Origin of the sequence: Halopseudomonas formosensis, from assembly GCF_900115905.1 — a bacterium.
GTDB lineage: Bacteria > Pseudomonadota > Gammaproteobacteria > Pseudomonadales > Pseudomonadaceae > Halopseudomonas > Halopseudomonas formosensis.
This window is the reverse complement of the sequence record NZ_FOYD01000001.1, coordinates 112,413-340,951: the sequence shown is the minus strand read 5'-3', so window position 1 is coordinate 340,951 and position 228,539 is coordinate 112,413. Positions and strand designations below refer to the sequence as shown.

Sequence of the window (228,539 nt, the reverse complement as noted above, 5' to 3'; positions counted from 1 at the left end):
ATCATGCTGTAGGTCGGCTCATCCCCGGCGGGGATGGTGGCCAGGGTCAGTTCCCGGCCGCGGTAATGGCGGACCAGATCGAAGCAGCGGCGCAGCGCGGTGAGCATGCCCAGCGCCAGCACATCCACCTTGAGCAGGCCGACCGCATCCAGATCGTCCTTGTCCCACTGGATGACGGTGCGGTCTTCCATGGCGGCGTTTTCCACCGGCACCAGGGTATCCAGCGGCTGCTCGGAGATGACGAAGCCGCCGGGGTGCTGGGACAGGTGCCGGGGGAAGCCGATCAGCTGCCCGCACAGAGTCAGCACCCGGTGCAGCACGGGGCTGTCCGGATCGAACCCGGCTTCGCGCAGGCGCTGGGCATCGGGGATGCGGTCGCTCCAGCGGTTGCAGCAGCGGGCCAGGGCATCCACCTGATCCGGCGGCAGACCGAGGGCCTTGCCGACATCGCGGATGGCGCCGGCGGCGTGGTAGCTGCTGACCACGGCGGCCAGTGCCGCGCGGCGGCGGCCATAACGGTTGAAGATGTACTGGATGACCTCTTCCCGACGCTCATGCTCGAAGTCCACGTCGATGTCCGGCGGTTCGTTGCGCTCGCGGGACAGGAAGCGTTCGAACAGCAGGTTGGATCGGGCCGGGTCGATTTCGGTGATGCCCAGGGCAAAGCACACCGCCGAGTTGGCGGCCGAGCCACGGCCCTGGCAGAGGATGCCCTGCCCCCGAGCGAAGCGGACGATGTCGTGCACGGTGAGGAAGTAGCTTTCGTATTCCAGCTCGCTGATCAGGGTCAGCTCCTTGTCGAGCTGGGCGCGCAGTTCGCTGGAGATACCCTGGGGCCAGCGCCAGGCGATGCCTTCCTCGGTGAGGTGGCGCAACCAGCTGGATGGGGTGTGGTCGGCGGGTACCAGCTCCCTGGGATACTGGTATTTCAGATCGCCCAGATCGAAGCGACAGCGCCGGGCAATCTCCACTGTGGCCTGAAGCAGTGCCGGGGGATAGAGCCGGGCCAGCTGCTGCAACGGACGCAGGTGTCGTTCGCCATTGGGGAACAGCCGGTGGCCGGCCTCTTCCAGCGTGCAGTGATGGCGGATGGCGGTCAGGGTGTCCTGCAGGGCCCGCCGGCCCCGGGCGTGCATGTGCACATCGCCGCTGGCCACGGCGGGTATCTCCAGCTGGCGGACCAGCCCGAGCAGTTGCTCCAGTCTTTGGGCGTCATCCGGGCCGTGGTGCAGCTCGACCGCCAGCCACAGCCGCTGGTCAAAGCGGGTTCTGAGCCATTCGCCGTGCTGCGGGTCCGGCTCCGGCTCGGGCAGCCAGAGCGCCAGCAGGCCGCTGGTGTCGGTTTCCAGATCGTCCCTGAGCAGTTGATAGCTGCCCTTCTCGGTGCGGCGGCGGGCATTGGTGATCAGTTGGCACAGGCGCTGGTAGCCGGTCTTGTCCTCGGCCAGCAGGACCAGCCTGGGGCCGGACTCCACCTGCATTTCGCTGCCGACAATCAGGGGAATGCCATGCGCCTTGGATGCCTCCCAGGCGCGAACTATGCCCGCCAGGGTGCACTCGTCGGTAATGGCCAGGGCCTGATAGCCGTGCTGTCTGGCACGGGCAAAGAGCTCGTCGGCGCTGGAGGCGCCCCGCTGGAAGCTGAAGTTGCTCAGGCAATGCAGTTCGGCGTAGTCGGCTGTCATGCGAACCACCCGTGCAGCATCCAGGGGCCCTGCCCGTCCACCGCCTGCCAGACCCAGGCCAGCCGCCCATCCCGGGTGCGCACCACGTAGTAGTCGCGACGGCGGTCTGCCCCGTCCCACCAGCCGGATTCGATGCGCTCTGGCCCGGCGAGGATCTCCGGCACCAGCTCGTTCAGGGGCTCGGGTTCTGCCAGCAGCCAGCCGGGGCGCTTGCCGAGCTGTGCGGGCGGCATGCCGGCGCCCTCGGTGTCCCGCCGCCAGGCGCATTCGGGCCTGTGATCGGCCACTGCGACCAGACCGTGGATGGCCTCGTCGCCCAGACGTGCCCGGAGTCGTTCGCGCAGCTGATCCCAGGGCTGAACCGGTGGTGGCCGTTCCTCCAGCAGCGAGACCGGCTTGGGGGTGAAGGCCGGCAGATCACTGGCGCGCAGTCTTACCGCCAGCACGGGTTCGGGGAGCTGCAGTTGCTCCAGCCGGCTGCGGGTGACCTCGAACAGCTGCTGGGCATCGCGCTCGGCACTGAGCAGGCCGATGGGCAGACAGGTCGGCTCGTGATCCCGGTGTTCAAGGGTCAGCTCGAAGCGCTGCACGCTGCAGTCCCGCCCGGCCAGAAAGGCCTGCAGGTCCAGCAGCAGGCGGCGGATGGGAAACAGCAGAGCCTGGTGGGAGTCGACCTCGAAGTTGAATTCGATGCGGGCAACAAACTCGTCCGCCGGCTGGTAACTGCCCAGCGCCACCGGCAGCACGCCGAGCAGCCGGTCGAGATGGGCCAGCACCTCGGCGGGGAAGCGTCGGGCCAGGGTATCCCGTGGCAGGCGGAGTATCTGCCCCAGCTGTTTGAGCCCCATGCGCGACAGTGTGGCCACGCTCTGGGCATCCAGGCCGCTGCGCTGGATCGGCAGGCGCTGGATATGCTCGCGCAGGGCCAGGCTGTCCATGACCGCCAGCCCATCGTGCACATTGGTCAGCGCCCGGGCAGCGGCGGGGTTGGGGGCCAGCACTATGCGGTGCTGAAAGCCCAGCCCGGTCAGATCCTCCCGCAGGCGCTGCTCGAAGCGCGGCCAGGGGCCGAACAGTCCCAGGCTGGATTCGACCTCCAGCAGCAACGCATGGGGATAATCCAGACTGACATGGGAGCTGTAGCGGTAGGCCCAGGCGGCGAGAAAGTGCTGCCAGTGGCTGATCTGCTGTTCATCGTATTCGGCCACGGCAAAGTCGGTGACCAGAGTCTGGGCGGCGGTCAGGCTCATGCCCGGCCGCAGGCCCAGGGCCCTGGCCTGGGCATTGACTGCCCGGATCAGGCGGCGCGGCACATGCCCGGATACCAGCACCAGGGGCGCATCGGCGTCATCGCGCCCGCGCTGCACCCCATCCAGGGCCAGCCGGGTCAGCAGTATGCAGGCCCAGCGCATGGCGGCTAACCCAGCGCCAGGGGGCGGGCTGCCGGCATGGCACCTCGACTCTTGAGCACCCGGACCTGCCGCGGCCAGGCATCCAGCGCCAGGCGCAGGGCGGCGGGGGACGGGTTGTCCGCCTCGCGCAAGGAGCGGCAGGCAAACCCCAGGGACTCGCCGGTGGCAGCGGCCAGCTGCAGGCGGCGCAGGCCGCGGTCATTGATCCGCTGGGGCCAGCACAGTACGGCGGCGCAACTGCCGGAACGCAGGCACTGCTCGGCCGCCCACAGGGCTTCCTTCTCGCTGGCCTGCACCAGTACCAGCCAGCGCAGATCGACCCCGGCCTGCAGCCAGGCCGGCGCAAAGGGAATGAAGGGCGGCGCCACCAGCACTACCCGTTCCCGTGCCCGGGTCAGGCGGGCCAGGGTCGGCCACAGCAGCTGCAGTTCGCCACTGCCGGGGTGGGCCAGCAGCAGTTCGCTCAGGGCCGCCTCGGGCCAGCCGCCGCCGGGCAGCACGGCATCCAGTTGCGCATGCCCGGTGGGCTGGGCCGGCGCCGCGGCAATATCCGCACCGCCCTTCCACACCCGCCGCTGCTGCAGCAGGGCGTCCAGGGACACCACGGCGCTCATGGCTGCCGCTCCGGTTCGGAGCCGGTTGGAATGGAGGATGGGAAAGCTGGGCCGCGCATGACAGACACCGAATTACTGTATAGGCATACAGCTTATTCACTGGATAATGTCTGGTCAATCCCGGAGCGGAGGTGCCGGATGGATGGCTGTGACAGACAGGACGAGCTGGTGCCCGTCCTTCCCATAGCGGGCTCAGTCCGCCAGTTCGATATGATCCGGGTGGATGCGGATCAGACCCTGCTTGTACAGGCCGCCGATGGCCTTCTTGAAGTTGGCCTTGCTGACGCCGAACTCGGCGGTGATGAGTTGCGGCGGGCTCTTGTCGCTCAGCGCCAGCTTGCCGCCCTGTTCGCGCAGGCGATCGATAATCTGCTGCTCCAGGGCGCTGGCGGCATGGCGACCGACCGGCTGCAGGCTGAGGTTGATCTTGCCGTCGGGGCGGATCTCGCGTATGTAGCCCTTCTCGCGCATGCCCCGGCGCAGGAACTTGAAGGCTTCGTTCTTGTGAATCAGTCCCCAGTGGGCGTTGTTGATGATGGCCTTGAAGCCCAGATCGGTGACCTCGGCAATCAGCAGATCCACCTCTTCCCCGACCTTGTAGCGGGCCGGCTTCTGGTCCAGGTAGCGGTCCAGCCGGGCGGTGGCCACCAGCCGCTTGCTGTGCTTGTCCAGATAGACGTGAACCACGCAGTAGTCGCCTACCTGCAGCGGGCGTTTCTCTTCGGAGTGCGGCAGCAGCAGGTCCTTGGGCAGGCCCCAGTCGAGGAACAGGCCGGTGCGGTTGATATCCACCACCTTGAGGCTGGCGAAGCCGCCGACCATGACCTTGGGTTTGAGGGTGGTGGCGATCAGCCGGTCGTCGCTGTCGAAGTAGACGAACACATTGAGCCAGTCGCCCACCTCGCTCGGCGTGTCCCTCGGGATGTAGCGCCGGGGCAGGAGGATCTCCCCTTCCATGCCGCCATCCAGATAGAGGCCGAAGTCCGTGTGCTTGAGCACCTCGAGTGTGTTCATTCGTCCAATCAGTGCCATGCCCTTGCCCGCCTTGCTGACCCGGTCGTGCCGGAGAGGCCGCCAGTATATAGAGTGGCCCTGACCAGACCAATCACTGCGGGGGGGTGACGGACTCCCGGCTGCGCCGGAGCAGTGCACTCAGGGACTCATCATCCACCGCCGCACTGAACAGAAAACCCTGATAGGCGTGGCAGCCCTGCTGCCGCAGGAAGTCGAGCTGATCCGCCGTTTCCACGCCCTCGGCCACCAGTTTCAGGTTCAGACTGCGGCCCATGGCGATGATGGCGCGGATGATCTCGGCATCATGACTGTCCACCGTGCAGTCACGCACAAAGGACTGGTCGATCTTCAGCTGATCCACCGGCAGGCGCTTCAGATAGCTGAGTGAGGAATAGCCGGTACCGAAGTCGTCAATCGCGAAGCTCAGGCCCATGCTGCGCAGCTCGTGCATCTTGGCCACGGTGTCGTTGATGTCGTGGATGACCATGCCTTCGGTGATTTCCAGTTGCAGGCAGCGGGCAGGAATCTGATGGGCGGCCATGGCTGCGCCTACGCGGGCAACAAAGTCGGCCTGGCGGAACTGCCGGGGGCTGATATTGATGCTGAGGCTGAATTCGCCCACATCGATCAGCTGCTCCTTGATCAGCCTGGCCATGAAGCGGCAGGCCTCCTCCAGCACCCAGGAGCCCACCTCCAGAATCATGCCGCTTTCTTCCAGCACGGACATGAAGCACCCCGGGCTGACCAGACCTTTCTCGGGATGCTCCCAGCGCAGCAGGGCTTCGGCGCCGAGAATACGCTGCTGGTGAGCGTCGATCTGCGGCTGATAGTGCAGGCGGAAGGCGCTCTGCTGCAGCGCGCTACGCAGGTCGTTCTCCACTCGCAGGCGGCGGCTGACGTCCAGCTGCATCTGCGGCTCGAAGAAGGCGATGCCGTTGCGCCCGCTGGCCTTGACCCCATACAGCGCGGTGTCGGCGTGCTTGAGCAGATCCTCCGGGGTGCTGCCGTGCTCACCGGACAGGGCAATACCGATGCTGCAACCAAGCTGCAGGGCGTGGCCTTCCACCCGCATGGGGGCGGAGAGTGTTTCCAGCAGGGCCAGGGCATGGTTCCTGACCTGCTCGGTGATCTGCTCCCGGTTGCCGCTCAGACCGGCGAGCACCACCACGAATTCATCGCCGCCCAGCCGGGCCACGGTATCGGTCTTGCGCACGCCCTGACACAGGCGCCGACTGGCCTCGCGCAGCACCGCATCCCCCAGGCCGTGGCCGAGGGAGTCGTTGATGCGCTTGAAGTGATCCAGATCGAAGAACAGCACTGCAAAGCGCAGGCCATGCCGCTCGTCCAGCGCCAGATGCTGCTGCAGGCGGTCCTGCAGCAAGAGGCGGTTGGGCAGGTCGGTCAGGGGATCATGGTAGGCCTGGTGCTTGATGCGCCCTTCGATGGTGACCTGCTCGGTCACGTCCTTGAAGCAGGACAGGGTGCAGCGGTCCTCGCCCACCCGGACGAAGTTGCTGGAAACTTCGCAGTTGAGGATGCGCCCATCCCGAGTCACGAAGTCCACCGGCTCGGCGCGCAGGCAGCGGTTGCGCACGAGTTTCTCGATAATCGCCGGCCGCCGCTCGGGATAGCGCCACAAGCCCAGCTCGAGGGCGGTCTTGCCGATGGCATCCTCGACGGTATAGCCGAACACCTCGGTAAAGCGCCGGTTGATCTCGGTGATTCTGGCGTTGTCCTTGTCGAACAGCAGGTAGGGTTCGGGGGAGTCCATGAACAGCGCAGTGAACTTGGCTTCGCTGCGCCTGAGTGCTTCCTCGGCCTTTATCCGATCGGAAATGTCATGGATCATCGACAGACGGCAGAGCTCGCCCGCCACAGTCAGCTGTTCGACGTACACCAGACAGGGCAGGACGCCGCCATCGCTGCAGCGGAAGCTGGCCTGGGACTGGCGCAGGCTGCCCATCAGGTTGAGATCATGAAAGAACGCCGAACGCTGCTCTTCGGACAACCACAGCGGCAGCGCTGCCGTTCTGCTCTCCAGGATCATCTCTTTCGGCCAGCCGAACAGCTTGTCGAACGAGGGGTTGGTCGCCACCACAGCACTGTCACTGAGGCGGGTCAGGATGCAGGCAATGGGCAACTGCTGGATGAAAGCGATGAAAGCCTGGTCACCGCCCGCCTGACCGGCACTCATGCCGACAACTCGGCGTGCAGAGGGAGTCGGAGATAAAAACGGGCAGATTCCATGGCCTTTTCTCGTTATTTTTCCTAAAAGTAGCGCTTCGCTACTATTGATTCAAGCCTGCATGGCCGCTCTGGCGCGCGTTCTGTGCAACTTCTTCAGGCTGTCGATCATGCGCTGGTGCCGCTCCAGACCCTCCAGGTTCATGCTGGTGGGGGTCAGGCCGTGGAAGCGGACACTGCCCTGCACCGAGCCGATCACGGCATCCATGCGCTCGTCGCCGAACATGCGGCGGAAGTTGGGTTCGAAGTCCTCCAGCTCCAGCTCGTCATCCAGCACCACCTCCAGGACGGCCTGCATGGCCTGATAGAACAGGCCGCGTTCGACGGTATTGTCGTTGTACTGCAGGAATTCCTCGACCAGCTCCAGGGCGGGTTCCAGGTTGCCCAGCGCCAGATGGATCAGCAGCTTCAGCTCGAGGATGGTCAGCTGACCCCAGACGGTGTTCTCGTCGAACTCGACGCCGATCAGGGTGATGATGTCGCCGTAGTGGTCCAGCTCACTCTCTTCCAGACGGTCCACCAGACTCTGCAGCTGCTCGTCATCGAGCCGGTGCAGATTGAGGATGTCCTCACGGAAGTACAGCGCCTTGTTGGTGTTGTCCCAGATCAGGTCGTCCACCGGGTAGACCTCGGAATAGCCTGGCACCAGGATGCGGCAGGCCGTGCCACCGAGATGCCGGTACACCGCCATGTACACCTCGTGGCCCATTTCCGCGAGGATGCCCAGCAACTCATCGGCCATTTCCGCATTGCTGAGGCAGCCGCCGTCGGTGAAGTCCCAGTCGACGAATTCGTAGTCGGCGCGGCTGCTGAAGAAGCGCCAGGAGATCACCCCGCTTGAGTCGATGAAATGCTCGACATAGTTGTTGGGCTCGGTGACTGCCTGGCTCTCGAAGGTAGGTCTGGCCAGGTCGTTCAGGCCTTCGAAGCTGCGCCCCTGCAGCAGCTCGGTCAGGCTGCGCTCCAGCGCCACCTCGAAGTTGGGGTGTGCACCGAAGGAGGCGAACACGCCACCGGTGCGCGGGTTCATCAGGGTTACACACATGACCGGGAACTGGCCACCGAGGGAAGCATCCTTGACCAGCACCGGGAAGCCCTGCTCCTCCAGTGCGCGGATGCCGGCCAGAATGCCCGGATACCGTTCCAGCACCGCCTGGGGCACATCCGGCAGCGCCAGCTCGCCCTCGATGATCTCCCGCTTCACCGCCCGCTCGAAGATCTCCGACAGGCACTGCACCTGCGCCTCGGCCAGGGTGTTGCCGGCGGCCATGCCGTTGCTCAGATACAGGTTCTCGATCAGGTTGGAGGGGAAGTACACCACCTCGCCGTCGGACTGGCGGACGTAGGGCAGCGAGCAGATGCCGCGCTCGACATTGCCCGAATTGGTGTCATACAGATGGGTGCCGAGCAGCTCGCCCTCGGGGTTGTAGATGGCCAGGCAGTGCTCGTCGAGGATCTCCTCCGGCAGCTCGCCGTCGGGGCCCGGCTGGAACCAGCGCTCCTCGGGGTAATGCACGAAGTCGGCATTGGCCAGTTCCGGACCCCAGTACTGGTCGTTGTAGAAGAAGTTGCAGTTCAGCCGCTCGATGAACTCGCCCAGCGCCGAGGCCAGGGCGCTTTCCTTGGTCGCGCCCTTGCCGTTGGTGAAGCACATCTGGGAGTGGGCGTCGCGCAGGTGCAGGGACCAGACGTTGGGCACTATGTTGCGCCAGGAAGCGATCTCGATCTTCATGCCCATGTCGGCGATCAGCCCGGACAGGGTGGCGATGGTCTGCTCCAGCGGCACGTCCTTGCCGGGAATGCAGGTGCGCGCGTCCGTCGAGGGCGCCAGCAGCAGGCCCTGGGCGTCGGCATCCAGATTCTCCACCACCTCGATGATGAATTCCGGCCCTGTCTGTACCACCTTCTTCACCGTGCAGCGGTCGATGGAGCGCAGTATGCCCAGGCGGTCCTTCTCGGAGATGTCCTCGGGCAGCTCGACCTGGATCTTGAAGGTCTGCTGGTAGCGGTTCTCCGGATCGACGATGTTGTTCTGCGCCAGGCGGATGTTTTCCGTGGGAATGCCACGGGTCTGGCAGTAAAGCTTGACGAAATAGGCCGCACAGAGCGCCGAGGAGGCCAGGAAGTAATCGAAGGGACCGGGCGCCGAACCATCGCCCTTGTAGCGGATCGGCTGGTCGGCGATTACCGTGAAGTCGTCGAATTTGGCCTCGAGACGAAGGTTGTCGAGGAAGTTGACCTTGATTTCCATGCGGGTACCAGAGCGGGCGAACAGAATGACCGGCCATTATCCGGATTTTCGCCGCCCGGGTCGCGGCTAAATGACTGGTGGCAGGCCGCGATTCAGTTTCTGGCGACGTCCACCAGCAGATCTTCCGGACCGGTTACGTCCTGACGGGTACTGCCGATCACCCGGATCGCCTGCTCCGCGCGTTCCGGCTGGAACACGAAACAGGCGCCGGCGCGAGCCGCCATGGCCTGCCCGGCATTCTTGATCAGGTCCAGATTGAAGCCCTTGCTGGCGGCGACCATGACCGAGCGACGCTGCACATAGAGCGCTTCGAGCAGCCTGTCGTCCAGGGTCTGCTCGGCCCAGGGCATGATGCTGCGCAGGTCCTGCTGGTCGAACTGGTCGTTGCTGTGAATGGCGGTGCCGCGCAGCCGCCAGTCGAGCAGCTTCTCGTCATTCAGCCAGAGTTCGGCGTGGCGGTACTCATGCATGGCGCCCACCACCCGCGAGACATATTCGCGGTAGCCGGGCCTGGCCGCCTGGACCAGAGCGACCATGAGCAGGTCGTACTGGTGGGTGCACTGCTGCTTGGCATCGATCTCCGGCAGGTTGACCGCAATGCGCTGGCGCAGCGGCTGACCGACGAATTCCTGCAATCTGGCTGCGGCCTGGGGGCATAGGGTCCAGGGGGTGCGGCGGGCGGTGCTGTCGACCGAGGTAATACGCTGCCCATCATGCCCCAGGGTCAGGACAAAATAGTGATGCTCATCTTCCATGGCCACCTGGCACTGGGTATCGGTGACATCGAAGATAACGCGGCGGAAGAAGACGTGCGGTGAATCCAATGCTGGCATGCTGAGCCCCGACTGCTGTTCTTGTATTTGGCTTTGACCTGGGCAGATCTGTCTCGACAGTGGACAGGTTACCCACATTCGGGTGTGGCAACAAAGATCATTTAGCCCGAAAATACCCGATCACAGCGTGGGTCCGCGCTCATTACAATCAGAACACAGGATGATCCATGTATCAGTTGATCGGCGCGCCGGTTTCCCTCTATACCGGCAAGGTACGCAGCTATCTGCAGTTCAAGGGCATCCCCTTCACCGAGCAGTTGGCCACGCCCCAGGTCTATCGCGACCTGATCATTCCGCGTACCGGGGTGCGCTACATCCCGGTGCTGGTCACCCCCCAGGACCAGGTACTGCAGGACTCCACCGAGATCATCGACCATCTGGAGCAGCAGTTTCCCGAGCCCGCCATCTACCCCACCAGCCCCTGCCAGAAGCTGATCGCTCTGCTGCTGGAGATCTACGGTGACGAATGGCTGGTGATTCCGGCGATGCTCTACCGCTGGATGATCGATGAGAACCGGGAGTTCGCCATTGCCGAATTCGGTCGCGTGCGTCTGCCCGAGGCCAGCGCCGAGGAGCAGTGTCAGGCCGGTCTGGAAGCCTCCGGCCCCTTCGCCGGTGCCCTGCCCCGGCTCGGCGTTACCCCGCACTCCCGGGCGGCGCTGGAGCAGAGCTATCTGGCGCTGCTCGCGGAACTGGACCGGCACTTTGCCGAGCACGACTTCCTGCTGGGTGGTCGCCCCAGCATCGGCGATTACGGTCTGATCGGCCCCCTGTATGCCCACCTCTATCGGGACCCGGCCTCGGGCCGGCTGATGCGCGAGAAGGCGCCCCAGGTCGCAGCCTGGGTGGAACGGATGATAGATCCGCCCGCCGCCGGGGATTTCCTGCCTGACGATGAGCTGCCCCTCACCCTGCTGCCGGTACTGCAGCGCATGTTCACCGAGCAGGTTCCGGTGCTGCAGGAGACGGCGCGCCAGCTGCAGCAGTGGGCCGACGCCAATCCGGATACCCCGGAAATCCCCCGCGCCATCGGCAGCCTGCGCTACCGCGTGGGGGATACCGAGGAGGAGCGGCTGGTGTTTCCCTACAACCTGTGGATGTGGCAGCGGGCGCTGGACCACTACGCCGAGATGGATGATCAGGCAAGGCAGACGGTGACCGCGCTGCTCGGCGAGCAGGCGGCAGCGGCTCTGGCGACACCCCTGCCGGTGCGCGTGCGCCGCGAGAACAACCGACTGGTGCGGGGCTGAACCCGAGAAGGTACGGCTTCAGCCAGCTGGATAGAAAAAGCCAGCTCAACGCCGGCGCAGAAATTCCAGGTCTTCCGGGCGGGTGACCTTGATATTGTCCGCCCGGCCTTCGATCAGCCGTGGCGCCTGCCCTGCCCATTCGATGGCCGAGGCTTCATCGGTGATATTGGCGCCGGCGGCCAGTGCCTCGCCCAGCGCACGGCGCAAGGCACCGAGGCGGAACATCTGCGGCGTATAGGCCTGCCAGAACTGGGAGCGGTCCGGCGTGGCGGTCACCCGGCCATCGGCGCCGACCATTTTCAGGGTATCGCGTACCGGAACGGCCAGCAGGCCGCCAACCGGGTCGTCACGCAATTCTGCCAGCAGACGGTGCAGATCGGACTCGGCCAGATTGGGCCGGGCGGCATCATGCACCAGCACCCAGTCAGCGTCATCGGCACCCAGCTCGACCAGCCGGTCCAACCCGCTGAGCACCGAGTCCGCCCGCTCCCTTCCGCCATCGGCGCGCTGGATGCGCTCATCGCTGGCACAGGGCAGATCCGGCCACCAGCCATCATCCACGGACAGGCACACCACCAGACCCCGCAGGCCGGGCTGGCCGAGGAAGCAATCCAGGGTATGTTCGATCAGGGCGCGCCCGGCAAGGGGCAGGTACTGCTTGGGGCGGTCGGCCTGCATCCGCGAGCCGACGCCCGCTGCAGGAATCACCACCCAGAAGGGAATGAGGGGGTCAGTCATCGCCACTCAACTGGAACAGGGTTTCGCCTTCCTTGACCATGCCGAGTTCGTGACGGGCACGTTCCTCGATGGTCTCCAGCCCCTGCTTCAGCTCGATGACTTCGGCGGTCAGGACGCGATTACGTTCCAGCAGCTTCTCGTTCTCGCGCTGCTGTTCGGCAATCTCCTGCTTGAGCTGGGCAACATGCGCCAGACTGCCTTCACCGACCCACAGGCGATACTGCAGGGCGGCGAGCAGGGCCAGCGATATTACCCAGAGCCATTTCAAGCGCAGATTCTCCCTGGGGGCGGACCGGAGCCCGCCCTCTGCCGGCTATCAGCCGCGGAACTCGGCACGGCCCTTGTAGGGAGCCTTGTCACCCAGTTGCTCTTCGATGCGCAGCAGCTGGTTGTACTTGGACACCCGGTCGGAGCGGCACAGCGAACCGGTCTTGATCTGGCCGGCGGCGGTACCCACGGCCAGATCGGCAATGGTGTGGTCCTCGGTCTCGCCACTGCGGTGGGAGATGACGGCGGTGAAGCCGGCGGCCTTGGCCATGCGGATCGCTTCCAGGGTCTCGGTCAGCGAACCGATCTGGTTGAACTTGATCAGGATGGAGTTGCCGATCTTCTCGTCGATACCGCGCTTGAGGATCCTGGTGTTGGTCACGAACAGGTCGTCACCGACCAGCTGGACCTTCTCGCCGATCTTGTCGGTCAGCACCTTCCAGCCGGCCCAGTCGGACTCGTCCATGCCGTCTTCGATGGAGATGATCGGGTAGCGCTGGGTCAGACCGGCCAGGTAGTCGGCAAAACCTTCGGCGTTGAATACCTTGCCTTCACCGGACAGGTTGTAGTTGCCGTCCTTGTAGAACTCGCTGGAGGCGCAGTCCAGGGCCAGGGTCACGTCCTCGCCCAGCTTGTAGCCGGCGTTGGCAACGGCTTCGGCGATGGCGGCCAGGGCGTCTTCGTTGGACGCCAGGTTCGGCGCGAAGCCACCTTCGTCACCCACGGCGGTGCTCAGACCACGGCCCTGGAGTACGGCCTTGAGGTGATGGAAGATTTCGGCACCCATGCGCAGGGCATCGGCGAAGGTCTTGGCGCCCACCGGCTGGACCATGAACTCCTGGATGTCGACGTTGTTGTCGGCGTGCTCGCCACCGTTGATGATGTTCATCATCGGCACCGGCATGCTGTACTGGCCGGAGGTGCCGTTCAGGTCGGCAATGTGCGCGTACAGCGGCACGCCCTTGGCCTGGGCAGCGGCCTTGGCGGCAGCCAGGGACACGGCGAGGATGGCATTGGCGCCCAGCTTGGCCTTGTTCTCGGTACCGTCCAGTTCGATCATGGCGCGGTCCAGACCTTCCTGATCCAGAGCATCACGGCCGACCAGCAGCTCGCGGATGGGACCATTGACGTTGGCAACCGCCTTGAGTACGCCCTTGCCCAGGTAACGGCTCTTGTCGCCGTCACGCAGTTCCAGTGCTTCGCGGGAGCCGGTGGAGGCGCCGGAGGGGGCACAGGCGCTGCCGACGATGCCGCCTTCCAGAATCACGTCTGCTTCAACGGTCGGGTTACCGCGCGAGTCCAGTACTTCACGACCCTTGATTTCAATGATCTTCGCCATGACTGCTGCTTTCTCCATCTGAAACATTGTATGTAAGTGAAGGGATAGGGATGCCTGGCAATCAGGCAGTATCGAGTTGCGGGAAGCTTTTCACCAGATCGTCCAGCGCCTTGAGCTGGCCGAGGAAGGGCTCCAGCTTGTCCAGGCGCAGGGCGCAGGGACCGTCGCACTTGGCGTTGTCCGGGTCCGGGTGCGCCTCGAGGAACAGACCGGCCAGGCCCTGGCTCATGCCGGCCTTGGCCAGATCGGTCACCTGGGCACGGCGTCCGCCGGCGGAGTCACTGCGGCCGCCGGGCATCTGCAGGGAGTGGGTGACGTCGAAGAACACCGGGTACTCGAACTGCTTCATGATGCCGAAGCCGAGCATGTCCACCACCAGGTTGTTGTAGCCGAAGCTGGAACCGCGCTCGCAGAGGATCAGCCGATCATTGCCGGCTTCCTCGCACTTGGTGAGGATGTGGCGCATTTCCTGGGGAGCCAGGAACTGCGCCTTCTTGATATTGATGACGGCATCGGTTTTCGCCATGGCCACCACCAGATCCGTCTGCCGGGACAGGAAGGCCGGCAGCTGGATGATGTCGCAGACCTCGGCCACCGGGGCGGCCTGATAGGGTTCGTGCACGTCGGTGATGACCGGCACCTTGAAGGTGGACTTGATCTCTTCGAAGATCTTCAGCCCCTCTTCCATGCCCGGGCCACGGAACGAGTTGATCGACGAGCGGTTGGCCTTGTCGAAGCTGGCCTTGAACACGTAGGGGATGCCGAGCTTCTCGGTCACCTTGACGTATTCCTCGCAGATGCGCAGGGCCAGGTCACGGGACTCCAGCACGTTCATGCCCCCGAACAGGACAAAGGGCTTGTCGTTGGCGATCTCGATATCCGCCACCCGAACGATCTTCTGTGCCATGAACTACTCCTCAGGCTTTGCTGGCGCGCTGCTTCAGTGCCGCATCGACAAAGCCGCTGAACAGCGGATGGCCGTCACGCGGGGTGGAGGTGAATTCCGGGTGGAACTGGCAGGCAACGAACCACGGATGATCCGGTACCTCGACCATTTCCACCAGGGCACCATCCACGGAGCGGCCGGAAACGCGCAGACCGGCCTTCTCCAGCTCCGGCAGCAGGTTGTTGTTGACTTCATAACGGTGGCGGTGACGCTCGACGATCACATCCTGACCGTAGCATTCGCGGGCCTTGCTGCCCTCGACCAGCGCGCACTCCTGACCACCCAGGCGCATGGTGCCGCCCAGATCGGAGCTTTCGTCGCGGGTTTCCTTCTCGCCGCTGGCGGTCTGCCATTCGGTGATCAGGCCGACCACCGGATGCTCGGTGGTCTTGTCGAATTCGGTGGAATTGGCGTCCTGCCAGCCCAGCACGTTGCGGGCAAACTCGATGACCGCCACCTGCATGCCCAGGCAGATGCCCAGGTAGGGAATGTTGTGTTCACGGGCGTAGCGGGCGGCGGCAATCTTGCCTTCCACACCACGCAGGCCGAAGCCGCCGGGCACCAGGATGGCATCGACGTCTTCCAGCTGGCCGGTGCCGTTCTCCTCGATGGTTTCGGAGTCGATATAGCGCAGGTTGACCTTGGTACGGCTCTGGATGCCGGCGTGGCTCATGGCCTCGATCAGCGACTTGTAGGCGTCCAGCAGCTCCATGTACTTGCCGACCATGGCGATGGTGACTTCCTTCTCGGGATTGAGCTTGGCGTCTACCACACGGTCCCACTCGGACAGATCGGCGCCGCCGCATTCCAGACCGAAGCGCTCGACCACATAGTCGTCCAGGCCCTGGGCGTGGAGGATGCTGGGAATGCGGTAGATGGTGTCGGCATCCGGCAGGCTGATCACCGCACGCTCTTCGACGTTGGTGAACAGGGCGATCTTGCGGCGGGAAGCCAGGTCGATCGGATGATCGGAGCGGCACACCAGCACATCAGGCTGCAGACCGATGGAGCGCAGTTCCTTGACCGAGTGCTGGGTCGGCTTGGTCTTGGTTTCGCCGGCGGTGGCGATGAAGGGCACCAGGGTCAGGTGCATGAGCATGGCGCGGCGGGCGCCCACTTCCAGGCGCAGCTGACGGATGGCCTCGAGGAAGGGTTGGGACTCGATGTCGCCCACGGTACCGCCGATCTCGACCATGGCCACGTCGGCATCGCCGGCGCCACGGATGATACGGGTCTTGATCTCGTCGGTGATGTGCGGAATCACCTGGATGGTAGCGCCCAGATAGTCACCACGGCGCTCCTTGCGCAGCACGTCCTCATAGACGCGACCTGTGGTGAAGTTGTTGTTCTGGGTCATGCGGGTGCGGATGAAGCGCTCGTAGTGGCCCAGGTCCAGGTCGGTCTCGGCGCCGTCGTGGGTGACGAAGACCTCACCGTGCTGGAACGGGCTCATGGTGCCTGGATCCACGTTGATATAGGGGTCCAGCTTGAGCATGGTGACCTTGATGCCACGTGCTTCGAGAATCGCCGCGAGGGATGCCGAGGCGATGCCCTTGCCCAATGAAGATACAACACCACCCGTGACGAAGATGTAGCGCGTCATGAAAAACCCGTAGATTTGAAGTTAAGCGGTCGCAGCCGCAGGAGTTCGAAGGGAGACGAAAGTCTCGTCAAGATGGGAAGTCAGGATACCAGACAGCCCGATCTTGCTCAATCCGGAATCGGCTCCCAGATCACACCAAAGCCGGCCTCACCGGCATCGGCCAGCGCGGATTCCGCATGCCACCGGCCTGCCACCGAAACGAGCCGCTCGTCGCAGTATAGCAAGGGCACCGCGGGGCGCAGCCAGGCCGGAATACCGGCGCTCTGGAACAGATTCTTCAGGCTCTGGGTCGGACGCCCGGGCAACCGGATCTCCTCCCCGCCCTGCCGATAGCCGATACGCCACTGCCCGACGCGCAGAGCCAGTGGGCCACCTGCGCTGCAGCGCAGCCAACCATTGCCGGCAGCCAGCTTCACGCTGCTGCCCGCCTCCCAGCTCTGGTCCTGGCCCGCGGGTACACCCTGCTCCGGCAGCAGCCAGAGACGTCCCGACGAGCGGTGCACCAGCCCCTGATGAATGCGCACCCGGGGTTGGCTGTCATCGGCGGCGGCCAGCTGCTCGAGCAGGGTGTGCAGATGGCGCTGATCGGGCAGACGCAGACCCTGCTGGTGCAGCCAGTAGCGCAACAGATTCTTTTGTCTGGCCGGGCTGAGCCCGCCCAGAGCTTGCATGTCCAGGCTCGGCCAGCAGGCCAGCCAGGGATCAGCCGGTGGCTCGCTCAGCGCCTGCAGATCCTCGGCGGCGCGCTCGTCGAGCAGCTGGTTGGCTTCGCCCGCATGCCCGGCCAGGCGCAGCAGATTGTCCGGCAGCGCCGGCCAGTGCTGGCGCAGATAAGGCAGCAGCTGGTGGCGCAGCGCGGTGCGGGCATAACGGGGATCGGCGTTGGCCGGATCCTCGATCCAGGCCAGTTCCTGCGCCCTCGCCCAGTCGGCCAGCTGCGCCCGGGTCCAGTCCAGCAGCGGGCGCAGGAGCCGGCCCTGCCCCAGCGCGCGGCTGCGCGGCATTCCGGCCAGACCGCGCACGCCGGTACCGCGCATCAGACGGAACAGCAGGGTTTCCAGCTGATCATCGGCGTGGTGGGCCAGCAGCAGCCAGTCGCCGGCGCCCAGTTGCTGCTCGAACACGGCATAGCGGGCATCCCGGGCCAGTTCCTCGACATTGCCGCCGGAAGGCAGGGTCACGCGGTGGACAACAAGATCGACCTGGCGCGCAGCGCACTCGCGCTGGCAATGCTCGACCCAGCGATCGGCGTCCGGATGGATGCCGTGGTGAACATGGATGGCCTTGAGGGGGGGAAGCGGAGAGTGGCGGCGCAACTCGGTGACGGCATGCAGCAGCACCATGGAGTCGAGCCCGCCGGATAGCCCCAGCCAGAGTGCCGGGGCATCCATGCAGGGTGCCAGTTGCTCCAGCACACCCTGCAGATCAGACATTTACTGCAGACCGAAGGCCATCAGCCGCTCGAAGCGACTGTCCAGCAGCTCGTCGACCGACTGCTGGTCGAGCTTCTCCAGCTCGAGCAGCAGCTGCGCCTTGATGCGCGCGGCGACTTCGGCGGGATCCCGGTGGGCACCGCCCAGGGGCTCCTCGATGAGGTTGTCGACCAGACCCAGCTCCTTCAGGCGGCCGGCGGTCACACCCATGGCCTCGGCGGCATCGGTAGCCTTCTCGGCGCTCTTCCACAGGATGGAGGCGCAGCCTTCGGGGGAGATGACCGAGTAGATGGAGTACTGCAGCATCATCAGGCGGTCGCAGACACCGATGGCCAGGGCACCACCGGAACCACCCTCACCGATGACGGTGGAGATGATCGGCGTCTTCAGGCGCGACATGACCTGCAGGTTCCAGGCGATGGCCTCGCTCTGGCCACGCTCCTCGGCGTCGATGCCCGGGTAGGCACCGGGGGTGTCGATGAAGGTGATGATCGGCATCTTGAAGCGCTCGGCCATCTGCATCAGACGGCAGGCCTTGCGGTAGCCTTCGGGCTTGGGCATGCCGAAGTTGCGGCGCACCTTCTCCTTCACGTCGCGGCCCTTCTGGTGGCCGATGACCATGACCGGACGGCCGTCGAGGCGGGCGATACCGCCGACGATGGCGGCGTCATCGGCAAAGTGCCGGTCGCCATGCAGCTCTTCGAAATCGGTGAAGATGTGCTCGATGTAATCCAGGGTGTAGGGACGTTGCGGATGGCGGGACATCTGCGTCACCTGCCAGCTCGACAGATTGGCAAAAATGCTCTCGGTCAGTGTCCGGCTCTTCTCCTGCAGACGGGAGATCTCTTCGGTGATGTTCAGCGCGTTGTCACTGCCCACCAGCCGCAGCTCTTCGATCTTGGCCTGCAAGTCGGCAATCGGCTGTTCAAATTCGAGGTATTTCTGGCTTCTGATCATAAGCGTCGATTATCCGCGGCCCCCAGCGGGGCGTCCTGTTTTGTGCGTTACCTTACGGGATTGCCTTTACGGCGTCGACCCGTACCTTGGGAATCCGGTTTATCTATAGTGCAGAGAGACGCTGCCTTTGCCCAGCTGGTCACGTAAAGTCTGAACCAGATCATCGGCCGGCTCCACCCGCCACTCATCGCCCAGCCGCAGCAGGGCCTGGGCATCGGGCCGCTGCACTTCTATGGTCACCGGGCATTCTCCGCGGTAGCGCTGCAGCACACCGGCGAGCATCTGCAGACAGCCCGGATCGTGGCGCTGACTGTCGAGGCTGATGCGCACGCTCTCCAGCAGGGAGGTCCGCGCTTCCTCCAGGCTCATCACCCGTTTGGCGCGCACCCGCATGCCGCCGGAGAAGTCATCCACCGCGACCTCCCCTTCGACCACCAGCAGGGCATCCTTCTGCAGCAGGTTCTGCGCCGCCTGGAAGGCCTCGGAGAACAGCGATACCTCGATGCGCGCCGAGCGGTCATCGAGGGTCACGAAGCCGACCTTGTCGCCGCGCTTGTTCTTCATCACCCGCATGTCGAAGACCAGACCGGCGATGGTCTGGGCGTCGCGGGAGGGCTTCAGGTCGATGATGCGCTGGCGGGCAAAGCGGCGCACTTCCTGCTCGTACTCGTCGATCGGGTGGCCGGTGAGATACAGCCCCAGGGTTTCCTTCTCGCCGCGCAGACGCTCCTTGAAGCTCCACTCGCGCACCTTGCGGTAGGCCTCGAACACATCCCGGTCCGCCGCCGGCCCGAGCAGGTCGCCGAACAGGTCATCGTGGCCACTGTCGGCGCTGCGATGGGTCTGCTCGGCAGCGGCGATGGCTTCCTCCATGGCTGCGGCCAGGGCCGCGCGGTTGCGGTCCACCTGCTGCAGGTAGGCCTGCTGCTCGGTACTGAAGAAGGGCCCCATGGAATCCAGCGCGCCGGAGCGGATCAGCGCCTCCATGACCCGCTTGTTGATGCGCTTGAGGTCGACCCGGGCGCAGAAGTCGAACAGGTCGGTAAAGGGACCGCCCTGCTGCCGGGTGTTGACTATGGTCTCCACCGGGCCTTCGCCCACCCCCTTGATGGCACCCAGACCGTAGACCACGCTGCCGCTGTCATCCACAGTGAACTTGTACTCCGACAGGTTCACGTCCGGCGCCTTGATGCGCAGCTTCATGCTGCGGCATTCCTCGATCAGCGTGACCACCTTGTCGGTGTTGTGCATATCCGCCGAGAGTACCGCGGCCATGAAGGGCGCGGGATAGTGCGCCTTGAGCCAGGCGGTCTGGTAGGACACCAGACCGTAGGCGGCGGAGTGCGACTTGTTGAAGCCGTAGCCGGCGAACTTTTCCACCAGGTCGAAGATGTTGCCCGCCAGCTCGGCGGAAATGCCGTTCCCGGCGCAGCCTTCGAGGAAGATGGCGCGCTGCTTGGCCATTTCCTCGGGCTTCTTCTTGCCCATGGCCCGGCGCAGCATGTCCGCGCCGCCCAGGGTGTACCCGGCCATGACCTGGGCAATCTGCATCACCTGTTCCTGATACAGGATGATGCCGTAGGTCGGCTTGAGTACCGGCTCAAGACCGGCGTACTGGTAATCCGGGTGCGGGTAGGAAATGGGCTCGCGCCCGTGCTTGCGGTTGATGAAGTCGTCCACCATGCCCGATTGCAGCGGCCCCGGACGGAACAGGGCCACCAGTGCGATCATGTCTTCCAGGCAGTCAGGCTTGAGCTTCTTGATCAGCTCCTTCATGCCGCGGGATTCGAGCTGGAATACCGCCGTGGTCTCCGCCTTCTGCAGCATGGCGTAGGTCTTGGGGTCGTCCAGCGGGATGCGGTCGATATCCACCGGCGGCAGGCCCTGGCGCGCCTGCTCGCGGTTGATGGTTTCCATGGCCCAGTTGATGATGGTCAGCGTCCGCAGACCAAGGAAGTCGAACTTCACCAGACCGGCGGCCTCCACGTCGTCCTTGTCGAACTGGGTCACCAGGCCCTCGCCGGCCTCGTCGCAGTACAGGGGCGCGAAGTCGGTGAGCTTGGTCGGGGCGATGACCACACCGCCGGCGTGCTTGCCGACGTTACGGGTGATGCCTTCGAGCTTGACCGCCATGTCCCAGATTTCCTGGGCCTCCTCGTCGGCGGCAAGGAAGTCGCGCAGCATCTCCTCCTGCTCGTAGGCCTTGGCCAGGGTCATGCCGACCTCGAAGGGGATCATCTTCGACAGCTTGTCGGCCAGGCCGTAGGACTTGCCCTGCACCCGGGCCACGTCACGCACCACCGCCTTGGCCGCCATGGTACCGAAGGTGATGATCTGGGATACCGCGTTGCGCCCGTAGGCCTCGGCCACGTATTCGATGACCCGATCGCGGCCTTCCATGCAGAAGTCGATATCGAAGTCGGGCATGGATACCCGTTCCGGGTTGAGGAAGCGTTCGAACAGCAGGTCGTACTGCAGCGGGTCCAGGTCGGTGATCAAAAGCGCGTAGGCGACCAGCGATCCCGCCCCGGAACCCCGGCCGGGGCCGACCGGCACGCCGTTGTTCTTGGCCCACTTGATGAAGTCCATCACGATCAGGAAGTAACCGGGAAAGCCCATCTGGATGATGATATCCAGCTCGAACTTGAGCCGGTCCAGATAGACCTGGCGGCGCTCCTCGTAATTCTCCGAACCGGGTGGCAGGATCACCTTGAGCCGCTCTTCCAGACCTTCCAGCGAGACCTTGCGGAAGTACTCGTCCATGGTCAGGCCATCGGGGATGGGGAATTCCGGCAGGTAGTAGGTGCCCAGCTGCACGTCGATGTTGCAGCGCCGGGCGATCTCCACCGAGTTTTCCAGCGCCTCGGGGATGTCGGAGAACAGCTCGGCCATTTCCTCGGGGGACTTGAGGTACTGCTCCTCGCTGTACAGGCGCACCCGCCGCGGGTCGCCCAGCGCCCTGCCCTCACCGATGCAGACGCGGGTTTCATGGGCCTCGTAGTCCTCGCGCTTGAGAAAGCGCACATCGTTGGTCGCCACCACCGGGCAGCCCAGACGTCCGGCCAGTGCCACGGCGGCATGCAGGTACTGCTCGTCATTGACCCGACTGGTGCGCTGCAACTCCAGATAGAAGCGCCCCGGAAACACCTGCATCCAGTAATTTGCCAGACGGTCGGCCTGGGCCGGATCGCTGGACAGCAGGGCCTGGCCGATCTCCCCTTCCTTGGCGCCTGACAGCGCGATCACCCCGGCGCTGGCCTCGGCCACCCAGTCGCGGTGGACGGTAACCAGACCATTGCGCTGGCCCTCGGTATAGCCGCGGGACACCAGCTCGGTGATGTTGCGATAACCCACATTGTCCATGGCCAGCATGGTCAGCCGGCTGACCGGGCTGTCCTCGTCCTCACCCTGGACCCAGAGGTCCACCCCGGAGATCGGCTTGATCCCCGCGCCCATGGCCGCCCGGTAGAACTTGACCAGACTGCACATGTTGCTCTGGTCGGTCACCGCCACGGCCGGCATGCCCTTCTCGGCGACCGCCTTGACGAACGGCTTGATTCTGACCAGGCCGTCTACCAGGGAGTATTCGGTATGGACGCGCAGGTGGACGAAGGGAACGCTCATATTCTTCCTGATCGGGGGGATGGGTAGGTAACCGGAGAATTGTAGCGAGGGGGGGCGGTGGGGGCCAGTGATGCGTGCTGCTCCGCGGGCGCATGTTGGGCTGGCCGCTGTGCTGGACTTGTGTGATGGAGTCGGAGGAAGTCTGCTGGTTACGCTGTCTCGGGACGACGTGCTGGCCGCTACGCCGTCCTTTGAGCTGCGATTCGTCAAGTTACGATCAGCTGCTAATCAGCGTTTTCGCTTCCAGATTGTGTCAGTAGATTGGGGCTCTGGAGGGCGCAGCGGAAAGTACATTGCGCCACGTTAAAACGATCTTCAGCATACATGGATGGGACCTGTAGTGGTCAACTGATTCCGCTGCACAAGGACAATTACCTGCAACAGCGAGCCCAACTGCAGCCGACCTGCACCTGCTGGATGACCGCCTGCGCGCCTTCGTAAAACTGGAAAACACCCGCAGTTAGGGCAAGGAACTGCAAAACCCGCGCGATGAAAGTCGTAACGACATTCATCAGGCCTTCGTTGAAAGCAACCTCGATCTGGGCCGGCAGCGCCTGCCGATTCGCGCCGGCCGCCAGGAAATGGCCTATGGCGTGCACGCGCTGGTGACTTACGCCGACACCGCGAATATCCGTCAAACCTTCGACGGCCTGCGCCTGACCCTGAACGGTCAGAGTGGTCGCACGCTGGGCGCCTTTACCATGCGCACCGAGCGCCACGAAGATGGCAACTTCGATCACAAGTCCGACAACAACACCCGTTTCTACGTATGCGCTCCGTAAACCCCACCTTCCAGCAGGGCTGCTGATCAGTAACTATTGACCTGTCCGCAGTTCCACGGCAGCAGTGCTTCGTAGTCAGCGGTGGTCGTGGCCAGCGGCAGGCGCACCAGCACGTGGCGCAACCAGGCATAGAGTGGCCTTGGCCGTTTCGATCAGGCTGTAGAGCAGCGCGCTGGCATGGGCGCCCTTGGATGTGTCACTGAACAGCCAGTTTTTGCGACATCATCCGTCACCAGGTAGCCCCGATAGCCTGTGAGCAGGCGCAAATGCCGTGCCAACAGGCCAATGGGGAGGAGCGCACAGTCACGGCATCGCCCCAATGGGCACCGAACAGCTTGATTTCAGACAGGGCTTGCAGGGTGATCTGAATGTCGGCCTGGGCCCGCGCCCGGCTGGGCCGCACGCTGCGCTGCTCATTGAGATTGCTGTTGATCAGCGCTTCGGCCTCGGCATAATCGGTCGAAGCCAGAATGCTGCGGCTGGCGAAAGGCAATTGGGGTAGCGGATGTGTAGCCATGCTCCCTCCCTTGTCATTGTTATGGGGCTGGGCTATCCAGCCAGAACGACAATAGGCCCATGGTACGCCCATGGACCTGAGTTGATGTACTGCGCTCACCGACGGTCAGTCGCTCTCCAGACCAATGGCCCGCAGCCCGGCCCGGGCGCAGGCCTCGTCCTCGGCTTCCGAGCCACCGGAGACACCGATACCGCCAACGCACTGCCCATGGACCAGAACCGGCAGCCCTCCGCCAAACACCACCAGCCGGGGACGCTGGGGAAAACCCAGACGCATGGCCGGGTTGGCCTCGAGGATGCCGAGCCAGGCACTGGTCGGGAAACCGAAACCGGCGGCGGTATAGGCCTTGTCACGGGCGATATCGGCCGAATGCAGGAATGCGTCGTTGTGGCGCAGATAGGCCAGTTCCAACCCGGCCCGGTCCACCACGGCAACATGCACCTTGATGTCCAGTTGTCGGGCATGCGCCATTGCCGCCTGGGCTGCTGCCAACGCTGCCTCCCAGTGCAAGCTGGACTGCTGACTCAGTTCAGCCATACAGATCTCCTCAGTTCATCCAGCCGTAACCGGCCAGAGCGCGTTGATGATCATCCAGGTCGAAGCCAAACAAGCGCTCGGGCATATGCTGACCACCCAGACCAAATGCCGCCTGCAACAGGCACAAGGTATCGGTACCGTCATCGTCGAACCCCGACTCATAGGCCAGCTCGACATTGCCGCTCATAGCCTGCTGCCATTGCTGCTGCTCGACCCAGTGACTCATCAAGCCACGCCAGTACGAATCATGTAGCGGCCGCTGGGCTTCGGCCCGGGCGTCTTCGCGCACCCGGTCCAGACACACCAGCAGAACACAGTCATCACGCCAGGTACTCAGGGCCTGACCGATCTGGCGACACCGCCATGCGCCCAAGTCCCGACTCAAACACAGCTCGATGCATTCACCCGGGGCCGGTTCACACAACTCCGCCGCGACATCCGCCAGTGCCGGATGCGGCAAGCATTCGACCTGAACCGCAAGCCCCTGCCCAGCCAGCAGACTGGCCAGGCTCTGTAGCCGCTCACTGCAGGCAGGGCCGGCCGACAGCCGCGCACCACTCCCGGTGTGCTCGATAGTGATGAACACCACAGCCTCGACCGCCGTGCCCGGCTCGACCAGCCGACTGATCAGCGGTGCCGGACGAGATACCGCCGGCCGGCCATCGCGGCAGGACAGAAACAGCGTCGGTAACGTGCGCGCGGATGCCATAGCTGCCTCCTGGAGCTGTCTTAGCGCCTGACCTTGCTCGCCGGCTCGCCACCAATCCCGAAATGCGCTTTTGGCATCTCACTGATGATTACCCGGACACTCGGCAGCGGCGCATCCAGCGCCCGGGCGATAGCTTCGCTGACTTCGCGGATCAGCGTTTCCTTCTGCTCGTCGCTGCGACCTTCAAGAATGTGCAATTGTGCAATCGGCATAGTTCTCTCCTCAGACAAACCGGCAGGTCACACTGCCCAGCCCCTGGTAACGCACACTGATATTGTCCCCGGCTTCGACCGTGATCGCCGCAGTGATGCCGCCGGTCATGATGAAGCTGCCCGCCGGAATGTGCTCGCCGCGCTCAGCCAGCAGGTTGGCCAACATAGCGACGCTGGAGGCCGGATGCCCGAGTACTGCGGCACCGGCACCGACATCGACTACCTCACCGTTCTTTTCCACCACCACACCGAAGTTCTTCAGGTCGACGTCTTCGACATTGGCCATCTGCCCACCGGTAATGAAACGGGTCGAAGAAGCGTTATCGGCCACCACGCTGATCAAATCGAACTTGAAGTTCTCGTAGCGTGAATCGATCACCTCGACAGTCGGCACCACATAATCAGTGGCTGCCAACACATCACCGATGTGACAGCCCGGGCCCTTGAGCGGGGCCTTGGTAACGAAGGAAATTTCTGCCTCGATCTTCGGGTGAATCAGTTCTTTGGTATCCACCACGCCGCCATCCGGTACGCTGAAGTAGTCGGCAAGGAAGCCGTAGATCGGGGTTTCCACACCCATCTGCGCCATCTTGGCCCAGGAGGTCAAGCCCATCTTCAGACCGACGATCTTGTTGCCCCGGGCTTCCTTGCGCCGACGGATTTCCCACTGGATATCGTAGGCATCGGCAAAGGTCATGTCCGGGTAGTCATTGGTGATCTTGTGAATGTCGTGGGCCTGCAGTTCGGCATTCTCGATATGCTCAGCCAGCGCCAGCACCTGCTCACGGGTCAGGGTTTTTTTTTGCTCTTTCATGCCGATTGCTCCTGTTTTTTCAGCAGATCCAGTGCCACATCCACGATCATGTCTTCCTGACCGCCGACCATACGGCGCTTGCCCAGCTCGACCAGAATGTCGACGGTCTTCAGCCCATACTTCTGGGCCGCCACTTCCGAGTGACGCAGGAAGCTGGAGTAGACCCCGGCATAACCCAGGGCCAGGGTTTCACGGTCAACCCGCACCGGGCGGTCCTGCAGCGGCCGGACGATGTCATCGGCGGCGTCCATCAGGGTGTACAGATCGGTGCCGTGCTCCCAGCCGAGGCGTTCGGCGGCGGCAATAAAGACTTCCAGCGGTGCGTTGCCGGCCCCGGCACCCATGCCGGCCAGGCTGGCGTCGATGCGGTCACAGCCTTCTTCCACGGCGGCGATGGAGTTGGCCACCCCGAGACTGAGGTTGTGGTGGGCGTGAATGCCGGTCTGGGTTTCGGGTTTGAGTACATCTTTCAGTGCGCGGAAGCGGTCACGGATATCCTGCATGCCCATGGCGCCGCCAGAGTCGACGACATACAGGCAGGTGGCGCCGTAGTCTTCCATCATCTTCGCCTGCTGGGCCAGACCCTGCGGGGTCTGCATGTGGCTCATCATCAGAAAGCCAACGGTGTCCATGCCCAGCTTGCGCGCGTGTTCGATGTGCTGCTTGGATATATCGGCCTCGGTGCAGTGGGTGGCGACGCGGACGATGCGCGCACCGGCGTTGTAGGCATTGTCCAGGTCATGGATGGTGCCGATGCCGGGCAGCAGCAGTGTGGCGATCTGTGAATGGGTGACCACTTCGGCCACTGCTTCGATCCATTCCAGGTCGGTGTGTGCGCCGAAGCCGTAGTTGAAACTGGAGCCTTGCAGGCCGTCACCGTGGGCGACTTCGATCGAGTCGACCTTGGCCTTGTCCAGGGCTCGGGCGATGTCCTGCACGTTCTTGATCGAGTACTGGTGGCGGATGGCATGGCTGCCGTCACGCAGGGTGACGTCAGAGATATAGAGTTTTTTGCCGGGATTGAAGGTCATGATGGTCTCCTCAGGCCTGGGTCATCGACTGCGCCATACGCTCGGCGGTAGCCAGCGCAGCGGAGGTCATGATGTCGAGGTTGCCAGCGTAGGCCGGCAGGTAATGGGCGGCGCCTTCGACTTCGAGGAAGATCGAGGTTTTCAGCCCGCTCAGGTGGCCGAGGCCAGGGACGTTCAGCGGCTGGTCTTGCGGGATCACGTCAAACTGGACCTTCTGCTTCAGGCGGTAGCCGGGTACGTAGCTGTTGACGGCCTGGACCATCTCTTCCACCGAGGCTTCCACCGCGGCCTGGTCAGCCAGTTCGCTCAGTACATACACGGTATCGCGCATGATCAGAGGCGGCTCGGCCGGGTTCATGATGATGATTGCCTTGCCACGTTTGGCGCCACCGATCACTTCAATCGCCTTGGAGGTGGTTTCGGTGAACTCGTCAATATTGGCGCGGGTACCCGGGCCGGCTGACTTGGAGGAAATCGAGGCGACGATTTCGCCGTAGTGCACCTTGGCCACGCGGGAGACGGCGGCGACCATGGGGATGGTGGCCTGGCCACCGCAGGTGACCATGTTGACGTTGGCTTCGTTGATATGTTGCTCAAGGTTCACCACCGGCACGCAGTAGGGCCCGATGGCCGCTGGGGTCAGGTCGATGATCCGCAGGTCCGGCTTGTGGTCGCGCAGAAACACCTCGTTGTGCCGGTGGGCACCGGCCGAGGTGGCATCGAAGATAAAGTCGATGTCGGCAAATTCCGTCATCTTGACCAGGCCATCCACCCCTTCATGGGTGGTGGCCACGCCCATGCGCGCAGCGCGCGCCAGGCCATCGGATTCGGGGTCGATGCCAACCATCGCTCCCATGGCGATATGCTCGCTGTTGCGCAGGATCTTGATCATCAGGTCGGTGCCGATGTTGCCCGAGCCGATGATCGCGGCTTTCAGTTTCTTGCTCATGTTTATGCCCTCGTTGGGGTAACACTTGTTCTGTTCTGGTGGCTGGCATTGCCTGCGTCATGGAATGCTTCGCTACGCTCGCAATAACGCTGGAGGGCTCCATAACTCTTCACCATCATTGCGAGGGCCATAGGCCCGCGACAAATCCAGTCAGGTAAAGCGCACGCTGGCTGTACCGATGCCACCAATGCTGACTTGCATAAAGTCACCCGCCTTGACCGGCTCCAGCGGCACCAGCGAACCGGACAGGATGACTTCACCGGCCTTCAGCGAAATGCCGAACTGACCCAGAGTATTGGCCAGCCAGGCGACGCAGTTGACCGGTGAACCCAGCGCCGCAGCGCCGGCACCAGTGCTGATGATCTGGCCGTTCTTTTCCACCACCATGCCGCAGGTGACCAGATCGACCTGGCGCGGAGAGACCGCGTGGTCACCGAGCACGAACAGGCCGCAGGAGGCGTTATCAGCAACTGTGTCCTGAATAGCGATCTTCCAGTCCTGGATGCGCGAATCGATGATCTCGAAGCACGGCATCACACATTCTGTGGCGGCCAGCACATCGGCGTTGGTCACGCCCGGGCCGGTCAGATCCTTTTTCAGGATGAAGGCGATTTCGCCTTCGGCGCGGGGCTGCATCAGCTTTTCACTGATCGGCATGGCTTCGCCGCTGTTGTAAACCATGGCGTCGGTCAGGTAGCCGAAGTCCGGCTGGTGCACATTGAGCATGTTCTGCACTGCCTTGCTGGTGACACCGATCTTCTTGCCAATCACCCGCTCACCAGCATCCAGCCGGTTTTGCAGCATGCGCAGGGAAATGTCGTAGGCGTCTTCGATGCTGATATCGAAGCCACGGCTGGTAAGTGGGCTGACTGCTTCACGCTTGAGCATGGCCTGGTAAAGCTCGTCGCCGAGTTGGTTGATCTGGGTCTGATCCATGGTCAGTGTGCTCCTGAAGCGCTGTCGGCTTCGCTGAGAAAATCTTCCACCAGCCGCGCGAAGCGACCGGCATGTTCGATCTGGGTCCAGTGGCCGCAATGGCCGAATACATGCAACTGTGCGTTGGGAATCAGCTCGGCCAGTTGCAGTGACGCCTGTAGCGGGATCACCTGATCCTCGCGACCATGAATCACCAGGGTTTCGTGTGGCAGGTTGCGGATATCAGCCTCGGCACTGGCCAGACCATCGACCCAGCGCTGGCGCGGGGGCGGAAACATCTGCGCGAAGGACTCCTGGAAGCCCGGGCGAATGCTGGCCTGGTAGCGCAACTCGGCCAGTTCGTCGGTGACCAGACTGCGGTCGTAGGCGAAGGTATCCATCAGCCGGCGCATGGTCTCGAACGACGGCTCATAGCCCCAGACCTCATCCAGGCCGGGAGTAATCGGGAAGCTGACCCCAACGCTGCCCATCAGTACCAGCCGACGCACACGCTCGGGGTACTTGATCGCCAACGCCAGGGCGATGCCGCCGCCGAAGGAGTTGCCGACCAGATCGGCCTGTTCGATGCCCAGGGTATCGAGTACACCGATGGCGTGCTCGACCCAGACATCGCGACGGTAGTCAGGCTGCTCCGGGCGTTCGCTGTAGCCGAAGCCGAGCATGTCGGGGGCAATGACACGGCGCGACTCTGCCAGGGTCGGCATGATCAGACGCCAGTTGGCCCAGGCAGTGACGCCGGGGCCAGAGCCGTGAATCAGCATCAGCGGAAAACCTGTGCCGCTGTCGTGCAGGTTGGTCTGGAAGCCGGCAGCAGTGATGCTGCGACCGACTTCCGGGCTGTTGACAGGTACGGTCATGGGCGCCTCACAGCTTCACGCAGATGTTTTTCAGTTCGGTGTAGAACTCCAGCGAGTGCACACCGCCTTCACGACCGATACCTGACTGCTTGCTGCCACCGAAGGCGGTACGCAGGTCACGCAGGAACCAGCTGTTGACCCAAACGATGCCGGCTTCAAGTTGCCCTGCAACGCGATGGGCGCGGGTCACGTTCTCGGTCCAGAGCGCCGAAGCCAGGCCGTAGGGCAGACTGTTGGCCAGCTCGATGGCCTCTTCCTCGGTATCGAACGGGCGGATATGGCAGCAGGGGCCGAAGATCTCTTCGGTCACCACCGCCGAGTCGTCCTGCAGACCGGTCCAGATAGTCGGCTGTACCCAGGCGCCATGCGCCAGTTCGGCTGGCATGTCCGGCACGCCACCACCAGTGATCACGTTAGCGCCGTCGTCGACCGCCTTCTGGTAGTAGGACAACACTTTCTCGCGGTGCTTGAGACTGATCAGCGGGCCGAAGTTGCTGCGCTCATCGTCCGGCGGGCCGATCACCAACTCTTCAGCGCCGGCCTTGAGGCGGGCGACGAACTCGTCAAAGATCGGCCGCTGCACGTACACCCGCTCGGTGCCCAGGCACACCTGACCGCAGTTGGCGAACGCCGAACGCAGGGTGCCCTCGATGGCCTTGTCCATATCGCAGTCGGCGAACACGATGCCAGCGTTCTTGCCACCCAACTCCAGCGATACCTGACGCACGCCGTTGGCGGCGGCCTTCATAATGGTTTCGCCAGTGCCGGTCTCGCCGGTAAAGGTATAGGCATCAACATCCGGGTGTTCAGTCAGGAAAGCGCCGGCCGAGTTGCCGCCGAAGCCATGCACCACGTTATAGACCCCATCAGGCACGCCGGCCTGCTTCATCACCTCGCCCAGCAGCGCAGTGGTGGTCGGGGTTTCCTCCGACGGCTTGACCACCACAGTGTTGCCGCAGGCCAGCGCCGGGCCGACCTTCCAGGTCATCAGCAGCAACGGCAGGTTCCACGGGCAGATCACCCCGATCACGCCCTTGGGCCGGCGTACCGCATAGTTGAGGGCCCCGGTGCCATCGGGAGTGGCCATTTCGAAGGCCTCAGCGGCGATATTCTTGACCAGGTCGGCAAACACCTTGAAGTTGGCCGCACCACGCGGAATGTCGATGTGGCTGGCCAGCGATTTGGGCTTGCCAGTGTCCTGACATTCGGCCTCGAGGAACTCGTCAAAACGGGCGTTGATGCCGTCAGCCACCTTGTGCAGGATTGCCGTGCGTTGCTCCACCGTCATCCGCCCCCACGGGCCCTTGAGCGCGTCACGCGCAGCCTTGACGGCAGCGTCGACCTCTTCACGGCCAGCTTCGTGCACCCGGCTGATGACCTTGCCGTTGGCCGGGTTGACGTTGTCGAACAGCCGGCCATTGGCCGAACCGACGTATTCACCGTTGATGTAATGCTTGATCTCTTTCATGGCTACGCAAGTCTCGTCGAACAGGGGTGTATCAGGTCAGCACGCTGAGGAAACGCTCGTTGAGCTGACGGTCGTGGTAGAAAATCGCCTTGCCGAGATCTTTGGCCATCCAGGTCACCGGCTTATGGTCGGGGTAGTAGTAGTCACCACCGCAGAAGACCTCATTACGGTTGCCGGAGGGATCAAAGAAATAGATGGTCTGCCCGTGGGTCAGGCCATGGCGGGTCGGGCCGATATCAATCGAAGTATCGGTCATCGAGATCAGGTCAGCGGCACGCAGGACCTGCTCCCAGCTATCCAGATAAAAGGAGGCATGGTGGAACTTGCCCTTCTCCGGATGCTTGATGAAAGCGATGTCGTGCGCTTTCATCGACACGGTAAGGAACTGGGCAATGCGGTCACCGTTGTCGTCCAGAACCTGCTCGGCCAAATGAAAGCCCAGTACATTGACGAACAGGTCATAGGTGGCCGCCAGTTCATCGCCGTACAGCAGACAATGGTCGAAACGTACCGCCCGCATGCCACCCAGATCGCGCGGCCAGGCTTCCGGATTGACGTTGGAGACGCCCCACTTTCCGGTGTATTCCTTGTCTGCATACAACTCGAAGAAGTGCCCGCTCGGGGCCTGGAAGCGCAGGCGGCGGCCGCAGCCCTTGAGCTCTTCAGCCGGAATGTCTTCCACCGCACAACCCCAGGCCTGCAAGTCTTTGCCCAATTGGGTGAGGGTGGCATCGTCGACGACCTTGAAGCCCATGAAATCCATGCCCGGCTCATCATCGGGACTGAGTACCACGGAGAACTTGTCGACTTCGGTCCAGGCCTTGAGGTAGACCCGGCCCCGGTCGTCGCGGTCCATCTCGATCAGCCCCATCAGATCCGCGTAATGGCGGACCGCTGCATCGATATCCAACACCCGGAGCTGTACGTGGCCGGGACGCATAACGCCTTTTTTCATGACATCACCTCATTAGACTTGTTGTTGGGTGCTGGCCAGCTCGGCGGCCGGCCGATATTCAAAGGTCAAATCGGTCAACGGGTAGACCCGGCAGGCCAGCACCTGACCACGGCGGCGGGACTGCTCATCAACATGTTTTTTGCTCATCGGGCCGCAACTGAACTCACCGCTGACCACCTGCACCTTGCACAGGCCGCAACCACCGCCGCGACAGCCGACCGGGATGCAGCGCTTGCCGGCCAGTTCCATGGCCTTGAGCAGGGACTGCTCACGTGAGCAACTGAAGTGCAGACCCTTGACCAGCTCGATCATTTCGAATGTGTCAGTCATGGTTGTTGTTCTCGACTGCCGTTCGTATGGTTGGCACGCCAGTCTGCGAAAGCTGGCGTGCCGGCGGTTATCGCGGCTGCGCAAGCGCTTGCGCTCCCGCGCAGCTTTGTTTTCAGATGCGTTTGAACAGAGCCGAGCGCTGGATCTCTCCGGTGCCATCGGCGGCGGTGTAGAAGCGCTCCATGAAAATGTCGCGCTCAAACAGCCGGCCCTGCATCAGGACGGTGATGGCGGCATCGATCATCGGCGGCGGCCCGCACAGATACGCCTTGTGGCCGGCAAAACGGCCATCGAAATGAGCCTTGGCAGCGTCATGTACATAGCCGCGGAAACCGTGCCAGTCGCTGTCTTCGGCGGCCTGGCTGAGTGCTGGGACATAGGTGAAGTTGGCATGCTCAGCAGCCAGGCGCTCAAACAGCTCGCGGTTGTACAGCTCAGCCCGATTGCGCGCGCCCTGAAACAGGGTAATCTGACGCGTATCGCCCTGCGCCAGCAGATCGAGGATCATCGATTGCGGACTGGACAACCCGGAACCGCCAGCGATAAAAATCAGATCGCCGGGCTGCGAGCCACGCACGAAGAACATGCCATAGGGGCCGGACAGCTTGAGGCTGTCACCAACCTTGAGCTGCTGATGGATATACGTGGTAGCGGCACCGCCTTCGACCAGGCGCACATGCAGCTCGACCTCGTCGGGCCGGCTCGGCGGGTTGGCCAGCGAGAACGCCCGGCTACCCTCGATGCCCGGCAGCTCCAGGTTGATGTACTGCCCGGCCTGGAAGGTCATGGGCCGGTCCAGCGTCAGGCGGACACCGAGAATGGTCGGCGACAGCTCGACCAGTTCGCTGACCGTGGCCTGGTAGTCCTCGACTGGATAGCCCTCGAAATCCTCATCAACGTCGATGTCGGCCTCGATGGTCACATCGCTCTGCACCGTGGCGCAGCAGGCCAGCACCTTGCCTTCGTCACGCTCAACATCCATCAGCGCGAACGGAGAGGCTTCGCCGATATCCACATCGCCGTCCAGCACCTGGACCTTGCAGGTGGCGCAGGTACCGTGGCCACAGGCAAACGGTAGCCAGACCCCCTGACGCAGGGCAGCCTGAAGAATAGTCTGGCCGTCATCGACTTCAATCTGCTCGCCGGTGGGCTCGATGGTGACTGTGTAGCTCATGACAATACCCTCAGGTTGCGCTGCCGCCGATGCCATCCAAGCCCGGGGTAGTCAAAGTCAGCATGCTCTTGTGGCCAATGCCGCTGTCCTTGAGGCTGGCCGCCAGATCCGGGGTAAACGGCTGGTCATCCAGTTGCCACTCGACGCGGCTGAAATCCAGACCGGCGCTGTCCGGGTGCGCGGCAATGGCCGGACGCAGGACCTGCTCAAAGAAGTCACCCAGAGGCATGTCCGGCGCCGCCAGAAAGGCGAACGGCGAGCAAAACATCAGGTGTTTGCGCCAGTAGACATAGACCAGTTGCATGCCGTTGAAGTTGGCCTGCAGGTCCTTGGGTTCGGCACTGTAGGGATAAAGGGCTTTTACACTCATGGGGTGTCACCTTGTTCTTGTAGTGGCCCCGGCCGGTGACCGGGGCGGCAGTTCAGGTTGTGGCTTCAGGCGGCATCCTTGGAGTCATCGGCACCCAGCGGCTTATTACCCTTGATCGCCTGCCAGCGCCGGTGATCGGGCGAGCCGAGGTACTCGAGATTGTCCTGGCCGATATTGATGTGGTAGTACTTGGCGACCACGGTCTCGAGATCCGCACCTTCGCAGTTGCCCTGGTAGATCTGGTGCACCGGCAGCCAGGCCTGGATGTACTTCTCGGGCTCGTGCTTGAAGATGTCGCAGCAACCATCTGAGCAGAAGTGATAGCGCTCACCGTCGTGCACCAGGCTGCGATGGCTCAGCTGAGTCGGGTCATCCGGCTCGGTAAACAGAGTCGGTACCTGGCAGACCTGGCACAGTTGCGGCAAGGTGTTGTTGTAGAACCGCTCGCCCTTTTCCTGCTGTTTCTGCCAGTGCTCGAAACGCGGCCGGTAGTACTTGTCGAAAGTGTCCGGATACTGCTCGGACAACCAGTTCATTTCCGCCTCGCTGGGAATCCAGGTGTGGAAGTTGGTGGCCTGGCTGTACTGGTAGAAGGTCGACCACAGCTGGTGGCTGATATGGTGCTTACCCTTATTGGCGTCGTCCTGGTACTTGGGCGGACGGATGCCATAGCGCTCCAGATCCCTGAACAGCGCACCACCGTTCTGCTCGTAATAGACTTCCCAGGCGTCCTTCCAGGACATCACCTTGTTCGGCAGCATGTAGTCCATCATCATGCTGACCAGGCTCAGCAGCCGGTAACCCCGCCAGAACCACTTGTCGATCCAGCGCTGGACGATCGGCACGTTGTCTTCATGTTGTTCCAGCATGAACTTGATCACTTCCAGACCCAGGGTCATGTGCCGGGCCTCGTCGGACTGGGCTGAGAAACCGAAGGTCACGGTGGCCATGTCGCCGTTGTAGGCGGCACCAGACATGAACGGCACAAACAGCAGGTTGGTCAGTACGTACTCGAAGGAGAACGAGATCGCGGTAAGGAACTCGAACGGACCGGCCGAGCGGGCATCGTCGAAGAACGACTTGGGCACCGACAGGAACCACACCCGGTCATGCATGTGGGCAAAGTCATGCAGGCCGTTGAAGTGCTTGTTGTAGTGGCTCATGGCGTGGATCTGTGTCTGCACGTGACGCAGTTCGTCGATCGACTGCATCTGGCACGCCACTCGCGCGCCGGCGCCACTGAAGTGCCGGCCAACCTTAGCGTAGCCCTGGAAGGCACCATACTCCAACGGTGATACCCCGGTCAGGAACAGCTTCAGCGCGTTGACGTAACGGGCATCGGAAATGTTTTGGTGGCCGTTGTTCTGAGCAAAGGCGTCGAAGATCGCATACAGCTTCTTCTCCTTCTCGGCCTGATACTTCCAGTAGGCGTCCATGGTCAGGCGGAACGGGTCTTCCCATTTGTCCCAGTCTGTGATCTTGATGCCCTCGAAGCGCTCATAGGGGAAAATATCTTCCTTCTTCTGATAGCTTGGCTCCCAGGCCATGTCGCGGGTCAGGTACTGGTACTTGTCTTTGAGACTGAGTTTCTTGTTCTTGGTCGCCATGACGAATCTCCTAGTTTTTCCACTCGAGGATGAAGTGATCGTCATCCTCATCCACGTTGCCGCCGATACTGATCACATCCAGGAGCATTTCCTGCACGTCCCACTCGCGGCCGATCTTTTCTTCAACCGTGTGACGGTTTATCACCAAGCGCTGCTCGGCCTGAATGCGAATCATGGCCGGGTGGTGTTGTACTTCGGCGTGGGGGTTGTCCTCGGCAATCGCCTCGACCAGATAGCGGGCGTTGTCGTTGTCCTGAAACACTATGAAAGCGAGCTGGCTCATGCGGCGATCTCCTGTGCAGCGAAACCCAGTTTCTTCAGGCGCGCCGCAAACTGGGCGGCTACCTCGCTCAGCGCCGGGGCACCAACACTGGCCTCGGCCAGCGGTGCCAACGCGGTGACCACCCGCGGCTGCCAGACCTCGATCCAGGACTGCAACTGCTCGACATTGGCCTCGCTCTCGGCGCGCACGGTCTTGACCATGGCATCGACCCAGCGACTGGACTCGCTGAACCAGTCGCGCATGAATTCGGTGAGCATCGACACATCCTCGGCACCCTGTTCAGCCAGCCACTGATCGAAGTGCTGATACATCAGCGGATACAGATGACCATCGATGATCAGGTTCTGCACCAGGGTCAGTTCGAACCAGTCCTTGATCACCAGACTGTCCTCGACCAGCCGGCGCAACGGCTGCCACAAGGCGTCTTCCAGCCAGTAGGTTTTGGATCGATCCAGCGCCTCACCGGTACCCCCATCGATCAGCAGGGCAATACGCGACAGGTACTGGCCCATGCCCAGGCGATCCATGGCCTGATAGATATGCAGCTGGGTCATGGTCCCGGCCACGCAGTCACCGGCCACGCTGCTGTTGTTCATGTTGGCGCCCAACTCGACATGACGCAGCGGCACCAGCAGACGCAGCAGGTTTTCCTGCACAGCATCAGGCAGGCGGGTCAGCAGTCCGCGCTTGTCGCAGAAGCTGAAGTTGTACTCGGTGGCTTCCTGCATCTTGGCCCGGCTCTGCACGTAGACGCCGTAGTAGAACTGACGCGGATCGGTCACCGCGTGCCAGTCGGCCATACGTACGGCGCTGCGGCCGGGGTCATTCAGACCATGCTGGGGGTCCCACAACGGCCGGTAATGAAAATTGGTGGTCGCTTCGATGTCGTAGCTGGCCTCCTGATAACGTGAAGCTGGCTTGTCGCCGAAGCGGCGTTGAATATTGCTGTAGGTGTGGCGGATCGGCTCCACCGCATGGGTTTTGATTTCAATGCTCATAGCAACCGTACCATCTTGTTTTTGTAGAGGGGTGTGCAGTACCGGGGTCAAAGATGGCCCTTCTCGCCGAAGCGCCACTTGACCATCTCTTCATCGACCTGACGGGCCATTTCCTCGTCCATGTGCACCACATGGTTGTGCTTGCAGAACTGCTCGAAAGCCGCCTGTGGCAGTACCAGCTCGACAAACAGATCGGGATGACCGATGGCAAAGTCGAATTCGACAAAGCGGGCACCCGGTTCACTACGAACCCGGATGTAGCGGGTCATCTCGTCAAAGCTCTGCTGGGGTTGGCTCATGGTCGTTAACCTGCGGTCGTTGTTGTCTACGAGTGATAAAGCAACGGCTGTGCCAGAGTTGCCATCACACGCCCAGACCAAAGACCAACACACTGATATAAAAGGGGAAAATTATTTTCTGCCATGCTACTGGCGACGTTCTTCCAGTCATTGCGGATGATTGCCGACAGCCGAACTTTGATGATTTGATCAAATCCACCAAAGCATCTGAGCAAATGCTCAGGCGCGACCTAACATGGTTAATGAGCCTCTGCGCGATTGATCGTTTGATTGATTTTTGAGCACGATCAAGGCGATGATGGAAAACGCACCCTTGTGATCACTGTCTCAAGCCAAGACAGGCTGATCACCACCCCACACAACAACAATAGGGGCCCGACGCCATGACGATCAGCTATAAGTCACAGCTGCAGTATTCGGATTTCCAGGATCTGAGCGAACAGATCCGTTTCCAGAGCGCAGATGGCAAGATCTGGTTCGGAGAACAGCGCATGCTGCTGATGCAGGTCTCGGCCCTGGCCAACTTCCGCCGTGAGCTGGTCAACAGCCTGGGCATCGAACGGGCCAAGGGTTTCTTTCTGCGCCTGGGCTACCAGTCTGGGCTCAAGGACGCCGAGCTGACGCGCAAGTTGCGCCCGGACTGCAGCGAGCTCGACATATTCCTCGCTGGCCCGCAACTGCATTCGCTCAAGGGCATGGTCAAGGTCCGGCCGATCCAGATCGACATCGATCAGCAGTCCGGCCACTTCTATGGCGAGCTGGAGTGGATCGATTCGTTCGAGGTGGAAATCTGTCAGACCGAGCTGGGCATGATGGACGAACCGGTGTGCTGGTCACTGCTTGGCTATGCCTGCGCCTATACCTCCTCATTCATGGGCCGGGAAATCATCTTTCGCGAAGTGAGCTGCAAAGGCTGCGGCGATGAAAAATGTCTGATCGTCGGCAAGCCGGCCGAAGAGTGGGAGGATGCTGCCGAATTCAAGCAGTATTTTCGTGCCGACCCGATCATCGAAGAGCTCTACGATCTGCAATCACAACTCAGCTCGTTGCGTACCAGTCTGGAGCAGCAGCAAGGTCAGTACTACGGTATCGGCCAGTCGCTGGCCTACAAAAAGGTCTGCAAGATGATCGACAAGGCCGCTGACAGCAAGGTCTCGGTACTGCTACTGGGCGAAACCGGGGTCGGCAAGGAAGTAATCGCGCGCAGCGTACACCTGCGCAGTGAGCGCGCCGAGAAGCCATTCATCGCAATCAATTGCGCAGCGATTCCCCCGGACCTGATCGAGGCCGAGCTGTTCGGGGTCGAGAAAGGCGCTTACACCGGCGCCAGCCAGACTCGCGCCGGACGCTTCGAGCGCGCCCATGGCGGCACTATTTTTCTGGATGAAGTAGCTGAATTGACGCCCCGGGCCCAGGCCACCCTGCTACGCGTGTTGCAGGAAGGCGAACTGGAGCGCGTTGGTGATTCGCGCACCCGCAAGATCGATGTGCGGGTGATTGCCGCCACCAACGAAAGCCTGGCTGACGCAGTGGAAGCGGGAAAATTCCGCGCCGACCTGTTCTATCGGCTCAACGTATTCCCGGTGAAGATTCCGCCGCTGCGCGAACGTATCGAAGATCTGCCGCTGCTGGTCGAGCACTTTCTGCGCAAGTTCCACCGCGAATACAACAAACGCACCCTGGGCCTGTCCGACAAGGCGCTGGAGCTGTGCCTGCGTTATCGCTGGCCCGGCAATATCCGCGAACTGGAAAACGTCATTGAGCGCGGGGTGATTCTGACCGATAGCAACGAAACCATCAGCCTGGATGCACTGTTTGCCGTGTTTCCCGAACACTCGGGTGACTGCCCGGAGGAGCGCCTGAATGCCAGCGGCCAGTTGGTTCATGCCCATAGCCAGGTCAGCGGGGACTGGGTCAGCCATATCCTCGAACAGCAGATCAGCCTGGATCAGGTCGAGGAGCAACTGATGCGTGGGGCCATGGAGCTGGCCAACCAGAACGTTTCACAGGCCGCCCGCCTGCTGGGCCTGACCCGTCCGGCCCTGGCCTACCGACTGAAGAAAACCGGCATCCTTCTTGAAGACAGCGAAGCCTGATACCCATAACTGCCCGCCGGAGCCCTTCCTGGCGGGCACACCCTTTTAATGAAATCAGCAAGCACCCCGAGCCGCTTGATCATTTGATCAATATCAAATCCACGCAATCGGCCAAAACCTTTTCAATCGCCACCCTGGCACAGTAAAAAATCTTTACCAATCAATCACCTGAAAACACTTAACGGTCTCTGGCACAGGCGTTGCTTTATGTCTCTCCAGCCGCATTGCACACAACAACAAGACCATGACGGTGACTCACCATGTTCGATCTACCTCTGCGCCTTGTGCGCCCTGTTCGTCAGCCCCTGCGGTTGGCACCTCTGGGACTCATGCTGCTCTGGTTGGGTGGCTGCGAAGCTCCACTCGATCTTGAGGCAGTCCAGCAACAGAGGCTGCAACCCATCCAGCGCACCGACTTCTACCAGTCCATGGCCAGCAACGACCAGCTCACTCTGCTGGCCGGCAACCACGGGGTGGTGCTGATCAGCTCCGACCTCGGCCAGCATTGGCAGCGTCAGCAACTACCCACCGACATGGGCCTGATTGATCTGGATGTCTGCCCTGACCAGAGCTTCATCGCTCTGGCCTTCGACAACCAGCTCTGGCACATCAGCCCCGATGCCAGTGACTGGAGCGCCCACCCATTGCCCAGCAGCGAGCAGATGATGACCGCTACCTGCGCCCCGGACGGCAGTTGGTGGGCCGCCGGCAGCTACAGCACCCTGCAAAGCAGCCATGATCAGGGCCAGAGCTGGGACGAGACCAGCCTGGATGAAGACGCCATTCTCACCACCCTGCAGTTTATCGACGCCGACCAGGCAGTAGTCACCGGGGAGTACGGGCTGGTGTTCACCAGCCGCGACGGCGGCCAGAGCTGGGACCCGGCCGGTAGCCTGCCCGATGAGTTCTACCCGCACACCAGCCACTTCCGCAGTCTTGATGAGGGCTGGGTCGGTGGCCTCAACGGTTTCATCTGGCATACCCGCGATGGCGGCGACAGCTGGCGGCGCCAGCCGACCAGCACAGAGGTCTCGATCTTCGGCTTTATCAGTGGCGAGCATGGCCTGTATGCGGTTGGCGACAACACCACGGTGCTGAGTCTCAACGGTAGCCGCTGGCAGTCGCTGCCAACCCCCGAACAGCCGCTATATCTGCGCGCTGGCCAACTACTGCCGAATCAGCAACTGCTGGTCGCCGGTGGTCGTGGCCTGCTGCTGAACCTTGAACTTCCAAAGGCCTTGGCGGCCAGTACTGACTGAGGGTATCGACATGTCTGGATTGCACCGTTTCACCCATGCCATGCATAGCCTCGAAGCGTGGATATTCAACAATCCACGCAAGGTCTTGGTCGCCATCGCCCTGCTGACCCTGATATTCGCCCTAAGGATTCCGGGACTGAAGATCTATACCGACTTCGCCGATCTGCTGCCCCAGCAGCATCCCTACATTGAGCTGCACAACAGCATCAAGGACAGCTTCGGCGGGGCCAACGTGCTGGTGGTCGGCATCGCCTTCGACGAGGGCGATATCTTCAGCAACGCCAATCTGGCGACCATCGACCGCATCACCCATGCGGTCGACAGTCTGCCAGGGGTCAACCACAACCTGGTTTCCAGCATTACCCACCGCAATTCGCGCAAGATCTGGCTGACCGAAGTCGGCTCAATCAACTCCGAGCCCTACTTTGAAGCCGAGCGCGCACCCTACAGCGCCGAGCAACTGGAGCAGATGCGCGCCGACGTAGCCGCCAACCCGCAAATCTATGGGCCACTGGTTTCCTCGGACTTTCGGATGGCACTGGTCAAGGCCCAGTTGATCGAAGGCCAGCTCGATTACGAGCAGATATTTGCCCAACTGCAGGCGCTGCGTGAGGCGGAAACCCGCGATGGCATAACCGTGTATGCCACCGGCCAACCAGTGCTGGTCGGCTGGACCTATACCTACATGGATCAGATCCTGCAGATCTTCATCTTCACCGTGCTGATCATGCTCGCCCTGCTGGTCTTCCACTTCCGCAAGGGCTACGGCGTACTGATTCCGCTCGGCGGAGTACTGATCTCGACCATCTGGGGTCTGGGGATCATCAGCCTGCTGGGCTTCAATCTCGACCCGCTGGGGCTGGTGATTCCATTTCTGATCGCCGCCCGGGCCATGAGTCACGGGGTGCAACTGGTCGAACGATACTATGCCGAAGTGCGCGAATGCGGCGATAGCCCGCAGGCGGCGCGGGCCACTTTTGAAAGCCTGTTCCGGCCTGGTTCGCTCGGCGTGATCTCCGACGCTGTCGGTTTGTCGCTGATCGCCATCGGCTCAATTGCCCTGAATACCAAGCTCGGCATCTACGCTTCCCTGTGGGCTACCACCGTGATTCTCACCGTGCTGATCGGTGTGCCACTGCTGCTGTCGATCCTGCCAGCTCCGAAAAACCCGCAACTCAAGGAAACCTTCCTGCGCCACATTGGGGTCGTCTGCGCCAATACCATCAGCCGCCCGAGCGCCGCGCACATCACCCTGAGCATCGCCGCCCTGGCGATCTTGGTTGGCCTGTTCTCGGCCTCACAGGTGCGTATCGGCGATTCCGAGCCGGGCTCACCGATTCTCTATCCCGAGCATGACTACAACCTGTCATCCAAGGAGGTCAACGAGCGGTTCCCCGGTTCCGAAGAGCTGTACATCATCGCCGAACACGCCGAGATCGGCGGGCTGAAAAAGCCCGAGGTACTGCGCGCCCTGCAGGATCTGCAGGCGCACATGCTGGCCGACCCCGGAGTGGGCGGCAGCAAGGGTTTGCCGGATCTGATCAAACAGGTCAACCGGCTGATGCACAACGATGATCCGCGCTGGTTCCAGATTCCCCACGAAGCGGATTACGTCGGCGGGCTGATGTTCACCTACATGGCCTCCAGCCCGATCCCTGGTGCGCTCGACGAGTTCAACGACACCGACGACCGCGTCGCCAACCTTGTTTTCTACTACAAGGACCGCCAGGGCGAGACCATCCGCCGCGCCATCCACATGGCCCGCGAATGGATCGCCGAGAACGAGGGCAAGGTTGAGGGTCTGAGCATTCGTCTGGCCGGCGGCACCCTGGGGGTCGCGGCGGCGATGAACGAGTCGGCGTTCGAAACCAACCTGATCGTATTGCCGCTGGTGTTCCTGCTGATCTTCGCCTTCGTCATGCTGTTCTACACCTCCTGGCATGCCGGACTGATGATGCTGCTGGCGATGCTGTTCGCCACCACTCTGACCTATGCCTACATGGGTCTGGCCGGACTCAATATCGACATCAATACGGTACCGGTGATCGCGGTCGGCATTGGTGTGGGTATCGATTATTCGATCTACATGATGGACCGCATTCGCGAAGAAATGGCCAAGGGCGGCCGCCTGCTCGAAGCGGTACGCCACGCCATCGCCACCACCGGCACGGCCATCAGCTTCACTGCCGTGACCCTGATGGCCGGGATCATCATGTGGGTGATCCTCTCCGACCTGCGCTTCCAGTCCGACGCAGCGTTGCTGCTGTGCGTGATGATCGTCATCAACGGCCTGGCCGCCATGCTGCTGGTGCCGTCCTGGGTTCTGGTGTTCCGCCCTCGCTTCATCACCAATGTTTACGCCGACGAGGACGGCATCCTGCATGCCGACCGCGATACCGCGCTCAACTCTGCCCTACCCGCCCACACCCAGGGCGATCCAATCCCGGGAGCTGGCTGACACCCCGTCCGCCACTCCTTTTTCAGCCCTCAAGAGGAACTGCCAATGCAAACAACAAGAAAAAGCCTCAGACACTGGAGTGTCGCCCTGCTCGGCGGCGTCGGGCTGGCGCTGACTCCGCTGGCCGGTGCTATCGCCAGCGAGGAAACCAAGATTACCGGTTTCTACGAGAACGCCACCTATGTCCGCGACCATGTCGGCCTATCGAAATTCCGCAACACCCTGCAGCTCACTGCCGAGCGCAAACTCGGCGAGCGCGGCCCGTTCAGCAACGTGTCCTGGTACGGGGTATTACGCGGTAGCTACGACGGAGTCTACGACCTCAATAGCAGCGAATACGGACGAAAGGCCGGTGGCGCAGTCAGCCTGGAGAACACCAGCGGCCTTGGCGGCAGCACCAGCGTGCCGCACGGTAGCGGCCTGAAACTGCCCAACAGTTTCGACGTCGCCAACCACCCCAATCGCGGCATGATCGTACTCGGCGAAAACCTGCACAACACCTCCGGCGGAGCCGCCTTCGGGGTCCCGGTGCGGCCCTGCGACAAGGATAAGCGCGGCTGTATCAACGGTTATCTGGACAAGGACAGCAACGACCTGCGCTTTTCCGAGTTCAACGACCGGCTGGACTTCATCCGTGAGCTGTATGTCGACTTCGACTATGGCTTCGATAACGGCCACATTCTCAGTACCCGGCTGGGCAAGCAGCAGGTGGTCTGGGGCCGGACCGACCTGTTCCGGGTACTGGATGTGATCAACCCGGTGGACTTCTCACGCAACAATATCTACGACGAGCTGGAAGACATCCGCATCCCAATGTGGATTCTCAAATCCGACTACCGCATGGGCGCCGGCGACGTCTTCGACGACCTCAATCTATCGTTCGTGTGGAACTTCGATCGCTTTCGTCCGCATGACATCGGCCAGTGCGGCTCCCCCAACGTGATCCTCGACGCCGGCTGTTTCTTCCGCGGCATGAACACCCTGTGGGAGTACGGCGGCACCGTGGCCAACTTTGCCGGCGGGGATATAGCCACCGACTTCGGGCCTGGCCAGATTGGCATCCGCAAGGCCCACATGCCGGCCTGGAGCCTGTCCAACACCCAGTTCGGTCTCAAGCTCGAAGGGGTCTATGGGGATATCGGCTTCTCGCTCAATGCCCTGACCTACCGCAGCCAGCTGCCATCCCTGCGTGGCGGTATCCCGGCGCAGAACGGCTTTACTGGGGAAACCGGGATCTGGCCTAGCCTGATCGCCTTCGATATCCACTTCCCGCGGGTCAACCTGCTCGGCGGCTCACTCGACTACTACTCGCAAGGGCTGGATACCGTGTTCCGGGTTGAAGTCGCACACACCGAAGGTGAGGAATTTGCCAACACCATGAAGAGCCGGCTGTACTCGGAAAACAGTGTGACCCGCTATGTGATCGGCGCCGACAAGAACATCTTCATCCCGGCCCTGAACAGCCGCCGGGCATTTCTGTTCTCCGGGCAGGTCTTTGGTCAGCATATCCATCAGTACGAGAGCGAGAAGCGCGAACTGGGCCGGGTCGGCATCCCCGACTGGAAGGCCAACTGGATCGGCACCCTGCTGGTCAAGGGCTGGTGGGTGCGTGATCGCCTGAGCCCGCAGTTGCTCGCCGCCCACGACTTCCGTGCCGGCGCCACCACCGTAGCGCCCAGCATCGAGTGGCTGATCAGCGACAACCTGCGACTGATCGGCGGTGCCAACCTCAAGGTCGGCAGCGGTGCCAACAAGTTCGACGATTGCCGCACCTGCAACCCCTGGGACCCCTTCACCGCCGCCTTCCCCGGCCATCCGGAGGGCCACAGCCTTGGTCTGGGCGGTTATGAGCCGCTGGGTCGCTTCCGCGCTGGCCCGCTGGGCATGGCCAAGGGCCAAGACGAACTGCAATTGACACTGCGCTACAGCTTCTAAAACGAGGACTGGATATGAACAACAAGACACTCACTCGCTGTACCCTGGCTCTGGGTCTGGCTGCTGCCATCGGTAGCGCTCAAACACTGGCCGACGTGGTCGACAACAGCTTTTATCCCTATCGCGACAGCCAACCCAGCCATCCTGGCCTATCGGCCGGTATGACCATCAACCAGGGCAATGTCGCGCAGTTCAAGGACATCATCGACCCGGCCTTTTTGAGCTTCATCGAGCAGGGCTGGGTCGAACTGAGCGTCGGCCAGACCACTTCCTTCGACCTGCATCCTAACTACGTCGAAGCCACCCGCGCCAGCCTGGGTCAGGTCAGCCTTGGCACCAAGCCCGGCGAAATCAACGGCTGGCAGGCCGGACGGCCGTTTCCCGAAGAGCCGGATGCCAACGATCCACGCGCAGGTGAAAAGCTGGCCTGGAACTACAAGTACGGCTACAACTGGGGCGACAGCGCCGCGATCATGCCCTTCTACTGGAAGTACCGGGACATGAACAGTGGCCGTGTCGAGCGGACCATCAAGTTCAACTTCCACTTCCTCAACTTCACGGGGCGGGTTAATCAGGAGCCCAAACCTGCGATTACCCCCAACCCATCGGAGCTGTTCCGTGGCATCTACGTACAGGTGCTCGAGCCCCATGATGTGCGCAACACCCAGTTGCTGATTCACCGCGCCATGGATGATCTCAAGCGTGACAACTCCTGGCTGTACCTGGGCTTTCAGCGCCGGGTGCGGCGCCTGGCCACCGGTCAGGTGACCGACGCGTTCCTCGGTTCGGACCTGATGATCGAAGATTTCGAAGGCTACAACGGGCGCATCTCGGACATGAACTGGACCTACAAGGGCACCCGGTACATGCTGATGCCGTTCTATAACCACAACGACCTGCAACTGGACAGCGAAACCCACAGTGACAGCGACGGCTATCAGGTCGTGGCCTTCGGTGGCCAGGGTGGCTGTTTCCCCAACATCACCTGGCAGTTGCGCAAGGTCTACGAGGTCGACGCCGAACCGGTCGACAGCAGCCACCCGCTGGCCAAGCGCACCCACTACATGGATGCGCAGACCTTCACCATCCCGCGTACCGTGTCTTATGACCGGCGTGGCAGCCTGTGGAAGACCTTCACCATCGGCCAGGCCCACCCCGACCACCACCTGCCCAAGAACAAGGGCAGCGGGGTATCGATCGATGACAGCTTCAGCATGATCGATGTTCAGGCCATGCACTGCACCACCGGCCAGTTCAAGGGCCAGGTCGACCCCAGCCTGAGCACGCCGGAGATGTTCAGCGTGCAGCACATGCGCGCCACCGGCAACTAACCCCCTTTGCTGCTCCTTGGGCCCGCGCAATGCGGGCCCCGTTTTCCAAAACTGCGCTCCTGAGTCAGTCATTGCGCCAGCACACTACCCGGCACATCGGGCACGACCGCACACTGACTGAATAACAACAACACGAGAGGGTAAGGATGAGCCGCCATCAATCGCTGCCAAAAACCGTCGACCACCCACCGGCCCAGTTGCTGGTCGTTACCGATACTGCCGGCCGGGTATTGCAAGCCAGCGATCCGTTTTATGCTGCTGCCGGACTGACGCCGGCCGAGCTGATCGGTCAGCCGATTGCCCGGCTGCGTCATCCCGAAATGCCCAAGGGTCCGATCAAGGACCTGTGGGAGACTCTGGGCAAGGGCCAGTCCTGGATGGGCATGCTCAAGAACCGCCGCGCTGACGGCAGTGAATTCTGGGTTGATGCCTATATCAGCCCGATCACCGATAGCAACGGCCAGATTCTCGAGTATCAGGCCATCTACCATCTGCCTGACCCCATCACCATCGCCCGTGCCCAGCGGATCTATCGTATTCGCGGCCACGGCCACCAGCCGCCGGAGCTACGCTGGGCCTGGCTGCGACCGGCGCACTGGCAACTGCTGTTGGCAAGCCTGGGCTTCATGCCGCTGGTGCTGCTGGCGCTGCAACGGGGCGACCTGATCGGCTGGCTCTGTATTTTCACCAGCCTGGCAGCCGCCGGTCTGCTGTTGAGCTGGCATAACCGGGCCCTGGAACAGTTGACCGGCCATTGCCGAAAACTGCTTGCCCATCCGATCAAACAGTTGATCTACACTGGGCGGGCCGATGCCATTGGACAGATACAATTGTCACTGCGCCTGCTCGAAACCCGACTGGCGGTCATGATCACCCGCTTTGGCGACAGCAATCAGCAGATCACCGGGCACGTCCAGACTGCCAATCAGTTGCTCTCCAGCAGCCACCATGGCAGCCAGCAACAACAGGACAGCCTGGCGGCGATTGCCGCCGCCGTCGAACAGTTCAGCGCCACCATCCGCGAGGTTGCGGCCAATACCCGCGACGCGGCGCGGCTGGGCAGCGCCAACCGCACGGCCGGGCAACTTGGCCGCCAGCGCGCCGAAGATGCCCGGGCCAGCATTCAGGCCCTGGCCAGTGAGCTGGAGCAGGCCACTGACGCAGTCGACAGTCTTAACCAACACAGCCAGTCGATCGGGCGCATTCTCGAAGTGATCCGGGCGATTGCCGAGCAGACCAACCTGCTGGCGCTCAACGCCGCGATTGAAGCCGCCCGCGCTGGTGAGAATGGTCGCGGCTTCGCCGTGGTCGCCGATGAAGTCAGAACCCTGGCCCAGCGCACCCAGGCCTCAACCGACGAAATCCAGCAGATGATCAGCACCCTGCAACAGGGCGCTGAAGCGGTGGTCACCGCCATGCACCGCGGGCAGAGCCATTCGCTGCAAAGCGTCGAACATGTGAACGCCTGCCACGAGGCGCTGGGCAGCATCTGCGCCGGCATCGAACAGGGTGATGACCGCAACCAGCAGATCGCGGCCGCCAGCGACCAGCAAAGCCAGACCGCCAGTGAGATCAGCCAGCGCCTGCAGCATATTCACCAGCTCGCCAGTACAACCCACCAGCACCTGCTCGACACCCTGCAGGCCGGTGCAGCCGTTGGCCAGCAGGTCGAGCGCCAACAGGGGTTGATTGCGCACCTGCAGCAGGCCTGACATTCACCCCGGCCCCCATCGGCTAAAGTGATAGAGGCACATTCGGTAATACCCTGGGCACATCAGGGTATTGCCCCAACCCGGACCGGCAGGTGATACATTTAGGGAGACCCTCTGCAGCCTCCATTGCTGCCATCCACGCTGGCTTGCTCGTATCAGTCCACATATTCACAGTGCTTCGCCATCAGGTTGGGCCGGCGCAGCGTGTCGATGTTGCGTATGGCGGCATGGATTTCATTGAGTCTGGTCTTGAAGGTCTCGTCGTCCATGTCCACCCAGTAACGCGGATTGCGCCCGGTACGCCGGTCGTGTTCGGCGGTGGTGGGGTCGAGTTGCCGGTATTGCTCCAGATAGGGAACATCGGGGAGTGGGCGGCTGACATCCATGTAGTTCTGGATATAGTCCCACAGCGCAAAATGTTCGTTGACATCGTCACTCTGGTGCACAAGGGGAGCAAAGTTGATGCGGATATCCCGATAGCGGTGTGAGAGGTTGAGCACATTCAGTGGCAACCCTTGCCGATCCGGGCTGCTGATGACGTAAGCATCGAACTCATGAAAGGGTGCGGTGAGTTCACCTATGGTGCCGTTCTTCTTGTACTCGCCGTTATTGTCGTAATCAAAGACGGTGACCATGCCAGTCTGGCGGTTGAGTTCCCAGAGCGGGCCACGGGAGGGGCGGATCCAGAGTTTGGGGAGTTTGTTAACGACCAACGCCCCCAACATCCAACTTAGATATAGGGGTGAGAATATATATGCACCACTTACAATGCTATCAATCATCTCGGCTAAAAAACCTATCTCCGAGTCAAACGCGAGCATAATACAAACTAGGATATATACCGGAATCACAAATAGAGTTATCCCCTTCCCGAAGATATATAAATTCGTCCAGAACCTCCCCCCAACAGAGAGTTGAGCAAAACGGTGTCGCTGATGATCATGTATATAGTGAAAGTCTTCCGTTTCCGTGATTCTGGGCTTATAGGTGCCATTAGCCTTCTTTTCGGCGTCTTCCCGCCTCACCTCTTCGCCAAATCGCAAATCAGCTGGAGTGTCTTGATAGAAGAATTTGGCCGGTGCCAGCTCCTGCGTATTGCCCCAAGGCAGGCGGACCCTGCCCATTTTTTTGAGCCAGGATCGCTCGCTGGAAGGGAGTTGCGCCGGGATACGGTCCGGGCGGTAGGCTGTGGGGGCGTAAGTAACGGTATTCATAGGTCCTGAGCGGCAGTGATGGGATAAAACACGTCCGGCTGGGCCGAGAAGGCCTGACTGGCAGCATTGCGCAATGGTATTTTCGGTGCGGGCGCGGGGAATACCCAGGTATCCTCGGGCAACTCAACTCGCGCCTGAACCCGCAGGTACCACTCATGATGCAGGCTGGTATCGGAATATTTGCCATTCCAGCGACGCGAAGCAGGGGTGCTTACATAAAGCAGAAGAGACCCCGGCCAGGCAATCTGAGCAGCGGGAATAACTGTCCGAGTGGTCTTCCGCAGGTCGGTTGCCAATACAGGCTCAGTCATGGGCGGATTGCCTCGCTGATAGACGGTTTCCGTGCTGTGAAGCCGACATTCCGCACGGATGCTGGCCCCCTCCTGACTCCCCAGCAAACCTGGCAGATGAGTTTCAATCCGTATCACCGTATTGGCTTTTCTTACCGCATAGGGAACCGGGTCGTGCATCAACAACTTTGCGTCAGGGTTGTAAAGGGGGTTGGTTTCGACCTTGATGGTAGGGCCGGCGAACAAACCGATCAGGCGATAAAAAGCTTCATCCGGGTCCAGCAAATGGGGATGCCTGGTGTTGTCGCCGAAAGGACCGTTGCCAAGCCAGTCCTCCAGCGGTGTATTGCTGAGCCAGTAAACCACGCCGGCGCCGGTACCGATAAGCAGTAATGCCACCCATCCGAAAGGACCAAGCAGCGCGCTACCGCTGACAAAGAACCCCCCGACCACGCCGACAGCCGCACCGCTGGCCATCAGCAGGTACCCCCACATGGCGTCGTCGTTCCAACGCCACGCATGCCAGGCGTCATACAGGCAGATGCCGACCATTACCAGGCTAGCTGAAGCCACGCCGATCAGGCGGGCGGTGACTATTCTTACGACCCGGCGCCCTAAAGTTTCTCCCATCAGCTTGACAGCAAATCCTTTGGGTATCTCAATCAGGGGCTTGCGGGATGCAGCCAGTATCGAATTGCTACCAGCCATCTTGTATGTCAATGCTTCCATGGCGACGAGCAGGTCAAGAACCGCTCCAGTCGTCCCAAGTCGCGTTCTGCCCTTCCCTTTTTCCTGTGTTGTAACTTGGCTGACGCCGATCTCGAGCTTCAAGTTATACAACTCCAACATCATCACCCCAGCCGGAAACATCTTCCCGTTGAGCGCCCGAAAAAGCGGGTTATCCTGTTGGCTTTTCAGGTGCTTGGCGGCATCCTGCAGACCACTTCTCGCCTGGTGTGCGTTCTGCCGTGCGGTAGCAGCATCAGCACTCGCGGTACGTACGCGAGCCTCCTGGAGGATTTCGTCCATGCGGGCTCGGATAGCTTCTCTCGTTGCACCCCTTGCTGCCGAGGAGGCTCTTCTGAAGTTATCCTGTGCTGCGGCGCTGCTTCGCTCAGCCAGCATTGCGTTGATTACGGCCTGGTTGAGCTCTTTTATGCTCTGAGCAGTTTTATGAGTGTGGGGCAATGCCAATACCAGGTAGTCGCCACTTACCCGGGGAAGGCCTGCACGATTGGCAACTCGCTGGTTGCTTGATGCCAGCAAGTTGTCCTGACTGTCGAGATATTCTCCATACATGCGTACCGGCCGCTGTTGATCAGCGGGCAGGTCGTCCAGACCGAACACATAGTAAGTACCGGCATTGGCGGCGCCCTTGCGGATCAATACTGCGTCACCGAAGCTTTCACGCAGCATGCCCCGCAGTTGCTCAAGCCCCATACCATGCAGGCGTAGGCGTGCGGGGCGTGCCTGGCTCCTGAGCCCTGGCCTGCGCTGCCACCGGAATTCATCTTCACGCTCGGGCCAACCATGGTGACGCCACCGGGGTCGAGCTTGACGAAGCTGCCACCGACCTTGAAGGTGATTTCCGCGCCGGCTTCCAGCACCACTTTCATGCCGCTGGACAGGTGAATCTCCTGCCCTGCCTCGATGAACTGCCCCTGCCCAAGCTTTACATGCTGGTTGTTGGCGACGGTCAGGTGGTCATCCGCCTTGATTTCTGTTCTGCGGTCGGCGTGGGTGCGGTGGTGCTCTTCGGCCAGGTTCTCGGTGTAGCGGTTGGCTTCGATGCGTTCGTGGCGTTCGTTGCCGACGCGGATGCGCTGGTCGTGCTGGATGTTCTGATCCCAGTCGCGCTGGGCGTGGATGAAGATCTGCTCCTCGCCGGCCTTGTCCTCGATGCGCAGTTCGTTGAAGCCGTTGCCGCCGGGGCTGCTCAGGCTCTTGAACAGGCTGCGGGTCTTGTGTGCCGGCAGCTCGTAGGGCACCGGATGAGCACTGTTGTACAGACAGCCGGAGACCAGCGGCTGGTCCGGGTCGCCTTCCAGAAAACTGACCAGTACTTCCATGCCGATGCGCGGGATGGTGACGCTGCCCCAGTGGTTGCCGGCCCAGCTGCTGGCCACCCGCAGCCAGCAGCTGGTGTGGGCGTCGGCCTGGCCTTCGCGGTCCCAGTGGAACTGGACCTTGATGCGGCCCTGGTCGTCGCAGTGGATTTCTTCGCCGGCGGGGCCGGTGACCACCGCGGTCTGCTGGCCCAGCACCCGGGGTTTGGGGTGGCGCAGGGCTGGGCGGTGCGGGGTGTCCCAGGGGGTGGCCTGGAAGTGGTTGCGGTAGCCTTGGGTGAAGGCTGTTTCCCCCTCCCCCTTCGCGGGAGGGGGAGAATAATCGGTGCCCGCCGACTCTGCGCTGGTTATGGACTCCTCCAGAACCTGGGGTTGTTTGCCTTCGTGGTGGATGGCGGTGATCAGCCAGAGGTCGTTCCAGCTGTCTCTCGGGTGGCCCTGGAGTTCGAGGAAGTGGCCGCTGCGCAGAGTCGGTTGGTCGCTGTGGCCGGCAGCCTGGCGGTAGTCGCTGCGGTGGCGTTCGAGGCTGCGCTGGGCCAGGTGCTTGCCGCGGCTGCGGTCGGTGAAGCGGCCGGGGTAGTCGTAGTCTTCCAGGTCGGGCAGCTGTTCTCCGCGGGCCTGGCTTTCCAGCAGCAGGCGGGCCTTCTGGTGGTCGTAGTCGCGGCGGGTGACACGGCTGGTGCGGGTTTCCAGGCGGACGCCGAAGCGCTTGATCACCGGCTCATCGGCGACCATGCCGTTGCCCTGATCAAAGCCGGTGGGCGCCAGGCGCGGGAACACCGTCTGGTCGTCGCCGAACACCAGGTGATGGCCGTCCGGGCTGTGGCGGAAGTGGTAGTGGATGCCCTCTTCCTCGCACAGGCGCTGGATGAAGTGCAGGTCGGTCTCGTCGTACTGGGTGCAGTAGTCGCGCTCGGGATAGTCAACACCGAGTTGGAAGCTGTAGGCATCGCTCTGGATACCGTGGTCGGCCAGCACCCGGCTGATGATCTGGGGCACCGTCAGGTGCTGGAAGATGCGCTGGTTGTGGCGCAGGCCCAGGTAGTGCAGGTGGGGTACCAGTTCCAGGCGGTAGCGGGTCAGGCGCTTGCCGGCCTCGCCGATGGCGGCGTGGTGAATCAGGCCGTGCAGGCCGGTGCCCTCGCCTTCGCCATGCTGAATACCCAGCCAGGCATTGCGCTGCAGCAGGGCCTCCAGATCCAGGTCCGGCTGGCCACTGACCAGCTGCAGTTCGATGCGGTAGCACTGGCTGATGGCTTCTTGAGCGCGGAAGGACAGCACCCGGAAGTCGTGCTCGAGGCCGGGCAGGTCCAGGGTGAAGTGGGCTTCATTGGCGGGGGAGAACATCCGCAGGTCCTTGTTCAGTAACGGTGTTGCCGTTACAGCGAACTACGGCCCGGGCATTATTCCCTATCGCGTCACCGCTCGCTGTGAGCGAGTCGGCATAAATGGACCAAGTAGACTGCTCTGCCCCGCCTGACACGCGAAACGCCCGCTCAGCCGTGGATTACACGGGATTGGCTTTCAGAGAATCAGAAATCAGTGCCTGCGCAGAGGCGCTCTGCTCTTCGGCGTGCGTATCCAGAGCACGACGCACCGGTGTGAAGGAGCGCCGATGGATGGGCGTGGCACCCAGGGTTCGCAGCGCCTCGAGGTGTTCGCGTGTCGGATAGCCCTTGTGCTTGCCGATGCCGTACCCCGGATAGATCAGCTCCAGCTCCTGCATCTCCCGGTCACGGGTGACCTTGGCCAGGATGGAAGCGGCGGAAATTGCCGGCACCAGGCCATCGCCCTGGATCACCGGCTCGCTGGGCATCGGCAGCACCGGGCAGCGATTGCCGTCCACCAGCACCCGATCCGGCTGCAGTGCCAGACCGGCCACCGCCCGCTGCATGGCCAGCATGGTGGCGTGGAGGATGTTCAGCTGATCGATCTCATGCACCTCGGCCCGGCCGATGGCCCAGGCCAGCGCGCGTTCCTGGATGACCGGGAACAGCGCCTCGCGCTGCACGGCAGTCAGCTTCTTGGAATCATTCAGCCCCTCGATGGGGCGGGCCGGATCGAGGATCACCGCCGCGGTGATCACCGCCCCGCACAGCGGGCCGCGGCCGACCTCGTCCACACCGGCTACCAGTTCCTGCCCCTCGGGCAGGGACCAGTCGATCATGATCTGTGTCATGCCAGTCGTCCCTTGTCACGCAGCAACTGGATGATGGCGTCGGCCGCGGCCTGATCCGCGTCGCGCCGAAGCAACTGATGCAGCTCGCGGAAGCGCGCCTCGGTCTGCTCCCGTTCCGCGGTCGGCCCGAGCCGGTCGAGCAACGCCTGCCCCATGGCCTCGGGGGTGGCGGCATCCTGCAGGAATTCCGGCGCCACCTCCTGCCCGGCGAGCAGGTTCGGCAGCGCCACATGCCCTACCCTGACCAGCCGCTTGAGAATACGGAAGGTCAGCCCGGCCATACGATAGGCTACCACCATGGGGCGCTTGAACAGCATGGCCTCCAGGGTCGCCGTGCCGGAGGCGATCAGTACTGCATCACAGGCCGCCAGTGCCGCATGGCTCTGGCCATCGAGCAGGGTCAATGGCAGTTGCAGGCCGCTGTCGGCCAGTATGCTCTCCATCTGCTGGCGGCGTTCGGAGTTGGCGCAGGGCAGGATGAAACGCAGCTGCGGATTGCGCTCCAGACACCAGGCCGCAGTCTGCAGGAACAGCAGCCCGAGCTTGCGCAGCTCGCCGTTGCGGCTGCCGGGCATCAGGGCAATTACCTGATCTGCCGGGCTCAGACCCAGCTGGCGGCGGGCCGCCTCCCGGTCGGGCTCCATGGGAATCTCATCCGCCAGAGTATGGCCCACGCAGCGCACCGCGACACCATGCCGGCGGTACACCTCTTCCTCGAAGGGAAACAGGGTCAGCATCAGATCGGTGGACCGGCGGATGCCCAACACGCGCTTCTCGCGCCAGGCCCAGACCGAGGGGCTGACATAGTGCACCGTAGGAATGCCGACATCGCGCAGACGCTGCTCGACGCCCAGGGTGAAATCGGGAGCGTCGATACCGATGAACACATCCGGCCGGCGCTGCTTCAGAAACTCCACCAGATCCCGGCGGATGCGCAGCAGCTCGCGCAGCCGGCCCAGCACCTCGACCAGACCCATGACCGCCAGACGCTCCATGGGCACCTGACTGACCAGGCCCTCGGCCTGCATGCGCGGGCCGCCGATACCGATGAACTCGGCGTCGGGAAAATGCTGCTTGAGAGCGCGGATTACCCCGGCGCCCAGGGTGTCACCGGAGGCTTCTCCGGCGACCAGGGCAATGCACAGGGGCTTGGTGGAGGCCACGGCACCACCCATGATCAGCGGGTGATACCGCGCGTAGAGGCGAGGATCGAATCGCGGTAAAGGGCCACTTCCGGAAACTGGGTGGCTTCTTCCTCCAGCTCCTGGAGGGCGTCCTGCAGGGTCTTGCCCTGGCGGTAGACCACCTTGTAGGCGCGGCGCAGCGCAGTGATCAGTTCCTGACTGTAACCCCGACGGCGCATGCCCTCGAAGTTCATGCCGTGGGCGCTGGCGGGGTTGCCGCCGACCATGACGAAGGCCGGGATGTCCTTGAACACCGCGCTGTTGGCGGCGCTCATGGACCAGGCACCGATATGGCAGAACTGGTGTACCGTGGTGTAGCCACCGAGAATCGCGCCGTCGCCGACATGCACGTGACCGGCGATGGTGGCGTTGTTGGCCATGATGATGTTGTCGCCCACGATGCAGTCATGGGCGATGTGGACGTAAGCCATCAGCAGGTTGTTGCTGCCGATGCGGGTCACGCCCTGGTCCTGCACGGTACCGCGGTGCAGGGTGCAGCCTTCCCGGATCACGTTGTTGTCACCGATGATCAGGCGGGTGGGCTCGCCCTTGTACTTCTTGTCCTGGCAGTCCTCGCCGACCGAGGCGAACTGGAAGATGCGGTTGCCCCTGCCGATGGTGGTGGGCCCCTTGAGCACCACATGGGAGCCGATCACGGTGCCGGCTCCGATTTCCACATCCGGACCTATCAGGGTCCAGGGACCAACCTCGACGTCATCCGCCAGCCGCGCGGCCGGATCAATGATCGCCAGAGGGTGAATTCGACTCATACCTTGTGTTCCGCACAGATGATTTCACCGGAGCAGGCTTCCTTGCCGTCGACACTGGCACGGCAGGCGAACTTCCAGATGCCGCGACGGTTGCTCAGGTAGGTGGCTTCCAGCTGCAGCTGATCCCCGGGCACTACCGGCTGACGGAAGCGCAGCTTGTCGGAGCCGACGAAGTAATACAGGGTGCCATCTTCGGCCTTGGTGTTCATCATCCGGAAACCCAGCAGCCCGGCCGCCTGGGCCATGGCTTCGATGATCAGCACGCCGGGCATGATCGGGTGGCCGGGGAAGTGGCCGGTGAAGAACGGCTCGTTGACCGACACGTTCTTGTAGGCGCGAATACGCTTGCCCTCCAGATCCAGATCGACGACCCGATCCACCAGCAGGAAGGGGTAACGATGGGGCAGGTATTCTTTGATGTCGTTGATGTCCATTTTAATCCGCTAGGCCTTGGTAATGGGTGGATGCGCAACGCGCACAGCTCAGGACTCAGATGAGTCCTGTGACGGCTGGGTCACCGCTGCCAGCTGCTTCTCCAGTTGCTGCACCCTCTTGGCCAGCGTATCCAGCTGACGGATCCGGGCAGCGCTCTTTTTCCATTCGGCGGCGGTCTGCATCGCCGTGCCCGAGGAATAGGCACCCGGCTCGGTGATCGAGCGGGTCACCATGGTCATGCCGCTGACAAAGACGTTGTCGCAGATCTCGATGTGCCCGACCATGCCCACGCCACCGGCAATCATGCAGTGACGGCCGATGCGGGTACTGCCGGAGATGCCGACGCAGGCGGCCATGGCGGTGTGGTCGCCGATCTGCACGTTGTGGGCGATCTGGATCTGGTTGTCCAGCTTGACGCCATTGCCGATCACGGTGTCGCTGAGCGCGCCGCGGTCGACCGTGGTATTGGCACCGATCTCGACATCGTCACCGATGAGCACACCGCCGATCTGGGCGATCTTGTTCCAGCGCCCGCCCTGGTTGGCGAAGCCGAAGCCCTCGCCGCCGATCACCGCGCCGGACTGGATCACCGCCCGCTCGCCCATGCGCACGTCATGGTAGAGGGTGACCCGGGGAGCCAGCCAGCTGTCGGCACCGATACGGCAGCGCTCACCGATGAAGCAGTGGGCACCTATGGTGACATTGGCGCCGACCACCGCGTCGGCCTCGATCACCACGCCCGGACCAATGCTGGCACTGGGGTCCACGCTCGCGGACTCGGCGATCACCGCTGTCGGATGAATGCCCGCCCGGCTGCGCGGTCTGGGATCGAACTGGTGGGAAATCCGTGCGTAGGCCAGATAGGGGTCGGCCACGATCAGGGCGTTACCGGTGAAATCCGCCGCGTCGTCCTCGGTCAGCAGCACGGCGCCGGCGCGGGTACTGGCCAGCAGCTTGCGGTATTGCCGGTTGGCCAGAAAGCTCAGATCCGAGGCGGTCGCGCTGTCAAGCGCGGCCAGACCCCGGATCAGCGTGTCGCCATCGCCCTGCACGCGGGCGTCCAGCTTCGCCGCCAGCTCGGCGAGGGTGAAAACCATCGAATCCGCCATGCCGATCAGCGCATGCTGTTCAGGCGTTCGATCACCTGGCGGGTGATGTCGAGGTTGGGCTTGACGTCCACCACGGCGCTGCGATCGATCACCAGGTCATAGTTGCCGGCCTGGATAACGGTTTCCACCGCCTGATCCAGCTTGGGCTTGAGCTGCTCGAGCATCTCGCGGTCAGCCTGGGCCTTTTCCTGGTTCAGCTGACGGGACTGGGTTTCGAACTCGCGGGCCTTCTGGCGGAATTCCAGCTCCAGACGCTCCAGTTCGGTCTGACCGAGCTTGTCGCCGTCACGCTGCATGCGCTCCTGCAGGCGCTTGGCCTCGGCCTCGAGATTCTGCAGGCGCTGCAGCTGGCTGCCGAACTTCTTCTCGGCATCCACCGAGTAACGCTTGGCCGCGTCCGACTCGAGCAGGGCCATCTGGTAATCCAGAACAGCAATGGACTGGGCGGCAACCGGCAGGCTGGCCAGCGCCATGACTGACATCGCCGCTATGCAAAGACTCTTGCGCACTCTAAGTTACTCCTGATGAATTGGACCCTGACTCAGAAAGTCTGGCCGAGGGTGAACTGGAACACCTGACGATCGTCATCGGACTCGTCGTTCAACGGCACACCCAGACTGAAGCCCAGCGGGCCCAGGGCGGTCAACCATGACAAGCCAATACCCGCACTGTAACGCAATTCACCGACGCTCACATCAGGGCAATCACGTCGCGGTGCCGTGGCACCCAGCGGCTGCACACAGTAGGTGTCGAACACGTTACCGGCATCCAGGAAGAGCACGGTACGCAGCGAACGCTGGTCCTGCACGAAGGGTGTCGGGAAGATCAGTTCCAGACCGCCGGTGACCTTCACGTTACCACCGAAGGGCAAGGGGTCCTTGTCCGGGTCATTCTCGTTGGGAGTACTCTTGGGACCCAGGGTGCTGCTTTCGAAACCGCGCACCGAGCCGATACCGCCGGCAAAGTAGTGCTCATAGAAGGGCACCATGTCGGTACTGCCGAAGCGACGGGCCACGCCGCTGTCGGTGTGCACGCGCAGGGTCCAGCCGTCAGTGATCGGGAAGTAGCGCTGCCCGCGGTAGCCCAGCTTGTAGAAGTGCAGGTCGCTGCCCGGCACCGTGACTTCCAGACCCAGGTTCTGGGAGTAGCCGCGGTCCGGGAAGACGCCCCGGTTCAGGGTCGACTGCGACCAGCCCAGGTTGGCGCGGACGCTGAAGAAGCTGTCCCCTTCGGCGTCCAGGAAACGCTGGATTTCCTGAACGGTATAGACGCCCTCCTTGATCTTGTCCTGCTGCACGCTGAGGCCGAAGGACAGACGGGAGGTATCGCTGATCGGATAGCCGATGTTGAAGCCGGCACCGTAGGAGTCCACCGCGTAGCTGGAGATGTCCACGTCCAGCTCGTCATAGTCGGTGGTGCGGTAGAAGGCGTTGTAGCCCATGCTCACGCCATCGGGCGTGAAGTAGGGATTGAGGAAGCCGAAGGACAGCGAGGTCTGGTAGGCCGAACGGTTGGCGCTGAAGCTGACCCGGTTGCCGGTACCGAAGAAGTTGTTCTGGCTGATCGAGCCGCCGAGGATCAGACCTGTGCCCTGGGCAAAGCCGAGGCTGGCGGTGATGGAGCCGGAGGGCTGCTCTTCGACAGTGTAGTTGACATCGATCAGGTCATCGCTGCCGGGCACCGGAATGGTCTCGACGTCCACTTCCTTGAAGAAACCCAGGCGCTCAAGGCGCAGCTTGGACTGATCGATCAGGTAGGTAGAGGCCCAGCCGCCTTCCATCTGGCGCATTTCCCGACGCAGCACTTCATCGTCGGTCTTGGTGTTGCCACGGAAGTTGATGCGGTTGACGTAGGCACGCTTGCCCGGGTCGACCACGAAGGTCACGTCCACGGTGCGGTCCTGCTCGTTGATCTGCGGCACGCCGTTGACGTTGGCGAAGGTGTAACCCTCGTTACCCAGACGCCGGCCGATCAGATCGGAGGTGGCGGTCATCACCTGACGGGAGAACACCTGACCCGGCTCGACCAGCAGCAGACGGCGGACGTCCTCCTCCGGTACCACCAGGTCACCGGACAGGCGTACGTCGTTGACCGTGTACAGCTCGCCCTCGTTGATGTTCACGGTGATGTAGACGTGCTTCTTGTCCGGGGTGATGGATACCTGGGTGGAGGTGATATCCATGTTGATGTAGCCGCGGTCCAGGTACCAGGAACGCAGACGCTCCAGGTCGCCGGACAGCTTTTCCCGGGAGTACTTGTCGTCGTTGCGGATGAAGGAGAACCAGCCGGTGGTCTTCAGCTCGAACAGGTGCTGCAGCTCCTCATCGGAGAACACCGAGTTGCCGACCACGTTGACGTGCTTGATCGAGGCGATGGAGCCTTCGTCGATGAGAATCTTCAGTGCCACCCGGTTGCGCGGCTCGGCCACGACCTGGGTTTCGATGTCAGCCGAGTAGCGGCCCTGGGCAACATACTGGCGCAGCAGCTCGTTGCGCACCCCTTCCAGGGTGGCCTGCTGGAAGATCTCGCCTTCGCTCAGGCCGGCCATGCGCAGACCGTTGAGCAGGTCCTCGCTCTTGATCGCCTTGTTGCCTTCCAGCTCGATGGAGGAGATGGACGGACGCTCGACCAGGTTGATGATCAGCACATTGCCTTCGCGGGCCAGCTGGATGTCCTGGAAGAAACCGGTACGGAACAGGGAACGGGAAGCCTCAACCAGCGCCTGGTCATCGGCCTGGTCGCCGATGTTCAGCGGCAGGGCACTGAAAACGCTGCCGGCGGAGACGCGTTGCAGGCCATTGACTCGAATGTCGGAAATCTGGAAGGCATCGGCGTAGACGCCCGGCGCCAGGAGAATCAGCAAAATCGCAGGCAATAGGTAACGTTTCATGAAGTCCGTTCTGGCTGACTGGTTGAATTCTTATCTGCCGCGTACGACAGTTCGTGTCGGTGTTTCTGTCGTTCAGTTACCCAAGCGACTTATATCGTTGTAGATGGCGAACAACATCACCCCCACAATCAGGGTCAAGCCTATCTGCAATCCCCAGCCCTGGATACGCTCTGAGAGGGGTTTGCCTCTGATCCATTCGGCCACGTAATACACCAGATGCCCGCCGTCCAGCACCGGGATCGGTAACAGGTTCAACACCCCCAGACTGATGCTCAGATAGGCGATGAAACTGAGGAAACTCTCGAGCCCTGACTTCGCCGAAGCGCCCGCCACTTTAGCAATGGTTATCGGGCCACTCAAGTTTTTTGCCGAGACCAGCCCGGTGACCATCTTCTTCAGCGAGTCGAGGGTCAGTACCGTCATGTCCCAGGTCTTGACCACCGCCACGGGGATCGCCACCAGCGGGTTGTAATCGATCTGGCGGACCATGTGCTCGGGCCATTCGAAGGGCGCGATACCGGCGCCGATGAAGCCCACCTGGCGGCCATCCTGTTCGCGCACGTCCGGCGTCAGGGTAATGCTCAGGGTACGACCAGCGCGCTCCAGGGTCAGCTCCAGCGGTTCACCGCCACTGGCCTGAATGCGCGGTACCACCTGCCCCATCCAGTCCTGTACCGGCTCGCCGTTGATCGCCAGGATCAGATCCCCGGCCTGCAGCCCGGCGCGCTCGGCGGCACCCTGCGGACTCAACTGATCGATCAGCGGTGCTATCACCGGGCGCCAGGTACTCAGCCCCAGGGCCTCCATGGGATCAGGCTGGTCCGCCCCACGCAGCCAGCTGTCCAGCTGCAGGGTATAGCTGCGCGGAGCATTCTCGCCTTCGCGGGCGAGAATCCGCAGTTCGCCGGTCTCGCCCAGACGGCGTACCAGCTGCAGATTGACGTCATGCCAGGAGGGGGTGGCGTTGCCGTCCACCTCGAGAATTTCCAGTCCTTCGACCAGGCCGGCACGCTCGGCGATGCTGCCCGGCTCAATCGGGCCGGTCACTGGCGCAATGGTGGTAATGCCGACGACGGCAATGATCCAGAAGGCCACGATGGCGAGCAGGAAGTTGGCCACCGGGCCGGCAGCGACAATGGCGATGCGCTGTTTGACGCTCTTGCGGTTGAAGGCCTGATCCAGCTGGTCCGCATCGACCGGCGCCTCGCGCTCGTCGAGCATCTTGACGTAGCCACCCAGGGGTATGCCGGCAATCACGAATTCGGTGCCGTGCCGGTCATGCCAGCTGTACAGCGCCGGACCGAAGCCGATGGAGAAGCGCAACACCTTGACACCACAGCGCCGGGCGACCCAGAAGTGCCCGTATTCGTGGATGGTGACCAGCAGACCGAGGGCTACCACGGTGGCCAGCAGGGTAAAGAGTAGATCCATCAGTGCCTCATTCGGAAAGTCACGCCGGGCACATCACGCGCCCCGGTTCAGGCCTGGTTGGCCAACCATTGCTCGGCACAGTCACGGGCCTGACGATCGGCCAGCATGACCTGGGCCAGCTCGCGCACCGGTTCGGGCGACAGGCTGTTCAGCGCATGCTCGATCATAACAGGGATATCGGTGAAACCGATACGCCGATCCAGGAAGGCCTGGACCGCGACCTCGTTGGCCGCATTCAGGATGGCGCAGGCCGTGCCACCGGACTCGAAGGCCTGGCGGGCCAGCCCCAGACAGGGGAAACGCAGCGGGTCAGGTGCCTGGAAGTCGAGCCGTGCAGTGAGCAGCAGATCCAGCGCACTGACCCCGGAGTCGATGCGCTCGGGCCAGGCCAGGGCGTGGGCGATGGGCGTGCGCATGTCCGGGTTGCCCAGCTGGGCCAGCACCGAACCATCCACATAATCCACCAGCGAATGCACCACGCTCTGCGGATGCACCACCACCTCGACCTGATCAGGCCGGGCGTCGAACAGCCAGCAGGCCTCGATCAGCTCCAGGCCCTTGTTCATCATGCTCGCCGAATCCACGGAAATCTTCTGCCCCATGGACCAGTTGGGGTGGGCACAGGCCTGGGCCGGGGTGACCCGGGCCAGGTCCTCCAGCGCGGTTTCGCGGAAGGGCCCGCCGGAGGCGGTCAACAGGATGCGGCGCACACCCACCTGCTGCAGGCCATTGGCATAGTTGCCGGGCATGCACTGGAAGATGGCGTTGTGCTCACTGTCGATGGGCAGCAGCCGGGCACCGGAGTCGCGCACCGCCTGCATGAACAGGGCCCCGGACATGACCAGCGCCTCCTTGTTCGCCAGCAGCACACGCTTGCCGGCGCGTACCGCGGCCAGGGTCGGCGACAGGCCGGCAGCACCGACGATGGCTGCCATCACCGCGTCCACCCGCTGGTCGGAGGACACCTCGGCCAGTGCCTCGGCCCCGTGCAGCACACGGGTCTGGCAACCGGCCTGCAGCAACTGCTCCTGCAGGCGGGCGCACTGGCCCGCCTCGGAGACCACTGCGTACAGCGGATCATGGGTAATGCACTGGTTGAGCAGCACATCCATGCGACTGTGGCCGGTCAGCGCGAAGACCCGATAACGGTCCGGGTGGCGACCTACCACATCCAGCGTGCTGACGCCGATGGAGCCGGTGGCGCCGAGCACGGTAATCCATTGATGACTCACCCCAGCAGACTCCCGAACAGGAACCAGCCGAGGGCAAACAGGGGGATGGCAGCGGTGAGACTGTCGATACGATCCATGATGCCGCCATGACCCGGCAGCAGGTTGCTGCTGTCCTTGAGCCCCTGCTCTCGCTTGAACAGGCTCTCGGTCAGATCACCGACCACGGAGAACAGCACCACCACCAGGGTGCCGAGCATGCCCGCCAGGATGGAACTGGCAGACCAGTTCAGGTAGAGCATGGCGCCCACCGCCAGCAGCTGGGTCAGCAGCACACCGCCGAGCAAGCCTTCCAGGGTCTTGCCGGGGCTGACCCGGGGCATCAGCTTGCGCTTGCCCAGGCTCTTGCCGGCAAAGTAGGCGCCGATATCCGCCGCCCAGACCATTACCACCGCCGCCAGCAGCAGCCACAGCCCGCCGTGCTGGGCGCGCAGCCAGACCAGCCCTGCCCAGGCCGGAAGCAGTACCGCCAGACCATAGGCCAGCGGCAGCAGCCCCGCGCGCAGCGCTCTGCCCTCGGGGTACTGGAGGACCAGCACCAGCGCCAGCAGCCACCAGAGCAGCGACAACCACAGCAGATAGGGTGGCCAGCTGACCAGATAGAGCCCGATCAGCAGCAGCGCCACCAGACCGGCGTAGGCGACCCGGCCGACCTGGGCGGTGATGCCCGCCAGACGAGCCCACTCCCAGGCCGCCAGAGTAACAATGGCGCCGACCATGACGGCGAACCAGAGGGAATCGAGCAGCACGAAGCCGGCGATAACCAGTGGCGCCAGGATGATACCGGTGATGAAACGTTGCTTGAGCATCAGGACTCCGCAGCCACTTGTTCGCTGGTCTTGCCGAAACGCCGCTGCCGGCGGGCAAAATCAGCCAGCGCCTCGCGCATGGCGTCATGTTTGAAATCGGGCCAGTACAGATCGGAGAAGTACAGCTCGGCATAGGCCAGCTGCCACAGCAGGAAATTGCTGATCCGCCGCTCGCCCCCGGTGCGGATGCACAGATCCGGCAGCGGGAAGGCCGCTGTGCTGAGCCGCCCTTCCAGTGCGCCGATATCGATGTCGCCGGGCTGGATAAGGCCGTCGGCCACATCCCGGGCCAGCGAGCGTGCTGCCTGGGTGATATCCCACTGGCCACCGTAGTTGGCCGCAACCAGCAACTGCATGCCGGTGCAGCCGTCGGTGCTGGCCTCGGCGTCGGCCATGGCGGTGCGCAGTTCGGGGCTGAAGCGGCTGCGATCGCCGATGATCTGCAACCGGATGTTGTTGTCCCGCAGCTTGCGCACTTCCCGGCGCAGGGCAAACAGGAACAGCTCCATCAGGGCACCGACCTCGTCCTGGGGCCGGGCCCAGTTTTCGCTGGAGAAGGCGAACAGGGTAAGCACCTCCACCCCCTCGCTGGCACACACCTCGATGACCGCGCGAACGGCGTCGACGCCGGCCTTGTGACCCGCCACGCCGGGCATGAGGCGCTTGCGCGCCCAGCGGTTGTTGCCATCCATGATGATGGCAACGTGGCGGGGGATGGTGCCGTTATCGGCTTTCTTGTCAGTCATGACCGCAGTGCCTTCAGGATGGACGGAGGGCATCAGATCGCCATCAGATCCGCTTCCTTGGCTTCCAGCGCCTTGTCGATCTCGGCGATGTACTTGTCGGTCAGCTTCTGCACCTCATCAGCGGCACGGCGTTCCTCGTCCTCGCTGATCTCCTTCTCCTTCTGCAGGTCCTTGAGCTGGCCCAGGGCATCGCGGCGGATGTTGCGCACGGCAACCCGGGCGTTCTCGGCCTCGGCACGGGCCTGCTTGGTGTAGCCCTTGCGGGTTTCCTCGGTCAGGGCCGGCATGGGCACGCGGATGGTGGTGCCGGCGGTGGCCGGGTTCAGACCCAGATCGGAGGTCATGATGGCCTTTTCCACGGCCTGGATCATGCTCTTGTCGAATACGGTGAGAGCCAGGGTGCGGGAGTCTTCAACAGTGACGTTGGCGACCTGACGCAGGGGGGTATCGGCACCGTAGTAGGACACCATGACGCTGTCGAGAATACTCGGGTGTGCGCGACCGGTACGGATCTTGGCAAAGGCGCTGTCCAGCGACTCTACCGATTTCTTCATGCGCTCCTGCGCTTCCTTCTTGATTTCGTTGATCATTACTCAGCCCTCGATCAATGTGCCTTCGGCGCTTCCTACCACTGCATTGAGCAGTGCGCCAGGCTTGTTCATATTGAATACCCGCAAAGGCATCTTGTGATCACGAATCAGACAGATCGCCGTCAGATCCATCACGCCCAGTTTCAGGTCCAGGACCTGATCATAGTTGAGACGCTCGAAACGCTCGGCATTGGGATCCTTCATCGGATCACGATCATACACCCCATCCACCTTGGTGGCCTTGAGCACCAGGTCGGCATCGATCTCGATACCGCGCAGGCAGGCTGCCGTGTCGGTGGTGAAGAAGGGGTTGCCGGTACCGGCGGAAAATATTACCACGTCGCCACCGGTGAGATAGCGCATGGCCTTGCGGCGGTCATAATGCTCGGTCACCCCTTCCATGGCAATGGCGGACATCACCCGGGTCTGGATGTTGGAGCGCTCCAGGGCGTCGCGCATGGCCAGCGCGTTCATCACGGTGGCCAGCATGCCCATGTGATCACCGGTCACCCGATCCATGCCGGCGGCACTCAGCGCGGCACCGCGGAACAGGTTGCCGCCGCCGATCACCAGCCCCACCTGCACGCCGATACCGACCAGCTGTCCCACCTCCAGAGCCATGCGGTCGAGCACCTTGGGATCGATACCGAAGTCTTCGGTACCCATCAGGGCCTCACCGCTGAGTTTCAAAAGGATGCGTTTGTACTTGGGCTGACGGCTCGCTGGTACCTGTGCCATTGATCACTCTCCTGCTGTCGGGCGAAACACTCAACAAGTCACCCCCAGACACCCGGAGCGCTGACTTGTTCAGCGTTTGGTCGGTTTTTCTTAAAAAGAAGGCTTCTCGCCTGCACGAGAAGCCTTCCGTACTACCTGCTGGCAGGGCTCCCATCAGGGAGACTGCCTGCGCAACGCACCTGGCGCTTCATTACTTCTTGGAAGCAGCCACCTGGGCAGCCACCTCGGCAGCGAAGTCGACCTCGGCGCGCTCGATACCCTCGCCCACTTCGAAGCGGGTGAAGGAAACGATTTCGGCACCGGCCTTCTTGGCCAGGTCGCCGACCTTGACTTCCGGGTCCTTGACGAAGGGCTGCTCGACCAGGCTGGCTTCGGCCAGGAACTTGTTGATGCGGCCCTTGACCATGTTCTCGACGATGTTCTCCGGCTTGCCGGCGATCTTGTCGGCGTTCAGGGCCAGGAAGATTTCCTTTTCCTTCTCGACCACTTCCGGGGAAACCTGGGAAGGCTCGACGAACTGCGGGTTGCTGGCGGCAACGTGCATGGCGATGTCGCGGGCCAGTTCGGCGTCGCCGCCCTTCAGGGCCACGACCACACCAATGCGGTGACCGTGCAGATAGGCACCGACCACGTCGCTTTCGATACGGGCCAGACGACGGATGTTGACGTTCTCACCGCACTTGGCAACCAGGGCTTCGCGGGCGGGTTCCTGGTCGGCGATCAGCGGAGCGGCGTCGGTGTAGCCGGCGGCAAAGCCCTTGTCCAGACTCTCGTTGACGAAGGCCTTGAAGTCGTCCTGCATGGCCAGGAAGTCGGTCTGGGAGTTGACTTCGATGATGACGGCGGACTTGTTGTCGTCAGCCACCTTGACCGCGATGGAGCCTTCAGCGGCAATGTTGCCAGCCTTCTTGGCGGCCTTGATCGCACCAGCGGCGCGCATGTCGTCGATGGCTTTCTCGATGTCGCCACCGGCTGCTTCAAGGGCCTTTTTGCAATCCATCATGCCCTGGCCGGTACGCTCACGCAGTTCCTTGACCATGGCTGCAGTAATCTGTGACATGAACTAATCCTCTGACTTGCTTGAGTGGGTGTCGTCCGCTGCTCTGGACGACCTCAACATGTTGCTTTCAAGATATTCCAACATAGTGCAAAAAGGGGGCATGGCCCCCTTTTTGAATACGGCATTCACACGAGGTGCCGAATTCCTGCTCAGCCTTCGGAGGCCTCAGGGGCAGTCTCTTCGACGAACTCGCCTACACCGCCGCTGCTCTTGCCGCGCAGTACGGCGTCAGCCATGGCACCGGCGTACAGCTTGATGGCGCGGATGGCGTCGTCGTTACCCGGGATGACGTAGTCAACGCCTTCGGGGCTGCTGTTGGTATCAACGATGCCGATGACCGGGATACCCAGCTTGTTGGCTTCGGTGATGGCGATGCGCTCGTGCTCGACGTCGATGACGAACAGAGCGTCGGGCAGACCGCCCATGTCCTTGATACCACCCAGGCTGCGGTTCAGCTTTTCCAGATCGCGCGAACGCATCAGGGCTTCTTTCTTGGTCAGCTTGGTGAAGGTGCCGTCTTCGGCCTGGGTTTCCAGGTCGCGCAGACGCTTGATGGACTGACGGATGGTCTTGTAGTTGGTCAGCATGCCGCCGAGCCAGCGGTGATCAACGTAGGGCATGCCGGCGCGGGTCGCTTCCTCGGCGATGATCTTGCTGGCAGCACGCTTGGTGCCCACGAACAGCAGCTTGTTCTTGCCGCTGGCCAGCTTCTCCACAAAGCTCAGGGCTTCGTGGAACATCGGCATGGTTTTTTCCAGGTTGATGATGTGAATCTTGTTGCGTGCGCCGAAAATGTACTTGCCCATTTTCGGGTTCCAGTAGCGGGTCTGGTGGCCGAAGTGCGCACCGGCCTTCAGCATGTCACGCATGGTAACTTGGGTCATGATAACTCCGTGAATTGTCTTGGGTTGAGCCTCCACATATCCCGCTGTTCAACCCCGCAGGGCACCCAGAACAACGTGTCGATATGTGTGCGGTTTCAGTAAGGCCTGGAGGCGGAAATGTCCGACCTTCGTTCAGGCGCGGCGCTTTATATCATGGAACCCCGGTGCAGATAAAGACCGATGTGCCGGACGGTCGTCCTTCGGCGCAGCAGAGCTGCCCCGGTTTCTGATAGACTCTGCCGTCAGTCAATCCATCCCACGCCGCCGTGGCGTGGTCGAACGAGAGAATCCCGCTTCATGAGTGTATCCATCAAGACCGCCGAAGACATCGCCGGCATGCGCGTGGCCGGCCGGCTCGCCGCCGAAGTGCTGGAAATGATCGAGGAGTACGTCAAGCCGGGCGTCACCACCGATGAGCTCAACCGCATCTGTCACGACTACATCGTCAATGTGCAGAAGGCCATCCCCGCACCGCTGAACTACGGCGGCGGCCACGGCCGCATCCCCTTTCCCAAGTCCATCTGCACCTCGCTCAACCATGTGGTGTGCCACGGCATTCCCAACGACAAGCCGCTGAAGAACGGCGATGCGATGAACATCGACGTTACCGTCATCAAGGACGGCTACTTCGGTGACACCAGCAAGATGTTCCATGTCGGCGAGGTGCCGGAGTGGGTCGAGCGGCTGTCCCGGGTAACCCAGGAATGTCTGTACAAGGGCATCTCGGTGGTACGCCCCGGTGCGCGCCTGGGCGATATCGGCCAGGTCATCCAGGATCACGCCCACGCCAACCGCTACAGCGTGGTGCGCGATTACTGCGGCCACGGCATCGGCAAGGTATTCCATGAAGAGCCCCAGGTACTGCATTATGGCAAGGCAGGAACCGGCATGGAGCTCAAGGAAGGCATGACCTTCACCATCGAGCCGATGATCAACCAGGGCCGCCCCGAGACCCGTCTGCTGGGCGACGGTTGGACCGCCATCACCAAAGACCGGAAGCTGTCGGCCCAATGGGAGCACACCATTCTGGTCACCGCCGATGGCTATGAGGTGCTGACCCTGCGCAAGGACGAAGACTTCCGCTGACCGGGCGGCGCCCGCGCGCCGCCCTACCGTTGCCCCCGAGGAACCATTGTGGATCACGAACTGTTCAACCGCAGCCAGTTCGATGTCGATCTGGCCGCTGCCCGCAGCCCGGCCCTCGTTTTCAAGAAGTCATTGCAGCACGCCGACGCCGTACTCAAGGCCCGTTTCGAGGGTCAGCGCGACATCCACAAACTGATCCACGACCGTGCCTGGTTGACCGACCAGATCCTCTCTCAGGCCTGGGCGAGCCTGGATTGCCCGCTGGACAGCGACATTGCCCTGCTCGCCGTGGGCGGCTACGGACGCGGTGAGCTGCATCCGCATTCGGATATCGACCTGCTGATCCTGCTGCGCGACGGCAGCGCCGGCGAGCGCTACCACGAGGCCATCAGCCGCTTCCTGACCCTGCTTTGGGATATCGGCCTGGCCGTCGGCCACAGCGTACGCAGCATCAGCGAGTGCCAGCAGGAAGCGCGCTCGGACGTGACCGTGATCACCAACCTGATGGAGTCGCGCCTGCTGGTCGGCGACAGCCAGCTGCGTCAGGAGATGGTCGACGCCCTGGGCCCCGACCACATGTGGACCAGCGCCGAGTTCTTCCGCGCCAAGCGCGCCGAGCAGCACGCCCGGCATGCCAAGTTCAACGACACCGAGTACAACCTCGAGCCCAATGTCAAGAGCTCCCCCGGCGGCCTGCGCGACATCCAGACCATCGGCTGGGTGGCGCTGCGCCACTTCGGTACCAATGACCTGCGCCAGCTGGTCGAACAGGGTTTTCTCAACGAGTCCGAGTACAGCCTGCTGACCAGCGGCCGGGCCTTCCTCTGGCAGGTACGCTTTGCCCTGCACATCCTTGCCGGGCGCGCCGAGGACCGGCTGCTGTTCGACCACCAGCGGGCCCTGGCCCGGCTCTTCGGCTTCGAGGACAACGATGCCAAGCTGGCGGTCGAGCGCTTCATGCAGAAGTACTACCGGATAGTGATGTCCCTGTCCGAGCTCAATGACCTGCTGATGCAGCATTTCGAGGAGATACTGCTGCGCGATGCCGAGGCAGCGGAGATCCAGCCGCTCAATGCCCGCTTCCAGGTGCGCAACCACTATATCGAGGTGACCCACCCGCAGGTGTTCAAGCGCACGCCCTTTGCGCTGATGGAAATCTTCGTGCTGATGGCCCAGCACAAGGAAATCCGCGGCGTGCGGGCCGACACCATCCGCCTGCTGCGCGACCACCGCCACCTGATCGATGACGCCTTCCGCAGCGACATCCGCAACACCAGCCTGTTCATCGAGCTGTTGCGCTGCCGCGAGGGCATCCACCGCAATCTGCGGCGGATGAACCGCTACGGCATCCTCGGCCGCTACCTGCCGGAATTCGGCCGCATCATCGGCCAGATGCAACACGACCTGTTCCACATCTATACGGTCGATGCGCACACCCTCAACCTGATCAAGCACCTGCGCAAGCTGGGTCGCCCGGACTTCCAGGAGAAGTACCCGCTGGCCTGGAAGATCTTCTGCCGCCTGCCCAAGCCCGACCTGCTGTATATCGCGGGTCTGTACCACGACATTGCCAAGGGCCGCGGCGGCGATCACTCCGAGCTGGGCGCGGTGGATGCGGCCAATTTCTGTCAGCGTCACCAGCTGCCGGCCTGGGATACGCACCTGGTCTGCTGGCTGGTGGAGAACCACCTGCTGATGTCCACCACCGCCCAGCGCAAGGACATCTCCGACCCCGAGGTGATCCACGACTTCGCGCTGAAGATGGGCAACCAGGTGCGCCTGGACTATCTGTACGTGCTGACCATCGCCGACATCAACGCAACCAACCCGAACCTGTGGAACTCCTGGCGCGCGTCCCTGCTGCGCCAGCTGTACGCCGAGACCAAGCGCGCCCTGCGCCGCGGTCTGGACAATCCGCCGAACCGGGCCGAGCAGATTGCCGATACCCAGCGCGCCGCCATGGACATCATGGTGCGCAACGGCATCGACGAGGACGACATCGAGAACCTCTGGGACCAGCTCGACGAGGGTTATTTCCTGCGCCATACCGCCAGCGATATCGCCTGGCAGACCGAGGCCATACTGCAGCATCCGCAGCACCGTGGCCCCCTGGTGCTGGTCAAGGAAACCGCCCAGGGCGAATACGAGGGTGCCACCCAGATCTTCCTCTATACCCCCGAGCAGCACGACCTGTTCGCGGTGACGGCGGCGGCCATGGACCAGCTCAACCTGAGCATTCAGGATGCCCGGGTGATCACCGCCAACCACATCAATCTGGGCACCTATATCGTGCTGGACGCCGACGGTGGCCCGATCGGCGACAATCCCGGCCGCATCCGCGAGATCAAGAGCGAATTGAGCGAGGCGCTGTCCGACCCGGATGCCTACCCGGCGATCATCCAGCGGCGGGTGCCGCGCCAGCTCAAGCACTTCGCCTTCGCCCCCGAGGTCACCATCTTCACCGACCACGGCGGCCAGCACACCATCCTCGAACTCAGCGCCCCCGACCGACCGGGGCTGCTGGCGAAAATGGGAAAAATATTTCTCGATTTCGACATCAGCGTGCAAAATGCACGCATCGTCACGCTGGGTGAGCGTGTGGATGATGTTTTCGTACTGACCGATGCGGACAACCAGCCCCTGTCCGATCCCCAGCTGTGCCAGCGCCTGCAGAGCACCATCATTCGTACTCTCAGCTACAACATCGACCAACCGGATCACGATCCGCCATTGAGCATGGATATCTGAGCATGAACAGCGACCTGCAACTGCTGCAGCCCTACCCCTTCGAGAAGCTGCGGGCGTTGCTCGCGGGCGCGGTCGGCAATCCCGACCTGAGTCCGGTGTCGCTGTCCATCGGTGAACCCAAGCACGAGGCTCCCGGCTTCGTGCTGGATACCCTGGCCCGGGAGATGGGCCAGTATTCGGTCTACCCCACCACCGCCGGCGTGCCTGCCCTGCGTCAGGCCATAGTGGACTGGTTGAACCGGCGTTTTGCCGTGCCTGCCGGCTGGCTGGATGCCGACCGTCATGTACTGCCGGTGACCGGTACCCGCGAGGCCCTGTTCTCCTTTACCCAGGCTCTGGTGCAACGCGACCCCGGCGCCCTGGTACTCAGCCCCAACCCCTTCTATCAGATCTATGAGGGTGCGGCGCTGCTGGCCGGCGCCCAGCCCCATTATCTGGCCTGCACGGCGGACAACGGTTTCATCCCCGATTTCGATCAGGTACCTGCCGAGGTCTGGCGACGCTGCCAGCTGCTGTTCCTCTGCTCACCGGGCAACCCCACCGGCGCGGTGATTCCGCTTGAAACCCTGCAGAAGCTGATTCGCCTGGCTGATGAACATGACTTCGTGATCGCCTCGGACGAGTGCTACAGCGAGATCCATCACCCCGAGCAGGCGCCGCCGCCGGGTCTGCTGCAGGCCTGCGCCGCCATGGGCCGGGAGGACTTCGCCCGCTGTGTGGTATTTCACAGCCTGTCCAAGCGCTCCAACCTGCCGGGCCTGCGTTCCGGCTTTGTCGCCGGTGATGCCGCCCTGCTGGCACCCTACCTGACCTACCGCACCTATCACGGTTGCGCCATGCCGCTGCCGACCCAGCTGGCCAGCATCGTCGCCTGGCAGGACGAGGTCCATGTGCAGGCCAACCGCGAGCTGTACCGGCGCAAGTTCGACGCCGTGCTGGATATCCTCGGCGACGTGATGGATGTCCAGCGCCCCGATGCCGGCTTCTACCTGTGGCCGGCCACCCCGATAGACGATGAGCGTTTTACCCGGCGCCTGCTGATCGAGCAGAACGTGGCGGTGCTGCCGGGCAGCTACCTGTCCCGAGAAATCGACGGATTCAACCCCGGTGCCGGGCGCCTGCGCCTGGCCCTGGTCGCGCCGCCGGATGATTGCATCGAGGCCGCGCAACGTATCCGCACCTTTATCCGGAGTCTGTAGAGAGATGATTACCCTGTACGGCATCAAGGCCTGTGACACCATGAAGAAAGCCCGCACCTGGCTGGACGAGCATGGTATCGACTACCACTTCCATGACTACAAGAAGGAAGGCATTGATGCCGAACGTCTGCGCAGCTGGTGCGAGGAGCACGGCTGGGAAAAGATCCTGAACCGCCAGGGCACCACCTTCTGCAAGCTCGATGATGCGGACAAGCAGGACCTGGATCAGGACAAGGCCATTGCGCTGATGCAGGCCAACCCCTCGATGATAAAAAGACCGGTACTGGATATCGGCCCACGGCGTCTGGTCGGCTTCAAGCCCGAGCTGTACGCCACTGCCTTTTGAATCCACGCACGAAGGACCCACTACCGATGAGCAACCATTTCAGTCTTGCTCTGGGCATCGGCACCCAGAATCTGGCCGGCGACTGGCTGGAGGTGTACTACCCCAACCCCATCCTCCATCCGGAGCCGGCACTGGTCGCGGTATTCGCCGAGCAGCTCGGCTACACCGGCGGCAATCAGGCCATTGCCCTGTCCACCAGTCAGTGCGCCGCACTGGGTAAAGCCCTCCGTGATGCTGGCTTTGCCGAGCCCGGCGCATTGGCCGAGCAGCTTCAGCACAGCAGCCGCCCGCTGGTGGTCACCCTGCTGGAGACCGATGACGCCCCGATCACCACTCCCGGTGCCTACCTCAAGCTGCACCTGCTGTCGCACCGTCTGGTCAAGCCCCACGAGGTGGTGCTGGCCGGTCTGTTCCCGCTGCTGCCGAATGTCGCCTGGACCAACCAGGGCGCCATCGACATCCAGGAGCTTCCCCAGCGCCAGCTGCAGGCGCGCCTGCGCGGCGAGGACCTGCAGGTGTTCAGCGTCGACAAGTTCCCGATCATGACCAACTACGTGGTGCCCACCGGCGTGCGCATCGCCGACACCGCGCGGGTTCGCCTGGGGGCCTACATTGGCGAAGGCACTACCGTCATGCACGAAGGCTTCATCAACTTCAATGCTGGTACCGCCGGGACCAGCATGGTGGAAGGCCGCATTTCCGCCGGGGTGTTCGTCGGCAAGGGCTCGGACCTGGGCGGCGGCTGCTCGACCATGGGCACCCTGTCCGGTGGCGGCAATATCGTCATCTCGGTGGGTGAAGGCTGCCTCATCGGTGCCAACGCCGGTATCGGCATTCCGCTGGGCGACCGCTGCACCGTGGAAGCCGGTCTCTACATCACCGCCGGCCTCAAGGTGGCGCTGCTGGATGAGCACGACAACCAGATCGGCATCGTCAAGGCGCGGGAGCTGGCCAACCAGCCGGATCTGCTGTTCCGCCGCAACTCGCAGACCGGTGCCATCGAGTGCAAGACCAACAAGAGCGCCATCGCGCTCAACGAGATGCTGCACGCACACAACTGAGCCTGACAGCCATCCCCGGGGCGTGGCGCAGATGTGCTGCGCCCTGCTCGCTCAGCGCAGCAAGCGCTCCACCGCTCTGGATGCAGCCACCATGCCGAAGGTGGCCGTGACCATGGTCACCGAACCGAAGCCGCCGGAACAGTCCAGCTTGACCCCTTCCCCGACAAAGCTCTTCTGCTGGCATACCGAGCCATCCGGCTTGGGGTAGCGCAGTTGCTCCAGGGAATAGACGCAGGGCACGCCGAAGCTGCGCTTGCTCTCGGCGCGGGGGAAATTGTGGTCGCGGCGCAGCAGGGAGCGGGCCTTGGCCGCCAGCGGATCGTTGACTGTCTTCGACAGGTCGGCCACGCGGATCTGGGTGGGGTCTATCTGGCCACCGGCGCCGCCCGTGGTGACGATGGCAATGCGCTGGCGCCGGCACCAGGCGATCAGCGCCACCTTGGACGCCACGCTGTCGATGCAGTCCACCACACAGTCGATGTCCGGGGTGATGTACTCGGCCAGGGTGTCCGGGGTGACAAAGCCCATGATCGGTCGCACCTCGCAGGCCGGGTTGATGGCGCGGATGCGTTCGGCCATCACCTCGACCTTGAGCCGTCCTATGTTGCCCGCCATGGCCGGCAACTGCCGGTTGGTATTGGTGACGCAGATGTCATCCATGTCGATCAGGGTGATGCGGCCGATGCCGGTGCGCGCCAGCGCCTCGGCCGCCCAGCTGCCGACACCGCCGATACCGACCACGGCCATATGACTGCCCTGCAGCCGGGCCAGGGCTTCGGTGCCATAGAGTCGCGCTATACCGCCGAAGCGGGGATCATCTGTCGCCATGCCAACCTCGCAATTCTGAAGCGGCACAGTATACCCCAGGTCACCGCCCGCCCCGCGCCACTGCTCAATAAATCACCAGCTCCGGCAAAGCCAACGCCAGTGTGGGCTGGCCCTGCTTATCACAGGCTTATCCACAGACTCATCCACCTGAATTGTGTACAAGCGGGGATGCCAGCGGCGCGCCGCTATGGGACAATTGCCGGCCGAATCAGAGGTCCAGCATGTCCACCCGATCCCGTCCGCCGCGCCCGGCCCGAGCCGGCCTGCATCCGCGCAACCGTCACCAGGGGCGCTATGATCTGCAGACGCTGGCACGCGCCTGTCCAACGCTCAGGCCCCATATCATCAGGGCTGCAGACAGGTCGAGCACACTGGACTTCAGTCAGCCTGCCGCCGTGCTGGCGCTGAATCAGGCTCTGCTGCAGGAGCAGTACGGCATCCGCGGCTGGACCCTGCCCGAGGGTTACCTGTGCCCACCGGTGCCCGGCCGCGCCGACTACATCCACGCCCTGGCGGACCTGCTGGGAGCGAGCCACGACGGCAAGATACCCACAGGCGACGGTCTGGTCGGTCTGGACGTGGGCACCGGGGCCAATCTGATCTATCCCCTGCTGGGCCGCAGCGAATACGGCTGGCGCTTTGTCGGAAGCGACATTGACCAGGCCGCCCTGGCCAATGCGGCGCAGATCCTGGCCGCCAACCCGACGCTGGCTGTCGGCATCGAACTACGCCACCAGAGGCGGCCCGAGCAGATCTTCGGGGGTCTGGTCGGCGCTGACGAGCGCTTCGATTTCACCCTGTGCAATCCCCCCTTCCATGCCGACCTGGCCGAAGCAACCCGGGGCAGCCAGCGCAAGTGGCGCAATCTCGGCCGAGACACCGATCGGCAACCGCTGCTGAACTTCGGCGGTCGGCACAACGAACTCATGTGTGACGGTGGCGAAGCCGGTTTCCTGTCTCGCATGATTGATCAGAGCGCCGCCATCGCCGGTCAGGTGTTCTGGTTCACCACCCTGGTGTCCCGGGCCGCCAACCTGCCGCCTGCGTGCCCGACTGGCCACACTGCCGGTACGGGATGTGCGGGTAATCCCCATGGGTCAGGGCCAGAAGCAGAGCCGCCTGCTGGCCTGGACCTTCCTCGACAAGAAACAGCGCCGGGCCTGGCGAAGAGCTCGCTGGCCCGCCTGCCAGACGGCCGGAGCCGCGCCGGAAGTACGCAAGCTTTGTTGAACAGCTCCAGCAAGCCGGGGTCACAAATTCTGAACCCACTGTGAATGCTATCTGGAGTCCACCATGTCCATGCTGTCCCACGCACCATGCACGTCCAGAACCCTGTTCACCGCAATGACCCTGGGCGTCGCCGTTTTCGTCACCGGCTGCGCCAGCACCCCGCCACCCACCAGCCAGCTGGCCGTTGCCCAACAGGCCGTCAATTCCGCTGACACCGCCAGAAGCGCCGAGTTTGCGCCGCTGGAGCTGCGTACCGCGCGGGAGAAACTGCTGCAGGCCGAGCAGGCCAACCTGGAGAAGGATTACGACCGCGCCCGCGAGCTGGCTGAGCAGGCGGAGTGGGATGCGCGGGTCGCCGAACGCAAGGCCCAGGCCGAGAAGGCCAAGCGGGGTCTGGAATCGGCCCGTCAAGGCACGCAGGAGCTGCGTGAAGAAAGTCTGCGCCGCGTGCAGTAAGCCAGGCCACCACGAACACTTGCGAGGAGTCATACCATGCGTACTCATCTGACCTTACCCGCCTGCCTGGCCGCCGGCGTGCTGCTCACGGCCTGTGCTTCCAACGAACCCAACCCCCAGCTGGAACAGGCCCGCGCCCAGGTAACAGAACTGCAGAACCATCCCAAGGCTCAGCAGTTTGCGGCCATCGAGACCGAGGAGGCGAAGAAGGCCCTCGGACAGGCGGATTTCGCCTTCAAGGAAGGCGCCAAGGAGCCTGAGGTATCGCACCTGGCCTACCTGACCGAGCGCCGCGTGGAGCTGGCCCGCCAGACCATAGCCCTGCGCACCGCCGAGCAGGAGCTGGAAGGGGTGTCCGAGGAACGCGCCCGCACCCGCCTCGAGGCCCGTGACGAGCAGATCCGCCAGCTCCAGGAACAGCTCAACGCCAAGCAGACCGAGCGTGGCTCGGTGGTGACCTTCGGCAATGTGCTGTTCGATCTGGACAAGGCCGACCTGAAACCCGCGGCCCACAGCGAAGTCCGCAAACTGGCGCGGTTCCTGGAAGAGCACCCGGAGCGCAAGGTGCTGATCGAGGGCTTTACCGACAGTACCGGCTCTGACTCCTACAACCTGCAGCTGTCCCAGGCCCGGGCCGATTCGGTCCGCCATGCCCTGGTCCAGGCGGGGGTGGATGCCGGCCGTATTCAAACCGTGGGACTGGGCAAGGCCCACCCGGTGTCGGACAACAACAGTCCCGCTTCCCGCGCCATGAACCGCCGGGTCGAGGTAACCATTTCCCATGACGACGCCAATGTGCCGCGCCGTTGAATCTGACAAGAGGAATCTGACATGCAACATTCATCGCAGAACGTCACCGGTATGGAGCGCAAGCTGTCGATCGCCGGTGGTCTCGGCCTGCTCGCCTGCGGCCTGCGGCATGGTGGCGTAGGTGGCCTGCTGGCGCTGGCCGCCGGTGGCATGGCCCTGTACCGCGGCCTGACCGGACACTGTGAGCTGAAGGAGCGGCTGTGCGAGCGGCACAGCGGCGATGATATCGCCCGCTATGCCCACATGCCCATGGACTCGGAGGTTCGCAGCCCGGACTTCCGCAATCCGGAAACCGGCCTCCCCGACAGCACCCCCATGGGCCACGAGCGCAAGCCCGACACCCCCTGATCGGGTCCGTCACGGCCGGCCACATCTGCTATCATGTGCGCCGATTCCAGATCTGGCCGGCCCCCCATGAGCACATCGCATTCCGACACCCTGACCCTCGCCTGCGAGCTGATTGCCCGCGACTCCACTACCCCGGATGATGCCGGCTGCCAGCAGCTGATGGGCCAGCGCCTGGCCGACTGCGGCTTCACGCTCGAACCCATGCGCTTTGGTGACGTGGACAACCTCTGGGCTCGCCGTGGTCACGATGGTCCGGTGTTGTGCTTTGCCGGTCATACCGACGTGGTACCCGCCGGGCCGGGCAGCCAGTGGGACACGTCACCCTTCACGCCGGAAATACGCGACGGCATGCTGTATGGCCGCGGCGCGGCGGACATGAAAGGCAGCCTGGCCGCCATGGTGGTAGCGGTAGAGCGCTTCGTTGCGGACTACCCCGCTCATCGCGGCTCCATCGCCTTCCTGATCACCAGCGACGAAGAAGGGCCTGCGGTGGACGGGACCGTACGGGTGGTGGAGACGCTCAGGGAGCGTGGCGAGCAGGTGGACTGGTGCATCGTCGGTGAGCCCTCCAGTACCGAACTGGTCGGCGACGTGGTGAAGAATGGCCGGCGCGGCTCGCTGAATGCGCGTCTGGTCATCCGGGGCAAGCAGGGCCATGTCGCTTACCCGCACCTGGCCCGCAATCCCATTCACCTGGCCGCCCCGGCACTGGCCGAGCTGGCCGCCGAGGTCTGGGATCAGGGCAACGAGTTCTTCCCGCCGACCAGCTTCCAGATTTCCAATATCCATTCCGGTACCGGCGCCACCAACGTGGTTCCCGGTGAGCTGGAGGCACTGATCAACTTCCGCTTTTCCACCGAATCCACCGTCGATGGCCTGCAGGAGCGGGTGCGCGGTCTTCTCGAACGCCATGGACTGGACTACCAGCTGGAATGGAACCTGTCGGGCCTGCCCTTCCTCACCGAGCCGGGTGATCTGCTCGACGGCGTACGCGCGGCGATACGGGAGGTGACCGGCCGGGAAACCCAGCCCTCGACCTCAGGCGGGACCTCGGATGGCCGTTTCATCGCCACCCTGGGTACCCAGGTAGTGGAACTGGGGCCGGTCAACGCGACCATTCACCAGGTCAACGAACATGTCAGCGTGGCGGATCTGGATACCCTGACCGACATCTACTACGCGACGCTGCGCCGGTTGCTTGCCTGATGCCTCAACTGATCTGCCCGCACTGCCATCTGCCGCTGACCGCCAGCGAGCGGACCTGGTCCTGCAGCAATGGCCACAGCTATGACCAGGCTCGCCAGGGCTATCTGAACCTGCTGCTGGTGCAGCACAAGAACAGTCGTCAGCCCGGCGATACCCCGGCCATGCTGGCGCACCGTCAGGCCTTTCTCGACGGCGGCTACTACCAGCCGGTCAGCGACCGGGTCAACGAGCTGCTGGGGACCGAAGACCCCCGCTCCATTCTGGACATGGGTTGTGGCGAGGGTTACTACACCGACCGCCTGGCCCGCGCCATCCCCACCGCCGACTGCGCCGGGCTGGACATCAGCAAGGAAGCCATCATCAAGGCCTGCCGGCGCAACCGCGGGATCCGCTGGCTGGTGGGTTCCAGCGCCCGCCTGCCGGTGGCCGACGCCAGCGTCGATGCGGCCCTGTGCATATTCAGTCCCTGGTCCTGGCAGGAGTGCCTGCGCGTGCTGCGCCCCGGCGGGCGACTGCTGCTGGTCGGCCCCCATGCCGATCACCTGCTGAGCCTGCGCCAGCAACTGTATGACAGTGTGCATGACACCCCGGAACTGATCCGGAACTTGCCCCCCGAACTGCAGATCGTCGATGATCAGGTACTGCGCTACCCCCTGGAGCTGTCCGCCGAGGCACTGGCCGACCTGATCGGCATGACGCCGCATGGCTGGCGCAGCCGGCCGGAGCGCCAGCAGGCCCTGCTGGAGAGCGGCCTGAGCGGCCTGGAGGTGGTAATGCGTCTGGTCTTGTTGCAACGCTGAGAGGAATCCCTGTGCGCCAACCGGATATCGAGATCTACGTGAAGGAAGACTTCCTCGACGAGCTGACCAGCTGGCTGGAACAGCAGATCGGCCCGCTGCAGCTGGGCGAGTGGAAGGGCAATACCCGGCGCGGCACCCTGCAGGCGGCGCCGCCGATTCCGCTGATGCTGGTGCGTCGCGCCGCCGGCCGCTGGGCCAGCATCTGGTTCGACAGCGACGCCACCCCCTGGGCCACTGACCTGGAGTGCGCCCGGGCCGTGGCTGCCGGCATCCAGCGGGAAGTGCGCTGTTCGGTGGGCGGCTGGGAGGAGGAACAGGGCGAGGCCGATGCCGACCGCTGGATGAAGGTGACGGTCGAGGGCGAGGAAGAATTCATCTGGGCCCAGAAGCCCTGATTGGGGTCAGTGCCGGGGCAGTAACCGGTCCGAGCCGATCAGCAGCTCGACCTCACCGGCATCAGGTGGGTAGCAACGGTGAGCACCGAACTCCCTGGCCAGATCCGCCAGTGCCGGCGTGAAGAATACCGTGGTGTCGCAGTGCAGCCCCTCGAGGCGATGACGCAGGAATACGGCGGTATCCGGTGTGACCACCGGGTACCGCCGTACAAAGGCCTGCCGGATGGCGTCCAATGGCTGAGCGGCCTGCAGGCCGTCCCCCAGTGAACAGCAATACCAGCGCGCCGGGTCGTCAGCACTCAAAGTGCTGCCACGTCCTCGGCCTGCAACCCTTTCTGGCCCTGGGTTACGTTGAACTCGACCTTCTGCCCTTCCACCAGAGTGCGGTGCCCTTCGCCACGAATGGCGCGGAAGTGCACGAACACATCCGGACCCGACTCACGCTGAATGAAGCCAAAGCCCTTGGCATCGTTGAACCATTTAACCGTACCGGTTTGCCGATCAGACATTACCACCTTCTCCACATCACAAATGATTCCACACCGCCCGGAAAGCCGGAGCGGCGATAGCGACACTCCGTGCAACGTCCATTGGATACCTGGTGCGAAACCTGATGCGGCATTGCGCCCGGCATGGGGAGCGCTGCCGGCAAGCCGGTCATACGCCCCACCTGGAATAATGTTTATAGAGGCCGTGCTTCGATTCTAGCCAAAGTGCGTGCGGCTGCAAGAGGGGGCGATGTGCATTTGCCATCGGATACCCGGTGGCCGGACCATGACCGGCCGGCCATCGGGGCAAGGATGTCAGTCGGATTCGCCGCTGCGCAGCAGGTCCTGACGACGACGGGTGAGATTTTCCATATCGGCCACACCGACCTGGTAGGCCCAGCGCGAATCAGCGTTGACCTGCAGCTCGCTGTCCGCCTCGGCGGCGGTATAGCTGTCGATCAGCAACCAGTAACGCCCCTCGAGGTTGTACAGGCTGGCCTGCAGTTCACTGCCGGCCCAGGTATCGACCTGCATCTGCAGCATGGGCTCGGGCAGCGCCAGTTCCTCGCGCAGCGCCACGTTCTGCGCACGCAGGTTCACCAGCGCCAGCACCATGCTGTTGATCTGGCGCTCGTTGCCGCCCTGCTCCGCATCCGCGCCTTCAAGCTGGAGGTTGTACTCCCCCTCGGCCGCCTTGGACAGCTCCAGGGTTTCGCCGTCGGCGTGCTGCCAGCGGGCCCGGGACACCAGGGTCAGGGGCATGTCCACCACCTGCAGTGACAGCCAGTCCTGGGGGTTGACCGACATGCCGAAGGGGCGGTTGATCAGCAGCACCTGATCGCTGCCGACAAAGCGTACCAGCTGGCCATTGCCGACCCGATTGCCATAGATCACGCCGAAGTCCTCGCCGGCGGCATGCAGTTGCACCTGCAGCGGAGGATGGGTGGCGTCGTCGGTAGCCAGTCCCAGGCGGGCGTGGTGATCGGGGTTGCTGGTCTTCTCCTCGATCACCCGGGCGCCACGCAGGGCATGCAGCAGAGCTGCCAGACGTTCCTTCTGTACCGGGAAGCCGGCATGGCTGAGCACGCCCCAGTTCCCGTCCAGCAGGGCCAGCTCGACACTGGACTCGCCCTTGCTCAGGGTGATCCGCTCCAGCCCGGCCAGTTGCTGCTGCTGTTCAGGCGACAGCAGCTCGCGACTGGCCAGCTCGTCGATACGTTCGCTGCTGCGCATCTGCAACGCTACCGCCGTCAGCGCCAGTATCACCAAGACCGCAACGATCAGAATCCTGTTTCGCATCTCCGTCCTCCTAGACAGTACGGCGGCGCATCCGACCCAGCAGCCACCACAGCAGCACCGCCAGGGTCAGCAACGCCGGAACCAGTGCAATGTTGATCACCTTCAGCCAGGTGCCCAGACGCTCGATATCCGCGTTCAGCTGGTAGCGCACGTCCCGCAGCTGCTTGCGGATCTCCAGCTTCTGATCGAGGAAGCGCTGGATCTCCTGCTCCTGCTCGGCACTGAGCTCGATCAGCTGGGTCGGATCCTGGTTCTGCTGCAGCTCGATCAGGCGCTGTTCGGTCTGCTCCAGCTGCTGTTGCAGGCGCATCTCGCTTTCGCGGAAGCGGCTTTCAGCCTGGCGCTGCAGATCCTCAACCACGGTGAACGGACGGCTGAAGTTGCCCCGCGAACGCACGCTGATCAGCGCCTCGGAACCGGACAGGTTGTCCAGCGCGTTGATCAGGAAACCACCGTTGTCCGCCCAGGGCTGGGGAATGCGCTGGCCGAAGAAGTCCTGCACCTGTACCCACATGCGGTCGGTCAGCAGGTCGGTATCGGCAACCAGCACCACGTTGATGTTGGCCGCTTCGGTCAGCTCGGGCTCGCGCCCTTCCAGCCCCTCGGGGAAGGCGGTACTGGCCGGGCCCTGCAGCCGGGCGGCGAAATGGTGGATCTGCTCATCGGCGCGGAAGCCCTGCAGCAGGGTTTCCGGGTCCTCCAGACGGGTGAAGCGGCTGCTGGGGGTCAGCGCACTGTGCCGGCTGCTGGACAGCAGCGGCTCGAACCGGGTGCTGGCCTCCTCCATCGGCACCAGTGAACCGGCACTGGCCAGGGTCAGCAGCTGCAGCGGTGCGGTGACGGTATCGTCCTGGCTCATGAACTGCTTTTCCACTTCCAGCCAGCCGATGTGACGGGCCGGCAGCTGCCCCTGACCGCGACCCACGGACATGCCCAGGCGCGAATCCAGCACCACCCGCTCGGGGTCATAGGACACGCCCCAGGCCGCCAGCAGCGGAGCCAGATCCGAGGCACGGCCATCGGCCATGCCATCCATCATGGCCTCCATGCTCTGATCCGATTCGGCCACCGGATCGATGAAGGCCATCAGCTTGCCGCCGCGCAGCACGAACTGGTCGATGGCGAACAGGGCCGCCTCGCTGAGGGTCTTGGGATGCACCAGCAGCAGCACATCGATGTCCTCGGGTACGGCGTCGATATCCGCTTCCAGCTCTTCCACGCCGAATACCTGCTGCAGCTGCTCGTAGGCCACCCAGGGCGCCGTGGCCTGACCGCTGAAGGGGTTCATGCCGCCGCCCAGGGGCAGCGCGGAGATCAGGCCGATACGTGGTTTCTCCGGCCGGGCCAGGCTGTTGACCAGCCGGCTGAGCTCGTACTCGAGCAGGCCTTCCTGATCCAGCGCGAAAAAGGGAATGATCTCGCGCTGGGCCAGCTCGTTGGTGCCGGCCAGACCGAAGTACAGCTGTTCACCGGTCTGGGTCAGGGGTACCGCCTGCAGCCCGAACTCGGCGGCGCGGTCCTCAGCCTCGGAGAAGGGTTGCGGGTCGATGATGTGCAGGCGCAGCTTGCCATCGGCTACCCGCTCGTACTCCTTGAGCATTTCCTCCACCCGCCGCGCGTAGTTGCGAACCATGACCAGATCCTTGCTGGCGCGCTCGGAGAAGAAGAAGTACAGGGTCACCGGCTCCTCCAGATCACGCAGGATCTTCCGCGTGCCATCGGAGATGGTGTACAGCTTCTGTTCGGTCAGATCCAGCCGCGCCCCGGGCAGCAGGGTGTTGGAGGTGATGTTGAAGGCAATGAAGGCCAGCAACAGGAGCAACAGGCCGGTACCGGAATACATCAGTCGTTTCATGTGCAGTCTCCTTTGCCTCAATCGGCCTTTTTCAGGTCGATGACAATCGCCGTAGCCACCAGCCAGGCCACCATCAGCGAGATGAAATACAACAGGTCACGCAGGTCCAGAACGCCCTTGCTGATGGCATCGAAGCGGATCAGGAAACTGAGTGAGGCAATGGCATCGAGCAGCCACTGGGGCGCCCAGCCGCGGAACAGGTCGAGCACCAGCGGAAAGCCGCTGACGATGAACACGAAGCAGGCCACCACGCTGAGGATGAAGGCGATCACCTGGTTGCGGGTCAGCGCCGACATGCACGAGCCTATGGCCAGATAGCCGCCGGCCAGCAGCCAGCTGCCCAGGTAGCCGGTGAAGATGGCGCCGTTGTCCGGATCACCCAGGTAGTTGACCGTGATGATGATCGGGAAGGTCAGCAGCAGTGCGATGCCGACGAAGACCCAGGCGGCGAGGAACTTGCCCAGCACCATGTCGGCGCGGGACACCGGCAGGGTCATCAGCAGTTCGATGGTGCCGGACTTGCGCTCCTCGGCCCACAGACGCATGGCCACCGCCGGCACCAGGAACAGGTACAGCCAGGGGTGGAAGTTGAAGAAGGGCACCAGATCCGCCTGACCGCCCTCGTAGAACCCACCCAGATAGAAGGTGAAGACGGCGGACAGCACCAGGAAGATGACGATGAAGATATAGGCCAGCGGGGTAGCGAAATAGCTGGCCAGTTCGCGTTTGAAGATCACGTTCAGACTATTCATGCGGCTTCCTCCGCAGTCAGACTGCGGAACACTTCATCCAGGCGTCCGCGCTCGACCGATAGCTCCTTGACTTGCCACTGCTGCTGGCGGGCATGCTCGCCCACTGCCGGGAAGATCACCGCGCCCGGCTCGGCCAGCACGGTCACCTCATGGCCCTCGCGGGCCACTTCCACACCGCTGACGCCGGGCAGCGCCAGCAGCGCGGCGGTGTCCACCGGCTGCTGCAGCAGCAGGGTCACCGCCTGGTGGTAGCGCGAGCGGGCTTCCAGCTCGTCGGGGGTGCCGTCGGCCAGCAGGCGGCCACGGGCAATCACCACGGCCCGGGTGCAGACCGCACTCACTTCTTCGAGAATATGCGTGGAGATCACCACTATCTTGTTGCTGTCGCTGGCCAGCTGCTGGATCAGTCCACGTACCTGGTGCTTCTGGTTGGGGTCCAGGCCGTCGGTGGGTTCGTCCAGGATCAGGACCCGGGGATCGTGCAGGATGGCCTGGGCCAGACCGACCCGGCGCTTGAAGCCCTTGGACAGGGTATCGATGGTCTGGTGGAGCACGCCCTGAAGCTGCAGCTGCTCCACCGCCCGGTCAACCTGCCGGCGACGGTCCGCGCCGCTCAGGCCACGCACCTGAGCGATGAACTCGAGAAAACCCTTGACCCGCATGTCGCCGTAGCAGGGCGCGCCTTCGGGCAGATACCCCATCTGCCGCTGGGCCTGCAGGGTCTGGGTGCGGATATCGAAACCACAGATGGAGGCGCTGCCGCCATCCGGCGCGAGAAAGCCGGTCAGCATCTTCATGGTGGTGGACTTGCCGGCCCCGTTGGGCCCCAGAAACCCCAGCACCTCCCCCGGTCTTACTTCAAAGGACAAGTTGTCCACGGCGACGTGCTCGCCGAATCGCTTGGTCAGGCTGTTTATCTTTATCATGACCTCTTCCATATCCCCAGTTACCGACACACCGCAAAAAGGCGGTCAAAGGCTGCAAGAATACATGGATTGGCCCGGTGCAGGGAAAGACATTCAAGGCATGATTGAGCATCCATCCCTCCTCCGGCCCTGCGCTTGCCATGCCTGTCGCAAGAACATCCTTGCTGCAGCCTGATATGGGCACGGCATCGCCGGTTTCAAGTTGCCGGCGCGCAGCGGCGAATGTAACAGGGTATTAAAGTGCCTTGCTTAATGGGTAGAATCCCCCGCAAGCCCAGCCAGTCAGAGAGCGTCCATGCCGTCCTCCAACTCCTCCCTGTTCAGTCGCCTGCACTTCGGTTTGATGCGGCGCGCCCTGTACCTGTGGGCCCGGTCGGACTGCATCGGTGATCCGCTGGCGAAGGTGGCTCCCCAGCCGGACACGCCCATTCTCTATGTCCTGCCCGGGCGCTCGCTGTCCGACCTGCTGGTGCTGGACCGGGAGTGTGCCCGCCTCGGGCTGCCGCGGCCTACCCTGCCGCCGGGCGGCACTCTGGAGGAAGACGCCTCGCACTTGCACCTGACCAGCGAACTGCCCTGGAGCGGCCGCCCCGACCCGCGCAAGCGCTCGCCGCGCCTGCTGCGCGCCCTGACCGCAGTGGAACTGCGGGTTACCCCGGATGTGCAGCTGGTGCCGGTCAGCGTGTTCTGGGGCCAGTCCCCGGATGTGGAGTCCTCCCCGCTGAAACTGCTGTTCGCCTACAACTGGGGCGTTGGCGGTAAGCTGCGCAAGTTCCTCGCCATCCTGCTGCATGGGCGCAAGATCCGTGTGAGCTTCGGCGAGCCGCTGTCGCTGCGCCAGCTCACCGCAGAGAATCTGGGACACGACCGCAACCTGCGCAAGGTCAACCGGCTGCTGCGGGTGCATTTCCGCGAGCAGCGCGGTGCCGTGGTCGGCCCCGAGCTGGCGCACCGGGCTACCCTGCTCAAGGGGCTGATGCATGGGCCGCTGGTGCGGGCCGCCATCGAACGCGAGGCCGCCGAGGAGAACATCAGCCTCGAACGCGCCCGGGAGCGTGCCGCCCGCTACGCCAACGAGATCGCCTCGGACTTCACCTACACCATCATCCGTTTCCTCGAGGTGGTGCTGTCCTGGTTCTGGAACAAGCTGTACGACGGGGTCAAGGTCAACAACCTGGAGAACGTGCAGAACATCGCCCCGGGCAAGGAGATCATCTATGTGCCCTGCCACCGCAGCCACATCGATTACCTGCTGCTGTCCTACCTGCTGTTCCGCAACAGTCTGACGCCGCCACACATCGCCGCCGGCATCAACCTGAACATGCCGGTGATCGGCAACATCCTGCGCCGTGGCGGCGCCTTCTTCATGCGCCGCAGTTTCCGCGGCAACCAGCTGTACACGGCGGTGTTCAACGAATACCTGCACCTGCTGTTCAGCCGTGGCTTCCCGGTGGAGTACTTTATCGAGGGCGGCCGCTCGCGCACAGGTCGCCTGCTCGACCCGCGCACCGGTATGCTCGCCATCACGTTGCGCAGCTACCTGCGCTCCTCACGCCGGCCGATCGTGTTCATGCCGGTGTACATCGGTTACGAAAGGGTGCTGGAGGGACGCACCTACCTGGGCGAGCTGCGGGGTCAGGCAAAGAAGAAGGAATCCATCTTCGATCTGTTCCGGGTATTGTCAGCGCTCAAGCTGAAGTTCGGTGAGGTGACGGTGAACTTCGGCGAGCCGGTGGCGCTGACCGAGTTCCTCGACCGACACCAGCCGGCCTGGCGTCTGCAGCGCGGCGAGCCGGAATTCCGCCCGGAATGGCTGCCCGAGGTGACCAACCGCCTGGCCCGCACCCTGGGCGGCTCGATCAACGCCGCGGCCGATGCCAACCCGGTGAATCTGGTCGCCCTGGTGATGCTCTCCACCCGCCGCCTGGCGCTGGACGAAGCCACCCTGGCGCGCACCATAGACACCTTCACCCGCCTGCTGCGTGATACCCCCTACAGCCCCAACGTGACCCTGGCTCCCGGCAGCGGGATGGAGCAGATACGTCATGTGGAATCCATGGGCATGATCGGCCGACAATCCGACGCCCTGGGCGAGATTCTCTATCTGGACGAGCCCCAGGCCGTGCTGCTGACCTGGTATCGGAACAATATCCTGCATCTGGTCGCCCTGCCGGCGCTGATCGCCAGTCTGTTCCTCAACAACGCGCGCATGAACCGGGAGCAGATCGAGCGTCTGGTCAGTGCGCTGTATCCCTATCTGCAGGGCGAGCTGTTCATGCACTGGCAGGACGAGGACCTGCCGGCGGTGATACAGCGCTATGTGGACGGGCTGATCGGCTGCGGCCTGCTGCTTGAGGAAGGCGGTCAGATCCACCGCCCGGATACCGCCTCCAGCGAATTCGTGCTGCTGACGCTGCTGGCGCGCAGCATCATCCAGATGCTCGAACGTTTCTACATGGTCGCGGCGTTGCTGCTGAACAACCCCAACGGCAGCCTGACCGCCGAGCAGCTGGAGTCGCTGTGCACCGTGATGGCCCAGCGCCTGTCGATCCTGCACGGCCTCAACGCGCCGGAGTTCTTCGACAAGACCCTGTTCCGCCAGTTCATCCAGCGCCTGCTCGATGAGCAGGTGCTCAGCCCGGATGACGAGGGCCGCCTGCACTATCTGCCGGAGCTGGAGGACATTGCCGAGAACACCGCCCGGCGGGTGCTGAGTGCGGAAATCCGCCTGTCGATCCGCCAGGTGGCACGCAGCGCCGGGTAGAATCCGGCGCTGTCAGCGGTCAGCGCACCAGGGCGTCGCTGTATTCGCTTGCCACCTGGTGCATCAGGGCGGAATTGTCATGCTTCCAGGGGTGGAAATCCCTGCGGAAGAAATCCCGGTAAGCGCCCAGCAGATGCCGGAAGAAACCTCCCTTGCCCCACAGCCAGCGCATTCCGCGCCACCAGGTGCGCAGGTTGAGCTGGCCATCCCGGCGCAGCATGCTCAGGGTGCCTATGGTCACATCCCGCAGGAAGAAGAAGGTCGACAGGCGCATGGCCCGACGCAGCATGCGCCGGTCACCGCAGACCTGCATGTAGACGTCGAAGGCTACCGATTTGTGTTCGGTCTCTTCCAGTGCGTGCCAGCGCCACAGGCGGCGCATCTCCGGGTCTGCATCCGCCAGCCAATGCGGGTGGCGCAGTACGGTATCGGCCATGATCGCGGTGAAATGCTCCAGGGCGACGGTGGCGGCCAGCTGCCGTTCGGGGGAAAAGTTCTTGTGGATCCAGCGGATGCGCTGCTTGACCGGACGCTCCAGGGCATCGATGTCATAGCCCAGGTCCCGCAGCCGCTGGTTGTACTCGATATGCTCGCGGCTGTGGTGGGCCTCCTGGCCGATGAAACCGCGGATCTGCTGTGCCAGCGCGGGGTCGGTGACCCGATCGCGGAAATGACGCACCGAGTCGATGAAGAACTGCTCCCCATCCGGGAACAGCACCGACATGGCGTTGAAGAAGTGGGTACGGAAGGGATCGTTACCCAGCCACCAGCGCGGCAGGGGGTCGGGCAGCGCAGCGTTGAGTCGGCGCGGCCGAATGTCCAGATGATCCGGCGTGGATGACAGCATGACGGGCCTCCGCAGAATAATTGTTATCGGACCTCCCCTGCATACTGGAACACTTGTTTGAATCCTGCAACCCTGCCGATCAGTCGGCCTCCAGCCGGCGCTTGCCGTAGATGTCATACCGACTGGATTGGCCGGTCAGCTCGGCGCTGGGCCGGGGCCCCTCGATGATCGGCGCCTTGCGTGGGCGCTTGACTGCCACCCGATGGCTGGCCAGCGCCAGCGCCGCCGCCAGCAGCTGGGGCGCATCCAGGTCATCCCCGGCCAGGGGCCGGAACAGGCGCATTTCCTTCTTTACCAGGGCCGATTTCTGCCGGTGCGGGAACATGGGGTCCAGGTGGATGACCTCGGGAACAGCTCCGCTCCAGGCAGCCATCAGCTCGATGGCGTCGCCCTCGAGCAGCTGCATGCGCCCGGCGATTTCCGCCACCTCGCCACCGGCCTCCCTGGCCCGCTGCAGACCGTCGGCCAGCAGCGCGGCGATCACCGGCTGGCGCTCGATCAGGGTCACCTCGCAGCCCAGGGCAGCCAGCACGAAGGCGTCCCGCCCCAACCCGGCCGTGGCATCCAGCACCCGCGGGCGTATCGACCCGCGGATACCCACCGCCCGTGCCACCATCTGCCCCGCCCCGCCGCCGTACTGGCGGCGATGGGCCAGGGCGCCTTCGACAAAATCGACCCGCACTGCACCCGGGGCGTCCTCGGCGGTGGCCAGCAGCCTGAGGCCATCGTCGCCCAGCTGCAGCAGCAGATCGGCGGCGTCGCCCTCTGCGTAGGGGGGCAGATTCAGGCGGGCGGCCAGTAACCGGGCGGCGGACTCCAGATCGGGGTTGAGCCAGTGGACAGCCACGCGGCCGGGGGACGTCTCGTTCATCGCAAAACCTGACAGGGGAAAAGCCGCCAGTGTACCCCAGCCGGGGCCGGCAGATCAGAACAGACCGACCTGCCGCGGCGCCTGACGCTGTTCCTCTTCCCCCGGCCAGGCCGGCAGCGGTGCCAGGGACGGCAGTCGCTCGGCCAGCTGCTGGTGGAACAGCCGGGCCAGCTCGGGGGCCAGACGGTTGTCCGGGGTATGCATGAAGAGAATGGGGCTGCGGCCCTCTTCCAGCCATTGCCGGCACTTGTCCAGCCAGGGGGCCAGCCAGCGCAGGCTCTGCTGGTTATCCATGCCGGCAATGAAACGCACCGTGGGCCGGTCGGCCAGGGCCAGCGCGTGCACCGGCAGCCTGGGTTTGCGCCGGCGGGCATCCAGGGTAGCGGGATCCTGATCGGGACTGGCGAACAGACCGCGGCTGTCGAACATGATGCGCTCCATGCCCCGCTCGAACAACATGCGGTTGAGGCGGCGCTCGTTGTCGTCCTTGCGGAAGAAGTCCGGGTGACGCACCTCCACGGCATAGCGCCCGCCCTCGGGCAGGGCTTGGAGGAAGGTCGCCAGCTGCGGCAGCTGGGCCGGACCGAAGCGCGCCGGCAACTGCAGCCAGACCGGTCCCAGACGCTGCTCCAGCGGCGCCATGGTATGGAAGAAGCGGGTCAACAGCGGGTGCTGCGGATCCAGCACATCGGCATGGCTGATTTCACGGGGCAGCTTGGCGCAGAAGTGGAAATCGGCGGGCAGCAGCTCGGCCCAGCGCCGTACGGTATCCCGCTCCGGCAGCGCATAGAAGGTGGTGTTGCCTTCCACCGCGCCGAATACCTGCCCGTATTCGTGGAGCCGCCGATCGGCGTCCGCACCGGAGCTGTACAGCGCCCCGCACCAGGCCGGCTCGGCCCACAGGGGGCAGCCGAGGATGAGACGAGGCGTTGCAGTACTCACTGATCTGACAGGGCGCTCAGACAAAGAGGTCGATGCGCGAGCTCAGCTGGTCGTCGGCATCGGACAGTCGCGACATGTCCAGATAGCGGTTGAGGGCCTGACTGGCGGGGCCACTGGCCGGCAAAGGGGAACCCTGACGGGCGGGAATGTACTCGCCGGCTGCCGCGCTGCGCTCGACCACGCGCGTCTGGACCGCACGCACCTGCGCCTCCTGCACGGGAGCAGGCTGGATCGCGGGCTTCTCCACCGCAGCGGCCTGGCGCGGCGCGCGTGGCAGCAGGGGTGAGGGATGGAAACCATCCAGACGCATGGGCGACACACTCTTCTCGGGGTTCGGGAACAGCTAGATTAGCGCCACAGGGGCGCGAACGCAAAACGCGGGACCGGCGGATCACGCCTTGGGCGTCGCCACCCTGTCCCGCAGGTACACCGGTTGCGCCTCGGCGGCATCCAGGGTCTGGCCGGACTGCCACAGGGGCAATGCCAGTTCGATCAGATCGGCTGCGTCGGGCAGCATCTGCGGCCAGCTCTGCTCGACCTGCACCGCCATGCGTCCGGCATACTGCCAGCCGGTGCCGGCGCCGGACGCCGCCGTCATGCCCCGGGGCAGCTCGACCTGTTCGGGTGCACAGACGCCTTCCAGGCCCACCAGAGTCATGCAGCCGTCCTGCAACTCGTAACAGCCCCAGTACACCTCGTCCATGCGTGCATCGATCGCCGCGCAGACCCGGGTTGCCCCGTGCTCGCGCCAGGCGCGCTGGGCCAGCGCCGCCAGATTGGAGATGCCGATCACCGGCTTGTCACTGGCAAAGGCCAGCCCCTGCACCATACCGGTGGCAATGCGCACGCCGGTGAAGGCCCCCGGTCCGCGGCCGAACACCAGGGCATCGACCTCCCCCAGGGTGATGCCGGCCTCGGCCAGCAGCTCCTCGATCATCGGCAGCAGCAGCTGGGCGTGCAGACGGGGCGCGACCTGGGCACGACGATACGTTCGGCCGTCATGCAGCAGGGCCGCGGAGCAGGCTTCGGTGGCGGTATCCAGGGCAAGCAGGGTGGCAGTCATGGGGGCACACTGTGGGAAAAGACGCGATTGTAACAAACAACAAGGCCCGTGCGAGGCTATCGCACGGGCCCTGACAACAGACAGACGAGCGGATCAGCTCAGCGCGGACAGCACGCGGGCAGTGATCTCTTCGACGCTGCCGACGCCCTCGACACGGGAGCACTTGGGCTCGCCGTTGGCGGCGGACAGCTTCTGGTAGAAGTCCACCAGCGGTTTGGTCTGGGTGTGGTAGACCTGCAGACGCTTGCGCACGGTCTCTTCCTTGTCGTCCTCACGCTGGATCAGCTCTTCACCGGTCACATCGTCCTTGCCGGCCTGCTTCGGCGGATTGTGTTCCAGGTGGTAGGTGCGACCGGAACCCGGGTGTACCCGGCGACCGGAAATGCGGCCGACGATCTCCTCGTCGTCCACGGCAATTTCCAGAACGTGATCGATCTTGATGCCTGCGTCCACCAGTGCCTGGGCCTGGGGGATGGTGCGCGGAAAGCCGTCCAGCAGGAAGCCGTTGGCGCAATCATCCTGAGCAATACGCTCGTTGATCAGACCAATGATCAGCTCGTCGGAGACCAGGCCGCCGGTATCCATCACTTCCTTGACCTGCTTGCCCAGTTCGGTGCCGGCCTTGACTGCGGCACGCAGCATGTCGCCGGTGGAGATCTGCGGAATATCGAACCGCTGGCAGATGAACTGGGCCTGTGTGCCCTTGCCCGCGCCGGGGGCACCCAATAGGATGACGCGCATGTTGAACTCCTCAATCTGAACGGAAATCGGGCCACCGGCGACCGGCGCCGGCTGACGTGCCCCGGCAAGCAACCGGGACATAAAATCTGTTTATGCAAAGCGAAAAAGGCGTTCAACATACACTCACAACCGGCTCGGCACAAGCAGGATGAGTACTGGATTTTGGTCGTAAGCGCAGGGGAATCGCCGGCTGGAGCGCCCTGTTTCCGGGATTTTGCCGGTTATCCGCCGATTCACGGCAGCGCGGCGCGACAAGGTGTCGCGCCCGAATCAGCGACTACAACCCCTGACGTTTGGCCTCGTCCCACAGGCTGTCCAGCTCCTGCAGATCGGTCTCGGCGAACACCTTGCCGTCCTCCCGCAGCCGGGTCTCGATGAAGCGCAGGCGCCGCTCGAACTTCTCGTTGCCACCGCGCAGGGCGGTTTCCGCGTCCACCTTGAGGTGGCGGGCCAGGTTGACCATGGCAAACAGCAGGTCGCCGATCTCCTCGCCAATCTGCTCCTGATCACGCCGACCGATGGCTTCGCGTACTTCCTGCAGCTCTTCACTGATCTTGTCGATAACCGGGCCGACGCTGTCCCAGTCGAAACCCTCGGCGGCTGCACGCTTCTGCAGCTTCTGCGCGCGGCTCAGGGCCGGCAGCGCACGCGGCACATCATCCAGCAGCGAGAGCTGACGCGGCTCCCCTGCCCGTTCGGCACGCTCCTCGGCCTTGATCTGCTCCCAGCGCTCGCTGATCTGGCCCTCGTCCAGCTTCAGGGTGCCGGGCGGGGTGCGCAGATTGCCGTCGGGAAACACATGGGGGTGGCGCCGCACCAGCTTGCGGGTGATGCCATCCACCACCTCGTTCCAGCCGAACAGGCCGGCCTCCTGACCGAGCTGGGCGTAATACACCACCTGGAACAGCAGATCCCCCACCTCCCCTGCCAGCTGGGCATGGTCGCCGGCAGCGATGGCATCGGCCACCTCGTAGGCCTCCTCCAGGGTATGCGGCGCTATGCTGGCGAAGGACTGCTTCAGGTCCCAGGGACAGCCGTGCTCGGGGTCCCGCAGACGCTGCATCAGATACAGCAAGTCCTCAAGCTGGTAACTCACGCGCGACGCTCCTGACGGTTGCGCCGCGCCTCGATGACGTTGGGCAGCTGACCGATACGGGTCAGCAGGCGACCCAGCAGGTGCAGGTTGGGCACCTCAAGGGTCAGCATCATGCTGGCGTAGTTGTCGTCGCGGTTGGTACGGGTGCTGGCCTCCAGCACGTTGATCTTCTCGTTGGCCAGCAGCTGGGAGACATCCCGCAGCAGACCGGAACGGTCATAGGCCTTGATGAAGATCTCCACCGGGTAGGTCTGCACCGGCTCACCGCCCCAGCTGACCTCGATCAGCCGCTCGGACTCGCGATCCTGCAGTTGCAGCGCGGTGGCACAGTCGGCCCGGTGCACGGTCACGCCACGGCCGACGGTGATATAGCCGATGATGGGGTCACCCGGTACCGGCTGACAGCAGCCGGCCAGCTGCGTCAGCAGGTTGCCGACACCCTGGATGTGCACATCGCCGCGCCGGCCGGACTTCTGCTGGCGCCGGGGAATCAGCTCCAGCTGCTCGGCGTGCCGGTCCGGCTCGACCAGCTGGTGGGCGACGTTGACCACGTGATTGAGCCGTATGTCCCCCGAACCCAGTGCGGCGAACAGGTCCTCCTGGCTGCGGATGCCCAGGCGTTCAATCAGCTGCGCGTAGTCGGTACCGGTCAGCGCCATGCGAGCCAGTTCGCGTTCGAGCATGACCTTGCCGGCCTGCACGTTCTGCTCGCGGGCCTGCTGCTTGAACCAGTGCTGCACCTTGGCCCGGGCCCGGGAGGTGTTGACGTAGCCCAGGTTGGGGTTGAGCCAGTCGCGGCTCGGCCCGCCGGTACGCCCGGTGATGATCTCCACCTGCTCCCCGGTCTGCAGTACGTAGTTGAGCGGCACTATCCGGCCGTTGACCTTGGCGCCACGGCAGTTGTGGCCGATCTCGGTATGCACCCGGTAGGCGAAGTCCAGCGGGGTCGCTCCCCGGGGCACATCCAGCACGTGACCATCGGGGGTGAACAGATAGATGCGGTCGGGTTCGAAATCGACCCGCAGCTGCTCCGCCAGGCCGCCGATGTCGCCCATTTCCTCGTGCCATTCCAGGACCTGACGCAGCCAGGCGATCTTGTCCTCGTAGGCATTGGAGTTGCTGTCGACGTCGGTCCCCTTGTAGCGCCAGTGGGCGCAGACGCCCAGCTCCGCTTCCTCATGCATGGCATGGGTACGGATCTGCACCTCCAGCACCTTGCCCTCGGGGCCTATCACCGCGGTATGCAGCGAGCGATAGCCGTTCTCCTTGGGGTTGGCGATGTAGTCGTCGAATTCGTTGGGGATATGCCGCCACAGGGTATGCACGATACCCAGTGCGGTATAACAGTCCCGGACTTCGGGTACCAGGATACGCACCGCACGCACGTCATAGATCTGGCTGAAATCCAGGCCCTTGTTCTGCATCTTGCGCCAGATCGAGTAGATATGCTTGACCCGCCCGGTGATCTCGCCATCAATGCCGGCGCCGGACAGCTCATGGCGCAGCTGGGACATCACCGCCTCGATGTACTGCTGGCGATCCAGCCGGCGCTCGTCCAGCAGACTGGCGATCTGCTTGTACTTGTGCGGTTCCAGGTAGCGGAAGGACAGGTCCTCCAGCTCCCACTTGATATGACCGATACCCAGACGGTGGGCCAGCGGCGCATAGATGTCGAACACCTCACGGGCCACCCGGTAGCGCTTTTCCTCGGGGGCATCCTTGACCGCGCGGATGGCACAGGTCCGCTCGGCCAGTTTGATCAGCACCACGCGCACGTCGTCGATCATGGTGACCAGCATCTTGCGCAGGTTCTCGACCTGGGACTGGGCATTGAACGCCTTCACCCCGGAGGGGTTGTGGGAAATGCTGATCGCCGCCATGCGCTGCACACCGTCTACCAGTTCCGCGACCTCGTCACCCAGGCGCAGGCGAACGTCCTCCGCCGTGGTCTTCTGCTCGCGCACGGCGCGGTAGATCACGGCCGCCACCAGGGATTCCTGATCGAGTTTCAGGTCGGCAAGGATTTCCGCCATTTCCAGACCGGTGCGGTAACTGCTGGCTCCGTTGGCCCAGCGATGCTCGGTCTGGCTGGTGTCACGATCCAGCTGGGCAGCCCATTCGCAGGCCTGCTTGAGCTGCTGCGGTTCGGGCAGCGGCACGCGTTGCTGGATACGTTCAATCCAGGCGTCGATATCTACAGTGCCATCCTGGTTGACCGGATGCTCTGCTCTGACTTGTACCATTACTTTCTATCCTTGCCCGACACGAAGAGTGCCATGGCTTCCACATGTGCAGTCTGGGGGAACATGTCCATGATACCCGCCTGCACCAATCGATAACCCGCCGCCGACAGAATGCCTGCATCCCGTGCCAGGGTGGCAGGGTTGCAGGACACATAGAGTATCCGTTGCACCCTTTTCTGCGCCAGCATGCCGGCCATCTGTGCCGCACCGTCTCGGGGCGGATCCAGCAGCGCCGCATCGTAGTCCTGATGCAGCCAGGCGCTGTCCAGGCTGTTCGACAAGTCCGCCTGGTAAAAGTGCGTCTGGCCCAGGCCATTGAGCCGGGCATTGGCGGCGGCCCGTTCGACCATCTCGGCACTGCCCTCGACACCGGTCACCAGGGCCCCTGCCCGGGCCAGCGGCAGGCTGAAGTTGCCGACGCCACAGAACAGATCCAGGACCCGCTCACCGGGCTGGATAGCGAGCCAGTCCAGGGCCTGATTGACCATCTGCCGGTTGATCTCGGCATTGACCTGGGTGAAGTCACCGGCGGCGAAATGGAAGGTCAGTTGCTGGTCATCCAGCCGATAGGCCGGCTGAGCGCCGTCGCCGCTGAGGCAATGCAGGATTCCTTCGCTGCCCGATTGCAGATAGCAGGCCAGCCCGTGGCGACCGGCCAGGTCCAGCAGCCGCTGCCGGTCCGCCTCGCTCAGGGGCCGCAGGTGCCGCACGATCAGACCGGGATGCAGCCCGCCCACCAGCTCCACATGACCCAGGCCGCTGCGCCCTTCGAGCAGTTGCAGTTGCTCCGACAGATCCCGCAGCACCCCTTCCAGCCGGGGGATCAGCACCGGGCAGCGACTGATCTCCACCAGTTCGCTGCTGGCACGCTGGCGATAGCCGACCTGCAGCCGGCCGCTGCGCGGGTCCTCGCGCACCGACAGCCGGGTACGCTGACGGTAACCGTACTCGGGCCCGGTGAGCGCCGGCATCCAGCGCTCGGGCTGCAGACCGGCAAAGTGTTCCAGCTGCTGACTCAGCGCCTGCTGCTTGAGCTGCAGCTGGGTGGATTGGGGAACATGCTGGAGACTGCAACCGCCACACAGGGCAATGTGCGGGCAGGCGGGTTCCTGCCGCTCGGGACTGGCGGTGCGCAGTTGCTCGAGACGCGCCTCGATCAGCTTGCTGCGCGCACGCACCACCCGCGCGACCACCTGTTCGCCGGGCAACCCGCCCTCGACGAACACGGTGCGCCCCTGCCAGCGGCCGATACCGCGGCCGTCATGGGTAAGACGCTCCAGGGAAAGCTCGATGCGCTGGCCTGTCGCTGCCGGAGCATCAGTCGCCCGTCTGGGTCGACCCCGCCCCCTATTCATGCGCGGCCATCAAACACCCCGGTGGACAGGTAGCGATCCCCCCGGTCACAGATGATCACCACTATCACCGCATTCTCCAGTTCGGCATTGAGCCGCAGCGCCGCCGCCACGGCGCCGCCGGAGGACACGCCACAGAAGATGCCCTCTTCCCGCGCCAGACGACGCATGGTGTCCTCGGCCTCCTGCTGGCTCATGTCCACCACCAGATCCACCCGGCTGCGGTCGAAGATGCTGGGCAGGTACTCCTGCGGCCAGCGGCGGATACCCGGAATGGCAGCCCCTTCGGTCGGTTGCAGGCCGACGATCTGGATGTCCGGGTTCTGCTCCTTGAGATAGCGGGACACCCCCATGATGGTGCCGGTGGTGCCCATGGAGCTGACGAAGTGGGTCACCTGACCCTGGGTGTCGCGCCAGATCTCGGGGCCGGTGCCCTGATAATGGGCCTCGGGATTGTCCATGTTGCCGAACTGGTCGAGCACCTTGCCCTTGCCGTCACGCTGCATCTGCAGGGCCAGGTCGCGGGCGCCTTCCATGCCCTCTTCCTTGCTGACCAGGATGAGTTCGGCGCCGTAGGCGGTCATGGCCCACTTGCGCTCGCCGCTGGAGTTCTCCGGCATGATCAGGATCATGCGGTAGCCCATGATCGCCGCTGCCATCGCCAGGGCGATGCCGGTGTTGCCGGAGGTCGCCTCGATCAGGGTGTCGCCGGGGCGGATGTCACCACGCTGCTCGGCCAGGCGGATCATCGACAGCGCCGGACGATCCTTGACCGAGCCGGCGGGGTTGTTCCCCTCGAGCTTGAGCAGAATGGTGTTGCTGGTGTCACCGGTCATGCGTTGCAGGCGGACCAGGGGGGTATTGCCGATGCAGTCGGCAATGGTCGGAAAGCTGGTTTTCATCATACATCCTTCAGCGGGGGCAAACCGGGCAGCTGCCCCGGTGGTGCTTTTCGATCTATGATAACGGCAACCGGGAAAGGGATGCACACATTGAATAAGCCAGCGATGAAACGCCAGTCGTCAATGGGGATCAACGCCCGCCTGCTGCTGATGACCCTGCTCCCCACCGGCCTGATGGCGCTGGTGATGGGCGGCTACTTCAGCTGGCAGCAGCTGCGTTACACGGAAGAACAATTGCTGCAGCGCGGCCTGATGACCATGGAATACCTGCAGCAGCCGGCCGCCACCGCCCTGCTCAACGGTGATACCGGGCAGATCGGCAGCATCCTCTACAACGCCCTCAATTATACCGACGTCCGCGCCCTGACCCTTTACGACACCGAGATGGTCGCGCTGGAACATCGCGGCCCGAGGATGTACCCGGCGGGCCAACCCCTGCCTAACGTCGGCCTGGCCGCCGGCACCGGCCTGCAGATCCAGCGCAGCAGCCATAGCAGTCGTTTCATGATGCCCCTGCTGGCCAGTGCCGACCTGCCCTCGCGCCAGGACTATCCGCAGATCGAGGCCGACAGCCTGCTCGGCTGGCTGGAGGTGGAGCTCAGCCATGGCAACACCCAGCTGCGCCAGTACCAGGGGCTGCTGGCGACCCTGATGACCATTCTCGTCGGGCTGGGTCTGACCGCGGCGGTGGTGTCGCTCATGGGCCGTCGCATCACCCAGCCGATCCTGCGGCTCAACGCCGCCATCAACCAGATCAGCCAGGGCCACTTCGATGTACGCCTGACCGATCAGGGCAGCCGGGAGCTCGAGGACCTGGCCCAGGGCATCAACAACATGGCCCAGACCATGCAGAGCGCCCAGGGCGAGCTGCAGCAGAACATCGATCAGGCCACCGAGGACCTGCGCCAGACCCTGGAAACCATCGAGATCCAGAACATCGAGCTGGATCTGGCGCGCAAGACCGCCCAGGAGGCCAGCCGCATCAAGTCGGAGTTCCTGGCGAACATGAGCCACGAGCTGCGCACCCCGCTCAACAGCATCCTCGGCTTCACCACCCTGCTGCAGCGCAGTGACCTCACCGCACGTCAGCAGGAATACCTGACCACCATCAGCAAGTCCGCCGACAGCCTGCTGGCGATCATCAACGAGATTCTCGACTTCTCCAAGATCGAAGCCGGCAAGCTGGTGCTGGAGAACCTGTCGTTCAATCTGCGCGATCTGGTCGACGAGACCCTGACCATGCTGGCCCCCAGCGCCCACAGCAAGGGACTGGAGCTGGTCAGCATCATCTACCGCGACACCCCGCTGGGGCTCAGCGGCGACCCCATGCGGCTCAAGCAGATCCTCGCCAACCTGATCAGCAATGCCATCAAGTTCACCCATGAGGGCTCGGTCAGCGTCCGGGTCATGGCCGAGCAGCAGGACAGCGAACAGGTGCTGCTGCGCATCAGCGTCAGCGATACCGGCGTCGGCCTCTCGCCGACCCAGCAGAAGGCACTGTTCAAGGCCTTCAGTCAGGCCGACAACTCGCTTTCCCGCCAGGCCGGCGGTGCCGGGCTGGGGCTGGTGATCACCAAGCGGCTGGTGGAGCAGATGCAGGGCGAAATCGGCCTGCGCAGTCAGCCCGGGGAAGGCTCCGAGTTCTGGTTGACCCTGCGCCTGAAGCGCTCGATCCACAGTGAGGACGACCTGCCCGAGCGACCGCTGCTGGGGCTGCGTGCCGCCCTGGTGGAACCCCAGTTGCTGAGCCGGCAGATGCTGCTGCACAGCCTGGAGAACGTAGGCCTGTCGGTGCGCATGTTCGACAATCCCCGGGAGCTGCACGAGGCGCTGACCTCACCGGTACACCGTGACCACTCGCTGCAGCTGGCGCTGGTCAGCACCCGGCATACCAGCACCCCGCCCGGGGAAACCCTGGAGCTGATCCGCCAGTGGTCCGAGTTCAATATCTGCAAGAGTCTGGTACTCACCGACACCACCGAGCATTACCCCCTGCTCGACCGCCTGCCGCGCTCCATGAGCCAGACCCTGTCCAAGCCGGTCAATACCCGCAAGCTGTACCGTGCCGTACTGCAACTGCTCGATGGCGGCCAGCCGGCACCGGCGCTGCCGGTGCTGCCCAACCCCAGCCGTATTCCGCAGGTACTCTGCGTGGATGACCAGCCCGCCAACCTGCGCCTGCTGGAAGCCTTCCTCGCCGATATCGGCGTGGCTGCCCTGCTCGCCCACAGCGGCGAGGAGGCCCTGGACATCCTCACCGAATCCCCGGTCGATCTGATTTTCATGGACGTGCAGATGCCGGGCATGGATGGCCGCCAGGTCACCAGCGAACTGCGCCAGCGCGAGGAGATCGCCGGTTTCGACCCCGTACCCATAGTGGCGGTCACCGCCCATGCGCTGGAAAGCGAACGGCGCCAGCTGATGCAATGCGGCATGAACGATTATCTGACCAAGCCCATCACCGCCGAGCAGCTGCGCCAGACGGTGAACAAGTGGACCGGAATGCTGACCCACGAGGGCGAGCCGGTAGTACCGCCGCTGTCGACGCAGCGCGACGAACCGCCGGAGCCCGAAGCGACGTCACCGGCGGTGCTGGATCATGAAGAGGGGCTGAGACTGGCGGCAGGCAAGGCGGATCTGGCCCGGGACATGTTGCAGATGCTGCTCAGGGACCTTCCGGAAACCGCCCGCAGCATCGCCTCCGCCCGACAGCAGGGCGATCAGGCCGCCCTGCGCGAGATCATTCACAAGCTGCACGGCGCAACCCGCTACTGCGGCGTACCGCAACTGCGCGCCTGCTGCCAGGAAGCGGAAACCCGACTGAAGAAGGGAGAGGACAGCGCGGCGGCCGTGGAGGCGGTACTGGTGGCGATCTCGCGTCTGCGCGAAACCGCCGAAGCCTCAGTCGGTTGACCACAGGGCGAAGGCCAGCGCCTGCTCGCGCTCATCACTGAGCGACAGCAGCATGCGCCCGCCACCCCCCTGCTGCAGCCGCTCCAGCGCCGCGCCGCTGAGGGTCACCAGAGGGGCGCCATAGGCGTCGTTGTCGATCTGCATGTGCTGCCAGGACATGCCCTTGGCCAGTCCGGTCCCCAGCGCCTTGAGAATCGCCTCCTTGGCCGCGTAGCGCTTGGCCAGATAGCGCGCCGGCTGCGAGTGCGCGAGGAAGCGCTGCAGTTCGGCGGGCGTCAGGATGCGCCGGGCAAAGCGTTCACCCTGGCGCTCCAGCACGGCCTCGATACGGCTGAGCAGCACCAGATCGGTGCCTATTCCCACTATCACTGGCAGGCTTCGCCGGTGGCAATCAGGGTTCGCATCTCGGTCACTGCCGCGGCCAGTCCCGAAAACAGCGCCCGGGCGATGATCGCGTGACCTATGTTGAGCTCGTTGATGCCGGGAATGGCGGCGATCGGCTCGACGTTGTGATAGTGCAGGCCGTGTCCGGCGTTGACCACCAGACCCAGCTTGCGTGCATAGGCCACACCCTCGCGGATGCGCACCAGCTCCCGGTCCTGCTCCGCTCCACTGGCGTCGGCATAGTGTCCGGTGTGCAGCTCGATGACCGGGGCGCCGGCATCGCGCGCGGCCTCGATCTGCCGCGGGTCGGCATCGATGAACAGGGACACCTCGCAGCCGTACCCGGCCAGTTGCTCCACCGCCTGCTGCACCCGTGCCAGGTTGCCGGCGACATCCAGACCGCCTTCGGTGGTCAGCTCTTCGCGCCGCTCCGGCACCAGGCACACGTGGGCCGGACGGATCTCGCCGGCAAAGGCCAGCATCTCGTCGGTGATGGCCATTTCCAGGTTCATGCGCGTCTGCAGCACTTCGGCCAGCAGGCGGATGTCGCGCTCCTGGATATGCCGGCGGTCCTCGCGCAGGTGTACCGTGATGCCGTCGGCACCGGCCTGCTCTGCCTCGATGGCGGCCTGGACCGGATCCGGATAGCGAGTACCACGGGCCTGACGCAGGGTGGCCACATGATCGATATTGACACCTAGCAGTACACGCTGGGGATGACTCACTGTTGCTCTCCTTTGATGGAAGGGGTTTGCCGGCGGAACAGGCTGCGACTGACCAGCGGCCGGTCGCCGAGGTGGACACTCAGGGCCTGGCGCATCAGCTGTTTGGCGGCGCGCAGGGTGGCCGGCGCGCTCCAGTCGTCGGCCGCCATGGCCAGCAGCGCGGCACCGGACAGCCCGATGGCGCCCGGCAGCGGATCATGCAGGGGTCGCAGCCCCTCGCCGGCGTACCAGGCATAGTCCCGGTGCCGATCCAGCGGCTGGCCGTGGGCGTCCTCGGTGAGGCTGAAACCATAGCCCAGAAGCTCCAGCAATTGCCACTCGAACCGCCGCAGTATGGGCTCCACCGGGTCACCGGCGGCAAGCTGTTCAAGGCTCTGCTGATAGGCGGCAAACAGGATCGGCTGGGGTTCACCGCCAACCAGCAGGCGCACCAGCAGTTCGTTGAGGTAGAGTCCGCTGAACAGGGTCTCGCCCTGCAGCAGGCTGAAACGGCCGGCAACTTCGGCCTGGGTCAGGGTTTTCAGTTCCGAGCGCCCGCCCAGCCCCACCAGCAGGGGCATGAAGGGCTGCGGCGAGACCTTGCGCCGCTGACCACGTGCGCCACGCCAGACCACCCGTTGCAGACCATGATGCAGGGTCAGCAGGTCGACCAGGGCACTGCTGTCCCGGTAGGGGCGGCTGTGCAGCACATAGGCCGGACTCAGCGACGGGGTCATGCTCAGTCGAAACGGTAGCCCAGCGAGTTCAGTGCCCGCTCGTCATCGGACCAGCCACGCTTGACCTTGACCCAGAGGTTCAGCATCACCTTGCTGCCGAACAGCTTCTGCATGTCCAGCCGGGCCTCCTGGCCGATCTTCTTCATGCGCGCACCGCCATCACCGATGATGATCTTCTTCTGGCCGTCGCGCTCGACCAGGATCAGCGCATGGATGTGCAGCACCTTGCCGACCTTCTCGAACTGCTCGATCTCCACCGCCACCTGATAGGGCACTTCGGCGCCCAGCTGGCGCATGACCTTCTCGCGCACCAGTTCCGCGGCAAGGAAACGCGAGCTGCGGTCGGTCAGCTGATCCTCGGGATAGTAATGCTCGCTCTCCGGCAGGCGCTCGGCCACCAGCTGTTCCAGACGTTCGATGTTGCCGCCATGCAGCGCCGACACCGGCACTATCTCGGCATTCGGCAGCTGGCCGGCCAGCCATTCCAGATGGGGCAGCAGCTCGGCCTTGTCCTCCAGCCGGTCAACCTTGTTGACCACCAGCAGCACCGGACACTCCAGATGCCGGACCTTGTTCCAGACCATCTCGTCCTCATCGGTCCAGCGCGTGCGGTCGACCACGAAGAGCACCACGTCGACATCGCGCAGCACCTGGGAGGCACTGCGGTTCATGAAGCGGTTGAGGGCCTTCTCGGCGTCCTTGTGCAGGCCGGGGGTATCCACGTAGATGGCCTGGACATTGTCCTCGGTCTTGATTCCCAGCAGGGTGTGCCGGGTGGTCTGGGGCTTGCGCGAGGTGATCGCCAGCTTCTGTCCCAGGATATGGTTGAGCAGCGTCGACTTGCCCACATTGGGCCGCCCGACGATTGCCACATAGCCGCAACGCGGCGCCTTATCGCTCATTCACTTTTCTCCACGCCCATGGCGATGAGGGCCAGTCTGGCGGCTTCCTGCTCGGCCAGACGGCGACTGCTGCCGACCCCCGAGGTCTTGCCGGTCATGAGTTCGACCCGGCATTCCACGCGAAAGGTCCGGCAATGGGCCTCACCGCTGATATCCACCACCTCGTAATGGGGCAGATCGCTGTGCTGACTCTGCAGGTACTCCTGCAGGCGGGTCTTGGGATCCTTGTTGTTGTCGACCAGGGTCAGGCTCTCCATGTGCCCGGCCAGCCACAGCAGGATGCGCTCGCGGGCCGCCTGCATGCCGCCGTCCAGGTAGATGGCGCCAATGATGGCTTCGGTGGTATCGGCGAGGATGGATTCACGGCGGAAGCCGCCGCTCTTGAGTTCGCCAGAGCCCAGGCGCAGGTATTCGCCCAGATCGAATCCCTTGGCCAGCTCGGCCAGGGTGACGCCCTTGACCAGCCGCGCCCGCAGGCGTGACAGCTGGCCTTCCCGGGCCTGCGGGAAGCGCTCGAAAAGCGCTTCGGCCGCTACAAAATTCAGAATCGAGTCGCCGAGAAATTCCAGCCGCTCGTTGTTGCGCCCACCCAGGCTGCGATGGGTAAGCGCCAGTACCAGCAGATCCTGATTCCTGAAACTGTATCCTATCTTTCTTTCCAGTCGGTCTAGCTTGTTGCTCACTTTAGAGGTCTGACAATATGGGTTTCATCAAAATGGACCAGCAGGTCCACGGTGTTAAGCAGCGGTGAGCGCACCTCGTACTTGATCACCACAGTATAGGTGTTGGTACCGCTGGCAGTGACGGTAATGGCTTCATCGGCCTTGATATCGCGGATACTGTTGATCTGCATGCCCTTGGTGATATGCGCCTGCAGGTCGCGCAGCGAGCCGATCTTCAGGCTCGGGTCCTCGTTGACCGAGGTGACTATCTTGCGCAGCGCAAAATGGTCCAGGTAGATGGGCGTCAGCTTCATGGCGACGACAGCGCCGAACACCACCAGTGCAATGACCGCCAGCCAGCCAAAAAAAGACATGCCTTTCTGAGAATGCCGCATGGTAACCCTCGTACGTCCGTTGTTGATATCGTTGCTGCCACTGTCCCTGGCTGAGTTCACCGCATCAGTCGATCAGCCCTACTCTGGAAAAACTAGGCAGATTCTTCAGTTTAGGTTCCGGCCAGTGCATCCACACGGCAAAGGCCTTGCCGACAATATAGTTGTCCGGAACCATTCCCCACAACTCCGTCGGCATATCCGCTGAGGACCAGTAGCGACTGTCGTTGGAGTTGTCGCGGTTGTCGCCAACCATGAAGTAGTGCCCTTCGGGTACCATCCATTCCCGCGCCGGCGGTGTCTGCGAGACCTTCTTGTAACGGGCCTCGTGGACGGCATCGCCCAGCTGTTCCTGATAGATGTCAACCCGGGCCAGGGCCTGCAGCGGATGGCCAGCGGGCACTTCGTCGTCGGCCACGGTGCGCAGCAGCTCGCGCTCGACCGGTTCACCGTTGACGAACAGCTGCTTGTCGGCGTAACCGATGCGGTCACCGGGCAGGCCGACCACCCGTTTGATGTAGTTGATGCGCGGGTCGTTGGGATAGCGGAAGACCATGACATCGCCGCGCTGCGGCTCGCCTACCGGAATGATCCGGGTGTCCAGCACCGGCAGGCGGATGCCGTAGGAAAACTTGTTGACCAGGATGAAGTCGCCAACCTCCAGGGTCGGCTTCATCGAGCCGGAGGGAATCTGGAAGGGTTCCACCAGGAAGGAGCGCAGGATCAGCACCACCGCCAGCACCGGGAAGAAGGACTTGCCGTATTCGACCAGCAGCGGCTCCTTGTTCAGGCGCTGCAGGGTGCCCGGATCCACCACCGGTGCGCTGGATTCGTAGGCGTTGACGGCACGACGGCGCGCCGGCGCCAGCCACAGGAGATCGAGCAAAGCAAGAAGGCCGGTGACAGCCACGGCGATCACCAGCAACAGCGGAAAATTGATATGCATAGTCAGACTTGCAACGCCCCCGGGACCCTAGTTGTCTACTTTCAGCACGGCAAGGAAGGCTTCCTGCGGAATCTCCACGTTACCCACCTGTTTCATCCGCTTCTTGCCGGCCTTCTGCTTCTCCAACAGCTTCTTCTTGCGGCTGGCGTCACCGCCATAACACTTGGCCAGTACGTTCTTGCGCAGCGCCTTGACCGTGGAGCGCGCCACGATCTGACCACCCATGGCTGCCTGGATGGCAACATCGAACATCTGCCGCGGGATCAGATCCTTCATCTTCTCGACCAGCTGGCGCCCCTTGTAGGCGGCGTTGTCGCGGTGCACGATCAGCGCCAGGGCGTCGACCTTCTCGTTGTTGATCAGGACATCCAGCCGCACCAGCTTGGCCGCCTGGAAGCGGTCGAAGGCGTAATCCAGGGAAGCATAGCCGCGGCTGACCGACTTCAGTCGGTCGAAGAAGTCGAGTACCACCTCGTTCATCGGCAGATCGTAGCTGACCTGCACCTGGGTTCCGAGGAAGACCATGTCGCGCTGTACGCCACGCTTCTCGACACACAGGGTTATGACGCTGCCAAGATGGTCCTGGGGCACAAGAATATTGGCGCGCACGATCGGCTCGCGCATCTCCTCGATCACCGCCGGGTCGGGCAGGCGCGAGGGGTTGTCGACATAGATGATGTCGCCGTTCTTCTTCACCACCTCATAGACCACGGTGGGGGCGGTGGTGATCAGGTCCAGGTCGTACTCGCGCTCCAGGCGCTCCTGGATGATTTCCATGTGCAGCATGCCGAGGAAGCCGATACGGAAACCGAAGCCCAGCGCATCGGAGCTTTCCGGCTCATACTGCAGCGCGGCGTCGTTGAGGGTGAGTTTCTCCAGCGCGTCGCGGAAATCCTCGAAATCGTCGGAGCTGACCGGGAACAGACCGGCGAACACCTGGGGCTGCACCTTCTGGAAGCCGGGCAGCATTTCCACGTCGGGTGTGCTGGACAGGGTCAGGGTGTCACCCACCGGGGCGCCGTGAATGTCCTTGATGCCGGCGATGATGAAGCCCACCTCACCGGCCTTGAGGTCCACGGTTTCGGTGTGCTTGGGGTTGAATACGCCGACGCTGTCGACCTGGTGGACCTTGCCGGTGGACTTCACCAGCACCTTGTCACCCTTCTTGATCCGGCCCTGTTTGACACGGACCAGGGACACCACGCCCAGGTAGTTGTCGAACCAGGAATCGATGATCAGCGCCTGCAAGGGAGCCTCGATCTCCCCCTCGGGCGGCGGGATCACCTCGATCAGCCGCTCCAGCACGTCCTCCACACCAATGCCGCTCTTGGCACTGCAGACCACGGCGTCGGTGGCGTCGATGCCGATCACGCTCTCGATCTCTTCCTTGACCCGCTCCGGTTCGGCCTGGGGCAGGTCGATCTTGTTCAGCACCGGCATCACTTCCAGGCCCTGCTCGATCGCCGTGTAGCAGTTGGCCACCGACTGCGCCTCCACGCCCTGGGCAGCATCCACCACCAGCAGCGCGCCTTCGCAGGCCGCCAGCGAGCGACTGACCTCGTAGTGGAAGTCGACGTGACCGGGGGTGTCGATGAAGTTCAGCTGGTAGGTCTTGCCGTCCCGCGCCTTGTAGTAGAGGGTGACGCTGTGAGCCTTGATGGTGATGCCGCGCTCACGTTCCAGGTCCATGGAATCCAGTACCTGGGCCTCCATCTCACGTTCGCTCAAGCCACCGCAGATCTGGATGAAGCGGTCGGCCAGGGTCGATTTGCCATGGTCGATGTGGGCAATGATAGAGAAGTTGCGGATCAGGCTGAGGTCGCTCACTGCAGGGTTCTTCCAGAGATGGTTTGCCAGACATGGCGGTGACCGGGGAGTGCCCCCGAAAACAGCCCGCAAGTGTACCCGATTCCGCTACGGCACGCCATCTGTCCCGGTGTGCGCCCGGGCCCGGAGGCCCGGGCACACACCGGCAGAAGCAGGTTTATTCGGACAGACGGAAGGTGATGTAGCTGGCGCGTCCCTGACGGATGACGCGCATGGAGATGGAGCGGTTGACCGGCAGCTCCCGGGCAACCTTCTCGAAGTCCGCGGCGGACTGGATCGGGCGGTTGTTCAGGTTGGTGATCACATCGCCGGGACGCAGGCCGATCATGGCACCCGGACCGGCGCGCACCTCACGCACCGCCACACCGTGATTGAGATCCAGCGCTTTCTTCTGTTCGGGAGTCAGCTCGACCACCGCCAGACCCAGCCGGTTATCCGTGGCCGAAGGCGCATTGGGGGCTGCAGAGCCCGCCGCAGCCAGGGCATCGTCGTCGGGCAGCGCGCCGATTTCCACGGTCAGCTGCTCACGCTTGCCACCGCGCATGACCTGCATGGTGGCCCGGGTACCGGGACGCAGACGACCCACCGCGTGCGGCAGATCCGAGGACATGACGATGTCCTGATCATTGAGCTTGAGAATCACGTCACCCACCTGCAGGCCACCCTTGTCACCGGGACCGTCAGGCATGATCTGCGCCACCAGGGCGCCGGCGGGACGGGGCAGACCGAAGGACTCGGCCAGATCCTTGTTGACTTCCTGAATCACTACACCCAGCCAGCCGCGGCGCACCGCACCATCACTCTTGAGCTGTTCGACCACATCCATGGCCACATCCACCGGAATGGCAAAGGACAGCCCCATGAAACCACCCGAGCGGGTAAATATCTGCGAGTTGATGCCGACGACCTCACCCTTGAGGTTGAACAGCGGACCGCCGGAGTTGCCGGGGTTGATCGCCACATCGGTCTGGATGAAGGGCACGTAGCTCTCGTTGGGCAGGCTGCGACCCTTGGCACTGACGATCCCGGCGGTAACCGAGTACTCGAAGCCGAAGGGCGAGCCAATGGCCAGCACCCACTCGCCGGTCTTCAGGTCGGCGGACTTGCCCATGCGTACCACCGGCAGGTCGGCGCCGGCATCGATCTTGAGCAGGGCCAGGTCCGAGCGCGGATCAGCACCCACCAGACTGGCTTCCAGTTCGCGGCGGTCGGACAGACGCACGAAAATCTCGTCCGCTCCACTCACCACATGGTTGTTGGTCAGGACGTAACCGTCCTTGGAAATGATGAATCCCGAGCCCAGGGACTGGGCCTGACGCTGGGGAGCAGAGCGCGAGCCATCGGGAATGCTGCGTTCGAAGAACTCCCGGAAGATCGGGGGCAAGCCTTCGAGTTCGGGGATCATGGGGCCCATCCCGGCGCCGCGGGCGGGCACATTCTGTCGGGTGCTGATATTCACTACCGCCGGAGACGCCTCTTCCACCAGATCGGTGAAGTCGGGCAACTGGGCCGTTGCTGCGGATTGCCAAGCCAGCAACCACAGACCCACCACCATCAGCAACCATTGCCGTACTGCTGTCATATGGGTATCACTCCTTTACGCGTATCTCGCTGACAACGCCCGGCGCGTCGACCGCCCTGCCCAGCAGCCTCGGCACGAATGCCGGGTCACCCTGCGTGCGACGCGCGAGCCAGCCGGTAACGGCAAACCCGGCACCCAGGCCGGAGACTGCCGCGAAAACAATCCAGGGCTCAGCCGCACCATTGCTCTGCGCCAGCAGAGCCCCGGCAAAAAGCCCCAGCAGGGGAACAAGATAAACCAGTACCGAACCCCGCACCACGGCGTTTTCCTCGATACCGATCACCACTTCGTCCCCTGCCCTGTAATGACTGACGGGGGCCTCGTCGACCACCCGGATAGCCCCCTGCCGCGCGCCCAGCCCCAGCCGTTGCAGTACCGACTGGCCGCAGCCGTTACGCGCCTGACAGCTGTCGCAGGCACTGCGGCGCACCGTCTCTATCCAGAGGCAATTGCCCTCCACGGAGAGCACGCGGCCGCGCTCCTCGATCACCGCCGGGCTCCCACCACCGCTTCGCTCAGTGAGTCGGCTATGCGCTCTGCGGCACGCGGCGGAATCTCGCCGACCACCGTGGCCAGATAGAAGTCGCTGTCAGCCATGAGCCGGCGACTGACCGCAACAGTGGGCCCGAGTCGTGCACGCAGATCCTCGGCCAGCTTGTCACGCCCCAACGGTTCGACAAAGAGGGTGAAGCTGGTCAGACCATCGCTGTAGATCTGCGAGCTGACATAAGGCCCATCACCATTGATGCTCTGGATCTGGCGCTCACCCAGAGTGAACCCCGGCGGGATCCACTGGGGCTCCCAGAACGGAACGTCCACCCCTGCCGGCGGCTCCACGACGCTGACCTCGCGACAGGATTCCCCTGGCTCAAGCCCGCTGCTGTAGTTTTCTTCATCAAAGGAGATGGTGGTGAACTGGAAGCGCTCGAGCAGTTCCCGACTCTCATCGACCAGCAGCGACTTGAGCAACAGCCCGGTCTCGTGATCGATATACAGCTCATGGGCGAAGCGGAAGCCGTCCTTGGGCTGGATGCCGATGACGGTCACATCACGCGAGGCAATCCGGGTCGTGCCCAGGTTACGCATGCTGTACCACTCGAGAAGCTGTTCGGGGTCCACCCCCGCTCGCAGCGAGGTCTGTGAGCGGCCCTGGGAAAGGGAGGAGTTGGTGGCGCAGACCAGACGGCCATCCTGTCGCAGCCATTCCTGGTAGCGTCCGGCGGTCTGCAGAAGGCGCTCCCGAATACCGTCATCACCAACCTGCTTCCAGATGTCCTGGGTGGTGAAGATACCGGAACGCTCGTATACATAGGAGCCATGGTAGCTTTGTTCTCGCACTGCCTGCGCCATTCGCTCCAGCCAGAGAGTACTGTCTGCAGCCCATAGCGCAGGGGATGCAAACAGGGTGGTCGCTCCTAACCACCCGATCACGCTTTTCAGTCGTGGCACTAGTTGTTTTCCAGGCTCGCTGCACGTGCATAGGGCACCAGCTGGGGTGCACTCTGCGCATTGTTCTCCGCATGGCGACGCAGGTAGGTACCCATGCGCTGCTCCTGCCAGTCCGAGGGCTCGCTCATCTGTTCGGTCGGCTGGGGCTTCTGATCCGCATGGGACGAGAAACCTGCCAGCACCGCGCCGGCACCCACGGGCGCAATGGCCGGGGCAGCGCTTACCGGTGCACTGGTCGCGGGTACGCCATGCTCAACCGAAGCCATCTGACTGGTCACTGCCGGGTCATGGTTGACCATGCGCACACCTACCAGCACGGCGACGGTAACCGATGCCGCCACGGCGACACGCCCCAGATGGGTCTTCCAGCGCGAGGAGGTCCGGGCCTTGACCGCCAGCTGCGGCTCGTCCGCCAGCGCGGCGGCAATGCCGGCCGACAGGTCGATCCCGGTGTTCCAGGGCTCCTTGTGCATGACAGATCTTGCCAGCTGGTATCTTTCCCAACTGCGGCGTACATCCGGATCCTGTTCACTGGCATGAAGGACGCGGCGCACTTCCAGTTGCTCTGCCTCGTCGTCCATGAGCGCGGAAATGGATTCGCGCAAGGATTCGCTACTCATTGATCTACCTCTGTCATAAAAGGCCCCGCAGGGCATCACGGTTTCCCGGAGTCACGCTTCGAGCAGCGGCTTCAGGGCTTTATCGATGGCTTCACGTGCTCTGAATATCCTTGATCGCACTGTACCCACCGGACACTCCATCACATTTGCTATGTCTTCGTAGCTCAGCCCTTCGAACTCGCGCAAGGTCAGAGCCATTCTCAAATCGCTCGGCAGCAGCTGCAGGGTACGGTTGACTACCTGCTCGATCTCGTCACGCAGGAGATCTCGCTCAGGTGAGTGAATGTCCTTGAGTGCACTGTCGCCGTCATAGTACTCGGCATCCTCGGCTGCGATATCGGAATCCGGTGGCCGACGCCCCCGTGCCACCAGGTAGTTCTTGGCCGTGTTGATCGCGATCCGGTACAGCCAGGTGTAGAACGCGCTGTCTCCTCTGAAATTCGCCAGAGCACGATAGGCCTTGATGAAAGCTTCCTGAGCCACATCCTGCGCCTCGTGCCCATCGTGTACGAAACGGGTCACCAGGGCGAGAATCTTGTGCTGATATTTCAACACCAGCAGGTCGAACGCCCGCTTGTCTCCCTGTTGTACCCTTTCGACCAGTTGCTGGTCGGTCTGTTCAGTCATGGTGAAGACCCACCGGGGCACCCGCGCCCTGACCCGACAGACTCATTCTGTTGCGATAGACCCGCGATGTAACCAAAAGTTCTCCCCTCACTCAGGTTCAGCTCTCAGAGCCTGAAGCAAGAACAAAGTTCCGCAACAGGTGATAAATTCTGATGATATTCAGCAATGGATGCGCCCGCAACGCTGAGACGCCACGAGTGTCGGCCCGTTCCGCGCGCCACTCTCCCCTTGCAGGTAGTACTCTGTTACAACCTGCTCTTATAATTCAGCCACCAGCCTCACCGGCAGGGTCCGACACTGGCATGAAGAGACCTCAATGACCCGACAACAGCAATATGATGTACTGGTAATCGGCAGCGGCGCAGCAGGACTGACACTGGCTCTGAACCTGGCGGACCGGCTCAGTGTAGCCGTACTCAGCAAGGGCAGTCTCTCGGAAGGCTCGACCTTCTGGGCCCAGGGTGGCGTGGCGGCAGTACTCGACGACACCGATACCGTCGACGCCCACGTGCAGGATACCCTGATCGCGGGCGCCGGCCTGTGCCATGAGGATGCCGTTCGACAGATCGTCGGCGACAGCCGGGAAGCCATCGGCTGGCTGATCCAGCAGGGCGTACCCTTCACCCGTGAACGGGGCGAGGACGGCACCGAGACCGAGGACTTCCACCTGACCCGCGAAGGTGGCCACAGCCACCGTCGGATCATCCACGCCGCCGACGCCACCGGCGCCGCCATCTTCAACACCCTGCAGCGCCAGGCCCAGGCACACCCGAACATCGCCCTGCTGGAAAACCGGGTCGCCATCGACCTGATCACCAGCAGCAAGCTGGGTCTGCCGGGCCACCGCTGCCTCGGCGCCTACATCCTCAACCGCGACAGCGGTCATGTGGAGACCTTCAGCGCCCGATTCACCGTACTGGCTACCGGCGGCGCGAGCAAGGTGTATCTCTACACCAGCAACCCGGACAGCGCCTCGGGGGATGGCATCGCCATGGCCTGGCGTGCAGGCTGCCGGGTGGCCAACCTGGAGTTCAACCAGTTCCATCCCACCTGCCTGTATCACCCCCAGGCCAAGAGCTTCCTGATCACCGAGGCACTGCGTGGTGAAGGGGCGGTGCTCAAGCTGCCCGACGGCACCCGCTTCATGCCCCACTTCGACGAGCGTGCCGAACTGGCGCCCCGGGACATAGTCGCCCGCGCCATCGACCACGAGATGAAGCGTCTGGGGCTGGATTGCGTGTATCTGGACATCAGCCACAAGCCGGCCGCCTTCATACGCGAGCACTTCCCCACGGTTTACGAGCGCTGCCTGAGCTTCGGCATCGACATCACCCGCGAGCCGATCCCCGTGGTCCCGGCGGCGCATTACACCTGCGGCGGCGTCATGGTCGACAGCAACGGCCAGACCGATGTGGACCAGCTGTACGCCATCGGCGAGACCAGTTTCACCGGCCTGCATGGCGCCAACCGCATGGCCAGCAACTCACTGCTGGAATGCATCGTCTACGGCCGCGCCGCCAGCCGCCACATTCTCCAGCGATGGGACAGCGCGCCCCTGCCGGATCAGCTGCCGCCGTGGGATGAGAGTCAGGTGACCGATTCCGACGAGGATGTGATCATTTCCCACAACTGGGACGAGCTGCGGCGCTTCATGTGGGATTACGTGGGCATAGTGCGGACCACCAAGCGCCTGCAGCGGGCCAAGCACCGGGTGGACATGCTGCTGGCGGAAATCCACGAGTTCTACAGCAATTACCGGGTCTCCCGGGACCTGCTGGAGCTGCGCAACCTGGCGCTGGTGGCGGACCTGATCATCAGGTCGGCGATGTTGCGCCGCGAGAGCCGCGGGCTGCACTACACCCTGGACTACCCGCAGCTGCTCGACGAAGCGCGGGATACTATTCTGCAGCCGCCCAGCGCTGACGACTGAAGCGCAGACGCAGGCGCAGGCGCCGCAGGGAATCCTCGGTGGCGGCGTCGGCGGGCAGTATCACCGACACCGGGAGCAGACGGCCGGGCTCGCGCAGGCGGACCACAGTGAGCAGGGCACTGACGAAGGTATCCGCCTGCAGCCGTGCGCCCGCTTCCGAGCCGTCACGGCGCAGCACGTGCCAGCCCTCCTGGTCAAAGCGCAACCCGGTCACCGAGTCGGCATGGCGCAGACTGACCTGCCGCGGCCAGATCCACAGGCAGTGGAACCACAGCAGCAGGCCGCAGACCAGCGCCGGCAGCGCGGGCATGGCACTCTGATACAGGGCGACGCAGCCGAGCAGCGTCAGCAGTATCAGCAGTGCGCCAAGCCAGCGCGAAGGCTGACGCCTGAGCAGCAGGGTGTCACTTGGGCTGTACACGGTCCAGTATCATCCTCACGATGCGTCGCAGATCCGGGTCCTCCGGTTCGCCACGCTGCATGAACCAGACGAACATGTCCTGGTCCTCGCATTCCAGCAGTCGGCGGTAGCGCGCCTTGTCCTCGTCATCCAGCGAGGGATAGGCTTCTTCAAGAAAAGGTACCAGCAGCACGTCCAGCTCGAGCATGCCGCGCCGGCTGTGCCAGTACAAACGCTTCTTTTCCACTTCTGCCGACATCCAGACCTCTCCATCAATAAAAGATTGCTTCGAAGGGCAAGTATAACCCCTGGCGAGCACACCGGCACTGACAACGGCCCGCCACAGTCCTATGATGTAGCCTCGCGTCCGTTAACCCGAGTACTGGAGACCGTCAGAGACCATGCCAGCCTTCCCCGATCTGTCCCTCCTGTTCCCCACCGAATTGCCCGACTCTTTACCCGCCACCGGCCTGGCCCTGCTCGATCAGGAGGCCGTACTGGCAGTGCAGGGCACCGACGCCACCCGTTTTCTGCAGGGTCAGCTGACCTGTGACGTGGCCGCCCTGCAACCCGGCGAACATACCCTTGGCGCCCGCTGCAATCCCCAGGGCCGCATGCAGTCGAGCTTCCGCCTGCTGAAGCTGAGCGAGCAGAGCTACCTGCTGGCCATGGCGGCCGACCTGCTCGAACCCCAGCAGCAGGACCTGAACCGTTACGCGGTGTTCTTCAAGGTACAACTCACCGATGCCAGTCAGCAGTGGGTGCGTCTGGGTCTGTGGGGTGAAGCGGCGGCGACGGCCATCGCCGGGGCGGACCTGGCGCAGGCCAGCGACGACGAAGAGACTGGCCGGGCCTTGGCGACAGGTGAGCATACCTGGGAGATCTGGTTGCCGGCGGCCCAAGCGGAGAAAAAGGTGCGCGCCCTGAGCACACAGGCGCAGCCCCTGCCCGTCGAAGCCTGGGAGCTGCAGCAGATCCGCCTGGGTCTGGGGCAGGTGCGCGGCGGCACCCGCGAAAGCTTCATTCCGCAGATGCTCAACCTGCAGCAACTGGGCGGTGTGAGTTTCCGCAAGGGCTGCTATACCGGCCAGGAGATCGTTGCCCGCATGCAGTATCTGGGCAAGCTCAAGCGGCGCATGTATCGCCTGCTGTGGGATGGCGAGCAGGTACCGGCACCCGGCACTGCTGTCCACCGAGCCGGCCAGAGCCAGTCGGTGGGCGAGGTGGTGATGGCGGCCCGGGCCGGCGGGCAGATCGAGCTACTTGCCGTACTGCAGAAGGACGCGGCAGAATTGCCGGATCTGACACTGGCTGACAGCGCCCAGCCACTAAGGGTATCCACCCTCCCCTACGAACAACAGATGGCTGCCGACGAGGCTGCCCACTGACTCAAGGAAGACACTATGACCGATCTGGCCGAGCGCATTCAGGACGAACTGATTCAGGCAATCGAACGGGATCAGCTGGTGCTGCCCACCCTGCCCGAGGTGGCATTGCGCATCCGCGAGGCCGCCGAGGACCCGGATGTCAGCATCGGCGAGCTGGCCCGGGTGATCAGCACCGACACCGCACTGAGCGCGCGGCTGATCAAGGTGGTCAACAGCCCGCTGCTGCGCTCCCGTCAGGAGATCACTGACCTGCAGATGGCGGTCAACCGCCTCGGCGTGGTCTATACCGCCAACCTGGCTACCGGGCTGGCCATGGCCCAGCTGTTCCAGGCCACCACCGACATCATCGACCAGCGCATGCGCGCGGTGTGGGCCCGCAGCACCGAGGTGGCCGGCATCAGCCATGTGCTGTGCAAGCATTACACCCGGCTCAAGTCGGATCAGGCGACCCTGGCGGGCCTGGTGCACCTGATCGGCGTGCTGCCGATCCTCAGCTACGCCGAGGAAAACAGTGAGCTGCTGCAGGACTCCGTCACCCTGGACCTGGTCATCGAGCGCATCCATCCGCTGATCGGCGATCGTATCCTCGCCGCCTGGGAATTCCCACAGCCACTGCGCCGCATCCCCAGCGAGCATCTGGACTTCCAGCGCCAGCCTGAGAGCGTGGATTACGCCGATATCGTCCAGGTGGCCATGCTGCAGAGCATCGCCGGGACCGAGCACCCCTTCACCCAGCTGGACTGGAGCCAGATTCCCTCCTTCGCACGACTGGGACTCAATCCGGCCAGTGATCAGGAAGAGGAAGACCTGTCCGCGGAAATGGAAGCGGCCATGGCCCTGCTCGGCTAGGTCCTGTCCCGGGCCGGGGGTACAATGACGGCTCCGGATGGTCCATTTCCGCCCAAGGAGAAATCATGCCCCGCCCTGTGAACCTTCTCGCCCGCCTGGGTATTCGTCTCCCGCTGATCCAGGCGCCCATGGCCGGCGTTTCAACCCCGGCACTGGCTGCGGCGGTATCCAATGCCGGCGGTCTGGGTTCGCTCGGTATAGGACCATCCCCGGTGACCCAGGCCCGACAGATGATCGAACAGACCCGGGCGCTGACCGACCGTCCCTTCAACATCAATGTGTTCTGCCACGCTCCGGCGCAGCCGGATCCGGCGCTTGAGGCGGCATGGCTGGAGCATCTGCGCCCGCTGTTCCGGGAAATCGGCGCCGCCGAACCGAGCGCGCTCAAGGTCGGCTATCCGAGCTTCGTCGAGGATGACGCCATGCTGGAGATGCTGCTTGAGCAACGCCCGGCGGTGGTCAGCTTCCACTTCGGTCTGCCCTCTGCCGACGCCCTCAGGGCCCTGCAGCAGGCAGGTATCTGCCTGCTGGCCAGCGCCACCAGTCTGGAAGAGGCCAGGCTGATCGAGCAGGCCGGGCTGGACGGCATCGTTGCCCAGGGTATCGAGGCCGGCGGTCACCGTGGCATCTTCAACCCCGATGGCAACGACGAACAGCTGAGCACGGCGGTACTGGTACGCCTGCTGACCTCCCGCTGCCGACTGCCGGTAATCGCCGCCGGCGGCATCATGGATGGCCAGGGCATCCGTGCCATGCTGGATCTGGGTGCAGCCGCCGCGCAGCTGGGTACGGCCTTCATCCTCTGCCCCGAGTCATCGGCCAACGAGGGTTACCGGCAGATGCTGGCCAGCCCGCGCGCCGGGCATACCCGGCTGACCGCAGCCATCTCCGGCCGCCCGGCCCGGGGCCTGCTCAACCGGCTGATCGAGCACGGCAGCGCCGCCGACAGTCCACGCCCGGCGGGTTACCCCATGGCCTATGATGCGGCCAAGCAGCTGCATGCCGCCGCCAGTCAACAGGGCATTCGGGAATTCGCTGCGCACTGGGCCGGCATGGGCGCGCCCCTGGCCAGGGCGCTGCCGGCGAGCGAGCTGGTCGCCCGGCTGATGGAGGAATGCGGCTGGCCCTGATGAGGCCGCTCAGAGCGGCGGCAGCTGCCAGTCGATCGGCTCGCGCCCGTTCTTGACGAGGTAGGCATTGGCTGCGGAGAAGTGCCCGCAGCCGATGAAGCCACGGTGCGCCGACAGCGGTGAGGGATGCACGCTCTTGAGCACGCAATGGCGCGACTCATCGATATGCGCTCCCTTCTTCTGCGCATAACTGCCCCACAGCATGAACACCAGGTGCTCGCACTGCCGATCGAGGATCTCGATGATGCGCGAGGTGAAGCGTTCCCAGCCGCGATTGGCGTGGGCGCCGGCCTGGCCCTGGGTCACCGTGAGCACCGCATTGAGCAGCAGCACCCCCTGTTCGGCCCAGCTCTGCAGACAACCATGATCGGGCACCGGATGGCCCAGATCGCGCTGGATCTCCTTGAAGATGTTCTGCAGCGAGGGCGGCGGTCGCACACCGGGCTGTACCGAGAAGCACAGCCCGTGGGCCTGACCCGGCCCGTGGTAGGGATCCTGGCCGATGATCACCACCTTGACCTGCTCCAGCGGCGTCGAATTGAGCGCGTTGAAGATCTGCGGGCCGGGGGGATAGACGGTCCTGCCGGCGGCCTTTTCCGCAATCAGGAACTCCCGCAGCTGCTGCATGTAGGGCTGTTCGAACTCATCGCCGAGGGCCTGCTTCCAGTCCTCGGCCAGTTGCACCGGCCGACTCATGGACTGGTGGGCGCCGCCGGTACCGCCTGGGCGTTACAGCGCACCACACGCTGGCGGCCGTCCACCAGCAGACCGGACAGGCCGTTGTGCCGGGTGGCATGCAGGATCATCACGCCGTCCACGCATTCGGCAACGTAATCGGCCGGCCGCGCCTGCAGCTGGCCCGCCTCGCTGGAGCCCAGGGTCACCAGACCGAAGTCGGCCACCAGCAGCCCCTCCTCCTCTCGGGCAAAATTCAGGTAGCCATAGAAATGCAGTATGGCCATGGTCAGGAACAGGGTGCCCAGTGCGGTCAGGATATAGGGCAACTTGTTGACTTCCTGCTGCTCGCTCACGGCGATCCTCCTCGGGAAACAGATCAGAGTATGTTGGCGTAATCGGCCTCGATACGGTCGAGGCTGAGGTTGGTGAGAAAGCCCGAGAAGCACATCCAGGCGCTCAGGGCATTGAGGTCGGCGAAGGGCTCGGGCAGATAGCGCGGCGGCACCACCAGTCCCTCTTCCACCAGCTGACCCAGGGTACGCATGTCCTCCAGGGTGGTCTTGCCACAGAACAGCAGCGGGATCTGCTGCAGCTTGCCCTGACGGACCGCCAGCTGGATGTAGTTGTAGGTCAGGATGAAGCCCTTGAGATAGGCCAGGTCCTTGGTGAAGGGCAGCCCATCGCTGCTGGAGCCACGGAATACCCGGCTGGCATTGTTGTAGCTGTCCTCCTCGCTGTACCCCTCCCCCCGATAGAAATCGAAGACGTCGAGGAAGTTGGCGCCGGACTCGGCTAGCTGGATGGCACGGGTGCGGTTGGTCAGCTTGCGCAGGCGCGAGGGGTAGGACGCGAAGGTGATGACCTCCATGAGGATCGCCAGACCTTCCTGGGTGACCGTGGAGGACGGCGGCCCCTTGGCCAGGAAGGTACAGATCGGCTGGTGCTGGCCATTGAGGCTGGTGGCCACATGCACCATGCCCTCGTGCACCGCGAGGATCTTCAGATCCCGCTGGTTGAACATGGCATCGCTGCGGATCTTGATGTAATCGGCGCCGGCAGCGGCATCGGCGACAATGCCGTCGGACTCGAACACCCGTACCGTCTGATCATCCGGGAACACCTTGTCCATCTGCTCCTGCAGTATGGCCACCGCCTCGGGCGCGGCTATGGTCTTGGGCTCGCGCCCCAGATCGTTGCCGATATTGCTCAGCGACTCGGTGAGCATGATGCCCAGGTCGGTGATGGTCGGATCACCCGCGTGGAAGGCGTCGGAGGCAGAGCCGTACAGCTCCTGGGAGATGCGCCCGAACTCGGCGGTGCCGCGCCCCTCGATCATCCGCAGCACCATGCGGTATTCACGGCACATGCGGCGCATGATCTGGCCGACCGGATTGAAGGTACCCAGCTGCCGGGTGATATCCCGTTCGATGTCCTGGAACAGCTGCAGCCGTTCGGCCGGATCGAAGCTCAGGGGCCGGCGCTTGTAGTAGTCCGGCCCGACCTCCGGCAGCTTGCGGCAGCCGTCGCGGAAGAACCGGTCACGGATGCCGTCATCCCACTTGATGGCATCCAGCACCCGGATCGGCGCCTGCGCCTCGACAATGCGGTCGGACAGGCTGCGGATCACCAGTTGGTACTGCTCGCTCTGCTTTACCGCCATGTCTGGCTCCTTTCAGTCGGCTGTCCTCACTGCTCCGGACGCATGTGCGGGAACAGGATGACGTCACGGATCGACGGCGAGTTGGTCAGCAGCATCACCAGACGGTCAATGCCGATGCCCTCACCGGCGGTCGGCGGCATGCCGTATTCCAGCGCCCGCACGAAGTCCGCATCGAAGTGCATGGCCTCGTCGTCGCCGGCGTCCTTCTCCGCCACCTGGGCGTGGAAACGCTCGGCCTGGTCCTCGGCATCGTTGAGCTCGGAATAGGCGTTGGCGATCTCGCGGCCACCGATGAACAGCTCGAAACGGTCGGTAATGCTCGGATCCTGGTCGTTGCGCCGCGCCAGCGGCGACACCTCGAAGGGGTACTGGGTAATGAAGGTCGGCTGTTCCAGCCTGTGCTCGACCAGCTCCTCGAAGATCATCACCTGCAGCTTGCCCAGACCCTCGTGGCCGAGCACCTTGGCGCCGGCCCGCCTGGCGATCTCCCGGGCCCGGTCGATGTCACGCAGATCCTCGGCGCTGATGTCGGGGTTGTATTTGAGGATGGCGTCGAACACCGACAGCCGGGCGAAGGGCTCGCCGAAATGGAACACCTTGTCGCCGTAGGGCACATCGGTGGTGCCGAGCACTGCCATGGCCAGCTCGCGGAACAGCTCCTCGGTCAGGTCCATGTTGTCTTCGTAATCGGCATAGGCCCAGTAGAACTCGAGCATGGTGAACTCGGGGTTGTGCCGGGTAGAGACGCCCTCGTTACGGAAGTTGCGGTTGATCTCGAACACCTTCTCGAAGCCACCGACCACCAGGCGCTTGAGGTACAGCTCCGGAGCAATGCGCAGGTACATCGGCAGATCCAGCGCATTGTGGTGGGTTTCGAAGGGCTTGGCCGCCGCACCGCCGGGGATGGTCTGCAGCATGGGGGTTTCCACTTCAAGGAAACCGCGCTCGCTGAGGAAGCGGCGGATATGGGCAATCACCTGGGAGCGGACGCGGAAGGTCTGCCGGGTCTCCTCGTTGACAATCAGGTCGACGTAGCGCTGGCGATAGCGCTGCTCGGTGTCGGTCAGACCATGGTGCTTGTCCGGCAGCGGGCGCAGGGACTTGGTCAGCAGACGCACACTGGTCATGTGCACATAGAGGTCGCCCTTGCCGGAACGGGCCAGGGTGCCCTCGGCGCCGATGATGTCGCCCAGATCCCAGGTCTTGATCGCCTCCAGGGTCTCGGCGGGCAGGCCCTTGCGGTCGACGTAGACCTGAATGCGCCCGCTCATGTCCTGGAGCACCATGAAGGCACCGCGGTTGAGCATGATGCGACCGGCAATGCTGACCTGGATACCGGCCTCGGCCAGCTCCTCCTTGCTGCTGTCGGCATACTGCTTCTGCAGATCCCCGGCCAGGCTGTCGCGGCGGAAATCGTTGGGGAAGGCCTGCCCCCTGGCGCGCTCGGCGGCCAGCTTCTCCTTGCGCAGGGCAATCAGGCGGTTCTCTTCCTCTTGCAGTGCATGCTCATTCAGCGGTTGTTCGCTCATTTCGGTGTCCTGGGTACTCAAATTCGGGGTTGCATAAACGGCGTGACAAACAGGGCCTTACAGGCCCTGTTTCAGACTGGCTTCCAGAAAATGGTTGATGTCGCCATCCAGCACGCCATCGCAGTCGCTGTCTTCGATGCCGGTGCGCAGATCCTTGATCCGCGACTGGTCCAGCACGTAGGAGCGGATCTGGTGCCCCCAGCCGATGTCGGACTTGGCATCTTCCTGCGCCTGGGAGGCAGCGGTACGCTTCTGCATTTCCAGCTCGTACAACTTGGCCCGCAGCATCTTCATGGCGGTGTCCTTGTTGGCGTGCTGGGAACGTTCGTTCTGGCAGCTGACCACGGTATTGGTCGGAATGTGGGTGATACGCACCGCCGAGTCGGTGGTGTTCACGTGCTGACCACCGGCACCGGAGGAACGGTAGGTATCGATGCGCAGGTCCGACGGATTGATCTCGATCTCGATGTTGTCATCGATCTCGGGGGAAACGAACACCGCAGTGAACGAGGTATGGCGACGATTGCCCGAGTCGAAGGGACTCTTGCGCACCAGGCGGTGCACACCGATCTCGGTACGCAGCCAACCGTAGGCATAGGGACCCTTGATATGGACGGTGGCGCCCTTGATGCCGGCCACTTCGCCCGCGGTCAGTTCCATGATGGTGGCGTCGAAACCGTTGTGGTCGGCCCAGCGCAGGTACATGCGCAGCAGCATGTTGGCCCAGTCCTGGGCCTCGGTACCGCCGGAGCCGGCCTGGATATCCAGATAGGCGTTGTTCTCGTCCATCTCGCCGCTGAACATGCGGCGGAATTCCAGCGCCTCGAGGCGGGTCTGCAGGCGCTCGAGCTCGGCCTCCACGTCCGCCACAGCCCCTGCATCATCCTCCTCAACCGCCATTTCCAGCAGTTCGGAGGCGTCCTGCAGGCCGCTGCTCAGTTCATCCAGGGTGCCTACCACTTCGGCCAGCGAGGCACGCTCACGGCCCAGATTCTGCGCCCGCTCGGGATCGTTCCAGACGCCCGGATCCTCGAGTTCGCGCTCTACTTCGGTCAGACGATCACGCTTGTGATCGTAGTCAAAGATACCCCCTGATGGTCTCGGAGCGGCCACGCAGGTCTTTGATGGTGTTCAGAATCGGATTGATTTCCATGGTGACAAGTCCCGTCAGGAAAAAGGAGCTATTGTAGCGGAAATCCTCGCCTGCGTGTGGTAAAGGCCTGCGCCCCGTCACCTGTCGCGCTGCTTCAGCGCTGCCGCGATCAGCCGGTGCCGGCGGCAATGCGATTGCGTCCGCACAGCTTCGCCTGCGGTCGGAGGAAAACCGCGAGCCTACAGAGATGTATTCACGGCGTGTCGGCACAGCCCTGCACCTCGGACCGACCTTGCACAAGCTCCCGGCGGACACAGCGGCACAAATCGCCCCGGCCGACCACCGGGCCTCAGCAGGCCTGCAGATGCCTGACCATCAGCTGCAGACTCTGGCGCCCACGGTATTCGTTCACATCCAGACTGTAGACCAGACGTGCGCGGCGGATATTGGGGTCGGGCCAGACCTGGGTATCCACATTGAACGCGATCGCATCCAGCACCTCCGCGCTGCCCGGCGGCTGCAGCACCAGCTTCAGATGCCGCTCGCCAACCAGCCGCTGCTGGATCAGCGTGAACTCGCCATGGAAGCCCGGCTCGGGAAAGTGCTGCCCCCAGGGACCGGCATCGCGCAGTGCCGCCGCCAGCTGCAGACTGAACTCCTCCGCCGCCAGCTCGCCGTCACACAGCAGACGCCCGGTCAGATCCTCGGCACTCAGCTGCCGGCGCACCTCCTGATCGAAGGCCTGGCAGAAGGCCTCGAAATGTGCCGCCGGCAGCGACAGACCAGCGGCCATGGCGTGCCCGCCGAACTTGCTGATCAGCCCCGGGTTGGCCGCCGCCACGCTGTCCAGCGCATCGCGGATATGCAGGCCGGGCACCGAACGGGCCGAGCCCTTGATCAAGCCATCACCGGCATCGGCAAAAGCGATCACCGGGCGGTGGTAGCGCTCCTTCAGGCGAGAGGCGAGAATGCCGATCACCCCCTGATGCCACTGCGGATCGAACAGGCAGAGACCGAAGGGCAGCTCGCTTTCCTGCAGGCTGGCACTGTCGAGCATCTGCAGCGCCTGCTGCTGCATGCCCTGCTCTATCGCCTTGCGGTCCCGGTTCAGGCTGTCCAGCTCGCCGGCCATGTCACGGGCGGCCTGCTCATCGTCGGTCAGCAGGCATTCGATGCCCAGACTCATGTCATCCAGCCGCCCGGCGGCGTTCAGGCGCGGACCTATGATGAAGCCCAGATCGGTGGACGCCAGGCGCTCGGCCGGACGCCGCGCCACCTCCAGCAGGGCCCGGATACCCGGCCGGCAGCGGCCGGCACGGATGCGCGCCAGCCCCTGATGCACCAGAATCCGGTTGTTGGCATCCAGCGGCACCACGTCAGCCACCGTCCCCAGCGCCACCAGATCCAGCAGCTCGCCCAGATTCGGCTCCGGCCGGGCCGGGCTGAACCAGCCATCCTCGCGCAGCGCCGCGCGCAGGGCCATGAGCACATAGAAGATGACCCCGACCCCGGCAATGGCCTTGCTCGGAAAATCGCAGCCGGGCTGGCTGGGGTTGACGATGGCATCGGCCTCGGGCAACTGGGCGCCGGGCAGGTGGTGATCGGTCACCACCACCCGCAGGCCGGCGGCCCGGGCAGCGGCCACCCCTTCGACACTGGAAATGCCGTTATCCACGGTCACCAGCACATCGGGCTGGCGTTGCAGCGCCACCTCGACGATCTCCGGGGTCAGGCCGTAGCCGTATTCGAAGCGGTTGGGTACCAGATAATCGACCCGCGCCGCACCCAGCGCGCGCAGTCCCAGTACTGCCACGGCACTGGCGGTGGCGCCGTCGCAGTCGAAGTCGCCGACAATCAGGATGGATTGGCGCAGCTCCAGCGCCTGACGCAGCACCTGCACCGCCCGGTCGATGCCCTTGAACAGATTCCATGGCAGCAGTGCCCGCAGACTGCGATCCAGCTCCCGGGCCGTACGCACGCCGCGGGCAGCGTACAGGCGGGTCAGCAGCGGTGGCAGATCACCCAGATCGGGCAACTGTTCGGGCAGGACGCGGGACTCGATACGCATGGAGACTCAACGCTCTCCCAACAGCCACTCGAGGGCGAATTCATGCTGGGTATCGGCGTCACTGACGTAGAGTACGCCGTCGCTGATCATCACGCTCCAGTCGAAGCTGCGCGGCAGCTCGCTGGCCAGCGCGTCCAGCGGCGCCTGGGGCAGCACGGCGATATGCAGGTTGCGCTGCTGTTCCACCGCCGGGAGTATCTTGCCGGCCCACACCCGATTGTTGCCGTAGACCAGCAGCGAGCAGCGCTCGGCGCGACGGGAGCCGGCAATCAGACGGTCAGCGTCGGGCTGACCGACGTCGATCCAGTGCTCGATGCGGTCATCCAGACTCTTCTGCCACAGAGCCGGCTCCTCCACGTCCGACAACCCCCGGCCGAAGGCCAGGCGTTCGTGATACCACAGCGCGTAGGCCAGCACCCGGGCCGCCAGGCGCTGGCCGGTTTCGGAGGGATGCCGGGCCACGGTCAGACGCAGGTCTTCATAGACGCCACGGTCAGTATCGGTGAGGTTCAGCTGAATCTTGCAGGGAATCGATTGCAGGGCCATGGGGGTCGGACATTCTCGGACAGACGGGCCGGCAGTTTACCGCAAATCGCCCCTCCCCGCCCGGGCTAGTCCGGGTTGCGGTCCATACGATCGATGAAGTGCGGCAGCACGTTGAGAATGAACAGCATGATCAGGGTCGCCAGCACCGCCGTGGCCTCCAGGCCCAGGCCGACACAGACCCCGACAGCGGCGGTCATCCACACCCCTGCCGCGGTAGTCAGTCCCTTGACGTCATTCATGTGCTCGCCCTTGATGATGGTACCCGCCCCGAGAAAGCCGATGCCGGCGACTATCCCCTGCACCACCCGGCTCATGGCGTCATCACCCCCCTCGACCATCTCCGATCCAAGCACGAACAGGGCTGCGCCGGAACACACCAGCATGTGGGTGCGGATACCCGCCGCCTTGCCATGGGCTTCGCGTTCGAAGCCCAGCACCCCCCCGAGCAGCGCCGCCAGCATCAGCCGCAGCGCCACACGGACCGCCTGCTCCACGTCGGTCAGATCGGAGAACTCACTGACCAGCGTAGCCAGGATAACCTGGAAGATGTCCATCGTCCGTTACCCCCTCGGTGGGTGGAGACAGTGGGTGGTCGGGCCGGTCTGCCGGCGCCGGCACGGCAGCCCCGGGCACCGACATGCAAGGGCTGACGATCTGCCGCCCAAGCAGGCGGCCCCAGGGAGAGCGAGGCGCTGCCCGCCAGACCTGCTGGTGCAGCAGCTGCAGACTCTCGGCATCCTGCGCCAGCAGGCTGCGCTCGCTCTTGCTCAGATCCCCCGGACCCAGCTCGATGCAACGCCGGCGCAGGGCCTGCAGCCGCTGACGACGCAAGCCGGTACGCCCCCGGCGTGCCAGGGCCGCCTGCAATGCATTGTAGCCGGGGTGAATGACCGACTCGCAGAAATCCGGCTGATGGCTGCCCGCCAGCGGGTTGTTGGACAGATCCTCCAGCAGCTGGGATCCCCGTCGTTCCTCGGCGGTCAACAGCAGCCCCCACCGCCGCAGGCGCTGACCGAGCTGAACCCGGCTGAGCATCACCGAGATGGGTGCAGCCAGGATCAGCGGGATGGCCACCGGCAGGGACCAGTAGAAGAACATCGGCTTGAGCCACAGGGCGAAGGCCGCCCAGCCGGCCCCCAGCAGCGACCCGGGCGCGTGATGCAGCAAGGCGCGCACCCAGCCGGTCTCGCTGGTGCGGTTCTGCCCGGCCCAGCGCAACTGGATATTGAGCAGCGCCTCGATCACATAGCGCGAATGGGACAGCATGCGGATCGGTGCCAGCAGGGCCGAGACCAGTATCTCCAGCAGCACGCTGGCGAACAGCCGCAGACCGCCGCCGAAATTCGCCAGTCGCCGGGTGAGGGCCGCATCGGCCACGCCGAGAAACTTGGGAATGAACAGCAATGCCAGGGTGCAGAGCACCAAACTCAGCGCACGCAGCGGCTGCCATTGCGGCCACAGCGGGTACAGCTGGTGCGGATCAGGAAAGTAGTTGATCGGCCACAGCACCAGCCGGGTGGTGGCGATGGTGGTCAGTACCAGGAAGGCCAGCCACAGGGGCGAGGCCAGATAGGCCATGATGCCGTTGAGCAGCGCCATACGGTGCGCCAGCCGCAACTTGCGGCTGCACAGCAGCAACCACAGGTGCTGCATGTTGCCCTTGGCCCAGCGACGGTCCCGGGTCAGCTCATCCACCAGCGACGGAGGCGACTCCTCCCAGCTGTCGCCCAGCCCCGGCTCCAGCCAGACCTCATGACCGGCACGACCGAGGTAGGCGGCCTCGACGAAGTCGTGGCTCATGATGGGCCCGCGGAACAGGCCCCACCCAGGCAACTTGCGCAGCCCGCAATGGGCCATGAAGGGCTGCACGCGCAGTATGGCGTTATGGCCCCAGAAGGCTGCCTCGCCCAGCTGCACCGCCGCCAGACCGGTAGCGAACAGCGGGCCGTAGAGCTGGCTGGAGAACTGCTGCACCCGGGCAAACAGCGACCGCCCATTGAGCAGCCCGGGGCCGGTCTGCAGTATGCCCACCCGGGGATGACGCTGCATCAGCTGCACCATGCGCACCAGTGTGTCGCCGCCCATCAGGCTGTCAGCATCCAGAACCACCATGTACTGATAGTCCCGCCCCCAGCGGCGCAGGAAATCGCCGACGTTGCCGCTCTTGTAGTTGAGATTCAGTTGACGACGACGGTAGAACAGCCGGCCGTGCGCCCCGAGCCTCTCGACCAGCTGCGCCCAGGCAGCCTGCTCCTGCAACCAGACGTCCGGGTCGCGGCTGTCCGACAGTATGTAGAAATCGAAATGCTCCAGCTGCCCGGTGCGCTCCAGACTCTGGTAAACCGCACTGAGCCCGCCCAGGCTGCGCTCGATCGGTTCATGGTAGATCGGCATCAATATCGCCGTGCGCCCCAGCGGTGTGGCCGCCAGCTCGGCGGCATCCTGTCGGCGCAGCAGGGATTGGGGATCGCCACCAACGCGCCGCAGCACAAAGCCGGCCACGGCAATCCAGAAGCCGAAGGAGATCCAGCAGAACAGCAGGGCGAAGAGCACCAGCATGCCCAGCTCCAGGGCATTGCCACCGCGATAGGGCAGCACCGAGAGCATGAACCAGGTGGCCAGGCCGGTCTGACCGATCACCAGCATCAGCAGCAGCGTGCGCCGCCACAGGGCAGCAAGGCGCCAGCAGTGCACCCGGGGGGCGCTGACGCTGCTCTCCAGCTCCTCGATGGCCGCCATCAGTAACTCCCGTAGCCGATACTGCTCCGGTGCAGCGGCGGCGAGATCATGGGTACCCGGACCGGACCCGGCCGGGTGACCAGCCCCCGTTCCTGCAGGGTGCACAGGCAGACACCGAACAGGTCCTGCGCCCCGGCCTCAACCGCCTCTGCCAGCGTCTGCAATATGGCCTGTTCCAGCTCCGGCGTCAGCTCCTGACCGCTCCAGCGCAGCCAGGCGAACAGCCGGCGCAGGGTCTGTTCGGATCGGGTTGCGCGCATGCCGCCTCCTACCTGATGGCCTGAAGAATGTCACTGCCCGGCAGCAACTGGTAGGTCCAGGTCTCGCTCAAGGCCTCCTCCCCTTCCCGCAGCAGGGCACGCACCGACAACGCCCGATCAGTCGCCGGTCGAACCAGCATGGACAGGCGCCAGCGCTGCAGCGGCGGCAGATACTCGACAAAGTGTTCGAGCAGCTCACCGTCTTCCAGCGCCGCCACCTGGCTGGTTACCGGCGCGTCAGCGTCCAGTTCATCCAGCGGACCACCGGCAAAATCGACAATGATCCGCACCGCGCCCTCGGCATCACCGCCGCCGACGCGCTGACCATCACCGAGAAAGCTGTCTCGCGCCCGGGCCAGGGGCTCCCGCGCCAGGTCGGCATTGCCGAAGCGCACCCGGTAGTCGAACCGGTAGGAATGCTTGCCCTGCAGTGGCGATTCCGGCGCCCAGAAGGCGACTATGTTGTCGTTGGTTTCATCCGGGGTGGGCAGCTGGGTCAGCACCACGTGCCCCGGCCCCCAGTCATCCTCCGGCTCGACCCAGGCACTGGGACGGGTGTCGTACCCGGCCTCGGCATCCATGTAGCTGCGAAAGTCCGCGTCGCGCTGCAGCAAACCGAAGCCCCTGACCTGACCCACGGAAAAGTAGTCCATGCTCAGGGCCGCCGGGTTGTTCAGCGGTCGCCACAGCCATTCGTCGGTGGCACCATCATGCACCAGCAGGCCGTCGGAATCGTGTACCTCGGGGCGCCACTCCCCATCGGGCCGCAGGGTGTTCTCGCCGTAATAGAACATGCTGGTCAGAGGGGCGACACCCGCCAGCTGGATGTCCTGTCGGGGGAACAGCACCGAACTGACCTCGAGCCCGGTCTCATCCCCCGGTCTCACCTCAAAACGATAGGCGCCGGTCAGACTGCGGCCGTCCAGCAGACCATAGAAGGTCAGGCTGTCAGCGTCGGCGTCCGGTTTTTCCAGCCAGAACTCGACGAAGGCGGGAAACTCCTCGCCGCTGGGCAGCCCGGTGTTGACCGCGATACCGCGCCCGGACAGACCGAAATTGTTGTCCCGGCCCACGGCCCGGTAGTAGCTGGCACCGGCAAACACCAGAAATTGGTTGGCCGCATCCGGCTCGGTGAAGGGGAAGGTCAGCTTGAAGCCGGCATAACCCAGATCCGCCGGCACCAGCTTCTCCAGCTCGGCGTTGGGGTAATCGAACAGACTCTTGTCGAAGTTCAAGGGCTCGGTCTGATCGCCGTCGATGACGTTGATGCGCACCGCATGGTGATAGAACAGCCCCGGCGGGATCAGCATGACGCCGAACTGGCTGTCCCCATCCAGCCAGAGCGTGCGCTCGGGCTTGAAGCGGATACCCTGATAATCGTGGTAGCTGAGTTCCTGCAGAAAGCGCGGCACCTGCGGCGGGGCCTGCCAGCTCTTGGCGGCCAGGGCCTCGGCCTTGTCGATCACGTCCTGAAAACTGAATTCATCGGCTATTACCAGACACGGCAGCGTGCAGGCCAATGTCACTGCCGTACGGGTTATCCATGCTGTCATCCTGTACAAACTCCTGTTGGGAAAGCGTTGAAAGGCTGCGTGCCAAGGGGGCTTTGCATCAGACAGTGGAAGTCGCCGACAGTTACAGGAAGTTCCAGGCCAGCACCCCGGCCACGGCCAGCACCACGCCGTAGGCGATCACCGCCAGCACCCCGTCATGGGCAATCATCGCCAGACCGATGCAGGTCAGTGCCACGCCGGCACTGCTGGCGGCAAATGGCAGGGGTTCGAGCAGCGGCAGGGTTATGGCCAGCAGCAGGCTCAGCAGGGCCAGCGGCCAGCTGGCCGGGCCATCCACCAGAAAACTCAGCCGCTCGCGCAGGAAGCGATCGACGACCCTTGCCGGCCGGCGCATCCAGCCGGCGGCGGTAGCCAGCTTTTCCTCACTGATACTGCGCCGCAGTATCCAGCCGGGTAACCAGATGTATTTGCGCCGCAGCAGCATCTGCAGCGACAGCAGGAATACGGCGACCCCCATGGTCGAGGGCAGCCCCGGAATACCGCTCAGCGGCGAGACCAGGATGACGCCGATCAGCAGCAGCATGGGTCCGAAGGAACGCCGGCCTATGGTGTCCATCAGGCGTTCCAGGGAAACCGTGTTCTGCCCTTCCCGGGCTTCGTCCATGCGATCGAGCAGTTGTTCCAGACTGGTCAGCTTTTCGGCCATTGAAGGTCCTCAGATGCAGGGCGGAAGAAAGAGCACGGGCATCGCCACGGCCAGGGTGGAGAAGGCGGAGACCAGATAGAGCCCCGCGGAGGTAACACCGATATGCCGGCCCAGGGGCTGTTCGGCCCGGGGCGCCGCACGCCACAGCACGCGGGCGGCCCAGAGCAGCAAGCCGACCACCACCAGGGTAGACAGCCAGAGCAGCACATTGAGCCAGTTGAACGGTCCCTGCTGCGGCTCCGGCGGCGTCAGCTGACAGGCCACCGACAAACCGCCGTAGAGCACCACGAACCAGATCGACCAGACGCACAGGCCGAGAATCAGGTGAACCGGATGGTGAGGGCGCCAGCGCATGGAATCTCCTTACCAGGCCATGGGCATGAGGAAGAAACCGGCCAGGGCGATCCAGAACACGCCCAGGGTATAGCTCCACAGCGGTCGCAGGACCATCGGCTCGTAGGGCAGGCGCACCCCCACATAGCCCAGCCGCACACGCAGGGCCTGCAGCAGCGTCAGCAGGGTTGCCAGCACCCCATGGAACAGCAGATAGCCGAGCATCACCGCCAGCACCGCATCATGGGCCAGGCTGCGAGGTGTCAGCTGAGCGTCCAGCATCAGCCACAGGATCACCAGGCTGTGGCCCAGACCCAGTGCAGTGCACAGCCAGAGACCTCCGGCCAGGCCCTGCGCCTGCCCCCGACAGAGTCGCACCGTCAGCCGGTGGTAGAGCAGCGCCGCCGCACTGAGCAGCAGCCCGGCCAGCAACAGCGGCGTGGCTGACAGCGGCGCTTGGGCAGGAACCTGCCACTGGGGCGAGACCGTCCAGAAATAGAACCAGCCGAACAGCAGGCAGGCAAACAGCGAACCGTTGGCCAGCAGGGTGGACAGCATGCCCCAGCGCCCCGGACCGTCGCAGGTACGCGAGTGCAGCGGCGGGTCCTGCGGGTCGTCATCACGCAGCGGCGCCGCCAGTGGATGTCCGCCGTTGTGCCAGCTCCAGCGCAGTATCACCAGCAGCGCCAGCAGCGACGCACCCAGGGCCACCCAGTAGAACTTGGTCAGCAGCCCCAGACAGACCACCGCCAGCAACACCCCGGTCTGCAGTGGCAGCCAGGAGTTCGACGGCACATGCACGACTTCGCGGACCTGCCCGGTCACGGCATCGGATCCCCAGGTCACCCGCCGATCCGCCTGAATCTCCACCAGCCCGCCCTGCCCGCTCTCCAGCCGCTCGGGCAACTGGCGATCGTCCCACAGGGGATGCCGGCTGCCGATGTCCGGCAGACTGATGAAGTTGTAGGTGGTCACCGGCATGTCAACCGCCCATTCCAGGGTATCGGCGTTCCAGGGATTGCGCGGGGCCAGGCGACCGAAGCGGAAATGCAGCAGCAGATCCACGATCAGCATGCCCACGCCCATGGCCATGACGAAGCCGCCGATGGAGGACAGCAGGTTGAGCCAGTCCCAGCCCAGCCCGGCCTGATAGGTGTAGATCCGCCGCGGCATGCCCAGCAGACCGGTGACATGCATAAGCAGGAAGGTCATGTTGAAGCCGACGAACACCAGCCAGAAGGCCCAGCGGCCGAGCAGCTCCGAAGGCATGCGCCCGGACACGTGGGGCAGCCAGTAATACAGGCCGGCGATCAGCGGGAACAGCATGCCGCCGACCAGCACGTAGTGCATGTGGGCGACCACGAAGTGGGTGTCATGCACCTGCCAGTTGAAGGGCACCAGCGCCAGCATCACACCGGTCAGACCGCCGGCGACGAAGATGATCAGAAAGCCCAGAATCCACAGCATCGGCAGGCTCCAGACCACCCGCCCGGTCCACAGGGTGGCCAGCCAGGCAAAGATCTGGATCGCCGTGGGAATGGCCACCAGCATGCTGGCCAGGGAGAAGAAGGCCTGGGCCAGCTGCGGGATGCCCACCGTGAACATGTGATGCACCCAGAGCCCGAAGCTGATGAAGCCCATGGTGATCACCGCCAGAACCAGCCAGCGGTAGCCGACGATCGGCCGCTGGGCGAACACCGGCAGCAGGGTCGAGACGATACCGGCCGCCGGCAGGAAGCTGATGTACACCTCCGGGTGACCGAACAGCCAGAACAGGTGCTGCCACAGCAGCGGGTCGCCACCGCCGGCCACCTCGAAGAACACGAAACCCGCGGCGCGCTCCAGCTCCAGCAGGATGCTGGCCAGAATCAGCGGCGGGAAGCCGACAATGATCATCAGCGCCATGACCATGATGTACCAGCAGAAGATCGGCATGCGGGTCAGGCTCATGCCGTTACTGCGGGTACGCATAATGGCCACCAGCAGCTCGATCGCGCCGCTGACCGAAGAGATCTCGACGAAGGTGATGCCCAGCAGCCAGAAGTCCGATCCGGGCCCGGGCGAGTAGGTGCTGCTGCTCAGGGGGGTATACATGAACCAGCCCGAATCCGGGGCAATGCTCAGGGCCATGCTGGAGAGGATGATCAGCCCGCCGAACAGATAGCAGTAGTAGCCCATGGCACCGACCCGCGGGAACGGCAGGTCGCGGGCGCCGATCATCTTCGGAATCAGATACATGGCCACCCCTTCCAGCACCGGGATGGCGAACAGGAACATCATCAGGGTGCCGTGCATGGTGAACAGCTGGTTGTACAGCTCCGGCCCGATGATGTCCTGCTCGGGCAGCGCCAGCTGGGTGCGCATCAGCATCGACAGCACCCCGCCGATCAGGAAGAACACCAGCCCGGTGACTATGAAGCGCAGCCCGACCGAGGTGTGGTTGACCGCCGCCAGCGCACCCCAGCCCGGCCAATTGCCCCAGACCCTGTCGTACTCGCGGTGCAGCCGCGCCCTGTTCTGCTGTTGATCACTCATCGCGGTCAGCGCCCTCCAGCCATGCCGCAAAGTCATCCGGGGCATGGGCATGTACGGTGAATTTCATGTGGGCATGGCCGGTGCCGCAGAACTCGGCACACTGGCCGTGGTAGGTACCCGGCTGGTCGGCCTGCAGCCGCAGTACATTGGTCCGGCCCGGCAGCATGTCGAGCTTGCCGCCCAGACGCGGCACCCAGAAGGCATGGATCACGTCGTTGCTGGTCAGCTGCAGGTCCACCGGCTGGCCGGCGGGAATGTGCAGCTCGTTGCGCAGCTCGATATCCGCCTCCGGGTAACGTACCTGCCACCACCACTGATGGCCGGTGACCTCGATCTGCAGCACCTGCTGTCCGGCCACCGGCAGGGGCAGCATGCGGTAGCCGATGGGTATGCCGAAGACCAGCAGCAGCGCCATGCTGGAAATGGGCAGGATCAGGCCGCCGCCGATGATCCAGCGATTCTGGATACGGCGCGCCCGGGCCGCATCCAGCTCGCCGGGGCGGCGCTTGACGGCATACAGCCAGAGGGATACCACCACCAGCAGGGTAACGACCGCAAAGCTCGCCATGGCCCACCACAGGCGGGCAACATCCAGCGCAGCAGGGCCCGCTGGATCAAGGGCGGAATAAGGGCCGCTGCATGCGGTCATAGTCAGTGAAAGCAGGCAGATCCCGGTGCGGACTGCCACACTTGCAACAGGCAGCCGACGGCGCCTGGCATCACCGACAGGAGCAACCCGTACATGTCCGAATCCATCTCCAGCAAAATGGCCATCGGCGGCCACCCGCTGCACCCGATGCTGATCCACTTTCCGGTGGCGGCACTGATCGGCCTGATAGGAACCGATCTGGCGTGGATCCTTACCGGCGACTACTTCTGGGCCAGGGCCAGCCTCTGGCTGGTCGGGGTCGGTGTGGTCGGCGGCTGGCTGTCGGGCAGCGTCGGCCTGCTGGATCTGTTGATCGTCGCCGGCATCCGCCGGCTGATCACCGCCTGGTGCCATGCCATCCTGGCGGTGATGCTGATGTCGCTGGCGACCCTCAACTGGCTGCTGCGCATCGATCAGGCGGAGGCCGCCATCCTGCCCTGGGGCCTGTTCCTGTCCCTGGTGAGCGGCGCTACCATTGCCCTGACCAGCTATTTCGGCGGCCAGCTGGTGTACGACCATGCGGTGGGGGTGGAGTACGAGGAGGCCCCGGAGCCGAGCAAACCGCAGTGAGTTCATGACAGCAGCCCCATGGTCGGCTTGGCCAGCACCAGCCAGAGGATCAGGCCGATCAGCAGCATTACCCCCACCGCCAGGGCGATGCAGGCCGGCACCAGCGGGGTGCCGCCGCGCTCCACCCGCAGGATCAGGGCCCCCACGGTCACATGGCAGAGCACCAGTCCGGTGACCAGGGTCAGCTTGATGATCAGCCAGGGATTGATATTCCGGTCGATGACGAACACCAGGGTGCCGGCGATGATGGCGGTCAGGGCAGCTGGTGTTGCCACCCGGGTGAAGACCATGCGTTCGATGGAATTGTGTGGGTTCTGCGGGGACTGCACCGGCAGGAGATGCGCCCGACGGGCAGCGATGAGCGCCGGCAGGTACAGCAGGGCCGCCACCCACAACAGCAGGGCAATGATGTGCAACACCAGGAACCAGAGCATGCAGAGTCAACTCCTGTCATCTCGCATCAGCAGTAAGCGAGGCTACAGGGTGGGACAACCAGTTCCGGTTATTGGTGCCTGCAAATTGGTGTGATCAGGACAACAGCCCGCAGAGCGGGCCGTTATCGGGGAGGAACAGCCTTACAGCGGCTTGCCACGATTGCCGTGGGCGGAGACGAACTGCTGGATCTCGGTGAGACTGTTCGGCAGCACAGTGCAGCGCTCTTCACGGTCGAACAGATCCGCCAGGTGCGGCGGCAGCTGCGGCTCGACCACACCCGCCTTGCGCACCGCATCCGGGAACTTGACCGGGTGCGCGGTACCCAGGGTGATCATCGGGGTGCTCATGCTGCGGCGGCACTCGCGGGCTGCACGTACGCCGATGGCAGTGTGCGGATCCAGTACCTCGCCACATTGGGCGTGGACCTCGGCGATGGTCGCGCAGGTCGCCTCGTCATCCACTGCCAGCGAATCGAACAGGCGACGGGCTTCGGTCCAGCGCTCGGGCTCGACCGACAGCTTGCCGTTCTGCCGGAAGCTGTCCATCAGGTCCTTCACCAGGGCGCCGTTGCGACCATGCAGGTCGAACAGCAGGCGCTCGAAGTTGGAGGAAACCATGATGTCCATGGACGGCGACAGCGACGGGTGCAGGGTGTCCTTGTCATACTGGTTGCCGCTCATGAAGCGGTGCAGGATGTCGTTGCGGTTGGTCGCCACTACCAGCTGGCTGATCGGCAGCCCCATGTTGCGCGCCAGGTAGCCGGCGAAGATGTCGCCGAAGTTGCCGGTGGGCACCGAGAAGGCCATGGAGCGCAGCGGCCCGCCCAGCTGCAGGGCGGCATGGAAGTAGTAGACGATCTGGGCCATGATCCGCGCCCAGTTGATCGAGTTGACCGCCACCAGCCGGGTGCCTTTGAGGAAGCCCTGGTCGGCGAAGCTGGCCTTGACCATTTCCTGGCAGTCGTCGAAGTTGCCTTCGATGGCGATGTTGTGGATGTTGTCGCCGAGGATGGTGGTCATCTGCCGGCGCTGCACTTCGGATACCCGGTTGTGCGGATGCAGGATGAAGATGTCCACGTTCTCGCAGCGGCGGCAACCCTCGATGGCCGCCGAGCCGGTGTCACCGGAAGTTGCGCCCATGATCACCACGCGCTCGCCGCGCTTGGTCAGGAAGTGGTCCAGCAGACGACCCAGCAGTTGCAGGGCGAAGTCCTTGAAGGCCAGCGTCGGGCCATGGAACAGCTCCATCACCCACTCGTTGGTGTCCAGCTGACGCAACGGCGCCACGGCGCTGTGGGCGAAGCCGGCATAGGTATCCTCGAGGATGGCCTTGAAGTCCGCATCGCTGATGCTCTCGGCGACGAACGGACGCATGACCCGGAAGGCCAGCTCATGGTAGGGCAGACCGTTCCAGGAGGCGATCTCCTCCAGGGTGAAGCGCGGCAGGTTCTCCGGCACATAGAGGCCACCGTCGGAAGCCAGACCGGCCAGCAGCACGTCTTCGAAATTCAGGGCGGGGGCCTGGCCCCGGGTGCTTATATAACGCATATCTTCAAACCTTCGGTTTGAGCGGCAAGCTACAAGCTGCAAGCCACAAGCTGTTCTGCCTGTAGCCTGCCGCCTGTCGCCTGCAGCTGATTAATCCAGTTGTTCCACGCGGATGCGCATCACCGGGTTGGCGACCTCATCCAGGGCTTCCATCGCGGCAATGGCATCGTTCATGCTCTGCTCGCGTACGCGGTGGGTGAGGATGATGATCGGCACCAGGCCGTCCTGCTCCTCCACATCCTTCTGCATGATGGATTCGATATTGATACCGCGCTCGGAGAGAATGCTGGCCACCCGGGCCAGTACACCCGGACGATCCTGGGCGTGCAGACGCAGGTAGTAGGCGGTCTCCACATCACCCACCGGCAGTACCGGCAGGTCGGACAGGGCATCCGCGCGGAAGGCCAGATGCGGCACCCGGGTGTCCGGATCGCAGCTCATGGCCCGGGCCACGTCGATGATGTCCGCCACCACGGCCGAGGCGGTGGGTTCGGAACCGGCACCGGCGCCGTAGTACAGGGTAGAACCGACCGCATCGCCATTGACCATGACGGCGTTCATCACGCCATGTACATTGGCCAGCAGCCGGTTTTCCGGGATCAGCGTCGGGTGTACGCGCAGCTCGATGCCCTGCTCGGTACGCCGGGCAATGCCCAGGTGCTTGATGCGGTAACCGAAGGCTTCCGCGTAGTTGACGTCTGCCGTGGTCAGCTTGGTGATGCCCTCGGTGTAGGCCTTGTCGAACTGCAGCGGAATACCGAAGGCAATGGAGGCCAGGATGGTCAGCTTGTGGGCAGCGTCGATACCTTCGACGTCGAAGGTCGGATCGGCTTCGGCATAACCCAGCGCCTGGGCCTCGGCCAGCACGTCGGCGAAGGCGCGACCCTTGTCACGCATCTCGGTCAGGATGAAGTTGCCGGTACCGTTGATGATGCCCGCCAGCCACTGGATGCGGTTGGCCGCCAGACCTTCACGCAGCGCCTTGATGATCGGAATGCCACCGGCTACCGAGGCCTCGAAGGCGACGATCACGCCCTTCTCCCGGGCAGCGGTGAAAATCTCGTTGCCGTGTACGGCGATCAGCGCCTTGTTCGCGGTAACCACATGCTTGCCGTTGGCGATCGCCTGCATGACGATTTCCAGCGCCAGACCGTAGCCGCCGATCAGCTCGACGATGACGTCGATCTCCGGGTTGTTGACCAGGGCCAGGGCGTCGTCGGTCACCTGGACGTGGCTGCCGATGTTGCACGAGGGGTTGGGGTGCCGGGTGGCAATGTGGGTCACCTCAATCGCCCGTCCTGCCCTGCGGGCAATCTCCTCGGCGTTGCGTTGCAGAACATTGAAGGTGCCACCGCCTACGGTGCCCAGACCACATATACCCACTTTGACCGGTTTCAAACCAGGAACCCCACGTAATTGACTTTGTTGAATATTGGCTTGTGTCCGCCTTTCAGACGGTTCTACTTGTTGGCGATTGCCTCGGCTGCCAGTTGCTGGGCCGGCTTGTAGCCGGGCAGCAGCCTGCCATTGGCAAAGAAGATCGCCGGTGTGCCCTGCACCCCGAGACGGGAGCCCAGGCTGTACTGCTCGGCCACCGGATCCTTGCAGCTGGCGGCGCTGACCCGCTTGCCCTGCTTGGCATTGGTCATGGCCGTCTGCTGATCATCGGCACACCAGACCGACTGCATGGTGCGCGCGGTGGCGCTCTGCAAGCCGGCACGGGGGAAGGCCGCATAGCGGACCTCGATGCCCAGATCGTTCAGCTGACCCACCTCCTCATGCAGCTTGCGGCAGTAACCGCAGTCCACATCGGTAAAGACGGTGATATGGGTCTTGGGCTGCTCCGGGGCAAACACCACCAGCTGCTCGGCCGGCAGCGCCGCCAGCACCTGTTTGGCCTGCTCGGCCTCGACCTCGGCAGTCAGGTTGCGCACTCCGTCGTCACCTACCGAGAGCAGTACGCCCTGGATCAGATGGCGCCCGTCGGCGGTGGCGTAGATGACCTTGCCGTTCTCCAGTTGTACCTGATGCAGGCCCTCGACCGGCGACTCGGAGACTGCGGAAATCGGCACGGGAAACTGCAGTCGCTCCAGACTCTGCGCGATGTTCTGCCGGGCATCGGCCCAGACGGAGGCGGCGCAGAGGCTCAGCAGACCCGCCGCCAGATATTTCAGTCGCATGATCGATCCCTTCAACAGACACAAAAAGACAGTAGAGCTTACCACGAAACCGTGATCTCACCCACGGGGATGATGACTGGCATGCAGCTCGCGCAGCCGGTGCCGGGCCACATGGGTGTAGATCTGCGTGGTAGACAGATCACTGTGCCCCAGCAGCATCTGCACCACCCGCAGATCGGCCCCGTGGTTGAGCAGGTGGGTGGCAAAGGCATGGCGCAGGGTGTGCGGCGACAGCGGCACGCGGATCCCCGCCTGCTGCGCATACAGCTTGATGCGGTGCCAGAAGGTCTGGCGGGTCATCTGCCGCGCCTGCTGGCTGGGAAACAGCACATCACCGGGCTGCCCGCGCAGCAGTACAGGTCTGGCCTCAGCACAGTAGCGGACGATCCAGGCCAGCGCCTCCTCGCCCAGCGGCACCAGTCGCTCCTTGTTGCCCTTGCCGGTCACCCGCAGCACGCCCTGGCGGGGGTTGAGCTGGTCGACCCGCAGACCCACCAGCTCGCTGACGCGCAGGCCGCAGGCATAGAGCACCTCGAGCATGCACCGGTCGCGCAGCCCCAGGGTGTCCTCCACATCCGGCGCCGCCAGCAGAGCGTCCACATCCGCCTCGCTCAGGGTATCGGGCAGCGGCCGCCCCAGTTGCGGCATGGCGATATCCAGCGTGGGGTCCTCGGCGATCAGCCCCTCGCGCAGGGCATGCCGGTAGAAGCCGCGCAGACAGGACAGCAGCCGCGCGGTGGAACGCGCCGAATAGCCCGCGCTCATGCGCCAGGCAAGATGTTCGAGCAGATCACCCCGGGACACGGCATACAGCCCTCCCCGGCCGGTCAGCCACCCGGCCAGCAGGCTCAGATCGGTGCGATAGGAGGCCAGTGTCTGCTTGGCCAGCCCACGCTCAAGCCACAGAGCATCGAGAAAGCGGCCGATGGCCTGCTGGTCATCCTCAGTCGGCGGGGGGAGATTAGCTGGGTCCATGATCATCTCGGTGCTTGCATACCTGACGATCATAAAGGTTTCAAACGAAGGCTTCGACTATGCTGACCCCTGGCTCCCCACTTAACGCGGCCCCATCACCTCGGCCATCTGTTCCGGGCGGGGCATGCCATTGAATTTCCTGATCAGACCATCGCTTTCGCGCACCACTATGCCTGGTGTGCCGCGAAAGCCCGTGGTCTGCATCAGCTGCTGATTCTCATCCAGGATTCTCTGGGCCCTGCTGGAAATGCTGCTGGCCGGTTTGATACCACCTCTGGCGAAATTCTTCTCGTTTTCCAGCAACGCCGCTGACGGATCATCCGCCTCGAGGATGGCCGCCGCCTTGGCCGGGCTATCGGCTTTGATGACCCCCACAAACAGATGACGCAATTGCACCTTGCCGGAATCCACCCAGGGGCGGGCCGCTTCCCAGAAGCGATGGCAGAAGGGGCAGTTGGCGTCACTGAAGGTGTAAACCACACGCGGCGCCTCCGCGTCGCCGTCCAGCACCCAGGTGGCGTTTTCCAGCGCGGCCCAGGTTTTTTCACTCATCGGCTTAGCCACCAGTTCCTGGAGCGTGGCGACATCAACCGGGGCGCCGCTGGCATCCAGTCGGGTACCCACAACTGCGCTGCCGTCGCTGGTGACATAGACCGCGATGGGCTGATCACCGGCGACGCCGGCGAAAGCCCGCAGCTCGCTGCCGACGTCGAACTCCTCGACAACGGTCAGCCCCTGGGCTTCCAGTGCCTTCAGCACCTGCGGCTGCGCCGCCCCTTGTGCGTACACGCCGGTTACTGCCGATAACAAAGCCGCGGCCATGCCGAAGGACATGCCGGAACGCGGTTGGAACATGGATCTGGAAAACATGATTATTCCTCGTCGGAAAGGGGTTGGGCAGATTGTGAGAAATGGCGGGCCATGTTGCTCTTGAAGCTGGCCATGGTGAGCTCGCCCATGTGCGAATTCACCAGTTCACCTTCGGCATCGAAGAACAGGGTGGTCGGCAGCGCGCGCGCGCCGGTCGCGTTCATGGCGCGGGAAAAGGGATCCAGCAGCACGTTGCTCAGCGTCAGGCCCTGACCTGTCAGGAAGGCCTGCGCCTGCTCGGCGCTTTCGCCCTGGTTGACCATGACGATGTTCACGTCCGGGAACTCGGATTGCGCCTGCTCGAAGACGGGCATTTCCCGGCGGCACGGCGGGCACCAGGTGGCCCAGAGATTGACCACGGTCGGGCGGCCCTGGTAGCTCAGCAGCGACACGGGCTCCTCCTCCAGGGTGGCCAGCTGCAGATCCGGCATGGGCGGCGAATGGTGCAGCAGACCCACCACCATGCCGGCCAGGAACCAGGCCGCGACGCCGGTCAGCACCCCCGCGAGCGCCGCCCGCCGCAGCATGCGCATGCCCCGGGCTCGCCAGCCGATAAACGCCAGCGCGAACAGCACACCTACCCACCAGGTAAAACCACCATCGCCAATGGCGATTATCGACATGGGTGTGGCGAAATAATCCTCCCACCAGTAGGCGACATACCCGAGCCTCGCGGCTATCAACCCCCAGAACACGGCATCGAACAAAACGGCGCCAGCCAGTTTGGGCGAAACATCGCCGCCCATCCGCCTGGCAACCGCACGGGTCACCAGCCAGGCGAGCAGGATGGCGGCAACAACGCCGACGACTTTGATGGAGAACGGACCGACACTCATCATGGGGTACCTGCAGCATTCAAACGGTTGAGAAATTCACTCGCATTGATCTCGCCGACCATCCGCAAATCGCGGCGTTCGTTGCCATCCGGCCCGACCAGGATCAGCGTGGGCGGCCCCAGCACGCCCCAGTGCCTGAGCAGCGCCTGGTCCACCGCATCGTTCCGGGTGACGTCCGGGCGCACTATCTGCATCCGCGCCAGGCGCTCCGCCACGACCGGATCACCGAAAACGTTGCGTTCGATCACATGGCAGCTGACACACCAGTCGGCGTAGAAGTCGATCAGCGTCCACTCTCCCCGTGCGGCGGCTTCAGCCAGGCGGGCGTCCACATCCTCCACCGACTTGGCCTGCACATAGTCCGGCACAGACGGGGCGGATGCCGGCGCTGAAACGCCGCCCAGGTGGCTCAGCGGCTGCAATACCGAGCTGCCGCCGGACGCCGCGCCCAGCAACATCAATATTGACCACAGTCCGACGAAGCTGGCGCCCGTACGCAGCGCCCACTTCAGGCGCGGCCTGTCCGGCACCGCCTGGGCCCAGGCGAGCAAACCAATGGCAATCGACAATATCCAGGCACCCCACAGCAGCAGGCTCAGGGTGCCGGGCAGGAACCGAGCCAGCATCATCACGGCCATGCCGACCATCAGGTAGCCAAAGGCGATATTCACCCGCTCCATCCAGGCACCGGGCCTGGGCAGGATGCGCGCGCCGAAGGTCGCAATCGCCAGCAGCGGCAGCCCCATGCCCAGGCCCAGAGCAAACAGGGCCAGGCCACCATAGACGGCGCTACCGGTTTGCCCGATGTACAGCAGCGCACCGGCCAGCGGCGCGGTCATGCAGGGACCCACCAGCAAGGCGGATAGAAAGCCCAGGGCGGTGGCACCGACCAGGCTGCCGCCTGTCTGCCCGCGCCCTGCCGACTCGATCCGATTGACCAGAGCCGATGGCAGCCGCAGAGTAAACAGACCAAAGAGCGCGCTGGCCAGCACCAGGAACAGGGCGGCGAAGGCGCCCAGCAGCCAGGGCGATTGCAGGGTCGCCTGCAGGTTGGCACCGGCCAGCCCCGCCGCTACCCCGACTGCCGCATAGGTCACCGCCATCGCCACTACGTAGCAGAGCGACAGTATGAAGGCGCGGGCGGGCCTGGCCTGGCTGCCGACGACCATGCTGGAGACGATGGGAATCATCGGCAGCGTGCAGGGCGTAAAGGCCAGCAACAGACCGAAACCGAAGAACAACAGCGTGCCCGCTACCGGCCCCAGGGTAGCCAGGTGTTGCGCCGCCTGCTGATCCTCGCCCATCACAGCATTCGACGGCGCATCACCCACGTCCGGGGAGCTGGTTAAGGCCGCTTTGGCTGAAGCCGGCGCCACGCCTGCTGCAGCAACATCCACCTGCAGCGTCTGCGGTGGATAACAGAAGCCGACCTCTGCACAGCCCTGCCAGTGCAGCGTCAGCGGGCCTGATACGTCTGCCGGAAAGCCCAGCCGCAACATATCGGCGGTATAGATTTCGGTGTCACCGAAAAACTCGTCATGCTGGGCTTTGCCCGCACTCAGCTCCAGTTCGACCGGCTCGCCCTGGTCGTCAACCAGCTTCAGAGAGTGGCGGTATACGTAATAACCATCGCTGACCCGCCCCTTGGTCGTATAACGCTCGCCCTGCTGTTCGACCTCTTTCAGGGTAAAAACCTCTGCGGCCTCCAGCAGATCGGGCTGCTGTCCCCAGGTGAACAGGCCGCTGCTGGCGGCACTGCCGGTGGCATGCAGCAACAGCAGGACAAGCGCCAGGGCGTGTTGATAACCGAACGACAATGTCGACTCCTTCAGACGAGGCTTTCGGGCAATGTTGCACCTGCTCGATTAAGCGAAACTGAAGGCGTGACGGCGGCCAGACGGGAAACGAAGCGGGACGGCAGCCGTCCCGCTTCGCGGAGGGAGGTCAATCATAGGTGCGATCGCGCAGCACGTCGGGCTTGAGGAAGTCCTTGCGTCCCACGTTATCGTGATCACCCAGCACCCGGCCGTTCACTTCCTGGCCGTACATGGTGTGCTTGTGGAAGGTATCGCGGTACAGCTCCAGGGTTTCCTTCACATCGCCCGTGTAGCGGGGGTCCTGCGGCCGCTCCTGGGAGTCGATGAACTGCGCCAGATCCCAGGCCTGCTGGTCGGTCAGGCTATTGGGCTGGCCCAGCGGCATGTTGTGCTTGATGAAGGATGCCAGGGTGTATACCCGGCTGATCCCCGCTCCCCAGTTGTAGGAGTTATCTCCCCAAACCGGCGGAAACACCACCTCGCCACGCACGCTCAGGCCCGCCCCCTCATCACCATGGCAGATCGAGCATTGGGCTGCATAGATCTCCTTGCCACGATCGTAGTCAGGCTTCTCGGCGGGCTCGTCGAGCCGAGGGAAGCCACGCCCATACAGCTTGCCGGTCGGGTACATGGGCACACCACTGGCCAACCACTGGTGGTAGGCGGCGAGCGCGATCATGTCATCACTGCCGTAGGCCGGCGGCTTGCCGTTCATGGAGTAGGTGAAGCAGCCGGCGATGCGCTCTTCCAGGTTGTTGACGTGATCGTTCTTCGGCCGGTAGCCCGGCAGGGTAACCGCCGCCGGCCAGATCGGCCCCGAGAACGGCAGTCGCCCTGCGCCCAGGTGACAACTGCTGCAGTTCATGTCATTGAACACGTACTCGTCGCGAAACTGCTGAGTGTTGGTAAAGATGTCGTACCCGCGGCGGATCACCCGTTTCAGCTCCGGGTGCAGTGAAGACGCTTCCAGATCCTCCATGGTCGGCGGAATATGAACAAAACTGTCGGCGGTGGGCGCCGGTGCACCGGGTGCCATGCTGGCCAGGACCGCCAGGCTTTCCTCGGACAGTTCGGTCTGGGCCTGGGCCAGAGGCGCAGCCAACAGGGATCCCAGGGCGACCAGCAGGCCGGTCCGCAGCCGGGGCATCCAGGAATTGAAAATAGTCATACTGCTCGCCCCTTACTGTTCGGCGGTGGCCGGCTGGGAGGAAAGCCAGGCGGCAACGGCGTTGATGTCGTCACTGCTCATGCGCTCGGCGATGGTGGCCATCAGGCGCTGCGGGTCGTTCTTGCGGGCCCCCTGCTGCCAGGCGAGCAGCTGATCGCGGATGTAGCCGAAGTGCTGGCCGGCGATCGCAGGGAATACGGTGCCCGCACCCAGGTTATCCGGACCATGGCAGCTCGAGCAGGGCACAATGTATTTGCTCCAGTCACCTTCGGTGGCCAGTTGCTCGCCGCGCTTGAGCAGTTCCTCCGAATGGCCCTGCGCCGCAGCCGACTGGCCAGCGGTCGCCGGGAGGCTGGCGAACCAGGCAGACACATCGGCGATCTGCTGATCATCAAGCATCTGGGCGAAGGCCTGCATGCTGGGATTCTGCCGGGTGCCGTCCTTGTAGGCCTGCAACTGTCGGGCGATATAACCGGCATCCAGTCCGGCCAGTCGGGGCCAGGACTCGCCGTTGGGATTGTTCTGGCCTCTGCCGTCCACCTGGTGGCAGCTGGCGCAGACCGCCGCTGCGGCCTTGCCCTGTTCTGGATCACCGGCCGATGGTGCGGCCGCCACACCCAGCGGCAGGGTCAGCAGGCAGATGGCACCAGCAGCCCCCCGGATATGTTTTCTTAGCACTTTGAACTCCTGAAGTGGCCGCGTTGCGCGGCTCTGGCATCGTTGTCTATCTGACGCGAGGCGTGCTTCTAGCATAGCCCGATTAAGCGAATGTTAAAGGAAGCACACCCGCGATCCATGACTGACGTCCTGCAACACTCTGGCCTAAGATGGTCTTTTTTCAACGCAGAGATCGAATATGCGCGTTCTGTTGGTAGAGGATGATGTCCTTATCGGGCACGGCATTGTTGCCGGATTACGCAAACATGGAATTTCGGTACACCATGTGACTACCGCTGCTGCAGCGGAGGCGGCGCAACTGGAGGACGCCTTTCAGGCATTGATCCTCGACCTCGGTCTCCCCGACCTCGAAGGTCTGGAATTGATGGCCAGGATGCGTCGTTTCGAGCCGCAGCTTCCGGTACTGGTATTGTCGGCACGGGATGCCATCGAGCACCGGCTTGCCGGCCTGCAGAGCGGTGCCGACGATTATCTGGTAAAGCCATTCGACCTGCGCGAGCTCGCCGCTCGGTTGCACGCGCTGGTCAGGCGCACCCAGGGCCGGGCTGTCCAGACCATCGAGGCCGGACCGTTGCGCCTGGAGCCGGACAGCGGTCTCGCCTGGCTAGGTGGCGAGCCGGTCACCCTGTCACGCCGGGAGGTCGATCTGCTGGTTCACCTGGCGGCCGCCGATGGGCGCTGGGTATCCTCCGACGCGCTCAACGAACGCCTGTATGGCCTCGGTGAGCAAGTCAGCAGCAATGCGCTTAGCGTGCATATTCACAACATCCGGAGAAAGCTCGGCGCGGAGGCCATCGAAACCGCCCGCGGGCTTGGCTACCGGCTGGGCTGGAGCTGCTCCCAATGAGCCTGCGCCTGCGTGCGGTGCTGATCACCGGCATAGCCCTGATGGTGCTCTGGGCACTGGCTGCAGCCTGGATGACGCAGGGCATGCGCGCCAACCTGGACCGCACCCTGGATGGCCGACTGGCCATGTCGGCCCGCATGGTGGCGGGCCTGCTCGAAGGGGCAGCACTGGACCCGAATGCCTCGCCGGCAAACTTCACCGATGCAGTGCGCGTCAGTGGTAAGGAAGGCATCGCCTGTGAAATCCGGGCGCTGCGCGGAGAGGTACTGGCCAGCACCGGCAGCGTTCCCACGTCGGATTTCGCCACCCTCACCGCCGGTTACAGCACCCGGGAAGTGGGAGGCAGGCAGTGGCGGGTCTATATCCTCCACGACAACGGCTACCAGATCACCACCGCGGACCGCATCGATGAGCGCAACGTATTGATCAACAACCTGCTGGGCGCGGCGGGTGTGCCTTTCCTGATCGCCTTTCTGGGCGGCCTGGCGGCACTCTGGATCGGTATCGGGCGCGGTCTGGCCCCGCTGGAAGCGCTGCGCGAACAGCTGCGCGCCAGGGACACGGAGGACATCACGCCGATTGTGGTCGGCCGTTCACCCACCGAGTTGCGCCCGGTCCTTGATGCGATGAATGCGCTGCTGGCCCGTCTGGCCCAGGCGCTCGCAAGCCAGCGCGCCTTCACCGACGCGGCCGCCCATGAACTGCGCACACCGCTGACGGTCATCGACACCCATCTGCAGGTGGCACGCCTGAGTGACGGCGAAGACGCGCAAGCCTCGCTCGCCAGCGCCGAGGAAGGAGTACGTCGACTGCGCCGTATTCTCGACCAGATGATGACCCTGGCGCGCACCGAGGCCGTTCCCAGCAAAGGCGATGAATGCATTTCGGTGCTGGCTGCCGTGGAGGAGGTGCTGGATCGCACCGAGGCCAGCCAGCGAAGCCGGTTGATCTTCACCGTGACGGGTAACGATGCCGGCACCCCGCTGCCCAGATCGCTGTTGGAAACGGCATTGCGGAACCTGGTGGATAACGCGCTGCGCTATTCGCCGGAGGGTACCCCCATCGAGATAACGGCCGCTTTCGACCATCCGGCCCGGCGCTGCGTCATTGCGGTGGCCGATCAGGGCCCGGGAATGGACCCCGAGCAGCTGCGGCAGATCGGCCGCCGATTCTGGCGGGGCGACCGGGGGCGTCAATATCAGGATGGCGCCGGCCTGGGCATCTCCATTGTCCGCGCCATCACTACGCGATTCGGCGGCGCGCTCGAACTCAAGCCACGACCAACGGGTGGGCTGATCGCTGAAATCACTCTGCCGCTTGCCAGGACAAACCCCGGATAACAAAAAACCGCCCGAAGGCGGTTTTCTGTGGTACCAGGTACAGGCTCGATCAGTTGAGCTTTTCCTTGATACGAGCGGCCTTGCCGGACAGGGCGCGCAGGTAGTACAGCTTGGCCTTGCGCACGTCACCACGGCGCTTGACAGTGATGCTGTCAACCATCGGGGAGTAGGTCTGGAAGGTACGCTCGACGCCTACACCGCTGGAGATCTTGCGCACGGTGAAAGCGGAGTTCAGACCACGGTTACGCTTACCGATAACCACGCCTTCGAAGGCCTGCAGACGCTGACGGTCGCCTTCCTTCACTTTTACCTGGACGATGACAGTGTCACCCGGCGCGAACGCAGGGATTTCACGGTTCATTTGCTCGGCTTCGAGCTGGGCAATGATGTTGGACATTTCTAGAACTCCTACAAGCCGCCGGACTTGCTTCAATGGTTATCGGTTTCCTGCTCGCGGATGAATTCCGCCAGCAGTTGCTGCTGTTCTTTGCTCAACGTCAGTCCTTCGAGCAGTTCCGGCCTTCTCAGCCAGGTTCTGCCCAGCGACTGCTTGAGACGCCAGCGCCGGATCAGTTCATGATTCCCACTGAGCAGCACCTCCGGTACGCGCTGCCCTGCAAACTCTTCCGGCCGGGTGTAGTGCGGACAATCCAGCCACCCTTCCGAAAACGAATCTTCCACCGCTGAATCCGCATGCCCGAGCACGCCGGGTATCAGCCGGGTTACCGCGTCCAGGAGCACCATGGCTCCCAGTTCGCCGCCGGACAACACATAGTCGCCGATGGATATCTCCTCGTCGACGCACATCTCCACGATGCGCTCGTCGATACCCTCGTAGCGCCCGCACAGCAATACCAGGCTGTCCAGTTGCGCCAGCTCGACGACCCGTTTCTGGGTCAGCGGCTGCCCCTGCGGTGAGAGATAGATCACCCGCGGGGGTGAGGGAGCCTTGGCGCGGATGGCCGCAATGGCCTCCAGCAAGGGCTCAACCTTCATCAGCATGCCCGGGCCGCCCCCGAAGGGCCGATCATCGACCGTACGGTGCCGGTCGTGGGCATGGTCACGGGGATTGCTGTACTCGACAGTCAACTGCCCCCGCTTGACGGCTCGCCCGGTCACTCCGTGCCCGGTCAACGCCGTGAACATCTCGGGAAACAGGGTTACCACACCGGCCCACACCGGTCAGAACTCCGGATCCCAGTCGACCTGCATGACACTCTCAGCCAGGTCGATGTGCTTTACGTACAGATCAGGCAGGTACGGCAACAGCCGTTCGCGCTGGTCGATACTGCCCGCACAGGGCTTTACCACCAGGACATCATTGGAGCCGGTCTCCAGCAGATGATCGACCCGACCGAGCAGCTGCCCGTCGAGGGTGACAACCTGCAGACCTTCCAGCTGATGCCAGTAATACTCACCTTCCGGCAACGCGGGGAGCTGGGACTCGGGAACACAGATTTCCCAGTCCACCAGTTCCAGTGCTTCGTTGCGGTCTCTCACGCCCTTGAGCTGAGCTACCACCACACGCCCCTGGAGCCGGCCCGAAATAACGGACATCTGTCGCTGCTCCTGCCCCTTCCGAAGTATCCAGACGGGGTAGTTCAGCACGTTGTCCAGCGGCTGGGTGTGCGAATACACCTTCACCGCTCCGCGTATGCCATGAACCGATACGATCTTGCCGAGAATCAGCAGCGGCGCTTGCGCCGACTCAGGCTCGCGGATCATATCAGGCGGAGGCCTGGGCTTCCTTCAGCAGAGAAGCAACGCGCTCGGAGGGCTGTGCACCCTGACCCAGCCAGTAGCTTACGCGCTCCTGGTTGACGGACAGGCGAGTTTCACCACCGGTAGCGACCGGGTTGAAGAAACCAACGCGCTCAACGAAACGGCCATTGCGAGCGTTGCGGCTGTCAGCAACAGTCAGGTGGTAGAAGGGGCGCTTCTTGGAGCCGCCACGAGCAAGACGAATGGTTACCATGTGAACATCGTTTCCTGTATTTGAGTAACACCCACGGATTCATGCCGGGCATATAGCCCGAAAGGTCGCGTATTCTACGGAATATCGCAAACAAATGAAACCCTTTGTGAGGCCTGCTCGACCACAGGTCGGACAGGCCCGATCAACCGATGCGGCGGGGGATGCCGACAGCGGTCAGAAACGCGGCATGCCGCCGCCCGGAGGCAGCATGCCGCCACCGCCCAGACCGCCCATGCCGCGCATCAGTTTGGCCATGCCACTCTTGCCGCTGACCTTCTTCATCATCTTCTGCATCTGCTTGTGCTGCTTGATGACGCGGCCGATATCCTGGATCTGGGTACCGGAACCGGCGGCGATGCGACGCTTGCGCGAGCCACTGATGATATCCGGGTTGCGCCGCTCGGCCGGGGTCATGGAGTTGATGATGGCCTCCATCTGCTTGAACTGCTTCTCGGCCTGAACCTGAGCCGCTTCCATCTGCGACGGGTTGATCTTGCCCATCATCGGCAGCTTGTCCATCAGCGAGCCCAGCCCGCCCATGCCGCGCATCTGCTGCAGCTGGTCGCGGAAGTCTTCGAGATCGAAGCCCTTGCCCTTTTTCAGCTTGTTGGCCAGCTTCTCGGCCTTGGCCTTGTCCAGCTTCTGCTCGGCCTGCTCGATCAGACTGAGCACATCACCCATGCCGAGGATGCGCGAGGCAACCCGGTCCGGGTGGAAGGGCTCAAGGGCGTCGGTCTTCTCGCCGACACCCAGGAACTTGATCGGTTTGCCGGTGATATGGCGGACCGACAGGGCCGCACCACCGCGGGCGTCACCATCGACCTTGGTCAGGATGACCCCGGTCAGCGGCAGGGCTTCATTGAAGGCCTGGGCGGTATTGGCCGCGTCCTGACCGGTCATGGCATCGACCACGAACAGGGTCTCGGCCGGTTTGGCCGCCGCGTGCACTGCCTTGATCTCCTCCATCATGTCCGCATCGATGTGCAGACGACCGGCGGTATCGACGATCAGCACGTCCATGAAGCGGCTTTTCGCTTCACGCAGGGCGGCGTCGACGATATCCACGGGCTTCTGGCTGAGATCGGAGGGGAAGAAGGTGACACCCACCTCGCCGGCCAGGGTCTCCAGCTGCTTGATCGCCGCCGGACGGTAGACGTCGGCACTGACCACCATGACCTTCTTCTTCTGCCGCTCACGCAGGGTCTTGGCCAGCTTGGCGACGCTGGTGGTCTTACCCGCGCCCTGCAGACCGGCCATGAGGATGACCGCCGGCGGGGTCACCGACAGGTTCAGGCCCTCGGCCTGACCCATGACCGCTTCCAGCTCGGACTTGATGATCTTGACGAACACCTGGCCCGGCGACAGGCTGCGCGAGACTTCCTGGCCCACGGCCCGGTCGCGCACCTGATCGACGAAGCTCTTGACCACCGGCAGCGCCACGTCCGCCTCAAGCAGCGCCATGCGCACTTCGCGCAGGGTGTCCTTGATATTGTCTTCAGTCAGCTTGGCGCGACCGGTGATACCGGCCAGGGTACCGGACAGGCGTTCGGTAAGATTTTCAAACATCAGCGAATTCTCCTTGGCCCCGTAGACCCCTGCTGCGGGTTGAGGCAATCTGGCTGGGCAGTATACATTGGGGTTTGTGTGTGTGCAGCAAGCGCTTTATCCTCACCCCGGCTTGTGCGACACTTGATCGCCAATTGATAACCATTTGCAAGGACGTATGACTGCCCTGATTGCCACCCTCCTTGCCGCCGCGCTGTATCTGGGCGGTACCCTGTATCAGCTCCACTGTCTGCGGCAACGTCAGACAGCCAGTCCTTCGATCCTGCGCGGGGTCGGCGCCCTCGCCCTGATTGCCCACGCCATCAGCCTCTATGGCGAGATCTTCACCGGTCAGGGCCTGTCCTTCGGCTTCTTCCATGTTTCCTCACTGATTGCCTGGCTGGTCATCGCCGTCACCCTGGTATTCAGTCTGCGCGCACCGGTTACCAGCCTGTTGCTGGTACTGTTCCCGGTGGCGCTGATCGCCAAGCTGCTGGCCTGGCTGCTCCCCGATCAGGGCGCGGCGACCGTCCCCGGGCACTCGGCGCTGCTGGTGCATGTGCTGCTGTCCATACTGGCCTACGGCATCCTCGCCATTGCCGCCTTCCAGGCGAGTCTGCTGGCCCTGCAGAACCATCAGCTGCGCCACCGCAACCCGGTGCGTTTCAACCATACCTTCCCGTCGCTGCAGACCATGGAAGCCCTGCTGTTCCAGTTTGTTCTCTGCGGCGAGGTATTGCTGACCCTGGCGCTGATTTCCGGCTTCGTATTTCTGGACAACATGTTCTCCCAGGGCGTGGCCCACAAGACCCTGTTGTCATGCCTGGCCTGGGTGGTGTTCGGCATCCTGCTGTGGGGCCGACACGTGCGCGGCTGGCGCGGCAGCAAGGCCATTCGCTGGACCCTGGCCGGCTTTCTCCTGTTGATGCTGGCCTTCTTCGGTAGCAAACTGGTCCGTGAATTCATCCTGCCCATGTGAGCGGGGCCCTGTCCGACCCGTACCGAGGTAGCTCTTGAGCGAGACAAGTACCGGCCTGTTACTGCTGATCCTGGCGTTGCTGATTGCCTGCTCGGCATTCTTCTCCAGTTCCGAAACCGGGATGATGAGCCTCAACCGCTACCGGCTCAAACACCTGAGCAAGAAGGGCGTGCGCTCGGCGCGCCGGGCTGAGCAGATGCTGGCGCGGCCGGACCGCCTGCTGGGGACCATTCTGGTCGGCAACAATATCGTCAACATCCTCGCCGCCTCCCTGGCCACCGTGGTGGCAGTGCGGATCTGGGGCGATGCCGGTATCGCCATCGCCACCGTGGCGGTGACCATAGTGGTGCTGATCTTCGGCGAGATCACCCCCAAGACCTTTGCTGCCCTGCGCCCCGAGACCATTGCCTTCCGCGTCACCTACCCTCTGGGGCTGCTGCAGCGGCTGCTGTATCCGATCGTCTGGCTGTGCAACACCCTGAGCAATGGACTGTTGCGATTGCTGGGCATCACTCTGGAGAACGCCCAGGCCGCGCAATTGTCCGCCGATGAGCTGCGCACCGTGGTCAACGAAGCCAGCCTGGGCATCACGCCGCGGCGCCAGAACATGCTGCTGAGCATCCTCGACATGGAACGCATGACGGTCAACGACATCATGGTGCCGCGCAACGAGGCCTATGGAATCGACCTGGATGACGACATGCCGACCATCCTCGAGCAGCTGCGCACCAGCCACCACACTCGCCTGCCGGTCTACCGCGGCGACATCAACAACGTCACCGGCATAGTGCACATGCGCGCCATCGCCCGCCTGCTCAGCCACAATGACCTGACCAAGGACAAGCTGGTCAAGAGCTGCAAGGACCCCTACTTCATTCCGGAAAACACCCCGCTGCACACCCAGCTGCTGAATTTCCAGAAGCACAAGCGGCGCATCGGTTTTGTCGTGGACGAATACGGCGACGTGATCGGATTGGTCACCCTAGAGGACATCCTGGAGGAAATCGTCGGCGAGTTCACCACCGACCTGCTGCCGGCCAACCACGACATCCACCCCCAGGAGGATGGCACCTTCGTGATCGACGGCAGTGTCTACCTGCGCGACATCAACCGGCAGCTGCAATGGCATCTGCCCGAGGATGGCCCCAAGACCCTCAATGGTCTGATCACCGAGCGCCTTGAGCACATACCCGACAGCAGCATCGGCCTGAGTATCGACGGCTATCGCATGGAAATTCTGCAGACCAAGGACAACATGGTCAGAAGCGTGCGCATCTGGAGCGTGGATACGCCGGTGACGGCAGACTAGGACAGCTCCCCGCCTGCCGGAGACAGTTACAGCTCGACACTGACCGCCTGCGCCGCGCGCAGCGCCCGGGCCCGCGCCAGCTCGATATTCTCATCCCGTGCCAGCACCACACCCATGCGCCGCAGACCTTCCACCGCCGGCTTGCCGAACAGGCGCAGCTGGGTATCGGGCTCGCTCAGGGCCTGGTGCAGGTTGCCGTAGCTGACGTTGCTCGAGTTGCCCTCGACCAGGATCACCGCCGAGGCGGCCGGGCCATACTGGCGGATCTGCGGAATCGGCAGACCGAGAATGGCCCGGGCATGCAGGGCGAACTCCGACAGTTCCTGGGAGATCAGGGTCACCAGCCCCGTGTCGTGGGGACGCGGCGACACCTCGTTGAACCAGACCTGATCACCCTTGACGAACATCTCCACGCCGAACACCCCGCGCCCGCCGAGCGCATCGGTGATGCGCCGGGCCACGTCCTGGGCCTGTGCCAGCGCCTGCTCGCTCATCTGCTGGGGCTGCCAGGATTCGCGGTAGTCGCCACTCTCCTGACGATGACCGATGGGCGCGCAGAAGCTGGTGCCACCGGCATGGCGCACTGTCAGCAGGGTGATCTCGTAATCGAAATCGACAAAGCCTTCGACAATGACCCGGCCGAGCCCGGCACGGCCGCCGGACTGGGCATAGTCCCACGCCGCCTCTATATCCTGCTCGCTGCGCACCAGACTCTGGCCCTTGCCGGAGGAACTCATCACCGGCTTGACCACACAAGGCAGACCGATTTCGCGGACTGCTGCCAGATAGTCGTCGCGCCCCTCGGCAAAGCGGTAGGGCGAGGTCGGCAGCTGCAGCTCCTCGCTGGCCAGGCGGCGGATGCCCTCACGGTCCATGGTCAGGCGCGCGGCGCGGGCGGTGGGAATGACGGTGTAGCCCTCCTCCTCCAGCTCGACCAGGGCCGCGGTGGCGATGGCCTCGATTTCCGGCACTATATAGGCCGGCTTCTCCAGCTCGATCACCTGGCGCAGGGCCGCGGCATCCAGCATGTTGATCACATGGCTGCGGTGCGCCACCTGCATCGCCGGGGCATTGGCGTAGCGATCCACGGCAATCACCTCGCAGCCCAGACGCTGCAGCTCTATGGTCACTTCCTTGCCCAACTCGCCCGAGCCGAGCAACAGGACACGGGTGGCGTTACCGGCCAGGGGAGTTCCGATACGGGGCATGCTGCCTATCCTTCTGTTATTTCGTTCCGACATTCATCCAGACGCCCTGCTCCCGGGCGCGGATCTCACACTGACGCAGGATCTCCCGGCGTCGCTCGTTGCTGGCCCTGCCCCACTCGGTAATCTCCCTGCCACTGCGGTGGCAACCGGTGCAGATGTCATTGTCATCCAGACTGCATACATAGACGCAGGGCGACTTGACCGGGGTCTCGGTGCTCATCAGTCTTCCTGGGGGTGCAGGTCGCGCTTGAAACGCTGGGCGTTGTGTACGTAATGGGCGGCACCGGCCTTGATCGCCATTGCCTGCTGTTCGCTCAGCTGACGCACCACCTTGCCGGGCGAGCCCATGACCAGGGAGCCATCGGGAATTTCCTTGCCCTCGGGAATCAGCGCGTTGGCGCCGATGATGCAGTTGCGGCCGATCTTGGCGCCATTGAGGACCACGGCATTGATGCCGATCAGGCTGTCGTCGCCCACGGTGCAGCCGTGCAGCATGGCCTTGTGTCCGACGGTGACGTTCTTGCCCAGAATGAGCGGAATGCCCGGATCGGTATGCATGATGGCCCCGTCCTGGACGTTGCTGTTCTCACCGATCAGGATGAGTTCGCAGTCACCGCGCAGCACTGCGTTGAACCAGACGCTGGCGTTCTTCTCCAGACGCACCTTGCCGATGACCACGGCGGTCTCGGCGATCCATGCTCCTTCCGCCATCTCCACACGATCATCACCCAATCTGTACTTCATCCTGACTCCTCATGATTGTTCTGGTTTTCAACGTCTGTGCCCATCGGGCGGGACCTGCAGCGGAATCCGTGCGTCGAATGCGACGTTCATGAAATCCACCAGGATCAGGGCGGTCAGGCCCCAGATCCGGAAACCTTCGAAACGGTAACTGGGCACGTACCAGCTGCGCCCTTCATAGTCGATGCGGTGGGTCATCTCCCGGTTGTCCTCGAGGAAATAGCTCACCGGCACCCGGAACACTTCCTGTATCTCGTGCTCATTGGGGCGCAGATCGAAGACATCGGGCACTATGCCCACAAAGGGCGTGACCTTGATACCGAACCGGGATACCAGACTGCCGAGCGGCCCGACCACTTCCACCAGATCCGGCAGCAGGCCGATCTCCTCGTGGGCCTCGCGCAGTGCGGTATAGGCCAGGTCAACATCACCGGGGTCCCGGCGACCACCCGGCAGGGCCACCTCGCCGGAATGGGTCGACAGGTTATTGGAACGCAGGGTGAGAATGATCTCCGGCCGGTCTTCCACGCAGGTGACCGGGACCAGAACGCCGGCTTCCGGCAAACCGGCTGTTTCAACCACCCGCGGCTGATACTCGGGAATCCGCGAGCGTACCTTGTCCAGCATCTGACCTACCTCGTATTTTCCTATCATGATGGCATGATCACCGACACCCGACCAGCACCCATGATTGCTGAATATATCCCCATGCCGGGCATTGTCGGCCCATTGCCTCTTTACCCCGCGGGCGATGCGCAGCAAGATGGAAGCCTGCCAGCCGACGAATCGAGGAACCCCCGCTACATGAAGTTCTGCAGCCATTGTGGCCAGCCGGTCACCGAGCGCATCCCCCAGGGAGACACCCGGCCGCGCTTCATCTGTGATGCCTGCCAGTTCGTGCACTACCAGAATCCACGTATCGTCGCCGGCTGTCTGGTCACCGAGGAGCGCTATGTGTTGCTGTGCCGGCGTGCCATAGAACCGCGCCACGGCTTCTGGACGTTGCCGGCAGGCTTCATGGAGAACGGCGAGACCACCGAAGAGGCAGCGCTGCGCGAGACCTGGGAGGAAGCCCATGCCCGGGTGCGCGATCAACAGCTGTATATGCTGTACAACCTGCCCCATATCAACCAGGTGTACATGTTCTTCCGCGGCCAGCTGGCCGACGGGGAGTTTGCTCCCGGCGAGGAGAGCCTGGAGGTACGACTGTTCAGCGAGGCGGAAATTCCCTGGGACCAGCTGGCCTTCCCCACCATCGGCAAGACCCTGCGCCAGTACTATCGGGACTACTCCAGCCAGCAGTTTCCCGTACGCATGCGCGACATCACCTGGCCGCCGGGGCACACCACCCGATGAGTCGCTGGCTACTGTTGTTGTGCCTGAGCCTGTTCTGCACCCTCAGCGCCGCCGCCCAGCCGGTCATCGACCAGCTGCGGGTGCACAAGCAGGAGCGCCGGCTGGATGTGATCAGCGAGGGCAAGGTGATTCGCAGCTACCGCATCTCCCTCGGTCGGCAGCCGGTGGGACACAAGCAGCACCAGGGCGACAACCGCACCCCGGAAGGCATCTATCACATCGACTGGCGCCACCACAGCCCCAACTACAACCTCAGCATGCACCTGGACTACCCCAACCTGAAGGACAGGGCCGAGGCCTGGAAACGCGGGGTCGACCCCGGCAGCATGATCATGATCCACGGCACGCCGGTGGATGAGGACTACCCGGAATGGTTCTTCCGCGGCCTGGACTGGACCAACGGCTGCATCGCCCTGCTCAACGCCGACATGCAGGAGCTGTGGGACCTGGTGCCCGACGGCACCCGGGTCGAGATATTACCTTGACCCACGTCAACCTTCCTGCTCGCCAGGTCTGAGACACTCCGACTCAGAGAACTGAACATGGCGAAGACCATGCCTGCTGAGGTGCATGTAAGGAGTGTTGCCCATGAAGAAACTGCTTAGTCTTGCTGTGGCCGCGAGTATCGGCATCAGCGCCCACGTCCACGCCGACCGCCTGACCACCGAGCTGATCAAACCGATCGAACCCTACGTCAGCGAACAGCCCGAGAAGGTCGAGCTGGGCAAGAAACTGTGGTTTGATCCGCGTCTGTCGATGTCCGGTTTCATTTCCTGCAACTCCTGCCACAACCTGAGCACCGGCGGCAGTGACAACCTGCCGACTTCCATCGGGCACAACTGGGCGGAAGGTCCGATCAACTCGCCGACCGTACTGAACTCCAGTCTGGCCGTGGCGCAGTTCTGGGATGGCCGTGCTGCCAACCTGAAAGAGCAGGCCGGTGGCCCGATTGCCAACCCCCTGGAGATGGCCTCCAACCACGCCCTGGCAGTGGACGTGATCAACTCCATTCCGCAGTACCGCGAAGACTTCTTGAAAGTCTATGGCAGCCCGGAAGTCACCATCGAGAACATCACCGATGCCATCGCCGAGTTTGAAGAGACGCTGGTCACCCCCAACTCCCGCTTCGACCTGTGGCTCAAGGGTGACGACAGCGCCCTGACCGCCCAGGAGCTGGCCGGTTATGAAACATTCAAGAGCATCGGCTGCGTGGCCTGCCACAACGGCCCGGCCGCTGGCGGTACTTCCTTCCAGCGCATGGGCGTGGTCGAACCCTACCAGACCGACAACCCGGCTGAAGGTCGTGTGGCCGTCACCGGCAAGGACGCGGACCGGTTCAACTTCAAGGTACCGACCCTGCGCAACGTCGAGCTGACCTATCCCTACTTCCACGACGGCGCCTACTGGGAGCTGGAAAAAGCGGTGGATGTCATGGCTCGCCTGCAGCTGGGGCGTCAGCTCAATGACGAGGAGATCAACAACGTGGTCGCCTTCCTCAAGACGCTGACCGGCGATCAGCCCCAGCTGACCCTGCCGATCCTGCCGCCGTCGACCAACGACACGCCGCGTCCGCAGCCCTTCGGCGCCAAGTGATACCCAGTCGGTAACACGGCAATGCAAAAGGCCACCCTCGGGTGGCCTTTTCATTGTCCGCTTCCTACAGCTCCAGCAACGGCCAGACGTCGAAGGCCGGTTCCTCGTAGGGGTGGGCCTGACGCAGTGCAGCCACCGCCTGCTGGATGGCCTCATCCTCGCAGACCATTTCCACCCGGTACTCGGCGACCTGCTCCAGCCTGCCCGCCTCCCCGATGAAGGGATTGGCGCCGGACCCGGGGCGGAACTGCCCCTGACCCAGCACCTGCCAGCAGCAGTGCTCGTAGTCGCCCATACGCCCGGCGCCGGCATCGAATACCGCCTGCTTGACCGCCTCGAGATGGGACTCGGGTACATAGAAACAGAGCTTGTACATGCGTCACTCCACAGGGCACAGAGGGCCGCAGTGTTGCAGCCATGCGCCCGTTTCTCAATACCGCCGCCTCACAGACTGAAACGCACCCCCAGGGTCAGGTTGCGCCCCGGCAGCAGCACGTCGTCCTTGATGAAGGAGCTGTGCTGACGCGCCTTGTCATTCAGCAGGTTGCCGGCACGGGCGTAGATCAGGTAATCCACCCCCGCCTCGCTGAAGCCGCGGAAACTCAGGCCGGCGTTGAGCATGGTGTAACCGTCGGTGCCGGTTTCGTGCTCTGCCAGCCGGTCCTGACGCTCTACCCGGTAGGCCTCCAGCTCGCCATCGAGGGCGCTGGTGATCTGGCGGTTCAGCCGCAGCCCGTAGCGATCAGCGGGGATGCGCTCCAGATTGCCGCCGTCACGCAGCCGGCCACGTACGCTGTCGGCGAACAGCCCGAGCTCCAGGCGGTCGCTCAGGGCCAGGGCGGCACTGGCCTCGAAGCCACGCAGCACAGCGTCGTCCTGCCGGTACTCCACTACCCGGTAGTCGCCGCCGGGGTCATAGCCGGCATCGGCGGCATGGATGAAATCATCCACCTGATTGCGGAACAGGCTCAGGCTGTAGGTCAGCCGGCCGGCGGTCTTGCGCAGACCGAGTTCGAGGTTGTACCCGGTCTCCTCATCCAGCCGTGCATTGCCCAGCTCCACGGTGCGGGTCGCCGCGTGGGGGCCACGGGCATACAGCTCCTCGGCGGTTGGCAGGCGCTGGGAACGGGACAGATTGCCGAACAGGGCATAGCCCTCGGTGAACTGCCAGGTGCTGCCGAAGGCGATGGAGGTCCCGCGGTGGCGGCTGTCCGCTGCACTGCGCTTGACCTGCACATCCTGCCATTCGTGGCGCAGGCCCAGCTCATGGCGCCAGGCCCCCGATTGCCACTCCTCCACCAGGAACAGGGCGTGGTTGCTGGTCAGGGTTGCCGGCACATAGGCCTCCTCGCCGAGGGCCGCGAAATCCCTGCGACTGCTCTGCCCGCCCAATACCCCGCGCCAGCCGGCGATGGGTCTGTGGGTCAGCTCGGCGCGCATCTCCTGTCCCCGGTTGTCGAAGCGGGTGCCCACCTCGCTGCCCTCCATCTCCCGGTGCTGATAGTCGGTGTTGGCCAGACGTACCCGCAGTTTCTCGAAGCCGGCCAGGGGTTCCCGATATTCACCCCGCAGGTCCCAGCGCCGCTGACGCATGTCGATACGGGCATCACCGTGGTCCTCATGGTCATGATCGTGATCCCCGTGTCCGTGACCATGCCCGCCGCAATGCCACACCGGGCCGTGGGTGTGGCAGTCCGCATGCTCATGGGCCAGCAGACCGTACTCGCGGTTCTGCTCACTGTAGGCCAGCCCCAGATAGCCCCGCTCCCCGATCCAGCTCAGTCCCAGGGCCGCGGAATCGGCCTCGTTGAAGGCCCCGTCCTGGCGCGAGGGCGAACCCGGAATGCGATACTCGTCGGCCTCAAGACGACTGCCCTCCAGCCGCAGCGCCAGCTGCCCCGCTCCCGCCGTCAGGCCGAAGGCACCGGCTTTCTCGTCGGCCACGGTATTGCCACGCAGCTCCAGATCCGCCTCCAGCCCGTCCTCGGGCAGGTAGGTGGGCACCCGTCGATCGATCAGATTGACCACACCGCCAATGGCACCACCCCCGTACATCAGGGTCGCCGGCCCCTTGAGCACTTCAATGCGCTCCAGCAGCTGCAGCTCACCGGTACTGGCATGGTCGGGACTGCTGACGGAGGCATCCAGCAGATCGGCACCGTCACTCAGGACCCGTACCCGAGGACCGTCCAGGCCGCGGATGACCGGTCGCCCGACACCGGGGCCGAAGCCGCTCGACTGCACCCCGGGCAGACCGGCCAGGGTATCGCCCAGGGTGGCTGCGCGGCGACGGACCAGAGCATCGCCCTGCAACACCTCGACCGCGGAACTCAGCTCCGCGGCGTGGCGCTGGTAAGCAGTGGCGCTGACCCGGGTATCGGGCAGGCTCAACACCTCGGAAGCATGGGTTGGCGCTGCGCAGAGACTGGCGAGCGCCACGGCGCCAGCCAGGGAATGACAAACCTTGTTCATGTTATTCAGCCCTCGTTTTTGACACGACCCGGACCGCACGCCGGGCGAAGGGCGCATAATATGAATTGTTATATTATAACAATCAACCTGTTTTTCACGGAGGCATGGGAATGCTCGCCCCGTCGCTGACAATGCGGCCGTCTACCAGCTCTATGGTGCGCGGGCAGCTGGCCGCCAGTCGGGGGTCGTGGGTCACCACCAGGATGGAGCAGCCGAACTGCTCGTTGATGCGGCGGAACAGGTCGAACACGCTGGCGGCGGTACGACTGTCCAGGTTGCCGGTGGGCTCGTCAGCCAGCAGCAGCGGCGGTCGGGTCACCAGTGCCCGGGCGATGGCCACCCGCTGCTGCTGGCCACCGGAGATCTCGGTGGGCCTCTTGTCGGCAAGGCGCTCCAGCCCCACCTCTTGCAACAGGCTGCGGGCCAGCTCCACGGCCTCGGCCGACGGCCGCCCGCTGCGGATGATCAGTGGCATCAGTACGTTTTCCAGCACGCTGAAGGCGGAAATCAGATGGTGGAACTGGAACACGAAGCCCAGCGACTCGTTGCGCATCCGGGTACGGGTGGCATCGTCGCTGCTGCGGGTCGGCCGCCCCTGCAGGTAGAGTTCTCCGGCGGTGGGCACATCCAGCAGGCCGATCAGATTGAGCAGGGTACTCTTGCCCGACCCGGATGGGCCGATCAGCGCGGTCAGCTCGCCGCGCCCCAGCCGCAGGTTGATGTCCTGCAGCACCCTGGCCTCCAGCGCCGTACCCTGGTTGAAGGTCTTGCCGATGCCTTCCAGGCGCAGGACTTCATCAGACATAACGGATCGCCACCGCCGGATCATAGTGGGCGGCACGGCGGGCCGGCACCGCCGCTGCCAGCACGCCGGCCAGGCAGGCGATCAGCATGGCCGCCGGTATCAGCCCCGGCTCGACCGTCACCTGGAACAGCCCCGGACCGAAGATGTTGAACACCTGCACCAGCAGCCAGCCCACGGCGCCGCCGATTCCCGAACCGAGCAGACCGAGCAGGCCGCCCTGCAGCAGGAATACCCGCAGGATCTGCCCGCGGGGGCTGCCCATGGCGCGCAGGATGCCGATCTCCCGGGTGCGCTGCACCACACTGACCGCCAGCACGCTGGCGATGCCGAAGGCCACCGAGATACCGACAAACAGGCGGATCATCTGTGTGGTCATGCTCTGGGAGCGCAGTGCGTTGAGCAGCTGGCCGTTGGTTTCCATCCAGCTCTCGCCCCTGAGGCCGGTCAGACGCTCGATACGCCGGGCCAGCTCATCGGCGGCGAAGATCTCGTCCACCCGGGTATCGATTACGGTCACGCCGCCGGGCAGCGCCAGCAGGGTCTGGGCCTGCTTGAGATCCAGGTAGACGTAACGGGCATCCAGCTCGCGCACACCCAGCTCGAAGATGCCGGCCACATCCACCACCGCCTCGCGGCCCTCGCCGCCGTCCAACCGCAGCTTGTCGCCGGTATTGAGCCCCAGGTCCCGGGCCAGCTCGCTGCCGATCACCGCGTGCCCTGCCCCGACCCGGAAGCGGCCGGCGAGCAGATCCTCGCTGATGGGGATGATGCGCTCATAGCGCAGCGGATCCATGCCGATCAATGCCACCGAGGCCCGTGCCACGCCGCTCAGGGCCAGCGCCGGCCCACTGACCACCGGTGACACGGCGGTCAGCCGCGGGTGCTGGTCGAGCAGGGTCACCACATCCTGCCAGTTGCTGATCGAGCGCAGCCGCTGGGCCCGCGGACTCTCGCGCAGCAGCGACAGGGTGCCGGCGGGCAACGGCGCCAGACGGTTGAATTCGTCCAGCGGCAGCACCCGGATATGCGCCTGGGTGCCCAGGGTGCGGTCCACCACGTTGCTCTGCAGACCGGTAATGATGGCGGTGATGAAGACGATGACCGCCGAGCCGACGGTGATGCCGAACAGGATCAGCAGGGTCTGCATGCGGTTGTCCAGCAGAAAGCGCAGCGCGATCAGCCACTCGGTCCAGGCACTGGACAGCAGCGGGCGAATGCTCATTCCCGCCGATCCTCGCGCAGCGGATCGATGCGTGCCCGCACCCGACGCCCCTCGGCCTGCTCATCGGTCAGCAGCACATCCCCGGCGCCCACCCCCTCCACCACCTCGGTCAGCCCGGTGCCCCGCAGCCCCAGGCGCACCGGCACCCGCTCGGCCAGCCGTCCGCCGGCCAGGCGCAGCACTTCGGCACTGTCACCCCGACGGTTGAACAGGGCATCATTGGGAATGACCAGGGCCTGATCCCGGCTGGCGGTGCGGATATCCACCGACACCGTCATGCCCTGGCGCAGAAAGTCCGCCGACTCCAGCAACTCCAGATGCACATCTATGGTGCCCCTGTTGGTATCCACCGCCGGGGCGATGAAGCTGACGCGGCCTTCCAGTACCTCGTTCGGGTAGGCATCGGCAATGATCAGCGCCGGCTGCCCGACCGCCACCGGGCCCAGCTCCTTCTCATCCAGCGGCACCAGGATCTCCCGGCTGTCAGCCCGGGCGATCTGCAGCAGGGCCTTGCCCGGCTGTACCACATCCCCCGGCTCCACCGCGCGCACCTGTACCACGCCATCGAAGCGGGCGCGGATAAGGGTACGCTCCAGCGCAGCACGGGCGGCGGCCAGACGCTGCTGCAACAGTTGCTCGTCACTGCCGCCGGGGGCGGCCGCCGCCGCAGCGGCCTGGGCCCGCTGCAATGCCGAGCGGGCACTGATCTCGGCCTGCCGGGCCTGCTCGCCCTGTTCGGCCGGCAGCAGTTGCCGCGCCACCAGCGCTTCCCGACGCTCGCGCTCACGGCTGGCCTGGGCCAGATTGGTCTGCGCCTCGCGCAGGGCGGCCTCGGTCTGCGGGCGCTGGGACTGGACCAGCTGCCGCAACGCCGCTTCCGCCTCGCGCAGCCGTGCCTGCTGCTCCTCGTCGTGCAGCTCGATCAGCAGATCCCCGGCCCGTACCGCATCGCCTTCGCGCACGTGTCGCGCCTTGACCACCCCGGTGATCTCGCTGCCGACCTGGGCCAGCGACTGGCTGTCGACCTCGCCGCTGGCCACTACCCGCTGCACCAGCGGACGCTGCTCCAGCTGATAGGCAGGAATCTCCGGCCCCTGCCACTGGCGCCAGGCAAACCACAGCAGCAACAGCACGAGCGCGAGCAGGATGGGTAACCAACGGCGAGTTCGGGGCACGGGACAGGTCCTTGCGGCAACAGGATTACCGGCTAGTTTACCGCTGCGGTCGACTCTTTGCCGCCCGGCTCAGGCTCCCTGCTGAAGGTCGAAGGAGATCTGTACCGAAGGCGCACTGCGCCGGGCGGGGCCGTGATAGACCACCTCGATATTGTTGCCGTCGGGATCCAGCACGAAAGCGGCGTAATAGTCCGGATGATAGGGCCGCAGTCCCGGTGCGCCGTTGTCCCGCCCCCCGGCGGCCAGCGCCGCCTGGTAAACCGCCTCCACGGTCTCCCGGTCCGGCGCCTGGAAGGCCAGATGATGACGCCCTGTGGGCTCGCCGAGTGCCGCCGGCGAGTCCAGCGCCGAGAGCACCAGCTCATCGATCCAGACAAAGCCCTCGCCACGCCCGCCGACCGGTATGCCCAGCCCGGCGGCGACAGCGGTATAGAAGCGTTCAGCGGCGGGCAGATCGCGCACCACCAGTTGCACATGATCCAGCAGTCTGCCGCGATGCAGTTCCATGGTTTCCACAGCTCACCTCCGGTCCGGGGTTGACGATCCCTCCAGCCTAGTCCCGGGACTGGTGGCCTGCCAGCCGATTGCCGACACAACCTTCCGCGCCTTTGCCGGTCACAGAAGACAGGTACCCACGTCCTGAGGAGGCAGGTGACATGGCCCAGCCGCAGACCATCTGGACCCTGGGCCATTCGACCCGCTCGATCGAGGACTTCATCGCCCTGCTGCGCCATTACCGAATCGAGGTCCTGGCGGACGTGCGGCGCTTTCCGGGTTCCCGCCGCCTGCCGCAGTTCGGCCAGCAGGCGCTGCGAGACAGCCTGCAGGCGGCGGGCATCCATTACCAGCTGCTGACGGAACTCGGCGGCCGGCGCCGCCCCTCAGCCGACTCGCCCAACACGGCCTGGCGCAATACCTCCTTCCGCGGCTACGCCGACCATGTGGCCAGTGCCGAATTCGCCCGGGGCCTGGCCCGCCTGCAGGAACTGGCTGCGCGGCACCGTACCGCGATGATGTGCGCCGAGGTGCTCTGGTGGCGCTGCCACCGCTCGATCATTTCCGATGTACTGATGACGGCGGGAGTGCAGGTGCTGCACATCCAGGACGAACAGCACTGCGAGGAACATCCCTATACCCGCCCTGCCCGCCTGTATCATGGCGAGCTGACCTACGAGGCCGGCCGCGGCGAGCCGCTCAATGCCAGGGAGCGGGAACAGCAGGTTCAGCAGCAACTGGATCTGTGAAACGGACAGGCTTTCAGCGCCGGGTTTCCCGATAGCGCGCAGGCGTGACGCCCTGCCAGCGGCGGAACGCCCGGGTAAAGGCATTCTCATCGGAAAAACCCAGTTGCTCGGCGATCTGCGACAGGCGCAGGTCGCTACCCAGCAGCTGGCAGGCCATGGACTGCAATACGCTGTCGCGCAGCGCCTTGAAGGTCAGCCCGTCCTCGGCCAGCCGCCGGTGCAGGTGCCGGCCGCTGAGCTGCAGCTGTTCGGCAATGCGCTCCTTGCCCCAGCGCGGATGGGCGCGTATCAGCTGTTCCACCTCGGCCGCCATGCTCTGGCGACCCAGCTCGGCGAGCATCTGATCGGCCAGCTGGCGCAGGTGGTCGCGCAGCACGCTGTTGGCCTGGATCTGCGGCAGCGCCAGCTGCTCGGGGGTGATGCCCAGCTGATAATGCTCGGCCTGAAAATGCACCGGGCAGCCGGTCAGCTCCGCATAACGTTCCGGCGCCGCCAGCGGCCGGTGGCGCAGCCAGATGCCCGCCGGCTGGAAGCGTCCGCCGGTGGCCCAGCCGGTCAGGTTGAGCAGGCTGCCCATGGCCGCCTCGGCCCGTTCCGCCTGGCGCACCTGGAAACGCGGGCGATACTCGACGAACACCAGATCCGTTTCACGGCGCAGGCGGAATTCACCGCCATCGCTGATCACCGGGGTGTACTCCATGAGTTCCTCCAGCGCTTCGCCCAGGGTGTCACAGGTCACCAGCAGCATGCCGAGACTGTCCAGATGCCCGACCTGGATCTGCAGGCCCAGCTGCAGCCCCACCAGGGGATCACCACTGGCCTCGCACAACGCCTCCCAGAGTTCGTCCTGCCAGTGGATGGGCACCCGCTGCAGGCCCTCCATGCGGGCACGCAGCGCCTCCGGCAGGGCAATGCCGGCCCGTTCGGCCAGTTGCAGCATGGCCTGGCTGTACCTGGGAGTGACTGTCTGTTCGCTGATATCGTGCATGGCCCGTATTGCCGGTTCCCTGTCCCGTTTGGTGGGATACGTACTGATTCCCGTGCCGTAGACTCGGCATCATAACAATAAGGAGTCAGCATACATGTATGCCATCATCGGCGCCGGACCCATGGGTCTGGCCAGCGCACGCAATCTGCAGAAGCTTGGAATCCCCTTCATCGGTTTCGAACAGCACAGTGATGTCGGCGGCCTGTGGGACATAGACAACCCGCACAGCACCATGTACGACAGCGCTCACCTGATCTCGTCCAAGCGCATGACCGAATTTGCCGAGTTCCCCATGGACGACAGCGTGGCGCCCTACCCGCACCACAGCGAGATGCGCCGCTACTTCCACGACTACGCCTCGCACTTCCAGCTCCGACGCCATTACGAGTTCAACACCCGGGTCATCGAGCTGACGCCGGACGGGGACGGCTGGATGTTGCTCAGCGAGCGCGATGGTGTACAGCAAAGGCGCCGATTCGATGGCGTGCTGATCGCCAACGGCACCCTGCACAAGCCGAACATCCCCGGTCTGCCGGGGCAGTTCAGCGGCGAACTGATGCATTCGGCGGATTACCGCAGCCCCGAGGTATTCAAGGGCAAGCGGGTGTTGCTGGTCGGCTGCGGCAACTCCGGGGCGGACATCGCCGTGGACGCCGTACACCACGCCGCCAGCGTGGATATCAGCCTGCGCCGGGGCTACTACTTCCTGCCCAAGTTCGTCCGGGGCCGGCCCATCGACACCCTCGGCGGCAAGCGCCGTCTGCCGCGCCCGCTCAAGCAGCGCATCGATGCGGCCATGATCCGCATGATCCTCGGCAAGCCCTCGGACTACGGTCTGCCTGACCCCGATTACCGCATGTACGAGTCCCACCCCGTGGTCAACTCGCTGATCCTCCACCATCTGGGGCATGGCGACATCACCCCGCGTCGGGATATCGCCGCCATCGACGGGCACCGGGTGAGGTTTGCCGACGGCGCCAGCGCCGAGTACGACCTCATACTCCAGGCCACCGGTTACCAGCTGGACTACCCCTTCATCGAGCGCCGCCACCTGAACTGGCCCGAAAGTGAAGACGCACCCCAGCTGTACATGAACATCTTCCACCCGCAGTACGACAACCTGTTCATGATGGGCATGATCGAGGCGACCGGTCTGGGCTGGGAGGGCCGCAACCAGCAGGCCCGTCTGGTGGCGCTCTACCTGCACCACCGACAGGCCGGCAGCCAGGCGGTGGCGGCGCTGGATCAGGCCCGGCAGAACCGGGCCGGTGAACGGCTGGACGGCGGCTATCGCTACATCAAGCTGGCGCGCATGGCCTACTACGTGAACAAGGAGGTCTATCTGGCCGCCCTGCACCGGCATATCGCGGAGCTGGAGCAGGCGCTGCCCGCGGCCCCCGCCGATCTGGTGGTGAGCCAATGAACGGCGCACCGGCGCTGGATTTCGATCCGGCCAGCATGCTGCTGCTGAACATCATCATGGCCTGCATGATGTTCGGCGTGTCCCTGTCCCTGCGCCTGGAGGACTTCCGCCGTATCGCCCGGGCCCCGGTCACACCGGTGGTCGGGCTGATTGCCCAGTTCCTGCTGCTGCCCGCCGCCACCTGCCTGGTCACCTGGTGGCTGCGCATCGACGCCGAGCTGGCCCTGGGCATGATCCTGGTAGCCGCCTGCCCCGGCGGCAGCTTCTCCAACGTCATGACCTGGCTGGCCCGGGGCAACCTGGCAGTGTCGGTGAGCATGACCGCGGTCTCCAGTCTGGCCGCCACCATCATGACGCCGCTGAATTTTGCCCTGTACGGCTGGCTCAACCCCCATACCCGCGCCTATCTCACCGAGATCAGCCTGGAGCCGGGCAGCGTGCTCTGGCTGGTGCTGCTGGTGCTGGCGCTGCCCATGGCGGTGGGCATGATCACAGGTCGCCGCTTTCCCGGTCTGGTCGAGCGCAGCGAGAAACCCCTGCGGGTGATATCCCTGCTGGTCTTCCTCGGCTTTGTGGCAATTGCCTTCAGCCGCAACGTCGATCTCTTCCTCGCGCGGTTCCACAGCTTCTTCTGGCTGGTGGTCGGCCACAACCTGCTGGCACTGCTGCTGGGCTACGGCATGGCCCGTCTGTGCCGCCTGGCTGAGAGCGACCGCCGCGCGGTGACCCTGGAGGTCGGCATCCAGAATTCCGGACTGGGCCTGGTCATTCTTTTCACCTTCTTCCCCAATGCCGGCGGCATGCTGCTGATCACCGCCTTCTGGGGCGTATGGCATCTGGTCAGCGGCCTGACCCTGTCCCAGTACTGGGCACGCCGGCCACTGCCCGCCGATGATCCCGCCCTGGCGCCCGCCACCATCAAGGAGCAACTGCCATGACACCGCGCATCCTGATTACCGGCGCCGCCGGCTATCTCGGACATCAACTGGGTAACCGTCTGGCCACGGATCTGCATGTTGTCGGGACCGATATCCGGGCACGGGATGATCTGGACTTCCCGGTACACCAGCTGGATATCCGCGACCCGGCGCTGGCCGAGCTGCTGCAGGAGCAGCAGATCACCCACGTAGTGCACCTGGCCTCGGTACTCCAGGCCTCCGCCGACCGCCATCGGGACTTCGACATCGACGTCAACGGCACCCGCAACGTACTGGAATGCTGCCTGCGCGCCGGGGTAAGGCACCTGACGGTGACCAGCTCCGGCGCGGCCTACGGCTACCATGCGGACAACCCGGAGTGGATCGACGAGCAGGACCCGCTGCGCGGCAATCCCGAGTTCGCCTACTCCGACCACAAGCGGCAGATCGAGGAAATGCTGGCAAGTTATCGCCAGGGCCATCCGCAGTTGCAGCAGCTGATCTTCCGGCCCGGCACCATACTCGGCGCCGACACCCGCAACCAGATCACCGAGCTGTTCATGGCGCCGCGGCTGCTCGCCCTGCGCGGCAGCGATTCGCCCTTCGTGTTCATCTGGGATCAGGACGTGATCGCCGCCATGGAGATGGGGCTGCGCCAGAGCCGCACCGGCATCTACAACATGGCCGGCGACGGCGCCCTGAGCATGCGCGAGATTGCCGCGCGGCTGAACAAGCCGGTGCGCACCCTGCCGGTATGGCTGGTACGCCTGGGCCTGCAACTGGCCCAGTGGCGCGGCCGGCCCACCAGCCCGGCGCAGGTCAGGTTCCTGCAGTACCGCCCGGTACTCAGCAACCGGCGTTTGAAGGAGGAGTTCGGCTTTGTGCCGAGCAAGACCTCCGCCGAGACCCTGGACTATTTCGCCCAGTGCAGTGGAGCCCGCCGCCCGTGATGGATCCCTGGCTGTGGATAGGCCTGTTCGTCCTGCTCTCCTATACGGTGGAGGCCGTGACCGGCTTCGGCAGTCTGGTCATCGCCCTGGCCCTGGGTGCGCTGCTGTTGCCGGTCGCCGAGTTGCTGCCGGTACTGGTGCCGCTGAACGTGCTGATGAGTGGATCGCTGGTGCTGCGCCATCGTCGCCAGCTGCACGGTGCCCTGCTGCTGCGGGTGATATTGCCGCTGATGCTGCTCGGCACACTGGCAGGATTCGCCCTGCAGCAATGGCTGGCGGACGATCTGCTCAAGGGACTGCTGGGAATACTGATGCTGTGGTTCGCCGGCCGTGAACTCTGGCGTCTGCGCCGCGGCAGACCGGCGCGGCCGCACCCGCCGTGGCTGAACCGACTGCTGACCCTGGGTGCGGGCCTGACCCACGGCCTGTTCGCCTCGGGCGGTCCGCTGCTGGTCTATGCCCTGGCCGGTACCCAGCTGGACAAGCGGCGGCTGCGTGCCACCCTGCTCTGCGTCTGGTTTTCCCTCAATGCCTGCCTGAGTCTGATGCTGCTGATGCAGGGCAAGCTGGTTCCGGCCCTGCCCCGGCTACCCTGGTTCATTCCGCTGCTGGTGCTGGGCATGCTGGTCGGTGAATACCTGCATCACAGGGTCAATGAGCAGCGCTTCCGCCAACTGGTCTATGGCCTGCTGCTGGTAACCGGGACCATCCTGACGCTGCAGTCGCTGTAGGGCTCAGTCGATCGCCCGCAGCCTGGCCAGGCACAGCTGCTCCACCTCCGCAGCCCACTGCTGCATCCGGGGCTGGTCAAGGCGCAGTTGCATGGCATAGCGGCGGCCACCCCAGATCGCCAGATGCAGAGCCTCGATCAGGGCCTCATCCGGTCGCCGGGGCAGGTCGCTGCAGGCATCGAATACCCGTCGCCACATGGCCAGGAACTCGCTCCAGGCCCGCTGCTGATGCTTCTGCTCGGCAATCCGCGGCTCCAGCGCCAGCATGTCGGGATGAAACCAGGACACCGACTGGCAGCCACTGAGCAGTTGCACCAGCCGGCGCATGCGCTCTTCCCAGCTCAGTTGTGCCGGCGCCACCACCTGTTGATCCACGGCCTCGATCAGGGTCTCCATGCAGTGGCGTACATAGGCCGAATGCAGCGCCTCCTTGCTGGGGAAGTAGTCGTACAGGGTGCCGATGGCGACCCCGGCTTCGAGCGCCACCGCGCGGGTGGTCAGCCCCTCCCAGCCGTCACGCTGCCAAATCCGAACATAGGCATCGAAAATCGCCTGCACGGTGAACCTTGCCCGGGCCTGAGTGGGGCGTTTGAGCGGTTTGCTGCGGGTTACCGAAGGGGTCTTGCTGCTCATGGTTATCCGAACCCGGCCAGCGTTCGGCTGGCGTACCCTGTCGATGGAATGAATTTGATCAAGGAGCCCATCATGACCCAGATCCAGAGTCTGCAGACGGACAAGCGCGATCTCGCACGTACCCGCATCGTTACCCAAACCCAGGGCGATCTGCAACCCGGCCAGGCACTGCTGAAGATCAGCCGGCTGGCACTGACCACCAACAACATCACCTATGCCGCCTTCGGCGACACCCCGCACCTGCGCTACTGGAACTATTTCCCCACCGACGAGGCGGGCTGGGGCCACATGCCGGCCTGGGGTTTTGCCGAAATCGTCGAAACCACCGTCGAGGGTCTGGAAGTCGGCGAGCGCTTCTATGGCTACTGGCCGATCGCGACCCATCTGGTCGTCGAGCCCGTGCGCGTCACCGAGCGCGGCTTCTATGACGGCGCAGCACACCGCCTGGACCTGGTCTCGGCCTACAACCAGTACCAGCGCAACAGAACCGACGCCGCCTACCGTCCCGAAAACGAAGATTACCAGATGCTGCTGCGGCCGCTGTTCATCACCTCCTTCATGCTGGCTGACTACCTGGAAGACAACGGCTTCTTCGGCGCCAAGCGCATCGTTGTTTCCAGCGCATCCAGCAAGACGGCCTTCGGTACCGTGTTCTGCCTGGAAGGCCGTGACGATGTCGAGCTGATCGGTCTGACCTCGGGCAGCAACAAGGCCTATGTCGAGAGCCTTGGTTGCTACCACAAGGCCGTCACCTACGATGAGCTGGAATCCCTGGATCCCTCGGTACCCACCCTGTACGTGGATTTCTCCGGCAACGGCGAACTGCGCCAGCGCATCCACAACCACTTCAAGGGCACCCTGGTGCATGACTGCTACGCCGGCTCGGCGCACAGCCAGGACCACATCAGTGATCAGAACCTGGACCTGGCCGGCCCGCAGCCCCAGGCCTACTTCGCCCCCAACCAGATCCGCAAGCGCAACGCCGACTGGGGTCCGGCGGAGGTCACCCGCCGCTTCAATGCCGCACAGCTGAGCTTCATCGACCGGGTGCGCAACCCAGCTGCGCCCTGGCTCGAGCTGCAGGTCCATCAGGGTCTGGAAAGTGGCCCGGCACTGGTGGATACGCTGGTCAACGGTCGCATCAACCCCAGCGACGGGCATGTACTGATTCTCGACTGAGATCAGTCCGGCAGGGACGCCGGCAGCCCGCCGTCGAAGATCTCCAGCACCTGCTGGAAACTCGGCTCCGGCGGGCAGTGCAGCTTCATCGGCTGGCCGGTCGCCGGATGGGCGAAGGCCAGTCCGGTGGCTGCCAGCATCAGCCGGCTGTAGCCGAAACGTTCGGCAAAGTAGTGGTTGTGCCGGGTCCGGCCGTAGTTGGTGTCGCCGATGATAGGATGACTGATGTGCTGCATGTGCCGACGCAGCTGATGCTTGCGCCCGGTCTCCGGGTGCAGCGACATCAGGCTGTAGCGGCTCTGCGGATAACCCTCCACCGCCACCGGAATCTCGGTGATTGCCAGTCGTTCGAAGCGGGTGATGGCTTCGCGCACCGGCTGGGGCTCACCCCTGCAGCGCCGGTCCACCGCATGTTCCCGCAGCGGATGATCAATCACCCCCTGCTCCGCCGCCCAGCCCCGCACCAGCGCCAGATAGCTCTTCTGCACCTGCCCGGCCATCAGCGCCTTGCCAAAAGCACTGGCGGTGTTCGGGTCCCGGGCAAACAGCAGCAGGCCCGAGGTCGGGCGATCCAGTCGGTGGCAGGGATAGACGTGGGCGCCGCCGTTGAGCTGGCGTGCGTACTGCAGGGCGAATTCGGTTTCGTGACGGTCGATGGGGCTGCGGTGCACCAGCAGACCGGCCGGCTTGTGCACCGCCAGCAGCCAGTCGTCGCGATAGAGTTCGATCAGTGGATTGTCTGCCATGCCCGGCGCCCCGCTTAGAAGGCGCCGAGCATAGCATGATCAGCCGCTGGCCAGTTTCAGGCCGACGATTCCGGCGCCGATCAGCAGCAGACTGATCAGCCGCAGCGGGCTGGCGGGATCATCGAACAGCAGGATGCCCAGCACTACCGTGCCCATGGCGCCGATGCCGACCCAGACTGCGTAGGCGGTGCCCACCGGCAGGGTCTTCATGGCGATACCCAGCAGCCAGACGCTGATCAGCATGGACAGACCGGTGGCGACCGATGGCCACAGACGGGTAAAGCCCTCGGTGTATTTGAGGCCGATGGCCCAGCCGATTTCAAACAGACCTGCGACCACAAGAATGGCCCAATTCATGTTACCTCCGAATGGGGCCGTCCCCTCGCGAATGACGAGGCGGGGTCGTCCCCGCCTCCTGAGTGAAGCCGGAGTATATCAACCCCGCCGGCCGGGTCCAGTCAGTGAGGTTCAGCCGAATTCGCGGTGCTGTGGCAGGTCATCAGTGATCTCGTACCAGGGCGCCTTGCTGTCGACGAACACGTGCTTCTGCGGGCGCACTCCGGGATCGCTGTCCAGGGTTCCCAGGGGGAAGCCGTACACCTCGGGACGGGCATCGAAACGGGTGTACAGGCTGGACCCGCACACCGAGCAGAAGGCCTTGTGCTCCCCCGGGGATGATTCATAGAAACGGATCAGCTCCTGCCCCTGCAGCAGTTGCCAGTCCGCCGAGCGAATCCGGCCACAGGTGCGGAAGGCGGCGGCATGCAACTTGCGGCACATGGAACAGTGACAGTGGTAGACATCGGAAACCGGGCCGTGGATACGGTAGCGCACGCCCCGGCACAGGCAGCTCCCCTCAAGAGTCATGGCATCTTCCTCCCCGTTCGGACTTCAGCTCAGCATAGCTCCGGGGCAGGTACGGGGCGAATCGCCGGCAATTCCCCCATCGGTTACAAGGTCTATACCCTGCACCACTTGTGTGAATTTCGACTAACGTCCACCATAACGCATACACATAATTGCACAGAGCTTCCGTGTGTCTGAATCAGTCCGCCCCCCGACCCATTACTGCATCGCTCTGCAGCCCATCTGCGACGCGAAAATGCAGCATCGAGCCGACGAGATGCTGTATCGCGCCGCGCCGGACAGCCTGCATGCGCAGATCGACTGCGGGCTGACCGCCACGGTGCGGGCCTGTTCCACCGCCTTCTACGAAATCGGTCTGCGGGCTCTGGTCGGTGACCGCCTGCTGTTCTTCAACGCGCCCCGCGAGTGGCTGCTGGAGCCAGACCTGCTGCCGCCCTCCAGCGACCAGCTGGTGATCGAGGTACTGGAGTCAGTCACCGTGGATGATCAGCTGCTGCGCAGGCTGGAGCACCTGCGCGAGCAGGGTTATCGGCTGGCCCTGGATGACTTCGTCCTGACCGAACAGACCCGGCCGTTGCTGGAGCTGGCGGATATCATCAAGGTTGACATGCTCCAGCCCCAGGACCCGGCCAGTCTGGACATCTACAGACAGCACGGGGTGCAGCTGCTGGCGGAGAAGGTGGAGGACATGGCGACCTTCGAACGCTGCCGGGCCGCCGGATTCGATCTGTTCCAGGGGTACTTCTATGCCCGTCCCGAGATCCAGGGGTTGTCCTGCCGCCGCCGCGAGAGCAACCAGGCGGCGCAGATTCAGCTGCTCAATCATCTGTACCGGGACAATCCGGACTTCCGCCAGCTCGAATCCCTGCTGGTGCAGGACCCGGAGCTCTGCGTCACCCTGCTCAGGCAGGTCAACTCTGCCGCCTACCATCGCCCCCACCCGGTTTCCAGCATCCGTCGGGCCATCACCACCCTCGGTCTGCAACGCCTGAAGCGGCTGATCCTTACCCTGTTGCTGGCACGCAACGGCCCGGCCAGCCTGCTGATGCTGCCGCAGCTGCTGACCCGTGCCGCCATGTGCGAGCGCCTTGCCCTGCACTTCGGCACGGCGCCGCCGGATGAAGCCTTCACCGTGGGCACCTTCTCGCTCATCCACACCCTGCTGGGCCGGCCGCGTGACGCCTTGCTCGACAGCCTGGCGCTGGATGCCCGCATCAAGCACGCGATCCGCACCGGCGAGGGGGAGCTGGGCCGTCTGCTGCGCCTGGTGCAGGCCCACGAAAGCGCCCGTCTGGACCAGGCTTCCGAAGAGCTGATCGACCTGCTCAACGACAGTTACCTCCATGCCCGCAGCTGGGCCACGGAGCAGCTGTATAATGTTTCGCGCTGATAGCCACACAACGTTGCCAGGGAACGCCGGCCATGTCCTACCCCATTGAACAGAAACTCGTGATCGCCGTCGCCTCCAGCGCCCTGTTCGATCTCAGCGAGTCCGACCGGGTGTTCCGGGAACGGGGCGAGAAGGTCTACCGCGACTACCAGCAGCAGCACCTGAACGATCCGCTGGACAAGGGCGTCGCCTTTCCCTTCGTGCGGCGCTTTCTCAGCATCAACCAGCGGTTTGCCGCCGAGAGCCCGGTGGAGGTGGTGCTGCTGTCGCGCAACTCCGCCATCACCGGCAAGCGGGTATTCAACTCCATCGCCCACCACGGGCTGAACATCACCCGCGCCGCCTTCCTCGAGGGCAAGTCGCCCTACGCCTACATTCCGGCGTTCAACGCTTCACTGTTTCTCAGCGCCAACGAGGCGGACGTGCTGCAGGCGATCGATTACGGCTACCCCGCCGGGACCGTGCTGCCCAGCCATGTGGTGGATGACCCCGAGGATGCCGAACTGCGCATCGCCTTCGATTTCGATGGGGTGATCGCCGATGACGCCTCGGAACGGGTCTACAAGCAGGGTTCACTGGCGGACTTCGTCGCCCATGAAACCTCCCGTTCGCACATACCCCATACGCCCGGCCCGCTGGCCGATCTGTTCCGCAAGCTGTCACACCTGCAGCGCCTGGAAGACCGGGCGATGGAGACCGACCCCGATTACCGGCGCGTGCTGCGCACCGCCATAGTCACCGCGCGCAACGCCCCCTCCCACGAGCGGGTCATCACCACCCTGGAACACTGGGGCGTCAATGCCAACGAGGTGTTCTTCCTCGGCGGCATGAAGAAGGACCGCATCCTCAGCATCCTCAAGCCGCACATGTTCTTCGACGACCAGCGCAGCCATCTCGAATCCGAGGCCGGTGATCTGCCGATGGTGCATATCCCCTTCGGCGTGGCCAACCTGCTCTGACGCGACCGATCATCGCTCTGGCCAGCATCTAGTTCATTTGAACGAGGCCAGCCCGCGAACAGCTGACTATCTTCAGGAGAACCCGAACACCGGCACGGCGCCTATAACAACCTGACAAAAAGGGGCCACGCATGAAAACATCCAGATGGCCATTCCTGCCCACCCTGGCCGCGGGCCTGCTGATCCTCCTGATGACGGCAGTGGAAATCAATCACGGCACCTCAGCCGGTAAAACCCAATGCGCCGGCAACGGCGGGTTCTGTAATGTGCCGGCGGTATCCTTCAACCGTCTGGTCCCCTGACCTTTTCTGATCAGTTGCCCGACCTCACCGCAATTCATCCCGTCACCGTCCTCCACTGAACACTCCCGTATTCAGGGCTGAGGCTCTCCCCCAGCCCTGTTCTTGATAGCGGCCTGTAATTGTTTGACGAACAGCACAGACAATTGTTGCTATCAAGAAGCATTATCATTAGCATTCCGCAAAACAAAAGGATTGCTGAATATGTCAAAACAACTTCCCCCTGCTTCACGCTGCCCTCGTTTTGCCCTCGGTGCCGGTCTGCTCGCCGCCGGTTGTCTTGGCCTTCCGGCCGCGGCCCAGTCGCCCATCGACCTGCCGGATGAGGTGGTCATAGGCACCGAGATGGAAACCGCCACCGGCCCGGTCAAGGGCTATACGGCGACCCGATCAGCCACTGCGACCAAGACCGATACGGCCATTACCGAGACGCCGCGCTCGATCAGCGTGGTGACCGCCCAGCGCATGGAGGATCAGGGCGTCCAGACCGTTCAGGACGCTCTGCGCTATGTGTCCGGTGTCCGCAGCGAGGCCTACGGCCTGGACGCCCGGGTCGACTCCGCACTGGTGCGCGGCAGCTCCCCGACCACCTTCCTCGATGGTCTGCAGCAATCCTTCGGCTACTACACCAATACCCGCAGCGACCCCTTCACCCTGGAGCGCATCGAGGTGCTCAAGGGGCCGGCCTCCATGCTCTATGGGCAGAGCCCGGTAGCCGGCGTGGTGAACATGGTCAGCAAGCGCCCCCGGGCCGAGCAGGCTACCGAGCTGCAGCTGCAGTACGGCACCTGGAACCGCAAGCAGGTCGCCATCGATACCACCGGGCCCCTGACCCGCGACGGCAACTGGCTGTATCGCGTGGTCGCCGTGGCCCGGGACAGTGGCACCCAGGTGGCTCACGTGGATGACGACCGACTGGTGCTGATGCCCTCGATCACCTGGCAGCCCAGCGACGACCTGGAGTGGACCCTGCTGGCCAATATCCAGCGCGACGACAGCGGCTCGACCTCCCAGTTTCTGCCCCATCGGGGCACCCTGCTGAGCGCGCCCCTGGGGCGCTTCGATACCGATCTGTTCGTGAGCGAGCCGGGATTCGATGAATACGACAGCGAGCAGCTGGCACTGACCTCCATGCTCAGCTGGCGGCTGAACAACGTCTGGACCCTGCGCCAGAACCTGCGTTATCAGGAGAGTGAGGTCAGCTACCAGCAGATCTACGGCTGGCCGGCGACTCTGGCGGCGGACAACCGTACGCTGGAGCGCATCTACTACGTTTCCAAACCCGAAGTGGATGTCTGGACGGCCGATCAGAACGCCACTGCCCTGTTCGATACCGGGCCGCTGCAACACACCCTGTTGCTGGGCACCGACTACCAGCATGCGGTGACCAATCGACGTCAGGCCGGCGGCATGGCAACCCCGCTGGATGTCTACAACCCGGTGTACGGCACCTTCGATCCCTCGATCATCAGCCTCACCGAAGACCCGGAGCAGACCGTAGCGCAGCGCGGCCTGTACCTGCAGGACCAGATCCGCTACCGCAACTGGCTGGCCACCTTGGGCCTGCGCAAGGACTGGGCCGACAACCGCACCGAGGGCGGCCTCCGGCAGAAGGATGATGAGGTGACCGGCCATGTCGGCCTCAGCTACCTGCTGGACAACGGCCTGGCGCCCTATATCAGCTACAGCGAGTCCTTCCAGCCGGTGATCGGGCTCAACCCGGTCACCAACCAGCCGTACATTCCGCTGGAGGGCAAGCAGTGGGAGCTGGGCATCAAGTATCAACCGCCGGGCAGCCGCAGCCTCTATACCGCCGCAGTGTTCGACCTGCGTGAACAGAACCGTCGCATGCCCGACCCGGACAACCCGATCAATACCCTGCAGGCCGGCGAGACCCGCTCCCGTGGCCTGGAGCTGGAAGCGCTGGCCTCGGTCACCGACAACTGGGACCTGATCGGCAACTACACCTACACCGATACCGAGGTGCTGGAGGGATCGGAGGCCGAGCAGGGTCACCGTCTGGCCAGCGTACCGGAGCACATGGCCTCGCTGTGGAGCCAGCATCGCTTTGCCCTGTTCGGCATCCCCGGCTTCACCGCCGGCGCCGGGGTTCGCTATGTCGGCGCCAGCTGGGATGGCATGGATGAGCTGAAGACCCCGTCGACCACCCTGTTCGACGCCATGGTCGGCTACAACCGCAACAACTGGGGCCTGGCGCTCAATGCCACCAACCTGGAGGATGAGCGCTACTACACCACCTGTCTGGCCAGGGGTGACTGCTTCCTCGGCAGCCGCCGGACCCTGGTCGGCACTCTGAGCTACCAGTTCTGATGGCGGCGCAACACTGGCGGCGCCTGGCCGCCTCGCCCCTCGCCGAGCTGATCAGCCGCGGCCTCGCCGCGCTGGTCGCCGGGTATCTGCTGGCCTTCGGCGCTACCGCCTTTCTCAGCGTCTACCTGCCGCTGCCGCGACCGGACCGGGTGGTTGTCGCCAGCCTGCTGTGCTTTGCGGTCTGGGTCGGTGCCGCCGTCTACAGCTTTGCCGCACGCCGGCCACTGCGTGTCTGGGTGGTGCTTGTGGCGCTGGCTGGCGCACTCTGCCTGGCCGCCTGGCTGCCCACCGACTGGAGAATGCGCCCATGAAGCTGCGTCAGAGCATGACCACCCTGCACACCTGGGGCGGACTGTTGCCGAGCTGGCTGTTGTTCGTGGTGATCTTCACCGGGACCCTGGCCTGCTTCGACAAGGAACTGGAGCACTGGATGCGCCCTGCCCTGCATGGTTCATCCGGCCCCGCCAGCGCCAGTGCACAGCAGATCAGCGACTGGCTGGCGGACAACGTCAGCGCGCCGCTGCACGCCTACTGGATACACCCGCCAACCGAGCGCACGCCCTTCTGGCAACTGGGATGGGAGGAGGACGGCAGCGGGCAGCGCGGCCGCGCCGTGTTCGATCCGGTCACCGGCGCGGCCCTGCCGGAAACCCTGGGCGGTGACTTCTTCTTCACCCTGCATTACAACCTGCACGCCGGGCAGATCGGCATGTACATCGTCGGCCTGGCCGGCGTCTTCATGCTCGCGGCCCTGGTCTCGGGCGTCATCATTCACCGGCGCATCTTCAAGGACTTCTTCACCCTGCGGCCCCGCGCCCAGGGGCAGCGGGCCTGGCTGGATGCGCACAACCTGTTCGGAGTGGTCGGCCTGCCCTTTCATCTGGTGCTGGCCTATACCGGCGTCGCGATCTTCGTCGCCGCCTACATGCCGGCCGGCGGCATGGTCGCCTACAACAGCGATCCGCTGGCCTTCTACCACGAGGTTCAGGGCGGCTATCACCGCAACGAACTGGACCGGCCGGCCGGCACCCCTGTGCCACTGGACCAGCTGGTTACCGCCGCGCAGCAGCAGTGGCAGAGCACCGATACCGGCTGGATCATTGTCGAGCACCCGGCGGATGCCTCGTCGGTGGTCAGCATCCGCCGCCGCGACCCGTCGCGCATCGGCTCGCCCCAGGACACCCTGAGCTACGACGCCTTCACCGGTGAGCTGCTGCACCAGCAGCAGACGCCCCCCGCCTACCGCGGCTATATCTGGATGGTGGGGCTGCACATGGCCCAGTTCGGCGGCTCCCTGATCCGGCTGTTGTACGGCGTGCTCGGTCTGGCCGGCTGCATGATGCTGGTGGCGGGCAACACCGTCTGGCTGCGCAAGCGCGCCGCACGGCAGACACCCGGACTACACCTGGTGCAGGCCCTCAATACCGCCGTGTTCTTCGGGTTGCCGGTGGCGTCCCTGGTTCTGCTCTGGGCCAACCGCCTGATTCCCGCAGAGCTCGAACACCGCGCCAGTGTCGAGGCCTGGAGTTTCGTGCTGGCCTGGCTCGCGGTCACCCTCGCCACCCTTGTCAGCTCCCGTCAGCCACTGGCCAGAGCCAGAGCACTGCTGGGCGTGATGGCGGCCCTGGCCCTGGGCCTGCCCCTGGTGAATTTCCTCACTGCTCCCTACAGCCACCTGCTGGCCACCTTTGGCACTGCGCCCGAACTGGCACTGGTCGATCTGACCCTGCTTATCTGCGGTGTATTGCTGGCCGTGGCCATGGCGAGATACCGGCCGCGCCAGCCTGTGCCGGCGGCCCGAAAGACAGAATGCGGGGAATCGGAGGTAACCGTATGAGCATACTGGCGTTTGTCACGGCGGTGGCGGCCATGCTGTGTTTGAGCCTGGCCATGGCCCGGCACCACCGCGACCTTTTCGGTCGTCCACCCGGCCGCCCGCGTCAGCTGCTGTATCGCCTGCTGGGTATTCTCGGCACGGCGCTGTGCCTGCTGCTGAATCTGCGTGACGGCGGCGGTGAGATCGGTATGGTCACGGCAATGGGTCAGTTGATGGGCGCCGGCATCCTGGTCGGTCTGCTGCTGGCCCGCGTCGCCACCGCAGGTATGAACAACTCCAGGCGTTGATGGCTGGCAGGAGGTGAAGAGGGGTCTCCTGGCCCGCCCTCCACCTCCGCTGGCTGCGCCAGGTCCCGTACCATCAGCCATCCGGTTGCTGACACAGCGCCTGCGGCATAGGCTGCCGCAGGGTCTGATGACCCTGGGCATGCTCCCCATCAGAAATCGATGGTCAGACCGGTGGTCAGACGGCGACCATCAAGCACCACTTCGTAATCGCCATCGGTGACTTCCTTGTCGGCAAGGTTGTACAGACCGGCGGTGACCTTGACGTTGTCGGTCAGGGTGTACATCAGACCCACATCGATGAAACCGTAACCCGGAGTACCGCTTTCGATGGCTGTGCGGCCCTGGTAGTCGGAGGTGCGGCTGCGGTAGTTGAACTGGCTCCACAGGTTCAGCCGGTCGTTGGCATCCCAGTCCAGCAGCGCGTTGAACATGTGCCTGGGCTGCTTGTTCAGGGGCTCGCCCTTGAACTCGCCGCTCTTCTGCTCGGACTCGGTGTAGGTGTAGCTGCTGGTCAGGCGCAGGCTGGAAGTGAAGTCGTAGCCCAGGGTCATTTCCACACCCTGCATCTGCGCCTCATCCACGTTCATGCCGGTCTGCAGGAAATAGAAACGGTTGCCGCCGAATTCGCACTGGTAGTTGGCGGTATCGTCGCGGTCCACACCGGGGCTTTCACAGAAGCGGTCTGACTGGATCTTGTCCTCGAACCGGGTATGGAATGCCATAAGACTGAAATCCAGCCCCTGGGCCGGGTCGCTGTAGGCGAAACCGACTTCATAGTTGGTGCTGGTTTCCGGATCCAGATCCGCATTACCCAGGCTCAGGGCGCGGGGCAGCGAACCGGGCGGGGTACCGTTCTGCGAACCGCCGCCACCCGTACGACCACCAAAGCCTTCGGTGGCCTGAGTCAGAGTCGGCTGTTTGTACCCGGTGGAAACGCCTCCCTTGAGGGTAAGGCTGGGGGTCAGCTGGTAGACACTGTAGACCCGCGGCGACAGCTGCCCACCGAAGAACTCGTCGTCGTTGTAGCGCAGGCCGGTGGTCACTGACAGGTCATCGGTCAATGCCCAGTCGATTTCGGTAAACACCGCGCCGATCCAGCGATCGGCTTTCTTCACACCGCCTGGAATGCCGTCATTGAACAGCACGTTCTGGCCGTTGACGAACTCTTCCTGCTTGTATTGACCGCCGAAGGTGACGGCGTGGGGGCCCCAGAAATAGGTACCCATGGTGTTCAGGGTGTCGACCGTCTCCTTCATGGTCAGCTCCTGCACCCGTTCTGACTCGTCATGCTGCAGGTAGCTGTTGAGCATCAGCGCGCCATAGCGGCCGTCATGGGCCAGGGTCCAGATTTCCTTGTCGAAGCGACTACTGGTTGTCACGCCCTCAGTGCTGACGCCCTGGGTGTGGGTCGCCTTCTGTGTGGAATTGCGATAACTCAGGGAGATACGGTCATTGTCGGTGGGGGTCAGATAGAGCTCGGCCCCGCCGTTCTTGCGCCGGGTCTCCGGCCGACTGGCACCGGCGTTGAAGGACTCGCCGCCGAGGAATTCGCTCTCATCGATGCCGGTATAGGCACCGTTGAGTTGCAGGCCCAGCAGGCCGGGAATCAGGGCGCCACCGACGAAGAGTTCGCTGTGATGACCATCCTCGCTGACGTCATTCAGGGAATGGGTGTACTCGGTCCGCAGGGAGCCGTGCCACTCGTCCGAGCCGCGACGGGTGATGATGTTGATCACCCCGCCCATGGCATCAGAACCGTACAGGGAGGACATAGGCCCACGGATCACCTCGATGCGCTCGATCATCGCCAGGGGAGGCAGGCCGATCTCCTGCTTGCCGCCGCTGGTTCCATTGGTCTGCACCTGACGGCCCGCGGAAATCGGACGTCCATCCACCAGCACCAGAGTGTAGTCGCTGGTCATGCCGCGAATACTGATGTCGCGGTTGTTGCCGCCGCCGGTAACAAAGACGCCCGGGATGTTCTTCACTGCGTCGATCACGCTGGTGTAGGACTGCTTTTCCAGTTCCTCCCGGGAGATCACCGAAATGCTGGCCGGCGCTTCAGCGATGTTCTGCTCGAATCCTGCTGCGGATACCACCACCTTCCCCAGATCCAATGCCTCTTCCGCGTGCGCCGCGCCCGCCAGAGTGGCGAGTGTGACCGCAAGCAGGGTGGGGTTGAAAACAGGTTGTGAACATGAATCGAACTGACGCATACGCCGTGCCATGCAACTCTCCCGATAAGCCTATCCAGCATTGATCTGGTTGTTAGTGTGATACCGCAGGATGCGCCGGAAGCAGGCCCCGGCAGACAGGCGCAAATGATATACACTCTCATTCGCAAACAAAAGGCATTCGTAGCAGAAAGCGGAAATATCTGTTAACGGATCCGGATTGGCCGTTCTGAAGGGAGAAAAGCGGCGGAAACAGCAGGGCAGAAAAAACCGGTGCGCCGCAAGGGCGCACCGCAAAGGAGGACTGCTATGATCAGACCTCAGGACAAGCCGGCATGAAGGCGCGGACGCCCTCCTGCGGGAAGCCGTCCTGGGTGAAGGTGCAACCGAAAGCGGGATCGGCCATCAGCTCGGCATCCAGCAGATCATCGCCCGCCGGCTTCACGCCGTCCTGTTCCCAGGTCAGCATGGCATCCAGGGTCGAGTTGAACTCGGCAATGGAGAAGTCACAGTGACCGGGAGCGCGTACCGCCCGTTGCACCAGGTTGTCGCCCCAGCCGTTCTCTTCCATCCGCTGACGATAGATCTGCTGCATCTTGATCGGTACGAACAGGTCGCCGAGGGTATGCACGGTGACCACCGGAATGTCGGCATACAGATCCCCGTTGACCTTGGGAATCAGCCGCAGACCGTCATCACGAAGAGCGTTGGCGTCCGCGGCCGGCACGGCCTGGACAATGGTGTTGTTGAAACCCTGTTCAGCAGAGGACAGGGGCTCGCCGGGCAGGGTCTGGAAGCGGTAGGTGATACCCGTGGTATCGATCACCGGCTCGTTCAGAATGCCCTTGATGGTGCCATTGTCGCCGGCCAGGCTCTGGAGCAGCCCCTGGAAGCCACCGAAGGACAGCGGGTAGATCGGCCGCGGGCCACCGGACAGGTTCTGCAGCGTGGCATAGAAGGGAGCGCCAGCAGCAGTCAGGCCGTTCGCGTTGGGGTTGGCATCGTAATCGACCCACAGCGCCTCGCGGGCCGCCTCCAGCTTGCCGGGCACTTCATCCGCCGGGATCGGGAATGCATCGGCGCCCACACCGGCGAACTCGAACAGTGCCAGGCTGTAGGCACCGAAGTAGTTGAACAGTTCGGTATCACCCATCACGCCGCACATGGGAGCTGCGCCAGCATAGGGCACAAAGTGGTTGGCGGTCTGCTGGGTCTCCCGCTCGATGGCGGCGCCGGCAATGTGGCCACCCATGGAGACACCGGTGATGTAGATCTTGTCGGGCTCGGGCAGAGAACGGCCGTTTTGCTCGGCAATGTCATTGAACGCCAGGGCAAGGGCGTTGGTATCCTCGACGCCGGTGCGTACATCGTAGAAGTTGGAGCTGTAGGATGAGGCGGCCCATGCATAGCCGTTATCCAGCAGATACTGGCGCATCGGCGGATTGTCCACGGTCAGATCTGGGACCTCACCGCGATAGCCATGGGCGTACATGACCAGCATGCCGTTCCAGTTCTCGGGGACCTCGACGCGGTAACCGGCCCCATTCAGCACGCCGTGCCAGCGGCTGGAACCGGCATAGGCATCACCCAGGGCATCAAATGGCAGCCGGCTCTCGTCTATTACAAAGAACCCATCCTGAATGCGCTTCTGCTGCTCGGTCAAAGGCTCGGATGGCGCAGGAGCGGGCTTGCTGCTGCCTCCGCCTCCTCCACCGCTCAGACAACCACTGAGAATGAGGGCACTGATAACCGTACCGAGGGAAACCGCTCTCTTCACTCCGGACATTATTATTCTCCTGACGCCATATTATTTTTGTCATGCGCAACAGGAAGATAGTAGGTACGGCGAGCGCCCGATGCCAAGGTGATAGCGCCACCCATTCGGGTGATATCAGCCGCTGTGATGTGTAAACATGACACCGACCGTGCGCACCGTTTTCCTCGCTCATTGTTCCTGCTGTTGCTGAGCCGCCTGCATCTGCTAACGTGCCAGCTCCACCCCACCACCTTAAGGGCATACCGTGAGCAAGCTACAAGAGATCCCGCTGACGCGCATTGATGGCACCCCGGACAGTCTGGCCAACCACAGGGGCAAGGTGCTCCTGATCGTCAACGTCGCCTCCAAATGCGGGCTGACACCCCAGTACACCGGACTGGAAGCCCTGTACGAAAGCAAGCGGGATCAGGGCCTGGAAGTGCTGGGCTTTCCCGCCAACAACTTCAAGGGTCAGGAGCCGGGCAGTGACGAGGAGATCCAGAGTTTCTGCTCCACCGAGTACAACGTGCAGTTTCCGCTGTACTCGAAGATCTCGGTCCTGGGTGACGACCAGCATCCACTGTATGCAGAACTGACCGCCGCCCAGCCGCAGGCCATCGGCGAAGGCCCCTTCCGCGAGCGCCTCAAGGGCTTCGGTATCCAGCCCGCTGACCCGAAGGAGGTGCTGTGGAATTTCGAGAAGTTTCTGGTCAACCGCCAGGGAGAGGTCGTCGCCCGGTTCTCTCCGGATGTAACCGCCGACGATCCCCGCCTGCTGGAAGCCATCGAGGCCGAACTGGCCCGCTGACCCCAGTCGATAAGAAGCCCCCGCCAGCCAACGCTGACGGGGGCTTCTTACTGCCTGCTGCGAGAAGGGAACAGGCCTCAGCGTATCGCCAGCTCCCAGCCCAGCACACCGAGCATCACCAGCAGGATCAGGTAGCCCACCAGAAACAGACGCAGCCGTGTCGGCACATGGTTGGAGTGCGTATGGACCCAGGCGTGGAAATACCGGCTGAGCACGAACAGGCTCGCCAGAAACAGCGCCACGGCGGACACCGCATTGAGCCCCAGAAATGCCAGACACAGGGCATAGAACAGCACCGGCGCCTCGAACTGGTTGGCGATGTTGTTGGATACCTTGACGGTATCCTCCGGCCACAACCTGTTGTCCAGCGCCACCTGCTGCCGGTCAACCGCCTTGTCCCTGATCGCCTTGGCCTTGCGCGCGGCCAGCACCAGATACATCAGCAGCGTCAGCAGGATCTGGGCGAAAACCGGCCAGAGAATCAAATGTGCATCCATGTCCACTCCTTGTTGTTGTCATCTTGATGGCCTGATCCACAGCAGATCGACACTCTCCCACGGCTCGCCAATACGGAAAGTGTTTCTTTGTACCTCAGGCACGGGCTTTCAGCCACGGTAAAGATCACTACCGGCGTATTCAGAGCTGGATCATCCCGTCGATCACATCCACCACCTCGCCACCAACCCAGATGCCCTCCCCGTCCTGATGCAGATGGATGCGCCCGGCGCGTTGCATGGCTGTCCCCTGGGAGGCGACATAGGGCGACTCGACCAGCCCCGCGCCTATCATCCACTGTGCCAGGCTGGCATTCAGGCTCCCGGTCACCGGGTCCTCGGCGCCCTCACTGCCCATGAACGCCCGCACCTCCACAGCCGTATCACTGCCCTCGGGACTGGCACCGACCACGCCGACAAAATAGGGAACCAGCGCCGGCCAGTCGGGCTTCAGCGCCAGTACACGCTCAGCGGACGGCAGCATCAGCGCACACCAGCCCGGGCCATTGTCCACCCACTGGTGATGCAGTACCTCCTCCGGCGCTATGCCCAGGGCAGCGGTGATCCGGTCCAGATCGTCCGGCTCCAGCGGCCCCGTGCGACGCAGCGGTGGCGCAGCAAACTCGTATCGCTGACCGGCCTGGCGGATGGTGACCAGCCCCACGGCGCACTGCTGCACCACGCGGCCAGCCTGCCGCGGCCGCCCGCCGGCACGCAACCAGGCATGGCATGAGCCCAGAGTAGGATGCCCGGCGAACGGCAGCTCCCCACCGGGGGTGAAGATGCGCACCCAATAGTCTGCCCCCGGCTCCGTCGGCCTGAGCAGGAACACCGTCTCCGATAGATTGGTCCAGCGCGCCAGGGCCGCCATCTGCTCATCCGTCAGGCCATCGGCCTCATGCACCACCGCCAGCGGATTACCGCCAAGCGGATCAGCGGAAAATACGTTTACCTGGGAGAAAGCATGGCGGGACATGGGGACGCTCCTGCACGGGAGTTGAAAGGTCTTCGGACGAGCACAGCTGAGGATTATCGACCGCCCGACTCCCTGTCGCCAGTTACAAAAGCCCGCTGGCAATCAGGCACTATGGCAGGGGCTCACAGCGGACAGACAACCAAAGCCAACCGCTCGCCCGGTGCGCAGGCGCGCCCTTTTCCCTGGCCAGCCAGCCGCTCCACAGTGGCCTGCTTGTACTTACGGGAACCCGACTGCTTACTGATCAGGCCAAACTCCCCCATCAAAGGACGTACTTTGAAACGGCCAATATTGACGCCTTGGTCGTTCAACATACCCATAACGGGTGATATCAAAGGCTGCGCATATCATGCCAACAGGGGCTTGCTCTCTCAATTGGTCGACCAGCGTGTACAAACGATTCTAGCCAGTTGTCAGCTGGCGGTCTTGCTGTGATGGTAGTAAAGATAGGCTAGACCAATAGGAGCAATGAATATTGCAAAACCCCAGCAAAGCAACATTGTGAATATTTTAATGACAATCATGAATATGGCATTCACAAAGAATACGTTATCCCCGATGATAAAGCGGACAACACTCTCATAGACGAATCGCGAATAAGGGTAAAGGAGTGTGTTGACTGCAAGTAGCGCGACCATGCTGAATTTAATAGGTTTTCCACCGTTGATAGCCATATAAATTACCAAGGCGGCAAACAGGGAACCAAAGAATAATTGGCGGATATAATATTGAGCGGAAAGACCGCCAAAAGTTTTTTTGATTATCTCTTGCATAATTTCTCCTTGATGGGAATTTTCAGCACTTCCCGAGGCTGAGGTTTCGTATAGCTAACGCCAATAATAATCGGCGCCCGACCAAGGCGTCCAATAGCGGAAAACCAGTGCCTGTACATGCGTTTGTTAAGCCATTTGCAGGGGCCACAGCTTTCGCCTATCTGTTTGAATTTGTTGATGGATAGTGCACCACGCTCATTCCGCGCCTTCGAGCCCGGATGTACCAGGGCAGCCTCGACGCCTGGGCGATTCGCCTCCCACATTTCGACTAGCTCGTAGTCCTTGTCGAAGACGACATAAGCAAAATTGAAAGTATTGAGAAGACCACGCCAAACAGCATACCGAAAAGACCGCCTGCCAATGAACCCGCAAAAATAGCTATCCAGCTATTCTGTGTTTGGGGGAATCCATTTTTCCAGCAGACAAACCCGAAAACGAATATAGCAACAACTAAAATAGTTACATACGTTGATCTTAACCTTGGAATTACAGCCAAATTAAACCTAATAAGATCTATTTTACCGATATTGGTAGTTACTCTCATATTTCTCCTTGCGCATAACGCTCCGGTTCAGCGGCGGGCCGCGTAACGGACCGTCCGCTGCAACCGGTTGTTATGGGGCATTTAGACTGAAACAGCGGCCGGTTATCCACTTTTCTCCTGCATACAGAGGCGTTGTCAGGATCAGCGACTGAAAGCAAACGATCAACGCATGCGTCCGTTTTTTCGAGCGCGCCGTGAAGCAATGGCCTTGATCACAGGGGCGTCCACCACGTCGTCCGGGATGAAGGGATCTTCGTCGTCGTCCAGAGCGACGATGTCGTGATCGTTCTCGCCGATCTGCCAGGCTGGACGGATGTGCAGGTGGCGTTTAAGGAGCGCGAGCTTGAATTCGACCTCTGGCGCCCTTTGACTGCCGCTAGGCAGTTGCGCGGGCATCAGAAAGAAGGCATCGAAGGTGCTGAACGCCTTTAAGAAATACGTCAGGTTATTCGGCGTTGCTGGCGTCATCCGATTGATGCGCGATACCATGTTGAATGTATCCCCGTTTCTCATGTCCGCTGTGACCTGATCAATATTGGGCCCAACGATCACACCGTAGTGGTGGGGGTTGCTCTTGGAAATGCCCGTGACGATCGTGATGCGCAAAGCATCTTCGACGTCCTCTCGGCCCCATCGAGCATGCCAGTCAGTAAAGATCTTCTTGCCCGCTTCGAGGTTCTTGAACATCAGCGCCATGAACGGTGGCTGCCGGCCATCCCACCCGTAGCACGTCCCACCCCAACCGGCTTTATCCCAGGCAGGGATGTCAATGGGAGAGAACACCTTGCGCTGCGTGTGCTTGCGCTGGGAAGTGTCCATCAATTCCTCTGGCGGAGGACCGCTTCCCAACTTAATCGGCTCCTTGGAAACATCAGGCTTGGACACGGAGCGGTTCGGGCGCCAATGCTGGTCGCGCAGGCAGTCGTAGTGCTTGTCGTTTTCGTCTACCCAATCGGACAGCCGGACCTTGGCGTCGCCGCCAAACAGGTTGCGTCCGATGGCGACAACGTTGCCTAGCATCGCAGCCCGTGCCAGCCCTCGTTCCTCTTCGGCGATTTTTTTCATCCAAGCTTCGGTGTCACGGATGATGAACCGATGCGCCACAACGGTCAGCGTGGTTTCGCACAAAAAATCGGAGAATTTTGTCAGCGCTTCCTTGTTTTGGAAGTCGACGCTCTCGCCTGTGACTATTTCTGCATGGACACCTGCGACGTTGTCCAACCACACGAAAGAGGGCCCAATGGCGTGCTCTTTCACTTTGCGCACGCGGATTACCGTCTTTTCGGCGTGAGGGAAAACATCATTTTCGTCACTGGTGGCCATGAACGCTTCCATGGCACCAAGTAAGGATTCGGCCACGCTGATCGAGACAGCATCGTTTGGGCAGTCGACAACGAATTCGGCTCCCAGGATGATCGAGCGGACCATCGCATGCGCCCCCTCGCTTAGCGAGGGCTCGCTCGGAAGGTCTTCACTGGCGGGCTGATCCTGCCAACGCTCAAAGAAATCGAGCATGTCCTTTGGATTCTTGGGCGCGTCCGCGAAGCACTCCTCGTTGACGCGTTTTTCATGCCCCAGCGCGTACAGGACGGCGAGTCGCGGCATTTCGAGACCGAGCCGCGCAAGGGCATCCGGCAGTGGCTCGAGCGCCGAGATCCGTGAGAAGGGGACATTCAGGAAATGGATGCCGAGCACGGCCTGCAGCAGCATCGTCTCTTGCTCCGATTGGGACTCCCCACGCCCGGTCGACGTCAGTAGCCCCTCACAGAACCGGGTCCAGACGATCGCTTGAAGTATCTGCGGGATCCGCCCCAATTGCATTTCGATCCAGGTCAGGCGCCGAAAGCAATGATGCGCGATGCGGGGCATTTCCCCTTCGATCTGGAATATGCGGAAGGCGCACTCGATCGCCACGATGAGCTTATTGCGCGCGGCCCATAGTAAGCCAGCGCTCTCGTACGCGTAGCTGCTGTCCAGCAGCGTGAGAACCAGCTGGCGTCGAAATTCTTCCTTGACGAACAGTTCTTCGGCGCGCCCCAGCCACCGAATGGCTTCATAGGGCTTTTCATTCCTTAACTTCTGCCGCCCACGCGACCTGAAGGATTCGCCAGCCTCACCGTCGCTCACGCGCTGTCGTTCCACATCCACGACGAGTTCATACAGGCTGTCGAACTCCGGGGTGTCGAAGAGCTCACTCATCTCGTGAACCATCCGGGAGAGCGAGTCAAAAGGGAACTGGCCTAGGTACTTAGAAGCCTCGGCGATCTCCTTCAAATCAGCCCAGACCGCCAAAAGAAGCTGGGGGTTCTCTGCGAACATCGCGTCGGTCAGGTTGACGAACGTCCTCAGCATGCGCGCGAATAATGCGTTGTTCGGCCGCGCCTCATCGGCTTCCAACGTCTGCAGGTGGGCGACTAGCGCCTGCCGTCGTTCCGTGGCGCGACTTCGATCCGCTGGCACCAGGTTTCGGCGCTCAAGGGTGATCAGCAACTGGTTCAGGGTAAGCAGCCGCTCCTGGTCATCGGCGTCAGCGGAGCCGGTCGCATGGCGCTCGACTTCGTCGTAGTGGGTCAGGAATTCGTTGAAGTCCTCGAACCACCAGTGGGCCGTCCAGGCGCGCTGATAGGCAACTCGCAACAGTTGACTTGGAATCCCCAGCTCACGCGCAATGCGGTCGGCCATCGCGAGACGACCTTCGATCTCGACGCGCGGCCTGTCCAGCGCGCGCGCGAGATTGGCTGCGCGGACGCAGTCTTCAACGAGTTGGTAACGTGCCCCCTCGTAACGGCCCGGGTCGGAGATCTGCGCATCAAGTTCCTTCAGTTCCGCGCTGCGTCTGGTGTCTTCGGGCCCGAGCCGCAGGCTGCCCTGATCGGATGCGCCTTCAATTTGAAGCGCCGATATGGCGAGCCCCAGATGACCGTGCCTGTAGACGCGGTCGGCGAGCCAGTTCCTGTCCACGATGTGAATCGGAATGCCGGCGGTCTTAGTCAGCGCATCTTCAGTGCTGGCCCGTACTTTGTCGCTTACCAATTGATTGGTGAAGAAGTAGATCCGCTTGTAGTCGCGATTCGTTGAAAGCACGCTTTCCACGTCAGCCTGAAGCTTGGGCTTCCACTTCTTCTTGGCACTGAATGCGAACGCCCAGCGCTCCGATCCGCCCGCCGACTCCCCGACCCACCAGCGTTCCGAGATTTCTTTCGCGACCGGATAGTTCTCTGAGTCGACCTTGCTGTCGCCGCCGCCGGTAGGGCCGGTCTGGATTCGTAAATTTGGGCAGATTTCCTTTTCAGCAATCAGCCGGCAAAAATGCTCGAACTGATACTCCTCCTTGCGCGCGGTCAGAGTTTCAAGATGGTGCTCGAAAACCGGGCGCGCCAATACCGGACGCGATTCGACGACCGAGTCTGAAAACAGGTCCGGATGCCGGGCCCGCATAAGTTCGCGAGGGCTGGGCGTTTGTTCCACGGGCTTGGAAGCGACCTTACCCGCACTAACTTTTTGAGAGTTCATGTCGACGTCCTATCGCACTTATCGAAGCTGTCCGCATTTTGATGATTCGCAGGTCTTCCGTTAGGCAGTTCAACCGGCGGCAATGACAAAGCAGCTTTGGTGCTTCATGCAGCGATGCCTCTCCGTGTCGCATAACGCCGTGCTCTGCGGCAAATTTGGAGCGACGCGGAAAATTTGTCCGGCAGCAGCACCTTGTTAAATCCAGATTGACAAATCAGCATCAAATCCAACTTTCTTTCGAGAGTGGGCATGAGCAATTGCTATACCGACGCTAGTCAGCTCAAGATTCTTAAAGCTTGAATTTTTAACATCGGCCATAAATTTTTCAAATTTTGGGCATTTTGACTGTAAGTATTCAGTCGCTTCCTGTTGGCTCATCATATTTTTATTGTTTAATTGAATAAGCTTATTCATGGCTTCTTCAGGGATGCTATTCTTGGCGCATATGTTTTTGATTACTTCATCATCCATGCCCCCAGCTTGAAAAAGGTTTACGTTATGCAAATTAGGAATAACCACAGATCTAATACTGGGACATTCCTTAACAAGCTCTCCGAGCGCTTCGCGATCGAAGCCTTTGCAGAATATGGCTTTGTACTGCTTCATCAGGGTTTTTAGGATATCTCGTGACCCCGCCCTTATTGATGCGCAGCCAACATATTCCATGTGTTTATAATTCGAGTCTTTTTCTCCAACCGCATCCGCGAATACGAGTACCGCATTATTTAGATAATCCTCAAACGTTTTAGAATTTACGATATCCAATCTTTTTGTGTATGCAATATTGAAACAACAGGCCAAGATATCTAGTTGAATTGAATTTAACTTTGGCGCAATAGTAAGTGATTCATTCAACACTATCTGAAGGAGGCTCCTTTGCTCTTCCTTAGATCGATCCACCAGAATGTCTACCAATATGTCGCCAAGTTCTTTATCTCCGCAGCGAGCATATTCTTTTTGTGTCTGAAATAAAGAGTGCTGAAAATCTGGATCTTCAGACGCTTTTAGACCTTCAGGATTTTTTTCAGCTAATTCCTGCAGAAACTGGTCGGTTATTTGTCTGGCTCTTTCATCCGCTGTTTCCTTTGCAACTCCTGCCAGCTTGTAAAAGTTTCCTTCAAAGACCTCTAATGCAATTTCTTTGACATGGGCAATTGATAATCCTGTATTAACCGTCACTTGCTCAGCTTGAACATTTACTGAGTGATCCCCGCCCTTCTGTGTTTTCCTACTTCCGATCATCACTGCTTTCCTTGCTGTTAACTTTAAAATCTCCGCCGACTTGGACATTTGTAGAGTTTTTCCCACCGTCTTGCCTCATTGACGAACCACCTGTGTTTCGAAAAATAAGCCACGACAATAAGGTCACTCCTATCCCACTAAAAATCCACTCTTTATTCTCTAAGATGTACTCGATCATGAGGTCTCCGATGGGATTTAACGCCCGGCTCACGCGCCGGTTTGGAGCTGCGAAGCAGCGGAAAACCGGTCGCTGTGCAGCCGATTGTTAAATCCTGCCCAAGGCATGCTGAACTGCCTGCTCTGCATGTATTTCTGTAGTATCGTACAGTTTGATATCTGTATCCGAGCACTGGATCAAAAGACCTATCTCCGTGCACCCCAAAATTACGCCTTGTGCGCCGCGTTCTGCCAATGATGCTACGACACCCAAATACTCAGTTTTTGAATCGGGCTTGATCACTCCTTGGCACAGTTCATTGTAAATCACGGAATGAATACTCTCTCGTTCGGTCTCATTCGGCACAACGACTCGGATACCATGGTCTTGGAGACGACCAAGGTAAAACTCCTGCTCCATAGTAAATCGTGTCCCAAGCAGCCCCACACAGGTTACGCCATCCTTTTTGAGGACGTTAGCCGTAGCATCTGCGATGTGAAGAAGAGGGATACTTACTGCGCGTTCAATTTGGGAAGCGACTTTATGCATCGTGTTGGTACAAAGAACCAGAAATTCTGCACCTGCCGACTCAACTGATTGGCCGACTGCCCCCAATATTTCACCTGTTGCACGCCAATCCCCTTGATGCTGCAACGTCTCAATTTCGGCAAAATCTACACTATACAGAACGAGCTTTGCTGAATGGAGCCCGCCGAGTTCTTCTCTTACTCTCTGGTTGATCAGTCGGTAATAAGTCTGAGTTGATTCCCAGCTCATTCCACCAATGAGACCTATTGTTTTCACAAGGAACCTCCATGTTGCTACTTTGATTTAACGCTCGCGATCAGCGGCAAAGGCAATCTGGCGCGGCTTTTGCGCCAGCAAAAGGCGTGACAGCTTGACTTTGTCCGTCTGCATCGCGTTGTTAGAGCTCATTCCGCTGGATCGGATATGAACTTCAAGAATGCGTCACCCAGGCCGGTAGTTCGTTTCTGCGCGAGACCGCTACCGGACATAGTAGTATGAAGCCCGTCAGTGTTCACCAAACCCCGAGAATAGAGGTCGCGCCAGAATTGATCATAGAGATCTCGACGTCCTCTCAGTTCGGGCATATTGTGTTCCAGCACGTTGCTAAGACCGCCCATACTCATAGTCTGCGGCGGCTTCGGAGCCTGGAACAGGCGAAGAATCCGGATATGCAGATCTGATAAAGAATCGATGAAGTCCAAGAACATGTGCTCTACTGCTTCGTCTGGCGTCTGACCTCGAGCAGCGTTTACGATTACGTTTCGGAGTGCCGCTCGCTTCTCCTCCTGATGTGTCCTCAAGGCGAGTTGAGAGGCATGCATGACCGTGGAGATAAACCGTTCGTTCTCTCGGAGCGAATCCAGATCAAGCCCGCGATCCTCAAGTTCCTTCAGTTTCTCACCCACAGCGTTCATCCATGCTATCCGACGCCTTTCCAGAGGTGGCTGTACGAGATGCTGGAACAACTCGGCAGCGGCTCCTCCGATAACCGGGATGGAGGAGAGGCCAGCTTTCGCCATCACATGAGCGACGTCGCCTTTTGATGCAGTCGGCGTTGTCAGGTCGTCATCCGCCACAGACGTCTCCAAATGAGCTCTAACGCCTGCATAAACGGCGGCCTGACAAGGCCGTCCGGTGGAGGCCCTTCAGGGTCGGAACGAATTTGATGCACTTGTTAGGCTTGCTTACGCTAATGTTGATGCCACAAACCTCTCGATTTCATTAATCATGGAGTTCACATCGCCTTTGCTGAACTCCTCTGTTTTTCCGTGTGCTGCGCTATTGCGGACACCGGCTAAAGCGGTAATCCGCTTTTGGGTGAGGCTGTTGTATACGCCTTGCTTTGTGAGGTCTGCGTTCATCTTGTCGAGCTTGCCTAAGGGTATCCCATTATCCCTGCACATGTTTCTGAGCGTTGTTTCTAGAACCACCCCGGCAATAACGGCAGCTGCTGCCGCATAGCCTGAACTTAGAAGCTCCTTCGCTTGGTCTAGCTCATTATCAAATACTTCCGCCTGAACCAAATTTCTCACTGAATTAAGATAGCCTCCTTCGAAGTCCTCTTTGGCGGCCATGAATACAGCTTTCATTTGCTGCAGTATGGTGTAATTGCTAGAAAAGGAGGTTGCTTTGCCTGACTCTATAAAGGCAGTGAAGTGTTGGGAGTCTTCTCCGCATAGATTTGATAGGAGATTTTTGACTTTGACCTGCCAGTTAAGAATCAGGTTATCGTCGACATGGTCGTAGCTTCCGGAATACTCGCTATGCCTGCGTTGTTTTGTTGCCTCAATTGATATGACTTGCGACTCCAGCTCCGAGAATCTCTTTTCAAAAAGCTTCGTCATTCTTCAATTTCCTTTTGCGAGCCTAACAGTGATTAGACCGCATGCGGCACTAATGCATAAGAATGACTGCGGTATAACTCCGGATAGCCGGGATTACCTACCATATTAAATTCCTTAAAAATCAGCAACTTACCCATAACCACTTCTATTCCTTTTGTACTCGCTTGACTTCGTCATTCTGCACATCTATTACTACTGTATAAAAATACAGCAAAGGACGACACATGGACAGCCTAGCTCCTAAGCTTCGCCTGAGGGAGCAGTTTCGCTCGGTGATGCGCTTGAATCACTACAGCATCCGCACGGAGAAAAGCTATTGGTATTGGATCCGCTATTTCATCCGCTTCCACGGCATGCGCCACCCTCTTGAGCTGGGAACGTCCGATGTGAATGCGTTCCTCAGCTGGCTCGCCACTGACCGTCAAGTTGCGGCTGCGACCCAGAATCTCGCACTGAATGCCATTGTATTTCTGTATGCCCGCGTCCTTGAGCAGCCTCTAGGCGCGATCGGTGATGTAGTCAGGGTCAAGCGACCACCGAGGTTGCCGACGGTACTCACCCACCAGGAGGCCATGTCTATCATTGAGCACCTGGGCCAACCGTACCGCTTACTGGCTTCTCTTATGTACGGTGCGGGGCTGCGGGTGGTCGAGTCGTCCCGTCTGCGTGTCAAGGATATAGACTTCCGAAATCAGACGATCATAGTCAGAGACGGCAAAGGTTGTAAGGATAGAACCACTTTACTGCCAGCCCCTCTGATAATCCCTATTAAGCATCGTATAGCGCAGATTGAAGCTGCATGGCGCTCTCAGGAGGAAATGTACAAGGTTCCTGTGTCTCTCCCTTTCGCGTTGCGACGTAAATATCCACGCGCTTCTGTTTCGCTGGCTTGGCAGTGGCTTTTCCCTTCAAGCGGGATCTGTCTTGACGAAGATGGTCGGAGCGTTCGCCATCATGTGCATGTCAGCACCATTCAGCGGGCCGTCAAACAGGCAGTGCGCGGTACGGGCATCGAAAAGCCTGTCGGATGCCATACGTTCCGGCACACCTTTGCCACCGAGTTGCTACGCCGAGGTAGTGATATTCGTACGGTACAAACCTTGTTGGGCCATGCGGATGTCCGTACTACGCAGATTTACACTCATGTGCTTGGTCAGGGCTTTGCTGGTGTGCAGAGCCCACTGGGTTGACCATTTCAGGTCTTCAGGCACGCTACCGCCCTACCTCGCGCATTCAGGCATATGCGGTAATTATTCTGGAGGGAATTGAAGGCTGTCCGGTGCCTTGGAGGAGAGTGTCTGCATTCCCTGCGTGGCTTTAACCATAATGCCGGCATCTGGCCATTTCAATGGCATCAGGGGCAGTTGGTGATTTCGTAGCCTGTGCCTTGCTCGTGGTTGATCAGGTTGTTGGCTTCTTCGTAACCGAGGTCTTTGGCTTTTTGTATGTCGCTGGCGTTTATTTCGTGCAGGTGGATGCCGAGGGTTGGGGCGCCGCAGACGGTCATTACGGCCATGCCGGTGTGGGTGGCGCAGTTTGAGGTGAGGACTTCAATGCCAGCGCTGGTGAGTTGGGTGGTGCTGTTGGCGAGGGTGGAGGTGGCGGGTTCGCATTGTTTGTTGCCGTCGGGTTTGTAGATGTGGGTGGTTTGGGTGGTGCAGGCGGTGGTTAGGAGGATGATGGCGGTTAGGGTTGTTGTTTTCATGGGGTGGTTTTTGGTTGTGGGTGTTGGGGAATTGTAGTTGTTCTGGGAGTTGGGTGTGTGAGGAGGCTTTCCCCCCTCTCCCCAGCCCCGCTCCGCGCCCCGGCCCTTCGCAGAGCTCAGGGCGCTCAAGCGGCGAAGCAGTGCTTCGCTTATTCCGCTTTCGCCCCGCAAGGGGAGAGGGTGCAGAAATGTGCATGCTGGCAAAGTGCGCATACAAAAATCCCGGCGCTTGGCCGGGATTTTTGTTGGGTGGATGGGCGGTTAGCCTACCCAGACCCGTGCGTTGCGGAACATGCGCATCCAGGCGCCGTCTTCGCTCCAGTCGTCCGGGTACCAGGAGTTCTGGACTGCGCGGAAGACGCGTTCCGGGTGCGGCATCATGATGGTGACGCGGCCGTCGCGGGTGGTCAGGCCGGTGATGCCGCGGGGGGAGCCGTTGGGGTTGGCCGGGTAGCGGTCGGTCATGCGGCCGTGGTTGTCGACGAAGCGCAGGGCGACGCTGCTGCTGGCTTCGCAGGCGTCCACGGCGGTGCTGTCGGCAAACTCGGCATAGCCTTCGCCGTGGGCGATGGCGATCGGCATGCGGGAGCCGACCATGCCGCTGAGGAAGATCGACGGCGAGGGCTGGACCTCGACCATGGCGACCCGGGCTTCGAACTGCTCGGAGCGGTTGCGTACGAAGCGCGGCCAGTGTTCGCTGCCGGGGATCAGCTCGCGCAGGTTGGACAGCATCTGACAGCCGTTGCACACGCCCAGGGTGAAGGTGTCGGGGCGGGCAAAGAAGTCGCTGAAGGCCTGGCGGGCCTGTTCGTTGAACAGGATCGACTTGGCCCAGCCTTCGCCGGCGCCCAGCACGTCACCGTAGGAGAAGCCGCCACAGGCGACCAGACCACGGAAGTCGGCCAGATCGACGCGGCCACTGAGGATGTCGCTCATGTGCACGTCGATGGCGGTGAAGCCGGCGCGGGTGAAGGCTGCGGCCATTTCCACCTGACCGTTGACGCCCTGCTCGCGCAGGATCGCTACCGCCGGGCGCATGCCGGTGTTGATGAAGGGCGCGGCTACGTCCTCGTTGGGGTCGTAGCTGAGCATGGCGCGCAGGCCGGGGTTGTTGTCGTCGGCCAGGCGTTCGAATTCCTGGTCGGCGCATTCGGCGTTGTCGCGCAGACGCTGGATCTGCCAGCTGGTCTCGCTCCAGGCCTGCTGCCAGGCGGCGCGGGTGCCGCCGAGTACCTGCTCGCCATTGAAGTTGAAGCTCAGCACCTGCTCGGCGCGGGGCTGGCCGATGACCGCGCTGCAGTCACCCAGACCGGCGCTGCTCAGTTGCGCCAGCACGGCCTCGGTGTCGCTCTGACGCACCTGGATAACGGCGCCCAGCTCTTCGTTGAACAGCACCGGTGCCAGCTCGTCGGCGGCGTCGGCCAGTACGTCCAGATTGATGTCCAGACCACAGTGACCGGCAAAGGCCATTTCCGCCAGGGTGGCCAGCAGGCCACCGTCGGAGCGGTCGTGGTAGGCCAGCAGCAGGTCGTCCTGGTTCAGACCCTGGATCACGGCGAAGAAGGCCTTGAGGTCTTCGGCGTCGTCCAGGTCGGGGGCCTGCTGGCCGATGCGGTTATATACCTGCGCGAGTGCCGAGCCGCCCAGGCGGTTCTGGCCACGGCCCAGATCGATCAGGATCAGGTCGGTGTCGCCCTTGTCCAGACGCAGTTGCGGGGTCAGGGTGCGGCGCACGTCCTGTACCGGAGCAAAACCGGTGACGATCAGCGACAGCGGCGAGGTAACGCTCTTGTCCTGACCGTTGTCGTTCCAGCGGGTCTGCATGGACATGGAGTCCTTACCGACCGGGATGGTGATGCCCAGCTCGGGGCACAGCTCCATGCCCACGGCCTTGACGGTGTCGTACAGACGGGCGTCTTCACCGGGGTGGCCGGCTGCGGCCATCCAGTTGGCGGACAGGCGAATGTCGGACAGCTTGTCGATGCGCGCGGCAGCCAGGTTGGTTACCGTCTCGGCGACGGCCATGCGGCCGGAAGCCGGGGCGTCGAGCAGGGCCAGCGGGGTGCGCTCGCCCATGGCCATGGCTTCGCCGGTGTAGACGTCGAAGCTGCTGGCAGTAACGGCGCAGTCGGCAACCGGCACCTGCCAGGGGCCGACCAGCTGGTCGCGGGCTACCAGACCGGTAATGCTGCGGTCACCGATGGTGATCAGGAAGTTCTTGCTGGCCACGGCCGGCAGGCGCAGCACACGCAGTGCGGCTTCTTCCAGGGCAACGTCCCCGGTGAAGTCATCGCCCTGCTCCGCTTCGCGGGTCACGCTGCGGTGCATGCGCGGCGGCTTGCCGAGCAGGACCGACAGGGGCATGTCCACCGGCTGGTTGTCGAAGTGGCTGTCATTGAGAACCAGCATCTGCTCTTCGGTCGCTTCGCCGACCACGGCAAAGGGGCAACGCTCGCGCTCGCAGATGGCCTGGAAGCGCTCGAAGTCGGCGTTCGGCACAGCCAGTACGTAGCGTTCCTGGGATTCGTTGGACCAGATTTCCAACGGGCTCATGCCCGGCTCGTCATTGGGAATATTGCGCAGCTCGAAGATACCGCCACGGCCGCCGTCATTCACCAGCTCGGGGAAGGCGTTGGACAGGCCGCCGGCACCCACGTCGTGGATGAAGGCGATGGGGTTCTTCTCGCCCAGCTGCCAGCAGCGGTCGATGACCTCCTGACAGCGGCGCTCCATTTCCGGGTTTTCCCGCTGTACGGAGGCAAAGTCCAGGTCCTCGGCGCTGCTGCCGGTGGCCATGGAGGAGGCGGCACCACCGCCCAGACCGATCAGCATGGCCGGGCCGCCGAGTACGATCAGCTTGGCACCCACCGGGATTTCGGCCTTCTCGACGTGCTCGGCGCGGATGTTGCCCATGCCACCGGCGATCATGATCGGCTTGTGGTAGCCACGGATTTCCGGGCCGCGGGGCGATTGCACGGTCTGCTCGAAGGTACGGAAGTAGCCGGTCAGGTTGGGACGGCCGAACTCGTTGTTGAATGCGGCACCGCCCAGCGGGCCGTCGATCATGATCTGCAGCGGGGTAACGATACGACCCGGCTTGCCGTTGTCCTCTTCCCAGGGCTGCTCGAAGCCGGGGATGCGCAGGTTGGATACGGTAAAGCCGGTCAGACCGGCCTTGGGCTTGCCGCCACGACCGGTCGCACCCTCGTCGCGGATCTCGCCGCCGGAGCCGGTGGAGGCACCGGAGAACGGGGAGATGGCGGTCGGGTGGTTGTGGGTCTCGACCTTCATCAGGATGTGAACCGGCTCCTGATGGGCACGGTATTCACCGGTGCCCGGCTCGGGGAAGAAGCGACCGGCAACAAAGCCCTCGATGACCGCGGCGTTGTCCTTGTACGCGGACAGCACACCTTCGCTGTGCATCTGGTAGGTGTTCTTGATCATGCCGAACAGGCTCTTCTCCTGAGCCTCGCCGTCGATGTCCCAGCTGGCGTTGAAGATCTTGTGCCGGCAGTGTTCGGAGTTGGCCTGGGCGAACATCATCAGTTCGACGTCGCTGGGGTTGCGGCCCAGTCCCTGGAAGCTTTCCACCAGGTAGTCGATCTCGTCATCGGCCAGGGCCAGGCCCAGTTCGACGTTGGCCTGCTCCAGCGCGGCCTTGCCGCCACCGAGGATGTCCACCCGGTTGAAGGGCTTGGGCTCGGTGTGGTGGAACAGTTGTGCGGCGGCCTCGACGCTGTCCAGTGCCTGCTCGGTCATGCGGTCGTGCAGCAGCGCCCTGACCTGCTGCAAGTCGTCGCTGCTCAGCTCGCCGGTAACGTAATAGGCGATACCCCGCTCAAGGCGGTCGATCATGCGCAGGCCGCAGTTGTGGGCGATGTCCGTGGCCTTGCTCGACCAGGGCGAGATGGTGCCGAAGCGCGGCACTACCAGCACCAGACTGCCATTGGGCTCTTCCACCGCTACCGAGGGGCCATACTTGAGCAGCCGGTCCAGCACCGCCTGATCCTGCTCGGTCAGCTCACCGGTCAGGTCGGCAAAATGCATGAATTCAGCGTACACAGCTCTCACGCCGGGAACCTGCTGTTGCAGACGTGCCAGCAGCTTGTTGCGCCGGAAATCGGAAAGGACTGGGGCTCCACGCAGTATATGCATGTCGGTATCGGCCTCGGGATTCGGGAAGTGGAAAAAAGAAAGGCGCATAGGATACCTCAGGTTGCGCGCCGGAGCCATCTTGCCCGGCGAGCGGCATGACCGGCTGCCCAGAGGTAGCGCCCTGCAACACCACCGCTCTATTGCCCCTGTGCGGATTTACATATACTGAGGCCATGTCTCGCCACCCACGCAATCATCTCGCTGCCCCCGCCCTGGCCCTGTTGTGCTCGGTATTTCTGGTGGCCTGCGAGCAGCCCAATCGTCTCGAGCAGCTGCGCGAGGATGGCACCCTGCGCGTGTTGACCCGCAATACGCCGACTACCTATTACCAGGGTCGCCATGGGGACACCGGGCTGGAGTACGAGCTGAGCAAGCGCTTTGCCGACAGCCTGAATCTGGAGCTGGAGATGATTACCAGCCCGACGCTGGATGATCTGTACCATCAGCTGGTGCGCGAGCGCGGGCCGCACATCGCCGCCGCCGGCCTGACCGCCAACCCCAACCGCGCCGGTCAGGTACAGTTTTCCGAGCCCTATCTGCAGGTTACCCCGCAGGTCATCTACCGGCGCGGCGAGCGCCAGCCCAAAGGCCTCGAGGATCTCTACGACAAGCGCATCACGGTACTCAAGGGCAGCGCCCTGGCCGATCAGCTGCGCGAGCTGCAGGCCGAGCATCCGCAGCTGGTGTTCGAGGAATCCGACACCCTGGAGACCGTCGACCTGTTGCGTCTGGTCAATGACGGCGAAATCGACTTCACCGTGGTCTATTCCAATGAACTGCTGGTCAACCAGGCCTTCTATCCGGCGCTGCATGTGGGCTTCGACCTCGGCCCGGCGCAGCCCATGGCCTGGGCACTGGCTGGCGGCGAGGACGAGAGCCTGCTGCAGGAAGTGAACCGCTTCTTCGACAGCATCCGCGAAGACGGCACCCTGGACCAGTTGCTGGAACGCTTCTACGGTCATGCCGACGTGCTGGACTATGTCGGCGCCCGCGCCTTCGCCCGCCACATGCAGCAGCGGCTGCCGCGCTTCGAGCAACTGTTCCGCCAGTCAGCGGACCAGCACGGCATGGACTGGCGCCTGCTGGCGGCCATGGCCTATCAGGAATCGCTGTGGGACCCGGATGCCCGCTCCCCCACCGGGGTGCGCGGCCTGATGATGCTGACCCTGCCCACCGCCAAGTTCGTCGGCGTGACCAACCGGGTGGACCCGGCGCAGAGCATCGCCGGCGGTGCCCGCTATCTGGTGTGGGTACGCGACCAGCTGTCCACCGATATTCCCGAACCCGACCGCACCTGGTTCGCCCTGGCGGCGTATAACGTGGGGCTGGGGCATCTGGATGATGCACGCATTCTCACCCGCAACAACGGTCGCGACCCGGACCGCTGGATCGATGTGAAGGACCACCTGCCGCTGCTGTCGAAGAAACAGTGGTACAGCCAGACCCGCTACGGCTATGCCCGGGGCGGCGAGCCGGTGAACTATGTGCAGAACATCCGCCGCTATTACGAAATCCTCACCTGGGTAACCCAACCCCAGGGCGAAACCCCGCAGATGCCCGATGGCAAGTATCACGCGCCGGGGATTCTGGAGCAGTTGCCGCAGGGGATTTGAGTCTATCTGCGCGCCCGGAAAAACTCCGTAAGCATCGCCCCACACTCCTCCGCCAGCACCCCACCCTCGACCTGCACCCTGTGGTTCAGCCAGGGCTGTTCCAGTACCTGGCTGCGGCTGACGACGGCACCGGAGCGGGGTTCGCTGGCGCCGAACACCAGGCGGGTGATGCGGCTGTGTACCAGCAGGCCGGAGCACATGGTGCAGGGTTCGAGGGTGACGTAGAGGGTGGTGCCGGGCAGGCGGTAGTTCTGTTCGCTCTGGGCGGCTTCGCGCAGGGCGACCATTTCGGCGTGAGCGCTGGGGTCGTGGCTGCTGATGGGGCGATTGAAGCCGCGGGCGATGATCTGACCGTCACGCACCAGAACGGCGCCCACGGGCACCTCGCCCAGTTCCGCGCCCTTGCGCGCTTCGGCGATGGCTTCACGCATGAAGTCGATATCAGCAGGTTTCATCAGGGGAGTGCTCCGGTGCCGCCTTGATCAGTCAATGGCGGCACAGGATACACAATTGCGCGGCAATGTGGCGGGCATTGCTGCCCGCCGGCAGGAGGATCAGATGATGGAACGCTCGCGCAGCAGCTCCAGTACCTTGTCCACACAGTCCACCAGATCCAGCTCGGCGGTGTTGAGCACCAGATCCGCGTCCTGGGGTACCTCGTAGGGGTAGGACACGCCCGGGATGGTGCCTTCCTCGTTGGCCGCGTACAGGCCGGAGGGATCGCGCTTCTGGCAGACTTCCAGCGGTGCATCCAGGTACACCATCAGGCAGCGGTCACCGAGAATATGCCGGGCCTGGGCGCGGCTTTCCTCGGTTGGTGCGGTGAAGGCGCCGATGGCGATCAGGCCGGCATGGTTAAGCTGCCGGGCCACCCGCGCGCCCTTGTGCAGGTTCTCAGCACGGCCGGCGGCGTCACGGCCGATGCCCTTGCTCAGATCCTGACGCAGCACCTTGCCGTCCAGCACATAGCAGGCACGGCCGCGGTCGAACAGGCGACGCTCCACGGCATAGGCCAGGGTGCTCTTGCCGGCGCCGGACAGGCCGGTGAACAGCAGGGTGACCGGCTCCTGACCGAAGCGCTCGGCGCGCTCGGCGGGGCTGACGTGGGCAAATTCATCCGGTGTGCCCGCCGTGCCGGCAGCGTTCTGCCCCTCGGCGACGATCATGCCGGCGCCGACCGTGGCATTGGTCAGGCGGTCGATGACAATGAAGGCGCCGGTGGTGCGGTTGGCGCGGTAGTCGTCAAAGGCAATCGGCTGCTCGAGTGACACTTCTACCCGGGCAATCTCGTTCAGCTCCAGCTCGGAGGCGCTCAGCTTCTCCAGAGTATTCACATCCTGGCGGTAGAGGATGCGACTGAAGGAGCCCGGGGTGTAGCTGGTGGCGCGCTTGATGTCGTACTTGCGGCCTGGCTGCATCGGCTGCTCGGACATCCACACCAGGCTGGCCTGGAACTGGTCGGCGATGCGCGGGCGGTTGTCCACGTGGGTGAGCATGTCACCACGGGAAATGTCGATCTCGTCTTCCAGGGTCAGGGTCACGGCCTGGCCGGCGCCGGCCACTTCCAGCTCGCCGTCGAAGGTGACGATGGACTTGACCCGGCTGGTCTTGCCCGAGGGCAGCACCACCAGCTCATCACCCTTGTTCACCACGCCGGAGGCGATGGTGCCGGCAAAGCCGCGGAAGTTCAGGTTCGGACGGGTGACCAGCTGCACCGGGAAGCGCAGGTCGGTGGGGTCACGGTCGGCGGCGATTTCCACGGTCTCGAGGATATCCATCAGCGCCGGGCCCTGATACCAGGGGGACCGCTCGCTGCGGTTGACCACGTTGTCGCCCTTCAGCGCCGAGATCGGCACGAAATGGATGCTGCTGTCGGCCAGGGTTTCCAGCCCCTTGGCAAACTCGCTGTAGTCCGCGCAGATGCGGTCGAATACCTGCTGATCGAAGTCCAGCAGGTCCATCTTGTTCACCGCCACGACGATGTGCTTGATGCCCAGCAGCGAGGCGATGAAGCTGTGCCGACGGGTCTGGCTCTGCACGCCGTAGCGGGCGTCGATCAGGATGATCGCCAGGTCACAGGTGGAGGCACCGGTGGCCATGTTGCGGGTGTACTGCTCGTGGCCGGGGGTGTCGGCGATGATGAACTTGCGCTTGGCCGTGGAGAAATAGCGGTAGGCCACGTCGATGGTGATGCCCTGCTCGCGCTCGGCCTGCAGGCCGTCGACCAGCAGCGCCAGATCCACTTCCTCACCGGTGGTGCCGACCTTCTTCGAGTCGCGGGTGATGGCCTCCATGTGATCTTCGTAGATCATCTTGGAGTCGTGCAGCAGACGCCCGATCAAGGTGCTCTTGCCATCGTCGACGTTGCCACAGGTCAGAAAACGCAGCAGTTCCTTGCGCTCATGCTGGCCCAGATAGGCCAGGATATCCTGGCTGATCAGATCAGATTGGTGACTCATTTCGCTAAGCTCCAAGCTGCAAGCTTCAAGCGACAAGCCAAAAGTCGCAAGGACAAGCCAAAAGCTGAAAACGCTTGGGCTTACCACTTGCAGCCTGAAGCCTGAAGCTTACTTGCTGACTCTTTTAATGAGGCCGGCGAGCATCATGGAAAGCTCCCGGGCTTCTGTAATCCAGCGATCTGCAAGGGCGGCATCGAGATAGCCGATTTCCTTGCCAATCAGTAATTGTGTTCTCAACTCGGCGCAGGAGCCCTTGGCAACATTGAGAAAGTAAGCCTTCTCTGCATCGGAAGAGCGCTCCATCCCTTCGGCGATATTGCTCGGCACCGACAACCCCGAACGGGTCAGCTGGTTCCGAAAGCCGTAATCAAGGCAGCTCGACAGCCCCCGATACAACTCCACCGATAGATCCTTACTCCGCCGCCAAACCTCCAACCGCTCAAAATCCACGCCAACCTCCCTGTCAGCTCCAGGCATTTCCGCTTAAAGCTTACAGCTTGAAGCTTGCCGCTTACTTCCAGCCGCCCGCGGCTAGAAGTACCCCTGACGTTTCTTTTCTTCCATCGATCCCGCCTGATCGTGGTCGATCACGCGGCCCTGACGCTCGGAAGTACGGGTCAGCAGCATTTCCTGGATGATTTCCGGCAGGGTGGCGGCGGAGGATTCCACGGCGCCGGTCAGCGGGTAGCAGCCCAGGGTCCGGAAGCGCACCATCTTCATTTCCGGTACTTCGCCGGGGTTCAGCGGCATGCGCTCGTCGTCGACCATGATCAGCGTGCCGTCACGCTTGACCACCGGGCGTTCGGCGGCGAAGTACAGGGGTACGATCGGGATGCCTTCCAGATAGATGTATTGCCAGATGTCCAGCTCGGTCCAGTTGGACAGGGGGAATACGCGGATGCTCTCGCCCTTGTGCACCTTGCCGTTGTAGATGTTCCACAGTTCAGGGCGCTGGTTCTTCGGGTCCCAGCGATGGTGCTTGTCACGGAAGGAGTAGACCCGCTCCTTGGCGCGGGATTTTTCCTCGTCGCGGCGGGCACCACCGAAGGCAGCATCGAAGCCGTACTTGTCCAGCGCCTGCTTCAGGCCCTGGGTTTTCATCACGTCGGTATGGATCGCGCTGCCGTGGGTAAAGGGACCGATGCCCTGCTCCACTCCTTCCGGGTTGATATGCACCAGCAGGTCCAGATCCATCTCCTTGACCATGCGCTCGCGGAAGCTATACATCTCGCGGAATTTCCAGCCGGTGTCCACATGCAGCACCGGGAATGGCAGGCGGCCGGGATAGAAGGCCTTGCGTGCCAGATGCAGCATGACGGCGGAGTCCTTGCCGATGGAATACAGCATTACCGGGTTCTGGAACTCGGCGGCAACCTCACGGATGATGTGGATGCTTTCGGCTTCCAGCTGTTTCAGATGGGTCAGTTTTTCCAGCATGGGGTACTCACGATGAACTGAAGCGGCGAGAAATAGGCCGGCATTGTAGCAAAGGGCACCCCTTATAATAAGGCGCCCTTCAATACCTTTCGGTTATAAGCATATTCATCGGAGTCACAGCGTGCGGTTCCCCCGCCGCGCTCAGACCGGGTTATCGATATCGATGAACTGGTGTTCCAGGCCGAAATGCTCGGCCAGATGCTCGCCCAGCGCCTTGACCCCGTAGCGCTCGGTGGCGTGGTGCCCGGCAGCGTAGAAGTTGATTCCGCATTCGCGGGCGATATGGATGGTCGGCTCGGACACCTCGCCGGTAACAAAGGCATCGACTCCCAGTGCCACCGCTTTTTCGATATAGCCCTGGGCCGCGCCTGTGCACCAGGCAATGCGCTTGACCGGACGATCATGCCCGGCGATGAACATGGGCTCGCGATTCAGCCGGCTGCCGATCTGCTCGGCCAGTTCAGCACCACTGAGCTCTTCCACCAGCTCGCCCTGCAGTCCCACCGAGCGCGGATTCGCCGGCTCCAGACCACCGGTGATGCGCCAGCCCATCAGCTCGGCCAACTGGACGTTGTTGCCGAACTTGGCATGCACATCCAATGGCAGGTGGTAGGCGACCAGGTTGATGCCGTGTTCCAGCAGGGCGCGGATGCGACGTTGTTTCAGGCCGGTGATGGGAGCCGCCTCGCCACGCCAGAAGTAGCCATGATGCACCAGCAGCAGGTCCGCACCGGCTTCGGCGGCGGCGTCGATAAGTGCCTGACTGGCGGTGACGCCACTGACCACTCGACTGACCTCGCGACGCCCTTCCACCTGCAAACCATTCGGGCAGTAATCCTGAAAGGCAGCAGATTCGAGGAGATTGTTGCAGTAGGCCACAAGTTCGGAACAGGCTGTCATCATTTATCTACCTTATTGAAATAAAAGAGATTTATCAGTTTGCGGAGTCGTTCTCGTTGGATTTACCACACATTAACCCGAATGTCCCTATAATGGCGAAGCACTGCCTTTTCGGCAGGTCTTGAGAAGGTACTCTACTTGAAAGCTTTTCTGCGCGATTTAGGCTGGCCTGCGGTCTGCGGGCTGCTGTTGGCGTTGCTGCTGGTTCAGCAGTTTCCCCAGCTTGTGGGCCTGCCCGCTGCCAAATCCGGTGTGCCCGGCACTCCCGCCATAGTGGCACCGGTTGGCGTGGTGTCCTATGGGGACGCCGTGAGCCATGCTGCGCCCAGCGTGGCCAATATCTTTACCATCAAACAGATTCGAAACGGCGCCCGCAGTTCCGGTCTCAATGGTCAGATTCTCGGCGACTACGGCACCCCCATTCCCGAGCCCAGCCGCCGCCAGTCGAGCCTGGGCTCGGCAGTCATCCTGCGCGAGGACGGCTATCTGGTCACCAACCACCACGTGGTAGCCGGTGCCGACGGCATTCTGGTTGCCCTGCAGGACGGCCGCGAGGCCATGGCCGAACTCATCGGCACCGATCCTGAAACCGACATTGCCGTGCTCAAGATCAACCTGCCGGACCTGCCGGTGGCGACCCTGAGCCCGGCGGAACAATTGCGCACCGGGGATGTGGTCATGGCCATCGGCAACCCCTTCGGCCTGGGCCAGACCGTGACCAAGGGCATCATCAGCGCCATGGGTCGCAATCAGCTGGGTCTGAACACCTATGAAGACTTCATCCAGACCGATGCGGCCATCAACCAGGGCAACTCCGGGGGGGCACTGATCGATGCCTATGGTCGCGTGATCGGCATCAACACCGCGATCTTCTCCCAGTCCGGCGGCTCACAGGGGATAGGTTTTGCCATCCCAGCCCCACTGGCGGTAAACGTGATGGAGCAGATCATCCGCCAGGGCCGGGTCATCCGCGGCTGGCTGGGGGTCGAGGTGCAACCGCTGACCGATGAGCTGGCCGAATCCTTCAACCTGGTTCAGGCCAAGGGCATCGTGGTCTCGGGACTCTACCGCAACGGTCCGGCCTGGACTGCGGGCCTGCGCCCCGGTGACGTCATTCTCACCATCAATGGCGAGCCGGCAATCTCGGGGCGTCAGGCGATGAACATGGTGGCACGTGCCCGACCCGGGGACACAGTTACCCTGGAAGTGCTGCGCGACGGCCAACCCATGACTTTCTCCGCCGAGGTCAGCGTGCGGCCGACCTTCAGCGGCTCCTGAGTCTGCCGCGCTGCAGGTCAGCCCTGCAGCAGTGCGTCCAGCGCGTCGAGCAGCGCCTGATTCTGCTGCGGCGTGCCCACGGTGATGCGCAGGTGCTGTTCGATGCGCGGCTGGCGGAAGTGGCGCACTATCACCCTTCTCTCGCGCAGGCTCGCCGCCAGCTCACCGGCGTCGCGCTCTGGGTGGCGCGCCAGTACGAAGTTGGCCGCTGACGGCAGCACCTCGAAGCCACGCTCGGCCAGCGCTGCACTCAGCTGCTCGCGAGTGTCGATGACGGCGTTGCAGCACTTCTCGAACCAGGCCTGGTCCTCGAAGGCGGCAACGGCGCCGGCGATGGCCAACCGATCCAGCGGATAGGAGTTGAAGCTGTTCTTGATCCGCTCCAGCCCCTCGATCAGATCCGCATGCCCTACCGCGAAGCCGACCCGCAGGCCGGCCAGGGAGCGGGATTTGGACAGGGTCTGGGTAACCAGCAGGTTCGGGTAGCTATCCACCAGGGCGATGGCGCTCTCGCCGCCGAAATCCACATAGGCTTCATCCACCACCACGACCGAGTCCGGGTTGGCTTTGAGGATCTGCTCGATACCGTCCAGCGGCAGCAGAATGCCGGTGGGCGCATTGGGGTTGGGGAAGATGATGCCGCCGTTCTCGCCCTGATAGTCATCCACGCGCATGCGGAAGTTTTCATCCAGTGGCAGCGCCCTGGCCTCGATACCGTAGAGGTTGCAGTACACCGGATAGAAGCTGTAGCTGATGTCCGGCATCAGCACCGGCTTGCCGTGCTGGAACAGGCCGTTGAACAGGTGGGCGAGGACCTCGTCGGAGCCATTGCCGACAAACACCTGACTGCTGGCCACACCGTGGTAATCGGCAATGGCCTGCTTCAGGTCATCGGCATTGGGCGCGGGATACAGACGCAGGCTGTCATCCAGCTGGGCACGGATGGCCTCGATCACCTTCGGCGACGGACCGTAGGGGTTCTCGTTGGTGTTCAGCTTGACCAGGTTGTCCAGCTTGGGCTGCTCGCCCGGCACATAGGGCACCAGATCCTTGACGAAGGGACTCCAGAAACGGCTCACGTGTTGCTCCTTCGGAGCAGCTCCAATCTGTCAGCTGCTCCAGCGATAATTTGGTTTAACTTACAGCTTGAAGCTTGTTGCTTACAGCTTGCGCCTTGCGGCTTGAAGCTTACTGCTTGATTCTGTATTCGGCGCTGCGTGCGTGGGCGGTGAGGCTTTCGCCGCGGGCCAGCACGGAGGCGGTTCTGGCCAGCTCGGAGGCCCCTGCCGGCGAGCAGAAGATCACCGAGGAGCGCTTCTGGAAGTCGTACACGCCCAGCGGTGAGGAGAACCGCGCGGTGCCGGAGGTGGGCAGCACGTGGTTCGGACCGGCACAGTAGTCGCCCAGCGCTTCCGGGGTGTAGCGGCCCATGAAGATCGCGCCGGCGTGACGGATCTTCGGCAGCATGGCGTCAGGGTCGGCTACGGACAGCTCCAGGTGCTCCGGTGCGATGCGGTTGGCGACCTCGCAGGCCTGGTCCAAGCTGTCGACCTTGATCAGCGCGCCGCGGTTCTCGATGGAGACGCGGACCATGTCGCTGCGCTCCAGCGTACCCAGCAGTCTGTTCAGGCTGGCTTCCACCGCGTCCAGGTATTCGGCGTCCGGGCACAGCAGGATGGATTGGGCGTCCTCGTCGTGTTCGGCCTGGGAGAACAGATCCATGGCGATCCAGTCCGGGTCGGTCTGGCCGTCACAGATCACCAGAATCTCCGAGGGACCGGCAATCATGTCGATGCCGACCTGACCGAAGACCGCACGCTTGGCGGTGGCCACGTAGATGTTGCCCGGGCCGACGATCTTGTCCACCCGGGGCACGGTCTCGGTGCCGTAGGCCAGCGCGGCCACGGCCTGGGCGCCACCGATGGTGAATACCCGGTCGACACCGGCCAGGCAGGCAGCGGCCAGCACCAGTTCATTGATCTCACCGCGGGGCGTGGGCACGACCATGACCACCTCGGGCACGCCGGCGACCTTGGCCGGGATGGCGTTCATCAGCACCGAGGAGGGATAGGAGGCCTTGCCGCCGGGCACGTAGAGGCCCACCCGATCCAGCGGGGTGACCTGCTGGCCGAGCACGGTGCCATCGGCTTCGGTGTAACGCCAGGAATCCTGCCGCTGGTGTTCGTGGTACAGGCGCACCCGCTCGGCGGCCACTTCCAGCGCCTGGCGCTGTTCGGCGGTGATGCGCTCCAGCGCCTGTTCCAGGCGGGCACGGTCCAGGGTCAGGGCGGCCATATCGGCCACATCCAGCCCGTCAAAGCGGGCGGTGTACTCGACCACTGCCGCATCACCACGCTGGCGGACCGCCGCGATGATCTCGTCGACGCGCTCGTTCACCGCCTTGTCGGACACACCTTCCCACGCCAGCAGACCATCGAGGTGATGGTTGAAATCGGCCTGGTTGGTGTCCAGACGGGTGATTTTCAACGGCGTGCTCATGGTGCGTTCCTCACAGAGATATTCAGGGTGGTGCGTTCAGCTGGCCCGACGCTCGACGGCCTCGGCCAGCAGGTTGATCAGTGCCTGGATGCGGGCGTGCTTGAGCTTCATGGAGGCCTTGTTGACGATCAGACGGGAACTGATCTCGGCGATCAGCTCCTGGGGCTCCAGGCCATTGGCGCGCAGGGTATTGCCGGTATCCACCACGTCGATGATCTTGTCCGCCAGCCCCACCAGCGGCGCCAGCTCCATGGAACCGTAGAGCTTGATCAGCTCGACCTGGCGACCCTGGGCGGCATAATAGCGGCGCGCGACATTGACGAACTTGGTCGCCACCCGCAGCCGGCCCTTGGGCTCGGGGGTATTCACCGGCCCGGCAGTCATCAGCTTGCAGTTGGCAATTTTCAGGTCCAGCGGCTCGTACAGCCCCTGGCTGCCGTATTCCATGAGCACGTCCTTGCCGGCCACGCCCAGGTCCGCCGCCCCCTGCTCCACGTAGGTGGGCACATCGGTGGCCCGCACGATCAGCAGGCGCACGTCCGGATCGGTCGTACCGAAGATCAGCTTGCGGCTCTTGTTCAGATCCTCCACCGGCTCGATGCCGGCCAGCTTCAGCAGCGGCAGGGTGTCATCCAGGATGCGGCCCTTGGACAGGGCAATGGTCAGGCTGTTACTCATGTGTCTTCTCTCAGGCGGAAACGCGGCGGATGCTGGCACCCAGCATCTGCAGCTTTTCCTCGATGCATTCGTAACCGCGATCAATGTGGTAGATGCGGTCGACCAGGGTATCGCCATCGGCCCAGAGGCCGGCGATCACCAGGCTGGCGGAGGCCCGCAGGTCGGTCGCCATGACCGGAGCACCCTTGAGCCGGTCAACACCGGTAACGATGGCGGTGTTGCCCTCGACCTGGATCTGGGCACCCATGCGGCGCATTTCCTGCACGTGCATGAAACGGTTCTCGAACACCGTCTCGATCACGGTGCCGGTACCCTCGGCCACCGCATTCATGGCCATGAACTGGGCCTGCATGTCGGTGGGGAATGCCGGATAGGGCGCGGTACGCAGGTTGACCGCCTTCGGGCGATTGCCCTTCATGTCCAGACTGACCCAGTTCTTGCCGGTGTCGATATGGGCGCCGGCTTCTTCCAGCTTGAGCAGTACCGCTTCGAGGGTGCTGGGATCGGTGTCCTTCATGCGCACCCGGCCGCGGGTGACCGCGCCGGCCACCAGGAAGGTGCCGGTTTCAATCCGGTCGGGCATCACCGAGTAACGGGCGCCGTGCAGGCGCTTGACGCCCTCGATGGTGATGGTATCGGTGCCGTGGCCCTGGATCTGCGCGCCCATGGCGATCAGGCACTCGGCCAGATCCACCACTTCGGGCTCACGGGCGGCGTTGGAGATGACGGTCTGCCCCTTGGCCAGGGTAGCCGCCATCATGATGTTCTCGGTGCCGGTAACGCTGATGGTGTCGAAGGAATAGTGCGCACCACGCAGGCCACCTTCCGGCGCCCGGGCCTTGATGTAGCCCCCGTCGACGGTGATTTCCGCCCCCATGGCCTCCAGACCGCGGATGTGCAGGTCCACCGGCCGCGAGCCGATGGCGCAACCGCCCGGCAGGGCTACCTCGGCATAGCCGAAATGAGCCACCATGGGGCCCAGAACCAGAATGGACGCACGCATGGTCTTGACCAGCTCGTAGGGCGCCACCAGGGTGGTGATGCTGGTCGGGTTGATCTCGATATTCAGTTTGTCACCCACCACCGGCTGCACACCCATGCGACCGAAGAGTTCGATCATGGTGGTGATGTCGTGCAGGTGCGGCAGGTTGGCAATGGTGACGGCGTCATCGGCCAGCAGGGTAGCGGCGAGAATCGGCAGTGCGGAGTTCTTCGCTCCGGAAATGCGAATCTCTCCATCCAGGCGGTTACCGCCGGTGATCATCAATTTGTCCATACGATTCTCTTGTTCAGGCTCGCTCAGGTGCGATCGGCCCAGGCGTCGCGGGTAAAGAATTTCATCGTGACCGCGTGGATGCGGCCATCGGCAATGGGCTCGTTGAGCAGAGCATAGATCTGCTGCTGGCGCTTGACCGGGGACAGGGCGGCAAGTTCGTCGCTGATCAGGATCAGCTGGAAGTTGCAGCCTTCGCCAGCCACCTCCACCTGAACCCCGGGCAGTTGCTGCTCGATCAGATCTTTCACTTCATGGGGTTGCATGGGGTGTCTCCTTCAAATCCAGCGGCTCGACGCTCAGCTGCTGCAGCCAGTTGTCGAGTCCGCATACGCGGGCCATGCTCAGCATGCCCGAGGGCAGACCTGCGGCGCGCAGGTCGACCTTGTGTTCATCCGCACTGCGCGCGGCGCACAGCAGCAGGGACAGGCCCACGCTGTTGCTGCGGCTGACCGCGGAAAGATCCAGGGTCAGCGCCTGCCCGGCACAGCCGGCAATGAGCGCCGTCAGCTGCTCGCGCAGGGCGCCGGCACTGGCAAAATCCAGATCCCCGGCCAGCCGCAGGCACTGCCCGTCACGCTGAACGCTGGCGCTCACTCGTTGACCTCTTTCTCTACCGCTTCACGGGATTCAGCCACCACGCTGCCCCAGTTGTCGATCACGGCATCCAGGTTGTTGCGGTGGGTCTGCATGGCCTGGGCGAACTGGTCGCGGAACAGCAGTCCGATGTTGATACCTTCAACGATCACGTTGCGCACCTTCCACTGACCATCGATGTTGGCCATGGTGTAGGTCACCGGGTAGACGTTGCCGCTGTTGGAGCGCACTTCCATGTTCACGCTGGCACGCTCCTCGGTCTGCTGGGCGCCACGCGCCGGGGGCAGTACGGTGATGCTGCCGCCGTCGAACTCGAGCAGAGCATTGCCGTAGAACTCGACCATGCTGCGCTTGAAGGTCTCGATGAAGCGGTCCATCTGCTCGGGGGTGGCGCTGCGGCTGTAACGCACGGTCATCACGCTGCGGGCGATGCCCTGGAAGTCCACCACCGGCTCCATGATCTCGTTCAGGCCGTTGTAGAAGGCGTCTGCGTCCTGCTTGTACAGCTCGCGGTTGGCATTGAGGGTCTCCATGACCCGCACCGAGGTGTCCTCGACAACCTGATGAGGGGTCTGGGCTGCGGCCTGGGCCAGCAGCGGTGCACTGATCAGCAGAGCCAGCGCCCAAGTCATGAATCTACGCATGTTGTACTCCCGTTAATCGTCTTTGCTGACGGTGTTGAGCAGGAAGCGACCGATCAGCTCTTCCAGCACCAGTGCCGATTGGGTGTCGACGATCTCGTCGCCATCGCCCAGCACCAGATCATCCCCGCCGACGGAGATGCCGATGTATTTTTCCCCCAGCAGACCTGCGGTCACGATGGAGGCCGTGCTGTCCGCCGGCAGGGTGTCCACATCGGAGTTGATCGCCATTTCCACCAGACCGGTATACCGGTTCTTGTCAAAGGTGATGCGCTTGACCTGGCCAATGGTCACACCGGCCATGGTCACCTTGGACCGGGAGGTCAGACCGGACACGTTGTCGAAGTGGGCATAGACGGTATAGGTATCGCCATTGGTACTCAGGGTCAGGCCACTGACCCGCAGCGCCAGTATCAGCAGCGCGAGCAAACCAGCCAGGATGAACAGGCCAACGGTCAATTCCAGTGTACGGGTGCGCATGGTTAATTCCTTGGCAGATCAAAACATCAATGCGGTAAGTATGAAGTCCAGGCCGAGCACGGCCAGGGACGCATAGACAACGGTGCGGGTGGTGGCCCGGCTGATACCTTCGGAAGTGGGTTCACAGTCATAGCCCTGGAACACCGCAATCCAGGTAACTACCGCGGCGAACACCACCGCCTTGATCAGGCCGTTGAGCACATCAGCGCCGAACTGCACCGAGTTCTGCATGTTGGCCCAGTAGGAGCCGGAGTAGACACCCAGCCAGTCCACCGCCACCATGGCGCCGCCCCAGATGCCGACCACACAGAAGATCAGCGCCAGCAGCGGCATGGCAATGAAGCCGGCCCACAGGCGCGGGGCAATGATGTACTTGAGCGGGTCGACGCCGATCATCTCCAGGCTCGACAACTGCTCGGTGGCCTTCATCAGGCCGATCTCGGCAGTCAGGGCGGAACCGGCGCGACCGGCAAACAGCAGCGCGGTGACCACTGGCCCCAGCTCGCGCAGCAGCGTCAGGGCAACCATCTGGCCGACCGCCTGCTCCGAGCCGTAATCCTTGAGGATGTTGTAGCCCTGCAGCGCCAGCACCATGCCGATGAAGATGCCGGAGACAATGATGATCGCCAGTGACAGCACGCCCAGGGCGTACAGCTGCTTGACCAGCAGGGAGAAGCCGTTGCCGTAACGCGAGCGGCCAGCCAGCGCCTGGAACAGGAATATGCCGGAGCGCCCGATCGCCGCGATCACATCCAGGCCGATACGACCCAGGGAGGCGACCCGATCCACAACACCGTTCATCGTCTGCGCTCCTTCTGCAGCAGGTCATCCACATAATCCGGCGCCGGGAAATGGAAAGGCACCGGACCGTCCGGCTCGCCCTGCATGAACTGCCGGATGCGCGGGTTATCCGAATTCATCAGATCATCGGGCCTGCCGTGACCGAGCACCTGGCCGTCACCGACCACATAGAGATAGTCGGCAATGCTGGCGGTTTCCGCCAGGTCGTGGGACACCACTATGCTGGTCAGCCCCAGCGCATCGTTGAGCAGACGGATCAGGCGCACCAGCACACCCATGGAAATCGGGTCCTGACCGACGAAGGGCTCGTCGTACATCATCAGCTCCGGGTCCAGGGCGATTGCCCGGGCCAGGGCCACGCGCCGCTTCATGCCACCGGACAGCTCATCGGGCATCAGCTCGATGGCGCCACGCAGTCCCACGGCCTGCAGCTTGAGCAGCACGATGTCGCGGATCATGTCTTCCGGCAGCTTGGTGTGTACCCGCAGCGGGAAGGCCACGTTCTCGAACACGTTCAGATCGGTGAACAGGGCACCGCTCTGGAACAGCATGCCCATGTGCTGCCGTGCACTGAAGAGCTCTTCACGGCCCAGCTCGGGGATATTCTGGCCGTTGACCAGAATCCGGCCGTTTTCCGGACGCAGTTGGGCACCGATCAGGCGCAGTAAGGTGGTCTTGCCACAGCCGGACGGGCCCATGATGCCGGTGATCTTGCCCCGGGGTATGCGGATATCAACGTTGTTGAAGATCACCCGCTCGCCGCGACGAAAGGTCACTTGCTGCAAATCGACGATGAAGTCATCTGTTTCGAGCATGTTTATAGGTAGCCTTACCTGTTGGCCGGCAGGACGACGGAAAAAGTGAACGCGCTAATATATCAGTTCTCCCGATGAGGTTCGAGCATCAGCGTCGAGACCTTGCTGGAGGAAGTTTTGTCGGCGGGCATCCGCGCCGCACCCGTCGCATCCGGGGAGAGGTTGACCGGCTTTATTGTAGGAGCACCGCCTCGGTGCGAACCGGGCAGGCACCCTTCGCACCCGGGGCGGGTGCTCCTACCGAGGGAGAGAGGTTGGCCGGCTTTTTTGTAGGAGCACCGCCTCGGTGCGAACCGGCACGCAACCATTCGCACCCGGGGCGGGTGCTCCTACCGGGGGAGAGGGGTTGGGCGGCTTTGTTGTAGGAGCACCCCCCGGTGCGAACCGGCACGCAACCATTCGCACCCGGGGCGGGTGCTCCTACGGGGATGAGGGCTGGCGCGTCCGGGGTGTAGCGCACCCGCGCTACGCCTGCAGCCCGGGAGGGACGAGCACCAGCTCGTCCACTCGCCAACCCGACACACGCCAGTGATGAGTTGAGCGATACATGGCGCTATACTTGCCCGCTTGACTGCCAGAGAAATCAGGAACCATGCCCGAATTCGACTACACCCGCTCCGCCCGCCGCACCATCGCCATGGAACGCGACGCCGTCGACAGCCTGCTGAACCGGCTGGAAGGCGACTTCGACCGCGCCTGTGCAACGCTGATCCAGTGTCCGGGGCGTATCGTGGTGACGGGTATGGGCAAGTCCGGCCATATCGGCCGCAAGATCGCCGCCACCCTGGCCAGCACTGGCTCTCCGGCGTTCTTCGTGCATCCGGGCGAAGCCAGCCACGGCGACATGGGCATGATCACCGCCCAGGACGTGGTCATCGCCCTGTCCAACTCCGGCAACACCGCCGAGGTGGTCACCCTGCTGCCGCTGATCAAGCGCTTGGGCATCCCGCTGATCAGCATCACCGGCAACCCCGACTCCACCCTGGCCCGCGCCGCCGTCGCCAACCTCGATACCGGCGTCGAGCAGGAGGCCTGCCCGCTGAACCTGGCCCCCACCTCCAGCACCACCACCGCACTGGTGATGGGTGATGCGCTGGCCATCGCTCTGCTCGAGGCCCGCGGTTTCAGTGCCGAGGACTTCGCCTTCTCGCACCCTGGCGGCAGCCTCGGTCGACGCCTGCTGTTGCTGGTAGACGACATCATGCACAGTGGCGAGCAAATGCCGCTGGTGACACCGCAGACACCGCTGCGCGACGCCCTGCTGGAAATGACCCGCAAGGGCCTGGGCCTGACCGGCGTGACCGACGGCGCCGGCAAGCTCATCGGCATCTTCACTGACGGCGACCTGCGCCGCACCCTGGATCAGGACATCGATATCCGCAATGCGCACATCGAGCAGGTCATGACCCGGGGCTGCAAGACCATAGGCCAGGGCATGCTCGCCGCCGAGGCGCTGAAGATCATGGAGGACAGCAAGATCAGCGGCCTTTTCGTGATCGACGACCAGGGCCTGCCGGTCGGCGCCCTGAACATGCATGACCTGCTGCGCGCGGGGGTAGTATGACAACCGAAATGACCCTGCTGGAACGGGCCCGCAACATCCGCCTGGCAATCTTCGACGTCGACGGCGTGCTGACCGACGGCCGGCTGTACTTCATGCCCGACGGCACCGAATTCAAATCCTTCAACACCCTGGACGGTCACGGCATCAAGATGCTGATCGCCTCCGGCGTGCAGACCGCGATCATCAGCGGCCGCAACTCGCCGCTGGTCGAGCGCCGGGCCGCCAACCTGGGTATCCAGCACCTGATCCAGGGTCGCGAGGACAAGCTCACCGCGCTGGCCGAGCTGCGTGAGAAAGTGCCGGTGGAACTGGATGAGATCGCCTTCCTCGGCGATGACCTCCCGGACCTGCCGGTGATCCGCCGGGTGGGTCTGGGCATGGCCGTGGCCAGCGCCGATGATTTCGTGCGCCAGCACGCCCACGGCGTCACCCTGAAGGCCGGCGGCGCCGGTGCCGCAAGGGAGTTCTGCGAGCTGATCATGCGCGCCCAGGGCACTCTGGACGCCGCCCAGGCGGAGTATCTGTGAAGATCCCGCGCTATCTGACAACCGGCACCCTGCTGATTCTGGTGGTGGTGCTGGCGCTGGCCGTGGGTTACTGGAACATCCGTCCCGAAGGCTTTGCGCCCCAGCAGGTGCAGGCGCCGCTGCAGCCGGACTTCTTCATGGACAACCCGCGCATCCGCCAGCTCAACGAGCAGGGCCAGCCGGTGTACGAGCTGACCAGTGACAAGGCCACCCATCAGGTCAACAGCGACATCACCGAGCTCGACGAACCCCGCCTTCAGTACTACCGTGAGGGCGAGCAGACCCCCTGGCAGCTGCGCGCACGCTATGGCGAGGTAACCTCCCAGGGTGACCAGGTGCTGCTGAGCCAGAACGTCATCATCGAGCAGCAGCTCGACCCCCGCACCACCCGTCGCCTGTCGACCCCGGAGCTGACCGTTTTCCCCAGCCGGGACTACGCCGAAACCGATCAGGCAGTCAGAATCGAAGCCGGCGGCGTCACCACCGCCACCGGCATGAAGGCTTATTTCAATGACGGCCGCATAGAGCTGCTGTCCAACGTACGAGGCGAACATGAGGCGCATTAGAGTTCTGTTTCTTGCCCTGCTGACCGGCATCGCGGCCCCTGCGGTCGCACAGTCGAGCGACTCCAGCCAGCCGATCCGCATCCAGGCCGACAGCGCCACACTGGATGACCGCAAGAATGTCGCCATCTACACCGGCAACGTGATCATCACCCAGGGCAGCATGCGTCTGACCGGTGCCCGGGTCACCCTGACCCTGGACAATGCCGGGGAAGTGCAGAAGCTGGTGTCCAACGGCTCCCCGGCAACCTTCCGCCAGACCCCCGCCGGTGGCAAGCAGGTGGATGCCCGCGCCCAGACCATCGAATACCATGCCGACACCGAGCGGGTGGTGCTGATCCAGAATGCCTTCCTCGAGCAGGCCGGCAACACCTTCCAGGGGCAGCGGGTCAACTACGACATCCAGCGTCAGGTCGTGGACGCCGGGCGCGCCATCGCCGAGGAAGGTGATTCGGCCGAGCGTATCGAGATTGTCATCCAGCCCCGTAAACGTACCGAGCCGGTGAGCAATGACGACGAAACTTGAAGCCCGCCATCTGGCCAAGTCCTACAAATCCCGCCGCGTGGTCGAGGATGTCTCGCTGCAGATCAACAGTGGCGAAGTGGTCGGTCTGCTCGGTCCCAACGGCGCCGGCAAGACTACCTGCTTCTACATGATCGTCGGCCTCGTCCGGGCCGACCGCGGCAATATCCTGATCAACGGCCAGGATGTCACCCATCTCCCCATGCACGGGCGGGCACGGGGCGGCATCGGCTATCTGCCGCAGGAAGCCTCGATCTTCCGCAAGCTCAGCGTGGCCGACAACATCATGGCCATCCTGCAGACGCGCAAGGACCTCAACCAGAAGGGCCGCGAGGGCAAGCTGGATTCGCTGCTGCGTGAATTCCATATCCACCATCTGCGTGACAGCCTGGGGATGAGCCTGTCCGGTGGCGAGCGTCGACGGGCCGAGATTGCCCGGGCGCTGGCCACAGATCCGCAATTCATCCTGCTGGACGAGCCCTTTGCCGGGGTGGACCCGATATCGGTGAACGATATCAAGCAGATCATCGAGCATCTCAAGGACAAGGGCATCGGTGTGCTGATCACCGACCATAACGTGCGCGAGACGCTGGATATCTGCGACAAGGCCTACATAGTCAATGACGGCCACATCATCGCCGAGGGTGACGCCGAAACCGTACTGGCCAACCAAACGGTGCGCGATGTATATCTGGGCCATGCCTTCCGTCTGTAAAAGCCGGTGGATTTCGGGCATGCTAAGGAGGATTTCTTTTATTCCTCAATGGTTTGAGCACACAAGGTAGTCCGCAGAAGCATGAAACCAACGCTTGTCCTGAAGATGGGCCAGCAGCTGACCATGACCCCTCAGCTGCAGCAGGCTATCCGCTTACTTCAGCTGTCCAGTCTGGATCTCCAGCAGGAGGTGCAGGAGGCGCTGGAAGCCAATCCCATGCTGGAGATGGCCGACGACGGCGATGATGATTTCACTGCAAGTGCCAGCGAGACCGCCAGCAATGGCAACGGTGATGAGGACATCACCGCCACTGCCCTGCCCGAGCCCGTCACCCTGGAAGCCCTCGACCACAGCCATGGCGAGGAGGAAGGCAACTGGAACGAGCAGATCCCCAGCGAACTGTCGGTGGACACGAACTGGGAGGACATCTACCAGACCTCGGCCAGCTCCCTGCCCAGCAACAACGATGACGACTGGGATTTCACCTCGCGCACCAGCAGCGGCGAAACCCTGCAGAGCCACCTGGAATGGCAGGTCAACCTGCTGCCCCTGTCGGAAACCGATTACCAGATCGCCGTCGCCCTGATCGACGGCATCAATGCCGATGGCTACCTGGAAGAGACCCTCGAGGATATCCAGGCCTCGCTGGACCCGGAGCTGGGTGTCGAGCTCGACGAGATCGAGATGGTCCTGCACCGCATCCAGCAGCTGGAACCGGTCGGCGTGGGTGCGCGCAACCTGAGCGAGTGCCTGCATCTGCAACTGTGCCAGCTGCCCGATGACACCCCCATGCTGGAGCAGGCCAAGCGCGTGGTGCGCGATTATCTGGAGCTGCTGGGCAGCCGCGACTTCGCCCAGCTGATGCGCCGCACCCGGCTCAAGGAAGATCAGCTGCGCCAGGTGATCGAACTCATCCAGTCGCTCAATCCCCGCCCCGGCGGCGAGATAGCCTCGGGCGACGCCGAATACGTGATTCCCGACGTGATCGTGCGCCGGGATCACAACAGCTGGATCGTCGAGCTGAACCAGGAGGCCGCCCCCCGCGTGCGGGTCAACACCCACTACGCCGCCCTGGTCAAGCGCGCCGACAGCAGCGAGGACAACACCTACCTGCGCAACCACCTGCAGGAGGCCCGCTGGTTCATCAAGAGCCTGCAGAGCCGCAACGAGACCCTGCTCAAGGTGGCAACCCAGATCGTCGAACATCAGCGCGGCTTCCTGGAACACGGCGAGGTGGCGATGAAGCCCCTGGTGCTGGCGGACATCGCCGAGGCGGTGGGCATGCACGAGTCCACCATCTCCCGGGTCACCACGCAGAAATACATGCATACCCCGCGGGGGATCTACGAACTCAAGTACTTCTTCTCCAGCCACGTCAGCGGTGACAGCGGCGAGGTTTCCTCCACCGCGATTCGCGCCCTGATCAAGAAGCTGGTGGCCGAAGAAAACCCCAAGAAACCATTGAGTGACAGCAAGATCGCTGGTTTACTTGAGGAACAAGGCATACAAGTGGCACGCCGGACCATCGCCAAATACCGCGAGTCGCTGAACATTGCATCCTCCAGCGAGCGCAAAAGGCTGGTCTGACCCGACCTGAGTCAAGGAACGCGAGAGAAGTAGGTGGCACCATGGGAATCAGCAGGATCGATTCCCGCTTCACAAAGCCGAACAGGAGAAGTGTTATGCAACTGAAAATTACCGGTCTCCAACTTGATGTAACCGATGCCCTGCGTGACTACGTGACCGAAAAGATGGCACGTCTGGAACGCCACTTCGACAAGATCATCAGCGCCCAGGTCACCCTCGAGGTAGACAAACTGCAACAGAAAGCCGAAGGTACCCTGCACGTGGCCGGAACCGACCTGGTTGCCGAAGCCGAACACACCGACATGTATGCCGCCATCGACCTGCTGGTCGACCGTCTTGACCGACAGCTGATCAAGCACAAGGAAAAGAACATCGGTCGACAGCAGGGAGTCAACGACCGATAAGAACACAAGCCGACACAACATGCTGATAAAACAGATCCTGTCCCCCGAACTCACCTTTGCCAGTGTCGACGGGGGCTCCAAGAAGCGTGTGCTGGAGCTGATCGGCAATCTGATTGCCCAGCACACCCCACTGGATGCCGATGCCATATATGAAAGCCTGCTGGCCCGGGAAAAACTCGGTTCAACAGGCTTCGGCAACGGTATTGCCATTCCCCACTGCCGTCTGGAACAGTGCACCGAAGCCGTCGGCGCACTGCTCCAGCTGAGCAGCGAGATCGATTTCGACTCCCTGGACGGAGCGCCGGTCGATCTGATTTTCGTTCTTCTGGTACCGCACGAAGCGACCGAACAACACCTGCAGATTCTCAAGACCCTGGCTGAACGGCTGGATCAGGAAGAGTTGCGCGAAGCACTGCGCCGGGCACCGGATGCCCAGACTCTGTATCAGATCATGGTCAACGACAGCGGAGCCTGATCGCCGTGCGACTTGTGGTGGTCAGCGGCCGCTCCGGCTCGGGCAAGAGTACTGCCCTGCATCTGCTGGAAGACAACGGCTTCTATTGCATCGACAACCTGCCTGCCGGCCTGCTCCCCGAGCTGGCCCGCCAGGCCCAGAACACCGATCTGAGCCTGCCCAAGGTGGCCATCAGTATCGATGCACGCAACCTGCCCAGTGACCTGAAACGTTTCCCGGAATTGCTCAAGCAGGTCCGGGATGCGGGCATCACCTGCGATGTGCTGTTCCTGGCTGCTACCGACGAGGTGCTGATCAAGCGCTTTTCCGAGACCCGCCGCAAGCATCCGCTGACCGATGGCAACCTGTCACTGGGCGAGGCCATCGCCGCCGAGCTCAAGCTGCTGGAGCCGATCATCGATCTGGCCAGCCTGAAGATCGACACCAGCCACCTGACCCTCTATCAGCTGCGTGACCAGCTCAAGCATCGTCTGCTGAGCAGTCAGAACAACGGGCCCTCCATCCTCATCCAGTCCTTCGGCTTCAAACGCGGTGTGCCGGTGGATGCGGACCTGGTGTTCGATGTGCGCTGCCTGCCCAACCCCTACTGGAAGCCCGATCTGCGCCCCTTCTGTGGCAAGGACGAACCCATTCGCGACTATCTGGAAGCCCAGCCCGATGTGCAGGAGATGTATCAGGACATCTTCCAGTTCCTGCACAAGTGGCTGCCCCGCTACGCCGCCGGCGAGCGCAGCTATATGAGCATCGCCATTGGCTGTACCGGTGGACATCACCGTTCGGTTTACATCGCCGAACGGCTGGTGCAGGATCTGAGCGACAATTTCTCCAACCTGCTGATCCGCCACCGCGACCTGCCATGACCCAGATTACCCAGCGCGTCCAGATCATCAACAAGCTGGGGCTGCACGCCCGTGCTGCCGCCAAGTTCGTCAATGTTGCCAAGCGGCATAACTGCAGCGTGCGCATCGGCGGCTCGGAACAGCAGATGGTGGATGGCACCAACATCATGCAGGTCATGATGCTGGCCGCCAGCAAGGGCACCGAAGTGTGCATTACCTGCGACGGAGAGCAGGCCGAGCAGGCCATGGCCGACCTGGTAGGGCTGATCAACAACTACTTCGAAGAAGGCGAGTAACGGGGGCAGCTCACCCGCGCTACGCCTGCCGACGCTCCGGCGCCCTCAGGCACCCCCGACGGTCATGCCATCCACCAGCCAGCTGCCGGTGAGGTAGTTGCCACGCCGTTCGGTATCCGAGCCCACGCAGCGCAGATTGAGGAACATCTCCCGCAGGTTGCCGGCAATGGTGACTTCGCGTACAGGGTGGCTGATCACGCCGTTCTCCACCCAGAACCCGCCGGCGCCACGGGAGTAGTCGCCGGTCACGCCGTTGACACCCTGCCCCATCAGCTCGGTTACCAGCAGGCCGGTGCCCATTTCCTTCAGCAGCGCCGCCAGATCACCGGCGTTGGCGCTGATATGCAGGTTGTGCACACCTCCGGCATTGGCGGTACTCGGCAGCTTGAGCCGACGCCCGGAGTAGGTGCTCAGCACCCAGCTCTGCAGTACCCCGTCGCGTACGAAGGCCTGCTTGCGGGTCGCCAGGCCGTCGCCATCGAAGGCAGCACTGCCCAGGGCCCGGAGCATGTGCGGGCGCTCGTCGATGGTGACCCAGTCGGGGAAAATCTGCGTCCCCATGGCATCGAGCAGGAAGGTCGACTGACGATAGACAGCGCCGCCGGAGATCGAATTCACCAGTTGCGCCAGCAGACCGGCGGCCTGATCCGCGGCAAACAGCACGGGCACCCGGGCCGTGTTCACCGGCCGCGCACCAATGCGCGCCAGGGTGCGCTCGGCGGCCTTGCGCCCCAGGGCCTCGGGACTCATCAGGCGCTCGGCCAGACGATCCACGGTATACCAATAATCCCGCTGCATGCCGTCTTCGGTGTTGACGATGAGCACCGCCGAGGCGCTGTGCCGGGAGCCCAGTGAGCTGCCGATGAAACCGTGACTGTTGCCATAGACCCGGCAGCCCTGCTGGGAGCTGATATTGGCGCTGTCACTGCTCAGCCGCCCATCCAGCTCCAGCGCCGCCCGCTCACAGGCCAGCGCGCGCTCGATGGCCTGCTCGGCGGTCAGGGTCCAGGGATGATAGAGATCCAGATCCGGCAGATCCCTGGCCATCAGCTCGGCGTCGGCCAGGCCGGCACAGGTATCCACCGAAGTATTGCGGGCGATGGCCAGTGCAGCGCTTATGGTCGAGCGGATGGCCTCGTCCGAGGTATCCGAGGTACTGGCCGACCCCTTGCGCCCGTCCAGATACAGGGTGATGCCGAAGCCCTGATCGCGATTGAGCTCCACGGTCTCGACCTCGCCCTGGCGCACGCCCACCGACAGGCCGGTGTTCTGGCTCACCGCCACTTCGCAGGCATCTGCGCCCTGACGCGAGGCCTCGTCCAGGATGAAGGCGACCCGCTGCTCAAGCATCTGACGCAGGGCCCGGGGATCCTCGAATTGCTGTTCGGAAAGCTGTTGGCTCATGTGATCTCCTTGTTGCCGGTCATTGTACCCCGGACAGCCAGCCTGTGAACGGGTATCATGTCGCCTTGATCAGTAGCGGCAGACAGGCAGCAACCATGACAGAATTTCCTGAAGAGCATGACGGTCCGCAGGACGAAGAGAAAAGCAAGAGCCAGATCAAGCGCGAGATGCAGGCCTATCAGGAACTGGGGCGCCGCCTGGTTGAGCTCAAACCCGCGCAGCTGGAGAAGCTGCCGCTGACCGACAAGCTCCGTGCCGCACTGGAAGAGGCCCACCGCCACACTGCCCGCGGCGCACTCAAGCGCCACCTCAGTTTTGTCGGGAAATTGATGCGCGAGCAACCCGATCTCGAGGCCATTCAGGCCTATGTCGAGCGCCTGGACAGCAGCAGCCAGGCCCACGCCCAGTATTTCCACCAGCTCGAGCGCTGGCGTGACCGCCTGCTGACCGGCAGCCCCGAGGAGCAGGAAGCCTTCATCGCCGCCTACCCTGACGCCGACCGCCAGACCATTCGCCAACTGGTACGCCAGGCCCAGAAGGAAGCAGCGGAGAACAAGCCGCCGGCGGCATCGCGCAAGCTGTTCAAGATGATCCGGCAGGTGGCGGAGAACGCCGACTAGAGTTCCATTACGGGCATCCGCCCATCGGATGCCCGTCCGTCAATACGCATGGCAGACCCGGCCCGCTGTGCCAGACTCAGTGGGAGCCTCAACCACCGGAGTCGCCGTGAATACAGCCACGCCCTTACCCCGTCTGGAAAACCTGCTGCCACCGGATCAGGCGAAAGAAAAACAACAACTGCTCGACGGCCTGATGCAATCCCAGGCCAGCATCAACCCCAAGTTCTTCTACGATGAGATCGGCTGCCAGCTGTTCACCCGGCTGTGCGACCTGGAAGAGTACTATCCCACCCGCACCGAGGCCGGTATTCTCCGGCACTACGCCGACGAGATCAGCGCCACCCTGCGCCCGCAGGCGCAATGGGTCGATCTGGGCTGCGGCGACTGCAGCAAGACCCGCAGCTGGCTGCAGCATTTCAGCCCGTCCCGGGTGATCGGGGTGGATATCGCCGGCGACTACATCCGTGCCTGCCTGGCCAATATTGCCGACGGCTACCCCGACCTCGAATGCGTGGGCGTGGTCAGCGACTTCACCCGCCGTCTTGATCTGAAGGAGCTGCTCGCCGAAGAAGCGGACAGCCCACCGGTATTCTTCTACCCCGGCTCCTCCATCGGCAACTTCGACCGCAATCAGGCCCTGCGATTGCTGCGGCGTATCCGTGAGCACTGCGGTCAGCGCGGCCAGTTGCTGATCGGCGCGGATCTGGTCAAGCCATTGCCGGTAATGGAAGCGGCCTACAATGACAGCCAGGGGCTGACCGCCGCTTTCAATCTCAACGTCCTGCAGGTGGTCAACCGACTGCTGCAAGCCGACTTCAATCCCGACGCCTTCGAGCACAGCGCTGTCTATGACGCCCGGAACAGCCGCATCGAGATGCGCCTGATCGCCACCCGCCCGCAGACCGTGCGTCTGGGCAGCTCCGCCGTTCGCCAGTTCCGCTGCGGCGAATACATCATCACCGAGCACTCGCACAAGTACACCCCCGCCAGCTTCGGCCTGCTGCTGGCAGAGGCCGGTTTCCCTCGCCAGCAGATGTGGACCGATGCCCGTGGCTGGTTCGGCATCTTCCTCGCGGAGCCCAACGCATGAGCCGGCAACCGCCCACCATGGCTGCAGGCGGTGAGCTTGTTCGCCGCTACCAGGGCATACGCCGGCACAGTCTGGCACTGGCCGAGGGGCTCAGTGCCGAGGACTGCCAGCTCCAGTCGATGCCCGAGGCCAGCCCGGTCAAATGGCACCTGGCCCATACCAGCTGGTTCTTCGAGACCTTCATCCTGCTGCGCCTGCCCACCCCGTTAGCGGCCTTCAACCCTGCCTACGCGGTGCTGTTCAATTCCTACTACGTAGGCATCGGGCCGCGGCATGCACGCCCACAGCGCGGACTGCTGTCCCGCCCGTCCCTGGAACAGGTGCTCGCATACCGGGAACATGTCGACCGGCACCTGAGCGAGCTGCTGGCGGACAACCAGCTCGGTGCGGACGCACTGGCGCTGGTCGAACTGGGGCTCAATCATGAACAGCAGCATCAGGAACTGCTGCTCACCGACCTCAAGCATCACTTCTCCTGCAATCCCCTGCTTCCCGCCTGGCGGCCGAGCGGCCCGGACCCGGCGATGCCCGAACACAACCGCCATGCGCCCCGGCGACTGCCGCTGCCCGGCGGTCTGGTGGAAGTGGGCCATACCGGAGCGGGCTTCTGCTATGACAATGAAACGCCCCGCCACCGCGTGTGGCTGGAGCCCTTTGCACTGGCCAGCCGCAACGTCACCAATGTGGAATATCTGGAGTTCATGCTCGACGGCGGTTATCAACGCCCCGAGCTCTGGCTGTCAGACGGGTGGGACGCGGTCTGTGAAGGAGGCTGGCAAGCCCCGCTGTACTGGCAGCATGGGGACGAGGGCTGGCAGGTCTTCACCCTGCACGGGCCGATGGCCATGGAGCCGGCGGCGACTCTGAGCCATGTCAGCTTCTACGAGGCGGACGCCTTCGCCCGCTGGGCCGGTGCCCGTCTGCCAACCGAAGCGGAATGGGAACATGCCGCCACTCGGAGCACTGAAGTGGAGGGGCTGCATGATGAAGTCTGGCAATGGTGCAACAGCGCCTACCTGCCCTACCCCGGCTTCCGTCCGGCGGCCGGCGCGGTGGGCGAGTACAACGGCAAGTTCATGATCAACCAGATGGTCCTGCGCGGTGGCTCCCTGGCCACCCCGCCCGGCCACAGCCGCCCGAGCTATCGCAACTTCTTCCCGCCCTGGGCGCGCTGGCAGTTCAGCGGAATACGGCTGGCCTGGGATGCATGAGCAGCGCCGGGAGCGATTCAGTCCGGCCTGTCGATATAGCTGTCCTGATCCCGCACCAGCGTCTCGAACTCAGACGAGGACAGCACCTGCAGGCAACTGGCGAATGCATTGTCACCGCCCTGCTTCATGACTGCCGGTTCGGCGGCCGCCTGCCGCAGAATGTATTCCCTTACCGCGGCATAGGGATCATGCAGCACCTCCAGGGTATCCTCGTCCTGCACGATGCGGTGAGCGCCTTGCCCCAGAAAGTGATAAGCGCCGACAGCCGCCTGCGCATCCTCGGTGAATCCCGGCTCCG

The 228,539-nt window shown here is 63.2% G+C and carries 221 protein-coding genes and 2 pseudogenes (2 of these 223 cut by a window edge); 64 read left to right on the top strand and 159 right to left on the bottom strand.

The window, feature by feature from the left end; all coding sequences use genetic code 11:
* The 7 genes from BM046_RS01670 to BM046_RS01640 all read right to left on the bottom strand — a co-directional run.
* A protein-coding gene (locus tag BM046_RS01670; RefSeq protein ID WP_090536326.1) for an error-prone DNA polymerase crosses the window boundary here: on the bottom strand, window positions 1-1,685 show its 5' portion. It extends 1,393 nt beyond the left edge of the window; 1,685 of the gene's 3,078 nt are visible here — the first part of the coding sequence; the start codon lies at window positions 1,683-1,685; the stop codon falls past the left edge of the window.
* Window positions 1,682-3,097, bottom strand: a complete 1,416-nt coding sequence (locus BM046_RS01665; protein WP_090536323.1) for a Y-family DNA polymerase — start codon at window positions 3,095-3,097, stop codon at window positions 1,682-1,684. Before BM046_RS01665 ends, BM046_RS01670 begins: the two co-directional genes overlap by 4 nt.
* 5 nt (window positions 3,098-3,102) lie before the next feature.
* Entirely contained in the window at window positions 3,103-3,711 is a 609-nt protein-coding gene (gene imuA, locus BM046_RS01660) for a translesion DNA synthesis-associated protein ImuA (protein ID WP_090536321.1), read from the bottom strand.
* 192 nt (window positions 3,712-3,903) lie between these two features.
* Window positions 3,904-4,743 carry a CvfB family protein gene (locus tag BM046_RS01655; RefSeq protein ID WP_090536320.1) on the bottom strand — a complete coding sequence of 280 codons (840 nt, stop codon included), beginning with the start codon at window positions 4,741-4,743 and terminating at the stop codon, window positions 3,904-3,906.
* Window positions 4,744-4,816: 73 nt separating this feature from the next.
* Window positions 4,817-6,919: a putative bifunctional diguanylate cyclase/phosphodiesterase gene (locus tag BM046_RS01650; RefSeq protein ID WP_090536318.1), complete on the bottom strand. Its 2,103-nt coding sequence runs from the start codon at window positions 6,917-6,919 to the stop codon at window positions 4,817-4,819.
* 102 nt (window positions 6,920-7,021) lie between these two features.
* Window positions 7,022-9,220, bottom strand: coding sequence for an OsmC domain/YcaO domain-containing protein (locus BM046_RS01645; RefSeq protein ID WP_090536316.1), 2,199 nt, complete (start codon window positions 9,218-9,220; stop codon window positions 7,022-7,024).
* A gap of 92 nt (window positions 9,221-9,312) precedes the next feature.
* Window positions 9,313-10,053 (bottom strand): DUF2889 domain-containing protein, encoded by a 741-nt coding sequence (locus tag BM046_RS01640; protein ID WP_177197761.1) that lies wholly within the window; start codon window positions 10,051-10,053, stop codon window positions 9,313-9,315.
* A gap of 167 nt (window positions 10,054-10,220) precedes the next feature.
* On the opposite strand from BM046_RS01640, the gene BM046_RS01635 reads away from it, so the two are divergent.
* The gene (locus BM046_RS01635) at window positions 10,221-11,303 is read left to right on the top strand and encodes a glutathione S-transferase family protein (RefSeq protein WP_090536313.1); all 1,083 of its coding nucleotides are present in this window, start codon (window positions 10,221-10,223) and stop codon (window positions 11,301-11,303) included.
* Window positions 11,304-11,348: 45 nt separating this feature from the next.
* On the opposite strand, the gene ispD is transcribed toward BM046_RS01635, so the two are convergent.
* From ispD to dnaE, 8 genes are all read right to left on the bottom strand, one after another.
* Window positions 11,349-12,041: a 2-C-methyl-D-erythritol 4-phosphate cytidylyltransferase gene (gene ispD, locus BM046_RS01630; protein WP_090536311.1), complete on the bottom strand. Its 693-nt coding sequence runs from the start codon at window positions 12,039-12,041 to the stop codon at window positions 11,349-11,351.
* On the bottom strand, window positions 12,034-12,315 hold the full coding sequence (ftsB, locus tag BM046_RS01625) for a cell division protein FtsB (protein WP_090536310.1): 282 nt from the start codon (window positions 12,313-12,315) through the stop codon (window positions 12,034-12,036). Before ftsB ends, ispD begins: the two co-directional genes overlap by 8 nt.
* Before the next feature lie 42 nt (window positions 12,316-12,357).
* The gene (eno, locus tag BM046_RS01620) at window positions 12,358-13,647 is read right to left on the bottom strand and encodes a phosphopyruvate hydratase (RefSeq protein ID WP_090536308.1); all 1,290 of its coding nucleotides are present in this window, start codon (window positions 13,645-13,647) and stop codon (window positions 12,358-12,360) included.
* 61 nt (window positions 13,648-13,708) lie between these two features.
* Window positions 13,709-14,554, bottom strand: coding sequence for a 3-deoxy-8-phosphooctulonate synthase (gene kdsA, locus BM046_RS01615; RefSeq protein ID WP_090536306.1), 846 nt, complete (start codon window positions 14,552-14,554; stop codon window positions 13,709-13,711).
* 10 nt (window positions 14,555-14,564) lie between these two features.
* The gene (locus BM046_RS01610; protein WP_090536304.1) at window positions 14,565-16,196 is read right to left on the bottom strand and encodes a CTP synthase; all 1,632 of its coding nucleotides are present in this window, start codon (window positions 16,194-16,196) and stop codon (window positions 14,565-14,567) included.
* A 107-nt stretch (window positions 16,197-16,303) separates the two neighbouring features.
* Window positions 16,304-17,629: a tRNA lysidine(34) synthetase TilS gene (gene tilS, locus BM046_RS01605; protein WP_090536302.1), complete on the bottom strand. Its 1,326-nt coding sequence runs from the start codon at window positions 17,627-17,629 to the stop codon at window positions 16,304-16,306.
* Window positions 17,630-18,586 carry an acetyl-CoA carboxylase carboxyl transferase subunit alpha gene (gene accA, locus BM046_RS01600; protein ID WP_090536300.1) on the bottom strand — a complete coding sequence of 319 codons (957 nt, stop codon included), beginning with the start codon at window positions 18,584-18,586 and terminating at the stop codon, window positions 17,630-17,632. It lies immediately after the preceding gene.
* 99 nt (window positions 18,587-18,685) lie between these two features.
* On the bottom strand, window positions 18,686-22,210 hold the full coding sequence (gene dnaE / locus BM046_RS01595; RefSeq protein ID WP_090536298.1) for a DNA polymerase III subunit alpha: 3,525 nt from the start codon (window positions 22,208-22,210) through the stop codon (window positions 18,686-18,688).
* 473 nt (window positions 22,211-22,683) lie between these two features.
* On the opposite strand from dnaE, the gene BM046_RS01590 reads away from it, so the two are divergent.
* Window positions 22,684-22,992 (top strand): alginate export family protein, encoded by a 309-nt coding sequence (locus BM046_RS01590; protein WP_090536296.1) that lies wholly within the window; start codon window positions 22,684-22,686, stop codon window positions 22,990-22,992.
* Between the two features lie 26 nt (window positions 22,993-23,018).
* Here the strand turns inward: BM046_RS01590 and BM046_RS01585 are convergent.
* From BM046_RS01585 to BM046_RS01495, 19 genes and pseudogenes are all read right to left on the bottom strand, one after another.
* Window positions 23,019-23,211, bottom strand: a pseudogene (locus BM046_RS01585) (transposase domain-containing protein); the annotation flags it as partial.
* A gap of 10 nt (window positions 23,212-23,221) precedes the next feature.
* Window positions 23,222-23,509, bottom strand: a complete 288-nt coding sequence (locus BM046_RS01580) for a hypothetical protein (protein ID WP_143084130.1) — start codon at window positions 23,507-23,509, stop codon at window positions 23,222-23,224.
* A 105-nt stretch (window positions 23,510-23,614) separates the two neighbouring features.
* Window positions 23,615-24,046 carry a GlcG/HbpS family heme-binding protein gene (locus BM046_RS01575; RefSeq protein ID WP_090536291.1) on the bottom strand — a complete coding sequence of 144 codons (432 nt, stop codon included), beginning with the start codon at window positions 24,044-24,046 and terminating at the stop codon, window positions 23,615-23,617.
* Between the two features lie 10 nt (window positions 24,047-24,056).
* Complete coding sequence (locus tag BM046_RS01570; protein ID WP_090536290.1) at window positions 24,057-24,755, bottom strand: hypothetical protein; 699 nt, start codon at window positions 24,753-24,755, stop codon at window positions 24,057-24,059.
* 20 nt (window positions 24,756-24,775) lie between these two features.
* On the bottom strand, window positions 24,776-24,967 hold the full coding sequence (locus tag BM046_RS01565; protein ID WP_080049218.1) for a 2-hydroxymuconate tautomerase: 192 nt from the start codon (window positions 24,965-24,967) through the stop codon (window positions 24,776-24,778).
* A 10-nt stretch (window positions 24,968-24,977) separates the two neighbouring features.
* Window positions 24,978-25,781 (bottom strand): 2-oxo-3-hexenedioate decarboxylase, encoded by an 804-nt coding sequence (gene dmpH, locus BM046_RS01560; protein ID WP_090536288.1) that lies wholly within the window; start codon window positions 25,779-25,781, stop codon window positions 24,978-24,980.
* The gene (dmpG, locus tag BM046_RS01555; protein WP_090536286.1) at window positions 25,778-26,812 is read right to left on the bottom strand and encodes a 4-hydroxy-2-oxovalerate aldolase; all 1,035 of its coding nucleotides are present in this window, start codon (window positions 26,810-26,812) and stop codon (window positions 25,778-25,780) included. Before dmpG ends, dmpH begins: the two co-directional genes overlap by 4 nt.
* 10 nt (window positions 26,813-26,822) lie before the next feature.
* Window positions 26,823-27,761, bottom strand: a complete 939-nt coding sequence (locus BM046_RS01550) for an acetaldehyde dehydrogenase (acetylating) (RefSeq protein ID WP_090536284.1) — start codon at window positions 27,759-27,761, stop codon at window positions 26,823-26,825.
* Between the two features lie 150 nt (window positions 27,762-27,911).
* Complete coding sequence (dmpE, locus tag BM046_RS01545) at window positions 27,912-28,697, bottom strand: 2-oxopent-4-enoate hydratase (protein ID WP_090536282.1); 786 nt, start codon at window positions 28,695-28,697, stop codon at window positions 27,912-27,914.
* Between the two features lie 2 nt (window positions 28,698-28,699).
* Window positions 28,700-29,554: an alpha/beta fold hydrolase gene (locus BM046_RS01540; RefSeq protein ID WP_090536281.1), complete on the bottom strand. Its 855-nt coding sequence runs from the start codon at window positions 29,552-29,554 to the stop codon at window positions 28,700-28,702.
* A 7-nt stretch (window positions 29,555-29,561) separates the two neighbouring features.
* Complete coding sequence (locus BM046_RS01535; protein ID WP_090536279.1) at window positions 29,562-31,022, bottom strand: 2-hydroxymuconic semialdehyde dehydrogenase; 1,461 nt, start codon at window positions 31,020-31,022, stop codon at window positions 29,562-29,564.
* A gap of 31 nt (window positions 31,023-31,053) precedes the next feature.
* Window positions 31,054-31,977 (bottom strand): catechol 2,3-dioxygenase, encoded by a 924-nt coding sequence (locus BM046_RS01530; protein WP_090536277.1) that lies wholly within the window; start codon window positions 31,975-31,977, stop codon window positions 31,054-31,056.
* Window positions 31,978-31,989: 12 nt separating this feature from the next.
* Window positions 31,990-32,307 carry a 2Fe-2S iron-sulfur cluster binding domain-containing protein gene (locus BM046_RS01525; protein WP_090536274.1) on the bottom strand — a complete coding sequence of 106 codons (318 nt, stop codon included), beginning with the start codon at window positions 32,305-32,307 and terminating at the stop codon, window positions 31,990-31,992.
* 112 nt (window positions 32,308-32,419) lie between these two features.
* Window positions 32,420-33,481: an NADH:ubiquinone reductase (Na(+)-transporting) subunit F gene (locus tag BM046_RS01520; RefSeq protein ID WP_090536272.1), complete on the bottom strand. Its 1,062-nt coding sequence runs from the start codon at window positions 33,479-33,481 to the stop codon at window positions 32,420-32,422.
* A 10-nt stretch (window positions 33,482-33,491) separates the two neighbouring features.
* Window positions 33,492-33,851: a phenol hydroxylase subunit P4 gene (locus tag BM046_RS01515; RefSeq protein WP_090536270.1), complete on the bottom strand. Its 360-nt coding sequence runs from the start codon at window positions 33,849-33,851 to the stop codon at window positions 33,492-33,494.
* 65 nt (window positions 33,852-33,916) lie between these two features.
* Window positions 33,917-35,458, bottom strand: a complete 1,542-nt coding sequence (locus BM046_RS01510) for an aromatic/alkene/methane monooxygenase hydroxylase/oxygenase subunit alpha (RefSeq protein WP_090536266.1) — start codon at window positions 35,456-35,458, stop codon at window positions 33,917-33,919.
* 10 nt (window positions 35,459-35,468) lie between these two features.
* On the bottom strand, window positions 35,469-35,741 hold the full coding sequence (locus BM046_RS01505; RefSeq protein WP_080049206.1) for an MmoB/DmpM family protein: 273 nt from the start codon (window positions 35,739-35,741) through the stop codon (window positions 35,469-35,471).
* Window positions 35,738-36,739, bottom strand: coding sequence for an aromatic/alkene monooxygenase hydroxylase subunit beta (locus tag BM046_RS01500; RefSeq protein ID WP_090536264.1), 1,002 nt, complete (start codon window positions 36,737-36,739; stop codon window positions 35,738-35,740). The genes BM046_RS01505 and BM046_RS01500 overlap by 4 nt, the downstream gene beginning before the upstream one ends.
* A 47-nt stretch (window positions 36,740-36,786) precedes the next feature.
* Window positions 36,787-37,038, bottom strand: a complete 252-nt coding sequence (locus tag BM046_RS01495; RefSeq protein WP_090536263.1) for a phenol hydroxylase subunit — start codon at window positions 37,036-37,038, stop codon at window positions 36,787-36,789.
* A gap of 383 nt (window positions 37,039-37,421) precedes the next feature.
* On the opposite strand from BM046_RS01495, the gene BM046_RS01490 reads away from it, so the two are divergent.
* The 6 genes from BM046_RS01490 (at window position 37,422) to BM046_RS01465 (ending at window position 47,829) form a co-directional block, all read left to right on the top strand.
* Window positions 37,422-39,134, top strand: a complete 1,713-nt coding sequence (locus BM046_RS01490; protein WP_090536261.1) for a sigma-54-dependent Fis family transcriptional regulator — start codon at window positions 37,422-37,424, stop codon at window positions 39,132-39,134.
* 260 nt (window positions 39,135-39,394) lie between these two features.
* On the top strand, window positions 39,395-40,393 hold the full coding sequence (locus BM046_RS01485) for a WD40/YVTN/BNR-like repeat-containing protein (protein WP_090536259.1): 999 nt from the start codon (window positions 39,395-39,397) through the stop codon (window positions 40,391-40,393).
* Window positions 40,394-40,403: 10 nt separating this feature from the next.
* Window positions 40,404-42,851, top strand: coding sequence for an efflux RND transporter permease subunit (locus BM046_RS01480; RefSeq protein ID WP_090536257.1), 2,448 nt, complete (start codon window positions 40,404-40,406; stop codon window positions 42,849-42,851).
* A gap of 45 nt (window positions 42,852-42,896) precedes the next feature.
* Window positions 42,897-44,786 carry a DUF1302 family protein gene (locus BM046_RS01475; RefSeq protein ID WP_090536255.1) on the top strand — a complete coding sequence of 630 codons (1,890 nt, stop codon included), beginning with the start codon at window positions 42,897-42,899 and terminating at the stop codon, window positions 44,784-44,786.
* 14 nt (window positions 44,787-44,800) lie between these two features.
* Complete coding sequence (locus tag BM046_RS01470) at window positions 44,801-46,117, top strand: DUF1329 domain-containing protein (protein WP_090536253.1); 1,317 nt, start codon at window positions 44,801-44,803, stop codon at window positions 46,115-46,117.
* A 146-nt stretch (window positions 46,118-46,263) separates the two neighbouring features.
* The gene (locus BM046_RS01465) at window positions 46,264-47,829 is read left to right on the top strand and encodes a methyl-accepting chemotaxis protein (protein WP_090536251.1); all 1,566 of its coding nucleotides are present in this window, start codon (window positions 46,264-46,266) and stop codon (window positions 47,827-47,829) included.
* A gap of 155 nt (window positions 47,830-47,984) precedes the next feature.
* Here BM046_RS01465 and BM046_RS16080 read toward each other — a convergent pair whose 3' ends face one another.
* The 18 genes from BM046_RS16080 to rpsB form a co-directional block, all read right to left on the bottom strand.
* A complete protein-coding gene (locus tag BM046_RS16080; RefSeq protein WP_143084129.1) occupies window positions 47,985-49,043 on the bottom strand; it encodes a hypothetical protein in 1,059 nt (352 codons plus the stop codon).
* Window positions 49,040-50,749 (bottom strand): hypothetical protein, encoded by a 1,710-nt coding sequence (locus BM046_RS01455; protein ID WP_143084128.1) that lies wholly within the window; start codon window positions 50,747-50,749, stop codon window positions 49,040-49,042. Before BM046_RS01455 ends, BM046_RS16080 begins: the two co-directional genes overlap by 4 nt.
* Complete coding sequence (gene tssI, locus BM046_RS01450) at window positions 50,716-52,746, bottom strand: type VI secretion system Vgr family protein (RefSeq protein WP_090536246.1); 2,031 nt, start codon at window positions 52,744-52,746, stop codon at window positions 50,716-50,718. Before tssI ends, BM046_RS01455 begins: the two co-directional genes overlap by 34 nt.
* Before the next feature lie 160 nt (window positions 52,747-52,906).
* Window positions 52,907-53,578, bottom strand: coding sequence for a ribonuclease HII (rnhB, locus tag BM046_RS01445; protein WP_090536244.1), 672 nt, complete (start codon window positions 53,576-53,578; stop codon window positions 52,907-52,909).
* Window positions 53,575-54,741 (bottom strand): lipid-A-disaccharide synthase, encoded by a 1,167-nt coding sequence (gene lpxB / locus BM046_RS01440; protein WP_235818540.1) that lies wholly within the window; start codon window positions 54,739-54,741, stop codon window positions 53,575-53,577. Before lpxB ends, rnhB begins: the two co-directional genes overlap by 4 nt.
* 14 nt (window positions 54,742-54,755) lie before the next feature.
* Window positions 54,756-55,532 carry an acyl-ACP--UDP-N-acetylglucosamine O-acyltransferase gene (gene lpxA, locus BM046_RS01435; protein ID WP_090536241.1) on the bottom strand — a complete coding sequence of 259 codons (777 nt, stop codon included), beginning with the start codon at window positions 55,530-55,532 and terminating at the stop codon, window positions 54,756-54,758.
* Complete coding sequence (gene fabZ / locus BM046_RS01430) at window positions 55,529-55,966, bottom strand: 3-hydroxyacyl-ACP dehydratase FabZ (protein ID WP_090536239.1); 438 nt, start codon at window positions 55,964-55,966, stop codon at window positions 55,529-55,531. The genes lpxA and fabZ overlap by 4 nt, the downstream gene beginning before the upstream one ends.
* 48 nt (window positions 55,967-56,014) lie before the next feature.
* A complete protein-coding gene (gene lpxD, locus BM046_RS01425; protein WP_090536238.1) occupies window positions 56,015-57,076 on the bottom strand; it encodes a UDP-3-O-(3-hydroxymyristoyl)glucosamine N-acyltransferase in 1,062 nt (353 codons plus the stop codon).
* Between the two features lie 5 nt (window positions 57,077-57,081).
* Window positions 57,082-57,558: an OmpH/Skp family outer membrane protein gene (locus BM046_RS01420; RefSeq protein WP_090536236.1), complete on the bottom strand. Its 477-nt coding sequence runs from the start codon at window positions 57,556-57,558 to the stop codon at window positions 57,082-57,084.
* 59 nt (window positions 57,559-57,617) lie between these two features.
* Window positions 57,618-59,966, bottom strand: a complete 2,349-nt coding sequence (gene bamA / locus BM046_RS01415) for an outer membrane protein assembly factor BamA (protein WP_090536234.1) — start codon at window positions 59,964-59,966, stop codon at window positions 57,618-57,620.
* Between the two features lie 72 nt (window positions 59,967-60,038).
* On the bottom strand, window positions 60,039-61,397 hold the full coding sequence (rseP, locus tag BM046_RS01410) for a sigma E protease regulator RseP (RefSeq protein ID WP_090536232.1): 1,359 nt from the start codon (window positions 61,395-61,397) through the stop codon (window positions 60,039-60,041).
* Between the two features lie 47 nt (window positions 61,398-61,444).
* On the bottom strand, window positions 61,445-62,629 hold the full coding sequence (gene ispC / locus BM046_RS01405; protein WP_090536230.1) for a 1-deoxy-D-xylulose-5-phosphate reductoisomerase: 1,185 nt from the start codon (window positions 62,627-62,629) through the stop codon (window positions 61,445-61,447).
* Window positions 62,626-63,435: a phosphatidate cytidylyltransferase gene (locus BM046_RS01400; protein ID WP_090536229.1), complete on the bottom strand. Its 810-nt coding sequence runs from the start codon at window positions 63,433-63,435 to the stop codon at window positions 62,626-62,628. Before BM046_RS01400 ends, ispC begins: the two co-directional genes overlap by 4 nt.
* Window positions 63,435-64,181, bottom strand: coding sequence for a polyprenyl diphosphate synthase (gene uppS, locus BM046_RS01395; RefSeq protein ID WP_090536868.1), 747 nt, complete (start codon window positions 64,179-64,181; stop codon window positions 63,435-63,437). The genes BM046_RS01400 and uppS overlap by 1 nt, the downstream gene beginning before the upstream one ends.
* A 32-nt stretch (window positions 64,182-64,213) precedes the next feature.
* The gene (gene frr / locus BM046_RS01390; RefSeq protein WP_090536227.1) at window positions 64,214-64,771 is read right to left on the bottom strand and encodes a ribosome recycling factor; all 558 of its coding nucleotides are present in this window, start codon (window positions 64,769-64,771) and stop codon (window positions 64,214-64,216) included.
* A gap of 3 nt (window positions 64,772-64,774) precedes the next feature.
* Window positions 64,775-65,509, bottom strand: coding sequence for a UMP kinase (gene pyrH, locus BM046_RS01385; protein WP_090536225.1), 735 nt, complete (start codon window positions 65,507-65,509; stop codon window positions 64,775-64,777).
* Between the two features lie 190 nt (window positions 65,510-65,699).
* A complete protein-coding gene (tsf, locus tag BM046_RS01380; protein WP_090536224.1) occupies window positions 65,700-66,569 on the bottom strand; it encodes a translation elongation factor Ts in 870 nt (289 codons plus the stop codon).
* A gap of 149 nt (window positions 66,570-66,718) precedes the next feature.
* Entirely contained in the window at window positions 66,719-67,453 is a 735-nt protein-coding gene (rpsB, locus tag BM046_RS01375) for a 30S ribosomal protein S2 (protein WP_090536223.1), read from the bottom strand.
* 297 nt (window positions 67,454-67,750) lie between these two features.
* Here rpsB and map point away from each other — a divergent pair, with 297 nt between their 5' ends.
* The 5 genes from map to dapD are packed head-to-tail and all read left to right on the top strand — an operon-like array spanning window position 67,751 to window position 73,893.
* The gene (gene map, locus BM046_RS01370) at window positions 67,751-68,539 is read left to right on the top strand and encodes a type I methionyl aminopeptidase (protein ID WP_090536222.1); all 789 of its coding nucleotides are present in this window, start codon (window positions 67,751-67,753) and stop codon (window positions 68,537-68,539) included.
* A gap of 48 nt (window positions 68,540-68,587) precedes the next feature.
* Complete coding sequence (locus BM046_RS01365) at window positions 68,588-71,287, top strand: [protein-PII] uridylyltransferase (RefSeq protein ID WP_235818539.1); 2,700 nt, start codon at window positions 68,588-68,590, stop codon at window positions 71,285-71,287.
* A gap of 2 nt (window positions 71,288-71,289) precedes the next feature.
* On the top strand, window positions 71,290-72,486 hold the full coding sequence (gene dapC / locus BM046_RS01360) for a succinyldiaminopimelate transaminase (protein WP_090536219.1): 1,197 nt from the start codon (window positions 71,290-71,292) through the stop codon (window positions 72,484-72,486).
* A gap of 4 nt (window positions 72,487-72,490) precedes the next feature.
* A complete protein-coding gene (locus BM046_RS01355; protein ID WP_090536217.1) occupies window positions 72,491-72,832 on the top strand; it encodes an ArsC family reductase in 342 nt (113 codons plus the stop codon).
* A gap of 26 nt (window positions 72,833-72,858) precedes the next feature.
* A complete protein-coding gene (gene dapD, locus BM046_RS01350) occupies window positions 72,859-73,893 on the top strand; it encodes a 2,3,4,5-tetrahydropyridine-2,6-dicarboxylate N-succinyltransferase (protein WP_090536215.1) in 1,035 nt (344 codons plus the stop codon).
* 51 nt (window positions 73,894-73,944) lie between these two features.
* Here the strand turns inward: dapD and tcdA are convergent, their stop codons facing one another.
* Window positions 73,945-74,721, bottom strand: a complete 777-nt coding sequence (tcdA, locus tag BM046_RS01345; RefSeq protein ID WP_090536214.1) for a tRNA cyclic N6-threonylcarbamoyladenosine(37) synthase TcdA — start codon at window positions 74,719-74,721, stop codon at window positions 73,945-73,947.
* A gap of 221 nt (window positions 74,722-74,942) precedes the next feature.
* On the opposite strand from tcdA, the pseudogene rlmF reads away from it, so the two are divergent.
* The 7 genes and pseudogenes from rlmF to BM046_RS01310 all read left to right on the top strand — a co-directional run bounded on the left by rlmF (window position 74,943) and on the right by BM046_RS01310 (window position 79,966).
* A pseudogene (gene rlmF / locus BM046_RS01340) lies at window positions 74,943-75,951 on the top strand (23S rRNA (adenine(1618)-N(6))-methyltransferase RlmF).
* Between the two features lie 63 nt (window positions 75,952-76,014).
* A complete protein-coding gene (locus BM046_RS01335; protein ID WP_090536213.1) occupies window positions 76,015-76,407 on the top strand; it encodes a DUF4398 domain-containing protein in 393 nt (130 codons plus the stop codon).
* A gap of 36 nt (window positions 76,408-76,443) precedes the next feature.
* A complete protein-coding gene (locus tag BM046_RS01330) occupies window positions 76,444-77,217 on the top strand; it encodes an OmpA family protein (protein ID WP_090536211.1) in 774 nt (257 codons plus the stop codon).
* A 21-nt stretch (window positions 77,218-77,238) separates the two neighbouring features.
* A complete protein-coding gene (locus BM046_RS01325; RefSeq protein ID WP_090536209.1) occupies window positions 77,239-77,565 on the top strand; it encodes a YgaP-like transmembrane domain in 327 nt (108 codons plus the stop codon).
* A gap of 66 nt (window positions 77,566-77,631) precedes the next feature.
* Window positions 77,632-78,771 (top strand): succinyl-diaminopimelate desuccinylase, encoded by a 1,140-nt coding sequence (gene dapE, locus BM046_RS01320; protein ID WP_090536207.1) that lies wholly within the window; start codon window positions 77,632-77,634, stop codon window positions 78,769-78,771.
* Window positions 78,771-79,571 carry a putative RNA methyltransferase gene (locus BM046_RS01315; protein ID WP_090536205.1) on the top strand — a complete coding sequence of 267 codons (801 nt, stop codon included), beginning with the start codon at window positions 78,771-78,773 and terminating at the stop codon, window positions 79,569-79,571. The genes dapE and BM046_RS01315 overlap by 1 nt, the downstream gene beginning before the upstream one ends.
* Before the next feature lie 11 nt (window positions 79,572-79,582).
* The gene (locus tag BM046_RS01310) at window positions 79,583-79,966 is read left to right on the top strand and encodes a hypothetical protein (RefSeq protein WP_090536204.1); all 384 of its coding nucleotides are present in this window, start codon (window positions 79,583-79,585) and stop codon (window positions 79,964-79,966) included.
* Between the two features lie 6 nt (window positions 79,967-79,972).
* Here BM046_RS01310 and BM046_RS01305 read toward each other — a convergent pair whose 3' ends face one another.
* The 6 genes from BM046_RS01305 to BM046_RS01280 all read right to left on the bottom strand — a co-directional run bounded on the left by BM046_RS01305 (window position 79,973) and on the right by BM046_RS01280 (window position 85,286).
* A complete protein-coding gene (locus BM046_RS01305) occupies window positions 79,973-80,269 on the bottom strand; it encodes a hypothetical protein (RefSeq protein ID WP_143084127.1) in 297 nt (98 codons plus the stop codon).
* The gene (locus BM046_RS01300) at window positions 80,266-80,475 is read right to left on the bottom strand and encodes a cold-shock protein (protein WP_090536201.1); all 210 of its coding nucleotides are present in this window, start codon (window positions 80,473-80,475) and stop codon (window positions 80,266-80,268) included. Before BM046_RS01300 ends, BM046_RS01305 begins: the two co-directional genes overlap by 4 nt.
* 294 nt (window positions 80,476-80,769) lie before the next feature.
* The gene (locus tag BM046_RS01295) at window positions 80,770-81,753 is read right to left on the bottom strand and encodes a DUF4340 domain-containing protein (RefSeq protein ID WP_090536199.1); all 984 of its coding nucleotides are present in this window, start codon (window positions 81,751-81,753) and stop codon (window positions 80,770-80,772) included.
* Between the two features lie 10 nt (window positions 81,754-81,763).
* Window positions 81,764-83,608, bottom strand: a complete 1,845-nt coding sequence (locus tag BM046_RS01290; protein WP_090536197.1) for a GldG family protein — start codon at window positions 83,606-83,608, stop codon at window positions 81,764-81,766.
* A gap of 17 nt (window positions 83,609-83,625) precedes the next feature.
* Entirely contained in the window at window positions 83,626-84,360 is a 735-nt protein-coding gene (locus BM046_RS01285) for an ABC transporter permease subunit (RefSeq protein ID WP_090536195.1), read from the bottom strand.
* Complete coding sequence (locus BM046_RS01280) at window positions 84,357-85,286, bottom strand: ABC transporter ATP-binding protein (RefSeq protein WP_090536193.1); 930 nt, start codon at window positions 85,284-85,286, stop codon at window positions 84,357-84,359. The genes BM046_RS01285 and BM046_RS01280 overlap by 4 nt, the downstream gene beginning before the upstream one ends.
* Before the next feature lie 295 nt (window positions 85,287-85,581).
* Between BM046_RS01280 and plsB the strand changes: the two genes are divergently transcribed.
* Window positions 85,582-88,050, top strand: a complete 2,469-nt coding sequence (gene plsB / locus BM046_RS01275) for a glycerol-3-phosphate 1-O-acyltransferase PlsB (protein ID WP_090536191.1) — start codon at window positions 85,582-85,584, stop codon at window positions 88,048-88,050.
* Between the two features lie 19 nt (window positions 88,051-88,069).
* On the opposite strand, the gene BM046_RS01270 is transcribed toward plsB, so the two are convergent.
* From BM046_RS01270 to cysM, 10 genes are all read right to left on the bottom strand, one after another.
* Window positions 88,070-88,897: a metal-dependent hydrolase gene (locus BM046_RS01270; protein WP_090536189.1), complete on the bottom strand. Its 828-nt coding sequence runs from the start codon at window positions 88,895-88,897 to the stop codon at window positions 88,070-88,072.
* Between the two features lie 79 nt (window positions 88,898-88,976).
* Window positions 88,977-89,768 carry a class I SAM-dependent methyltransferase gene (locus BM046_RS01265; protein ID WP_090536187.1) on the bottom strand — a complete coding sequence of 264 codons (792 nt, stop codon included), beginning with the start codon at window positions 89,766-89,768 and terminating at the stop codon, window positions 88,977-88,979.
* Between the two features lie 54 nt (window positions 89,769-89,822).
* Entirely contained in the window at window positions 89,823-90,710 is an 888-nt protein-coding gene (locus BM046_RS01260) for a DUF72 domain-containing protein (RefSeq protein ID WP_235818538.1), read from the bottom strand.
* Between the two features lie 16 nt (window positions 90,711-90,726).
* Entirely contained in the window at window positions 90,727-91,020 is a 294-nt protein-coding gene (locus tag BM046_RS01255; RefSeq protein WP_090536185.1) for a hypothetical protein, read from the bottom strand.
* Between the two features lie 81 nt (window positions 91,021-91,101).
* Entirely contained in the window at window positions 91,102-91,773 is a 672-nt protein-coding gene (gene tsaB / locus BM046_RS01250) for a tRNA (adenosine(37)-N6)-threonylcarbamoyltransferase complex dimerization subunit type 1 TsaB (RefSeq protein ID WP_090536183.1), read from the bottom strand.
* Window positions 91,774-91,866: 93 nt separating this feature from the next.
* Window positions 91,867-92,514 (bottom strand): adenylate kinase, encoded by a 648-nt coding sequence (gene adk / locus BM046_RS01245; protein ID WP_090536864.1) that lies wholly within the window; start codon window positions 92,512-92,514, stop codon window positions 91,867-91,869.
* Window positions 92,515-92,791: 277 nt separating this feature from the next.
* The gene (mazG, locus tag BM046_RS01240) at window positions 92,792-93,610 is read right to left on the bottom strand and encodes a nucleoside triphosphate pyrophosphohydrolase (protein WP_268875165.1); all 819 of its coding nucleotides are present in this window, start codon (window positions 93,608-93,610) and stop codon (window positions 92,792-92,794) included.
* Window positions 93,607-95,853, bottom strand: a complete 2,247-nt coding sequence (relA, locus tag BM046_RS01235) for a GTP diphosphokinase (protein ID WP_090536181.1) — start codon at window positions 95,851-95,853, stop codon at window positions 93,607-93,609. The genes mazG and relA overlap by 4 nt, the downstream gene beginning before the upstream one ends.
* The gene (rlmD, locus tag BM046_RS01230; RefSeq protein ID WP_090536179.1) at window positions 95,853-97,208 is read right to left on the bottom strand and encodes a 23S rRNA (uracil(1939)-C(5))-methyltransferase RlmD; all 1,356 of its coding nucleotides are present in this window, start codon (window positions 97,206-97,208) and stop codon (window positions 95,853-95,855) included. The genes relA and rlmD overlap by 1 nt, the downstream gene beginning before the upstream one ends.
* On the bottom strand, window positions 97,205-98,107 hold the full coding sequence (gene cysM / locus BM046_RS01225; protein ID WP_090536177.1) for a cysteine synthase CysM: 903 nt from the start codon (window positions 98,105-98,107) through the stop codon (window positions 97,205-97,207). Before cysM ends, rlmD begins: the two co-directional genes overlap by 4 nt.
* A 105-nt stretch (window positions 98,108-98,212) precedes the next feature.
* On the opposite strand from cysM, the gene BM046_RS01220 reads away from it, so the two are divergent.
* Window positions 98,213-101,020 (top strand): response regulator, encoded by a 2,808-nt coding sequence (locus BM046_RS01220; protein WP_090536176.1) that lies wholly within the window; start codon window positions 98,213-98,215, stop codon window positions 101,018-101,020.
* Here BM046_RS01220 and acpS read toward each other — a convergent pair.
* From acpS to rpoE, 13 genes are all read right to left on the bottom strand, one after another.
* Window positions 101,009-101,389, bottom strand: a complete 381-nt coding sequence (acpS, locus tag BM046_RS01215) for a holo-ACP synthase (protein ID WP_090536175.1) — start codon at window positions 101,387-101,389, stop codon at window positions 101,009-101,011. The genes BM046_RS01220 and acpS overlap by 12 nt on opposite strands.
* Window positions 101,386-102,129, bottom strand: coding sequence for a pyridoxine 5'-phosphate synthase (gene pdxJ, locus BM046_RS01210; RefSeq protein WP_090536173.1), 744 nt, complete (start codon window positions 102,127-102,129; stop codon window positions 101,386-101,388). The genes acpS and pdxJ overlap by 4 nt, the downstream gene beginning before the upstream one ends.
* The gene (recO, locus tag BM046_RS01205) at window positions 102,126-102,845 is read right to left on the bottom strand and encodes a DNA repair protein RecO (protein WP_090536171.1); all 720 of its coding nucleotides are present in this window, start codon (window positions 102,843-102,845) and stop codon (window positions 102,126-102,128) included. Before recO ends, pdxJ begins: the two co-directional genes overlap by 4 nt.
* A gap of 2 nt (window positions 102,846-102,847) precedes the next feature.
* Window positions 102,848-103,747: a GTPase Era gene (gene era, locus BM046_RS01200; protein WP_090536169.1), complete on the bottom strand. Its 900-nt coding sequence runs from the start codon at window positions 103,745-103,747 to the stop codon at window positions 102,848-102,850.
* Window positions 103,744-104,430 (bottom strand): ribonuclease III, encoded by a 687-nt coding sequence (gene rnc / locus BM046_RS01195; protein WP_090536167.1) that lies wholly within the window; start codon window positions 104,428-104,430, stop codon window positions 103,744-103,746. Before rnc ends, era begins: the two co-directional genes overlap by 4 nt.
* Window positions 104,427-104,783 (bottom strand): DUF4845 domain-containing protein, encoded by a 357-nt coding sequence (locus tag BM046_RS01190; protein WP_177197760.1) that lies wholly within the window; start codon window positions 104,781-104,783, stop codon window positions 104,427-104,429. Before BM046_RS01190 ends, rnc begins: the two co-directional genes overlap by 4 nt.
* Before the next feature lie 85 nt (window positions 104,784-104,868).
* Complete coding sequence (gene lepB / locus BM046_RS01185; protein ID WP_090536163.1) at window positions 104,869-105,747, bottom strand: signal peptidase I; 879 nt, start codon at window positions 105,745-105,747, stop codon at window positions 104,869-104,871.
* 27 nt (window positions 105,748-105,774) lie between these two features.
* The gene (gene lepA, locus BM046_RS01180; RefSeq protein WP_090536161.1) at window positions 105,775-107,574 is read right to left on the bottom strand and encodes a translation elongation factor 4; all 1,800 of its coding nucleotides are present in this window, start codon (window positions 107,572-107,574) and stop codon (window positions 105,775-105,777) included.
* Between the two features lie 157 nt (window positions 107,575-107,731).
* Window positions 107,732-109,156 carry a DegQ family serine endoprotease gene (locus BM046_RS01175; RefSeq protein WP_090536159.1) on the bottom strand — a complete coding sequence of 475 codons (1,425 nt, stop codon included), beginning with the start codon at window positions 109,154-109,156 and terminating at the stop codon, window positions 107,732-107,734.
* A 7-nt stretch (window positions 109,157-109,163) separates the two neighbouring features.
* Complete coding sequence (locus BM046_RS01170; protein WP_090536157.1) at window positions 109,164-109,646, bottom strand: SoxR reducing system RseC family protein; 483 nt, start codon at window positions 109,644-109,646, stop codon at window positions 109,164-109,166.
* A complete protein-coding gene (locus BM046_RS01165; RefSeq protein ID WP_268875167.1) occupies window positions 109,643-110,587 on the bottom strand; it encodes a MucB/RseB C-terminal domain-containing protein in 945 nt (314 codons plus the stop codon). The genes BM046_RS01170 and BM046_RS01165 overlap by 4 nt, the downstream gene beginning before the upstream one ends.
* Before the next feature lie 17 nt (window positions 110,588-110,604).
* Entirely contained in the window at window positions 110,605-111,225 is a 621-nt protein-coding gene (locus BM046_RS01160) for a sigma-E factor negative regulatory protein (RefSeq protein WP_090536154.1), read from the bottom strand.
* A gap of 51 nt (window positions 111,226-111,276) precedes the next feature.
* A complete protein-coding gene (gene rpoE / locus BM046_RS01155; protein ID WP_090536860.1) occupies window positions 111,277-111,852 on the bottom strand; it encodes an RNA polymerase sigma factor RpoE in 576 nt (191 codons plus the stop codon).
* A gap of 316 nt (window positions 111,853-112,168) precedes the next feature.
* Between rpoE and nadB the strand changes: the two genes are divergently transcribed.
* Entirely contained in the window at window positions 112,169-113,782 is a 1,614-nt protein-coding gene (gene nadB / locus BM046_RS01150) for an L-aspartate oxidase (protein ID WP_090536152.1), read from the top strand.
* Here nadB and BM046_RS01145 read toward each other — a convergent pair.
* Both BM046_RS01145 and BM046_RS01140 read right to left on the bottom strand, forming a co-directional pair.
* The gene (locus BM046_RS01145) at window positions 113,751-114,203 is read right to left on the bottom strand and encodes a hypothetical protein (protein WP_090536150.1); all 453 of its coding nucleotides are present in this window, start codon (window positions 114,201-114,203) and stop codon (window positions 113,751-113,753) included. The two genes, nadB and BM046_RS01145, sit on opposite strands and share 32 nt — an antisense overlap.
* Window positions 114,187-114,441, bottom strand: coding sequence for an FAD assembly factor SdhE (locus BM046_RS01140; RefSeq protein WP_090536148.1), 255 nt, complete (start codon window positions 114,439-114,441; stop codon window positions 114,187-114,189). Before BM046_RS01140 ends, BM046_RS01145 begins: the two co-directional genes overlap by 17 nt.
* A gap of 142 nt (window positions 114,442-114,583) precedes the next feature.
* On the opposite strand from BM046_RS01140, the gene ygfZ reads away from it, so the two are divergent.
* From ygfZ to BM046_RS01125, 3 genes are all read left to right on the top strand, one after another.
* Window positions 114,584-115,570, top strand: coding sequence for a CAF17-like 4Fe-4S cluster assembly/insertion protein YgfZ (ygfZ, locus tag BM046_RS01135; RefSeq protein ID WP_090536146.1), 987 nt, complete (start codon window positions 114,584-114,586; stop codon window positions 115,568-115,570).
* Between the two features lie 15 nt (window positions 115,571-115,585).
* Window positions 115,586-116,419, top strand: a complete 834-nt coding sequence (locus BM046_RS01130) for an HDOD domain-containing protein (protein WP_090536144.1) — start codon at window positions 115,586-115,588, stop codon at window positions 116,417-116,419.
* A gap of 65 nt (window positions 116,420-116,484) precedes the next feature.
* Window positions 116,485-117,549 (top strand): NAD(P)H-dependent flavin oxidoreductase, encoded by a 1,065-nt coding sequence (locus tag BM046_RS01125; RefSeq protein ID WP_090536143.1) that lies wholly within the window; start codon window positions 116,485-116,487, stop codon window positions 117,547-117,549.
* A gap of 9 nt (window positions 117,550-117,558) precedes the next feature.
* Here the strand turns inward: BM046_RS01125 and ung are convergent, their stop codons facing one another.
* From ung to coxB, 15 genes are all read right to left on the bottom strand, one after another.
* Window positions 117,559-118,245 (bottom strand): uracil-DNA glycosylase, encoded by a 687-nt coding sequence (gene ung, locus BM046_RS01120; RefSeq protein WP_090536142.1) that lies wholly within the window; start codon window positions 118,243-118,245, stop codon window positions 117,559-117,561.
* Window positions 118,242-118,580, bottom strand: a complete 339-nt coding sequence (locus tag BM046_RS01115) for a hypothetical protein (RefSeq protein ID WP_090536140.1) — start codon at window positions 118,578-118,580, stop codon at window positions 118,242-118,244. The genes ung and BM046_RS01115 overlap by 4 nt, the downstream gene beginning before the upstream one ends.
* Window positions 118,581-118,603: 23 nt before the next feature.
* Window positions 118,604-119,887 carry a flavohemoglobin expression-modulating QEGLA motif protein gene (locus BM046_RS01110; protein ID WP_090536138.1) on the bottom strand — a complete coding sequence of 428 codons (1,284 nt, stop codon included), beginning with the start codon at window positions 119,885-119,887 and terminating at the stop codon, window positions 118,604-118,606.
* 26 nt (window positions 119,888-119,913) lie between these two features.
* Window positions 119,914-121,416: a lysine--tRNA ligase gene (gene lysS, locus BM046_RS01105; RefSeq protein WP_090536137.1), complete on the bottom strand. Its 1,503-nt coding sequence runs from the start codon at window positions 121,414-121,416 to the stop codon at window positions 119,914-119,916.
* Between the two features lie 57 nt (window positions 121,417-121,473).
* A protein-coding gene (gene prfB, locus BM046_RS01100) for a peptide chain release factor 2 (protein WP_143084126.1) occupies window positions 121,474-122,569 on the bottom strand; the annotation gives its coding sequence in 2 pieces (ribosomal slippage) (window positions 121,474-122,496 and window positions 122,498-122,569; 1,095 coding nt in all).
* 289 nt (window positions 122,570-122,858) lie between these two features.
* Window positions 122,859-124,577 (bottom strand): single-stranded-DNA-specific exonuclease RecJ, encoded by a 1,719-nt coding sequence (recJ, locus tag BM046_RS01095; protein ID WP_090536135.1) that lies wholly within the window; start codon window positions 124,575-124,577, stop codon window positions 122,859-122,861.
* Between the two features lie 6 nt (window positions 124,578-124,583).
* Entirely contained in the window at window positions 124,584-125,123 is a 540-nt protein-coding gene (locus BM046_RS01090) for a YaeQ family protein (RefSeq protein ID WP_090536133.1), read from the bottom strand.
* Between the two features lie 65 nt (window positions 125,124-125,188).
* Window positions 125,189-125,677 (bottom strand): MgtC/SapB family protein, encoded by a 489-nt coding sequence (locus tag BM046_RS01085; protein ID WP_090536131.1) that lies wholly within the window; start codon window positions 125,675-125,677, stop codon window positions 125,189-125,191.
* Window positions 125,637-127,862 carry a glucans biosynthesis glucosyltransferase MdoH gene (mdoH, locus tag BM046_RS01080; protein ID WP_090536129.1) on the bottom strand — a complete coding sequence of 742 codons (2,226 nt, stop codon included), beginning with the start codon at window positions 127,860-127,862 and terminating at the stop codon, window positions 125,637-125,639. The genes BM046_RS01085 and mdoH overlap by 41 nt, the downstream gene beginning before the upstream one ends.
* Entirely contained in the window at window positions 127,862-128,122 is a 261-nt protein-coding gene (locus BM046_RS01075) for a hypothetical protein (protein ID WP_090536127.1), read from the bottom strand. Before BM046_RS01075 ends, mdoH begins: the two co-directional genes overlap by 1 nt.
* 8 nt (window positions 128,123-128,130) lie before the next feature.
* Window positions 128,131-129,675 carry a glucan biosynthesis protein G gene (locus BM046_RS01070; protein WP_090536125.1) on the bottom strand — a complete coding sequence of 515 codons (1,545 nt, stop codon included), beginning with the start codon at window positions 129,673-129,675 and terminating at the stop codon, window positions 128,131-128,133.
* Between the two features lie 82 nt (window positions 129,676-129,757).
* Window positions 129,758-130,342, bottom strand: a complete 585-nt coding sequence (locus tag BM046_RS01065) for an exopolysaccharide biosynthesis protein (RefSeq protein ID WP_090536123.1) — start codon at window positions 130,340-130,342, stop codon at window positions 129,758-129,760.
* Window positions 130,343-130,351: 9 nt separating this feature from the next.
* Window positions 130,352-130,696 (bottom strand): hypothetical protein, encoded by a 345-nt coding sequence (locus BM046_RS01060; protein WP_090536121.1) that lies wholly within the window; start codon window positions 130,694-130,696, stop codon window positions 130,352-130,354.
* A gap of 9 nt (window positions 130,697-130,705) precedes the next feature.
* Window positions 130,706-133,210, bottom strand: coding sequence for a cytochrome c oxidase subunit I (ctaD, locus tag BM046_RS01055; RefSeq protein WP_090536119.1), 2,505 nt, complete (start codon window positions 133,208-133,210; stop codon window positions 130,706-130,708).
* A complete protein-coding gene (gene coxB / locus BM046_RS16295) occupies window positions 133,203-133,859 on the bottom strand; it encodes a cytochrome c oxidase subunit II (RefSeq protein WP_218149984.1) in 657 nt (218 codons plus the stop codon). Before coxB ends, ctaD begins: the two co-directional genes overlap by 8 nt.
* Window positions 133,860-133,952: 93 nt before the next feature.
* Here coxB and BM046_RS16290 point away from each other — a divergent pair, with 93 nt between their 5' ends.
* Window positions 133,953-134,429, top strand: coding sequence for a DUF2231 domain-containing protein (locus tag BM046_RS16290; RefSeq protein WP_090536118.1), 477 nt, complete (start codon window positions 133,953-133,955; stop codon window positions 134,427-134,429).
* 2 nt (window positions 134,430-134,431) lie between these two features.
* Here the strand turns inward: BM046_RS16290 and BM046_RS01040 are convergent, their stop codons facing one another.
* The 10 genes from BM046_RS01040 to BM046_RS00995 form a co-directional block, all read right to left on the bottom strand.
* On the bottom strand, window positions 134,432-134,863 hold the full coding sequence (locus BM046_RS01040) for a CopD family protein (protein WP_090536116.1): 432 nt from the start codon (window positions 134,861-134,863) through the stop codon (window positions 134,432-134,434).
* Window positions 134,864-135,004: 141 nt separating this feature from the next.
* Window positions 135,005-136,411, bottom strand: coding sequence for a threonine synthase (thrC, locus tag BM046_RS01035; protein ID WP_090536114.1), 1,407 nt, complete (start codon window positions 136,409-136,411; stop codon window positions 135,005-135,007).
* 90 nt (window positions 136,412-136,501) lie between these two features.
* Window positions 136,502-137,809 (bottom strand): homoserine dehydrogenase, encoded by a 1,308-nt coding sequence (locus BM046_RS01030; protein ID WP_090536112.1) that lies wholly within the window; start codon window positions 137,807-137,809, stop codon window positions 136,502-136,504.
* Window positions 137,810-137,871: 62 nt separating this feature from the next.
* Window positions 137,872-138,591, bottom strand: coding sequence for a thioredoxin fold domain-containing protein (locus BM046_RS01025; protein ID WP_090536110.1), 720 nt, complete (start codon window positions 138,589-138,591; stop codon window positions 137,872-137,874).
* 57 nt (window positions 138,592-138,648) lie between these two features.
* Complete coding sequence (xerD, locus tag BM046_RS01020; RefSeq protein ID WP_090536856.1) at window positions 138,649-139,566, bottom strand: site-specific tyrosine recombinase XerD; 918 nt, start codon at window positions 139,564-139,566, stop codon at window positions 138,649-138,651.
* Window positions 139,567-139,647: 81 nt separating this feature from the next.
* A complete protein-coding gene (gene dsbG / locus BM046_RS01015; protein WP_235818536.1) occupies window positions 139,648-140,436 on the bottom strand; it encodes a thiol:disulfide interchange protein DsbG in 789 nt (262 codons plus the stop codon).
* A gap of 2 nt (window positions 140,437-140,438) precedes the next feature.
* Window positions 140,439-141,272, bottom strand: coding sequence for a TlpA disulfide reductase family protein (locus BM046_RS01010; RefSeq protein ID WP_235818535.1), 834 nt, complete (start codon window positions 141,270-141,272; stop codon window positions 140,439-140,441).
* Complete coding sequence (dsbD, locus tag BM046_RS01005; protein ID WP_090536104.1) at window positions 141,272-143,089, bottom strand: protein-disulfide reductase DsbD; 1,818 nt, start codon at window positions 143,087-143,089, stop codon at window positions 141,272-141,274. Before dsbD ends, BM046_RS01010 begins: the two co-directional genes overlap by 1 nt.
* Before the next feature lie 127 nt (window positions 143,090-143,216).
* Window positions 143,217-144,257, bottom strand: coding sequence for a c-type cytochrome (locus tag BM046_RS01000; protein WP_235818534.1), 1,041 nt, complete (start codon window positions 144,255-144,257; stop codon window positions 143,217-143,219).
* 12 nt (window positions 144,258-144,269) lie between these two features.
* Window positions 144,270-144,935, bottom strand: a complete 666-nt coding sequence (locus tag BM046_RS00995) for a c-type cytochrome (protein ID WP_218149983.1) — start codon at window positions 144,933-144,935, stop codon at window positions 144,270-144,272.
* A gap of 178 nt (window positions 144,936-145,113) precedes the next feature.
* On the opposite strand from BM046_RS00995, the gene BM046_RS00990 reads away from it, so the two are divergent.
* Both BM046_RS00990 and BM046_RS00985 read left to right on the top strand, forming a co-directional pair.
* Window positions 145,114-145,782, top strand: a complete 669-nt coding sequence (locus BM046_RS00990; protein WP_090536099.1) for a response regulator — start codon at window positions 145,114-145,116, stop codon at window positions 145,780-145,782.
* The gene (locus tag BM046_RS00985) at window positions 145,779-147,122 is read left to right on the top strand and encodes an ATP-binding protein (RefSeq protein WP_090536097.1); all 1,344 of its coding nucleotides are present in this window, start codon (window positions 145,779-145,781) and stop codon (window positions 147,120-147,122) included. The genes BM046_RS00990 and BM046_RS00985 overlap by 4 nt, the downstream gene beginning before the upstream one ends.
* Window positions 147,123-147,171: 49 nt before the next feature.
* On the opposite strand, the gene rplS is transcribed toward BM046_RS00985, so the two are convergent.
* From rplS to ffh, 5 genes are all read right to left on the bottom strand, one after another.
* Window positions 147,172-147,519 (bottom strand): 50S ribosomal protein L19, encoded by a 348-nt coding sequence (rplS, locus tag BM046_RS00980; protein ID WP_090536095.1) that lies wholly within the window; start codon window positions 147,517-147,519, stop codon window positions 147,172-147,174.
* Window positions 147,520-147,551: 32 nt separating this feature from the next.
* Window positions 147,552-148,301 carry a tRNA (guanosine(37)-N1)-methyltransferase TrmD gene (gene trmD / locus BM046_RS00975; RefSeq protein WP_090536093.1) on the bottom strand — a complete coding sequence of 250 codons (750 nt, stop codon included), beginning with the start codon at window positions 148,299-148,301 and terminating at the stop codon, window positions 147,552-147,554.
* A gap of 3 nt (window positions 148,302-148,304) precedes the next feature.
* Window positions 148,305-148,847, bottom strand: a complete 543-nt coding sequence (gene rimM, locus BM046_RS00970; RefSeq protein ID WP_090536091.1) for a ribosome maturation factor RimM — start codon at window positions 148,845-148,847, stop codon at window positions 148,305-148,307.
* 1 nt (window position 148,848) lies between these two features.
* Complete coding sequence (rpsP, locus tag BM046_RS00965) at window positions 148,849-149,097, bottom strand: 30S ribosomal protein S16 (RefSeq protein ID WP_090536090.1); 249 nt, start codon at window positions 149,095-149,097, stop codon at window positions 148,849-148,851.
* A 174-nt stretch (window positions 149,098-149,271) separates the two neighbouring features.
* On the bottom strand, window positions 149,272-150,663 hold the full coding sequence (gene ffh / locus BM046_RS00960) for a signal recognition particle protein (RefSeq protein ID WP_090536088.1): 1,392 nt from the start codon (window positions 150,661-150,663) through the stop codon (window positions 149,272-149,274).
* 157 nt (window positions 150,664-150,820) lie between these two features.
* On the opposite strand from ffh, the gene BM046_RS00955 reads away from it, so the two are divergent.
* Together BM046_RS00955 and BM046_RS00950 are read left to right on the top strand one after the other, a co-directional pair.
* Window positions 150,821-151,621: a cytochrome C assembly family protein gene (locus tag BM046_RS00955; RefSeq protein ID WP_090536086.1), complete on the top strand. Its 801-nt coding sequence runs from the start codon at window positions 150,821-150,823 to the stop codon at window positions 151,619-151,621.
* Between the two features lie 34 nt (window positions 151,622-151,655).
* Window positions 151,656-152,930 carry an HlyC/CorC family transporter gene (locus tag BM046_RS00950; protein WP_090536084.1) on the top strand — a complete coding sequence of 425 codons (1,275 nt, stop codon included), beginning with the start codon at window positions 151,656-151,658 and terminating at the stop codon, window positions 152,928-152,930.
* Between the two features lie 26 nt (window positions 152,931-152,956).
* On the opposite strand, the gene purT is transcribed toward BM046_RS00950, so the two are convergent.
* Genes purT through BM046_RS00930 form a run of 4 tightly spaced genes read right to left on the bottom strand, consistent with a single transcriptional unit; the run spans window position 152,957 to window position 155,506 of the window.
* Complete coding sequence (gene purT / locus BM046_RS00945; protein ID WP_090536083.1) at window positions 152,957-154,138, bottom strand: formate-dependent phosphoribosylglycinamide formyltransferase; 1,182 nt, start codon at window positions 154,136-154,138, stop codon at window positions 152,957-152,959.
* Window positions 154,139-154,154: 16 nt separating this feature from the next.
* Complete coding sequence (locus tag BM046_RS00940; RefSeq protein ID WP_177197758.1) at window positions 154,155-154,358, bottom strand: DUF1289 domain-containing protein; 204 nt, start codon at window positions 154,356-154,358, stop codon at window positions 154,155-154,157.
* A complete protein-coding gene (locus tag BM046_RS00935; RefSeq protein ID WP_090536079.1) occupies window positions 154,358-154,882 on the bottom strand; it encodes a gamma carbonic anhydrase family protein in 525 nt (174 codons plus the stop codon). Before BM046_RS00935 ends, BM046_RS00940 begins: the two co-directional genes overlap by 1 nt.
* 27 nt (window positions 154,883-154,909) lie before the next feature.
* Entirely contained in the window at window positions 154,910-155,506 is a 597-nt protein-coding gene (locus tag BM046_RS00930) for an NUDIX hydrolase (protein WP_090536851.1), read from the bottom strand.
* 177 nt (window positions 155,507-155,683) lie between these two features.
* Here BM046_RS00930 and BM046_RS00925 point away from each other — a divergent pair, with 177 nt between their 5' ends.
* The 3 genes from BM046_RS00925 to BM046_RS00915 all read left to right on the top strand — a co-directional run bounded on the left by BM046_RS00925 (window position 155,684) and on the right by BM046_RS00915 (window position 157,828).
* Window positions 155,684-156,235, top strand: a complete 552-nt coding sequence (locus BM046_RS00925; RefSeq protein ID WP_090536077.1) for an NUDIX hydrolase — start codon at window positions 155,684-155,686, stop codon at window positions 156,233-156,235.
* Window positions 156,232-156,720 (top strand): L,D-transpeptidase family protein, encoded by a 489-nt coding sequence (locus BM046_RS00920; RefSeq protein WP_090536075.1) that lies wholly within the window; start codon window positions 156,232-156,234, stop codon window positions 156,718-156,720. Before BM046_RS00925 ends, BM046_RS00920 begins: the two co-directional genes overlap by 4 nt.
* A gap of 103 nt (window positions 156,721-156,823) precedes the next feature.
* The gene (locus tag BM046_RS00915; protein ID WP_090536073.1) at window positions 156,824-157,828 is read left to right on the top strand and encodes a cytochrome-c peroxidase; all 1,005 of its coding nucleotides are present in this window, start codon (window positions 156,824-156,826) and stop codon (window positions 157,826-157,828) included.
* Window positions 157,829-157,892: 64 nt separating this feature from the next.
* Here BM046_RS00915 and BM046_RS00910 read toward each other — a convergent pair whose 3' ends face one another.
* The 6 genes from BM046_RS00910 to BM046_RS00885 form a co-directional block, all read right to left on the bottom strand.
* Window positions 157,893-158,204 carry a YqfO family protein gene (locus BM046_RS00910; RefSeq protein WP_090536072.1) on the bottom strand — a complete coding sequence of 104 codons (312 nt, stop codon included), beginning with the start codon at window positions 158,202-158,204 and terminating at the stop codon, window positions 157,893-157,895.
* A 68-nt stretch (window positions 158,205-158,272) separates the two neighbouring features.
* Window positions 158,273-160,300, bottom strand: a complete 2,028-nt coding sequence (locus tag BM046_RS00905; protein ID WP_090536070.1) for a TonB-dependent receptor — start codon at window positions 160,298-160,300, stop codon at window positions 158,273-158,275.
* Between the two features lie 94 nt (window positions 160,301-160,394).
* Window positions 160,395-161,105, bottom strand: coding sequence for an ABC transporter ATP-binding protein (locus BM046_RS00900; protein ID WP_090536068.1), 711 nt, complete (start codon window positions 161,103-161,105; stop codon window positions 160,395-160,397).
* On the bottom strand, window positions 161,098-162,327 hold the full coding sequence (locus BM046_RS00895; protein WP_090536066.1) for an ABC transporter permease: 1,230 nt from the start codon (window positions 162,325-162,327) through the stop codon (window positions 161,098-161,100). The genes BM046_RS00900 and BM046_RS00895 overlap by 8 nt, the downstream gene beginning before the upstream one ends.
* Window positions 162,324-163,502, bottom strand: a complete 1,179-nt coding sequence (locus tag BM046_RS00890) for an efflux RND transporter periplasmic adaptor subunit (protein WP_090536064.1) — start codon at window positions 163,500-163,502, stop codon at window positions 162,324-162,326. The genes BM046_RS00895 and BM046_RS00890 overlap by 4 nt, the downstream gene beginning before the upstream one ends.
* Before the next feature lie 69 nt (window positions 163,503-163,571).
* Window positions 163,572-164,009 (bottom strand): VOC family protein, encoded by a 438-nt coding sequence (locus BM046_RS00885; RefSeq protein ID WP_218149982.1) that lies wholly within the window; start codon window positions 164,007-164,009, stop codon window positions 163,572-163,574.
* 149 nt (window positions 164,010-164,158) lie between these two features.
* On the opposite strand from BM046_RS00885, the gene BM046_RS00880 reads away from it, so the two are divergent.
* Window positions 164,159-164,746: a DUF488 domain-containing protein gene (locus tag BM046_RS00880; RefSeq protein ID WP_090536060.1), complete on the top strand. Its 588-nt coding sequence runs from the start codon at window positions 164,159-164,161 to the stop codon at window positions 164,744-164,746.
* 13 nt (window positions 164,747-164,759) lie between these two features.
* Here the strand turns inward: BM046_RS00880 and BM046_RS00875 are convergent, their stop codons facing one another.
* Window positions 164,760-165,734: an AraC family transcriptional regulator gene (locus BM046_RS00875; protein ID WP_090536059.1), complete on the bottom strand. Its 975-nt coding sequence runs from the start codon at window positions 165,732-165,734 to the stop codon at window positions 164,760-164,762.
* Between the two features lie 94 nt (window positions 165,735-165,828).
* Here BM046_RS00875 and BM046_RS00870 point away from each other — a divergent pair, with 94 nt between their 5' ends.
* Genes BM046_RS00870 through BM046_RS00855 form a run of 4 tightly spaced genes read left to right on the top strand, consistent with a single transcriptional unit; the run spans window position 165,829 to window position 169,755 of the window.
* Window positions 165,829-167,157 (top strand): flavin-containing monooxygenase, encoded by a 1,329-nt coding sequence (locus tag BM046_RS00870; protein WP_090536057.1) that lies wholly within the window; start codon window positions 165,829-165,831, stop codon window positions 167,155-167,157.
* Window positions 167,154-168,095: a bile acid:sodium symporter family protein gene (locus BM046_RS00865; protein WP_090536055.1), complete on the top strand. Its 942-nt coding sequence runs from the start codon at window positions 167,154-167,156 to the stop codon at window positions 168,093-168,095. The genes BM046_RS00870 and BM046_RS00865 overlap by 4 nt, the downstream gene beginning before the upstream one ends.
* Window positions 168,092-169,024, top strand: coding sequence for an SDR family oxidoreductase (locus BM046_RS00860; protein WP_090536053.1), 933 nt, complete (start codon window positions 168,092-168,094; stop codon window positions 169,022-169,024). Before BM046_RS00865 ends, BM046_RS00860 begins: the two co-directional genes overlap by 4 nt.
* Window positions 169,024-169,755, top strand: a complete 732-nt coding sequence (locus BM046_RS00855; protein ID WP_177197773.1) for a sulfite exporter TauE/SafE family protein — start codon at window positions 169,024-169,026, stop codon at window positions 169,753-169,755. Before BM046_RS00860 ends, BM046_RS00855 begins: the two co-directional genes overlap by 1 nt.
* A gap of 3 nt (window positions 169,756-169,758) precedes the next feature.
* On the opposite strand, the gene BM046_RS00850 is transcribed toward BM046_RS00855, so the two are convergent.
* A complete protein-coding gene (locus BM046_RS00850) occupies window positions 169,759-170,388 on the bottom strand; it encodes a TetR/AcrR family transcriptional regulator (protein WP_090536049.1) in 630 nt (209 codons plus the stop codon).
* A gap of 72 nt (window positions 170,389-170,460) precedes the next feature.
* On the opposite strand from BM046_RS00850, the gene BM046_RS00845 reads away from it, so the two are divergent.
* The gene (locus BM046_RS00845; RefSeq protein ID WP_090536849.1) at window positions 170,461-171,567 is read left to right on the top strand and encodes a DUF2855 family protein; all 1,107 of its coding nucleotides are present in this window, start codon (window positions 170,461-170,463) and stop codon (window positions 171,565-171,567) included.
* A 2-nt stretch (window positions 171,568-171,569) separates the two neighbouring features.
* Here BM046_RS00845 and BM046_RS00840 read toward each other — a convergent pair whose 3' ends face one another.
* The 3 genes from BM046_RS00840 to BM046_RS00830 all read right to left on the bottom strand — a co-directional run bounded on the left by BM046_RS00840 (window position 171,570) and on the right by BM046_RS00830 (window position 173,180).
* A complete protein-coding gene (locus BM046_RS00840) occupies window positions 171,570-172,313 on the bottom strand; it encodes a pseudouridine synthase (RefSeq protein ID WP_090536047.1) in 744 nt (247 codons plus the stop codon).
* 39 nt (window positions 172,314-172,352) lie between these two features.
* On the bottom strand, window positions 172,353-172,670 hold the full coding sequence (gene sugE, locus BM046_RS00835) for a quaternary ammonium compound efflux SMR transporter SugE (protein ID WP_090536044.1): 318 nt from the start codon (window positions 172,668-172,670) through the stop codon (window positions 172,353-172,355).
* Between the two features lie 111 nt (window positions 172,671-172,781).
* A complete protein-coding gene (locus tag BM046_RS00830; protein WP_090536042.1) occupies window positions 172,782-173,180 on the bottom strand; it encodes a GFA family protein in 399 nt (132 codons plus the stop codon).
* 169 nt (window positions 173,181-173,349) lie between these two features.
* Between BM046_RS00830 and BM046_RS00825 the strand changes: the two genes are divergently transcribed.
* The 7 genes from BM046_RS00825 to BM046_RS00800 all read left to right on the top strand — a co-directional run bounded on the left by BM046_RS00825 (window position 173,350) and on the right by BM046_RS00800 (window position 180,283).
* Window positions 173,350-174,570 carry an EAL and HDOD domain-containing protein gene (locus BM046_RS00825; RefSeq protein ID WP_090536040.1) on the top strand — a complete coding sequence of 407 codons (1,221 nt, stop codon included), beginning with the start codon at window positions 173,350-173,352 and terminating at the stop codon, window positions 174,568-174,570.
* Between the two features lie 32 nt (window positions 174,571-174,602).
* Window positions 174,603-175,529, top strand: a complete 927-nt coding sequence (locus BM046_RS00820) for a 5'-nucleotidase (RefSeq protein WP_090536039.1) — start codon at window positions 174,603-174,605, stop codon at window positions 175,527-175,529.
* Between the two features lie 131 nt (window positions 175,530-175,660).
* On the top strand, window positions 175,661-175,831 hold the full coding sequence (locus BM046_RS16190) for a hypothetical protein (protein ID WP_177197757.1): 171 nt from the start codon (window positions 175,661-175,663) through the stop codon (window positions 175,829-175,831).
* A 201-nt stretch (window positions 175,832-176,032) separates the two neighbouring features.
* Window positions 176,033-178,159: a TonB-dependent siderophore receptor gene (locus BM046_RS00815; RefSeq protein WP_090536037.1), complete on the top strand. Its 2,127-nt coding sequence runs from the start codon at window positions 176,033-176,035 to the stop codon at window positions 178,157-178,159.
* The gene (locus tag BM046_RS00810) at window positions 178,159-178,470 is read left to right on the top strand and encodes a DUF3649 domain-containing protein (RefSeq protein WP_090536036.1); all 312 of its coding nucleotides are present in this window, start codon (window positions 178,159-178,161) and stop codon (window positions 178,468-178,470) included. The genes BM046_RS00815 and BM046_RS00810 overlap by 1 nt, the downstream gene beginning before the upstream one ends.
* On the top strand, window positions 178,467-179,996 hold the full coding sequence (locus tag BM046_RS00805) for a PepSY-associated TM helix domain-containing protein (RefSeq protein ID WP_090536034.1): 1,530 nt from the start codon (window positions 178,467-178,469) through the stop codon (window positions 179,994-179,996). Before BM046_RS00810 ends, BM046_RS00805 begins: the two co-directional genes overlap by 4 nt.
* Window positions 179,993-180,283, top strand: coding sequence for a DUF3325 domain-containing protein (locus tag BM046_RS00800; protein ID WP_177197756.1), 291 nt, complete (start codon window positions 179,993-179,995; stop codon window positions 180,281-180,283). The genes BM046_RS00805 and BM046_RS00800 overlap by 4 nt, the downstream gene beginning before the upstream one ends.
* A 149-nt stretch (window positions 180,284-180,432) precedes the next feature.
* On the opposite strand, the gene BM046_RS00795 is transcribed toward BM046_RS00800, so the two are convergent.
* Window positions 180,433-182,511, bottom strand: a complete 2,079-nt coding sequence (locus tag BM046_RS00795) for a TonB-dependent receptor domain-containing protein (RefSeq protein ID WP_235818533.1) — start codon at window positions 182,509-182,511, stop codon at window positions 180,433-180,435.
* Window positions 182,512-182,770: 259 nt separating this feature from the next.
* Entirely contained in the window at window positions 182,771-184,243 is a 1,473-nt protein-coding gene (locus tag BM046_RS00790; protein WP_090536028.1) for an alpha/beta hydrolase family protein, read from the bottom strand.
* 235 nt (window positions 184,244-184,478) lie between these two features.
* Here BM046_RS00790 and BM046_RS00785 point away from each other — a divergent pair, with 235 nt between their 5' ends.
* Window positions 184,479-185,021, top strand: coding sequence for a glutathione peroxidase (locus BM046_RS00785; RefSeq protein WP_090536026.1), 543 nt, complete (start codon window positions 184,479-184,481; stop codon window positions 185,019-185,021).
* Between the two features lie 77 nt (window positions 185,022-185,098).
* Here the strand turns inward: BM046_RS00785 and BM046_RS00780 are convergent, their stop codons facing one another.
* The 9 genes from BM046_RS00780 to BM046_RS00735 all read right to left on the bottom strand — a co-directional run bounded on the left by BM046_RS00780 (window position 185,099) and on the right by BM046_RS00735 (window position 195,092).
* Window positions 185,099-185,518, bottom strand: a complete 420-nt coding sequence (locus BM046_RS00780) for an MAPEG family protein (RefSeq protein WP_090536024.1) — start codon at window positions 185,516-185,518, stop codon at window positions 185,099-185,101.
* 139 nt (window positions 185,519-185,657) lie between these two features.
* On the bottom strand, window positions 185,658-186,491 hold the full coding sequence (locus tag BM046_RS00775) for a PhzF family phenazine biosynthesis protein (RefSeq protein WP_090536022.1): 834 nt from the start codon (window positions 186,489-186,491) through the stop codon (window positions 185,658-185,660).
* 122 nt (window positions 186,492-186,613) lie between these two features.
* Complete coding sequence (locus BM046_RS16575; RefSeq protein ID WP_143084123.1) at window positions 186,614-186,805, bottom strand: hypothetical protein; 192 nt, start codon at window positions 186,803-186,805, stop codon at window positions 186,614-186,616.
* A gap of 99 nt (window positions 186,806-186,904) precedes the next feature.
* Window positions 186,905-187,264 (bottom strand): hypothetical protein, encoded by a 360-nt coding sequence (locus BM046_RS00765; protein ID WP_090536018.1) that lies wholly within the window; start codon window positions 187,262-187,264, stop codon window positions 186,905-186,907.
* A 706-nt stretch (window positions 187,265-187,970) separates the two neighbouring features.
* Window positions 187,971-191,321, bottom strand: a complete 3,351-nt coding sequence (locus BM046_RS00760) for a hypothetical protein (RefSeq protein WP_143084122.1) — start codon at window positions 191,319-191,321, stop codon at window positions 187,971-187,973.
* A gap of 195 nt (window positions 191,322-191,516) precedes the next feature.
* Window positions 191,517-192,611 (bottom strand): LPO_1073/Vpar_1526 family protein, encoded by a 1,095-nt coding sequence (locus BM046_RS16075; protein WP_143084121.1) that lies wholly within the window; start codon window positions 192,609-192,611, stop codon window positions 191,517-191,519.
* Between the two features lie 217 nt (window positions 192,612-192,828).
* Entirely contained in the window at window positions 192,829-193,524 is a 696-nt protein-coding gene (locus BM046_RS00750; protein WP_044497810.1) for an aspartate/glutamate racemase family protein, read from the bottom strand.
* A gap of 128 nt (window positions 193,525-193,652) precedes the next feature.
* The gene (locus BM046_RS16070; RefSeq protein ID WP_143084120.1) at window positions 193,653-194,324 is read right to left on the bottom strand and encodes a hypothetical protein; all 672 of its coding nucleotides are present in this window, start codon (window positions 194,322-194,324) and stop codon (window positions 193,653-193,655) included.
* 108 nt (window positions 194,325-194,432) lie between these two features.
* Window positions 194,433-195,092: a DUF4145 domain-containing protein gene (locus tag BM046_RS00735; protein WP_090536008.1), complete on the bottom strand. Its 660-nt coding sequence runs from the start codon at window positions 195,090-195,092 to the stop codon at window positions 194,433-194,435.
* Between the two features lie 224 nt (window positions 195,093-195,316).
* On the opposite strand from BM046_RS00735, the gene BM046_RS00730 reads away from it, so the two are divergent.
* Entirely contained in the window at window positions 195,317-196,282 is a 966-nt protein-coding gene (locus tag BM046_RS00730) for an integron integrase (protein WP_090536006.1), read from the top strand.
* Between the two features lie 164 nt (window positions 196,283-196,446).
* On the opposite strand, the gene BM046_RS00725 is transcribed toward BM046_RS00730, so the two are convergent.
* Window positions 196,447-196,797: a hypothetical protein gene (locus tag BM046_RS00725; protein WP_090536004.1), complete on the bottom strand. Its 351-nt coding sequence runs from the start codon at window positions 196,795-196,797 to the stop codon at window positions 196,447-196,449.
* Window positions 196,798-197,058: 261 nt separating this feature from the next.
* Window positions 197,059-200,952 carry a phosphoribosylformylglycinamidine synthase gene (gene purL / locus BM046_RS00720; RefSeq protein ID WP_090536848.1) on the bottom strand — a complete coding sequence of 1,298 codons (3,894 nt, stop codon included), beginning with the start codon at window positions 200,950-200,952 and terminating at the stop codon, window positions 197,059-197,061.
* Between the two features lie 173 nt (window positions 200,953-201,125).
* Between purL and mltF the strand changes: the two genes are divergently transcribed.
* Window positions 201,126-202,565, top strand: coding sequence for a membrane-bound lytic murein transglycosylase MltF (mltF, locus tag BM046_RS00715; RefSeq protein ID WP_090536001.1), 1,440 nt, complete (start codon window positions 201,126-201,128; stop codon window positions 202,563-202,565).
* 2 nt (window positions 202,566-202,567) lie between these two features.
* Here the strand turns inward: mltF and tadA are convergent, their stop codons facing one another.
* The 5 genes from tadA to BM046_RS00690 form a co-directional block, all read right to left on the bottom strand.
* Complete coding sequence (tadA, locus tag BM046_RS00710) at window positions 202,568-203,023, bottom strand: tRNA adenosine(34) deaminase TadA (protein WP_407920426.1); 456 nt, start codon at window positions 203,021-203,023, stop codon at window positions 202,568-202,570.
* A gap of 96 nt (window positions 203,024-203,119) precedes the next feature.
* The gene (gene cysN, locus BM046_RS00705) at window positions 203,120-205,024 is read right to left on the bottom strand and encodes a sulfate adenylyltransferase subunit CysN (RefSeq protein WP_090535999.1); all 1,905 of its coding nucleotides are present in this window, start codon (window positions 205,022-205,024) and stop codon (window positions 203,120-203,122) included.
* 108 nt (window positions 205,025-205,132) lie between these two features.
* A complete protein-coding gene (locus BM046_RS00700) occupies window positions 205,133-205,474 on the bottom strand; it encodes a four helix bundle protein (RefSeq protein WP_090536844.1) in 342 nt (113 codons plus the stop codon).
* Between the two features lie 81 nt (window positions 205,475-205,555).
* Window positions 205,556-206,461: a sulfate adenylyltransferase subunit CysD gene (cysD, locus tag BM046_RS00695; protein WP_090535998.1), complete on the bottom strand. Its 906-nt coding sequence runs from the start codon at window positions 206,459-206,461 to the stop codon at window positions 205,556-205,558.
* A 141-nt stretch (window positions 206,462-206,602) separates the two neighbouring features.
* The gene (locus BM046_RS00690; RefSeq protein WP_090535996.1) at window positions 206,603-207,364 is read right to left on the bottom strand and encodes a Nif3-like dinuclear metal center hexameric protein; all 762 of its coding nucleotides are present in this window, start codon (window positions 207,362-207,364) and stop codon (window positions 206,603-206,605) included.
* A 135-nt stretch (window positions 207,365-207,499) separates the two neighbouring features.
* On the opposite strand from BM046_RS00690, the gene BM046_RS00685 reads away from it, so the two are divergent.
* Window positions 207,500-208,639: a S1C family serine protease gene (locus BM046_RS00685; protein ID WP_090535993.1), complete on the top strand. Its 1,140-nt coding sequence runs from the start codon at window positions 207,500-207,502 to the stop codon at window positions 208,637-208,639.
* A gap of 17 nt (window positions 208,640-208,656) precedes the next feature.
* Here the strand turns inward: BM046_RS00685 and hisC are convergent, their stop codons facing one another.
* From hisC to BM046_RS00635, 10 genes are all read right to left on the bottom strand, one after another.
* Entirely contained in the window at window positions 208,657-209,718 is a 1,062-nt protein-coding gene (gene hisC / locus BM046_RS00680; protein ID WP_090535991.1) for a histidinol-phosphate transaminase, read from the bottom strand.
* A gap of 109 nt (window positions 209,719-209,827) precedes the next feature.
* Window positions 209,828-211,138 carry a histidinol dehydrogenase gene (gene hisD, locus BM046_RS00675; protein WP_090535989.1) on the bottom strand — a complete coding sequence of 437 codons (1,311 nt, stop codon included), beginning with the start codon at window positions 211,136-211,138 and terminating at the stop codon, window positions 209,828-209,830.
* A gap of 36 nt (window positions 211,139-211,174) precedes the next feature.
* Window positions 211,175-211,816: an ATP phosphoribosyltransferase gene (hisG, locus tag BM046_RS00670; protein ID WP_090535988.1), complete on the bottom strand. Its 642-nt coding sequence runs from the start codon at window positions 211,814-211,816 to the stop codon at window positions 211,175-211,177.
* Between the two features lie 10 nt (window positions 211,817-211,826).
* Complete coding sequence (gene murA, locus BM046_RS00665) at window positions 211,827-213,092, bottom strand: UDP-N-acetylglucosamine 1-carboxyvinyltransferase (protein WP_090535986.1); 1,266 nt, start codon at window positions 213,090-213,092, stop codon at window positions 211,827-211,829.
* 23 nt (window positions 213,093-213,115) lie between these two features.
* Window positions 213,116-213,355: a BolA family protein gene (locus BM046_RS00660; RefSeq protein ID WP_090535984.1), complete on the bottom strand. Its 240-nt coding sequence runs from the start codon at window positions 213,353-213,355 to the stop codon at window positions 213,116-213,118.
* On the bottom strand, window positions 213,342-213,686 hold the full coding sequence (locus tag BM046_RS00655; RefSeq protein ID WP_235818531.1) for an STAS domain-containing protein: 345 nt from the start codon (window positions 213,684-213,686) through the stop codon (window positions 213,342-213,344). Before BM046_RS00655 ends, BM046_RS00660 begins: the two co-directional genes overlap by 14 nt.
* On the bottom strand, window positions 213,683-214,330 hold the full coding sequence (locus BM046_RS00650; RefSeq protein WP_090535982.1) for an MlaC/ttg2D family ABC transporter substrate-binding protein: 648 nt from the start codon (window positions 214,328-214,330) through the stop codon (window positions 213,683-213,685). The genes BM046_RS00655 and BM046_RS00650 overlap by 4 nt, the downstream gene beginning before the upstream one ends.
* Before the next feature lie 12 nt (window positions 214,331-214,342).
* The gene (gene mlaD / locus BM046_RS00645; protein ID WP_090535980.1) at window positions 214,343-214,807 is read right to left on the bottom strand and encodes an outer membrane lipid asymmetry maintenance protein MlaD; all 465 of its coding nucleotides are present in this window, start codon (window positions 214,805-214,807) and stop codon (window positions 214,343-214,345) included.
* Between the two features lie 18 nt (window positions 214,808-214,825).
* A complete protein-coding gene (mlaE, locus tag BM046_RS00640) occupies window positions 214,826-215,608 on the bottom strand; it encodes a lipid asymmetry maintenance ABC transporter permease subunit MlaE (RefSeq protein WP_090535978.1) in 783 nt (260 codons plus the stop codon).
* Complete coding sequence (locus BM046_RS00635) at window positions 215,605-216,423, bottom strand: ATP-binding cassette domain-containing protein (protein ID WP_090535976.1); 819 nt, start codon at window positions 216,421-216,423, stop codon at window positions 215,605-215,607. The genes mlaE and BM046_RS00635 overlap by 4 nt, the downstream gene beginning before the upstream one ends.
* A gap of 592 nt (window positions 216,424-217,015) precedes the next feature.
* Here BM046_RS00635 and BM046_RS00630 point away from each other — a divergent pair.
* The 10 genes from BM046_RS00630 to BM046_RS00585 all read left to right on the top strand — a co-directional run bounded on the left by BM046_RS00630 (window position 217,016) and on the right by BM046_RS00585 (window position 223,916).
* Entirely contained in the window at window positions 217,016-217,987 is a 972-nt protein-coding gene (locus BM046_RS00630) for a KpsF/GutQ family sugar-phosphate isomerase (RefSeq protein WP_090535974.1), read from the top strand.
* Window positions 217,984-218,514, top strand: a complete 531-nt coding sequence (locus BM046_RS00625) for a KdsC family phosphatase (RefSeq protein WP_090535973.1) — start codon at window positions 217,984-217,986, stop codon at window positions 218,512-218,514. The genes BM046_RS00630 and BM046_RS00625 overlap by 4 nt, the downstream gene beginning before the upstream one ends.
* Window positions 218,511-219,080 (top strand): LPS export ABC transporter periplasmic protein LptC, encoded by a 570-nt coding sequence (lptC, locus tag BM046_RS00620; protein ID WP_235818530.1) that lies wholly within the window; start codon window positions 218,511-218,513, stop codon window positions 219,078-219,080. Before BM046_RS00625 ends, lptC begins: the two co-directional genes overlap by 4 nt.
* The gene (lptA, locus tag BM046_RS00615; protein WP_177197754.1) at window positions 219,067-219,603 is read left to right on the top strand and encodes a lipopolysaccharide transport periplasmic protein LptA; all 537 of its coding nucleotides are present in this window, start codon (window positions 219,067-219,069) and stop codon (window positions 219,601-219,603) included. Before lptC ends, lptA begins: the two co-directional genes overlap by 14 nt.
* Entirely contained in the window at window positions 219,587-220,315 is a 729-nt protein-coding gene (lptB, locus tag BM046_RS00610; RefSeq protein WP_090535970.1) for an LPS export ABC transporter ATP-binding protein, read from the top strand. The genes lptA and lptB overlap by 17 nt, the downstream gene beginning before the upstream one ends.
* An 81-nt stretch (window positions 220,316-220,396) precedes the next feature.
* Complete coding sequence (locus BM046_RS00605) at window positions 220,397-221,902, top strand: RNA polymerase factor sigma-54 (protein ID WP_090535968.1); 1,506 nt, start codon at window positions 220,397-220,399, stop codon at window positions 221,900-221,902.
* Window positions 221,903-221,997: 95 nt separating this feature from the next.
* Window positions 221,998-222,306, top strand: a complete 309-nt coding sequence (gene hpf / locus BM046_RS00600; RefSeq protein WP_090535966.1) for a ribosome hibernation-promoting factor, HPF/YfiA family — start codon at window positions 221,998-222,000, stop codon at window positions 222,304-222,306.
* Window positions 222,307-222,325: 19 nt separating this feature from the next.
* Window positions 222,326-222,781 (top strand): PTS IIA-like nitrogen regulatory protein PtsN, encoded by a 456-nt coding sequence (gene ptsN, locus BM046_RS00595; protein WP_090535965.1) that lies wholly within the window; start codon window positions 222,326-222,328, stop codon window positions 222,779-222,781.
* 5 nt (window positions 222,782-222,786) lie between these two features.
* On the top strand, window positions 222,787-223,641 hold the full coding sequence (rapZ, locus tag BM046_RS00590; protein WP_090535963.1) for an RNase adapter RapZ: 855 nt from the start codon (window positions 222,787-222,789) through the stop codon (window positions 223,639-223,641).
* Window positions 223,638-223,916, top strand: a complete 279-nt coding sequence (locus BM046_RS00585; RefSeq protein ID WP_090535961.1) for an HPr family phosphocarrier protein — start codon at window positions 223,638-223,640, stop codon at window positions 223,914-223,916. Before rapZ ends, BM046_RS00585 begins: the two co-directional genes overlap by 4 nt.
* Before the next feature lie 45 nt (window positions 223,917-223,961).
* Here BM046_RS00585 and pmbA read toward each other — a convergent pair whose 3' ends face one another.
* The gene (gene pmbA, locus BM046_RS00580) at window positions 223,962-225,320 is read right to left on the bottom strand and encodes a metalloprotease PmbA (RefSeq protein WP_090535960.1); all 1,359 of its coding nucleotides are present in this window, start codon (window positions 225,318-225,320) and stop codon (window positions 223,962-223,964) included.
* A gap of 95 nt (window positions 225,321-225,415) precedes the next feature.
* On the opposite strand from pmbA, the gene yjgA reads away from it, so the two are divergent.
* From yjgA to egtB, 3 genes are all read left to right on the top strand, one after another.
* The gene (gene yjgA / locus BM046_RS00575) at window positions 225,416-225,940 is read left to right on the top strand and encodes a ribosome biogenesis factor YjgA (RefSeq protein ID WP_090535958.1); all 525 of its coding nucleotides are present in this window, start codon (window positions 225,416-225,418) and stop codon (window positions 225,938-225,940) included.
* A 106-nt stretch (window positions 225,941-226,046) separates the two neighbouring features.
* Window positions 226,047-227,030, top strand: a complete 984-nt coding sequence (gene egtD, locus BM046_RS00570) for an L-histidine N(alpha)-methyltransferase (protein WP_177197753.1) — start codon at window positions 226,047-226,049, stop codon at window positions 227,028-227,030.
* Window positions 227,027-228,241, top strand: a complete 1,215-nt coding sequence (gene egtB, locus BM046_RS00565) for an ergothioneine biosynthesis protein EgtB (RefSeq protein WP_090535954.1) — start codon at window positions 227,027-227,029, stop codon at window positions 228,239-228,241. The genes egtD and egtB overlap by 4 nt, the downstream gene beginning before the upstream one ends.
* A 17-nt stretch (window positions 228,242-228,258) precedes the next feature.
* Here the strand turns inward: egtB and BM046_RS00560 are convergent, their stop codons facing one another.
* On the bottom strand, window positions 228,259-228,539 hold the 3' portion of the coding sequence (locus BM046_RS00560; protein ID WP_143084119.1) for a T6SS amidase immunity protein Tai4 family protein. 157 nt of this gene lie beyond the right edge of the window; only the last 281 of its 438 coding nucleotides appear in the window; the start codon falls outside the window, past its right edge; its stop codon occupies window positions 228,259-228,261.

Bases quoted from the DNA above. Each gene is read 5' to 3' on its own strand.
- BM046_RS00875 (WP_090536059.1), bottom strand. From the start codon at position 165,734: ATGCACGATATCAGCGAACAGACAGTCACTCCCAGGTACAGCCAGGCC.
- BM046_RS00895 (WP_090536066.1), bottom strand. From the start codon at position 162,327: ATGAGCATTCGCCCGCTGCTGTCCAGTGCCTGGACCGAGTGGCTGATC.
- ygfZ (WP_090536146.1), top strand. From the start codon at position 114,584: ATGCCAGCCTTCCCCGATCTGTCCCTCCTGTTCCCCACCGAATTGCCC.
- BM046_RS01090 (WP_090536133.1), bottom strand. From the start codon at position 125,123: ATGGCCCTGCAATCGATTCCCTGCAAGATTCAGCTGAACCTCACCGAT.
- tsaB (WP_090536183.1), bottom strand. From the start codon at position 91,773: ATGACTGCCACCCTGCTTGCCCTGGATACCGCCACCGAAGCCTGCTCC.
- rpsB (WP_090536223.1), bottom strand. From the start codon at position 67,453: ATGACCCAAGTTACCATGCGTGACATGCTGAAGGCCGGTGCGCACTTC.
- BM046_RS00845 (WP_090536849.1), top strand. From the start codon at position 170,461: ATGACCCAGATCCAGAGTCTGCAGACGGACAAGCGCGATCTCGCACGT.
- BM046_RS01515 (WP_090536270.1), bottom strand. From the start codon at position 33,851: ATGAGTGTAAAAGCCCTTTATCCCTACAGTGCCGAACCCAAGGACCTG.
- BM046_RS00760 (WP_143084122.1), bottom strand. From the start codon at position 191,321: ATGAACTCTCAAAAAGTTAGTGCGGGTAAGGTCGCTTCCAAGCCCGTG.
- hpf (WP_090535966.1), top strand. From the start codon at position 221,998: ATGCAACTGAAAATTACCGGTCTCCAACTTGATGTAACCGATGCCCTG.
- BM046_RS01565 (WP_080049218.1), bottom strand. From the start codon at position 24,967: ATGCCGATTGCACAATTGCACATTCTTGAAGGTCGCAGCGACGAGCAG.
- bamA (WP_090536234.1), bottom strand. From the start codon at position 59,966: ATGAAACGTTACCTATTGCCTGCGATTTTGCTGATTCTCCTGGCGCCG.
- BM046_RS00690 (WP_090535996.1), bottom strand. From the start codon at position 207,364: ATGATGACAGCCTGTTCCGAACTTGTGGCCTACTGCAACAATCTCCTC.
- BM046_RS01490 (WP_090536261.1), top strand. From the start codon at position 37,422: ATGACGATCAGCTATAAGTCACAGCTGCAGTATTCGGATTTCCAGGAT.
- BM046_RS00800 (WP_177197756.1), top strand. From the start codon at position 179,993: ATGAGCATACTGGCGTTTGTCACGGCGGTGGCGGCCATGCTGTGTTTG.
- BM046_RS01570 (WP_090536290.1), bottom strand. From the start codon at position 24,755: ATGGCATCCGCGCGCACGTTACCGACGCTGTTTCTGTCCTGCCGCGAT.
- BM046_RS00805 (WP_090536034.1), top strand. From the start codon at position 178,467: ATGAAGCTGCGTCAGAGCATGACCACCCTGCACACCTGGGGCGGACTG.
- BM046_RS01610 (WP_090536304.1), bottom strand. From the start codon at position 16,196: ATGACGCGCTACATCTTCGTCACGGGTGGTGTTGTATCTTCATTGGGC.
- BM046_RS01530 (WP_090536277.1), bottom strand. From the start codon at position 31,977: ATGAAAAAAGGCGTTATGCGTCCCGGCCACGTACAGCTCCGGGTGTTG.
- BM046_RS01010 (WP_235818535.1), bottom strand. From the start codon at position 141,272: ATGAGTGTCGGTCCGTTCTCCATCAAAGTCGTCGGCGTTGTTGCCGCC.
- BM046_RS01065 (WP_090536123.1), bottom strand. From the start codon at position 130,342: ATGGCCGAAAAGCTGACCAGTCTGGAACAACTGCTCGATCGCATGGAC.
- BM046_RS01130 (WP_090536144.1), top strand. From the start codon at position 115,586: ATGACCGATCTGGCCGAGCGCATTCAGGACGAACTGATTCAGGCAATC.
- BM046_RS01655 (WP_090536320.1), bottom strand. From the start codon at position 4,743: ATGGCACTGATTGGACGAATGAACACACTCGAGGTGCTCAAGCACACG.
- BM046_RS00650 (WP_090535982.1), bottom strand. From the start codon at position 214,330: ATGCGTAGATTCATGACTTGGGCGCTGGCTCTGCTGATCAGTGCACCG.
- BM046_RS01540 (WP_090536281.1), bottom strand. From the start codon at position 29,554: ATGACCGTACCTGTCAACAGCCCGGAAGTCGGTCGCAGCATCACTGCT.
- BM046_RS00990 (WP_090536099.1), top strand. From the start codon at position 145,114: ATGCGCGTTCTGTTGGTAGAGGATGATGTCCTTATCGGGCACGGCATT.
- BM046_RS00905 (WP_090536070.1), bottom strand. From the start codon at position 160,300: ATGAACAAGGTTTGTCATTCCCTGGCTGGCGCCGTGGCGCTCGCCAGT.
- BM046_RS01465 (WP_090536251.1), top strand. From the start codon at position 46,264: ATGAGCCGCCATCAATCGCTGCCAAAAACCGTCGACCACCCACCGGCC.
- lpxA (WP_090536241.1), bottom strand. From the start codon at position 55,532: ATGAGTCGAATTCACCCTCTGGCGATCATTGATCCGGCCGCGCGGCTG.
- BM046_RS00765 (WP_090536018.1), bottom strand. From the start codon at position 187,264: ATGCAAGAGATAATCAAAAAAACTTTTGGCGGTCTTTCCGCTCAATAT.
- BM046_RS01470 (WP_090536253.1), top strand. From the start codon at position 44,801: ATGAACAACAAGACACTCACTCGCTGTACCCTGGCTCTGGGTCTGGCT.
- BM046_RS00790 (WP_090536028.1), bottom strand. From the start codon at position 184,243: ATGTCCGGAGTGAAGAGAGCGGTTTCCCTCGGTACGGTTATCAGTGCC.
- ffh (WP_090536088.1), bottom strand. From the start codon at position 150,663: ATGTTTGAAAATCTTACCGAACGCCTGTCCGGTACCCTGGCCGGTATC.
- BM046_RS00630 (WP_090535974.1), top strand. From the start codon at position 217,016: ATGCCCGAATTCGACTACACCCGCTCCGCCCGCCGCACCATCGCCATG.
- BM046_RS01335 (WP_090536213.1), top strand. From the start codon at position 76,015: ATGTCCATGCTGTCCCACGCACCATGCACGTCCAGAACCCTGTTCACC.
- BM046_RS01455 (WP_143084128.1), bottom strand. From the start codon at position 50,749: ATGCTGCGTGAAAGCTTCGGTGACGCAGTATTGATCCGCAAGGGCGCC.
- BM046_RS01355 (WP_090536217.1), top strand. From the start codon at position 72,491: ATGATTACCCTGTACGGCATCAAGGCCTGTGACACCATGAAGAAAGCC.
- dmpE (WP_090536282.1), bottom strand. From the start codon at position 28,697: ATGGATCAGACCCAGATCAACCAACTCGGCGACGAGCTTTACCAGGCC.
- BM046_RS01270 (WP_090536189.1), bottom strand. From the start codon at position 88,897: ATGCTGTCATCCACGCCGGATCATCTGGACATTCGGCCGCGCCGACTC.
- BM046_RS01040 (WP_090536116.1), bottom strand. From the start codon at position 134,863: ATGCTCTGGTTCCTGGTGTTGCACATCATTGCCCTGCTGTTGTGGGTG.
- adk (WP_090536864.1), bottom strand. From the start codon at position 92,514: ATGCGCGTCATCCTATTGGGTGCCCCCGGCGCGGGCAAGGGCACACAG.
- BM046_RS00850 (WP_090536049.1), bottom strand. From the start codon at position 170,388: ATGAGCAGCAAGACCCCTTCGGTAACCCGCAGCAAACCGCTCAAACGC.
- dmpH (WP_090536288.1), bottom strand. From the start codon at position 25,781: ATGAAAGAGCAAAAAAAAACCCTGACCCGTGAGCAGGTGCTGGCGCTG.
- BM046_RS01025 (WP_090536110.1), bottom strand. From the start codon at position 138,591: ATGCGACTGAAATATCTGGCGGCGGGTCTGCTGAGCCTCTGCGCCGCC.
- BM046_RS00870 (WP_090536057.1), top strand. From the start codon at position 165,829: ATGTATGCCATCATCGGCGCCGGACCCATGGGTCTGGCCAGCGCACGC.
- BM046_RS01640 (WP_177197761.1), bottom strand. From the start codon at position 10,053: ATGCCAGCATTGGATTCACCGCACGTCTTCTTCCGCCGCGTTATCTTC.
- mlaE (WP_090535978.1), bottom strand. From the start codon at position 215,608: ATGAACGGTGTTGTGGATCGGGTCGCCTCCCTGGGTCGTATCGGCCTG.
- rseP (WP_090536232.1), bottom strand. From the start codon at position 61,397: ATGGATCTACTCTTTACCCTGCTGGCCACCGTGGTAGCCCTCGGTCTG.
- BM046_RS01330 (WP_090536211.1), top strand. From the start codon at position 76,444: ATGCGTACTCATCTGACCTTACCCGCCTGCCTGGCCGCCGGCGTGCTG.
- hisG (WP_090535988.1), bottom strand. From the start codon at position 211,816: ATGAGTAACAGCCTGACCATTGCCCTGTCCAAGGGCCGCATCCTGGAT.
- BM046_RS01160 (WP_090536154.1), bottom strand. From the start codon at position 111,225: ATGAGTAGCGAATCCTTGCGCGAATCCATTTCCGCGCTCATGGACGAC.
- BM046_RS01285 (WP_090536195.1), bottom strand. From the start codon at position 84,360: ATGAATAGTCTGAACGTGATCTTCAAACGCGAACTGGCCAGCTATTTC.
- ung (WP_090536142.1), bottom strand. From the start codon at position 118,245: ATGAGTCGGCCGGTGCAACTGGCCGAGGACTGGAAGCAGGCCCTCGGC.
- pmbA (WP_090535960.1), bottom strand. From the start codon at position 225,320: ATGAGCCAACAGCTTTCCGAACAGCAATTCGAGGATCCCCGGGCCCTG.
- BM046_RS01220 (WP_090536176.1), top strand. From the start codon at position 98,213: ATGAAACGCCAGTCGTCAATGGGGATCAACGCCCGCCTGCTGCTGATG.
- recO (WP_090536171.1), bottom strand. From the start codon at position 102,845: ATGACCCCGTCGCTGAGTCCGGCCTATGTGCTGCACAGCCGCCCCTAC.
- BM046_RS00985 (WP_090536097.1), top strand. From the start codon at position 145,779: ATGAGCCTGCGCCTGCGTGCGGTGCTGATCACCGGCATAGCCCTGATG.
- uppS (WP_090536868.1), bottom strand. From the start codon at position 64,181: ATGACTGACAAGAAAGCCGATAACGGCACCATCCCCCGCCACGTTGCC.
- BM046_RS01520 (WP_090536272.1), bottom strand. From the start codon at position 33,481: ATGAGCTACACAGTCACCATCGAGCCCACCGGCGAGCAGATTGAAGTC.
- BM046_RS01645 (WP_090536316.1), bottom strand. From the start codon at position 9,220: ATGGAAATCAAGGTCAACTTCCTCGACAACCTTCGTCTCGAGGCCAAA.
- BM046_RS01575 (WP_090536291.1), bottom strand. From the start codon at position 24,046: ATGGCTGAACTGAGTCAGCAGTCCAGCTTGCACTGGGAGGCAGCGTTG.
- BM046_RS00910 (WP_090536072.1), bottom strand. From the start codon at position 158,204: ATGTACAAGCTCTGTTTCTATGTACCCGAGTCCCATCTCGAGGCGGTC.
- cysN (WP_090535999.1), bottom strand. From the start codon at position 205,024: ATGAGTCACCAATCTGATCTGATCAGCCAGGATATCCTGGCCTATCTG.
- dmpG (WP_090536286.1), bottom strand. From the start codon at position 26,812: ATGACCTTCAATCCCGGCAAAAAACTCTATATCTCTGACGTCACCCTG.
- BM046_RS00880 (WP_090536060.1), top strand. From the start codon at position 164,159: ATGGCCCAGCCGCAGACCATCTGGACCCTGGGCCATTCGACCCGCTCG.
- BM046_RS00855 (WP_177197773.1), top strand. From the start codon at position 169,024: ATGGATCCCTGGCTGTGGATAGGCCTGTTCGTCCTGCTCTCCTATACG.
- BM046_RS01495 (WP_090536263.1), bottom strand. From the start codon at position 37,038: ATGAGCCAACCCCAGCAGAGCTTTGACGAGATGACCCGCTACATCCGG.
- BM046_RS01650 (WP_090536318.1), bottom strand. From the start codon at position 6,919: ATGAGTGCCGGTCAGGCGGGCGGTGACCAGGCTTTCATCGCTTTCATC.
- BM046_RS01475 (WP_090536255.1), top strand. From the start codon at position 42,897: ATGCAAACAACAAGAAAAAGCCTCAGACACTGGAGTGTCGCCCTGCTC.
- BM046_RS01550 (WP_090536284.1), bottom strand. From the start codon at position 27,761: ATGAGCAAGAAACTGAAAGCCGCGATCATCGGCTCGGGCAACATCGGC.
- mltF (WP_090536001.1), top strand. From the start codon at position 201,126: ATGTCTCGCCACCCACGCAATCATCTCGCTGCCCCCGCCCTGGCCCTG.
- BM046_RS01485 (WP_090536259.1), top strand. From the start codon at position 39,395: ATGTTCGATCTACCTCTGCGCCTTGTGCGCCCTGTTCGTCAGCCCCTG.
- BM046_RS01085 (WP_090536131.1), bottom strand. From the start codon at position 125,677: ATGGACATCTTCCAGGTTATCCTGGCTACGCTGGTCAGTGAGTTCTCC.
- BM046_RS00935 (WP_090536079.1), bottom strand. From the start codon at position 154,882: ATGAAGTACAGATTGGGTGATGATCGTGTGGAGATGGCGGAAGGAGCA.
- BM046_RS01480 (WP_090536257.1), top strand. From the start codon at position 40,404: ATGTCTGGATTGCACCGTTTCACCCATGCCATGCATAGCCTCGAAGCG.
- nadB (WP_090536152.1), top strand. From the start codon at position 112,169: ATGACCCGACAACAGCAATATGATGTACTGGTAATCGGCAGCGGCGCA.
- BM046_RS00925 (WP_090536077.1), top strand. From the start codon at position 155,684: ATGAAGTTCTGCAGCCATTGTGGCCAGCCGGTCACCGAGCGCATCCCC.
- BM046_RS16080 (WP_143084129.1), bottom strand. From the start codon at position 49,043: ATGAATACCGTTACTTACGCCCCCACAGCCTACCGCCCGGACCGTATC.
- BM046_RS00920 (WP_090536075.1), top strand. From the start codon at position 156,232: ATGAGTCGCTGGCTACTGTTGTTGTGCCTGAGCCTGTTCTGCACCCTC.
- BM046_RS00795 (WP_235818533.1), bottom strand. From the start codon at position 182,511: ATGGCACGGCGTATGCGTCAGTTCGATTCATGTTCACAACCTGTTTTC.
- purL (WP_090536848.1), bottom strand. From the start codon at position 200,952: ATGCATATACTGCGTGGAGCCCCAGTCCTTTCCGATTTCCGGCGCAAC.
- mdoH (WP_090536129.1), bottom strand. From the start codon at position 127,862: ATGGCGGCCATCGAGGAGCTGGAGAGCAGCGTCAGCGCCCCCCGGGTG.
- BM046_RS01420 (WP_090536236.1), bottom strand. From the start codon at position 57,558: ATGTCAGTCATGGCGCTGGCCAGCCTGCCGGTTGCCGCCCAGTCCATT.
- BM046_RS00885 (WP_218149982.1), bottom strand. From the start codon at position 164,009: ATGGAACTGCATCGCGGCAGACTGCTGGATCATGTGCAACTGGTGGTG.
- recJ (WP_090536135.1), bottom strand. From the start codon at position 124,577: ATGCGTATCGAGTCCCGCGTCCTGCCCGAACAGTTGCCCGATCTGGGT.
- rpsP (WP_090536090.1), bottom strand. From the start codon at position 149,097: ATGGTAACCATTCGTCTTGCTCGTGGCGGCTCCAAGAAGCGCCCCTTC.
- cysM (WP_090536177.1), bottom strand. From the start codon at position 98,107: ATGAAAACCAGCTTTCCGACCATTGCCGACTGCATCGGCAATACCCCC.
- tssI (WP_090536246.1), bottom strand. From the start codon at position 52,746: ATGTTCTCCCCCGCCAATGAAGCCCACTTCACCCTGGACCTGCCCGGC.
- ispD (WP_090536311.1), bottom strand. From the start codon at position 12,041: ATGACTGACCCCCTCATTCCCTTCTGGGTGGTGATTCCTGCAGCGGGC.
- BM046_RS00635 (WP_090535976.1), bottom strand. From the start codon at position 216,423: ATGCTCGAAACAGATGACTTCATCGTCGATTTGCAGCAAGTGACCTTT.
- BM046_RS01535 (WP_090536279.1), bottom strand. From the start codon at position 31,022: ATGAAAGAGATCAAGCATTACATCAACGGTGAATACGTCGGTTCGGCC.
- BM046_RS00725 (WP_090536004.1), bottom strand. From the start codon at position 196,797: ATGAAAACAACAACCCTAACCGCCATCATCCTCCTAACCACCGCCTGC.
- thrC (WP_090536114.1), bottom strand. From the start codon at position 136,411: ATGCGTTATATAAGCACCCGGGGCCAGGCCCCCGCCCTGAATTTCGAA.
- BM046_RS00820 (WP_090536039.1), top strand. From the start codon at position 174,603: ATGTCCTACCCCATTGAACAGAAACTCGTGATCGCCGTCGCCTCCAGC.
- BM046_RS01265 (WP_090536187.1), bottom strand. From the start codon at position 89,768: ATGAACGAGACGTCCCCCGGCCGCGTGGCTGTCCACTGGCTCAACCCC.
- BM046_RS16075 (WP_143084121.1), bottom strand. From the start codon at position 192,611: ATGTCCAAGTCGGCGGAGATTTTAAAGTTAACAGCAAGGAAAGCAGTG.
- BM046_RS16290 (WP_090536118.1), top strand. From the start codon at position 133,953: ATGTCCGAATCCATCTCCAGCAAAATGGCCATCGGCGGCCACCCGCTG.
- eno (WP_090536308.1), bottom strand. From the start codon at position 13,647: ATGGCGAAGATCATTGAAATCAAGGGTCGTGAAGTACTGGACTCGCGC.
- pyrH (WP_090536225.1), bottom strand. From the start codon at position 65,509: ATGGCACAGGTACCAGCGAGCCGTCAGCCCAAGTACAAACGCATCCTT.
- BM046_RS00780 (WP_090536024.1), bottom strand. From the start codon at position 185,518: ATGGATGCACATTTGATTCTCTGGCCGGTTTTCGCCCAGATCCTGCTG.
- BM046_RS01505 (WP_080049206.1), bottom strand. From the start codon at position 35,741: ATGAGCCAGCTCGCTTTCATAGTGTTTCAGGACAACGACAACGCCCGC.
- BM046_RS00840 (WP_090536047.1), bottom strand. From the start codon at position 172,313: ATGGCAGACAATCCACTGATCGAACTCTATCGCGACGACTGGCTGCTG.
- BM046_RS01110 (WP_090536138.1), bottom strand. From the start codon at position 119,887: ATGGCGGTAAAGCAGAGCGAGCAGTACCAACTGGTGATCCGCAGCCTG.
- BM046_RS00955 (WP_090536086.1), top strand. From the start codon at position 150,821: ATGACTGCCCTGATTGCCACCCTCCTTGCCGCCGCGCTGTATCTGGGC.
- rnhB (WP_090536244.1), bottom strand. From the start codon at position 53,578: ATGACACAGATCATGATCGACTGGTCCCTGCCCGAGGGGCAGGAACTG.
- BM046_RS01175 (WP_090536159.1), bottom strand. From the start codon at position 109,156: ATGACAGCAGTACGGCAATGGTTGCTGATGGTGGTGGGTCTGTGGTTG.
- BM046_RS16190 (WP_177197757.1), top strand. From the start codon at position 175,661: ATGAAAACATCCAGATGGCCATTCCTGCCCACCCTGGCCGCGGGCCTG.
- BM046_RS01315 (WP_090536205.1), top strand. From the start codon at position 78,771: ATGCCTCAACTGATCTGCCCGCACTGCCATCTGCCGCTGACCGCCAGC.
- ctaD (WP_090536119.1), bottom strand. From the start codon at position 133,210: ATGAGTGATCAACAGCAGAACAGGGCGCGGCTGCACCGCGAGTACGAC.
- yjgA (WP_090535958.1), top strand. From the start codon at position 225,416: ATGACAGAATTTCCTGAAGAGCATGACGGTCCGCAGGACGAAGAGAAA.
- BM046_RS01000 (WP_235818534.1), bottom strand. From the start codon at position 144,257: ATGACTATTTTCAATTCCTGGATGCCCCGGCTGCGGACCGGCCTGCTG.
- BM046_RS01075 (WP_090536127.1), bottom strand. From the start codon at position 128,122: ATGCGCGCAACCCGATCCGAACAGACCCTGCGCCGGCTGTTCGCCTGG.
- hisD (WP_090535989.1), bottom strand. From the start codon at position 211,138: ATGAGCACGCCGTTGAAAATCACCCGTCTGGACACCAACCAGGCCGAT.
- accA (WP_090536300.1), bottom strand. From the start codon at position 18,586: ATGATCAGAAGCCAGAAATACCTCGAATTTGAACAGCCGATTGCCGAC.
- BM046_RS01500 (WP_090536264.1), bottom strand. From the start codon at position 36,739: ATGAGCATTGAAATCAAAACCCATGCGGTGGAGCCGATCCGCCACACC.
- BM046_RS00830 (WP_090536042.1), bottom strand. From the start codon at position 173,180: ATGACTCTTGAGGGGAGCTGCCTGTGCCGGGGCGTGCGCTACCGTATC.
- BM046_RS00940 (WP_177197758.1), bottom strand. From the start codon at position 154,358: ATGAGCACCGAGACCCCGGTCAAGTCGCCCTGCGTCTATGTATGCAGT.
- BM046_RS01140 (WP_090536148.1), bottom strand. From the start codon at position 114,441: ATGTCGGCAGAAGTGGAAAAGAAGCGTTTGTACTGGCACAGCCGGCGC.
- map (WP_090536222.1), top strand. From the start codon at position 67,751: ATGAGTGTATCCATCAAGACCGCCGAAGACATCGCCGGCATGCGCGTG.
- rlmD (WP_090536179.1), bottom strand. From the start codon at position 97,208: ATGAATAGGGGGCGGGGTCGACCCAGACGGGCGACTGATGCTCCGGCA.
- BM046_RS16575 (WP_143084123.1), bottom strand. From the start codon at position 186,805: ATGTTGAACGACCAAGGCGTCAATATTGGCCGTTTCAAAGTACGTCCT.
- BM046_RS00775 (WP_090536022.1), bottom strand. From the start codon at position 186,491: ATGTCCCGCCATGCTTTCTCCCAGGTAAACGTATTTTCCGCTGATCCG.
- plsB (WP_090536191.1), top strand. From the start codon at position 85,582: ATGCCGTCCTCCAACTCCTCCCTGTTCAGTCGCCTGCACTTCGGTTTG.
- dapC (WP_090536219.1), top strand. From the start codon at position 71,290: ATGAACAGCGACCTGCAACTGCTGCAGCCCTACCCCTTCGAGAAGCTG.
- coxB (WP_218149984.1), bottom strand. From the start codon at position 133,859: ATGACCGCATGCAGCGGCCCTTATTCCGCCCTTGATCCAGCGGGCCCT.
- ptsN (WP_090535965.1), top strand. From the start codon at position 222,326: ATGCTGATAAAACAGATCCTGTCCCCCGAACTCACCTTTGCCAGTGTC.
- BM046_RS01400 (WP_090536229.1), bottom strand. From the start codon at position 63,435: ATGCTCAAGCAACGTTTCATCACCGGTATCATCCTGGCGCCACTGGTT.
- BM046_RS00915 (WP_090536073.1), top strand. From the start codon at position 156,824: ATGAAGAAACTGCTTAGTCTTGCTGTGGCCGCGAGTATCGGCATCAGC.
- BM046_RS00810 (WP_090536036.1), top strand. From the start codon at position 178,159: ATGGCGGCGCAACACTGGCGGCGCCTGGCCGCCTCGCCCCTCGCCGAG.
- BM046_RS01580 (WP_143084130.1), bottom strand. From the start codon at position 23,509: ATGGCTACACATCCGCTACCCCAATTGCCTTTCGCCAGCCGCAGCATT.
- dapE (WP_090536207.1), top strand. From the start codon at position 77,632: ATGAGCACATCGCATTCCGACACCCTGACCCTCGCCTGCGAGCTGATT.
- lptB (WP_090535970.1), top strand. From the start codon at position 219,587: ATGACGACGAAACTTGAAGCCCGCCATCTGGCCAAGTCCTACAAATCC.
- rpoE (WP_090536860.1), bottom strand. From the start codon at position 111,852: ATGACTGAACAGACCGACCAGCAACTGGTCGAAAGGGTACAACAGGGA.
- dnaE (WP_090536298.1), bottom strand. From the start codon at position 22,210: ATGAGCGTTCCCTTCGTCCACCTGCGCGTCCATACCGAATACTCCCTG.
- BM046_RS01290 (WP_090536197.1), bottom strand. From the start codon at position 83,608: ATGAAACGACTGATGTATTCCGGTACCGGCCTGTTGCTCCTGTTGCTG.
- BM046_RS01325 (WP_090536209.1), top strand. From the start codon at position 77,239: ATGCAACATTCATCGCAGAACGTCACCGGTATGGAGCGCAAGCTGTCG.
- BM046_RS01280 (WP_090536193.1), bottom strand. From the start codon at position 85,286: ATGATAAAGATAAACAGCCTGACCAAGCGATTCGGCGAGCACGTCGCC.
- kdsA (WP_090536306.1), bottom strand. From the start codon at position 14,554: ATGGCACAGAAGATCGTTCGGGTGGCGGATATCGAGATCGCCAACGAC.
- BM046_RS01510 (WP_090536266.1), bottom strand. From the start codon at position 35,458: ATGGCGACCAAGAACAAGAAACTCAGTCTCAAAGACAAGTACCAGTAC.
- lepB (WP_090536163.1), bottom strand. From the start codon at position 105,747: ATGCATATCAATTTTCCGCTGTTGCTGGTGATCGCCGTGGCTGTCACC.
- BM046_RS01300 (WP_090536201.1), bottom strand. From the start codon at position 80,475: ATGTCTGATCGGCAAACCGGTACGGTTAAATGGTTCAACGATGCCAAG.
- rplS (WP_090536095.1), bottom strand. From the start codon at position 147,519: ATGTCCAACATCATTGCCCAGCTCGAAGCCGAGCAAATGAACCGTGAA.
- xerD (WP_090536856.1), bottom strand. From the start codon at position 139,566: ATGGACCCAGCTAATCTCCCCCCGCCGACTGAGGATGACCAGCAGGCC.
- imuA (WP_090536321.1), bottom strand. From the start codon at position 3,711: ATGAGCGCCGTGGTGTCCCTGGACGCCCTGCTGCAGCAGCGGCGGGTG.
- BM046_RS01665 (WP_090536323.1), bottom strand. From the start codon at position 3,097: ATGCGCTGGGCCTGCATACTGCTGACCCGGCTGGCCCTGGATGGGGTG.
- BM046_RS01635 (WP_090536313.1), top strand. From the start codon at position 10,221: ATGTATCAGTTGATCGGCGCGCCGGTTTCCCTCTATACCGGCAAGGTA.
- purT (WP_090536083.1), bottom strand. From the start codon at position 154,138: ATGCCCCGTATCGGAACTCCCCTGGCCGGTAACGCCACCCGTGTCCTG.
- frr (WP_090536227.1), bottom strand. From the start codon at position 64,771: ATGATCAACGAAATCAAGAAGGAAGCGCAGGAGCGCATGAAGAAATCG.
- BM046_RS00625 (WP_090535973.1), top strand. From the start codon at position 217,984: ATGACAACCGAAATGACCCTGCTGGAACGGGCCCGCAACATCCGCCTG.
- BM046_RS01070 (WP_090536125.1), bottom strand. From the start codon at position 129,675: ATGACAGCATGGATAACCCGTACGGCAGTGACATTGGCCTGCACGCTG.
- BM046_RS00735 (WP_090536008.1), bottom strand. From the start codon at position 195,092: ATGACGAAGCTTTTTGAAAAGAGATTCTCGGAGCTGGAGTCGCAAGTC.
- BM046_RS00860 (WP_090536053.1), top strand. From the start codon at position 168,092: ATGACACCGCGCATCCTGATTACCGGCGCCGCCGGCTATCTCGGACAT.
- BM046_RS00585 (WP_090535961.1), top strand. From the start codon at position 223,638: ATGACCCAGATTACCCAGCGCGTCCAGATCATCAACAAGCTGGGGCTG.
- BM046_RS01190 (WP_177197760.1), bottom strand. From the start codon at position 104,783: ATGTCTTTTTTTGGCTGGCTGGCGGTCATTGCACTGGTGGTGTTCGGC.
- lpxD (WP_090536238.1), bottom strand. From the start codon at position 57,076: ATGGCGGATTCGATGGTTTTCACCCTCGCCGAGCTGGCGGCGAAGCTG.
- BM046_RS01060 (WP_090536121.1), bottom strand. From the start codon at position 130,696: ATGCGCTGGCGCCCTCACCATCCGGTTCACCTGATTCTCGGCCTGTGC.
- lysS (WP_090536137.1), bottom strand. From the start codon at position 121,416: ATGAGCGAACAACCGCTGAATGAGCATGCACTGCAAGAGGAAGAGAAC.
- BM046_RS00815 (WP_090536037.1), top strand. From the start codon at position 176,033: ATGTCAAAACAACTTCCCCCTGCTTCACGCTGCCCTCGTTTTGCCCTC.
- murA (WP_090535986.1), bottom strand. From the start codon at position 213,092: ATGGACAAATTGATGATCACCGGCGGTAACCGCCTGGATGGAGAGATT.
- BM046_RS00865 (WP_090536055.1), top strand. From the start codon at position 167,154: ATGAACGGCGCACCGGCGCTGGATTTCGATCCGGCCAGCATGCTGCTG.
- dapD (WP_090536215.1), top strand. From the start codon at position 72,859: ATGAGCAACCATTTCAGTCTTGCTCTGGGCATCGGCACCCAGAATCTG.
- BM046_RS00605 (WP_090535968.1), top strand. From the start codon at position 220,397: ATGAAACCAACGCTTGTCCTGAAGATGGGCCAGCAGCTGACCATGACC.
- era (WP_090536169.1), bottom strand. From the start codon at position 103,747: ATGAGCGATAAGGCGCCGCGTTGCGGCTATGTGGCAATCGTCGGGCGG.
- mlaD (WP_090535980.1), bottom strand. From the start codon at position 214,807: ATGCGCACCCGTACACTGGAATTGACCGTTGGCCTGTTCATCCTGGCT.
- cysD (WP_090535998.1), bottom strand. From the start codon at position 206,461: ATGCTGGAAAAACTGACCCATCTGAAACAGCTGGAAGCCGAAAGCATC.
- dsbG (WP_235818536.1), bottom strand. From the start codon at position 140,436: ATGTTTTCCAGATCCATGTTCCAACCGCGTTCCGGCATGTCCTTCGGC.
- egtB (WP_090535954.1), top strand. From the start codon at position 227,027: ATGAGCCGGCAACCGCCCACCATGGCTGCAGGCGGTGAGCTTGTTCGC.
- tsf (WP_090536224.1), bottom strand. From the start codon at position 66,569: ATGTCACAGATTACTGCAGCCATGGTCAAGGAACTGCGTGAGCGTACC.
- BM046_RS01125 (WP_090536143.1), top strand. From the start codon at position 116,485: ATGCCCCGCCCTGTGAACCTTCTCGCCCGCCTGGGTATTCGTCTCCCG.
- tilS (WP_090536302.1), bottom strand. From the start codon at position 17,629: ATGTCTGATCTGCAGGGTGTGCTGGAGCAACTGGCACCCTGCATGGAT.
- BM046_RS01255 (WP_090536185.1), bottom strand. From the start codon at position 91,020: ATGCGTCTGGATGGTTTCCATCCCTCACCCCTGCTGCCACGCGCGCCG.
- lptA (WP_177197754.1), top strand. From the start codon at position 219,067: ATGAGGCGCATTAGAGTTCTGTTTCTTGCCCTGCTGACCGGCATCGCG.
- relA (WP_090536181.1), bottom strand. From the start codon at position 95,853: ATGGTACAAGTCAGAGCAGAGCATCCGGTCAACCAGGATGGCACTGTA.
- sugE (WP_090536044.1), bottom strand. From the start codon at position 172,670: ATGAATTGGGCCATTCTTGTGGTCGCAGGTCTGTTTGAAATCGGCTGG.
- BM046_RS00730 (WP_090536006.1), top strand. From the start codon at position 195,317: ATGGACAGCCTAGCTCCTAAGCTTCGCCTGAGGGAGCAGTTTCGCTCG.
- fabZ (WP_090536239.1), bottom strand. From the start codon at position 55,966: ATGGACATCAACGACATCAAAGAATACCTGCCCCATCGTTACCCCTTC.
- BM046_RS01295 (WP_090536199.1), bottom strand. From the start codon at position 81,753: ATGCGAAACAGGATTCTGATCGTTGCGGTCTTGGTGATACTGGCGCTG.
- BM046_RS00660 (WP_090535984.1), bottom strand. From the start codon at position 213,355: ATGCAACCCCATGAAGTGAAAGATCTGATCGAGCAGCAACTGCCCGGG.
- rimM (WP_090536091.1), bottom strand. From the start codon at position 148,847: ATGATCCGCGAGCCTGAGTCGGCGCAAGCGCCGCTGCTGATTCTCGGC.
- BM046_RS00900 (WP_090536068.1), bottom strand. From the start codon at position 161,105: ATGTCTGATGAAGTCCTGCGCCTGGAAGGCATCGGCAAGACCTTCAAC.
- BM046_RS01525 (WP_090536274.1), bottom strand. From the start codon at position 32,307: ATGACTGACACATTCGAAATGATCGAGCTGGTCAAGGGTCTGCACTTC.
- BM046_RS00930 (WP_090536851.1), bottom strand. From the start codon at position 155,506: ATGCTGGACAAGGTACGCTCGCGGATTCCCGAGTATCAGCCGCGGGTG.
- tcdA (WP_090536214.1), bottom strand. From the start codon at position 74,721: ATGGCGACAGATGATCCCCGCTTCGGCGGTATAGCGCGACTCTATGGC.